The organism is Planktosalinus lacus (genome assembly GCF_014640155.1).
Lineage (GTDB): Bacteria > Bacteroidota > Bacteroidia > Flavobacteriales > Flavobacteriaceae > Planktosalinus > Planktosalinus lacus.
In genome coordinates, this window is the sequence record NZ_BMGK01000001.1 from 1 (window position 1) to 230,686 (window position 230,686).

A 230,686-nucleotide genomic window follows, 5' to 3' on the forward strand; every position below is an offset into this window, starting at 1 on the left:
TAAATCTACACTGGTCTGTGTGACATCAGATGCCGTTAGGTTTGTGGGCGCTGTGGGTGCCTCTGTATCTGAAGAACTAAGTCCGGTCACAATTAAGGTATAGTCTTGACTACCCCCTGAAAGGGATCCTTTGTGTGAAACAGTTATGGTATAAGTTCCTGATGCATTTGCAACATCAACTCTCTCAAAAGGGTCTTTTGTATTATCTCCTTTACCGTTTGCATTCACAGCAGTAAGTCTCCAAGGTAAGTTTGTTGTCCCACCTTGAGATACTCTTATATCTAAATCATTTACCAATCGCGCTATAGTAGAGTTTGTTGAAGAAGTTGATGTTCCAGCAGGGTCTGTCCAGGAAATAGAAGCCAATAAATCATTAATTCCGTCACTATTCACCTGAACGGTGTATGACTGACCCGGCATTAACGTTAATTCACTAATAAGTGATTCTTCCCCATCAAGTGTTATGGCTTCAGCAGCTCTCTTAGTATTTAACAAACCCCAACCAAAGATAGCATCGGGTCCTGTTGCACCCGCATCATCCGCAGTGTGTAAAGCAAGTCCTTTTAAGGTTGCAGAACGCATGAAATTACCGCTCAGATTGTTGACATGTTCTTGTAAAAGCAATAAAGAGCCCGTGACATTTGGCGAAGCCATAGATGTTCCTGAGATAGAACTGTATGCAGAGTTGCTATTTTCAAAGGTTGAGTAAACACCATGGCCGTTTCCGGTGATATCGGGTTTGATACGCAAATCGTCTGTCGGTCCCTGGCTACTGAACGAGCTTATACTAACTGAAATTAAATTTCCGTTGCTGTCTATATTTGCATCCTGTGCACTGGCTACAACCAAGTTGTTTTTTGAGGTAGCATGCCCGGTAAGTTTATCATATTGTGGATTTGAAGGGCTCAATGGTGATCCGTTGTAGTTAGTATACCCATCATTACCTGCTGCCACGACCATCAAATAGTAAGGGGCATTGTAATGAAGTGCATCCCAATTTCTGGAGTTTGTAATGTAAGCTCCAAAGTAATAATGAGGAACTAAATCTGAACGATAACCATAGGAATGGTTTGATATAAGCATACCGTTCCCAGCAGCAGCAGTAGCTTCAGATAAGTCATTGTTCCAATCGTAACCGGAAACTAGTGAATGAGGGGCCATACCTTTCGCATTAGACACCACACCTGAAGCCATAATGGTTCCAGCTACGTGGGCAGCATGATAATGCAAGGCGCTACTACCATCAGCCACAGAAAACCTGTTTGAACCTCCAGCTCCATCATATTCCTGATGTGAAGCTCTTGCAAGTCCTCCATCCCATACGTGGGCCCTCATATTTTGACCCATTAAGTTTAAGCCAAGAGAACCGCCGGCATTTAAATGGTTTACTCTGGTTGAACGTGCTGCAGAAACATTCAAGGTTCTATAGTAAATTAGGCTTCCATCGGGTTCTATTCTTTGCAACTCAGCTAAGCCACCGTCATCTAGGGTAATTTTTGTTTGAATTCCCCTTTGTTGAGCATATTGAATGGCGGCTTGTCTTTCCTGAGATACTTTGCTGGAAAATTGCCTTTCAAGTTGATTTAATTTTTGAAAGTCATATCTGGAAGTGATTAAATCTCGTTGTTCATCGGTTTGAGAAAAAACAAATGAATTACTAAGGAGCAAAACTGTTAACACAATTTTACTCAGGGATACAAAATATTTCATAAATTTCGTGTAGATTAATTATACAATTATGGGTTTGGGGATTATTTTAGAAGAGGATTTTCCTAGAAAAAACAATCAGGCAAATTAACTCGTAATATTGACCAAATGCAAATATATTCGATGTAATGCACATATTAACAATATTTTAAAGTCATTTTCAATTTTTAAACGAATTTTATTTATGAGGTAAACTTCACAAGAAACCATTTATTTGAGTATATTTGAATGGTCAAGTCATGCTAAAAGTCACAAACCTCTCATTATCTTTTTTTTCGAAAAAAAAAGAAACCAAAGTTTTAAATTCGGTTTCATTCTATCTGGGTAAAAATGAAATCTTGGGAATCGTGGGTGAATCAGGTTCCGGGAAATCTGTTACAACTTTGGCAATTATGGGTCTACTCCCAAAAAAGATTTCCAAAATTACTTCTGGAGAAATTCTATTTGAAAATAAGCCCCTCCAAAACTTATCAGAAAAAGAATTTCAAAATATTCGCGGTAACAACATTTCGATGATTTTCCAGGAACCTATGAGTGCTTTAAATCCTTCTATGTGTTGTGGTAAACAGGTTTCTGAAATTTTATTGCACCATAAAAAAATGTCAAAAAAATCAGCCAAAAGTGAAACCCTTCTACTCTTTGAAAAAGTTAAGTTGCCAAATCCCGAAGAGCTTTACAACAAATACCCCCATCAAATCAGCGGCGGGCAAATGCAACGGGTAATGATAGCTATGGCTATTGCCTGTAAACCAAAAATATTGATTGCAGATGAGCCCACAACTGCTCTTGATGTTACGGTTCAAAAAGAAATTATTCAGCTACTTAAAGACTTGCAAAAAGAGACCCAAATGAGTATTATTTTTATCTCTCATGACTTGGCTCTGGTATCTGAAATAGCAGATCGGGTTGTAGTAATGTATCAAGGAAAAGTGGTAGAGCAGGATGCTATTGAACAGATATTTCATTCCCCAAATGAATCTTACACTAAAGCCTTATTAAATGCCAGACCATCACTGAGCGAACGGACAGAAAAACTGGCTACCATCAAGGATTTTTTAGACAGTAATTTTAAAAAATATATCATTTCTAAAGAGCAAAGAACTCAAAAACACAAAAGCATTTACAATCAAAAACCGCTTCTAGAAGTTTTAAATCTTGAAAAAGAATACTTTTCAAATGCCGGAATTTTTAGGGCAAAAAAAATTACAAAGGCTGTTAATGATGTAAGCTTTCAACTATATGAAGGCGAAACCCTAGGGCTAGTTGGTGAATCGGGTTGTGGAAAATCTACTTTAGGTAAAGCCATTCTTCAACTTGACAAAGCCACAAAAGGTAAGATATACTACAGGGGCAAGGAAATTTCGGCTTTAAGTGAAAATGAATTCAGAAAATACAGAAAGGAAATTCAGATAATTTTTCAAGACCCCTATTCTTCCTTAAATCCAAGATTGCTTATAGGTGAAGCTATTTTAGAACCGATGAAAGTGCATAATCTCTATTGGAGCAAAAAGAAAAGAAAGGAACGTGTTCTGACTCTTTTAGATCAGGTGGGGCTGGATGCTAGTTTTTATTATCGATACCCTCACCAATTATCAGGCGGTCAAAGACAACGCGTAGGTATTGCCCGCACAATCGCAATGGAACCCAAACTTATCATTTGTGATGAATCGGTTTCTGCGCTGGATATTTCTGTTCAGGCACAGGTCTTGAATTTGCTGAATGATTTGAAGAAAACCTATCAATTCAGTTATTTGTTTATTTCTCATGATCTTGCCGTTGTAAAATATATGGCTGATCAATTGATGGTAATGAATGCCGGAAAAATTGAAGAAATGGGTGAAGCTGATGAAATTTATGCCAATCCATTGAAAAGCTACACCAAAAAGTTAATAGAAGCAATTCCTAAGGGAAAATAGGAATTAAAGAAAGTTTACGATTCCTGTCTATACGAGAATTTTGGACATAAAAAAATCCCGCTCTAACCTCACAAAGAGCGGGATTGACCTTTAAATCTGAAAATGTCAAACAGATTCGGGGTTTATTTTTAGTTACATCAGAAAAAAAACTTTTTTTGTGATATACAGCACACTACTTATTAAGATAAAAGTAGGTTTTACTTTTTGGCGCCATACTTGAAACTGTTTTTTGACTTTAGCCATAATTTCAATTTCTATTTGTCTTTTTACTACTTGTAACTTACATAGCTTAGGTTAAGTAAGCCGGTTAAATTTGGGACTGCTAATATGCAAACAAAATTCTGTTTTTAACGATAAAAAACATATTAATTCGTTGAAATGCACTTAATTTTAACATTTATGTGCTATTTATCCTCAATTGAGTATAAAAAAAGCTCCTTTTAGAGGAGCTTTTGTTTTAAGGATTATATAATTTTACAAGTTCATATCAGGAATATTTCCTTCAATAATTAAAGTTCCTTCTGTAGCATTTTTGATTTGTTCTACACTTACTCCCGGAGCTTTTTCCAGTAACTTAAAACCTTTTGGTGTTATTTCTAATACAGCAAGGTCTGTTACAACTTTTTTTACACAATGCACACCTGTGAGTGGAAGTGAGCATTGTTTTAGTAATTTTGATTCACCTGCTCTATTTGTATGCATCATAGCAACAATTATATTTTCTGCTGAAGCAACAAGATCCATAGCGCCACCCATCCCTTTAACCATTTTTCCCGGAATTTTCCAATTTGCTATATCTCCATTTTCTGCAACTTCCATTGCACCCAGGATAGTTAAATCGACGTGTTGACCTCGAATCATAGAAAAACTCATCGCCGAATCAAAAAAAGATGCACCGGGCAATGTTGTAATGGTTTGTTTACCGGCATTGATTAAGTCTGGATCTTCTTCCCCTTCAAATGGAAAAGGGCCCATTCCCAGCACTCCGTTTTCACTTTGAAATTCAACATCGATATCGTCACGCACAAAGTTGGCCACTAAAGTGGGTATCCCTATTCCCAGATTTACATAGTAGCCGTCCTTAACTTCTTTTGCTATGCGTTGTGCTATTTGTTCTTTTGTTAGTCCCATAGTTAATTTCGTTTTCTTACTGTGAGTTGCTCAATTCTCTTTTCATAATTTTCACCTTGAAATATACGTTGAACAAAAATGCCCGGAATATGAATTTGATTTGGATCAAGTTCGCCTGCTGGGACAAGTTCCTCAACTTCGGCGACAGTTATTTTTGCTGCACCACACATATTTGGGTTAAAATTTCTGGCAGTGCCTTTAAAAATTAAGTTCCCAGCAGTATCACCCTTCCACGCTTTCACGAAAGCAAAATCAGCATCAAACGCTTTTTCGAGCACATACCATTTCCCATTGAATTCTCTTGTTTCTTTCCCTTCAGCCACTTCAGTTCCATATCCAGCCGGTGTAAAAAAGGCCGGAAAACCAGCTTGAGCAGCCTGGCATCTTTGCGCGAGTGTTCCTTGAGGAATTAATTCAACATCCAGTTCGCCACTCAGCATTTGTCTTTCAAACTCAGCATTTTCACCTACATATGAAGAAATCATTTTTTTAATTTGCTTTTTGTGAAGCAACAAGCCCAAGCCAAAATCATCTACCCCCGCATTGTTTGAAATACAGGTCAAATCACGAATTTCTCTTTTCACAAGTTCAGCAATTGCCTTTTCAGGAATTCCGCTTAAGCCAAACCCTCCTAACATTAGTGTCATTCCATTTTGAACTCCTTCACAAGCAGTATGTACGTCAGAAACTACTTTATTTATCATATTTCTAATTTTAAAAACTAAATTCGTCTAAAATGTTATCTTCTTCATTTGCTTCTTTCCATTTACTGCAATCTGTTTCAATAGAGAGGTTTTCAGGTCTTTTAAAGTCTTCTTTTGAGACCCCTAAATCTTCATTTTCATAGCATTTTTTCATGTAGAGCCCCCAAATCGGCAAGGCCATGGTTGCTCCCTGACCGTAGGTGATGGTTGGGAATCTGGCAGATCTGTCTTCAGCTCCCACCCAAACGCCGGTAACTAAATTGGGAACCATTCCCATAAACCATCCGTCACTTTGGTTTTGAGTAGTTCCTGTTTTTCCTGCAATAGGGTTTGTAAAACCATAGGGATAACCGGTAATTAAGTTTTCATAAAAGTCATTGGGCCAGGTCCTTCTCAATCTACCTCCTGAGCCACCTTGAGTTACTCCTTCCAATAGCTTTGTGGTAACATAAGCACTTTCTGCACTTATCACATCACGGGTATTAGGAACGTGTTGAAACAACACTGTGCCGTTTTTGTCTTCTATTCTAAAAATCATTACGGGTTCCACATAAATCCCTTCATTGGCAAAAACAGCATAAGCTGCTACCATTTCAAATAGGCTTATATCGGTAGTTCCCAAGGCAATTGCCGGAACCGGCGACATTTCAGATGTATTTATCCCAAGTTTACTTACCAAATCAATAACGGGTTGTGGTCCTGTTTTATCTATCAAGTTTGCAGAGATTACGTTATGAGATTCTGCAAGCGCCTGAATTAAATTTACCATACCACCATATTTATCTCCAGCGTTTTTTGGTGTCCAGGGTTTTAGAAGTCCGTATTTTCCTTCTTCAATTGTATAGGGTGTATTTGGAAGTGTGTCACAAGGTGACATATGTAGCTGGTCTATGGCAGTTGCATAAACGAAAGGCTTGAAGGTAGAACCCACCTGACGTTTACCTTGCTTTACCATGTCATATTTAAAATGTTTGTAATTGACCCCTCCAACCCAGGCTTTTACTTCTCCTGTTTGTGGATTCATAGACATTAAAGACGATTGAAGATATGACTTATAATATTTAATGGAATCTATGGGTTTCATTATCGTGTCAATATCTCCTTTCCAGGAAAATACTTTCATTTCTCTTTCTACATTAAACGAAGCTATAATTTCTTCTTCAGTTTTGCCTAATGCTGTTAAATTGCGCCATCTGTCACTTCTTCGCATTGCATTTTTGATAATGCCTTCAGTTTCTTCTATGGTTATTCCTCTAAATGGAGCAGTATTATTATTTTTATTTTGTCTGTCAAATTCCTTTTGGAGATTTGTAAGATGTGCATGAACAGATTCTTCTGCATACTGCTGCATTTTTGAATCTATAGTAGTAAAGATTTTGAGACCGTCTCTGTAAATATTGTATTTGCTACCATCAGGTCTTGGATTATCATTAATCCAATTTTGTATTTCTGCTCTAGCGAATTCTCTAAAATAAGTTGCTAAGCCTTCGTCATGGCCTTCAGGAGAATAATTTAATCCTAACGGGAGTTGTTGTAGAGAGTCTTTTACTTCAGCAGATAGAAAGTTATTTTTTTCCATTTGTTTTAAAACAACATTTCTTCGGTTTAAGACCATTTCTTCTCTTCTTAAAGGGTTAAAAAGAGAGGAGTTTTTTAACATTCCTACCAACATAGCACTTTCAGCCGTAGTTAATTCTTTTGGTTCTTTGCCAAAATATATTCGCGAAGCAGACCTGATTCCAACTGCTTGATTTAAAAAATCATATTTGTTGAGGTACATCGTGAGGATTTCATCTTTAGTATATTGACGTTCCAATCGGGTTGCTATCACCCATTCTTTAATTTTTTGGATTACCCTTGATATTGTATTTCTGGAGCGCACACCTGTAAACAATTGTGTGGCCAATTGTTGTGTAATGGTACTTGCACCTCCTTTTTGGCCTAAAAAGGCTAGGGCTCTTAAAGTCCCTCTGGCGTCTATGCCGGCGTGATTGTAGAAACGTTCGTCTTCAGTAGCAATTAATGCCTGAACCAGATGTTCCGGCAGGTCTTCATAATTAACGGGAGTTCTGTTTTCTCGGTAAAACTTACCAAGAGTTTCCCCATCTGAAGATAGAATTTCGGTGGCAAGGTTGGTTTCAGGGTTTTCCAGTTCTTCAAAAGTGGGCAAAGTTCCAAAAGCACCCCAGGATGCTAATAAAAACAAAAGGACTATAACTAAAAGTCCTATTCCAATGAGCGACCAGAACCATTTAATGTATTTCCAGTTTCCGCCAGTATTGTTTTTTTCTGCTTTTTTTGTCATTTGTACTACTCTCTTTCTTCCTGAGTTTCTTCAATTATAACTCCAACATCTGTGATGCCTTCAAGATTTTTAACGCCCTCGACTGATGCATTATTGCGCATTGCCTGCCGTATTTTAATGCTATATAAACCTTCTTCAAAAAAATGTACGTTTTCTTTGTACCAAAGTTTGTTTTCCTTTATCCTGTTTCCGGAACCCAACCAAGTCCCGTCAGGGAGTGCCATTTGATATTCAAGTGTGTCAATCACCACCTTTCCATTTGGAAAGTTCATAGAGGTAATTAAAAACAGGTTATTAAAGTTATAATCATTGGTGTTTCTTATGTTAAAAAACAAGTTAAAAGATTTTAACGAATCCAGTTCAGGTAATTGAAACTCCAGTGTTTGATCTATCGGCCAATGATTTGGAAGAGACTTGTATTCACTGTGAATTTGATTAGAATCACATGAGCTCATCATCACTCCAAAAAATAATAAAACGAATATCTTTTTATCCATTTTTTTGAGAGTTTCTTTTTCTTCGCTTTTTATTTTTTGATCTTTTTTTAGAACTTTTTGGTTTGTCAAACCTTGTAAGACTGTCCTGGCCAACCACGTTGTTATAAACGGCTTCTCTTGAAACTGAAATTTCATTTACATAAATTTCAAGGCTTTGAGCCTTTTTATTTTGTTTGTTTAGTTCGATAATTTCATTTGCTTTTTCAGCTGTAATTTCAAACCAATTCATCCATTCACCCTCGTAAGCATACCACAAAACACCTTTAAAAATATCTAACTTTTGACAAACTGCCGTTCCTTTTTCGGTTTCAAGTTTGGTGTCAGCACTGGGAAAGTATTTTAACGCTTCCAAATAAGTGTCTAATTCATAATTGAGACAACATTTTAGCTTCCCACATTGTCCGGCTAATTTTTGAGGATTAAGAGAAAGTTGCTGGTATCTCGCGGCAGCTGTGTTTACTGACCTAAAATCTGTTAACCATGTGGAACAACACAATTCTCTTCCGCAGGAACCTATGCCACCCAATCTGGCAGCTTCCTGTCTGAAACCTACTTGTTTCATTTCAATGCGTGTACTAAACTCGTGTGCAAACTCTTTAATAAGCTCTCTAAAGTCTACACGTTCTTCTGCAGTGTAATAAAAGATTGCTTTCGAGGCATCACCCTGAAACTCAACATCAGAGATTTTCATTTTTAAATTGAGCCTGATTGCTATTTGACGCGCTCTAACTTTAACGCTCTCTTCACGATCTCGTGCTTTTTGCCAGATGTCAATGTCGCGTTGTGAAGCTTTTCTGTAAATTTTTGGACTTGTGTCTTCAATTTTTTGTTTTTTCTTTTTCATTTGGATACGCACCAACTCACCTGTTAAGGAAATGAGTCCAATATCGTGTCCTGAAGGGGCTTCGGTAGCAACCACATCACCTACTTGTAGAGAAAGTTTTTCAAAATTGTGAAAGAAGTCTTTCCTCCCGTTTTTGAAACGTACCTCAACAACATCAAACGCTTCTTGTTCTGCAGGCAATTTCATGTTTGCCAGCCAGTCAAAAACCGTGAGTTTATTGCAGCCATCGGTGCCGCAGGTACCGTTATTTTTACAGCCTTTGGGTTGACCGTCTTTTGAAGTTGAACAGCTTGTACAGCCCATAAAATATATATCTTGAAGTGACCTTAAGCCAGCTTTTTGTTAAAAGAATACTGAAGGGTAAAGATACTATTTTTTATTTCACTGAAAACTTCAATGAATAACTGATTGCTGTATATTACTGTTTAGTGGGTTTCATTTACAAAAATAAAATATATAAGACAGGTTTAATCTGCTTTAGTCTTTCGTTTTAAAGATTGTCAGATAAATAAATTCTAATTTGAATAATATATTTTTCTTGCATTTTTATTTGAAGCTCAATTACAAATATTTGTTATGTTGTTTCCAAAACTTTATAGATTTTATCTGAAAGTCTTAATTTAAAGGGAAGTTGAAGCGTTACTTTATCACCTTTTGAAGCTTTATCAGATACCGTTCCATTGACATAAAATGTGTCCAACTTGACTTTTTGTTTGCCTGTAGTTGGTCCATAAATCAATAAAGTGTCTCCGTTATGAATGCACCCGTTTTCCATAATAAATAAGCCCACTTTTGACTTTGAGTAGTAATGTTGTCCATTACCGACGATTTCTTTTTTTAAAGCGGTTTTTATAATGGTTTCTTTTTTCTTAGTCGCTTTTGCCAAAGAAGTATTGGTTAAGCTTCCGGAGGTTTTAAATTTTAACGCGGGTGATTTTCCTTTTCTAAATATTTTATTTCCCAGTTGTTTTCCTTTACGTAATTTAATTTGTTCAACCAAAGGAAGCTGAACAACATCTAAACAATCTGTAGAACAACAGTTTTGCATTTTATCTTTACAAGATTCACACTGAATAAACAATAAATGGCAGCCATCATTGGCACAATTGGTGTGATCGTCACATGGGGCTCCACATTGATGGCATCTTGAAATGATATCATCTGTGATGCGTTCACCTAAACGGTTGTCAAACACAAAGTTTTTTCCGATAAAATTATTAGTAAGTTCTTCATTCTTTATTTGACGAGCATATTCAATGATACCGCCTTCAAGCTGATACACATTTTTAAAACCTTTGTGTTTGAAAAATGCACTTGCTTTTTCACATCGAATTCCACCAGTACAATACATCAACAAGTTTTTATTTTCCTTGTGTTGGGCTAGTTGTTTCTCTATTATTGGAAGTGATTCTCTAAAAGTTTCAACATCGGGGGTAATGGCTCCTTTGAAGTGTCCGATTTCACTTTCGTAGTGATTTCTCATATCAACCACAATAGTGTTTGGATCCTCTAAAAGCTGATTAAATTCTTTCGCTTTTAAATGAACACCTTTATTAGTAACGTCAAAAGTTTCGTCGTTTAAACCGTCTGCAACAATTTTTTTTCTCACTTTAATTGTGAGTTTCAAGAAGGAGAAGTCATCTTGTTCTACTGCCACATTTAGTCGTATTCCCCTCATAAAAGAATATTCTTCAATTCGATTTTTAAACTCGTAGAAATTATCTGCAGGCAACGATAGTTGAGCATTGATTCCTTCCTGAGCAACATAAATTCTGCCGAGAACCTCCAGTGGATTCCAAGCCAGGAATAATGCGTCTCTAAAAGCTTTTGGGTTTTCAATTTTGGCATAGGCATAGAAAGACAACGTAAGGCGTTGTTTTCCGGCTTTATCGATAAGCTCGGCTCTTTCATTTGCGCTTAAAGTGTTGTACAGTTGCATGCTATAAACGTTTTAAGTGAGAAATAAAATTTGTTCTAAATGGAAGAACAGGCTGCAAAAATAATGGTTTTGCTGCTTTATTCAACAAAAAAAGCATCAAATATTCATTTGATGCTTTTTTTGAATGGCTAATTCGTTATTACTTGTTTTTTAATTAAATCGGTCAAAAAAAAGTAGTGCCGAGCTAGCCCCCATCAATTTTACTACCATTGCAAACTGCAATTGTAACAGTAAAGCCACTTGAATTAATCAGTATGTTTTTTCTTGAAGATTTCATTCAGATTTTAAATGTAGTCATTTAATTTCAAGATGAAAAATTATTGAAAAGGTTGCGCTCATCTATTGGTATGCACAAAAAGAAATAGTATTTTAGCAACAACTATTTTTTATTAAAATCTTAAAGATGAGCAAGGAAAAAGACGCAAAACTAAAGGCATTAAAACTTACTTTAGACAAATTAGATAAGACATATGGCAAGGGAGCTGTAATGAAACTTGGAGATCAAGCTGTACAGGAAGTAGATTCTATTTCAACCGGTTCACTTGGTTTAGATATTGCATTGGGAGTTGGAGGCTTACCCAAAGGTCGTGTAATTGAAATTTACGGACCTGAATCATCAGGTAAAACAACTTTAACATTACACGCGATTGCCGAAAGTCAAAAAGCTGGTGGTATAGCTGCATTTATTGATGCAGAGCACGCTTTTGACCGCGGCTATGCGAAAAAACTGGGTGTGGATATTGAAGAGTTAATAATCTCCCAGCCCGATAATGGTGAACAAGCACTTGAAATTGCTGATAATTTAATTAGAAGTGGTGCTATAGATATTGTGGTTATTGACTCTGTTGCTGCCTTGACACCCAAGAGCGAGATTGAAGGTGAAATGGGTGATTCAAAAATGGGATTGCATGCTCGATTGATGTCACAAGCCCTAAGAAAATTAACTGGGTCAATTAGTAAAACGCATTGCACTGTTATTTTTATAAACCAATTGAGAGAAAAAATTGGTGTTATGTTTGGAAACCCTGAAACCACTACCGGTGGAAATGCATTAAAATTTTATGCGTCGGTTAGATTAGATATTAGGCGCTCTACCCAAATTAAAGACAGCAATGGTGATGTCCAAGGCAATAGAACACGTGTAAAAGTCGTTAAGAATAAAGTAGCGCCTCCTTTTAAAACTGCCGAATTTGACATTATGTATGGCACCGGGATTTCAAAAGTGGGTGAAATTATTGACTTGGGTGTAGATTATGAAATCATCAAAAAAAGCGGCTCCTGGTTTAGTTATGGAGACACCAAATTGGGCCAAGGAAGAGATGCCGTAAAAGCTTTAATACTTGATAATCCTGAACTCTTGGAAGAACTTGAGATAAAAATTAAAGAAGCAATTGCATTGTTGAAAACAACTTAATGAATAATCAAACTTTTGATGAAATTTTAGAAAAACAAAACCATTTAAAACTTTAGATTAAAAGTTAAAAAAAACACAACAACGCAACCCAACATAATAATTTGCATCTACAAATAAAGACCCTTATTTATAAGTGAAATTTATGTAGATGCATTTTTTTTAAATTTCAACTATATTTTCACATTAAAAAGGGAATTATTGGCTTTAGAAGAGCTCATAGAAAAATGTAAAAACGAGGACAGAAAAGCACAAGGAGAGCTTTACACGTTGTTTTCGAACAAGTTGTATGCTGTTTGCTTAAAATATTCTCGCAATGCTGAAGAGGCTCAGGATAACCTCCAAGACGCTTTTTTAACTATTTTTAAAAGCATAGGCCAATTCAAGTTCAAAGGCTCTTTTGAAGGATGGATAAAACGCATTACTGTAAATACAGTCTTACAGAAATACCGCAAAGAGCGTTTTTTTGAAATAGTGAATGAAGAACTTCTTGAAGAACCCGAAGTTGAAATCGATGAGCAGAGCTTGTCGCTAGATTTTCTCCTAAGATTGATTCAGGAGTTGCCAGACAGATACCGGATGGTGTTTAACCTGTATGTTTTAGATGATTATTCACATCAGGAAGTGGCCGAAATGCTTGAAATTACTGTTGGCACATCAAAATCAAACCTTGCAAGGGCAAGAATGATTTTAAAAAATAAAATTGAAGAAAGTAAACCTGCTCAGGCAAAGAGCAATTAACTAATATGAAAACAAAAAAGCAAATAGACCGGCTTTTTAAAGAGCAATTCAAAAATCTGGAGACGGCTCCACCATCTTCTGTTTGGGAAAATATCGATGCTGCTCTTGAAAAAAGACAAAACAAAAAGCGTGTTGTGCCTTTATGGTACAAACTGGCCGGTGTTGCTGCATCTCTTTTTATTATATTGAGTGTAGGAAGTTTATTTTTTAACTCTTCTGAAGATTCTCAAATAACTTCTGAAGATAGTATTGAAAATGTTGAAAGTAAGTTTTCTGACCCAAATAGCAATTCATTAAAGCCGTCAGAAAAAAGCTCAGATGCTTTGGTTGAAAACAATCAAACAACTCAAAAGGATTCTAAATCAAATAATTTAAATACAGGTTCTGAATCTAACAAGTTAAATTCACAAATCTCAGAAACAACTAGTTCTCCTAAATCTGATTTGGTTAAAGACTCAAAAAACAATTTTGTTTCAAACAGTTCGAAATCTGATGAAAATGAAACTTTTACAGATATTGCTGAGGTTTCAAAGTCAAAAATTAAAGAAAAAGAAACTGACGAAAAAGAAACTGACAAAGATTACATTTCAAATACAACATTTGTTGAAACTACCATAGCCAATACAGATGTTACAGAGGAGGATACGTCGGAAGAAAATAAAAAATCACTCATTGAATATATTGCAGAAAAAAATGAGGAAGCTTTAATTGTTGAAAATTCTGAAAAGGAAAACAAATGGGAAGTTAGCCCAAACTTTGCTCCTGTATATTATAACACATTGGGTGACGGTTCATCAATAGACCCTCAGTTTTCAAACAATTCAAAATCGGGAGATATTAATTACAGCTATGGAGTGAAGGTGAGTTATGCCATTAATGATAAACTAAGTGTCAGAACAGGCTTCAACAAAGTTGACCTTAGCTACTCCACCAATAATATAGAATTTGCTGTAGCCAGCTCTTTTGAAGACGGGCTTCAAGCAGTTAATTATAAAAATAAAGATATTATAGTCGCAGTAGGACCCCGTGGCAGCCTAACACCTCCTCCTGCCGGAACTCCAACAATGACAGAAGATGGTATTCAAATAGTTCCTAGAAACGGGATTACTTCCGGTTCTATGAAGCAAGAGCTAGACTATTTTGAAATCCCCCTTGAATTAAAATACAATTTAACAAACAATCGATTAGGTGTTAATTTAATTGGTGGTTTGAGCACCCTTTTATTGAACAACAATCAGGTAAGTGTACTTTCAAATGGTTTTCAATCTGAAATTGGAAGTGCCAACAATTTGAATGATTTAAGTTTTAGCACCAATATTGGATTGGGTCTTGATTATAAGCTCAGCAATAGCTTTGTGTTTAACCTTGAGCCCATGTTTAAATACCAGCTCAACACTTATTCAGACAATGCCATTGACTTTAAACCTTATTACTTAGGGGTTTATAGTGGATTTAGTTATAAGTTTTAGTTAAGTTTAATTAGTTGAATGGTTTATTATTTAATTGTAATGTATGACAAATGATAAACTTATAAAAAGCCGCTCATTGTGCCAAAGAGCGGCTTTTTTGTTTTAAATTGATGGAGTCTGTAATTCGTTTAATATTGTATTTCTCACCACTTCTTTAATATTTTTTTTATCATCTTTGAGTTGGTTTATTGTATGTACAAAACGGTGACTTTTCACCCTCATTAAACCTGGACCACCACTTAAAAATGTATAGGGAAATCGTTTTTTATTGTCGTGAAATGTCATTGGCACTATGGGAATTTGATGATCAATAGCTAGTCTAAATGCTCCGTCCTTGAAGGTGTCAAGCAAAATGGTTTCGTCTTCGGGCACTCCTCCTTCTGGAAAAATACAAATACTCAAGCCAGAATGAATGCGTTGTTGGGCAGCATCAAAAACTTCTTTTCTGCTTTTGGCATTATTTCTGTCAACCAAAATACAGGTCCGTTTATAAAAAAAGCCAAACAAAGGTATTTTTGCCAACTCTTTTTTACCCACAAAAACAAACGGATTTTTCACTGCATAAAGCATCAACATAATGTCTGTCATAGAAGTGTGATTGGCAACAAACATGTAACTTTTTGAGGTGTCTGGCTCCTCTTCCTTTTTGATTTTTGGAAAAAACCCCATACCAAACAGTATCATAGTTGCCCAGACTCGTGCAACTACGAAAAATTGTGGATACCATTCCTTCTTAGAAATACTAACTAGCAGAAAAGGAAAAAGTATCACAATCGTGAGTGCAATTAATATATAAAACCACACCCGCCAAATTGGAATAAACACATAGGTTTTTAAAAACATAACATCAAAAGTACACAATTGTATTGAGCCATAAGAACAAAAAAAGTACCTTTGTGACCATATTTTTCAGACCTATAAGCTATGGCACGAATTTTAACAGGTATTCAAAGTACAGGAACCCCTCATTTGGGAAATTTGTTAGGAGCTATTATCCCCGCGATTGAAATGGCAAATCAACCAGAAAACAATAGTTTTCTTTTTATTGCAGACCTGCATTCACTCACCCAAATTAAGGATGCTGAAGAATTACGTGAAAACACATATCGTGTTGCAGCTACATGGTTGGCTTTTGGTTTAGACATCAATAAATCTGTTTTTTACAGGCAAAGTGATATCCCACAAGTAACTGAGCTTTCTTGGTATTTGAGCTGTTTGTTTCCTTATCAGCGATTAACACTTGCCCATTCCTTTAAAGATAAAGCTGACCGATTGGAAGATGTTAATGCGGGATTGTTTATATACCCCATGTTAATGGCTGCTGATATTTTATTGTATGATGCCGAATATGTGCCTGTAGGGAAAGACCAATTACAACACCTAGAAATGACTCGCGATGTAGCAATGCGCTTTCACGCAAAATATGGTGAAACATTTGTAATTCCAGAGTCTTCGGTTCAGGAAGAAAACATGTATATTCCGGGAACCGATGGTGCAAAAATGAGTAAATCAAAAGGGAATATCATCAATATATTTTTAGAAGACAAACCTTTAAAAAAACAAATACTGAGTATTGAAACAGACAGTACTCCTCTTGAAGAACCTAAAGATCCTGATAATTGCAATGTGTTTGCCCTCTTTAAACTCCTTGCATCGAAAGACGATATAAATCAAATGCGAAAAAACTACGAAGGTGGTAATTATGGTTATGGTCACGCCAAACAAGCTTTGTTTGAACTCATAAAAACCCGTTTTGATAAAGAACGAACAAAGTTTTGGTATTTGATGCAACACAAAGAGGAAATAGATGAATCCCTAAAGTTTGGCGCTGAAAAAGCAAGGATTACCGCTATGGAAGTCTTGAGTCGTGTAAGAGAAAAAGTGGGTTATCAATAAAAAAAGCCTCTTTCTCAAGAAGCTTTTTGTTAATTTAAATTCTATTGTTGTTATTTCTTTATAACATTAAAAGTTCCTACGGTTCCATTTACAGTTGCTTTCATAACATACATCCCTGTGCTTAAGTTTGAAATATTAATTTTCGCGCTTACACTGTCAGGTGAGGCAGTTAATAACTCTTGTCCAAGCATATTGTAAATAGTTAAATTCTCAATAGTGGATTTTGCAGAGATGTTTAATACCCCAGAAGTTGGGTTTGGATAAAAACTGAACCCTTCGATGGTATTATCTGCTAAACTTAAGACTGTCCCTGTAACGTCAAAAGGAAAGCCTAGCGGATTTCCTGAGCCACCATCAACAGCATCTTGCCAAACCCCTGCTAGAGATTGTTTTGCATTTCCAATTGGACCAGGCCCTAAAATTGAAATAGGAGGCGCCCATGGACCGGAACCTAGTGTTCCATCTGCATCCCAATCAATCCAATATGTTCCGGGAGTTAATGTTAAACCAGGGGTCTCAACTGTATTTCTCATAATTGGTCTTGTATCATCCTGAGGTGAAGTTTCAGATGCTCTGTACACACCACTCCACTCAGTATTTACCATTGCGCTTATCGCGTCATCACCAAAAATAATATTGCTAGCCGGGTCAGATGGGTCACCATCCCATACTAAAATTGTTACACCTGTCATTGTTGAAGTGGTAGTTGACCCTGTTTGATAAGCATAAAAGTCGATTGAAGTTACTTCCACGGTCTCTGTCACTTCCCAGTCATCTGCTATTCTGTTTGCACTGGCGGTTTGGTGACCTGCACCAAGGGTCGTATTCCCCACTGTATTGTTCTCTAGTAGACTTAAATCAGCACCACCAAATCCACCTCCTTCTACATTAAAAATAGGACCATTTGAGTAAATTACTCCACCCATTACTTGATAGTTTGTTCCGGTAAGTGGAGCTTCTTGGGCTGAAACTTCAACTGGGTTTTGGTTGTACTCAGTAACATTTTCTGCTTGCTGAGCCGTCATTTGACTTGTTGTTGCAAGTAATGCAACTGCAAATAATAAAAATGTAATTTTTTTCATAATGTTATATTGTTTAATTAATAAGAGTAAATGTAATAAATATTTTATATAATTCTTAATATTTTTAACATGATTCAAATATTTTGCCCGGTAATGGTCTTACGACTCCCTTCAGTTCAAGTTTTAAAAGCTCTGTAGTTATTTTAAAAATGGGCATATTGCAGTTAATCGCTATGTCATCAATATGAGCTTTATTCTGGGTTTTTAAATAATTATAAATTATTTGTTCGTCCTCTTCCAGTTCTATAAAAAGTTGTTTTTGAATGGTTTTTACCTTTTTATCATCTAGTTTCCAATTGAGTAAATAAACTAAATCTGCTGCAGATGTTAACAAGTTTGCTCGTTGTGTTTTTATCAGGTTGTTGCAGCCTTGGCTTTGGGAGTCTGTGACTCTCCCGGGTACAGCAAAGACATCTCTGTTGTATGAGTTTGCAAGTTCGGCTGTGACAAGGCTTCCTCCTTTTTCTGCTGATTCTATAACAATCGTTGCTTCCGAAATGCCTGCAATGATTCGGTTGCGTTTTAAAAAATTATTTCTGTCGAAAACATCACTGCTCCAAAATTCGGTTATAAAACCCCCATTGTATTCCACATCTTTAACATACTTTTGATGTATTTTAGGGTAAATTTGATTCAAACCGTGAGCCAGACAGCCTATTGTTTGTAAATTGTTTTTCAATGCCGCTTTATGGGCCGCTATATCGACTCCATATGCAAATCCTGATACAATTAAAGGGTTTAAAGGGCTCAGCTCTTCAATTAATTGCTCACAGAATTTGGCGCCATAAGTGGTTACTTTTCGGGTTCCAACGATGCTAATGATTCGCTTTTTATTGAGATTTATAGCCCCCTTTTGGAAAAATAAAATGGGGCCATCCAAACAATGTTTTAGCTTTTCTGGATATTTATCATCTTTAAAATAGGTGGTTGAAATATCGTTGGACTCAATAAATTTTATTTCATCTTCTGCCAGTGTGTAGAAATCTTTTGAATAAAGATCTTTTAACTTAAAAGAACCAATACCATCTATTTTCATAAGTGTGGATTTCTTTTCAGTGAAAACTGCTTTGGGACTCCCTGTTTTTTGAATTAGTTTTTTTGCAGAAGCATCCCCAAGTTTAGGGACTTTTTGTAAAATTAAGGTATAAAATAACTCTTCTTTGGTCACTGTATTTGAATTATAATTAATTGCATTACAAGATAATAAAGAATTGTTAAAAACTTATGGGTTCCTATAATTTGAAACAGAAAAAAAATAGTAAATTTGTTATTAATGGATATTTCACGTTACATAGGCGATTTACTTTACAGGTATGAATGTGTCATTCTTCCCGGTTTAGGTGCTTTTTTGACCCAAAACAATTCTGCAAAGATTGATTTTGAGAAACATACTTTTTATCCACCCGGCAAAAGCATCTCTTTCAACAGTCATTTACAAACCAATGATGGTCTGCTTGCAAACCATATTGCCAGTGTTGAAAACATTGCCTATGAAGAAGCCCTTTCAAAAGTTAGAGCTGAAATTAAACTATTGAAAAAAAGCCTGGAAACAGGCAATACTATATCCCTGAAAAATATTGGTGATTTGAAAACCGATAAAAATCACTATGTGGTATTTCTTCCAGATGTTAATTCCAATTTTCTTATTGACTCTTTTGGACTTTCATCTTTTACATCTTCTAATGTTGTTAGGGAAAATTTAGGGTCAAACACAGAAAAAGTAGCGCCATTACTCACTCCGAAAAAGAAAACCACTCCAATATTTAGATATGCTGCCATTGGGTTGCTGGCTATTGGACTTTCAAGTCTTGGCGGACTTTATATTTATAACAGTGGTGTGCAGGAACACAATTTGGTTGAAAAGCAAAAAGCCAACTCCATGGTTGAAAATCAAATTCAACAGGCCACTTTTATTGTTAATCCACCCTTACCTTCCTTAAATGTAACTGTTAAAAAGCCTCTTGGAAAGTATCATATTGTAGCAGGTGCTTTCAGGGTTGAGGAAAACGCACATTCAAAAGTTGAAGAGCTCAGGGAAAAAGGATATCCTTCTAGATTTATTGGTGTTAATAAATATGGTCTTCATCAGGTTGTTTACAACAGTTTTACCACAAAAAATGAGGCGCTTTCGACGCTAAGGTCTGTAAAACAAACCGAAAACCAGGACGCCTGGTTACTTGTTCAGGAGTTGGAATAACACACTTCACCTCATAAATTATAGTTGTTTTTAGAAACCCATATCTCAAAAGGGTTACCTTTGCAAAAAAAGTTTATGTCATCAAATACTGCCAAAGAAACCCTTACCATATTAACTGATATTGTTTTGCCAAGTGAAACCAACCCTATTGGAAATATGTTTGGTGGCGAATTACTTGCACGTATGGATCGTGCAGCCAGTATCACTGCTAGAAGGCATTCAAGAAGAATTGTGGTTACGGCTTCTGTAAACCACGTTGCTTTTAATAAAATGATTCCTGTAGGGAGTGTGGTAACTATTGAAGCCAAAGTTTCAAGAGCATTTAAAACTTCAATGGAGGTCTATATGGATGTATGGATTGAAGATCGTGAAAGCGGCATCAAATCTAAAGCCAATGAAGCCATTTACACTTTTGTTGCTGTAGACGAAATGGGAACACCCGTTCAAGTACCCGATTTGATTCCTGAGAGTGATTTAGAAAAACAGCGGTTTGCAGCAGCTTTGCGCCGAAAGCAACTCAGCTTGGTTCTTGCCGGAAAAATGAAACCCAAAGATGCTACGGAGTTAAAAGCACTGTTTGAATAATTACATTTGATATACCCAATCTGCCGGGTTGAGTTTATTTGTATTTTTAAATATTAAGAATTTAAGAATAGTTTTTCCTGTACTGGGGTTGGTATGGATTTTTCCTATTGGTTGTTTAGTCGCTAGTTTATCTCCTTTTTTTACATAAAGATCAGTTATATTTTGGTAGACCGTAATGTAGTCTCCGTGTCTAACGTGGACCGCTTTTACGGTTCCTCTAATAACGCTCACTGCCAGAACTTCACCTTCAAAAGCTGAGCGGGCTGTAGCGCCTTCTTCTGTGGCAATTTCAACGCCACTACTGGTAGTTTTTACATTTGGGAGTGTTGGGTGCTGTGTGGTGCCAAAACGAGTCACCACAATGCCCCGTTCCACCGGCCAGGGCAGTTGTCCTTTGTTGCTGGTAAAATTTGCTGCAAGTGCTTTGGCTTCAGCAGTCATAGCAAACGTAGAGGTTGTTCTTTCTCTTCTTTCACCTCCAGCTGCTTCGTTTGATTCTGCAATGGCGGCACGAATCAAGTCTTCAATTTGTTTGTCAATTACAGCGGCCTCCCTTTGTCGTTCTTTAATTTGTTTGGTGTATTTACTTTCATCTTGCTTAAGCGTTGCCATTAATTGTTCCTGCTGTTTGCGCTCTTCCTGCAATTCATTTCTCGCAATTCTGTTTTCTTCAATGAGTGCTTGTTTTTCTTTTTGCTGTACCAAAAGATTTTTGTTTAGTTCTTGTATTTCAGCAGTTTTTAACTGAATTTCCTCTCCCTGTTTTTTTCTGTGGTTTGCATATTGTTGCATATACTGAACTCGTTTATACGCTTGCAAAAAGCTTTCTGAGGAAAGCAGGAACATCACCCGGCTTTTATCTGATTTACTTTTATATGTTCGGTTAATTAGGTTTGCATATTCTTTCTTAATCACCTGAAGCTCTTTTCGTAACTGATCAATTTTCGCCATGTTGGAATTGATTTCGCGTGTTATCAGGTTGGCTTGTTGGTTGGTGACTTTTATAAGGTTTTCCCTTGCTTGAATTCTACTGGCAATATTTTCAACTTTGGTTAATACTGTTTGTTCTTTTTTTATAGTTGAAAAAAGAAGGTTGTTTATTTGCCTGATCTCCTCTTGCAGTTGTTGTCGTTTCTTCTCGAGTTCTGCTTGTTTATCTACCTGCGCAAAAGATGTATGACAAGTGAAGGTCAAAAGTAAAACAAAAAATATATTTAGGGAGCTATTTCTCATTAATCAACAGTTATTTCATCATATCCGTTAGGAATTTTAAACGGAAAACTTATACGTGCATTGAGGTCTATTTGTCTAAAATCTAAAGCAATTTTTGTTTGGTTGTTTATTTCTAATGCATCTATTCTTATTTCTTTTGGAAAAACATAATTTCCCGCTGGTTGATAGGAAAGATAATCAACCTTCAAGATACGTTGTTCCTTCGGCTGCATAATTTGTTGTGAAGCCATTTTAAAATTATCAGGGTTTATTAAAAACAAATGTTGCAGCAACCCATTATTGTTTTTTGGTGTTAGAATGTAATTCGATTCAGAAAATGATGTTGTGTACTGATATTCATCGACATTAAAAACGCTGTTACCCAATAAGATATTTTGTACCATATTAAAATCTACATCCACGGCAAGCCAATCACTCAACAGGCTGAAATCTCCATCAAAGTAGGTCTTTCCAATTGTTTCATAATAACTGACGTGCTGGGGAGTAATGTACATTTTTGCCATTGTGATCCCTAGTATTGATGCGCTCACCCAAATAGCCTTGTCTTTTTCCATTCTTAGACTTATCGTCATGCTTTGTGAAGAGCTTCCATCGTCATAATTCACCTGAACCCGAGTTGCCAAAGTGGTGAAATTTGCTTCACTTTTTTTGTGTAAATCAATTAGCTTTTCGGTTTTGATTTTTGAGTTTAAATTTCCTGTGGTTTTTTTGGCTGCACTACAGGAAACCAAAATAATTCCTGCGATTGTTAAAACTAAAAACTTGAAATAGTTCATAAAGAAGTCTTACTCGTTTTGGGAAATTTTATTTGCTTTATTTTGAAATTCTTCAGCTTTTTGAGCATTGCCTTCTGAATCATAAACTTTAGAAAGTTGAAGGTAAAAATCACGCTCCATTTGTGTGTCATCAATAAGGTAATCAAGACCGGTTTCCAGCATTGTTTTGGCTTTTGACACATTTTCAAGATTCAAATTGGCGACACCATTCAACAGGTATAACAAAGATTGAGACGGAAATAAATCCAGGCTTTGGCTGCTGAGTGTTTCGGCTTCTTCAAATTTTTTAAAATCAATTTGAAGCAGTAAGGTATTTTTTATCAGATTGAAATTCCCCTGGTTAATTTCTACTCCCAGTTCAAAATATTGGAGCGCCTCTTCAGGCATTTCTTTCTTCAAATAATAGTCGGCTAACTTCTCGTAAACCTGATCGGTTTTTGATTCTGTTGAAAAAAGAGCGACCATTTCTTCAAGCTTTTCTTCATAACCGGGATTGTCATTCACAAAAAGGAGAAAGTCATTCAAAACTTTGAATTTATTTTCTGCATCAATCTTATCTGACCTGAAAACAACTTCCATAGATTTTACAGCTTCTTGAGGCTGGTCTGCATCGAGATAAAATTTATACAAAGCCAGATGCGCCACATCTGAATCCGGTTTGGCTTGTATGAGTTTTTTTGCTGTAGCGAAAGCGGCTTCCTTATTGTCAGCCTCACTATAAAGGAGAATGAGGTTTAGAAAATCTTGTTCGTTGGAAGGTGTACGTTTGATCCGTTCTTCCAAATCTGAAATCTGGGTACCTGAATCGTCGCTTTTAATATAAATTTGCTGACGCAACTGATTTCTATAATCGCTGTTTCCCAACTCCCTGTCCAGCTCATCCAAAATTTGCAATGCTTTGCCATATTGCTCCGTGCGTTCATAGAGGTTTGCAAGGTCTTCTTTATAGTCTTTATCAAAAGGAATTAATTTTTTTACAACTTCAATGGCTTTTGAGTAATCATTTGTATTGTAGTAGATATCATAGAGGCCTTCATACGCTTCGGGTTTTCCGGGTTCCATTTGAAGCACTTTGTTGTAATTTTCTTCGGCTTGCTGCCATTGTTTTAAATAAGCGTGGTTTTTTGCCATTTCAAAATAAACTGCAAGTTCATTTGGGGATTCCTTGGCTGCTTTTTCAAGAGACTCGAGTGCACGGTCATAGTTTTCAATGGCTTTTTGCTTAAGTGCTTCAAAAAAATGCTCCTGAAAAACATCGGTTACATTTCCTAAATCATCGAGTACCACTTCTTCATCTTTTTCCTGGGCAAACGAAATTGCCGGAATGAAGTTCATTCCAAAAAACAATAAAAGGATGTATGTAAGGTTTCTTTTCAATATCTTTTTAATAGTAATGTATCATTCCATCACAGAATAATCGCCCAAACTCACCGAAGTGAAGTTTCCATCAAAGATAACGTGATTTCCTATCATTGCATTGTCCAGATGTGCATTTTTAATGGTCGCGTTTGTTTGTATCAAACTGTTTTTGATGGTGCTGTTTTCAACCACACAACCATCGCCCAAAGAAACATTTGGGCCAATCGTAGTGTTTTTTAACGTTACATTTTCACCAATATAACACGGCTCAATAATGGTCGCGTTATCTTCTTTAATTTTACTCGAGATTAACGGCATTCCTTCTTTTGAAAGGTGATTGAGCATGCGGGTATTGGTTTCAACAGTGACATTTTTGTTGCCGCAATCCATCCATTCATCAATTTTTCCGGGAACGAAAACTTTTCCCTGCTCCATCATGGCTTTGATACCATCATTTATTTGATATTCACCACCGTGGGTTAAATTGGCATCCAGCACTTTTTGCAGCTCGTCTTTTAAAACCGAAGCTTCTTTGAAATAATAAATCCCAATTACAGCAAATTTGGAAACAAATTCTTTTGGTTTTTCAACCAAGCCGGTGATATGATTGTTTTCGTTTAAACTCACCACACCATACTGTGAAGGGTCTTGCACTTCCTTGACCCAAATGACGCTGTCAGCATTTTCATCTAACTGGAAATCTGCCCTAAAAAGCGTGTCAGCATAAGCAATTACACAGGGGCCGCTCAAGGAATTTTTTGCGCGCATAATTGCATGACCGGTGCCCAGGGGTTTGTCCTGATAATAAATAGTGCCTTTGGCGCCCATCGTTTTTGCAATATCCAATAGGTTTTCTTCCACTTCCTTTCCAAAATCTTCAGCAATGATAAAGGCAACTTCATCAATTTTTTGGTTCAGCACTTTGGCAATGTCTTTGACCAAACGATGTACAATGGGCTTTCCCGCTACCGGGATTAAAGGTTTTGGAACAGTGAGTGTATGAGGGCGCAAGCGGCTTCCACGGCCTGCCATGGGTACTATTATTTTCATATTTAATGCCCGCTTAGGCGGGTATCATTTTTATAGTTATACTTCAGTTTTTAATAAGTTTTACAATTTAAAAATTTAGTTTCTATATACTAAGATTTCCGCCTTCGCGGAAATTATTTTGTCCCGGTGCTTCCAAATCCGCCTTCGCCTCTTGATGTTTCAGATAGTGTTTCCACTTCAGTCCACTCGGCACGTTCATGGTTTGCAATGACGAGTTGGGCGATACGCTCGCCGTTTTCAATAGTGAATGCTTCGTTTGAAAGATTGACCAGTATCACTCCAATCTCGCCGCGATAATCTGCATCGATCGTTCCGGGAGCGTTTAGGACAGTTATTCCTTTTTTTGCTGCCAAGCCACTGCGCGGCCTTACTTGTGCCTCTGTGCCCAAGGGAAGCTCTATAAAGAGCCCTGTTTTTACTATGGCGCGTTCCAATGGTTGCAATGTGATGGCCTCTTCAATAAAAGCCCGCAAATCCATTCCCGCTGACGCGATGGTTTCATAATGTGGAAGGGGGTGATTTGATTTATTGATGATTTTTATGTTCATTTTATTCGTAATAAAAGTTTTACAGCTTGTTTTTCCTGAACGAGTACCAAAGTTAAAAAAGCAATCCATAACGGAATGGTGAACTCATAAGTATTTCTGAAAATATAGAAACAAATTCCTGATACAAGGATAGAACCGAAGAAATACAAACTTATTTTTTTAATCGCATAGGGAATGGGGAAATATTTTTGACCATAATAAAACGAAAGCAACATCATGGTTCCATAAGCCGCCACAGTCGCTATGGCCGAGCCCATAAAACTCATCGAGGGAATGAGGATAAAGTTTACCGCAAGTGTAATAATCGCGCCCACAATTGAAATATAAGCCCCAAATTTTGTGCGGTCTGTAACTTTATACCATACAGACAGGTTGTGATAAATTCCCAGACAAAAATTGGCCAGTAGAATCAGAGGTACAATTTGCATCGCCACCCAGTAATCGCTGTCGCGAATGAGGATGATTTTCAGTACATCTGCAAATACAACCACGGTAATCAAAATAACCGACCCAAAGGCTATAAAATAGCGGGTTATCAGCGCGTAGGTTTCAGGAGCGTTTTTTTCTTTTGCCTGGCTAAAGAAAAAGGGTTCGATTCCCAACCGGAACGCTGTCGCGAAAAGGGTCATAAAGATTGCAAGTTTGTAGCAAGCGGCATAAGCCCCTACAGCTTCATCGGCGATATCGGCGGGTAGTAACCATCCTAAAAGAATTCTGTCGAAAGCCTCATTTACGGCAAATGCAATCCCCGCAATTAAAACAGGAACTGCATACCGCATCATTTCCTTCCAAAGTGGTTTGCTGAATTTATAAATGGTCTTAAAGTAAAACGGAAGCAACAATAAAAAAGTGATTGCACTTGCCACCACCATGGAAAGAAAAATGTAGGAAATTTGATAGTCTTCTATATACAATTTTCCCCAAAAAGAGTCAGATGCCAAACGGGGTAGCGCGACGAGGAAAAACACATTTAAGCCAAGATTTACCGCAACATTAAAAATTTTAATAATCGCATAACGCACAGGTTGTTCATTGGCGCGCAACCACGCAAATGGAATAATCACGAGAGCATCGAGCGTGAGCACAAAAATCGTAAAGGTGATATACTCAACCGGAATGCCTGAAATAGTTGAAAGTCCATTTCTGAAAGTAAATGCCGCTAACAAAAACAGCAGCGAAGTAAAGATGAGTGAAATGGTTGCTGTTGAAACAACCGTTTTTTTATCGTCTTCTTTGGTAAAAAACCTAAAAAAAGCTGTTTCCATTCCATACGCCAGGATGACGTTAAAGAGGATGATCCACGAGAAAATAATGGAAATTTCACCATATTCACTTGTGGGAAGCACAGCCGTGTAAAGCGGTACCAGAAGAAAACTCAGCATTCTGGGCAATACCGTTGCCAGACCGTAAATAAAAGTGTGTTGAAAGAGTTTTTTTAAAGCCGTCAAAAGCAAGGGTTGTTAGAAACGATAAATGTATTTAAAACGACTTAGTTCCGCAAAATATTATGGATTAGTTATCATCGGGTTTTGAAGACGGATAGGCCACCTCATCCTTTTCGCTAATGTTCTCAATTTTGTGGTAAAAGGTTTTAGTGCCTTTTTGATATTGTATCACTGCTTCATTGGCTTTTAGCTCAAAAGGGATTTCCGAAACCAATGACGGTCTGGAGTTATCCATTTCCTTAACAGGATTGCTGTCTAAAACGACATCTTCTTTTGGCTTGTCAACAAAGGTCGCCCGGTATTCATTGGGGTTTTGCGGGTTTTGCTTCAGAATTTCTTCTTTTCCGCGGAAGTATATTTTTTTAATAAGAACTTCTTCTGAAATTTCAGAGAATATGAGCGTAAAATGAATTCCTTTACCGGCTTCGGACGTGCCCCCAAACCATTTCTGAAAGCTTGCCGCTTCAATTTCAAAGGGAGGGTTTTCCTGAAGTACTACTTTATTACTGTTGCATGAAAAAATAAAAACTGAGATGATGATGATTGTGAATGGGCGCATAGGTTTCTTTTTAAGTCAGCATAACTCAAATGATATGCCATAAAGGTATTGAAAAATCACCATTAGTTCTTGGAAATAAGAAACCCTCTCAGGGTTTAAAAACCTGAGAGGGTTGAATATGCTTTTAAATTTGGCTCCACCTAATTGTTCAGCGCTTCGCCGTTGTGAAAATTTAGCTTCGCCTAATTGTTCAGCGCTTCCGCTCCACCAACAATTTCAAGAATTTCATTGGTAATTGCAGCTTGTCGCGCTTTGTTGTAGGACAATTTAAGTGCGTCCCTAAGCTCGGTTGCGTTGTCTGTTGCTTTATGCATCGCGGTCATACGTGCACCGTGCTCGCTGGCTACAGAATCCCTGATGCCGGTAAACAATTGTGTTTTTAAGCTTTTTGGGATCAATTGTTCAACAATTTCTTCTTTTGATGGCTCAAAAATATAATCCTGATTTTTCATTGAAGGCACTTCTTCTGTCGATTCCATAGGAACAATAGGAAGGAATTGCTCTTTGGCAACAATTTGTGTCGCTGCGTTTTTAAACTGGTTGTACACCAAAATAATTTTGTCATACTTTCCAGTAGTGAACAGCTCCATTAGTTTTTCTGCAATCGTAGAAACGTTTTCAAAGTTCAGGTCATCAAAAATATCGTTGTTATTTTCAGCGATGGTATGGGTTTTCTTTAAAATGTCATTCCCTTTTTTACCCAAGGTGAAAAAATCTACTTTTTTACCTTGAAAACCGGCAGCAATTGTTTTTGCTTCCTTAACAATATTTGAGTTAAACGCACCGGCAAGTCCTCTGTTTGAAGTAATGGCAACGACCAAAACACTTTTTACTTCGCGTTGATCTGCATATTTACTTGCGCTGTCACCTTCCATTGTGGCACTAAGGCTTTGTAATAATTGCGTTAGTTTATCAGCATAAGGACGCATGGCGGTAATGGCGTCTTGCGCTTTCTTCAGTTTTGCAGCAGATACCATTTTCATGGCACTGGTAATCTGCATCGTTGAAGATACTGATGTAATCCTGTTGCGTATTTCTTTTAAGTTTGCCATTTTAATAGAGTATCAAGTATTGAGGAGTGAGTATTGAGAAACAGCATTTCTCAATACTCATGTCTCAAATCTAATTGTATTTCGCTGAAAGCTCTTTTGCAACATTTGCAAGTGTATCCATCACCTCATCGGTTAATTTACCTGCTTTGATATCATCAAGTATGTTTCTGTGTTTTGAGTTCAGGAATTCAAGGTATTGGATTTCAAATTCTTTTACTTTATCAACCGGCACATTTCTCAGAAGGTTTTTAGAACCTGCATAAATGATAGCTACCTGATCTTCTACTGTAAAAGGACTTCCCTCTGCTTGCTTTAAGATCTCAACGTTGCGCTTTCCTTTTTCGATAACGTTCATCGTCGCAGCATCCAGGTCAGAACCAAACTTTGCAAAAGCTTCCAATTCACGATATTGTGCCTGGTCAAGTTTTAATGTTCCTGCTACTTTCTTCATCGATTTAATCTGAGCGTTACCACCCACACGCGATACTGAAATACCCACGTTAATAGCCGGACGAACACCCGCGTTAAATAAATCTGATTCCAGGAAGATCTGACCATCTGTAATCGAAATTACGTTGGTAGGGATATATGCAGAAACGTCACCTGCTTGTGTTTCAATAATAGGCAATGCCGTTAAAGAACCACCACCTTTTACTTTGTCTTTTAAAACTTCCGGAAGGTCGTTCATGTTTGCAGCAATACTATCATCATTGATGATTTTAGCCGAACGCTCTAACAATCTTGAGTGTAAGTAGAAAACGTCACCGGGATATGCTTCACGTCCCGGAGGTCTTCTTAAAAGAAGGGATACCTCACGGTATGCAACTGCTTGTTTTGATAAATCATCATAGATGATCAATGCGGGACGACCTGTATCTCTGAAATATTCACCAATTGCAGCACCGGCAAAAGGAGCATACACCTGCATCGGGGCAGGGTCACTCGCATTTGCAGCAACAATAGTGGTGTATGCCATAGCGCCTTTGTCTTCAAGAACTTTGGCGATGTTAGCAACGGTTGATGCTTTTTGACCAATGGCTACATAGATACAATAAACCGGTTCGCCGGCATCATAAAATTCTTTCTGGTTGATAATGGTATCGATACAAACGGTTGTTTTACCGGTTTGACGGTCACCAATTACCAATTCACGCTGTCCTCTTCCCACAGGAATCATCGCGTCAATCGCTTTGATACCGGTTTGAAGCGGCTCTGTTACAGGCTCTCTGTAAATTACACCGGGAGCTTTGCGCTCAAGAGGCAATTCATATGTTTCACCAACAATAGGACCTTTTCCGTCAATTGGAATACCAAGTGTATCCACAACACGTCCAGTGATTCCTTCTCCCACCTTGATAGAAGCGATGCGTTGTGTACGTTTTACGATAGAACCTTCTTTAATTTGTTTTGAAGGTCCTAAAAGTACCACCCCAACGTTGTCTTCCTCAAGGTTAAGTACAATTCCTTCCAAACCGCCACCAAACTCTACAAGTTCGCCGTATTGTACATTTGAAAGTCCATACACGCGGGCAATACCATCACCCACGGTTAAAACAGTTCCTACTTCATCAAGGGAAGCTGATGCTTCAAATCCTGAAAGTTGTTTCTTTAAAATTGCTGATACTTCAGCCGGTTTTACTTCTGCCATTGTATTAAAATATAAAGTTAAAGTCGTCTAAGACGGCTTTTTATAATTATATGCTTGATTTAAATTCTTTTCTTAATTCTTCAAAATTGTTTGCAATACTCGCATCATATTGTGTGTCGCCTACACGCAAAACAAATCCTCCAATAATTGCCGGGTCTACTTTATTGATTAAAGTAACTTCAGTTGCCCCGGTAAGCTCCTTTACTTTGTTTAAAACTTTTTGCTCTAAAGCATCATCAAGGTCAATTGCAGTGGTCACTATAGCTTCAACCGCATTGATACTTGTGTTGTAAAGGGAAATATAATTTTCGGCAACCTTTTCCAAAATACCTCCGCGCTTGTTGTCAATCAATATATCCATCAAACTCAAAACGGTTTCAGAATAATTGCTGAACACTTCTTTTAAAACAGCACGTTTGTCTTCTTGTTTTATTAAAGGGCTTTTCAACATCAATTCCAATTCTTTGCTGCCTTGAAGGGTGTTTAAAACGTCTTTCATTTCAGTAAAGGTCTCTTTAGAGGTTCCGTTCTGTGATGAAAGGTCTAAAACTGCTTTTGCATATCTTATGGCTGCTCTGCTCATGAATTGCTTAGTTTAAGGTTGCTTTTCCTAACATATCCTCAACAAGTTTTTCTTGCTGGCCCTTGTTAGACAATTCTTGTTTTACAACTTTTTCTGCGATTTCCAGAGAAAGTGATGCTACCTGACCTTTCAGTTCGGCGATTGCAGCTTTTTTCTCACTCTGGATTGCTTCCTGAGCCTGTGCAATCATTTTGTCTGCAGTAAGTTTAGCATCCTCTTTTGCGTCTGCGATCATTTTATTTTTCATGTCGCGCGCTTCTTTCAACATAGCTTCACGTTCAGCACGGGCTTCTTGTAGAATTCTTTCATTGTCTGCCTGAAGGTTTTCCATTTCGCGACGGGCAGCTTCTGCAGCAGCAAGAGCGTCTTTAATAGATTCTTCACGAGAGCTAACAGCACCTAGAATAGGTTTCCAGGCAAATTTCTTTAAAATAAAAAGGAGTATAAGGAAAGTGATTGCCGTCCAAAATACAAGTCCAAATCCGGGAGTTACTAAATCCATTTCTAATTTTTTTTAATCATTTAAATTTTTTAAAAACACAGAAGCAACCAACCGTTACTTCTGTGCTTTTTGATTTTTAACCTTGTAACAAGGCAACAACAACACCAAATAATGCAACCGCCTCAACGAAAGCTGCAAGAATAAGTGCAGATGTTTGAATCTTACCTTGGATTTCAGGTTGACGAGCCATAGCTTCCATAGCCGACCCACCAATACGTCCGATACCCATTCCAGCTCCAATAGCTGCTAAACCAGCTCCAATAGCTGCGATTCCTGTAATAGTCATAGTATAAAATTTAAATTAATTAATGATGTTCATGTTCTTCTGTTGCCATTCCAAAATAAAGGGCTGACAAGATGGTAAATATATAAGCCTGAATTGCGGTTACCACAATTTCAATTAATATTATAAAGAGTGAAAATGCCACTGAAACAGGAGCAATTGCTACTGTCTGGAAAATAAAAACAAGTGACATCAATGCCAATATTATAATGTGTCCTGCCGTAATGTTTGCAAAAAGACGTATCATAAGCGAGATAGGTTTGGTAAACATCCCTACTATCTCAATGGGCATTAAGAAAATTTTCATTGGTACCGGAACACCAGGCATCCAGAAAATGTGTTTCCAGTAGCTTTTGTTTCCGCTAAATGTTGTGATGATAAAAGTGAATACTGCCAGAGTCATTGTAAAAGCAATGTTTCCGGAAAGGTTTGCACCGTTAACGATGGGAATCAATCCAAAAATATTATTTAACCATATGAAAAAGAAAATAGTCAACAAGTAAGGCATAAACCTTTTGTATTTCTTTTCCCCAATCATAGGAATGGCAATGTCATCTCTTATAAACAACACCAAAGGCTCTACAAAACTGGCGATACCTTTTGGTATGAAATTTTCAGATTTTTTGTATTTTCTGGCGGCTCCTATAAAGATGAGAAACAATACCAAAACTGAAACCCACATCATAAAGACGTTTTTGGTAACAGAAATATCGAGGGGTTTTGCCGCGTTTACAGGATAGCCGTCTTCTCCTAACTGAAGTGTTTCAGCGCCTGCATCCAGTTGATATACTTTTTCGTGGTAGTTGACAAATTTGCCACCGTTTTTTTCAACGACAACCTTTCCGTCGTAATCGTGGTGAAATTCTGAGGACAAAAACGTTGTCAAACCATTGTCTGTCCAAAGGATTACAGGTAGCGGGATAGAGTATTTATTTTCTCCAATATCAATGATGTGAAAGCCATAAGCATCCTTGACGTGATGCATGATCATTTCTTTGGGGTCAAACTTTTTATCTTCAGTCTTTTCCTCTAGGAGAGTTTCCTCTATCATAGAATCTTCATCTTGTGCGACGGAAGCAAAAGACATAACTAAAAAAATACCTAAAAACAGAGTTCTAACTGCGCTTAATTTCATTGCTTTCAATAAGATAATAATGCGTTCCTTAAAATCGGTGCAAATGTAGTAATACTAAATGAATTGTCAAACATTAAAATTAAGGTTTATTCTTCTTTTAGTAAAAGGGTGATATTGACGATTTCAAAAGCCAAATAAAGAAAATAAGGAATGAAAAAATTAAACACTTCCAAGGTTGCATTTTCATTAGGATTTAAAAGTACTGGAAGCAAAAAAACTATGCAAAGAATCATTTTAAAAAGGGTAGCCCCCATAAACAATGGAAAAATTTCTTTTTTGCCTGACGAAAACTTAAAGTTCACAATAGAGTATACGATTAATACTGTAATAAAATGAAACCCATAAATGGTATATAAGGGTAGTATGAGGTCTACTCCTGAAAAAAAATGAAATAAAATATACCAATGAACAGCAAATACTAATAAGGTAAAAGTTAACAATAATAAGAGAAAATTGGTTTCTCTTTTTATAAACCTGGCATTCATTATTCGTCTTTTTTGGAGTTGGAAAGAAATTGTCTTATGGCGACAAAAATAGCAATTAAAACAGAAAATAGAGAAATTCCTGCTGTTAGAATAGGTTTACTTGTATTGAAATAATCGTCTAAAAGTGTTCCAAGATAGGTGCCTCCGGCAATGATTGCAATCATTTGAAATGCAATAGCTGAATAAACCGCATAACTACTATACGCTTTGCTCTGTTTTTGGTTTTGAGTTTCTTTCTTGTTTTTCAAAAAGGTGATTTTGCGATTTTAAATCTTCTTCGGTTTTTGTTTCTTTCTCAACCATTTGTTTTACTGAACCCTTCATAACACATGTTGCGTTAAATGCTGCTCCCGGTTCTATAGCCAGTTTTCCTGCAACAACATCTCCGTCAACACGGGCTGTAGCTCTTAAAGTGAGTGTTCCTGAGATGGTCATATTTCCAGAAAAGCTTCCTTCTAAATCAGCATTTTCACATTCCAATGTTCCTTTTATGACACCTTTTTCACCCAACACAACTTTTGAGGGTGTTTTGACATTGCCCTTTACATTGCCATCAATTCGCATTCCAGACTTTGAGATTAAGTCTCCGGTAATGGTAGTGCCTTCTGTTATTCTATTTTGTTGATTACCTACAATGGCTGGAGCCTTGGGTTTTTTGTCAGTAAACATATCAATTGATTTTATCGTTATACAAATCTAAGTTTTTATGCACTTGAACAACCGCATAATTGGGTGATGAAATTTCAATGTATGGATTGGAAATTTTAAATTTCTTATTCTCTTTTAACGTTTCGGCAAAACCTTTTGCTCCCTCCTGACTATATAGCCCATGGACCACTACAAATTTTTTGGAAGTGTTGTAATAATCTATTGATGTGTCAAGATAATCAAAATTAAGTTCTTTAATTGCCTCATCAAGTTTTTCACGGAAAGCTATTGCGTCTTCTGAGGTATTTGAGTTAAATTCATAAATTAATTTCCACCTGTCGGTATCATTATTGGCTTTAAAGTCAAAGTTTTCGAGTTTAGGAATTTGAGCGTTATAAATGTTATTTGCTTTTTTACCTTCTTCTGTGTTTGGATAATTGAGAGAAATAAAATTAATAGCCTTTTTATATGCTTCAAGTCCGTCTTGTTTTCCTATAGCTGTGGCTTTCAACATTTCGAATTTTGGAACAATTGCATCACCAATATATTGCGTGATATATTTATCAGACTGTTCAATAACCTCGGTATACTGTTGCTCTTCAAAAAGACGGTAAAGTTGATTGTATTTAAACTCAGGGCTAGACTCGTCTTCAGCTAGAACTGCTTCGGGGTTGCTGATAATTTCGGCATACCTTGAATCAGGATGGTTTGTTACGATATCGTTTTTGTACTGTTGCACTTTTGAAGAATTACCGAGTAATTCATAGGCTTTATAAAGATGATATTTTGAAGGCACAACCAATCTTTCTTCCAGCTGAAATGTCAGCAGGGTTTCTAAACGGTCTATGGCCAGATTATACTCCTTAAATTTTTCTTTATAGATTAACCCTAATTGATAATATGCCATGTTTCTCTCACCTACTATACTGTCAATAACCTTTTGATCTGAAGGAATTTCTGCCAAGTAACTCTCTGCGTTGAATGCCTCATTTTCTGAGATTGGTTTGCCCTTAGCAATCAAAGCATCAGACTGGATATCACTTTGTGATGTCCTTTTATTTGATCTTCTCCAATCGTCTTCCAGCTCTCTATCTCCCCATTGGCGTCTAAATTGTAATTTTCCTGACGCAACGGCAGTTGAATTGTAAAAGTAGAAGTTTCCAGAAGATTTTTCACCATCTTCGCCTCGTTGGTTACCTTTAAAAAATTCGTTGCTTCTAAACGTTTCTTTCTCTTTCACCATTGCAATAGAGTCTGAAATGGCTTTGTTTTTAAGGTTGTTTGTATATTCGGTAAAATATGCCAATCGCTCAGATTCATCCATCTTTATTATTGAAATAATACTATCATTTCTCGTGACAATATCTTCATATCTGATAACATCTTCCAGGTTATCTCTTTTCTTCTTGATTAAACGATGTTCTCTTGTGTTTTCAACCAATCTTTGAAGGGTACTATCATAATAGCTACCGGCAGTTTTATATTCAGAATTGTCAAAATAGATATCACCCAAAGAAGAATAGTTAAGAGCTTGCAGTTTTTGATTTTGCCTAAATTCCTTAATCGATTTGTTGTAGGCTGTGATTGCTTCATCAGTTTCGCCAATATTTAAATAAAACTCACCTTTTTGGTGGTGAATAACATCAAGGTATGGACGGTTTTCTCGATCCTCTATTAAATCTTCAAATTGTTCTTTTTGTGCTAATTTATCACCCTTTTCGTAATCAAAATTTTTGATTTTTTGAATTTTAGAATGAATAAAGTAGATTCTGGGTGATTTTCTGTTTAATTCAATTACTTCATTAAAAGCAATGTTTGCGCTGTCTTTTTGGTTTAAAATATTGTAAAGCTGACCTTTAATAAAAAGTAGCCTCCCTTTAGTTTCGTTATCTTTTGTGGACTTTGCAGCATTTTTTATATGCACCAGTGCGCTGTCAGGGTGTTCCATATTAATATATGCCTGACCAATCATTGCAGAGGCATCTGCAAAATCTTCATCCTCTAGTTCTGCATTTTCAAAAAGCTCTTTAAGGTTTTTTAGCGCAACATCTTCATTCTTGAGTCGGATATTGGTTTTTTCTCTCCAAATTTTTGCCTTGTTTACGCTGTTACTGGTTGGGTATCTGTGAAGAACAAAATTGAAAGCTTCAATTGCGGGGATAAATCTGGATTCATAATATCGGGCTTTTCCTAAAAGCATATAGGCTTCATCAATTTGAGGATTGTGTTCTTTCCCATTAAAATAAATCGAATGCTTTTGAATGGCGATTACAGCTTTTTCTTCGGCGCGCTCAAAGTCTGTATTTCTGTTTTCTCCAGGTAATTGAATTTCTTCAGAAAGTTGAATGCGTTCTACCGGTAAGACTTCAAAATAGTCATCTTTAACATTTTGAACCAAGGCTTGTTTACCTTGCTCAAGCGCAAGATTACCATTGTAAATTGCATTAAACTCTGCATTAACGGCTCTGAAGTTTCTGGTCATAAATGTGCTTTTTTTACGGGAGCAAGAAGAAGCCACCAAAAAAAACACTAAAAGTATTGCTGAAAATTTATATATGCCTCTCAAATTAAATCGAATTTATTTATGATAACTAACTAAAAATCTAAGATTTTAGTATATGAAATGTTTGCAAGTTGTAAAAATACGTTTCTTTTTGAAAAAATCAGAAAACTAGGCTTAAATTTTGACTTTTGTACTATTCTTAGCCTTTTCATATGCAATCAAATTCAGGTAATTACAATTGACTGATTTTGTAAAGTATATGCATTTGAGAATTTACATTTAGTTTTTAATTCAATTTAAAGGTTTTCATTTTCAAACAAGATTGTATTTTTGTAAAAAAAAAGAATGTCAAAACTTCATCCACTTAAAGTACATAAAATAATCAGGGAAACCAAGGATGCCGTTTCATTGCACTTTTTAGTACCTGAAAACTTACAGTCAGAGTTTAAATACAATGCCGGTCAATATTTAACTTTAGAAACCGAAATTCAAGGAGCAAAAATAAGGAGAGCATATTCTCTTTGTTCAGCACCTTTTGAAGAAACACTTTCGGTAGTGGTAAAAGAAGTGAAAAACGGCCGCTTTTCAAAATTTGCAAATCGTGAATTGCGTGAGGGTGACATGCTTTCTGTCCTTCCGCCGGAAGGCAAATTTATTTTAGAGCCCAACAAAAACTCACAAAATACCTATGCTGCATTTGCGGCGGGTAGTGGAATTACTCCCGTTATCTCCATTATCAAGACCGTTATGGAAGAAGAACCCGAAAGTAAATTTCTTTTGGTTTACGGAAACAAATCGCCCGAAGACACCATTTTTATGAAGTCGTTGATGGATTTACAACAAAAATTTTCTCAGCGATTCATGCTTGAGTTTGTTTTTAGCCGAAAAGAGCTTGAGGGGTATCAATTTGGAAGGATTAGCCGATCGATTGCCAATTATTTTCTAAAAAATAAATACAAAGCACACACGTTCAACAGTTATTTTCTTTGTGGTCCCGAGCCTATGATTGAAGAACTTAGGGAAACACTTTCTTCAAACGGTATTTCGAAAGAAAAAATACAATTTGAATTGTTTTCGAGCTCATCAGTACCTGAACAAACATTAGAAGTATCTGAAGGAAACACTGCTTTATCAGTCATGCTTGATGATGAAGAAACTGAATTTATAATGCCTCAAAACAAAACTGTTTTAGAGGTGGTGCTGGAGCAAAACCTAGACGCCCCCTATTCCTGTCAGGGAGGGATTTGCAGTACCTGCATCGCCCGAATCACTGAAGGTGCCGCGACAATGCGCAAAAACCAAATTCTCACAGACGATGAAATTGCAGAAGGTTTGGTCTTGACGTGCCAGGCACAACCCACTACTTCGGTATTGAAGGTGGATTATGATGATGTGTAATCTAAGCATTAAGTTAATTTATACTTCCAAAATTTCTTTAAGTTTTATAATAACCTGGTCCGGCGTAATACTTTTTAACGCATTTTCATATCCTTTAGGCAATTTATTCCCATAAACAGAAGTTGGAATCAACGGAAACGCTTCTCTATTTGCCAACAATGCGTTTTCTGCAGGTTGATTGAAGGGGTAAAACCCTGCATAAGGATGTGTCATTCCCCAAATTGTGATGGTAGGCACGTCATAAATCGCAGCCAAATGTGCATTACCACTATCCATTGCCAGCATGGCATCCAGATTTGAAATCATCGCCAATTCCTGGTCAAAGGACAGCTCGCCTGCTAAATTTGTAACTGAAGAATGTTTTTGTCCTATCGATTTTAGCAATTCTACTTCTTTTTTCCCGCCACCAAAAAGAAAAATTTGGATGTTTTTTTCACTATCGAGCTGCGCTATAACTTCTTTCATTAAATCCAACGGATACATTTTCCCTTGATGTGCTGCAAAAGGGGCGATGCCAATGTGTTTTTTATATGTTTTGTCAAAAAGTGGAATCATTATGGGCGGAATTTCCTTTCGAACAGGAAAGGTATGCTGATCCATATCTATTGGGAAGCCCAATTTTTCAAACACTTCGGCATAACGCTCAACAGTTGTCTTTAAAGGTTGAAAGATTTTATTTCTAGCCCTTGTCAACGCTTTTTTTTCCGCTCTGCCTTTGTTAATTCTTGCTACCTGAATTCCATTGAGTTTAAAAAATGCGTTCATCACATTGGACCGCAATACATCATGAATGTCAGCTACAGCATCAACCTTATTTTTTTTTAGCTGTCGAGCAAGTTTTAAAAGTCCCTTGATGCCTTTATGCTTTCCACTAACATCAGCAGGAAAAAAATGAACATTGGGCAGTTCTTCAAATAATGGTTTGTGAAAAGGTTTTGAAAGCATTGTTATTTGTAAGCCGGGGTAAGTTGTACAAAGTACTCTTAATACCGGAATGCTCATGGCCACATCTCCTAAAGCAGACAGTCTAACAACAAGAATATGTGTTGGTTTTGGGTTCAAACCCTAAGTTTTTGATTTTTTTCTCTAAGCCTTTTAACCTAGTTAATCTGCTATTTTTTCCTTAACACAGGGTTCATCTCCTCGTCATTATACATCTTCATTTGCTTGTAAACTTTCATATACTTATCTCCATTGGCAATGTCTTCCAATAATTGATCGATGGCTTTAGATAAATCGATGCGTTGTTCGAGTAAAGTATCTAATTTCTCTTTGCATTTCAGTCTATATTCAGGGCTGGCATCTGCTCTGTTGGCTTCTTCGTCCATATGATAGATTTTTAATGCTAGAATTGATAGCCTGTCAATTCCCCAAGCCGGGCTTTCGGTATTGATTTTTGCATTTTTCTTTACCTCTACATCTTTGAATTTTTCCAGAAAATAGCTGTCAATATACTCAACGGTATCAGTGCGGTCTTGATTGGATGCATCAATTTGACGCTTTAGCTTTAAGGCTGCCACAGGATCAATTTGAAGATCACGAATAATATCTTCATAGTGCCATTGCACAGTGTCTATCCAACATTTTCTGTATAGTAAATGTTCAATAAGTTGCGCGTTTCTGTCAAATGGATTTTCAAAAGGCTGGTCAACGGTGTTAACAATGTGGTACTTTTTGATTACGTCTTGAAATATCTTGTTTGCTTTTTGTGTAAACATAGTTTATTGTTTTTCTAAAATATGCAAATACTCAACGGTGGCATCTGCTTTATGGTTTCTGTTTTCAGTTTTATCTGCTTTAAAACGCTGGTATTTTGTTGTTTCCAAACCATACCTTCCATAGCGTTCCATAATTGACTGCACTTCATTTTTTGTCATCAGCCCTTCATTATTGTAACTTAAAAACACATATTGAAATTCTGCGTTTTTTATTAGTTCTTCAAAAGATTTTGAAACTTCACGTTTTTTACAATAAGTGCTCTTTTCATAGTTACGCAAACCGGTTTTTCCTTGTGGTACAAAGGTATCATATTTTGCGATGGTATTCAACAGGTGATAATTAGCACCATATTGACGGGCGTTATAGGGGGGGTCAAGGTATAAAATATCTCCGCTGATTTTTTTTATTAGCAAATTGGCTTCCTCCTGAAATACCCGATGTGTTGTGTTAGTGGTTTCAAAATGAGCAGGCTCCAGTATCAATGGCTTTGCGGCTGATTTTTTTATTTTTTTTAAAAAAGCACCATAAACCGAAGCTGTGTTAGCTACTTTATCTGCACTTTCAATGAGTGATGCTAAAAGAAAAAAATAGAGTTCCTGGTTTATTTCTTTGTTTTTTTTCCAATTTTCTATTTGTTGCCGGATGGCGTCAATTTTTTGACCATTTTCTTTTGAAAAATAAAGCCTTCCTTCACTTCCGCCTTCTGAGTAATTTTCAAAAATAAAGCCTTTGTTGCCTGATAGCGCATTTAACTCTTTGACGGGCTTTTCAAAATCTAAAGGGTTGTGGTTTCCAATGTAGTTTTGGAGCAAAATATAGCTGTAGAATTCGATATCATTTGCGATCACATTTTTAACCAGTGGTTTAAACTTTCTGCCAACGGCACCCGTTCCGGCAAAAAGGTCGCAAAAGATAGATTCTTTAAGTGGGCTTCTAATTATTTTGGATATAGTTTCTAAAATCCAGGGATTGAGTTTGTGTTTGGAGCCTATATAATTCATCGTGTTACCCAGATTATATCTGATAGTGTTGTCTTGTTGTCTGAAAATTTCAGTGATGTGAGTTGACCGGATTCAAAAGTAGTAACATAATTGGAAATCACCTGATGTAAAAACGAGATTTCTGCCTTTAGTTTCCAATGAGCTCCATTTTCTGAATATACAATTATAAACAATCGATTGGCAAAATGATGCCTTTGTTGAGAACTTTGATTGTTGTATAGCCAGGTTAATAATTGTTTTTGATTTGCTTTCGCGAAAGCTAAACTTTCTCCAAAACCTTTAGGAAAAACGGACGTTTTAAGATCAAAGGCAACGTTTTTGATTGAAAAATCAACCAGCCTGTCCTTGTTATTTTTTGCAGGAATCACATTGGGAAGCGAACAAAATATTTCTTCAACTGCCATTGCACTCCAGAAATTATACCAACGATTAACTGCGTAATAGAAGGCCTCCTTTTTGTCGAGATTTTGGTTTTTAACCAACGCGGCTATGGCTTGTATTAATTCTTTCCAATTTAAAATTTCATAGATAAACTTAGTGTGGTTGTCCCATATATCATTCTGTTTTCTAAACCATTTATAGGGGTAATCCCATCGGTTTTTTAATTCTTTTTCAATATTTTTAAGCCGCTCATTCATTGAATAAATAAAATCAGAAAAGGCAACAGCACCAACAACCATAACAGAAGCTCCTTAAATCCTTTTTCTTCTTTCGTTTCCAGATAATTGGTTGTCAATACGGCAAATGGCATTGCTGAAAACGCCAGTTCAGAGCCGTTTTTATGTGGAGTAAAAATTACAATTGCCAGAGCAATTAAAGTCAAACTATATAATTGAAAATTTTTGGTTTTTTGTTTTTTGTTTTTAACTTTTCGTTTAAAGAGAAAATGCCCTGACAACCAAAGCATCACTGTAAAAAATACAGATGCCGGAAGCAATAAGGAAAACTGATTGTAACTGGTAAAGTCAAATCCGGGAATCTCAATCCAGTCTAATGGTGAGTAAAATGTGTTTTGAACCAAAAGTGTATAGACATTACTTAAAATAATCACAGTGGCCATTCCCACAAAAGGAATGACATAATTTTTAAAATTTCTTCCAACAAGAGCCACAATGGAACCAAACAAGAAAATCACAAAAAGAAAGGACCAAAAGTAAAAACAGGAAGCCAATGAAATCCACAAAGCAGCATCAAAGAGTTTCTTTTGAACGTCTTTTTGCGATCTCAAGCTAATCATACGTCTTAATGCCAGCAATATGAAAAAGTGTGCCACAAGCACTTTGGCATTTAAAAATGAAGCAGGTATTGTGGTAATAAAAATTCCAAAAACAACAATTAAATATGTGTTGTTATATGTTAATTTATTTTTCCTGGAAATAAAATCAACCAGTAGCATTGTCAACAAAAAAATCAAAAGCATACCTACTTGAAAGGCAATTTCAGAGAAGCTTTCAATTGTTTCAGTGCTTTTAAAATAGTGCCCCAGAAAAAAAAGGGCCATAAAAGCAGCAACTAATACATAATTTACCGGCTTTGATTTTCCAAAAAAGCTTGTTAGCATTACTTTATTTTATACTTTTGTACTGTAAATATAAGAACTTATGAGTTGGAAAGGTTTTTTTGAAGGCATCGAATCTGTAACAGAAACAATTTTGTTGCAACCCTTAGATGGAATTCGCGAAATGGAATTAAGTAATTGGTTTTTATCCAATGGTTTAAACTGGTTGTTTATGTTGATTGGTTTTGTGGCCTTAATCTATTGGTTAATACAGCTTAAGAAATATAATGACGAAGATACAGAAGATAAAACATCTACTTCGCATTCCTACTTAGGATAGGTCAAAGCCAATATCTCTTCTAAAATATTTCCTGTCAAAGTTGATTAACTCAGCGTTTTGATAGGATTTTTTTAGTGCCTTTTGCCAGGTAGTGTCCAGCGAGGTTATTGCAAGGACACGCCCTCCGTTTGTAACAACTTTTCCATTCTTTTCTGTTGTCCCGGCGTGAAAAATAATTGCGTTTTCAACCTCTTCAATCCCGGTAATTTCTTTCCCTTTTTCATATGCTTCAGGATACCCGCCCGAAACGAGCATGACTGTTGTAGTAGCTCTTGAGTCAATGTCGATGGTGTGTTTGTTAAGGCTCTGTTTAAAGGTTGACTCCAGCAGCGAAACTAAATCAGTTTTTATGCGAGGTAGGACTACTTCCGTTTCGGGGTCACCCATGCGCACGTTGTATTCTATTACATAAGGCTCGTCACCCACTTTAATCAAACCGATAAAAACAAAACCTTTGTAGTTCATGTTTCTCTTTTGGATACCTGCGATGGTGGGTTTTACGATTCTTTCCTCAATTTTTTCCATCAATACTTCATCAGCAAATGGAACCGGTGAAATGGCTCCCATCCCGCCAGTGTTAAGACCGGTGTCACCTTCACCGATGCGCTTGTAATCTTTGGCTGTAGGTAATATCTTGTAGTTTTTCCCATCAGTCAATACAAAAACAGAAAGCTCAATTCCTTTTAAAAACTGTTCAATCACGACTGTTTTACTTGCTGCACCAAATTTCTCATCAACCAACATGCGCTGTAATTCGGCTTTGGCCTCATCGGCAGTTTCAAGGATGACCACACCTTTCCCTGCAGCGAGACCGTCGGCCTTTAAAACATAGGGGGCAACATTGTTTTCAATATATTGAAGCCCTTTGATCAGGGTTTCTTTCGTAAAACTTTTATAAGAAGCAGTAGGGATTTTAAATTCTTCCATAAACTCCTTGGCAAACTCTTTACTGCCTTCCAGCTTTGCTCCTTTCTCTGAAGGGCCTATAATCATAACATCTTTTAAGTCAGTGTCTGAAGCAAAAAAATCAACAATACCATTAACAAGCGGATCTTCCGGTCCAACGATGACCATTCCCACTTTATTTTTTAGAACAAAGGTTTTAATGACTTCAAAATCATTTACATCCATATTTACATTCTCGGCAATCTGAGAGGTGCCGGCATTTCCCGGTGCTACATATAGTTTACTGCATTGCGAGCTTTTAGCGGCTTGATGCGCAAAAGCGTGTTCTCTTCCTCCGGAACCTAAAATCAGGATGTTCATGGTAGTATTTTTTAAAGTGTGAATTGTGACTTCAAAAATAATTGTTTGTAACTTGTCCTACTAATTTTTTAGTGTTGAATTTATTTGATTTTACATTGCGTTTCAAAGGTTTTCCCATTGAGGAAGCAACGCGTCATTTAAATGAAATTCAATCCCTTTCTGATGATGCATTTGCCAATAGTTTAGAAAAAAGAAAACAAGACATTGTCCATTTTCACCTCAACAACAATGCCTTTTATACCGATTTGGTCCGAGGAATTAACCCCAAAGATTGGAACTCAATTCCTGTATTGACAAAGTCCGACCTGCAACAACCCCTGGAAAAGCGACTTTCAAATGGGGTTTCAAAAAAGAAAGTATATATTAATAAAACATCAGGATCTGGAGGACATCCTTTTACTTTTGCTAAAGACAAGTTTACACATGCACTTACCTGGGCAATGATTCAAAATCGGTTTTCGTGGCATGGTATTAATTTAAAAAAATCATTTCAGGCACGATTTTATGGCATCCCTTTGGATTTTGTGGGGTATCAAAAAGAACGTTTGAAAGATTCTTTAAGCAACAGATACCGGTTTCCCATTTTTGACCTTTCTGAAGAAAAGTTGGAACAGTTTTTTCAAAAGTTTATCAAAATGCCTTTTGATTATATCAACGGATATACCAGTTCAATTGTACTTTTTGCAAAATTCCTTCAGCATAAAAATGTGATTCTTAAAGACGTCTGCCCAACATTGAAAGTATGTATGGTCACTTCTGAGATGCTGTTTGAAAGTGATAAAAAACTGCTCGAAGCCTGGCTGGGAGTCCCAATCGTCAACGAATATGGGGCTTCAGAGCTTGATTTGATTGCTTATACTGATACGAATGATGATTTTATCGTTAATTCCGAAACCTTGTTTGTTGAAATTCTGGATGAAAACAACCGGCCGGTTCCTAAAGGTAAAGTAGGCAGGATTGTCATTACATCGCTATACAACAAGGCTCATCCATTTATCAGATATGATATCGGTGATTGGGGAAGTTTTAATCCCAATGGAACACTTAAAAAACCCATTCTAAAATCACTCACCGGCAGAACCAATGATGTAGCGCTACTTCCCAACGGAAAAAAAGTGCCTGGACTTACATTTTATTACGTTACTAAAAGCATTATTGAAGACAACAGCAATGTAACTGAATTTGTTGTAGTACAAACCAAAACTGATGCTTTTGAAATTACATACACTTCCAGAATTCCATTAAGAAAAAAAGAAAAAGAAGACATTAAAAACGCTCTTGAAAAATATCTTGGAACAGGCTTAAATCTTACACTTAATCGGGTGGAAACACTTGACAGGAGCCGCAGGGGCAAGTTAAAGCAATTTACAACTTTGGTCAATGAGTAAGCAAATAACCATCATCACCAATTATTTCCCGCCGGAGAGCGGTGCGGCCTCAAACCGTATTTCTGCAATGGTTGATGCGTTTCTTGACAACGGTTATGTTGTGACCGTCATTTGCCCTTTACCCAGTTATCCGCTTGGAAAAGTTTTTATAAGCTATCGAGGTAAGTTGTTTGACAAGGAAAGGAAAGAGTCTTTAACAATTTATCGTTTGTGGCATATGCCCAGCAACTCCTCTTCAAAGTTTATACGGCTTTTCTCTATGCTGAGTTTCTGCTTCAGCTTGTTTTGGTTTGTGTTGTTTAAAAAACTTTCCCCTGTGGTTTTTGTTCAAATGTCTCCACTTTTTATAGGTTTTACCGGTGTTTTTATTTCGCGCTTAAAGCGAAAAAAAATAGTGCTTAATGTTTCAGACTTATGGCCCCTGGCAGGACTTGAAATGGGTGTATTAAAAAGGGGGTTTTATTACAACATATTGGAAAGCATAGAAAAATACTGCTACAAAAAAACCGATTTAATATTGGGACAATCTGAAGAAATTTTAACTCATATTGAAAAAGACTTTTCGCCTAAAGATTTCTTTCTGTATCGAAATTTTCCACAAGACAAATCAAACTATACATCAAACACCAAACCGCCCTCAAATGAACTAAAAATAGTCTATGCCGGCTTGCTGGGAGTGGCACAAGGAATTTCAAATTTAATTAAAGGTTTAAACATTCCTGATGGCGTTTCAATCTCCATTTACGGTGATGGCCCTGAAGCTAAAAATGTGGCTCAAATAGCACTTTCAAACCCAAAAATCAATTATTACGGCGTTTTGGAAAAAGGTGAACTTGACAAAAAGTTATTGAGCTATGATCTGGCGTTGATTCCTCTTGTTAACAGGATTTACGGCTCTGTACCTTCAAAAATATTTGAATTGAGTCGTTTGGGTATTCCTATAGTATATTTTTCAGAGGGTGAAGGGGCATTATTGGTCGAACAACTTGAACTTGGCTTTGTTATTAAAAACAATTTTAAAACTGAGTTAGAGCAATTAATTCAGGATATAAAGCACGGAAATAAAAAGTTACCGATGTCAAATCAGATAAAAGAAACTGCAAAAAATCACTTTGATTTTAACACACAGTTTGAACAGCTTTTAAAGCAAATTCAAGCTGTTTAATATGCTTTTTCTTCCCCTTTCAGGGCATTATAGATTGTTTGAAAGACTATTTTAAGGTCGAGGAGTAATGACCAGTTTTCGAGATAGAATATATCGAGACGCACGCGGTTGATAATATCATCGTCTGTCTCCACTTCGCCGCGATAGCCACTCACCTGAGCCAGCCCTGTGATACCCGGTTTAATAAAGTGCCGTACCATAAATTTGTCGATGCGTTCTGCATACATGTGGGTGTGACTTACCATATGCGGTCTGGGACCCACTACTGACATATCGCCTTTTAATACGTTGATGAATTGAGGCAATTCATCAATACTGGTTTTTCTTAAAAATCTGCCCATACGGGTAATTCTTTGATCACCCTTTGTTACCTGATATAAATCAGCTACCGGGTTGGGTTTCATAGAGCGGAATTTGAAACAGAAAAACTCTTCATAGTCGAGACCGTTTCGCTTTTGTTTAAAGAAAACGGGGCCTTTAGAGTCAAGTTTAATTAAAATTGCCAAAATGGGTGTTAACCAGGATAAAAGACCCACTATTACCAGCACAGAAATGATAATATCAAAAACGCGCTTGATAAAAAGATTAAAAGGTTCCTGAATAGGTATTTTTCTTAAAGAGAGTATCGGCAAATAACCATAATAATCAAACTCCAGCTTTTTGGTATAAATTTCTTTATTATCAGGTAGAAATTTTAGGATTTTAAGATTGTTATCTGCAAAATCAATTAGCATTAAAATTTCTTTGTTGGTAAGTTCTGCTACTGAAGAATAAATTTCATCTACCTGATTTTTTTGGATATACTCAAAACAATCTTCAATTTCAACTTTATTATCACCTCTAAGGTCAAAAGTTATTTGATGTTGGTAGCCATATTCCGGATTATCTTTAAAAAACTTTTCTAACTGTTCGGTTTTTTTGTTTTTTCCGATAATTATGGTGTTTCTATAGTTTCCTCCTAATAAGGTTCTGTATTTTTTGAGAAGGTAATAGATGGTAAGCTTAAAAAGTGTTATGAACAGAAAAGAATAGACTATGTATTTAATCACAGTATTGGGGTGAATGCTCATTTCATTGTAAAACCCAAAAAAGGCAAATACTACCAAAATAAACAACACCATTTGTTTTCCAATAAGAGAAAGGATTTTCACCAACTGTGTATAACGGTATATTTCATAAAAATTAGATTTTAGTGACATAAAAACCCAAACCGCTGATATAAATACTATATAGTTGAGATTAATTTCTTTATTAAAAAAAAGAAGGTAAGCCATCACCTGAATCACAACAAGGTCAATGGTATATGAAATGGGTCTTAAAAGCCCTGAATATCTTCCTCTTTTAAATAGCATTTATTTTCTGATGTGTTTTGAAAAATCTTTGTGTTCGCTTTTTTCAAGCTCTTCTTTTGTGAGTCCTTTAAAATAATTGTAGGTTATTTTCATTCCCTCTTTTCTATAAACTTTGGGTTCCCAGCCTAAAATTTCTCTTGCCCTGCTAATATCGGGCTGTCTTTGAAGTGGGTCGTCTTGTGGAAGGGGTTTAAAAATAATTTTTTTATTGATTCCTGTGAGGTTGATGATTTCTTCAGCAAAATCAAGAATGGTGATTTCATCAGGGTTTCCAATGTTTACAGGATCTGAATAATCACTCATCAAAAGCCTGAATAATCCTTCTACTTGATCGTCTACAAAGCAAAAAGAACGCGTTTGTTTACCGTCACCAAAAACAGTTAAATCCTCTCCCCGCAAAGCTTGCCCAATAAATGCCGGAATCACTCTTCCGTCATTCAATCGCATTCGGGGACCATAGGTATTAAATATCCGGGCTATTCTGGTTTCAAGACCATGAAAACGATGGTATGCCATTGTAATAGATTCCTGAAATCGTTTTGCTTCGTCATATACACCTCTTGGTCCAATGGTGTTTACATTGCCATAATAATCTTCAGATTGTGGATGCACTTCAGGGTCTCCATAGACTTCTGAGGTAGATGCTATGAGTATTCTTGCATTTTTCTCCTTTGCCAGACCCAATAAATTGTGCGTGCCTAAAGAACCTACTTTAAGTGTTTGAATTGGAATTTTTAAATAATCAATGGGACTCGCAGGTGAAGCAAAATGGAGAATATAGTCTAAGCTTCCCGGGACATAAACAAAAGTAGTGACATCATGGTGATGAAATTCGAAATTTGGATGTTTGAAAAGGTGTTCAATGTTTTTTAAGTCTCCGGTAATTAGGTTATCCATACCAATAACAAAAAAACCTTCTTTTATAAATCTATCGCATAAATGAGACCCTAAAAATCCTGCGGCACCAGTAATTAAAATCCGTTTTTTCATTATCGACCGATTGAAAAATAATTAAACCCCATTTCTTTCATTTCATTTACTTCATATAAATTCCTACCATCAAAAATCACCTTATTTGTAAGGTGCTCTTTAATCTTTTCAAAATCGGGGGTTCTAAAAATGCTCCATTCTGTACAAATTACAAGAGCATCAGCATTTTCGACAGCTTTATACATAGATGCAGCATATTCAATTTGGTTGCCTAGTTTTCTCTCTACATTTGTCATTGCTTCGGGGTCAAAAGCTATAACAGAGGCGCCTTTTTTAAGAAGAGCATCTATAATATCGAGAGCCGGTGCTTCTCTAATATCGTCTGTTTCAGGCTTGAATGACAAGCCCCAAAGGGCTATTTTTTTTCCTGTGAGTTGGTTATTAAAATAACTTTCAATTTTTGGAATTAGTACAGTTTTTTGATTTTTATTGATATCAATTACTGCGCTTAAAATTTTAAACTCGTGGTTTTCGTCTTTTCCGGACTTATGGAGGGCTTTTACATCTTTAGGAAAGCAAGAGCCTCCATATCCAATTCCCGGAAAAAGAAAACGCTTTCCTATTCTGGAGTCTGTACCCATCCCAATGCGCACTTTGTCCACATCAGCACCAACGAGTTCGCAATAATTTGCGATTTCGTTCATAAAGGTAATTTTTGTTGCTAGAAATGAGTTAGCAGCATATTTTGTAAGCTCTGCAGAGCGTTCATCCATGATAATAATGGGGTTTCCTGAACGCACAAAAGGGCCATAAAGTCTCTTCATCAATGCGGTGGCTCGATCACTGCTTGATCCAACAACAATGCGCTCGGGCTTCATAAAATCATCAACAGCAAAACCTTCTCTTAAAAACTCCGGGTTGGAGACCACGTCAAATTCACTTTTTGCGTGTTTAGCAATCGTTGCCTTTACCTTGTCTGAAGTTCCTACAGGAACAGTGCTTTTGTCTACTATCACTTTATAAGAAGTGATTTTTTTTCCGATTTCATCAGCAACACCCAGCACATATTGTAAATCTGCTGATCCATCTTCGTCTTCAGGAGTGGGGAGTGCCAAAAAAATGATTTCGCCATGTGCTAAGCCTTCATCAAGTGAAGTGGTAAAGCTCAATCTTCCGGCTTTGATATTCCGGTCAAAAAGCACATCAAGGTGGGGTTCATAAATGGGAACCTCGCCGTTTTTCATACGTTCAATTTTACTTGCATCTATGTCAACACACACAACTTCATTTCCTGTTTCTGCCAAGCAGGTGCCTGTTACAAGGCCCACGTATCCTGTTCCTATTACTGCTATTTTCATATTCATATACCCACGCAGGCGGGTATCTCGTTATTTAAAATTCCCGATTTTCTTTTAAAGTTTACAAAACAAGCCGTTAGCGCTATAAACCACATTGGGCAAGGTGAAATTTTTAAATAAAAGCCGGAACAATCAGTTTTTATTTTTTGAATTTTTCTTTCAGCACCAAAAATAAGAATTTTGTATTGCCTACGAGGTATCTTTTCCACATTCTTTTAGGCTCTTGCAGAAAGCGATAGAACCATTCCAGACCCATTTTTTGCATCCAAAGGGGTGCGCGTTTGGTTTTTCCGGCAAAGACGTCAAAGCTGCCGCCCACGCCCATAATAAAATTCACTTTAGAAAGTGATGTTTTGTGTTTGTGAAGAAAGTTTTCTTTTTTAGGGGAAGTCATAGCCACAAAAAGCATTTGAGCACCTGAGTTTACAATGTCATTCACAATATCACATTCTTCCTCTTCAGAAAAATAGCCGTTTCTGTAACCTGCAATTATGGAGGGATTGTATTTTTCTTTGTAAATATTGACCAATTTGGAAACAATCTCTTCTTTTGCACCAAGTAGGTAAATTTTATAGTTTTTCTTGTTTGCCAGTTCCACCAGGCTTGCCATTAAGTCAATCCCCGCTACACGTTCTTTAAGCGGTACCCCCAGAAACTTTGATGCCCAGACAACAGCCTGCCCGTCTGCGTTGATAATATCGGCGCTATTGACGCTTTCGCGGAGTTTACCGTCCTTTTGAAGTGTCACCAGTTTCCCGGCATTTACTACCATATGATGTAGTTGTTTGTTTTCAGCAATGGCTTGCTCAACCAATGCCAGCGTATCCTGCAAAGAGAGGTTGTGAATATTGGTTTTTAACAAACTGATTTTAGGGGTCATACTGCTATAAAGGATGGATGCAAAAGTAAGTGTATTTAAGGAGATAAAAAACAACTTTAAAATTATTGTTTTAAAGGTGTGCGCATACTTTCTTCAAGTTTTAATTTCAAAGTTACCATAAACAAGGCAACAAATGAATACACAAAAAAGTTGCCCGCCAAAAGCACTATGAAAGCTAAAAAGGATATAAACAGCCAACCGGTCGTATTCATTTTGAAGGGTAAAAAAAGCTTTAAAAAAATAAATAAATAAAAAGCTCCACCCAAAATCCCCCAAAAGAAAAACACATCAATAATATCCATTTGTGAGCGTAAGTCAAAATCAGAAACGCCACCAAATAAGTAATTAACCCATCCCCAGCTTTCTTGAATAAAAGGCAAGGTTTTTTCCAGAAGCAACTGGTCTCTGAATGACAATAAAGCGGAAAGTAAACCATCACTTTGTCTTATGGAATTAAAAATTCCATATTGGAAAAAGAAATAATAGGCCAGTAGCAACCCTATTAGGATTGCTACGACAAGTAAAGTTCTTTTAAATGGAATCTTTGAAACATAAGCAAGATAGCCAAGAGTAAATAACATTGAAAGATAAACAGCTTTTGTTCCAATAAAAATACAGGAAATAAAAATGAAAATAAATTTCCAATTTTTAATTACTCTTTCCTTATATCTTAGAAGAAAATAGAACAAGGTGATAATATACCCATAACTTCCGTTGGAAACGGCAGCAAACATTCCATTATATCCAAATCTATTTCCTTGGTAGGTGTTAAAAAGTTTTATCGATAAGAGAGCACCTATGAAAATCAAAATTGAATTAACCACCATTACCCACTCAAAGGTTTTATAAAACTCTGGAGAAAGTTTGTTAATTTTAATCCTTTTGTTAACAAAAGAAAAGAGTAAAATTGGAAATAAAAATTTAAAAAAAGTCAACAGGGAATTCCTTGTAAAAGAAGTCTCTAAAAATAGCTGCCCAATTGAAAAAAAGATAAACGTAACTAATGCAATCAGAATGAACTTATAGTCCTTAATTGCAATTTGAAAGATCAAAAACCCTATCAAAACTACTGCTTTTATGAATTGTGAAAAAGAAAATTCTGGGAAAAAATAATACGTTAATTTATCTGAAATTTCTAACCCCCAAAAGAGCAAAAACAGTATAATTAAACTGATCGTTAAATGATTTTTTTTGATATGTGAATCATTAGAAGTCAATACAGGTGTTTTTCTATTATTTTGCTTGCAGTTTCAAAATTAAAATCTTTTATCTGCTCTGATGCTTCCATCATTTTCTTGACCTTGTCAGGATTTTGCGCCAATATTTTTATTTTTTCAGCTAATTCATTTTCGTTTTGGGTTTCAAAATACAATTTGTTTTCAAATGGATCGAGTATGTTTTTGTTTTCCTTTATGTCACTTGAAATGATAGCCATTTTTGCAGCAATGGCCTCTTTCAGAACAATCGGTGAGTTTTCAAAATAAGAAGGGAATATAAAAACAGCACATTTTTTAAACAACTCATTCTTTTCATGCCCCGTTTTTGAACCATAAAAAATAAAGTTTTCAATTTTGTGGTTTTCTATTAAGGATATTACTTTTTGCTCAAATATTTCATTTTCAAACTCACCCAAGACATGGACTTTCAAACCTTTAAAAGCATTTTTGTGAAGTGTTAGTGCTTTAACTAAAGTAAAGAACCCCTTTTTTTCAGACAAACGGCCCACATAAAGAAAATCATTTGTTTTTTGCTCAATATCATTTTCAAATTCTTTATAGTCAATAAAATTTTCAAGAACAACTAGCTTTTTAGGTTTTATATACTGTACATAAAACTTTTTGTGAAAGTTTTCTGAGAGTACGAAAATCACATCACCAAGTGAAAGTATCTTTGTGAAAAGCTTTAACTTCATTCCACTCAAAAAAAAGTCATCTTCAGTTTTTGCATGTAAATGGATTACTAGTTTTTTAGAGGTTAATTTTAAAATAAAAATAAAAAGGGCTTCGCGAATAAATGAAATATTTGGAACAACAAATACATTACTTACGTGTATTTTATGTTTAAATACAAACCCAATAATTCCGAAGATGTTTTTAATAAAATGTAATAGTTCATAAAACCCCTTCTTCTTATACAAATCAGCTCTTTCACCCCCCTTTGAAGTGTTATAATTTAAAATGGTATGGTTTTGGGAGTTTAGTCCAACAATTTGTTGCACCCTTAGATTTGCTAGTGCAACACCACCAACTGGAGGGGGTAGGGGGCCAATAAAAGCAATTGTTTTACTCATTTTTAGTGATATAGCTTTTATTGTTGGAATAAATATAGGCAAAAACCATAAAAAACATATAGGCAGCTTGTGGTCTAACAGCAAAACCATTACTAAGCAGTGATGTTAATAAGTAACCTATTATTAAGGTGGCGAGTATCATTGAAACTCTTTTTGAAAGAAAAAGAAGGGAAAGTAAAAGAAGGGTAAACACAATCATAAAAGGGATTCCATTTTCAACCACATAGGTTAAAAAGTCATTATGTGAGCCCTTTTTTTCCCACCACCACTCTTTGGTTTTTATCAAATCTGACCCCCACCCTCTTCCTAAAAGATAATCTTTAAAACCATAGTCTTCTAAAATATCCAGCTTTTCCTCATACATTGTTAATCTTCCTGAGGAAAAGCGGTTCCAATCAAAATCTCTTAAGTAAATAAGTGCCAAGCCTAAGACAAATGGAATAAATAATAGTGCTTTGGCATATAAATATCTAAAAAACCCGGAAGTGAGATAAAGCATAACCACTATAAACAAGAAATAGAATACAATTACTGTTCTCACATTGTATCCTATAATTAAAAAAAGAAAAGAGGCCAGCATAAAAGAATACATGTACCATTTTTTGTTTTTCAACATATAAGAAACTCCAACAAAAAGTGCCGCCAAAACATAGTTGTGAGTATGTAAACCACTAAAAAAAACAGGCCACCTAAATGACCCCCTATTGAATGTTGGGTTAAATAAAAGTAGTGCAATGACAGATAAAAATGCACAAATTGCAACAAATATCACCAGTTCATTTTTGATGCTTTTACCGGTTAACTTTGTATGAACCACTAACACACAGAAAAAATAAATGGGAGTACTTATCTTAAGTGCATATTTTAAAGAATCTAAGAGTTCGCTTGAAGTATAAAACGCCGTAAATAAATTCAGTATATATAAAATAAATGTTATGAAAATAGGAATCAACAGAATCCCTACTTTTCTAAAATATACCGTCAAGTAAATAAACATTAAAGGGATTAAAAGATACTCTACATACTCTGTAGTGTTAACGGGCATTCCTAACGGATTGTATTTTATATAGTTGGGTGTAAAGTGTCTGGTCCACCACGCTAACTCTTCGTTCAAATAAGAAAACAACAGTTTGATTACAAGCAAGCTGAGAATGCCGTAAAACATTAAGGACTCAAATGTTATTTTTTTATTTAAATTCACTATTAATTAAAATTAAACTTCTTTAGCTCAAAAGCCTTGTTAAACTCAGAGATGTCTTCATAGCTTTCCACGCTTAAGGAGTATATTTCATTTTCATTCAGCGTTCTATTAAAGAGGGTTAAGTTTCTAATATTCCCAATTAAAGGGTTTCTGAATTCATTCTCATAACGCTCTGTCCCAAGATAAATTTGGTGAAAATTGATCTTTCCGTCATTAATATTCTCAAATTGCTGATACAATTCTGCATTAATATATATTTGAACTTTTTGTGGTGTGTAATTTACTGAAAGAAAATAAAATTTACCCGGCTCAAGTATATATGAATCGTAATAAGTTTTACTTCTGCCCTTTGAGTAATCATATTCATTTGCCCATAAAGGATTGCCGTTTAAAACAGCTGTTACTCTTCTTCCGGCTATCCACATGTTGAAGCGTTTTCTGATGTCTGTAGTGTCTTTTATAGAAAATATCATTTGAGGAATTCTGGCATCTTCACCCTCAAATTTCAACCACATACTAATGTTTTTTGGTGTTGACTCCTCAAGGCTCAATGAGTCCAAAAAAATATATGCTGGAACATCATTGCCAATAAATTCCGCCCCTTTTTCAGAAAACTGGACATCGCCCACAACATTTCCTAATGGTTTTATCAACTCATATTCTTGCGCCCTATTTGAAACATCAACAACCTTTCTCATTTTTTTCTCTCCACAAGAATAAAAAGCAAGAATTATCAGAAAAAAAATTAAAACATTTCTCATTCTAAATTTTGAAATTTAATGTTCCACGAAAGTATGCATACTATAAGAAATCCATAATACATAACTCCCCAAGATCTCACCAAAATTGATTCTGTGATCATTGCAATCAGAAAACAACCACATAAGTACATTAGTAAAACCGAATGTTGTCGAAAGGTGCTTTTAATTAAGTAAAACACCATCAAAATAAATAAGATTGCGCCCACAAAACCATAGGTGCTTAAATATTCCACAAATTGGTTGTGTGCGTTGTAGCCTTCATTATAAGCTTCGCTGTCCAGGTTAATTAAATATTGTTCTTTTCTAAATTCTTCAGCTCCCGCAGTGCCCGGACCCAATATTGGAAATTGCTTAAAAACTTCAACTGAAGCTTGCCAGCGAGAAAAACGATTGTCTTTTTTACTAAATATGGTTTCTTCTTCAAATATATTTATTCCATAAATAAAGCGGTCTCTTAAAAAGTTTTTTTCAGTGTTGTAAATATAGATTGTAAGCGCGCTAATTACTACAAAAAAACTAAGCAAAAGTAGATAGTTTTTGCTTTTTACTAAAAAGATAAATCCAAAAAATAAATAACAAAATATGGCGTTCCTTGCCATTAGATTAAATAAAAAAATGGTCAAAACAATAAAAATAAACCATAGAAATGGTTTAGATATTTTACTTTGTTTATCGTAAAAACTATAAACAATAAACCCTAAAGCAGCATTTATGAACAGCGCTAAGTATGGAGTATGAACACCCAGTTTTTCTGCCAAATTGTGATAGGCAAATTCTTGTGTAAATAATACAGATATGGGCAGTTTAAGTTTAAATATTTCTACCAAGGAAAGTCCCCAACTCAATCCGGCAGACAATAAACACCCAAAAACCAGAAACCAAAATGCAGGTTTTATCTTATCTGAAAACCAAGTATTATGATATACAGCATAGTAAACAAAAAAAAGTAAAGGCGCTATTTTTCCTATCATTTTTAAAGCCCCTGATGGATTTGAAGAATAAATGCTCCCCAATAAAGTGAGTAAAAAAGGAACACTTAATATTAAAAATAAATGAAGTTTCTTTTTAAAGGTTTTTGTGAGTATCAATTTTTGATTTAGCAATAAATAAAAGCCAAAGGCAATCAAAAAAACCGTGGCAAAGAGGTTATTCAAAAACAAACTCAGCGGGAAGGTTGCTAACATAAAATAAAAACTCCACTTTGAAATTTGTTGAAGTGGACTACTCATTTTTATTTGAAGCGTTGTTTCTGTCATAATTTTTTAATTGCCAAGGTAGGGCTCGCGATATTTTTAATTCTGCAAATATAACCTCGAGTTACAATTTTTTGTTAGCGTATATTATACTGTAATAAGTTCTATATAAAACGAATTGTCTGAATGTAAGCACTATTAAACTTGCAATTGCAACACCATAAACCCCCAGTAAATAGAAAAGAGGTATGCTTACAGCAATATTGAGTGTTAAGGAAATTAAGTTAATCCATAAGTTTTTGGCAAACCTCTTTTCGACAACAATCAAAGTTCCAAATAAAGGAGAAAATGCCTGTGCGACTTTAGCTAGCAAGACAATAACATACAACAAAAAAGTTTCTTGATAATCAACAAACAAAAATTGTGTTAAAATGACAAAAAATATGAGTAAAGCAATTGTCAATACTGCTGTTAATTTAAAAATCTTTTTATTTAAAACAGACACATATGCCTTGTTTGTTTTTAATTTTTCAATGTCAACCTGAACCAATGTCATTGGTACCAACAACAACAAGGCAGCTATATTTAGTACAAAACTATAATTTGCAATATCCACATTGGCATTTTTTGATAAGAGTTTTATGATAAAAATATCAGTATATAGAAACATCAAGTTAGCAAAGTTGCTCACTACCAATGTAAAGGAGCTTAAAATAAGTTTTTTAAATAAGCGCCAATATTTCTTTAACTGATAAATAACCAGTTTTTCTCTTTTTAATTCAATCCCAATAAAAACAACCAGGGGTAATATGAGCACATAATTAACATATACAAACGCTTTGCCTTTAACATCAAAAAAATAGATTGAGCTAAAAACAACTAAATAAAATAAAAGTGAGACAATAATTTTAAAATATGATGCAAAACCACTCCCTTTTTTTACTAAAAAATAGGAATGTGCAATACCTCCGGTAAAAAACAACGCATAAAAAACAAATGGGATTACAAAAATTATCCAGGGTGTAAAGGCAAAGATTACAGCACTTACTATTGATAATGCTAAAACAAAAATCAATGAAAGTGTGAAAAAGTGTGTTTTGCTATTTTGGCTTTTGGTGTAGCTTAAAATAAGAGCAGGAAACCCAAACGCGAAAAAAGAAGAACCCACCTCTATTACTTTTTTATAAAATTCAAGTTCGCCATAATCACTTTTTGTAAGGTAATAAGCAGCGAAAAACAAAACCAAGTATTCTAACCCTCTGCTAAAAACAATGGAGCTTCCATAAATAAGATAGTTTTTATTTATTAATGTTTTTAGCCTGTTCATTTGTGCTATTTTATTCCTTTAAAACTCCACAAAAATCTAAAGTAGGCTTATCTGTTTTAATGTTTTGAAACTCCTTATGAGCCACCAGAAAAACTATAATATCAGATTTTTTAACGGCCTCTTTTTGATCCGTTAGACTTTCTGCACGTCCATTTTGCAAGTTGGGTTCTACTTTTAACAGCTCTAGGCCTTCCATTTTAAGTGCCTCAACCACTGTAACTGCAGGCGATTCACGTAAATCATCAATATTGGGTTTAAAGGCGAGTCCCATACACGCAATGAGGGGTTTGTGTTTGTTTTCAATTTCAAAAGCCAGGGCTTTATTTTTAATTTTTTCAATCACCCATTGGGTTTTGTAATTGTTTATTTCGCGAGCTGATCGCATTAATTTACTCTCCTCGGGAAACTCAGAAACTATAAACCAAGGGTCTACGGCGATGCAGTGACCTCCCACTCCGGTTCCGGGCTGTAAAATGTTTACACGAGGGTGTTTGTTGGCTAGATTAATCAATTTCCAAACATTGATGCCTGCTTTATCACAAATCATCGAGAGCTCATTGGCAAACGCAATCTGTCCATCTCTGGAAGCATTTTCAACCAGCTTACACATTTCCGCAGTGCGGGCATTAGTAGCATGGAGCTCTCCCTTCACAAAATGTTTGTAAAACGCCATGGCCTTTTGTGTTGATGATTCATTGATTCCGCCAATAGCTCTATCATTATGCTCTAGTTCATAAATGATATTACCCGGTAGAACACGCTCGGGACAATAGGCCATAAAGATATTTCCTTTAAGCTCTGGGCGATGGCTAAGTATGATATCCTGCATCTTTTCCGTTGTTCCCACCGGGCTTGTGGATTCAATGATAATAAGTGCAGCAGGTTTTAAATAGGGGATGATTGAATTAATTGCACTCTCAACAAACCTCAAATCAGGTTTGTGGTGTTCTTTAAAAGGCGTGGGGACGGCTATCAAATACACATCAGCTTCAACAGGTTTTGTGGATGCTTTAAGGCGTCCTTTTTTTACTACGTGATGTACCAGGCCGTCTAAGTCGGGTTCGACGATATGTATTTCACCTTTGTTGATGGTGTTTACTACATCTTGACTGACATCAACTCCGGTCACCTGAAGTCCTTTTCCGGCAATTAAAGCGGCTGTGGGCAGGCCTATGTAGCCTAAACCAATCATCACAACTGTTGGCTTATTGTTAGTCATATTTTTCTTTTATATATTCAATTATTCGCTCACAGGCCTTGCCGTCACCATAAGGATTATGAGTCTTAGACATTGTTTGGTAATGATTTTTATTTTCTAATAATTTTTTGGTTTCTGAAACAATGTTTTGGGTATTTGTTCCAACTAAAATTACAGTTCCTGCTTCTACGGCTTCGGGGCGTTCAGTGGTGTTGCGCATCACAAGTACTGGTTTTCCCAGGCTAGGGGCTTCTTCCTGCACACCACCACTGTCTGTAATGATAATGTGTGATTTTTCCATTAACCAGACAAAAGCCGGATAACTTAACGGGTCAATTAATTTTATGTTGGTAATATTCCCGAGTAGTTCATAGACCGGTTTTTGCACATTGGGGTTTAAATGCACGGGATACACAAGCTGTGTTTCTGGGTTGTTTTTGGCGATTGTTTTGAGTGCTTTACAAATATTTGCAAATCCTTCACCATGATTTTCACGACGATGACCGGTAATTAAAATGAGTTTTTTTGAAAAATCAATAGATTCCTTTAATTGTTCAATCTCTGAATCAGTATAATGATGATTATTTAATTTATTTACACTAAATAGCAGCGCGTCAATCACTGTATTTCCGGTAACTGTAATGTCACTCGCAGGAATATTTTCCTTTAACAAGTTTTCTTTTGAAGTCTTTGTGGGAGCAAAGTGATAGTCAGTAAGTCTGCCGGCAATGCTCCTGTTCATTTCTTCAGGAAATGGGTTTCTTTTATTGAATGTTCGCAACCCGGCTTCCACATGACAAACTTTAGCCCCGCTGTAAAATGAAGCCAAAGCGGCTGCCATTGTGGTGGTAGTGTCGCCATGAACATATACAAAATCGGGTTTAAACTCTTCCAGTACCGTCTTCATACTTTCAATGATCATCGCCGTAAGTGTGTATAAGTTTTGATTTGGCCGCATTAAATCTAAATCATAATGTGGCGTGATTTCAAAGAACTGCAAAACTTGATCTAGCATTTCACGATGTTGTGCGGTGATACACACTCTGGTTTCAAATTCGTGTTTTTGTTCAAATGCCTTTACCAAAGGTGCCATTTTAATGGCTTCTGGCCTCGTTCCAAAAACAATGAGATTTTTCTTTTTCATTAATTAATTTTCTGTGTTCTAATTGCTATTGGCAATTTTCTTAAGTTTGGAGTAACCATACCTTAAAAAGAAAAATAAAGAATATAAAAAGACTAACAAAAGAGGATATTTTATTTTACTTGGAACACGAAATTTGCTGTTATCAATCAAGTTGTAATCAATCTTCACGATTTTAATTGCACTTTCAAAATCAATTTTCTGAATTTGATGTTGAAGTAAATCATCCAAAACCATTCCTTTTCTTTCTATTAAAAAGTGAGTGTATGGATTTTCACTTATCTGAACACCTTGATTGGATGACAGGTTTTTACTTGTATATATTGAATATAAAACTGAATCTATTTGAGCCAACATCTTTTTGTGTTCTTTAATTTGTAGCTCATTATTTTCCTTATAAATGTTAGAGTATTTTTTTAGATGTTCATTGTTGTTCAAATAATCAAGAACTTTTGAAACAACACCTTCGGTATTGTTCTCTCCAAAGATTTTTAAATTTAGTTTGTGGTATTTATAGTATTTATTATTTGAAAGTTCTTCTTTATAGTCAGTAATATCCTGATTTTGTGTGATAATTCTAAAAATATCTATGTTTTCTCTCGATTTCGAAAGAAATTGATACATATCAATTATTGGCTCAATTTCTACTTTTTTGAGTCTTTTGTAGTCCTCTCCTAAAAAGCTTTTAAGATATAGGCTGTCTTTTTCGCCTATTTTAAAATTAATTGCATCAATTTTATCATATAAATAGTGTACACTTTCAAAATTTGGAACTACAATTGCTTGATTATCATAAAGAGTTGCTGCATTTTTTTCTTTAAAGTAACTATAGGCAATGCCAATAACTATTAGCAAAAGAATTATGTATTTATGTTTTAAGAAAAATGAGATTATAGCATAAAGAAGTTTTAAGCATTTTATAAATAATTCGTTAATTTTATTTATCAAATACCCCAGGTCAATTTCTTCTTGATGGCTATTGGTTGTTGGTGTGTTGCTCATGGTTTAAAAAATTAGCTTAAAATTTGTTCAAGAATTTTTTCAGTAATTAAGTAAGTGGGTTTTACCCCGGTCATTCCCAGGCCGCCGGAGGCCAGTGTACTTCCGGTTTCCAAAGGATTGTCTGAAGCGTAATAAGCATAACGAACTTTCACACTATTACTTATACTCCCTCTGATTTTTGATGCTGCTTGAATAGCTTTTTGATAATGGGCCCCTTCCATTTCTAGACCAATCACATTCCAGGTGGAGTCATGAAAAAACTTCAAAATGTCTTTGTTTTGGAGTGATGTTCCTAAAACAGAAATCATACTTCCTTCATAAACCTTGAGGTTTTCTCCTTCAAAATTGGACATTTTTAGTTGGTTGTTGAATGGGTAATTATCTGCTGTGCCTTCAAATAAATGGGCATTTGGAATCATGATATCTCCTTTCCCTCCTTCAAGTATTCCGGCTTTTCCCATTATTGAAATTGATTTTACATTCAGCAAGTGAGTGTTCTGTTTTTCGCATTTATAGGGCTTTAACAATTCATCCATTGTCTCATAAGCTTGTTCACCAAAAGCATAATCCATAACCAATATAACCGGTTTTTCTTCTTTTGAGTTTTCTTTTACCCTATTGGTGATAAGATGCGAACAATCTATTTGGGTTGCGTCAAAAATCTGTACATCTATATTTGTACCACTGCTGTCTTCAATGAAAATCATTCCACAGTTTTTGGCTGCTTTTTCTACTTTATTTCTGAGCTGAACATTCTGACTATTGCTGAGTTGTTCAAATATCTGAAGTGTTGTTGCCTTTTTTAGTTCATTTTTTAGTACCAGAGGAGCAAAAAGGGTGTTCATCACACTGTGCATATTGGCACTGATAATGTGAATGGGGCGCTCTAGTAAGTTTTTAGAATGGAGTGTTTTTTTTATTGTGTTTGCCCAAATCTCACCGTGAATATGATGTCCCAAACGTTCTCTCAATACCGGACTGAATGTAATAACCCGCTTGTTGTCTTCAACAACTTCTTGCATGGCAATTTTACCTAAGTAGTAAATAATATTTAAAAAACGATTGGGGTTTTCTTTGGTTGCAAATTGTGGGTAAATTGCACTTACTTCTGAAAACGTTCTGCCTAAAATATTTGCAGTGTGAGTTAAGGCAATCTCTCTATCCTTTTCAGAAAGATCACTGTTTTTTTGAACTGCTTCTTCAAGCTTTCTCCAGTCTCGGGTTACGGCTCCGTTATCATCAATCACAACACGTTTTATAATTTTATGTGATTCAACATAAAGAAATGTAAGATGTGTGAGGATGTCATAAATTTCTGATCGGCCGCGCGTGATTTCTATATTCATTTGTTCATCGTCGATGCGGTAACAGTTTCTTCTTCGCTTTGGTGGAATGATTACTTTAAAATGAGATTTTGAATATCCTTCATCGCTGGTTAAATTGATATAGCGACATTCTTCAATGCCGTTTGGAAGACGTTCTATCACATACAACAAACCTTGCAGCTCCAATTTATCTTCAGCAATTGAGCCGTATATTTCAGGCCTTAATGTGAGTAAAGCTTCTCTTAGGGTTTCGCCCGAAACACCCATAGGTTTGTAAAATCCTCTATTAAAAAGGTGACGCATGGTGATGTACATTCGCTCTATAGCGTTTGAGCTTTCTTGAGCACGCGTTCTGTTATGTGTAGTAATTTTTGTCATAATTTTGAGCAAATATAGGTTTTATTGGGCATTTAGCTTTAATAGGGTCTCTGCAATTTTTCTGTCATTTGAAAGTCGGGGCAACTTATTTTGACCACCTAATTTTCCCTGAGTTTTCATATAATCATTAAAGCAATTTTTTCTTAAGGATACTATCTGAAGTCTTTTTAGAATTTTACCTTTGATCAGGTCTTTGTAGTAACTGTTTTGTCTTTGTAAAGCTTCATCAATTTTTTTCGCGAAAGCACCTATATCTTGAGGGGCATTTTCAAACTCAATAAACCATTCGTGATAAGGCAAATTATCTTCAGGAGGCGTAACTTGTGGTGCTACTGTAAATTCATTGATACGCACTTCTTGGAAATATTCAACAGCCTCTTTAAGGGCTGATTCAACTTCATTGGCAATGACGTGTTCGCCAAATGCTGAAATAAAATGCTTAATCCTTCCTGAAACAATCACTCTGTAGGGTTTTACAGAGGTAAACTGAACGGTATCACCAACGTTGTAACCCCATAATCCGGCGTTTGAGGAAATAATCAGCACATAATTCACTCCAATTTCTACCTCTCCAATGGTGAGGCGTGGTGGGTTTTCAGAATAAAACTCTGTTACAGGTATAAACTCGTAAAAAATTCCTGCATTTAGCAATAATAACATCCCCTTCTCATTTTGTTTGTCCTGATAAGCAAAGAAGCCTTCTGATGCAGGAAACAACTCGATGCTGTCTACTTTTCTCCCTATCAGGTTTTCAAATTTTGCACGGTAAGGTTCGTAGTTGACCCCACCGTAAATAAATAAGTCAAATCCAGGAAAAAGATCGCCAATTTTCTTGCCTGTTTTTTTCTGCAAACGTTCAAAATACATTTGTACCCAAGATGGAATACCACTGATAACAGTCATGTTTTTTTGGTAAGTTTCTTCTACAATAGCGTCAACTTTCGTTTCCCAATCGTCAATGCAATTTGTTTCCAAGCTTGGAAGGCGGTTAGTTTGTAAGTAACCGGGTACATAATGTGCTGCGATTCCTGAGAGCCGGCCTACCTTTATTCCGTTTTGTTCAGTCATTTCTGGACTACCTTGAAGAAAAATCATTTTTCCATCAACAAAACCAGCTTTACCGGTTTCTGCAATATACATTAAGATGGCGTTTCGTGCTGCCTCAATATGGTTGGGCATTGAGTCTTTAGTAATTGGTATATATTTAGCTCCTGAAGTTGTGCCAGAGGTTTTTGCAAAGTACAATGGTTTTCCGGGCCAGAGTACATTTTTTTCACCACCAACCACTCTGTCAACATAGTTCTTAAGCCCTTCATAATCTCTTATGGGGAGGTGTTTTATAAAATCTGAATGAGATTTTATTCTTTCAAATTTGTGGTCTTTGCCAAATACCGTGTCTTTAGCTTTTGAAATCAGTTCTTCAAAAACCTTTTGCTGAGTTTCAATTGGTTTTGACGCCCACCGATAGGTTTTTCGTTTGATATATCCTGCAAAAAGCCCTGCAGCAAAAGATTTTATTGACATTATTAGTTGGTTTTGGTGCTTAAATTTAGACCGTTTAAGGTTTTTTAATTATTCAAAATCTATAAAGTTTGTTGGGTTGATGGGGTATCCATTACTCCAAAGTTCAAAGTGCAAATGTGGTCCGGTTGATAATTCACCGGTTGAGCCGGCTGTGCCAATCACTTCTCCCGCTTTAACCAAATCGCCTTGTTCTTTTATAATTTTTGAATTGTGTTTGTAGACTGAAATCAAGTTGTTTTGATGTTCTATGATGATTACATAACCGGTTTGTGTGGTCCACTCTGCGAAGATTACTGTTCCATCAGTCGTTGCCTTAACAGGCGTATTTTCATCTACCAGTACATCTACCGCATAATGTTTGGATTTTAAATTATACTCTTCTGTAATTGTACCATTTACAGGTGGGAATAATATGCTGGTTATCATATTTGATGAGGGTTCAAATATGGTGTATTTTTCTTCTCTGGCTACCTGATCACGTAACAAAGAATCTTTTTGAGAGGGGGCAAGGTCCACAGTTTCCATATCTGCTTTAACAACACTCAAAATTGAATCGCGATTGACCTCTTCAATTTCAATGTCTCCTGTAAGTACCTGCTTTATTGATGCCAGATATTGCTCGTTCATATACAAGACCTTTTGAATAGAATCGGTTTTATAAGCCAACTCAGCCGCTTGCTGTTTTAGTTGTGTTGATGAATATCCGGGAATGTATTCTCTTAATGGGGTAAATGCAATAATCACGGTTGTAATACCAATCAAGAAAAGTGCAAACAGGGTAGAGAACACAAAAACGTTTAGCCTGTTGAGCTTAAAGGATACTTTTTCCTCAAAAGTATCTTCGTTTAAAACAACCAGACGGTACTTGTGAAGGAGTTTCTTTACGATTTTCTTTCTCTTTTTCTCTTCAGTCATTTTCCGTTTTCTTATTAAGCAAATATAAAACAAAATCTAAGGGGAATTCGTATACCTGAATGGAAGAAATTATCTTAAAATGTATGGTATTGAATTTTTCTTGTTAACTTTGCAGTCTAAATTTGAGACATATGAATGCTTTATTTATTCCTTTAGCGATTGGTCCCTGGCAGATTGCTTTAATTGTTGTCATTGTTCTTTTGTTGTTTGGAGGAAAGAAAATTCCTGAGTTAATGCGCGGATTGGGTAGTGGAATTAAAGAATTTAAGGATGCTTCCAAAGAAGAAGAAAAAGATGAAAGTGAAAAAATAGATAAAAAATAAACTTCCCATTATACTTACATAAAAAAATCCGCCAAAAGCGGATTTTTTTTATTTAAACTTGATAGAGTGGATGATAGATTCCAACTCAAACTGATAATCTCTTTTGTTAATTGATGGTGCAAATGTAAAGCCTTCAATAACTAAATATCTGTTGTTGGGTTTGTCTTCAATAATATAATTTACAAATGGCCCGGCCATAAAGAAATTGTAAAGTTCCCAGGTGCCTTTTGCTTGATATGCAAACCTGTCATTCACTTTGGTTTCAAATAAATAGGGTGCAAATGCTTTTTCAGTTATCATATAACTTCCTTCAACGGTTCCATGTATGTGTTTTTTCCCAATAGAATCTCTCATAGAAATTATTTCCTGCATGCGTGTTTCCTCATTTTGGAATGCGTCTAATGGCATTTCATAAATCAATATATTTAAATCGCCTGTGCGAATGTCTTTTCGGAGCCAGGCAAAGTCACTTGATAATTTTGCTATACGATAAACAGAGGGCATGGTAAGCGAAACTTTCAGGCTGTCTTTAAGTGGCTTTACTTCGAGAAGTGCTAACGACATTCTTCTTTGCTTTTCTTTTATTTCAGTTTCTCGAAAACTTGAAATCATTTCTGAAGCTTTATCGTTGATTAATCCAATGAGCTCTTCGTTTGAGTTGCCACTAATAAAAATACCGGTTTGGGGTTTTGCATAATGATCTGTAGTGGGTTTATATTGCATTTGTTCCCCTTTTTTTACATACAAAAAGTTACGGTGTTTTTGTGTGAACCCTTCAAAGGAATTGAGTGGTAGTTGGTTGATTGTAAACAATGGCTCTTCTTGTGGAAGTCCTTCAACAGTGGCGGCAAAGTGGCTTCTAATGGTTTCTCCAACTTCACCGGACCAAAGATCATCATCTATAACCACCTGAAGGTTGTTAATGTTTCCCGATGATGTGGGTAACATTGCTTGTCTGTCGCTTTTACTGTCTTCACAAGAAATAAAAAAGGAGGTGAAGGCCAATACAAAAAAGAGTTTTTTCATTACAAACGGTTTCATTTGTCATTGTATAAAGTACAATCAAGCGCTTTCTAAATGACGGTTAGTGTTTAATTAGATTTTTATAAGTTTAAGTCTATCAAAAACCTTACCCATTTGAAAGTTTCAGTTTCATTCCGGGTTTCAAACTTGTACCGCTAATACCATTCCACTTCTTAATATTATCAATCGAAACACCTGGAAATTTTCTTGAGATACTCCACAAACTATCTCCCTTCTGCACCACATATTCAGATGACTGATTTGATTTGGTAGTTGTATGTACTGTGGAACTAGTTGTTTTTTTACCCTTTGGATAAATTATCAAGCGTTGGCCAATTCTTAGATTATTATTTCTCATTCCGTTCCATGACTTAATATTTCCGACAGATACTCCATAATTAGAGGCAATTTTTCCGAGGTAGTCACCACTTTTTACGCGATAGGTGATTTGTTCATCTTGTTTGAAAAATTCAGGTAATGGGTTTTTGTTTTTTTCTGATTCAGCTTTTGCGTAAGCATAAACCAGATCTTCATTGCTTACAAAAGTCCCTAAAATATCAATTGGAAGTCTTAATGTATATTGTTTTCCTTCAATAAATGGGATAATATCGAGTTTATAAGATGGATTTAAAAACTGAAGTTCTTCCATCGGTACTTCCAGAAGTTCAGAAAGGTGTTGAAAGGAAATGGATTGTTTTATATGAACGGTATCGGTTTCATAATAGGGCAATCCTGATTTTGGAACTGAAAACCCATGTTCTTCAGCAAATTCAAAGATATACATGGTCGCCAAAAATGCAGGAACATAACCGGCTGTTTCACGAGGAAGGTAGGGACGTAAGTTCCAGTAATTTTTATTTCCCCCTGAGCGTCTTATGGCTCTTGAAACATTTCCGGGGCCGGCATTGTAGGCTGCCAATGCCAAATCCCAATCATTGAAAACAGAATGAAGCGAAGAAAGGTATTTTGCGGCAGACTCTGTGGCCCTTAATGGATCTGAGCGTTCATCAACATAAGAGCTTACTTCCATTCCAAACATTTTACCGGTGGGATACATAAATTGCCATAGACCTGTGGCGCCCACTCTCGATTTTGCGCGTGGGTTTAAAGCAGATTCCACAATGGCTAAGTACTTTAACTCTAATGGAAGATTGTGCCTGTCAAGTTCTTCTTCAAACATTGGAAAATAGTAGTTGCTTAAATTCATAAGTCTTTGCATTGACTTTTTTCTTGTTTTTAGATAGCGCTTGATGGTGTTTTCAAGTGGGACGGTGTAACTTATATCAAAAGGTGTTTTGGCATTTAAAATTTCAAGATGCTTAATGAGTGTTTCTGTGGAAAGCTCTTCATACACTATAGTATCTTTAGATTCAGATTCAAAGTTTTTTACTGAGGCTTGCATTTCTTCATACAATTCAGAGTTAAACAACTCTTTTTTCCAAAGGCTGTCAATTTCACTCACCTGGTGGTGCTGTTTAAAGATGAAAAGTATGCTGTCTTTAATGCTTTCGAAAACAGGCAGTTCTGTCAATTCTTGTACAACAACTGAATTTGAATCAACTTCGGAAACACTTAGTTCCATCTCTAATTGTGGAATTTCTTCAAGTGTGGTTTCCTGTGCTTGAATAAAGGAAAAACAAAGGATACAAATAAGGGGATAAATTATTCTTTGCATTGTTTTTTGTTAAGTTAACTGCAAAATAGCAAAAAAATTATAATCAACGAATCTTCTGTCGAATCAATGCGGTTTAATTTTCAATTGCGGCAATACCCGGCAGTGTTTTTCCTTCCAGCATTTCCAACATCGCACCACCGCCGGTTGATACATAACTCACTTTATTTTCAAGTCCAAATTGTTTAACCGCTGCCACTGAATCTCCTCCGCCAACTAATGAAAAACATCCATGTTTTGTTGCCTCAGCAATTGCAATTCCCATCGAAATAGTACCGTGTGAAAAGGGTTTCATTTCAAAAACACCCACAGGTCCGTTCCAAAGTATCGTTTTAGATTCTCTAATCACACCGGCAAAAAGGGTATTGGTTTCTTTTCCGGTATCCAAGCCCATCCAACCATCAGGTATAGCATCTATAGCGGCTTGATCGGTATTTGCATTTTCTGAAAAGCTATCAGCAATTACAGCATCAACAGGTAAGTGTACTTGAACATTTTTTTGTTTTGCTTGTTTAAGTATGTGTAAAGCAAGCTCTAATTTATCGTCTTCAACCAACGAGCTTCCAACTTTACCACCCAGTGCTTTAATAAAGGTGAACGCCATTGCGCCACCAATAATCAAATGGTCAATGGGATCTAAAATGTTTTCAATAATTGTAATTTTTGAAGACACTTTAGCTCCACCAATGATAGCGGTAACCGGTTTGTTGTTTTCTTTCAGCACCTTATTTATACTGTATATTTCTTTTTCTAAAAGTTTGCCGAAGCATTTTTTTTCATCAAAAAACTCTGCAATAACAGCCGTTGAGGCATGAGCTCTATGTGCTGTGCCAAAAGCATCGTTTACATAAAAATCGCCTAAAACTGAAAGCTTTTGCGCAAAATCTTTATCACCTTGGGTTTCTTCTTTATAATATCGCAAGTTTTCTAAAAGTAGAATTTGTCCTGATTTAAGGGTTTTTGAGGCATTCTCAGCTTTTTCGTTAATACAATCTTCAACAAATTGAACCTGAACTCCTATAATTTCAGAGACCTTATTTGCGATATGCTTCAATGAAAATTCTGATTCCTTTTCTTTGGGTCTGCCCAGATGAGACATTAAAATACAGCTTCCACCATCCTCCAGTATTTTAATTATTGTGGGTTTTGCAGCTTTTATGCGTGTAGTATCTGTTACCTGAAAGTCTTCATTAAGTGGAACATTAAAGTCTACTCTTATGAGCACTTTTTTTTTATTAAAATTAAAGTCGTTAAGGGTTTTCATTTTCTGAAGGTTTTGAAGTGTTAAACAGATACTCTTGCAATGCTAATTGAATAACAAAAAGATCTTTTACTATATTTCTTTCTGTTGGGCAACAAAGATACTTTTTTCTAAGATTTGTAACCTTACCATTGCACCGATTTATTATATCTTTGCGTATGCTGTTTTCAGAAGTATTAGGTTTAGATCATCTTAAGAACCATTTAATTACCGGTGTACAAAACAACCGTATTCCACATGCACAATTATTTGTGGGTCAGGGTGTTTTGCCTCTGGCAATCGCCTATGCTCAATACCTTTTATGTGGTAATTCCGGAATGGAAAACAACAGCGAAAACTCTTCCTGTAACTTGAAAGTCAATAAGTTATCTCACCCTGATTTGCATTTTGTTTATCCCGTTGCAACGAATGACAAAATAAAAAAGCACCCGGTTTCTTCTCATTTTTCTGAGGAATGGAGATTATTTGTAAGTGAAAATCCTTATTCAAATTTATACGATTGGTACAATTATATAGGTGTGGAAAAAAAGCAAGGGCAGATAAGTGTAGATGAGGCTCAGGATATGGTCAAGAGCTTATCGCTAAAAGCCTATGAAGGGGGTTATAAAGTTATGCTTATCTGGATGGCAGAAAAAATGAATGTTTCTTGTGCCAACAAAATTTTAAAACTTTTGGAAGAGCCCCCTGCAAAAACTGTGTTTATTCTCATTGCTGAAGACGAGGAACAGCTTCTAACAACTATAAAATCGCGTTGTCAGGTTTTAAAGTTTCCTTTGTTGGCTGAAGAAGTTATTGCACAAGGTTTGGTGAAAAGTGAGGGCGCCTCTTATGAGGTTGCAAAAGATTTTGCCAGACAGGCTTCGGGGGTATACAATAAAGCTTTACACTTACTTAAAGACAACAGTGAAGACAATCAGTTTGAGAATTGGGTGATTTTTTGGGTGCGTACTGCTTTTAGGGCAAAAGGAAATAAATCAGTTGTTAACGATTTACTACACTGGAGTGAAACCATAGCCGGAACGGGACGCGAAGTCCAAAAAAAGTTCCTTGATTATTGCGTTTCTTTTTTCAGGCAAGCATTACTGATCAATTATAATACAGCATCACTTGTCTATTTAAAAATAAAAGCTTCAGATTTTGCCTTAGAAAAATTTGCGCCCTTCATACATGGTCAAAATATTATAGAAATAATCGAAGCGCTTGAAACAGCGAATTACCATGTTGAAAGAAATGGAAATGCAAAAATCATTTTTACTGACCTTTCCATTCAACTCACTCGTTTGTTACACAAACCAGCTAAAAATTAGTTTATAAGTATTTCTTATAAATAAAGCGCCCTTTAATTACATTTCATTATAAAATATAGGCTCATTAGAGCGGCTTTAAGCGAGTTTTATTTTTGCCAGAGGCAAATGCTTTCCGGCTATTGTCTTAAATTCCTAGAGGCTCTAAAAAGACGGTTTTACTGCTTTTTAAAGATGTAAATGTGTGAAGAGTATTCTTTTGACCGCAATCCAGCGAGATTAGAGTATAATCCAATAAAACCGGCTTTGATCCAATTCAATTTTCCGGTCTTATATTTTTCAGAAAGCAAGCTTACATAAAAACTATCAAACCACATTGGTTTAGTTTTCAAAAGTTTTAAGTTATGTTTTTCTAAAACCCTCTTTATACCGGATTTTGAAAAATGCCATATATGTCTGGGGACATCATAAGCGGCCCAAAATTTTTTGTAATGTTGAGCATCTTTTGATTTATAATTGGGAACAGCAATGATTAATATTCCATCTGGTTTTAGTTTCCTTGAAATTATAGAGACATAGGAATCTATATCCAGTACATGTTCAAGGACATGCCAAAGAGTAATCACATCAAAATTAAATTCTTGAATATCGGTGAGGTTTTCACAAACTGAAACGCCTTTTTTTTCAGAAAGCGTTCTTGCTTCTTTATTGGGCTCTACTCCAAAAACCTTCCAATTAAATTTTTTAGCGACCGCTAAAAAATCACCTGTTCCTGATCCCACATCTAAAAGTTTACCGGATCCATTATTCAGTTTTTTAATGAGTTTAATTTTGTTGTTGAGAGCAATTTTTTTGACAAGTTGATACGCTTTTTCAAAAATTGATTCTTTTGAGTCGGTATGAGAAATATACTCTTCGCTTTGATAGTACTTTTCAAGATTTTCTGGAATGGGTGTAGTTTTTAATACGCCTTGTGCTTCCGAACAGATCAATGAAAACTCCTCTGCAGAAACAAGAAAATCTTTTGTTTTAATGAATGTATTGTGTTTAGCCTTCAATTGAAATAGAATCTATGTTTCACGTGGAACATTACCTTCCCATGTATACCAACATTACAGAAATATCATTTGGAGACACACCACTGATGCGAGATGCTTGTGAAATTGTGGTGGGCCTTATTTTGGTCAACTTTTCTTTTGCTTCAAATGAAAGAGACTTCAGCTTTGAATAATCAAAATCATTAGGAATTTTAATTCCTTCAAGTCTGTTTAACTTGTCAGCATTGTTTTTTTCTTTATCAATATATCCTGAATATTTCACTTGTATTTCAACTTGTTCTAAAATCTCATTGTCAAAATTATTTTCATTTATAAATGCTTCTACTGTTGGAATTTTACGCATATCATTTAGAGTGATATTAGGGCGTGAAAATACTTTAAACATTTTATCACTCTGCTTAATTAATGCAGAATTTTTTTCTTTAAGTATGGGATTCATCTCCTCTACTGAAAAACTGGTTTTTTTAAAAAAGTTTACAAAGGCAGAAGATTTTTCTTGCTTTTCTACCATTCGTTGCATTCTCGACTCTTTAGCTAAACCAATTGCAAATGACTTTGGTGTTAGTCTAAAATCAGCATTATCTTGTCTTAGTAGTGTTCTGTATTCTGCTCTTGAAGTGAACATTCTGTAGGGTTCTTCAGTTCCCTTTGTAATCAAATCGTCAATTAAAACACCTATATAAGCCTCATTTCTTTTTAGAATGAAGGGTTCTTTTCTGTGTGCTTTTAAATGTGCATTGATACCCGCCATTAAACCTTGAGAGGCCGCTTCTTCATAACCTGTAGTACCATTAATTTGGCCTGCAAAAAACAGTCCATCTACAAGTTTGGTTTCCAAAGTATGTTTTAATTGTGTGGGAGGGAAATAATCATATTCAATAGCATACCCAGGTCTGAAAAATTTCACGTTTTCAAATCCTGCAACAGAACGCAAAGCCTTAAACTGAACATCCTCTGGCAAGGAAGTAGAAAATCCATTTACATAAAACTCTACTGTATTCCAGCCTTCAGGTTCAACAAAAAGTTGGTGTCTGTCTTTATCTGCAAAGCGATTGATCTTATCCTCAATGGATGGGCAGTATCTTGGCCCGATACTTTTAATACGGCCATTAAACATCGGCGATCTATCAAAACCATCTTTTAGCAACTCATGAACCGTTGGACTGGTATATGTCATATAACAAGAACGCTGACTTGACAAAGGGTTTGTTTGGTCTGAAAAGGAAAATTTTTCTGGAATGGGATCTCCTGATTGTTCTTCCATTTTGGAGAAATCAAGTGAACGACCATCTACACGTGGAGGTGTTCCGGTCTTCATTCTGCCTGATTCAAACCCTAAATTAATAAGGTCTTCAGTAATTCCCGTTGATGCTTTTTCCCCTGCACGACCACCACCAAATTGTTTGTCACCTATATGGATGAGGCCATTTAAAAAAGTTCCATTCGTTAGAATAACGGTTTTTGCCTTTATCTCAATACCAAGACCCGTTTTAACACCTACTATTTTATTGTTCTTTACAATTAGTCCGGACACCATATCTTGGTAAAAATCAAGATTAGGGGTTTGTTCAAGCATTAGCCTCCAAGTTTCTGCAAATTTCATGCGATCACTTTGCACACGTGGACTCCACATGGCTGGACCCTTTGATTTATTAAGCATTTTAAATTGAATTGCTGTTTTATCTGATACAATTCCACTGTAACCACCCATGGCATCAATTTCACGCACAATTTGCCCTTTGGCAATTCCACCCATGGCTGGATTGCAGGACATTTGTGCAATATTTTGCAAGTTCATTGTTATAAGCAGGGTTTTCGAGCCCATATTAGCTGCAGCTGCAGCTGCTTCTGAACCTGCGTGCCCACCTCCAACTATAATAACTTCATACTCATTTTCAAACATAAATTATACTCTAAATTTTTAATGTGTTCCACGTGGAACAAGGTCAAGGTTAAAAGGATGCAAAGATAGGTAAAGTATTGACAAACAGACAAATAATATTATTAACTGATTTACAGTTACTTATGGTGTAGACGATTAAAGTATTCTAAAGCGGCATCTTCTTTTTTTCTCATTTCTCGTTTTTCATCTTCAGTTTTATCACCAAATCCTAAAAAGTGTAAAACACCGTGTATCATCACACGCGATAATTCATCATCAAAAGATGTATTAAACTCTTGCGCATTTTCCTTAACTCGTTCAATAGAAATATAAATGTCCCCGCTTATTATGGAATCGACAGTATTGTCAAAACTAATAATATCTGTGAGTGTGTCGTGATTTAAATATTGAAGGTTTAAGTTTTGGAGGTAATCGTCATCACAAAATATATAGTTGATTTCTCCTAATTTGAATCCTTCTTTTTCAATACTGTTTTGAATCCAGCATTTAAACTTTTCAGTGTTTTTAAGGGAAAAGTCTGTTTCGCTAAAAAAATTAATCATTATCTGTTTTAAAATAATCTTGAACCTTTTGTTGATAAATTTGACGCAAAGGTAGTTGTTGGCGATTTAATATTTCTACATTGTTGAAGTACTTCCTGGCGTTCTCAAGTTGTTTGTTTACTGTGCTTTCATATTCGAACTCATTTGTGCGACCCTGTCTTTTTTCATCTTCACCTTGTTGAAACGCAGCTTTTTCCAATTTAAGTAATTGGTGTTTAATGTTGTTCATTTTGCGAAGTGTTTCATTATTAAATCCTCTTTCAAGCAAATCTTGTTCAACTTGTTCCATTTGCTTGATTAATTGACTTGCATCAGTAGGCAAACCTTCTTCACGAAGCTTGTTTTCAAGTTGATTCCGAAGCATTTGTTGTTGTTTATAAATTTCAAAAAGCTGACCACTTAATTCTTCAGACTGTAAATCTCCTTCACCTGACTCTTTTCCTTCATTTCCTTCCTTTTTATTAGATCCCTCTCCGTTTTTACCTTCTCCATCTGAGCCACTACTTCCTTCACCCTGGCCTTTTCCTTCCCCCTCACCTTCTTGGGCGCCTTGCTCACCTTTTCCGGGGTTGGCTCCTTGTTCCATTTGTTCATTTAGACTTTCCTGCATTTTTATAATATCTGGCAGTTGAAATCCTTGCCCTTGTTCACCCTCTCCTTGACCAGGTGCCCCCATCTGCATCTGCATTTGCATTTGCATAGTATTTAATGCGTCTCCCAATAAAACAGCCAGATCGTTTGCTCCAGTAATTGAATATTGTTGGGAAGCTATTCCATTTCTAATTTTGTTGTCTGCAAGTTCTTCAATTGATTTGTTAATGTTGTAATGAACATCTTCAATTAAATCATTAATGGTCGTTCCAACCATGGGATTTCTAAGTGCTAATGAAAAAAGGCTGTCGTCGACGTGTTGAAAGTTTTGTTTCAATTCATTTTGTCTAACTAATTTTTTACCAAATAAAGGATTGCCATAACCCGTGTTTTTAAAATCTTCCATCAGGTCTTCCTGAGAGAGTGAATAAATCACCAAATTGTCAAGAATTTGACGAAGCATTTCAATATCCTCCTGTTGACTTTCACTACTGCCCGAAGCCATTTGCATTTGCATCTGCTCGCTCATTTCACGCATTTTTTGAGCTGCATTTTTTTGATTTTGCTTTGCTCCTTCCTGTTGGTCCTGTTCCAGTTTTTCAGTAGCTTGTTTTTGTTCTTCCTGTACTTCTTGTTCCTTGGTTTCATTATCAGGAAGTTCCATAGGTGACTTTAAGTCTTCATTTTCTTCTTTGAGTTCCTTCATTTCCTTCTTAAACTCATCAAATTTTTTATTGATTTCTTCTTGGTTTTCTTTTGTGTTGTTTTCAATGTCTTCATCTGAAAGAGTTTCTTGCTCTTTGGCAAGTTTTTCAAGTTCTTCGGCAAGTTTTTGTGCCTTTTTCTCAACATAATAGCGCTTTGTTAGCTCTAAAAGTTGTTCAAGGTTTCTTTGTTGCTTTTTATTTTGCTTGCTGAGTTCTTCCATTTTTTCAAATAGTTCTTCATCTGCAATCTTTTCTTTTAATTTTTCAAGCTCTTCAAGTAGCTTTTCGTTTTCTTCAAGCCTTTCTTCATTTTCTTCAAAGCGTTCTTGAAGCTCCTCCTTTTTGGGGTCGTTTTCTTTGTTTTCCTTTTGAAAGTCTTCAAGGTTTTCTTTAGTTTTTTCTGAAAACTTTTTCATCATTTCTTCCTGCAGCTTCTGTCGCTTTAAAAACTCTTCGAACTTTTGTTTATCATTCCAGTTAAGTTCCTTTTTTTGCTTTTGAAGTTTTGATAGTTCTTCTAAATCTTTATTTTGCTTATCTAAATTCTGAAGTGTCTTGTCTAATCCTTGAATGGTTTCTTTTTGCTCTTTTAGTTGATGGTTTTCCAGCTCATCTTTAGTGAGTTTTCTAAACGAAAAAGGGGTTGATTTTGAGCTCTTAGGAGAATTAATTGCATCGTTGTCAAAAACCTCAAAATAATAGCTGTAAACCCTACCTTCTTCCAGAGGTAATTCACCTGGAAAAACATATAAAAACTGATCAAATGTACCTTTGTTTAGGGTAATTGATTTTTGATGTTTTTCTTCAGGTTTGTCATCCTGATAATAAACGATTTGTAATTTCGAAAGGCCATAATCATCCGAAACTCTCCCCATGAAATATGTAACTCTGCTATCTAGGCTATCTTGTTTGGCTTCTAGATTAATTTCAGGATACTGATCCTTAATTACCCGAAGAGAAAAACCTAAGTTTTCAAAATCTTTTAGTTTTTCATTGGATGTCGAAATGGTATACTTGACAGGAGAATAAATATTCTTGGAAATATGAAAATCAGGCAAATTCTTTTCAAATAAATAAGCTGTATCTGAAGTCTTTAAACGCACTTTATCGGTTTGTTTTGTCTTTAAGTTCCAGGTAACCCTAGTGCCTTCAGGAATGGTTGCGTTTCCAGTACTTTTAAGTGTTTCATCAGACTTTCCGGTGTAATTTGGATATTCTAAGCTCATTTCAAATGAAAGTAACGACGGCACCTTTATCACGTCCAAAATATAAGGTTTTGAGGTTACCTCGTTGGCACGAAGTCGAAAAGAGATGTTTTCAATGGGTTGAGAAAAGGTATATTTAAATTCCCCGGGGGCTGTTTTTTGAAGAAAATATTCTTCATCGTTGAAAGAAATGGAAGCTGTTTCTGGAGTCACCTCTCCAGTTGTTCTTACGTGAAGTTCAAACGGTTTATTTTCAAGCGCTTCCAAATTATCATTGATAACAAAAAATGAAAATGGAGCCGGAGGTTCATAAGCCGTTTTATAATTCACAACGCGCTCATAGCTTCCGGAAAAAATACCCGAGTTGCCAGTGATTACAAAAAGCAAATACACGACAACCGGTATAGCAATGTATTTTACATACTTTATGTTTTGTTTAAAATTAATTGCTTTGGCAAAAGGAATGGGATGTAACTCAACGGATTTCTGTTCAATACTCGCCAATAATAATTCAGACTGTTTTGCATTCTTCTTCAACTGAAGTACATTGAGCAATTTGTCATTCACTTCAGGAAAATGAGCGCCTATAATTTTTGATGCCTGAGATAATTCAAGCCCGTCCTGGATTTTTAAAAGTTTGGAAAGCGGAAATGCTATAAACCTTAAAAACAAGGCCAATTCAACGGCTATAAACGTCCAAAACAAAATAGTTCTTCCTGTTTGGCTCAGCCATAAAAAATGTTCAATTAAAAGTGTAAAAAGGAAATATAGCAAGCCAATAGCAACAAAGAGAATACAGCCTTTTATCAATTCATTTGTATAATATTTTTTAATGAATTGTTCAAGTTTTTGAATTATGTGATCAAAGTTACTCATTGATTGTTTTCTTAACCGCTAAAAATAAGAATTTTAATGTTTAAAGCTTAATAATCATCGGTTCCTTAGTCAAACTTTAACATGAAGTAAATTTTACAGCACTTAAAGGACCAATATAGTCAGCAACATACTTAATAAATACGGCTTAAATTGTATCTTTGCCCCTTATTAATTTGACATTTATTTTTTATCTATTTAAAAATAGAACAACGATTCTTAAAATTTATTTTATGAAACACCAAAGCCCTGACAACCCCTCAAATTCTCAAAATTCTGAACTAAACAAAAATGTAAGGGTTCGTTTTGCTCCCAGTCCTACTGGTCCTCTCCATATTGGTGGTGTTCGAACGGCTTTATATAACTATTTATTTGCTAAAAAACACAACGGCTCTTTTATTCTCAGAATCGAAGATACTGATCAAAAGCGCTATGTGAAGGGAGCTGAAGAATATATCGTTGAAACTTTAAACTGGTGTGGAATTCCATTTGATGAAGGCATTGGAAAGGACAAGGGATTTGGACCCTATCGACAAAGCGAACGGAAACATTTGTATAAAGAATATGCTGATTTATTAATCAATACTAACAAAGCATATTATGCTTTTGATACCAACCAAAGTTTAGAGCAATACAGAAAAGATCATGAAGAAAAAGGGAAAACATTTATATATAATCACCATAACAGGGAAAAGCTTGATAACTCATTAACCCTCTCTAAAGTAGAATTAGAAAAACGCCTAAACAATGGGGAACCCTATGTAATAAGGTTTAAAACACCGGTTGGTTCCACCATTGTTTTAAATGATATGATTCGAGGTAAAATGGAAGTTGATTCTAATTTACTTGATGATAAAGTGCTTTTTAAAAGCGATGGCATGCCCACTTACCATCTCGCCAACATTGTAGACGATTATTTGATGGAAATTTCGCATGTTATTCGAGGCGAAGAATGGTTGCCTTCTTTAGCTTTACACCAATTGTTGTATGATGCTTTCAAATGGGAAGCTCCAAAGTTTGCTCACTTGCCGCTTATAATGAAGCCTATTGGTAAAGGAAAATTAAGTAAGCGAGATGGAGATAAAATGGGTTTTCCGGTGTTTCCGCTAGAGTGGATTAATTCTGAAGGAGAAAAATATTCAGGCTATAGAGAAGATGGTTATTTGCCCGAAGCTGTGGTAAATATGTTGGCGCTTTTAGGTTGGAACCCGGGAACAGAAAAAGAAATTTTTAGCCTTGCTGAGCTTATTCAGGAGTTCGAATTGGAAAGAGTGCATAAAGCCGGCGCTAAATTTGATCCGGAAAAAACCAACTGGTTTCAACACCACTATCTACAACAACTTGAGGATGATAAACTGGTACTTGCCTATAAAAAATTATTGGACCAGCATCAAATTATAACTTCTTTAAATTTAGAAGCCATTTTAAAGCTAGTCAAGGAGCGCATCACATTTGTTTCAGACCTTTGGGATGAGACTCAATTCTTCTTTAAGGCACCCAAAGCTTATGATGAAGCTGCTGCAAACAAATGTTGGAAAGAAGAAACTGATAAAGTAATGCAAGCAGTACTAATCATTCTTAAAAAAGAAGCCTCTTTTACTCAGGAAATTCTGTCAAAAGAAGTGAAGAACTGGATTACCAATGCCGGTATTGGTTTTGGTAGAGTTATGCAGCCCCTTAGGCTATCTCTTGTGGGAGAAATGAAAGGACCGGATGTATTTGCTATAATGGAAATATTGGGTAAAGATGAAGTGATTCAACGTCTTGAAAATGCCATAAAAAGGCTATCTTAAAAGTATGCTGTCACTCCTACAGTAATTAGATTTGCATTCCCCTTAAAATCTTTATATTCAAGATTAGAGCTATTCAGTTTACTTAACATATTGGTAACTCCATACTGGTATTGTCCAAATACTCTGAAGTTTCGGAAACCGGCTGTCACACCTGCAGCAAGATGAAAATTAACTTTAGAAATGTCTTCCAGCTCAATTGCTCGCAATGTGTCATACCCATCTATTATGTAGTTTTCATATTGGGTATCTTTCAATGTAAGCCTGCCGTTGATATTTAAAACAGGCCCTGCTTCAATACTTAAATGCTCTCTGATTATTTTATACCCCCATAAAACTGAAATTTGTGCAGACTGAATGTTATAATTCAACTCTCTTTGAGTACCTCCTTCCGGAACGCTGTTTGCTAATACTGAAATATTGGTGTCGTAAAACGCCACACCATACATCATGTCAAAATTGTTATACACGTTACCGCGTATTTGAAGACCAAACATAAAGCTCTCTTTGCTTTGTGTGCTTAAATCATCCGTTTTGATATCATAGAGCGTTAAGCCAGCTGAAACGCCAATTACATTGAACTCATTGTAGTTTCTTTGAGAATAGGCCTGAAAGGAAAGAATAAAGGTAAAAAGGATTAAAAAGAAATAATTAATTTTCAAGATTAAGGTTTTTAAAAACAAGCAAATGTAACCTTAATTTTTGTAAATTGACATTTCAAAAAATTTAAACTATGGGAAATGTAATTTTAATTATTGGTATTGTTGTTTTTATCCTTTTATTGTTTGGAACCTTCTTTATGGTTCGTCAGCAAACTTCAGCAATCGTAGAGCGTTTTGGACGTTTTGTAAGTGTTAGAAATTCGGGTTTGCAATTAAAAATCCCACTCATTGATCGTGTTGCGGGACGGATCAATTTAAGGGTTCAACAGTTGGATGTTATCGTTGAAACAAAAACAAAAGATGATGTTTTTGTAAAGCTTAAAGTTTCCGTTCAATTTAAAGTGATAGCAGAAAATGTTTATAATGCTTTTTATAAGTTGGAGTATCCTCATGATCAAATTACCTCTTATATTTTTGATGTCGTAAGAGCTGAAGTACCAAAATTAAGGCTCGATTATGTTTTTGAACGAAAAGACGATATTGCCAATGCCGTTAAAAAGGAATTGAATGAGGCTATGACACGCTATGGATATGATATTATCAACACACTGATAACCGATATTGATCCTGATCAACAAGTGAAAAATGCAATGAATCGTATCAACGCTTCAGAGCGTGAAAAAACTGCTGCTGAGTTTGAAGCTGAAGCACAACGTATTAAAATTGTCGCAAAAGCTCGCGCAGAAGCCGAAAGCAAAAGGCTTCAAGGTCAAGGTATTGCAGATCAACGGCGTGAAATTGCTCGAGGATTGGAAGAGAGTGTCAATGTATTGAACAATGTGGGTATCAATTCACAAGAAGCTTCTGCTTTGATAGTTGTCACCCAGCATTATGACACACTTCAATCACTTGGTGAAGAAACCAATTCAAACTTGATTTTATTGCCAAATTCACCACAAGCCGGAAGCGATATGCTGAACAATATGGTAGCTTCATTTACTGCCTCAAATATGATTGGCGAACAAATGAAAAAAGATAAAACAGATACAAAAAAGAATGATAAAAACTAATACCAAACGTTTTATAAAACAAAAAAGCCCGAAAATTTCGGGCTTTTTTTTATTTTCTAAATGGTAATAGTTTCTGAAAAAGTCTTCCGTAAAGTAACTTCCTAACTATGGATAAACTCACGTCAAGGGCTATATTAGTAGGTGAAACTGAATCTTTAATCTCATAATAATTTTGTTTCATCTTTTCCTTATCAATTTGAGCCTGAAGCTTATAAATTTCAAGTTCTTGATTAATTTCTTCGAGTGATTTATATGTTTTCATATTAGTCATTAGTCATTAAAAAAAATGTTTGAGGTATTTTTTAATACTGCCCTTTCGAGTCGTTTTCTACTAAAAATCCAGGCTAAAATAAAAACCAGCACATAAAAACCAGCTACATATAAAAACCCGTAACTAATATTCCCATAAGCTTCTCCTATCAGATAAGCCGCGGCCAATGATAGAAAAAACAAAAGTAAGAGAGCAATAGCGCCCAGTAATAGAACTCTTAGAATGGATATAAACGTTTTCGTAGTTTTTTTATAAATGTCCAGTTTATAATATTCAGCTGAGTTTTTAATGTAGGACTCTAAATGATCCTGAATGCCTTCAACATTGTTGGTTATTTTTTCAAACACATTATTTTATTTAGATTAATTTTTACTTTTTTTGAAGTTTTGAATTTTGTTTTCTTAACTCCTCCAGTTTATCCTCTAAAGCTTTTAAGACATCATCAGCTTTATGGCTTGCTGAAGATATTGTGTCTTCAAGCTTATCTTCAAAGCTCAACCTGGCAGCACTAGCTTTACTGCTGAGTGAGTTTGTAGTTTCTTTCAATTGCTTTGTCAGCTCTTTTTGAGCTTTTTGTGCACTTTTACTAATGTTTTTTCGGGTTTTTGTGCCTTTTTCAGGCGCGTAGAGAATTCCTATCCCAGCTCCAATAGCAGCTCCGGTTAAAAGTGCTAATAAAGTTTGTCCAGTGTTATTTGCCATAATTGTATTGTTTAAATTGTTATTAAATTAATTATACTCTAATATACAATTTATAACCCAACACTATTGTTAATAACCGGTTAATAATTTACAGTCAATTCCTAAATTTTTTAACAAAAAAATTGAATTTAATTGTTTTTAGAACCCCAGGAGTCTCTCAAGCCAACAGTTTTATTAAATACAAGTTTTGATTCTGAAGATTCTTTGTCTACAGCAAAATAGCCTATTCGTTGAAACTGAAACACTTCTTCGGGTTTTACGTTTTTAAGGCTGGGCTCCAGGAAACCTTCTGTGATTTGAAGTGAATCTGGGTTTATGTGTTCCATAAAATCCTTCTCCTTATCAGTATCAGGTGATTCGGTGAGGAAAAGTCGGTCATATACCCTGATTTCGGCAGGAATGGCATGTTGAATTGAAACCCAGTGGAGTGTTCCTTTTACTTTGCGCTGTGAGGCTTCTGTCCCACTTCCGCTTCTACTGTCTGGGTCGTATGTGCAGTGAATTTCGGTTATATTTCCGGATTCATCTTTTACTACGCTTTGTCCTTCTATGATATAAGCATTTTTTAATCGTACTTCTTTTCCTAAAGTAAGTCTGAAAAATTTACGGTTAGCCTCTTCTTTAAAATCTTCTCTTTCGATAAAAAGTTCTTTAGAAAAAGGTATTTTTCGAGATCCTGCATGCTCGTCTTCTGGGTTATTTTCAGCGTCAAGCCACTCTTCTTTTCCTTCAGGATAGTTAGTTATAATAAGTTTAACGGGGTCAAGAACGGCCATTACACGCGGGGCTATTTTATTTAAGTCTTCTCTAACACAAAATTCTAGATGCGAAACATCAACAATGTTATCACGTTTTGCAATCCCAATACTGTCAGCAAAATTTCTGATTGATGCCGGTGTATATCCTCTTCTTTTCATACCAGAAATTGTGGGCATCCTCGGATCATCCCAGCCGTTAACAACCCCTTCCTGAACTAGTTTTAATAATTTTCGTTTACTCACAACTGTGTGGCTTAAATTTCTACGTGCAAACTCCCGTTGTTTAGGCCTTACCTTGGAAGTATCATATATCTGCTCTAAAAACCAATCGTATAGCTCTCTGTGAGGTAAAAATTCTAGTGTACAAAGTGAATGTGAAACTTGTTCAACATAGTCACTCTCGCCGTGTGCCCAGTCATACATTGGATATATTTTCCAATTATCGCCTGTTCTATGGTGATTTTTATGTAAAACACGGTACATAACAGGGTCACGCATCAGCATATTTGTAGATGCCATATTGATTTTTGCTCTCAAAACGTGTTCACCTTCCTGAACGTCTCCATTTTTCATCTTCTCAAATAACTCAAGACTTTCATCCACGCTTCTGTTTCTATACGGACTTTCTTTACCAGATTCAGTAGGCGTTCCTTTTTGATCTGCAATTTCCTGAGATGATTGTGAGTCTACATATGCTTTGCCGTCTTTTATCAATTGCACTGCCCAATCATACAGCTCTTGAAAATAATCTGAAGCATAACACTCTTTAGCCCAATTAAAGCCTAACCATTCTACATCCCGTTTAATGGCATCTACATATTCCTGCTCTTCTTTGGCTGGATTTGTATCATCAAAACGAAGGTTAACCGGTGCATTGTATTTTAAACCCAATCCAAAATTGAGGCATATTGAAGTGGCATGGCCTATGTGTAAATAGCCATTGGGTTCAGGAGGGAATCTAAATCGTAACTTTTCTTTTTCAAATCCTGATTTTAAATCGTTTTCTATTATGTGCTCAATAAAATTGAGTGATTTTTCTTCTGTTGACATTGTCCATATTTGAAATGCAAAGGTATTAAAATTATGGTTTTAAGTAACAGAAATCATAGAGAGGCTTTTTATAAATTTATTGTTGATTTCAATGATGTATCTTTGTGAAATAATATATGTTATTATTTTCTTTTAAAAATCTAAACTTATTAAAGAATGGGTGTTATAAGGTTGAAAAAAATAAAAGTTTATGCATATCATGGTTGCTTGATTGAAGAAGGTAAAATTGGTTCTGATTATATGGTAGATTTAAAAGTTAAGGCCAGCCTGGCAGAGGCATCAAAAACTGACGAATTAAAAGATACCGTTGATTATGTTCATTTAAACAGAATTGTAAAGGAAGAAATGGCAATTCGTTCAAAATTGTTAGAACATGTTGGAAAGCGTATAATTAACAGAATTTTTAATGAGCTTTTACTTGTCAATGAGGTTCGAGTGGAGGTTTCAAAAGTAAACCCCCCTATAGGTGGTGATGTTGCCGAAGTTATCATTGCAATGAAAGCGAAAAGGTAATTTTTGAAATTAGATAGTATTTGAAAGCAAATTTTTTTTACATTTGCTGACCCGTTAATAGGGTATCCATCTGTGTAGAAAAATAGGGCATCGTGGCCGAGGGGCTAGGCACCGGTCTGCAAAACCGTCTACTCCGGTTCGAATCCGGACGATGCCTCAAAGTAAAAAACTCCTTCATTTAAATAATGAAGGAGTTTTTTTGTTTTAATTTATCAGATGTTAAAATGCTATATTGTTGGTATTCTTCTTTCTATTTGATCTTCAAAAGTTTCATTTATTTGTTTTGGGAAAATTCCGTTGAACAACAATACAACCCCTGAAATAATTATGATAATACTTATCAACCTTTTAATTTTATAAATTCTGTAAGGGGTTAGTTTTTTATTGAGTTTTTTTGCAGCAAACATTTTAAAAATATCAATAACCAAATAGGTCCCTAAAATGGCTCCAAAAAAGAAAATCATCCTGTTCGGATCCATCTCAAGTTGAGGTCCAAATACTATTATTAAACCTAACCAAAAACCCAATACTCCGATATTTATAAAATTTAATAAAAAACCCTTTATAAAAAGTTCAACGTAATTATTTTTCTTGATTGTAATAATGGATTCATTTTCTTCGTGACGTTTGTAGTTTTTTTTATTTTTTATGAGAGAAATAATCCCATATGTCACAAATAAAACCCCTCCAAAAATATAGAGTGCTGGGTCGTCTTTAATCTTTTCAAGAAGTTTATTGGTACTAAAATAAGCAATAAGAATAAAAACTACATCAGCTACAATTACACCTAAATCTAAAGAAAAAGCAGCTCTAACGCCTTTCACAGCACTGGTTTCAAGAAGAACAAAAAAAACCGGTCCAATTAAAAAAGCCAAGAAAAAACCTAATGGAATAGCAGCAAGTAAATCTTCAATCATGCAATTGATTTCTGTATTACAAAATTAGGAATTTATCAACTAAAACTTCAAGATCTACTTATTTTTCGACCTCTTCTCTACTTCCAATTAAAGTAAAATCCAGCTGTTTTTTGACTAAATCTGCTTGTTTTACTTTTACAAAAACCTCATCTCCAAGTTGATATACTTTTTTAGTTTTACTACCCACAACAGCATATTGGTCTCTGTCAAAAGTGTAGTGATCATCTCTTAACTCACGTAAACTAACCATTCCTTCACATTTGTTTTCTATAATTTCTACATAAATTCCCCATTCTGTAACTCCTGAAATTACACCTAAAAACTGTTCATCCTTATGGTCAACCATATATTTTACCTGCATATATTTTATGCTATCGCGTTCTGCACTGGTAGCAAGGCCTTCCATATCACTTGAATGGCGGCATTTTTCTTCATAAACTTCTTCTTTTTGAGTAGGTTTTCCATCCAGATAGATTTGCAATAATCGATGCACCATTACATCAGGATAACGTCTAATTGGTGAAGTGAAATGTGAATAATAATCAAACGCCAGACCGTAATGTCCAATGTTTTGAGTTGAATATTCTGCTTTACTCATTGTGCGAATAGCGAGCGTATCAATGAGATTTTGTTCTTTTTTTCCTTTTACATCTACAAGTAGCTTATTGAGAGAGGCATTTGTGGTTTTACGGTCACGTGTGTTAATTTTATATCCAAAGCGTTTAATAATTCCTTCCAAAGCTGATAACTTTTCATCATTTGGCTCATCATGAACTCTGTAAACAAATGTTTTCTTTGGTGTTTGTTTTCCTATAAATTCAGCTACTTTTTTGTTTGCTAAAAGCATAAACTCTTCAATAAGATGATTTGCTTCTTTACTTTCCTTGAAATAAACACCGGTTGGGTTGTTTTCCTCATCAAGTTTGAATTTTACTTCAACTTTATCAAATGAAATTGCTCCATTCTGCATGCGTTTTCTTCGCATGGTTTTTGCTAATTTATTGAGTGTTTTAACAGCGTCAACAATCGTTTCTTTAGCGTGGTAAGTTTTTCCTGTTAAAGAAAACTCTGCCGAAATTTCTCCTTTTCCAGTTTCAATAATCTGTTGAGCCTCTTCATAAGCAAAACGGGCATCACTTAAAGTTACTGTTCTTCCAAACCATTCATTTTTAATTTGAGCTTTTTCGTTAATTTCAAAAACAGCTGAAAAAGTAAATTTTTCTTCATTTGGTCTTAGGGAACATGCAAAATTTGATAGTACTTCAGGAAGCATAGGTACAACTCGGTCAACTAAATAAACTGATGTTGCTCTTTCATAAGCTTCATCATCTAATATGGTATTGGGTTGTAAATAATGAGAAACATCTGCGATGTGAATTCCTACTTCATAGTTTCCATTTTCTAATACTTGAAAACTCAATGCATCATCAAAATCTTTTGCATCTGCAGGATCAATTGTGAAGGTTAAAACCTTTCGCATATCTCTGCGTTTTTTAACTTCTTCAGGATGTATTTTTGTATCTATATTTTCTGCAAATTTTTCAATTTCTGGTGCAAAATCGTGTGGCAATCCATATTGTGCAAGAATTGAATGTATTTCAGTATTGTGTTCACCCGGTTTACCCAGTACTTTAATAACTGTTCCAAAAGGAGAATCTGCTTTTTCTGGCCATTCATCCATTCTTACCAATACTTTATCTCCTTGTTGTGCATTACCTATTTTGTCTTTCGAAACAAAAATATCGGTATACATTTTACCATCAGCAGTTGAAACAAATGCAAATTTTTGCTGAATATCAATAACCCCAACAAATTCAGTTTTGTTGCGTTTTAAAATGTTAGTGATTTCACCTTCAAGTTTTGAATTTTTTCTTCTTTTATAAATATAAACTTCTACTTCATCGCCATTGAATGCTTTATTGATGTTTTTATTAGATACAAAAACATCATCTTCAAGCCCTTCAACAACTACATATCCCTGGCCTCTAGTAGTCATATCCAGTTTTCCAGTATGGTATTGATTTCCTTTTTTAATCCGGTATTTACCTTTATCAATTTCTTCTATTTGTTGTTTTCCTAGAAGTTCTTTCAATTTTTTAATTATTTGATTTCTACTACTTGGATCATCTAAACCCATTTTAGCACCAATTTGTTTATAATTGAACGAATTTGATGGATTTAATAATAAAATTTTTAAGATACTTTCGGAGAGATTTGGAATCTTATTGGTTGATTTTTTTCTTTTTTTCTTTGCAGACATGCAATGTTATTTTTATGGATGTTAAAATTACGTCATTATTGTGAAAGTATATCGTTTTCACTCTAAAGTTTTGTTAACTTAGTGAAGTTGATATTTTAAAATTCAATGATTTATGATTAATTATGTTGTTGCAGCTGTTTTTACTTATGCTCATGAATTTGCGGTTTTGCGACTTATTTTAGAGCAACGTCACATTGCTCACTTTTTTCAAAACGAAACGATGCTAAGTGTAATTCCATTTCATTCTTACGCTTTAGGGGGTATTCGTTTAATGGTTCATCCTGATGATCTTGAGCAAGTAAAAGAAATCATTAATGATTTAAAACATAATAAAGACCTTCACATAGTTTAGTTTTATTAACAACTATAATATATACATTTATTTTTATTTTAAATTTAAAAACAAAATGATGCTTATTATAGTATGTTAATATGTAGTATAACTTTTTTTATTTTTGTTTTGATTTTTACTTATAATCATTTTCAAACCGGTTATCAACAGTTTTTACAATACTAAAATTTTAAGAATCAATATAGATAGTAATTTAAATTAACAGTTGTCAATAACTAAAACTAACTTTACTTTTTGATAATTAATTTTAATAATTATGGTTAAGATCACTTAAATTTTGGATGAAAACTTCGCTATAAAAAGTTAAAAACAAATTAGGTTTCTCCGTTAAAATTTACATATGAAATTTTATATTGAGGAAAGCAAGCTTACTTTTTGAATTTGAACCACTATTTGTAAACAATTTTAACAAAATTTTAATTATCTAAATATTAAGCTATTGTAAAGATAAATTAACAATGTAAAATTTAGTTGTTAATAACCGATGTTTTGTACTTTTGTTAACCAATCTAATCTAAAATAATCCTTATGAAACTTGCTATTGGAAATGATCATGCAGGCACAGAATACAAATTTTCAGTTCTTGAATTATTAAAAGAGCGTGGATTCGAAGTTATCAACCATGGCACAGATTCAGAAGAAAGCGTTGATTATCCCGATTTTATTCATCCTGTTGCCGAGGATGTTGAAAAGGGTAAGGTTGATTTTGGAATTATTATTTGTGGAAGTGGAAACGGTGCTTCAATGACTGCAAATAAACATAAAAATGTGCGTTCTGCACTCTGCTGGACCAAAGAAATCACTGCTCTGGCTCGTCAACATAACAATGCAAATATTTTAAGTCTTCCGGCACGGTTTATTTCAAAACCACAAGCAATCGAAATGGTAAAAACTTTCTTAGACACCCCTTTTGAAGGAGGCAGACATCAAAATCGTGTCAATAAAATTGCGTGTAACTAATTCGTTAATTACAGATAATGGAACACGGCCATCACCATCCAAAATCTTCCCAGGTTAAAGGAAATAAGGTTTTATTTTCAATAATATTAAATTTAATTCTTACAGTTGCTCAGCTTATTGGGGGGATTGTTTCAGGAAGTCTTGCACTTATTTCAGATACACTTCACAACTTTAGCGATGTGGTGTCGCTTTCTATAAGTTATATCGCTAATAAATTGATAAGAAAAGAAGCTTCCTACAAGCGTACTTTTGGCTACAAGCGCGCTGAAATTATGGCGGCTTTCATAAACTCTGCCACCATTGTTATTGTAGCAATTTATTTGATATATGAGGCTATTCACCGTTTTATCGAACCTCAGGAAATAGGCAGTGATATTGTAATTTGGATGGCACTACTCGGTATTTTTGTCGACGGCTTTAGTATGTTATTACTAAAAAAAGATTCAGACAAGAACATGAATATGAAATCTGCCTATTTGCATATGCTATCTGATTTAGCTTCCTCTGTTGCAGTCTTAATTGGAGGACTTTTAATGAAGTTTTATGAAATTTGGTGGATAGATGGTGTATTAACACTTATAATAGCTTTTTATCTAATTAGAGTGGGCTATTTATTATTAAAAAAATCGTTTAATGTATTGATGCTATTTACTCCTGATGAAGTGAGGGTGGAAGAAATAACTAAAAAAGTAAATGCGCTTCCCGGTATTAAAAGCATTCATCATATTCATATTTGGCAACTCAATGAAGATGAAGTACATCTGGAGGCTCATTTGGAGTTTAATAAAAACGTTAAAATTTCAGAATTTGACAGATTGCTTTTGGATCTGGAAGAGCTTTTGTTATACGATTTTGGAATCAACCACATAACAATTCAGCCTGAATTTCAAAGAGAGGAAAGTAGTAAAGATATTATTGTACAGGATTAGTTTCTTCACTAGTTTCAGGCACTTTATTGTCTACCCAAATTGATTCCATGACAAAAGGAGCAGTGTCCCAGTACATATGTTCCTGAACAATTTTACCGTTTTCAAACTTTGAAGTGATGTGAACTATGATTTGGGATGTATTTCTACTTTCAGCGAAAGTTCCTGTCCAAACACCCCAAAAACTTACCCAAATAGTTCCTTTACTATCAATTATCATTTCAAATGTTTGATTTTCTGTAGTTGAATATTCATAAGAAATCATTTGATTTATTTTATTTTTATGATCTTCAATGGCTTCATCAATAAATCTTGGGTCACTGTTTACACGGTTATGATATATTTTTGCATTTTCAAGATAGTGTGATTTGTAGGACACCCAATTACCGTTTTCATAGTCTTTAATCATTTGACGCATTACGTCAATTTCAGGTGATTCTTCGGTGAAATAATTTTTTGAATTGTCATTGCAGGAAGTAAAAGCGAATAAGATCAAAAACAAAAATGGAATATAATTTTTCATAATAGTAAATTTTTACACTCTTATAAAGATAGATGTTTTTGTTTTCAAAAAAACTTATTTTAGCAAATAACAATTACAATCAATGAAACTAAATTTCATCCTAAAAAAATATTCAGAACTTACTACAAGAGAATTGTATGATATTCTTCAATTGCGCAGCGAAGTGTTTGTAGTTGAGCAAGATTGTGTTTATCAGGATATTGATGGAAAGGATTCGATGGCACTTCACCTTTTTGCATATAAAAAAGAAGTATTGGTTGCTTATGCTCGTCTTTTTAAGCCTGGTGATTATTTTAAAGATGCAAGTATTGGCCGGGTGGTGGTCAAACAAACCGAACGCAAGCACGGTTATGGTCACCAATTGATGGAGACCGCAAATGGAGCTATAGATTCCTTGTATAAAGTTTCAAAAATTCACCTTTCAGCACAAGAATACCTTGAAAAATTCTACAATACGCACGGATATCAACGCGTGGGTGAAGGCTATCTTGAAGATGGGATTCCCCATATTGGAATGGAAAAAGAATAATATTTACCCCTTTGTTTGAATTCTTTTATTAAAGGGAATTTTCAATTGATATAATATATCTTCATCTGTGCTATCATCTACCAAGTCGAGTCCATAGCGCACCTTTTTAGGATCACCATAAACAAAAGTGCCAAATATTCTATCCCAAAAGGAGAACATATTTCCAAAATTGGTATCAGTCCAAGGCAATTCCCAGTGGTGATGAAACTTGTGCATATTAGGTGTTACAAAAACATAGCTTATGTATTTGTCAATTTTACCCAGATTAATGTTAGCGTGTGTGAAATAAGTAAAAAACACACTTAAAATGCGGTAAATTAGATAAAATGCAATCGGCATACCCATCAGTAATACAGCAAAAAGCGCAAAAGTCTCCCTGATGACAAAATCAAGTGGGTGATGACGGGTGCCCGTGGTTACATCTACTTTGGTGTCGCTGTGGTGGATGATGTGCAAACGCCACATCCATTTTACTTTGTGAAGTAAATAATGCACGCCATATTGGGCGATAAAATCTAGTGCTAAAAGTGCTAAAATCAATTCTGCCCAGACAGGCCAATCCACGAGGTACAGCAAACCAAATTGTGCAGTTTCTATCCAATAAAAAACTCCCAAAGTAAGGACTCCAAAACCAACATTGATCAACATCGTAAAAAAAAGAAAAGCAAAATTTACTCCTGCGTGTTTCCACTTTTTATAGTTGATTTTGACAAGGGCATAGTAACCTTCCAAAATCCAGAAAACACCAAGAACACCCACTACCCATAGCAAGCGCATCCAAAGTGGCATTTGTTCAAAAAAATGCAACAGGGAGTCCATAATTATTTCAATATGCTTTGATACCTTTTGTTGTCATTGAGAATAGAGACTGCTTCTTTAATTTCAGGATTATTCATCACATGATACTCATACAAGCCTTCCTTATAGAAATAACGCTTTAAAATCTCATCGGTTATTAATGATTTGATTTCAGCTTTTTTATCCAGAAGTTCTCGGTCTTTGGCTTTATTGAGGTCTTGCAAAAGAGCCGAATAACTTTTCTCAATGTCTCCTTTGATTTCTTCTTCTTCAGCTTTGATCATGGCTTCTTTCAAAGCTGTTTCTGTTTGGGTTTCAAAACTAAAGTTACTGCGCTTTAAAAAGGCTAAAAAGTTATTATAATCACTTTCGCTAAAGTGAAATTCACGCCAGTCACTAAGTTGGTTGTTGTAGTAATATTCAGTAGCATAATCAAAAATACTATTGGCTTTTAGTAATGCCGTAGTAATAGGACTGAAAACGGCAGTTTCAAGTTCTACATCTGGTTGAATACCCCCCCCGTCATATACGGTTCGTCCCCCTTTGGTTTTAAAAGCATTGTAATTATCTGCCGTTGCGCGAATGGGATCACCATTTTCATCGCGGTTAAAGTAATCTTCTGCTTGAATACACCGGCCACTTGGGGTATAATATTTTGAAATGGTAACTTTCAATTGAGTTCCATAGGTGAGTGCTTTGGGACGTTGCACGAGACCTTTTCCAAAACTGCGCGCGCCTACAACGACTCCCCTGTCAAGATCCTGAATGGCTCCTGAAACGATTTCACTTGCCGACGCACTTCGCCCATTGATTAAAACGGCCAATGGAATTTCAGTGTCCAAAGGTTCAAATGAAGTGCGGTAAGTTTGATTGAATTTTTCAATGGCTGATTGTGTGGTGGTAATAATTTCGCCTTTAGGCACAAAAAGATTCACAATATTAATAGATTCTCGCATCAGGCCACCCGGATTTCCCCTCAAGTCTAAAATAATGCTTTCTGCACCTTGTTTTTTTAAATCAACCAAAGCAGCTTTCGTTTGAGAAGTAGTTTTTTGATTAAATGTACTTAAAACAATATACCCTATGTTTCCTTCCATAAGTGTATAAAAAGGTACTGCATTGAGCTCAACAGCTTCACGAGTTATAGTAGCCTTTTTGGTTTTCCCTTGGCGTTTAAAACTCACAGCCAAGGTTGAACCCGGAGCTCCTTTTAGCAATTCACCGGCATCGTCATTAAAATTAGCCACTTCAACATCCCCAATTTTAATGATTTCATCTCCGGCTTTGAGCCCTGCCTTATCTGCAGGACCATCCTTCCAGGGTTCAATGATAATTAGTTTGTCTTTCTGTGTTTTTACAGCTGCTCCAATTCCGGTATAGGCACCCGTTTGATTGATGCGTGCTTGCTCCACATCTTGTTCATTGTAGTAAACAGTATATGGATCAAGTTCTTGCAACATACCTTTAATGGCTTTGTCCATCAACTCAGCCGGAACGGTTTCATCAACATAGTTCATATTGAGCTCCTTAAACAAAGTTGTAAAGATTTCAATTTGCTTGGCAATTTCAAAAAAATCGCTTTTAAAACTCCAGGTTCCTATCGCAATTAAAAATGCTAATGCCGGGATTATTATTCTCTTTTTCATTTGACTGTGTTTGCTTACGCGAAATAAACTTTTCGCTTAATTCTATATTCTCTTTTTCTTTTCAAATATTTTCTAATTTCAAAAACAGGGAGCAACAAGTTAATAAAAAACAACCATTTGTTGAAAAAGCTCAGATAAAAATGAAAGAGTTTTCAAGCCAGATGGAATTATAATTATATCAAGCCAGAAATAATTAACGCGCCAACCTAACTTTTAGTTTGTTGAATCAATTTATCTATTAAAACATTCATTGTCTTATTAAGCTCCTTAAAGTTGGGCTTTTCTTTTCCTACATATAAAAAAAGCAATGCGTATTTCTGATCATCTAAGGCGTTTAAAATTTGGTGTTTATTTAACCGATAACTTTCTCTTAGCAATCGTTTAATATAATTGCGATCAACAGCATTTTTAAAATTTCGTTTTGAAACCGAAACAGCTGTTTTTAAAGGAACAGATTGAGGTTCTTCACCCTCAATATAAAAAACCCTTAATGGAAAAACCCCTACAGACTTCCCATCTGTGAAAAGTGTTTCAATGGTTTTTCTGCTTTTGAGTTTTTCTTCTTTGGAATAACTGAATTTCATCACTGTAAAGGTAATGAAAATGCGTTCTTATAATTCCTCTGAAGTGAAATCATGTTAAGAGAACTGTTTTATTCGTCTCCCTCTGATGGAGTTTCTGCAATTTCAGCCTCATAAACATTGTTTTCCACATTAACGTCTGCCAATAGTCTAGAGGCGTCAATCATCAAAGCAGAAATAGTTGACAGTGGCGCATCAATTTCAAATGTATAAGACGGGATAGCCCAGGCCCAATCATTCAAAACAGTTCGTTTCAATGCAGGATAAGGGTTTTCTTTGACGCCGCGCATCATTCGCAGTGGGATGTGAAAAGACTCATTTGTATTGTCTTTATAAACCACATAAAAATCGATTGGCATAGGCATCAGTCCTTTTCGCTCCAGCGTAACCATAGTTTTACCGTCTTTTTCTACTACATTTTCAATTGCATAATCGATGGTGTTAGTAGTTTTGGTCCAGTCAAGTAAATACCAACCTAGTTGAAATCCGGAAACTTTTTCAGCAGTGCGGATAAAATCGTTTGGAGTGGGATGGGTAAATTTGAATTCGTCATAAAAACGTTTGAGGGTTTTGGCAACGTTTTCTTTTCCTATTAAATATTCTAGCTGAGCTAAAAATACAGCTCCTTTAGAATATGAAGCGGCATTATACACCCAGTTTTCCTCATAACGGTCTGCATGGGTCGATTGAGGTTGTTCTTTGCCACTTGTAGCCATTCTTAGATAGCTTCGGTAGGAGCCTTCATAAGGAAATTGCTTGTTTTGATTCATCACTTCGTTCATCGCCAGTGCGCTTATGTAGGATGTAAAGCCTTCATCCATCCATTCATGTTTTGATTCATTAAAGGCCAGTACAAATTGAAACCAGCTATGGGCAACTTCGTGAGCAGTTACGCCCACTAGGCTATTGAAATTTCGTTCACCAGTAATTAGCGTAGACATGCCATATTCCATACCACCATCGCCACCTTGAATAATAGAATATTGTTTATATGGATAATCCCCCAGGTGTTTGTTGAAATATTCAAATAACGCGATTGTTTTGGGTTGTAATTTTTTCCAGTTTTCGAAAATTTCAGGATTGTTTTTATATAAAAAGTGAAGCGTCATCCCGTTGGGACCCTCTATGCGATCATGTAGATATTCATTGTCTGCTGCCCAAGTAAAATCATGGACATCGGGAGCGATGAAATGCCAGGTAAGTTTCTTTCCATTTTTGTGTTTTACATTCTTTTCAAGATTGTCCTGGTAGCCATGACCAATTTCGTTAGGATTTTGTAGATAACCTGTTCCACCAAGTGTATAGGTATTATCAATGGTGATTTTTACATCAAAATTGCCCCACACACCTTGAAATTCTCTTCCAATATATGGATCTGCATGCCATCCCTCAAAATCATATTCGGCGAGTTTAGGATACCATTGTGACATAGATAAAGCCACTCCTTCTTCATTATTTCTCCCGCTGCGACGGATTTGCAACGGTACCTGAGCATCAAAATCCATGGTAAAAGTAGCTTTCTCTCCCGGAAGGATAGGCGTGCTTAAATCAACTTCCAAGATAGTTCCCACAGTATTGTTTTGAACGGGGGTCCCGTTTTGAAGCAAGCTATTGATTTTGATATAGCCAATTTCATCCGGGCTTAATTTTGAGATGCGATCACCCACACGTCTGTCAGGGTCTGAAATGGTGCGGGAACGCACGTCCATTTCGCTGCCGGGTTGAAAGGCATTGAAATGAAGGTGGTAAAAAACTCTTTTTAATGTGTCGGGGGAGTTGTTGGTATAGACAATTTCTTGTTTGCCCTTGTATTGATATTTGTCAACATCCACATCAATTTCCATTTTGTAATCGACATGTTGTTGCCAATAATGGGGTCTGTCAAATTGATCGAGGTAGTTATGGTAGTTTTGAGCACTACTATTGAAAATAATTAATAGGGTTAAAAGAGAAAAATATTTGAAATTCATTTATGATATTTTAAAGTTGTTGTGAAATTTTTTCCGCCATTATAAACGCGTTGTACATATTCACCATTTTTCCTGATTTTGAAATTTCTGAAAAAGGTTTTTTATTGTTTTCTTCACCACCAAGAATAACAGTTTGATTGGAAGTAAGGCCACTGTCCATTATGATTTGTTTCACTTGTCTGGCTGATAATTCTGGATAGAAAGACCGTAACATTGCTGCAACACCTGCAACCGCGGGAGAGGCCATAGAAGTACCCATTTGGTATTCATACTCATTGTTTGGGGTGGTTGACCAGATTTGCACTCCGGGTGCAAACACATCCACTTGATTTTTACCAAAATTTGAAAAGGAAGCAATCATATCAGAGCCATAAGAGGTGTTTAAAGCTCCAACGCTTAAAAATGTATCAGAAAACTCATCGAAGTTGGTGGTTTGATCGTTAGGATATACCTGAATCTCATCATCGTCCAAATCGAAACCGTCATTTCCGGAAGCATTGACAATTAGCACATCGTTCTCGGCGGCATATTTTATGGCATCATAGACCCACTCCGGGTTTGGGGAATAAAATTTACCAAAACTTGTATTGATTACTTTAGCTCCATTATCTACAGCATAACGTATTGCCAGGGCAATATCCTTATCATATTCATCGCCGTCTGGTACAGCTCTTAATACCATAATTTCAACGTTTTGGGCCACACCATTCATTCCAATTCCATTGTTTCTTTGGGCCGCAATAATACCCGCAACATGCGTGCCGTGTTCAGCATCTTCTTTTTTTGGATCCGGACCACTTATCTGATTATTCCCATGTGGCACATCTGAAATATCATAAGGGTTATCTCCTAAGGTTTCTCTGAAGTTTTTATTTATGTTGAAGTGGCTATCTAAACGGTTGCCATAGTACTTAATACCACTTTCCAGTTCGTCAATAATTTTGGGGATATTATCTTCAAATTGAAACATTTGTTCCAAAACATAAACTTCGCGTTGAAAGGAGCTGTCGTTGTTTAAACTTCTCAGTTCTTCTGCCGTATAATTTTCTTTTTGAAGTTTTTGAGCCACTTTTTCATGGGCTGGCTTAATTACTTCAATCATTGATTCATATTGCAGCTTAATATTAAGGGCTTCTTGTTTTTCTTTTAGATATTCAGCTTTTGCTTTTTTATAAAGCGAATATTCCAATCTGTCTGCAGTACTAATCGCGCTTTCGGGTTTTTCTTCATATTTTGGCGCAAGCCGAAGCATAATTCTCACATATTCCATTTGCTCACCTACAATATCTCCTAAAAAATTCCATCCGTTTATATCATCGATATAACCATTGCCGTCATCATCAATACCATTGTTTGGAATTTCATCCCGGTTTACCCAAATTACATTTTTTAGGTCTTCATGTTCAATGTCAACCCCACTGTCAATGACGCCAACAATTACTGTTTGCCCCTTTCTTTTCTTAATGATTTCATTGTATGTGCGTTCAATACTCATTCCAGGCACAGTATCACGGGTTAAATCTTTGTGCCACCACGATTTTAACTCATTTTCAGAAAGATCCTGAACTTTTAGTGGTAAAGTATCAATGTTTTCAATGGGTGTTGAAACAATGGCTGAAGTGCTGCCACAAGCAACAAGAGATAGTGCCAATATTGAAAAGGCAATGAATTTAATAATTTGCATAATTAAGAGTTAAAAAGTTCATTAAAAGTAAAACGCTCTTTGAGTCGCACTCCTTTTTCGGTGTGTTGCACAGTAATGATTTCCTGATGGGCATCATGTTCAAGGAACAGGTAAAAGTTTTCATCGGCAGCGCGATTTAAAAACTGTGCTTTTTCATCGAGTGTTAAAAGGGGGCGGGTATCATAACCCATCACAAAAGGCAGAGGAATATGACCGGCAGTAGGCAAGAGGTCTGCCATAAAGCAGAGGGTTTTATCTTTGTATTTTAGCATGGGAATCATCTGTTTTTCAGTATGCCCATCTGCAAAAAACACGCCAAAATCGAGTTCGCTATTCTCCTGAAAGATATTTCCGTTTTGATGAATAAAGTTTAGCTGTCCACTTTCTTGTATGGGAATGATATTTTCTTTTAAAAAGGACGCCTTTTCACGGGCATTGGGATTTGTTGCCCAGTTCCAGTGATTTTCATTGCTCCAGAATTTTGCATTCTTAAATGCAGGTTCATAAGCTGTGCGATTTTTATTCCATTGAATACTGCCACCACAGTGGTCAAAGTGCAAATGGGTTAAAAACACATCTGTAATATCATTACGATGAAAACCGATGTTTTTAAGGGAGTCGTCAAGATTGTGTTCTCCCCAACGATAGTAGTAACCAAAAAACTTTTCACTTTGCTTATCACCCATGCCGTTGTCTATGAGAATAAGTCGATTACCCTCTTCAATCAATAAACAACGCGCTGCAATGTCAATCATATTATTGGCATCTGCGGGATTGGTTTTATTCCAAAGTGTTTTGGGAACTACACCAAACATGGCTCCTCCATCGAGTTTAAAATTTCCTGCTTCTATAGGATATAAAGTCATATCAATTTTTTAAAAGGTTGCAAATTAAGAAATGCCTTTCATTTTTGTAAATCTAAGCTCTTGATTTGGGGGATTTTTAACAAATAATATGGTACACGAAAACTGCTTTGGAATACGTTATATATATTTGATGCTGAAAACTCACTTTTATGAAACAATTTTTTTCACTCGCCGGAATCTCATTTCTTTTTTTCATTTCGTGTAAAAGCGATGACACACCTGAGTGTAGAAGTTGTAGTTCAGAGCTTACTTCGACGTTCAACCTTTGCAAAGAAAGTAATGGAAATGCATCAGTTAATGGAGAAGACACTGGCGTGAGTTATGCCATATATCTTGATGGTTTGGTTGCTGAAGGAGTTTCTTGTAATTGAGAATGATTCTAAAAGAGGGATTTGTATTTAATTTTCTAAAAATTAGTTTCATATTGCCATAAACTAAATAACAAAAACAATTATGAAACAACTAATTTTATCTATCGCAGCTGTTGCTGTATTTTCATTTACATCCTGTTCAAGTGATGATGACGGTGGCACAAGCTGTGAGCAATTGCTAATTAACCTTAACGCTGCTGCTGAAGCTTGGATTCAAAACCCTGAATCGCAGTCACATTGTAACGATTACAGAGCGTCCATAGAGGCCTTTATGGGTAGAGAATGTACTGGAAGCGATGCGTATGCATCACTTTTAGCTGAATTGAGTTGTTCTGATTTGTAATTTCAATTAAAAATAAGAACTTAATATTAACCCTAAACTTATATTAAAAATATAAAGTTTGGGGTTGTTTTTTTAATCATTCAGCTTCAGTACAGCCATAAATGCTTGTTGCGGTATTTCCACATTCCCCACCTGGCGCATGCGTTTTTTACCCTTTTTCTGTTTTTCAAGCAGTTTTCGCTTACGCGAAATATCCCCTCCATAACATTTTGCAGTTACGTCTTTTCGCAATGCTTTGATTGTTTCTCTAGCAATAATTTTTGACCCAATAGCCGCCTGAATGGGAATATCAAACTGTTGTCTAGGGATGAGTTCTTTCAGTTTTTCACACATTTTTTTTCCGATATTATGTGCATTATCAACGTGAATTAAGGAAGACAGGGCATCCACAGTTTGAGCATTTAAAAGTATGTCAACCCGCACCAGTTTTGATGCCCGCAAACCAATGGGTGAATAATCAAAAGAGGCATATCCTTTTGATACTGTTTTTAATCGATCATAAAAATCAAATACAATTTCAGCCAAAGGCATATCAAAAGTTAATTCAACTCGCTCAGGTGTTAAATAAGTTTGATTGGTAATCATTCCTCTTTTTTCGATACACAATGACATCACGTTGCCTACAAAGTCTGATTTTGTAATGATTGTTGCTTTGATATAAGGTTCCTCAACACGATCAAGGCTAGAAGGGTCTGGAAGATCTGAGGGATTGTTAACAATAATAATGTCATTGGGATTTTTTGTTGAAAAAGCATGGTAAGACACGTTGGGAACAGTAGTAATTACGGTCATGTCAAACTCACGTTCCAATCTTTCCTGAATGATTTCAAGATGCAGCATTCCGAGAAAACCACATCTGAATCCGAAGCCAAGTGCGGCAGAGCTTTCGGGAATAAACACTAAAGAGGCATCGTTGAGTTGTAGTTTTTCCATCGAAGACCTGAGTTCTTCATAATCTTCTGTGTCAACAGGATATATACCGGCAAAAACCATTGGTTTTACATCTTCAAAACCTGAAATAGGGTTTTTAGTTGGGTTTGCAGCATCTGTTATGGTATCACCCACTTTTACTTCACGTGCGTCTTTGATACCGGTGATAAGGTAGCCCACATCGCCGGCTTTAATTTCACTTTTTGGCGCTTGTTTTAGTTTTAATGTGCCCACTTCATCTGCATTGTAAGTATTTCCGGTGGCAACAAATTTAATTTTTTGACCCTTTTTAATACTGCCATTAATCACCCTAAAAATGGTTTCCACTCCTCGAAATGGATTGTAAACAGAGTCAAAAATCAAAGCTTGAAGGGGTTCATCTGGGTTACCTTTTGGAGCAGGGACGCGTTCAATAATCGCAGCAAGTATTTCATCAATTCCCAGGCCTGTTTTTGCGCTTGCAGGGATAACGTCTTCAGTTGCACAACCCAAGAGTTCCACAATATCTTCAGTAACCTCCTCAGGGTTTGCACTAGGTAAATCAACCTTGTTTAAAACAGGAATGATTTCAAGGTCATTTTCTAAAGCCAGATATAAATTTGATATGGTCTGTGCCTGTATACTTTGTGCAGCGTCCACTATGAGTAATGCCCCTTCACAAGCAGCAATCGATCTTGAAACCTCATAGGAAAAGTCCACGTGTCCTGGAGTATCAATTAAATTTAAAATGTAATTTTCTCCTTTGTATGTATACTCCATTTGAATGGCGTGACTTTTTATGGTGATTCCACGTTCACGTTCCAAATCCATACTGTCAAGTAATTGCTCCTGTTTTTCACGAGAGGTAACAGAACCTGTGGCGTCCAAAAGCCTGTCTGCTAAAGTGCTTTTACCGTGATCAATATGTGCAATGATGCAAAAGTTTCTAATATTTTTCATACAAAATGTAACTGCCGTCTTTATGAATCTGCAAATATAATTGATTTACCCTTCATCTATATCATAAATCAATTTTAAACCCCGTGTTTGTCATTTAACAAAAAAAAACGTCATTTGTCGTTGTTTATTGGGATATTTTTAACAAATTTGTAGGGTATTTAAATATCGCTTTTTAGTTTTCCCCAAACATATTTTAATTTTATAGGTTTCCTCAAAAGTTTGGAAAGTATAATGACTAAAACACTTATTTTTTTTCTTTTTTCGGTGTGTACTTTATGTTCTCAAGAGTACACTTTAAACGGTAAGGTTTTAAATCACGAAAATGAACCTATCTCATTTGTGAGTATTTTATTACTTAAAAAAGCAGATTCAACTTTTTTTTCAGGCACAGCTACAGAAGAAAATGGAAACTTTTCTATCCAAAACATACCTAAAGGAGTTTACACTTTAAAAGCCAGCTTTATTGGGTTTAAAGAGTTTTATTTTGATGTTGATATAGACTCTAACCTTGATTTGGGAACACTTATCTTAAAAGAAGGTTCTGAAAATCTTGATGAAGTCACATTGAATGTGCACAAGCCCATCATCCAAAGAGATCCTGATAAATTAATTTTTAATGTTGAAAACAGTTCAGTTTCTTCTGGAAGCACTTGGGAGATTTTAGGCAAAACACCCGGGGTAATTATTCAGCAAAATAGTATAACAATAAAAAATCAACCGGCAACGGTGTATATTAATGACCGAAAAGTAAATTTAAATTCAGAAGAATTGAAAAGCTTATTACAAAGTTTTTCTGGAAGCAATGTGAGCAGTGTTGAAGTAATTACAAATCCTTCAGCCAGGTATGATGCAGATAGTGGTATGGTTTTAAATATCGTCACCAGTAAAAGTATTATGCCCGGCTATAAGGGTGATATTTCTACAAATTACACACAAGCAATTTTTCCAAAATACAAATTTGGAAGCAGTCACTTTTTTAAAAACGAGCATGTTAATCTGTTTGTAGATTATAGTTATAGTAAAAGGAAGGAACATAAAAACGACCTGGGGGAAATCTCTTTCTTTGAACCCGATATGTCAGTAAATTCATTTTGGGAAACAGATTTTCAAAGAATCACACATAAAGACATTCACAATATAAATGCTTCCTTAGATTATTATTTGAGTCCAAAAACAACTTTAAACTTTACCAGCTTTGCTTCTTATGAGCCTAAGATAGAGTTTAATAACACCGAAACAGCAATAATATTTAGCCCTGAAAAAACAGTTGATTCCTTGTTTGTGACTTCTAGTAATTTAGAGGCAGATAAGATGAACCTTGCATTTGATTTGTCGATAAATCACAACTTTAATGATAAAGGCACCAAACTATCAACAAATGCTCATTATACAAACTTTGACTATAGTAACTTACAAAACTTAAATACAAACTATTTTTTGCCAAATGGAAACTTTTTAAATCAAAACAGCTTTTCAACAGATTCAGAGCAAAAGATAGATATTTTGGTTGGGCAGATTGATTTTGAAACAAAATTATTAGGAATCGCTCTAGAAACAGGATTAAAAGCCTCTTTTATAAATTCAAAAAGTGGCATAGACTTTTTTGATGTTCAGAACAATTCAAATCAAAACATTAGTTTTTTATCAGATAATTTTAAATATGAAGAAAAGGTGTATGCCGGTTATATTGGTTTGGCAAAAAACTGGGATAAATGGAGCGCTTTATTTAGCATTAGGGGAGAGCAAACCGAAACCAAAGGAAATTCCATTGCTTTAGATCAGATAAGCATAAAAGATTATTTTGACTTTTTCCCAAATGTATCTTTAAACTATTCGCCCAACGGGAATCACTCAGTTACACTGGCCTATAAAAAGAGCATCACAAGGCCCAATTATGACCTTTTAAATCCATTTAGATATTATATAAACGAAAATAATTTCACCTCTGGAAACCCCCATTTAAAACCATCCTTAACTGACAGATTCAGTATTTCATACCTTGTTGAAGGCGCCTTTGAGTTTGAATTTTACTACAGAACCACTGTAGACGATATTGAAGTGTTGGCTTTTCAAGATAATGCCAATAGGTTCTTAAACTCTGTTTCAGCAAACATGGAAGGGCGCAAAGGTTATGGACTAAACTTTAGTTACGCGACTTCAATAAGACCATGGTGGTTTTATAGCAATTATTTTGCTTTATTTCACGAAGAAAATTCTTTTCTAGCCATAGAAAGCAACAACCAAAAAGTAACTCTCAATTCCGATGGTTTTTTTATCCAGCTTTACAATGGATTTACACTCTCCAAAGACAGGACGTTTACAGGTAATTTAACCTTTATACACCTTACAGGCATCGTTGCCGGCACATATAAAATGAACTCTTTTTCTACCTTATCTTTAGGCTTAAGAAAAAGTTTATGGAATAACAGAGCCTCAATATCCATTTCTGCAAATGACCTATTTGATACCACAAACAGAAAATTACAAACAGACTATTTAAACCAAAAAAACAGCTACTTTGCTAAGCTTGAAACACAATATGTTCAACTTGGTTTTATTTATAATTTTGGAAACTTTAACCTCAATGAATCTTCAAGAGAAATTAGCAATGATGAGCGCAATCGCATTGACTAACTTAACTTCAGCTATTTAAAATTCACTCAAAACATTTACCTTTACGGCCAAATTTGAACCATGGCAAAGATTGGAAATATAGATGTTGGTGAATTCCCTTTACTACTTGCACCGATGGAGGATGTGAGCGATCCGCCATTCAGGGCGCTTTGCAAAGAACAGGGTGCAGATATCGTTTTCACTGAATTTATTTCCAGTGAAGGGCTCATTCGTGATGCCGCTAAAAGTGTTATGAAGTTGGATATTTATGAAAAAGAACGCCCGGTGGGTATTCAAATTTTTGGTGCAAACCTGGAATCTATGATACAATCTGTTGAGATTGTTGAAGCCTCAGGGCCAGATATAATTGACATCAACTTTGGATGTCCTGTTAAAAAAGTGGTTTCAAAAGGAGCCGGTGCAGGAATTTTAAAAGATATCGACTTGATGGTTTCACTTACAGAAGCGATGGTAAAACATACTAAACTTCCAATTACTGTCAAAACAAGACTTGGTTGGGACGAAAATTCAATCAAAATAGTTGAAGTAGCTGAAAGATTACAGGATGTGGGGTGTCAGGCAATTTCAATTCATGGAAGAACGCGGGCACAAATGTATAAGGGTGAGGCCAATTGGGAGCCCATTGCAAAAGTAAAAAACAACCCCAGAATGCACATTCCTGTATTTGGAAATGGCGATGTTGACACACCCGAACGCGCCATGGAAATGCGTGATAAATATGGTTTAGATGGCGCTATGATTGGAAGAGCAAGCATTGGCTATCCATGGTTTTTCAGAGAAGTAAAACATTTCTTTAATACGGGAAGCCATCTGGCACCCCCCACAATGGAAGAACGTGTTTATGCTGCTAAAAGACATTTACAAATGGCGATTGACTGGAAAGGAGAAAAATTGGGGGTTTTCGAAACCAGAAGACACTATACTAATTACTTTAAAGGAATCCCAAACTTTAAAGAATACCGAATGCAGATGGTAACCAGTGACGATGCTGCTTCAGTTTTTGAAGTATTTGAAGAAGCACTTGAAAAATTTTACGACTATGAATTTTCTTAAGAGATCAAACTGTTTTTGACCCGACTTGCCGCTATTTTGGAAGCTATAACACCCAAAACAATAATCGTAATTAAAACAACCAAGACGTTTATTAGTTTAAGTTTTACAGGATAGGGAAGTGTTGATGTAATCATCACAAGGTCAAACTGAAGTTGTAAAAAGACAACTATGATTCCTAAAACAATCCCCAAAACCCCTCCCAAAACAGTCATAAAAACTCCTTGTAAATAAAATATTCTACGGATATCCCTTAAAGTGCTACCTAAATATTTCAGGGTTTTGATGTTGTGTTTCTTGTCAAGGATTATCATAATTATACTTGCTATGATATTAAAAATAGCAATGATAAGTACCAAAGTGAATATCAAATAAACAGCAAGGTTTTCTGTATTGAGCATTTTATACAGTGCATCGTTTTGTTGTATTCTGTTTTTAAACGTAAGGGGTTGGTCAAAAATGCTTTCCAATTGAGATATTACCTCCTGCTCGGTAGTTTCGGACATTAGTTTGATTTCAATGGAGCTGAATTCCTCGTCAGAATAAGCAAGTAAGCCTTTAGCCAAATCAATATTTGAAAACACAAATTTTGAATTGAGTTCTTCATTGACGTGATAAATTCCTGAGACAACAACCTTGGTTTTATTAAACGCCTGATTGGGATCTGTGATTTGACCAGTTCCGGGTTTGGGAACATAAATTTCCAGCAAGTCTGAATAATCATAAATACCCAGGCTTAATATTCTTGAGATTTCATTTCCAACAACCACTTCATTTGGGTTTTGAATCCAACCGCCAACAATCAGCGTGCTATCAATTGAATTAACTTTTTGAAAATTTTCATCAACACCTTTTATGTAAGAGATGTAGTTTTTTCCTTTGAAGGTTAAAAAAATGCGCTCTTCAATTACTTTTGAATAGGAATCCACACCGGTGATTTGAGTAAGTCTTTCATCTTGTTGTGGCGAAATACGAATGATTTTTCCGGTTTCAGGAAGCACTTTTAAGTCTGAATCATAAACAGAGCTAAACTGAAGGCTAAAATCTTTTAAGCCTGAAAAACCTGAGAGCACTATGAAGAGTGACATAGCACCAACAACAACACCAGTTGCCGCAATAATTGTTATAATATTGATGGCATTGTTACTGCTTTGTGAAAATAAATACCGCTTAGCGATGTAAAAGGAAAACCTCAACGGTTATGATTTTTTTCTTTTATCTAACAAGTCTGGATTGTCGATTGGGTTTTCTTCACCTTTAACAGCTTTGTCAATTTTATCAATATAGTCCAGGGAGTCATCGTTGTAAAATATAAGTTCAGGCATGCGTCTTAATTGGTTTTTTGTAAGCTGAGCGGTCTGATGTTTTATTTTGTGTTTTACCTCATTAATTTCGTTTACAACTGAAACCGCATGTGCTGAAGGAAACACACTCACATATACTTTTGCAATTGATAGATCTACGGTTACCTGAACTTTTGAAACTGAAATCAAAATTCCTGTTTGCCCAGAATCTATCAAGGCTTTTTGAAGAATTGAAGCTAAATCGTTTTGTAAAACCCCCGCAATCTTTTTTTGTCTGTTACTTTCCATTTTACAAAAGTACTATATTTAAAGATTATCTTACTTTTACAGAGTGAAAATTACTTAATTATGAATAAAATAGAACATATTGGGATTGCTGTAAAAAACCTTGAAGAATCTAACAAAACTTATGCAGCATTATTGGGAACTACACATTATAAAATTGAAGAAGTAGCAAGCGAGCACGTAAAAACGTCGTTTTTTAAAGTTGGCGAAAGTAAAATTGAATTACTGGAGGCATTAAACCCCGAAAGCCCGATTGCAAAATTTATTGAAAAACGAGGAGAAGGAATCCATCACATTGCATTTTACGTAGATGATATAAATAAAGAGTTAAAACGCTTAAAGGAGGAAGGTTTTGTAGCTTTAAACGAGATTCCAAAAAAAGGAGCTGATAATAAGTTGGTTGCCTTTTTACACCCAAAATCAGTAAACGGAGTTTTGGTTGAGCTTTGCCAAGAAGACACAAATGTTTAAAAAAGTTTGCTACATAAGCAAACTAGTTTTAAATTTGCCGTCACATTAAAGAAACCTTATTTTTAAATCCCTTGTTTTACTAAATAAAACACAAGCCTAACAAGAGTGTTATAAAATAAAAGTTCTCAAAAAAACAATCAAAAAGGTCCCATAGCTCAGCTGGTTAGAGCACCTGACTCATAATCAGGGGGTCCATGGTTCGAGCCCATGTGGGACCACTTTTTTTATTTCAAAATCTTATTTCTTATTTGAGATATATAAATTTTCTGCAATTTTATTTTTTTGGCTTAATTTATTTATATTTGACTCTCCTCACACATTTACAAGCTAAGCCTAAGTAATAATTTGATTTTGGGCGTTTTTACCGTAGCTTAACACGACATAAACAATTTTAGTTTAGATTTGCCGTTTTGCTAGTTGTTTGATAAAATAGTAATTTAGTTGAACCCTATACAATTATGCGACCCCAAATCGTGAAAAACATATTAGCCTTGTTTTTATTTCACTTAATTGTGTGTGTCTCTGCTATTGCTCAACAAAAATCACCCCCGCCCCCTCAGCCCGAAAGCACTCCTCCACCAGTTGGACTACCAATAGATGGCAATTTATGGGTTTTAATAATAGTTGGTTTAATTATTGGCATCTACATTTTGGTAATTAAAACGAATTTAAAATCCAGATAGTTTTTTTAAGTATTTTCCCACAATATCAAATTCAAGATTTACTTTTGAATTTACTTTTAATGTGTTAAAATTTGTGTGCTCATACGTATAGGGAATAATTGCCACGCTAAAATTGTTTTCAGAAGAGTTTACAACCGTTAAACTTACTCCATTTACTGTTATAGAACCCTTTTCTATTGTTATGTTTCCGGATTCGGAATTATATTCAAAAGTAAAATACCAACTTCCATTAGTCTCTTTAATGTCTGTGCAAATACCCGTTTGGTCAACATGACCCTGCACAAGATGCCCATCTAGCCTGTCACCCAATTTCATGGCTCTTTCTAAATTTATCAAATCACCAACCTTAAGTTGGCTTAAGGCTGACTTTTCTAATGTCTCTTTAATAGCGACGACCTTATAAATATCTTTATTTATTTCAACAACCGTTAAACACACCCCATTATGAGAAACACTTTGGTCAATTTTCAATTCTTTTGTAATACTGCTTTTAACTTCAATTTCAACATTGTCTCCTTTCTTTGTTAAGGAGACCACTTTGCCCATATCTTCAACAATTCCTGTAAACATATTCGGTTTATTTGGTTAAATTTGTACTTCAAAAGTAGTTTGTAAATTTACTGCAAAAGCAAAAGCTTACCTAAAATATTTATTCCAAAATAAAAATGAGCAAACAAGACAGCATTATAGTTGGTATTTCAATTGGAGATTTAAACGGGATTGGACCTGAAATTGTTTTAAAAACTTTTGAAGACCCAAGAATGTTAGAGTTTTGTACCCCTGTAATTTTTGCTTCTGTAAAAACCATGTCACTTATTAAAAAAGCCCTTGAAATCAATGTAAATTTTCAAGGAATAGATCATTTAAACAAACTGGTCCACGGTAAAGTTAATATCCTCAATGTTTGGAGGGAATCGGCTGACATTTCATTTGGAACAGAAACTCCCATGATGGGTGAATACGCCATCAAGTCTTTACAAGCTGCAGTAAAAGCATTAAAAACAGATGAGGTGGATGTTTTGGTGACAGCTCCTGTAAACAAACACAATATTCAGTCAGAAAAATTTAAATTTCCAGGGCACACAGATTATCTTGCACAAGAGTTAGGGGGAGAAAGCCTAATGTTTATGGTTTCAGACACCCTTAGAGTGGGCTTGTTAACCGATCATATTCCTGTGAATGAGATTTCAAAACACATTACAAAATCACTGATTGAGAAAAAAATTAATTTAATTCACGCGGCTTTAAAACAAGACTTTAGAGTAACAGTTCCTAAAATTGCTGTTTTGGGTATCAATCCACATACAGGGGACAATGGAGTTATTGGTAAAGAAGACGATGAGGTTTTAAGGCCAACCCTCCAAAAAATCAATCACTCTGGAAAGATTGTATATGGACCTTATGCTGCCGATAGTTTTTTTGGTTCTGGGAATTACAAAAATTTTGATGCTATTGTGGCGGCTTATCATGACCAGGGTTTAATCCCTTTTAAAACAATTTCTTTTGGGAGTGGAGTCAATTTCACAGCTGGCTTAAGTAAAGTAAGGACGTCACCAGATCACGGTACCGCTTATGACATAGCCGGAAAAAATGAAGCAGATTTCACTTCATTTAGAGAGGCCGTATTTAAAGCGATTCAGATATACAATAACCGGAAAGAATATCTTGAAATCTCAAAAAACCCACTAAAACCTTCCGGCAAAAAGTTATCCACAAAAAAGGGTTGATAAAACATTATTGCTTTAAAATATTTTTTTATCTTTGCACCCGCCTTAACCGGAAGGAACAAGGTGAAAAAAGTTGAAATAATGAAGCAAATGAAAGAGTTTACAATTCCTTTTGTGGGATTGAAGCAGGGTGAGCATCATTTTGATTACAAAATTGATAATACGTTCTTTGAACATTTTGAGTATGATGAATTTAATAATGTAACCATTTCAGCGGAAGCGATTCTCGTTAAAAAGTCAAATGCGCTGGAATTTCACTTCACAATAAAAGGTTTTGTAAATGTTTATTGTGATTTAACCAACGAGCCTTACGATCAAAAAGTTGAAGGAGAACACCATTTGGTAGTGAATTTTGGAGATGAATTTAATGATGAGGACGATGCATTGTTAATTCTACCTCACGGAAGCTATGAAGTAACTATTCAGCAATATATTTATGAATTAATTATATTGTCACTTCCGGCAAAGAGGGTACATCCTGGTGTAGAGGATGGCACTTTAAATTCAGAAATACTTGAAAAACTAAAAGAATTAACCCCAAAAGTTTCTGAAGAAGATTCTTCAGAAAAATCAGATAAAGAAATAGACCCCAGATGGGATCAATTAAAAAAACTATTAACGGATAAATAAATTTTGCGATGGCACATCCTAAGAGAAAGATTTCAAAAACCAGAAGAGACAAAAGAAGAACACACTATAAAGCAACTGCTCCACAAATTGCTACAGATCCAACAACTGGAGAAGCTCATTTATACCATAGAGCACACTGGCATGAAGGGAAGCTTTACTACAGAGGTCAGGTAGTTATTGATGCTGTTGAAGAAGTAGAAGCATAACAAGTTTTTTTCAAAAATTGACAAACTCTCACAATTCGTGAGAGTTTTTTTGTTTTTAACTTTTCTATATCTCAAAAACAACCTATTTTGCACCTGTTTTAGACTAAAAATTTGTATTTTCATCTTATTATACGCTTTTTAGAGAAAAATTCAGTGAATTTTAAAAAAGTAATATGAGCAAAATCACAGCAGCAATCACCGCTGTAGGAGCCTATGTTCCAGATTTTGTATTGACCAATAAAATGCTTGAAAGTATGGTCGATACCAATGACGAATGGATAACTACCAGAACCGGAATCAAAGAGCGAAGAATTTTAAAAGATAAAGATAAGGGTACTTCCTATCTTGCTATTCAAGCCGCCAAAGACTTACTTCAAAAACGCAATCTTGATCCCAAAGAAATTGACATGGTTATTATGGCAACCGCAACACCCGATATGCCAGTTGCTATCACATCTGCCTATGTCGCTACGGAAATTGGTGCTATTAACGCTTTTTCTTATGATTTAGTAGCTGCCTGCTCCAGCTTTCTTTTTGGAATGTCAACGGCAGCTCGTTATATTGAATCAGGAAAATACAAAAAAGTACTCCTCATAGGCGCAGATAAAATGTCTTCAATCATAGATTATGAAGATAGAACGACATGTATTATATTTGGAGATGGAGGTGGTGCTGTATTGTTTGAACCTAATCAGGAGGGTTTGGGGCTTCAAGATGAAATTCTAAGAACCGATGGAATAGGAAGGCAATCACTAAATATTGAAGCCGGAGGCTCCTTGCTTCCTGCGTCTGCAGAAACAGTTGCCAACAAGAAACACTATGTGTTTCAGGACGGACAAACTGTTTTTAAATTTGCAGTTTCAAACATGGCCGATGTAAGTGAAAAAATAATGCATAGGAACGGGCTGTCAAACGATTCTGTTCAATGGCTTGTTCCACATCAAGCAAATAAGAGAATCATTGATGCCACAGCAAGAAGAATGCAACTCAATGAGCAAAAAGTGATGATGAATATTGACCGTTATGGCAATACAACATCTGCCACATTACCTTTGCTTTTAAACGATTACGAAAAACAACTTAAAAAGGGAGACAATCTGGTTTTTGCTTCTTTTGGCGGTGGATTTACCTGGGGGTCAATCTACCTTACATGGGCATATAACAGTTAAAAACCAAAACTAAAATCAAAACTATGGATATCAAAGAAATTCAAAACCTTATTAAATTCGTAGCAAAGTCAGGTGCTAGTGAAGTTAAACTAGAAATGGGTGATATTAAGATCACAATAAAAACCGGTGGTGACGACTCTAAAGGAGAGACCACTTATATTCAACAAGTGCCTGTACAACCTCAGGCTCAACCACAACAATCTGCTCCACAGCCTGTTGTTGAGTCTGCAACCGCCACAAAAGAAGCTGTGACAACTGAAGAAGATAAATATGTAACTATAAAGTCACCTATTATTGGAACATTTTATAGAAAACCTTCTCCAGACAAACCTGCATTTGTAGAAGTTGGAAGTACTATTAAAGAGGGCGACCCACTTTGTGTAATTGAAGCGATGAAACTTTTCAATGAAATCGAAAGCGAAGTTTCGGGAAAAATAGTTAAAGTTTTGGTGGATGATTCTTCTCCGGTTGAATTTGACCAACCTTTGTTCTTAATCGATCCATCATAACAAATTAATCTTTAATATTCAGATTGTTTTATTTATAAAGCAATCGGTTTTAAAAGGAGAAAACCTTTAATAATCTTAACTATGTTTAAAAAGATTCTTATTGCAAACAGGGGTGAAATTGCTTTACGTATTATCAGAACCTGTAAAGAAATGGGCATAAAAACAGTTGCTGTATATTCAACAGCAGATGCAGAAAGCTTGCACGTAAGGTTTGCTGATGAAGCCGTTTGTATAGGCCCTCCTGCAAGTAATTTATCCTATCTCAAAATATCAAATATAATAGCCGCAGCAGAAATCACTAATGCTGATGCCATTCACCCTGGTTATGGTTTTTTAGCTGAAAACGCTAAATTTTCTGCAATTTGTGCAGACCATAAAATTAAGTTTATTGGAGCCTCTCCTGAAATGATTGACAAAATGGGAGACAAAGCTTCTGCAAGAGCCACGATGCTGGCAGCTGGAGTACCGTGTATTCCAGGATCTGACGGTTTGTTGGAAGACTATGAAGAAGCTGAAAAAGTTGCTCAAAAAATGGGTTATCCCGTGATGCTTAAGGCAACAGCCGGTGGCGGAGGTAAAGGTATGAGAGCCGTGTTGAAAAAAGAAAACTTAAAGGCGGCCTGGGATTCAGCAAGACAAGAAGCTGGAGCAGCTTTTGGAAATGACGGTATGTATATGGAAAAGCTCATTGAAGAACCACGACACATTGAAATTCAAGTTGTTGGAGATTCCACCGGAAAAGCCTGTCACCTTTCAGAAAGAGATTGCTCGATTCAGAGAAGACACCAAAAGCTTACCGAAGAAACTCCTTCGCCGTTTATGACAACCAAGCTTAGAAAAGCAATGGGTGACGCAGCTGTTAAAGCCGCAGAATCAATAAAATATGAAGGTGCCGGAACCATCGAATTTTTGGTAGATAAGCACAGAAACTTTTATTTTATGGAGATGAATACCCGTATACAGGTTGAACATCCCATTACCGAACAAGTTATAGATTTTGACTTGATTAGAGAGCAAATCTTAGTTGCTGCAGGTGTGCCAATTTCAGGTAAAAACTATACTCCAAACCTTCATTCAATTGAATGCAGAATTAATGCAGAAGACCCATATAATGACTTTAGACCATCGCCAGGAAAAATTACTGTTTTACATGCTCCCGGAGGTCATGGCGTGCGACTTGACACCCACGTTTATGCGGGTTACAGTATTCCGCCAAACTACGATTCGATGATTGCTAAATTAATAACAACTGCTCAAACCCGGGAAGAAGCCATAAACAAAATGAAAAGAGCCCTGGATGAATTTGTGATTGAAGGTGTGAAAACCACAATCCCATTTCACAGGCAATTGATGGATCACCCTGATTACATATCAGGTAATTACACCACAAAATTTATGGAGTCATTCACAATGAATGAACCCGAAGATGAATAACTATTAAGCTCCATTTTGGAGCTTTTTTTATGCTTATGCATTTAAGTTACTGGGAAATAAGTGCTTGGTTTGAATCGGTTGATTTTACAATCGTGGGCAGTGGCATCGTGGGTTTGAATTGTGCCTTAGCTTTACGTGAAAAATTTCCCGAAAGTAAAATACTCGTTTTAGAGAGAGGTATACTTCCCAGTGGAGCGAGTACTAAAAACGCTGGTTTTGCCTGTTTTGGAAGCATTTCTGAAATAGTAGAAGATTTGAAAAACCACAGTGAGGAAGAAGTGTTTCAACTTGTTAAAAAAAGAATAAATGGCTTAAACTTACTAAGAAAAACCTTGGGAGATCAATCTATAGGATTCAAACAGTGGGGAGGTCACGAATTATTTCTTTCTAAAGAATCAAAATTATTTGAAGAGTGTTTGGAGGCAGTACCCCGTATTAATACACTTCTAAAACCCCTTTTTAAAGAGTCAGTTTACTATAAAAATCACAATTCTTTTAACTTTCAAAACATCATAAAAAACTATGTAAGCACTTTTTTTGAAGGGCAAATAGATACCGGCAAAATGATGCAAGCTTTGGTTAAAAAAGCTATTAAAAAGGACATTTTAATTGTTAATAGTGCATCTGTAACTTCCTTTTCAGAATTAAAAAATGGTGTTGCTCTTGAAATAAATAACAATTTTGAGTTTCAAACACATAAACTGCTTTTTGCCACAAATGGTTTTGCAAATCAATTATTAAATGAAGACATCAAACCGGCAAGGGCGCAAGTGCTAATTACCAAACCTATCAATGGGTTACAAATTAAGGGCACATTTCACCTTGACAAAGGTTTTTATTATTTCCGAAATATCAACAATAGAATTTTATTGGGAGGGGGAAGAAATTTGGATTTCCAAAAAGAAGAAACCACCAATTTTGGACTTACAGATATAATCCAGAATCAATTAGAAACCTTTTTAAAAGAGGTGATTCTTCCCAATCAAAAATTTGAAATTGAGCATCGATGGAGTGGAATAATGGGTGTGGGAAATAAAAAGAAGCCCGTTGTAAAACAAATTTCTGAGTCTGTTTTTTGTGGAATAAGATTAGGTGGAATGGGAGTTGCAATTGGTTCAGAAATTGGTAAAGATTTGGCAGAACTAATTTAAAAACAACGACTTTCTAAATTTTTAATACAAGATTTCACAAAAATCAATTATCTTGTACCCTTCTATTACAATAGATTAATATTTTTTTATTATGATTAAGCTTAAATTCCCCACAATCTTACTCATGGCGGTACTTTTATTTTCCTGTTCTTCAGACTCAGAAGAATACGACCCGATCATTGAAGAACCTTTGCCTGAATCTCCCGTTAATTTTGACCCTGAAAGCATTCCTTATCCAACACTTTCAGAATACAATTTTTTTGAGGGGGATATGGCAAATTTAAACCCTGTTTATGGGGTATTGCCCTATGAACTCATCACTCCGCTTTTTACTGATTATGCTCATAAAAAAAGATTTGTTTGGATGCCATCTGAGCAAAAAGCGAGCTTTATTGGTGATGATAAACTATTTAATTTTCCGGAAGGAACCATCATCATTAAAAACTTCTATTATGACAATGTTCTACCGGAAAATGTGACAAAAATACTTGAAACAAGATTGCTCATAAAAAAAGATAACCAATGGGTTTTTGCTGAATATATCTGGAATGAAGATCAAACGGAAGCAATTCTTGATATGAATGGCAGAAACGTCCCAATTGAATGGCTTCACAACGGACAGGCAAAAAGCGTCAATTACAGAATCCCTTCAGAATCAGAATGTTTAATGTGTCATAAAACTTTTGGTGACGCAGTCCCAATCGGGCCAAAACCCCAAAACATCAATTCCATTTTTAATTATTCAGACGGTAGCGAAAATCAAATGGTAAAATGGGAGGAAATGGGCTATTTAGACAGTAACTACCCTGCTTCAATATCTACGACTGTAGATTGGGAAGACAGTTCAGAATCGCTGGATTTAAGAATGCGTTCATATTTTGACTCAAATTGTGCACATTGCCACTCAGAAGGAGGTCATTGCGATTACAGACCCATAAGACTCTCTTTTAGTGAAACTATCGCTGAAGAAAATTTAGGAATCTGTGTAGAACCCGATGAGGATATAAGCTTCTGGATTACTGACGCAGACCCAACACATATTGTTTATCCCGGTGATGCCGATAAATCTGTACTTTTTCACAGGATGAACACTACAGAAGACGCTATAAAAATGCCTCTTGTGGGCAGAAAGTTAATCCACGATGAAGCTGTTCTTTTGGTTGAAGAATGGATTAACTCATTAGATACTAACTGTAATTAAACATTTAAAAACAATTCTTTTACTTATGAAATCAAAAATTACACTATTGATAATTGCTTTTCTATCAATAAACACAGTTTTTTCTCAAATCAGTTTTACAACAGAAAACATTGATGTTACAGGACAATATAAAATTTGTGCAGTAGACATGAATGGTGACTATCTGGATGATATTGTTTCAGTGAGTGGCACCAATATTAACATCCACTTTCAAAATGAAAATGGAACTTTCACCCCACAAGATTTTAATACAACTCCTGCTGACAACCTTCCATCATGGAGTTTATCTGCCGGTGACTATACCGGAAACGGTTATAACGATTTAATCTATGGCAGTAGTAGTGGCGTAACCTTTATGAGAGCAAACAACAACGGAACCGCATATACTGAAGTTTCTTTTCCTGAGTTTGTTTTTGTACAACGCACAAATTTTGTTGATATCAACAATGATGGAAACCTTGATGCTTTTGCTTGTCATGATATTGCTCCTAATGTATATTTTATTAATGACGGTAATGGGAATTTAGAATTTAATCAAGGCGGTCTTGGTGATGTGCCTGTTGGAGGCCATTATGGCTCTCTTTGGGTAGATTATAATAATGATGGAAACTTAGACCTTTTCATTGCAAAATGCAGTGGAGGAGGTCAAGGTGCAACTGCAAAATTTAATGAACTACACAGAAACAATGGAGACGGCACTTTCACTGATGTAAGTGTTGAATCTGGTTTAAGAGACGCTGTTCAAACATGGTCATCAGCTTGGGGAGATTTTGATAATGATGGATTTATGGATGTTCTAGTAGGAGCCAGTTCTTTTTCTGATGGCGGTCATAAATTAATGAGAAATAATGGTGACGGAACTTTCACAGATATCACTGCAGGTTCCGGGTTTGATACCTTTGGCGGAACCAGTATAGAACACGCAACTTATGACTTCAACAATGACGGTTATCTTGATATTTTTGGAAATTCAAACACGTTGTTTATAAATAACGGGGACTTCACATTTACAACCACAACAATTCCCTTTTCAGGAGCTGCAATAGCAGACCTCAACAATGATGGTTTTTTAGATGCTTTTCAGGGAAATGAGATACATTATAATAGTGGAAATAACAACAACTGGATTGTAATAAACACCCAAGGTGTTGAAAGCAACAGAAACGGAATTGGTGCCAGAATTGAGATTGTAAGTGCTCTTGGCACACAAATTAGAGATGTTAGAAGTGGAGAAGGATTTCGATTTATGAGTACCCTTAACACTCATTTTGGAATCGGTCAAGACACCGAAATTGAGCAATTAATTGTAAGATGGCCTTCTGGAACTATCGATGTGATTGAAAACCCAGAGATTAATACCACTCACCTCATAGTTGAAGGACAAACACTTAGTGTAGAAGAAAACCGTTTGTTTGATTTAACACTTTCACCAAATCCCGTGAAGGATATTTTAGCGCTTTCTACTAGAGAAAATTTAATTGGAGCGCAGGCTCAAATTTATGACATGTCTGGAAGGTTGGTCTTTTCTGAAACATTAAATAGCAGCACAATTGATGTCTCTAAAGTTTCATCTGGAGTTTATGTGTTGAATTTAGATGTTAATGACCAAAAAGCAGCCATAAGATTTGTAAAGTATTAAACCTAAAATGAATTGCAATTATGAAACAAACTATCTGTTTACTAACCACTTTATTTATTTTTTGTATAGGAATTTCTCAGGTTAGTTTCCAATCAACAGGCATAAACACAACAGGACAATATAGCATTTGTGCAGTCGACATGAACGGTGATTTTCTAGATGATATTGTCTCAGTAAACACCACAAATATTCAAATCCATTTTCAAAATAACGATGGTTCTTTCACTGAGCAGAACTTTCCGGTAGCAGATGTTGAAAATGCGCCATCATGGAGTCTAGCAGCCGGAGATTTAACCGGCAATGGTTATAATGACTTGCTCTACGGAGGTGGTTCCGGAGTAACTTTTATGATTGCAAACAACGACGGAACAGCCTATACTCAAACATCATTTCCCGAGTTTATATTTTCTCAGCGCTCCAATTTTGTGGATATAAACAATGACGGAAATCTGGATGCCTTTGTTTGTCATGATGTCGCTCCAAATGTTTATTTCATTAATGATGGCGATGGAAATCTTTCTTTCAATCAAGGTGGGATCGGTGATTTTCCAACGGGAGGTCATTATGGCTCGTTGTGGTTTGATTATAACAATGATGGCCTGCAGGATATGTTTATGGCAAAATGTGGCGGTAGCGTTGAACGACGAACCAACCAACTTTTAAAAAATAATGGTGACGGAACTTTTACAGACGTTGCAATTGAAGCAGGATTGAACGACCCCATTCAAACTTGGTCTGCAGCTGTTGGAGATTATGACAATGACGGCTATATGGATTTACTGGTAGGAGCAAGTTCCTTCACAGATGGTGGCCATAAACTTATGCGAAATAATGGTGATGGTACTTTTTCTAATATAACTGAGGGATCTGGATTTGAAACATTTGAAGGCACTAGTGTTGAGCATGCAACTTATGATTTTAATAACGATGGATTTCTTGATATTTTCGGAAATTCTAATAAATTGTTCATTAACAACGGTGATTTAACTTTTACACAAATTTCCATCCCATTTTCCGGAGCTTCAATAGCAGATTTGAATAACGACGGGTTTCTAGATGCTTTTAGAGCAACCACTATATATTATAATGAAGGAAACGACAATAACTGGATAGTTATTAATACAGAAGGAGTAGAAAGCAATATAAACGGAATAGGCGCCAGGGTAGAAATCACGAGTGCTTTGGGCACTCAAATAAGGGATGTTAGAAGTGGTGAAGGGTTTCGGTATATGAGCACATTAAATACTCATTTTGGCATAGGAACAGACACAGAGATTGAGGAACTGGTAATAAAATGGCCCTCTGGAGTTGTAGATGTTATTCAAAACCCTGAAATAAATACAGTACATCATATTGTTGAAGGACAACACCTTGCTGTAACTGAATCCAATTTATATAGCTTTACCATTTCACCGGTCCCTGCAAATGAATCGTTAAACATTCATTTAAAAAATACATTTGATGAGGTTGATTACTCAATTTATGATATCTCAGGAAGAGTTATAAGTACAGGAAAACTTGAATCAACCATTCTTTCGGTCGAACATTTATCCTCAGGTACTTACTTTTTGGAGGTTCAAATTGAGGGAGCAACTGCCACAAAGAGATTTGTAAAACAATAATTTTTTTAAATTTACACTCAATAAAAAAAGCCCTCAAATGAGGGCTTTTATGTTTTAGGCGGTAAAAGGTTATTCGGGAAGTTTATCATAACCCATATTGTATAAAATGAATCCAAAAATATCAGTGTGCAAATCTACTATTTTTGAAACGGGCATCCCAGCTCCGTGACCTGCACCCACATCAATTCTAATTAATTTGGGAGCTTCTCCGGTTTCCTTAGACTGTAGTTCTGCAGCATATTTAAATGAATGAGCAGGGACCACTCTGTCATCGTGATCTGCAGTTGTAACCATTATAGCAGGATAATTTTGACCTTCTTGAATGTTATGCAAAGGAGAATAGCTTTTCAAATACTGAAACATTTCTTCGTTGTCATTGGCTGTACCATAGTCATAAGCCCAGCCTGCACCTGCTGTAAAAGTGTGATATCTCAGCATGTCCATTACACCCACTTGAGGTATTCCAACTTTAAAAAGTTCGGGGCGTTGGTTTACAACAGCTCCTACTAAAAGGCCTCCATTTGAGGCACCTCTAATAGCAAGATAATCACTTGAAGTAAATCTTTTATCAATTAGATATTCTGCAGCAGCTATAAAGTCATCAAATACATTTTGTTTCTTTAGTTTTATTCCGGCGTCGTGCCACGCTCTCCCATATTCTCCACCTCCACGAATGTTTGGAACAGCATATACTCCACCCATTTCCAACCAAACAGCAGAAATAGTTGAAAAACCGGGAGGCAAGCTTACGTTAAAACCGCCATATCCATATAAAATGGTTGGGTTTTTTCCGTTGAGGTCCAGACCTTTTTTGTGGGTGATAATCATGGGCACTTTTGTGCCGTCTTTAGAGGCATAGAAAACTTGATTGGACTCATATTCATCTGGATCAAAATCCATTTCAGGTTGCCAGTAAATCTCTGAAGTTCCTGTTTCTACATCATAACTATAAATACTTGAAGGGGTTTTATAATTTGAGAAAGAATAATACATGTTTTCTGCTTCACTTTTTCCACCAAAACCACCTGCAGTACCAATTCCGGGAAGCTCAATTTCTCTTATTAAATTTCCGTCAAAGTCAAATTGTTTTACTTTAGAAACAGCATCAACCATATAACGCGCAAAAATATATCCACTACCGGTTGATGGACTTAGCACATGTTCAGTTTCAGGAATTAAATCTTCCCAGTTTTCAGAAAGTGGATTTGATGCATCAACAGTAACTATTTTTTGATTAGCCGCATCCAAATTAGTTTGAATATACAATTTGCTTCCTTTATTGTCTAGTACCGAGGTTGTATTTTCAAACCCTATTATTATGGGAAGAATTTTAGTGTCACCTTTTTCTAAATCCATCAAATAAAGTTCGTTTCCACTTGTAGAGACAGATCTTGAAATGTAAAGAAATCGGCCGTCTTCAGAAATAGTCCCTCCAATATATCTTCCTTTTTGGTTTTCTGTTCCACCAAAAATCACTTCATCTTCCTTTTGATTTGTGTTAAGCTTGTGGAAATAGAGCTTGTGTTCATTAGTCATTGCTGAAAGCTGACTCCCTTCAGGCTTCTCGTAGGTAGAATAGTAAAAACCTTCATCGCCCTTCCAGGCAATTCCCGTGAACTTAAGATCAACAAGGGTGTCGCCTACTTGTTCTTTGGTTTCTGTATCAATCACAATCACTTTTCTCCAGTCGCTTCCTCCTTCAGAAATGCTATAAGCAGCCAGCTTTCCACTTTTTGAAAAGCTCAAATCATCTAATGAAGTTGTTCCATCTTCTGAGAAGGTATTGGGGTCTAAAAAAACTTCTTCTACCTCGTCCATCATTCTGTAAACGACATAATGGTCTTGCAGGCCATCATTTTTATAAAAATAAGTAATTCCTCCTTCAATAAAGGGAGCACTTATTTTTTCATAGTTCCAAAACTCTGTGAGTCTGTTGTTTATTTCGTTTCTAAAAGGAATTTGATTTAAAAAATCAAAAGTCACTTGGTTTTGTTCTTCAACCCATTTTGCGGTTTCATCAGACATATCGTCTTCAAGCCAACGGTAAGGATCTTGTATTTCTGTGCCAAAATAAGTGTCAATAGTGTCAACTTTTTTGGTTTCCGGATAATTTAACTGCATAGATTTTTCTGTGCTTTCTTCTTTACAGCCCAAAATGAGTGAAAGAGAAAAAACTACAATTAGTGATTTTTTCATAAGGGAATTTTTTAATAAGCACAAACTTACTAAAAAAGATGTGTTAATATTAGTTAAAAAGCGGCTTATATTTAGGCCATAGTTTGTAAAGGAGGATAAAATTTATAACGGCCACCAAAGCAGCAATCCCAATGTGTGGAATATCTAAAAACAAGTGATAAAGAAGGACGTTTAACGAAATAGGAACCAACGCAATTACCGCAAAAGCCACCCACTTATTGAACAACAATAATAGACCAATAAAAATTTCTACCACCCCTAAAACAGGAAGCACATAGCCTGTTGCTTTTAATGAACCCATAAATTCTGAAGCATCCTCTGGGATTTCAGGAGCAGGAATGAACTGAAAGAACTTATTGAGCCCAATTAGTATTAAAATAATAGCTAGTAGAAAACGAATGATTTTAGTGAAGGTTGAATTCATAATAGGTTGGTTTTAAGGTCTCTTTAGAATAGGAATATCTAAAGATATAAAAACCACCGAAAAAATCAAATTTGCACTACTTTTTTAAAGCAATTGTTTTTCAACCAGATACTCAGCAATTTGAACAGTATTAGTTGCGGCTCCTTTTCTCAAGTTATCGCTAACAATCCACATATTTAATGTGCGAGGCTGTGATGCATCTCTACGAATGCGACCCACAAATACATCATCCTTTCCTTTAGCATAAACAGGCATTGGGTAGGTATTTGTGTCTGGGTTGTCCTGAAGTGTAATTCCGGGTGTATTGTGCAGGAGAGTCCTTATTTCACTAAGTTCAAAATCATGTTCAAATTCAATATTTACAGATTCGCTATGGCCGCCCACTACAGGAATTCTAATTGCGGTAGCGGTCACTGCAATACTTCGGTCATCAAGTATTTTTTGTGTTTCCCTTACTAGTTTCATTTCTTCTTTGGTGTATCCGTTTTCCTCAAAGACATCACATTGTGGAATAGCGTTTTGATGAATTGGATAGGGGTAGGCCATTTCGCCTTTTTCACCCTTCATTTCGTTTTCAAGTTGCCGTACAGCTTTCACGCCTGTTCCTGTGATAGATTGATATGTAGAAACTACCACACGTTTAATACTATATTTTTTATGTAACGGATGGAGCGCAAGTACCATTTGAATGGTTGAGCAATTTGGATTTGCGATGATCTTATCATTCTTTGTGAGTAGGGTGGCATTTATTTCGGGAACAATCAGTTTTTTTGAAGGATCCATGCGCCAGGCAGAAGAATTGTCAACAACTGTAGTGCCGACTGCTGCAAATTTCGGAGCCCATTCCAGCGAGGTAGTTCCTCCGGCGGAAAATAAAGCTATTTCGGGCTTTGCCTTTACAGCATCTTGTAGACTAATAACCGTGTGCTCTTTTCCTTTAAATGAAATTTTTTTCCCAACCGAACGTTCGGAAGCGACTAACATCAATTCTGAAATTGAAAAATTTCTTTCTTCCAACACCTGAAGCATTACTTCTCCAACCATTCCGGTGGCACCTACAACTGCTATCCTCATAAGTCAACTAAGCTCTTTAAATTAAAATTGAATAAAGGAACAAAGTTAAAAAGAAGACCATTTAAAACGGTTAAAATTTAAATAAAAAACCATCCGCTTTTGACGAATGGCTTAAAGTTAGAATATATAGTGAGCGGTATTATTTCTTTAATAAATCCCTGATTTCTGCTAAAAGTTCTTCTTGAGTAGGTCCTTTGGGAGCAGCGGGTTCTTCTTTTTTCTTTTTCTTGGTTTTGTTGTAAGCTTTGACAATGATAAACAAAACAAAACCAACAATTACTAAATTGATAATCGAGTTAATCCAAGCACCATACCTAATGGCGTTTTCAGGGGTTGTAACAGTTCCATCTGCAGCAATTACTGCTTCAGAGAGGATGATTCTTAAATCTTCAAAGGCCATACCACCTGCAAAATGACCCACTATGGGCATCATAATGTTTATTACAAATCCATTGACAACGAGCCCAACGGCTCCGGCCAAAATAACCGCAACGGCCAGATCAATAACGTTGCCGGTCATGATAAAACTTCTAAATTCTTTTAGCATTTTTTTTGGTTTAATAGTTAGTGAAATAAAAATACTAAAATTTATCTTCTATAACAATTCTTTTTACCCTTTGAGAGATAGCGGTAATAATTTCATAGGATATAGAATTTATAGTTTCAGCAAATTCATCAGCAGTATTTTTTTGACCAAAAACAACCACTTCATCTCCTTCTTCACAATCAATACCTGAAATATCCACCATCAGCATATCCATACAGATGTTTCCAATCATTGGGGCACGTTTTCCATGGATGGTCACAAAACCCTTTCCCTTTCCATAACTTCGGTTGATTCCATCTGCGTGACCCAATGGTAAAGTTGCTGTTTTAGTATCATTAGTGGCAACAAAGCCAAAATTATAACCCACACTTTCACCCTTTTTTATGTGATGAATTTGTGACACGATGCTTTTTAATGTCGCCACCGGCTTAAGGTGTTGGTTTTCTATGGCATCGTTTCCAAAACCATACAAACCAATACCACTACGCACCATGTCAAACTGAGCGTTTGGGTAATTTAAAATACCCGAGGTGTTTAAAGAGTGCCTTAAAGGCTGATAACACAAAAGTTTGATTAGTCGCTCTGAGCTTTCCTGAAAAAGAGCAAGTTGTTTTTCTGTAAACGCTTTATTGCCCATATCTTCACTGGCCGCCAAATGTGAAAAAATGGACTTTACTTTTACCGCAGTTGTACTGCCCATCAAGTCTGCAATGGCCTGAACTTCGTTTGGAGCAAAACCAATTCTGTTCATACCGGTATTGATTTTAATGTGAATGGGGTAGTCTTTTAATTGATTTGCTTCCGCGAAAGCGATAAAACGCTGTAACATCAATGGAGAATAAATACTGGGTTCCAAACAACGGGCAACAATTTTATCAAAATTGACAGTTTGAGGGTGCAATACCAGTATGGGTGCTTGAATACCTTCATCTCTCAGCAAGATCCCTTCAGAAGCGTAGGCAACCGCAAGATAGTCTGCACTTAGTTGCTCCAGTTTTTTAGCAATCACACGACTGTCACTTCCATATGCAAATGCTTTTACCACTCCCATAAACTTCACCCCGGGCTTTAATTTTGATTTTAAGTATTTAAAATTTTGAGTCAGGGCATTCAAGTCTATCTCAAGAGTGGTTTCAGTGGCTTTGGGCATTATGAAGACTTTTTTGAAGGAATGATTTCCGGGTCGTTTACTTTAAGCTTTTTCACTTTTTCATTTAGCATGGCTTTGTAATAAGCGGCTCTGCTGAGGGGCTCATATTCTTCTGTTTCACCCAGCATGACCAGGTTGTCGTTGCTGGATTTTCTAAAACTGTATTGTGCCAGATTTCCGGTGCGGGTGCATACGGCGTGTACTTTTGTAACATATTCGGCAGTGGCCATGAGTGCAGGCATCGGGCCAAAAGGATTTCCTTTAAAATCCATATCAAGACCTGCAACAATCACCCGAATTCCGCTATTTGCGAGGTCGTTGCATACTTTTATGATTTCATCATCAAAAAACTGTGCTTCATCAATCCCAACCACATCACAATTGTCTGCAAGAATCGGAATATTGGCAGCTGCAGGAACGGGGGTTGATCTAATTTCATTACTGTCGTGAGAAACCACCATATCTTCATCATAGCGGGTGTCTAGGGCAGGTTTAAAAATCTCCACACGTTGTTTTGCAAACTGCGCGCGTTTTAGCCGGCGAATAAGTTCTTCGGTCTTGCCCGAAAACATCGAACCGCAGATGACTTCTATCCAACCAAATTGCTCTTTATGATTTACTGTATTTTCGAGAAACATTTTGTATTTTTCAATGCGAAAACTAATGCAATTTTCGTTATACTTCTATATCGGTAAATTTATAAAAACAAAAGTCGTTACCGAAATAAAAAGAAAAGATATAATCGGCTTTTTGTATTTTTTAATTTAAATGGTATTTTTTAAATATCGTCAGAACCAACGTAAATAAAATCCAATGGAAAAAAAGCTTCATGAGCAATTAAAAGATTTGGCCAATGAAATTTTAGCGATGAATGAAACTTCTCTTGTTGATTTGCATCAGAAAACCCGTGCGCTTTATGAATTGCTCACCATACAATTACATTTAGAAAAGAACCCACCTAAGAATAAAGAGGAAGAAACTATTGAAGCAACCGATTCAAAAACTTATGATAAATTCATAGAAGACCAGGACCCACAACCGGTAGAACAATCAACCTATGAAGAGAACCTTGCTGAGCCTCTTATTGAAAAAATTAAGGACATTGTTGCTCAAATGCCTTCAGAAACACAAAAAATTGATGAGCTATTGGAGGAACTCTTACCCTCAAAATCAAAACCCTTGAGTGAGCTTGAAGATTTTGCTTCAAATTATCAACAAACCCCTGTTTTTGAACGAAAAGATTCTCAAAAAACACCACCAAAACCGGTGGAACCCACAGCTCCGGAACCCAAAGAAACCCCAGAACAGAACAAACCCAAGTCACTCAATGACAAACTCAACAAGAACATTCAAATTGGTCTAAACGATCGCCTTGCTTTTACAAAACATTTGTTTGAAGGCAACAGTGATGAGTATCACAGAGTCATTTCACAGATCACTACAATGAATAACTATCAAGAAGCTACACGCTTTATCGATACAATGGTTAAGCCCGATTATAACTGGGAAGGAAAAGAACAACACCTGGACCGGTTTTTATTATTGATTGAGAAAAAATTTAATTAACAAATGTCAAAATTATACCTGGTGCCCACACCCATCGGAAACCTTGAGGATATGACCTTTAGGGCCATTAGAGTTCTCAAAGAAGTTGACCTTATTTTAGCCGAAGACACTCGCACCAGCGGAAAACTCCTGAAGCATTTTGAAATCAGCACACAAATGCATTCGCACCATATGCACAACGAACATAAAACTGTTGACAACATCGTGAGCCAGATCAAAGCCGGTAAAACGATTGCTTTGATCAGCGACGCCGGCACTCCGGCCATCAGCGACCCGGGGTTTTTGCTCACCCGTGCCTGTATAGTAGCAGGTATAGAGGTAGACTGTCTTCCCGGCGCCACAGCTTTTGTTCCTGCATTGGTCAACAGTGGCCTGCCCAATGACAAGTTTGTTTTTGAAGGTTTTCTGCCAGTTAAAAAAGGACGACAAACCCGTTTGCTGGCACTGGCCGAAGAAACCCGCACCATGGTTTTCTATGAATCGCCTCATAAGCTCCTGAAAACCCTTGCACATTTTGCAGAATACTTTGGAGAAGACCGAAGAGTATCAGTGTCCCGTGAAATTTCAAAGTTACACGAAGAGACCGTTCGCGGAAGCATCAAAGAAGTCCTGGAGCATTATACCGCGAAACCCCCAAAAGGCGAGATTGTAGTCATCCTTGCCGGAAAGGACACTTAACAATGAAAAAATTACTTCACGAAATAAGAAACTGTACCCTTTGTGCTGAACATTTGCCGTTGGGTCCACATCCCGTGTTGACTGCCCATCCCGATGCTAAAATCCTTGTGGTGGGACAGGCACCCGGCACAAAAGTGCACAATACAGGCATCCCGTGGAACGACCAAAGCGGTGACAGGCTTCGGCACTGGCTGCAAGTGAGCCGTGACACGTTCTATGACCCCACAAAATTTGCCATCGTACCGATGGGTTTTTGCTATCCCGGAAAAGGAAAGTCCGGTGATCTGCCTCCAAGACCCGAATGCGCGCCCACTTGGCACCAAAAAGTACTGAGCGAATTGCCGAATATTGAATTGACTTTGCTTATTGGCCAGTATGCGCAGCGGTATTACCTAAAAGAAAAACGGTATAAAACCCTCGCCAAAACCGTTAAAAATTATCAAGACTTCCTGCCGGAATACATCCCCACACCACACCCTTCACCTAGAAACACCCTTTGGTTGCGGAAGAACCCATGGTTTGAACTTGAAGTGGTTCCGCTGTTAAGCGAAAGGGTTCAATGCTTGATTTAAGCGTGCTTTCCGGTTTCCCAACCGTGTTTGCCCAAATACTTTTCGCCACTTTCAACAGCGCCTTCCTCGATACTCGTACCCATTGAATCATTCCAGCGGTTGAGGTAGCCAAAAAGTGAGATGACACCCAGCATCTCCACAATTTCGCCCTCGTTCCAATGCTTATACAGTCGTTGTTTGATTCCTTCATCAACCCCATTGGGCACTTGTGATGCCGCCAGCGAGAAGTCCAGTGCTGCTCGTTCTGCCTCTGAAAAAGTAGGGTGGGTGCGATACTCCCAGATATTGTCAAGCTGCTCCTGTTCGGCTCCATAGCGCTCTGCAGCCCTGATGGCGTGTGCCTGGCAATACCGGCACCCTGTCGCATTGCTGCTTACCCAGGCAATCATACGTTTTAATGCTGAGGTTACCCTACCTTCATTGGCCATCACGGCTTTATTAAGGTTGATAAACGCTTTGGAAATTGCCGGACGGTGTTGCATCGTTAATACCGAATTAGGACAAAAGCCCAAGGTCTCATTAAAAAAAGCGGCAAGCTCTTGCGTTTCTTTGTCGTGGTTTGGCGAAAGTGGTGAGACTAATGGCATAATTGAAAAGTTAAATTTGTATTTTTGGAATATACAAGAAACAAAATTTTTGAACATGAACCACACTGTCACCACAACTTGGAAACAAAACCTACAATTTGAATCAGACAATCCCTCAGGGCACAAAGTATTGATAGACACATCTGTTGAAAACGGCGGACAAAACAGTGGTCTATCGCCAAAAGCCATGATGCTTTCCTCACTAGCGGGATGCTCAGGCTTGGATGTAATTTCTGTTTTAAACAAGATGAAAGTACAAGTCGACGATTTTAAAATCATCACCACTGGCGAACTCACTGAAGAACATCCCAAACACTACCACAGCGTTCATGTAGTGTATCAGTTTTTTGGAAAAGAGTTACCCCAGGATAAATTAAAAAAAGCTGTAGATTTATCTGTAGAAAAATACTGTGGTGTGATGGAAATGTTCAGGAAATTTGCTGAAGTAACCATTGAAATAGAGTATATAGAATCGTAATATTATCCAGATTCCTTTTGGAATTTAGAATTTTTATAATTGGAATTTGCACATGCATTGGACTCTCAAACCCAAACCCGAACCACAAAAAATAACTGCACTGGCAAAAGATTTGCAGGTCGATGAAATCCTTGCAACGCTTTTATTGCAACGCGGGGTGGAAAGTTTTGAGGACGCCAAGAAGTTTTTCCGCCCGTCGTTAAAAGACCTGCACGACCCTTTTTTAATGAAGGATATGGACAAAGCGGTGGTACGCATTGAGCAGGCAATTGCTAACGAGGAGAACATCCTGGTGTTTGGTGATTATGATGTTGACGGGACCTCTTCGGTTGCTTTGATGTCTTCTTATTTGCTTTCCTATTATGCCAATGTGGCGACTTACATCCCTGACCGCTATGAGGAGGGCTATGGCGTGTCTTATAAAGGCATCGATTATGCCGCAGACAACAATTTTAGCTTGATTATTGCTTTGGATTGCGGCATCAAAGCGGTTGACAAAGTTGCTTACGCGAAAGAAAAAAACATTGATTTTATCATCTGTGACCACCACCGCCCGGGAGAAACGATACCCGATGCCGTGGCAGTTCTAGACCCCAAAAGGGAAGACTGCTCTTATCCTTATGACGAACTGTGTGCTTGTGGTGTGGGTTTTAAACTCGTGCAAGCCCTTGCCGGAAGGCATGGGCAAACCATTGACGACTTGCTTTTATACCTCGATCTGGTCGCCACCGCCATAGGTGCAGACATCGTCCCAATGACCGGGGAGAACAGGGTACTGACCTATTTTGGATTGAAAGTCATCAACAGCAATCCACGGCCGGGCTTTCAGGCGATAATTGAGCAACTCAAAAAAGACAAATTGGAAGTGAGTGATGTGGTCTTTATCATAGCCCCGCGCATCAACGCCGCCGGAAGGATGAAACACGGCCAACATGCAGTCAACCTGATGACAGAAACCGACCCGGAGCAAGCCAAAAAATATGCAGAGGAAATAGAAACTTACAATTTGGACCGTCGTGATACCGACAAACAAATTACTGAAGAAGCCCTGGAACTCATCAAAACTAATGGTGAGGAAGAACGCTTTACCACCGTGGTCTATCAGGAGAGCTGGCACAAAGGCGTGATAGGCATCGTCGCCTCCCGTCTAACTGAAACCTATTACCGTCCCACACTGGTCTTTACCAAGAGTGGCGACAAGCTCGCCGCCAGTGCCCGCTCGGTTAAGCACTTTGATGTGTATAACGCCATTGAGGCCTGTGAAGATTGCATTGAACAGTTTGGCGGGCACAAATACGCCGCCGGCCTCACCTTATTGCCAGAGCAGTTTGAAGCCTTTAAAACCAAATTTGAAGAAGTGGTCAAAGCAACCATCGATAAAAAACTACTCACCCCCGAAATTGCCGTTGACCTTGAAATCAACCTGAACGATATCACCCCCAAGTTTTTCAGGGTGTTAAAGCAATTTGCCCCCTTTGGCCCCGGCAACATGACCCCGGTATTTATGACCCAAAACCTTCAGGACACCGGCTGGAGCAAACAGGTGGGGGAAGACAAAAGCCATCTCAGGATGGTAGTCAAGCAAGGCAACTCGGCTTCTTTTACCGGCATAGGTTTTGGAATGGGCGAACAGTATGAATTGATTAAAGACAAAAAACCCTTTAAAGCCGTCTATTCGCTGGATGAGAATACTTGGAATGGGAATACGAGTATTCAGTTGAGGTTAAGGGATTTGAAGGGGTGATTTTGTTTTATATTATTTTCCTTAACTTTATTATCTCTGCATTATATCACTTATGAAAACAATTTACAACGTCTTAATAACCATTGCATTTTTTGTAATTAACCCTTTAGTGAACGCACAAAACTTTTACTTAGCCCCCAACGGCGTGACCTGTATGTGTCCCGATGCAGCCATTGGTGAAATCGGCGTGGTAAATGGTGTTACCTACACTAAAAGAACTAGAGAACAAATTACACCTCAAAATGCCGTAACCACCTGTACCAGTGGGATTACAGACATGAGTGGGTTGTTTTCCGGTGCAAGTTCATTTAATGGCGATATTAGCAGTTGGGATACAAGTAGTGTTACAGACATGAGCTCTATGTTATACGGTGCAAGTTCATTTAATCAACCTTTAAATAACTGGGATGTCTCTAATGTGACAGATCTGAGAGCTATGTTTAGAAATGCAGACTCATTTAACCAACCTTTAAACGACTGGGATGTTTCCAATGTGACTGATATGAAAGCTATGTTTAGGAATGTACCCTCATTTAATCAACCTCTAAATGATTGGGATGTTTCTAATGTTACAAATATGGCTTGGATGTTTATAAGTGCACTTTCCTTTAACCAGCCTTTAAATAATTGGAACGTTTCTAATGTTACAAATATGGCTTCTATGTTTTCTGGGGCTAATTCTTTTAATCAACCTCTTAATAGCTGGGATGTCTCTAATGTGACATATCTAGGAGCTATGTTTTGGGAAGCAACCTCTTTTAATCAACCTCTTAATAGCTGGGATGTCTCTAATGTGACAAATATGCAAGCTATGTTTTGGGAAGCAACTTCATTTAACCAACTTTTAAATAGCTGGAACGTTTCTAATGTTACATATATGGATTATATGTTTTTTCGTGCTAATTCTTTTAATCAACCTCTTGATAACTGGGATGTTTCCAATGTGACTGATATGGAATCTATGTTTAGGGATGCACAATCATTTAATCAACCTTTAAATAACTGGGATGTTTCTAATGTAAATGATATGTCATCGATGTTTAGAGGTGCGTCCACTTTTAATCAGCCACTTAGCAGTTGGGATGTCTCTAATGTTACAAATATGGCTTCTATGTTTTTTGAAACAACTTCTTTTAATCAATCTATAAATGATTGGGACGTCTCAAATGTTTTGTATATGCAAGAAATGTTTGCCGGCGCAACAATATTTAATCAACCTCTTGATAACTGGGATGTCTCTAATTTGATTGACGTGAATGGGTATGAGTCATATGGGATAAGAAGAATGTTTCGAAATGCAACTTCATTTAATCAACCCTTAAACAATTGGGATGTCTCTAATGTGACAACTATGTCTGGTGTTTTTGATGGTGCCACATCTTTTAACCAGCCTCTTAATAATTGGGATGTTTCAAATGTTACATATATGGGTTTGATGTTTAAAGATGCAGTCTCATTTAACGAGTCTCTTGATAACTGGAATGTCTCTAATGTAGGTGTTATGATTGAGATGTTTAGTGGTGCCACCTCATTTAATCAACCGTTAAATAATTGGGATGTTTCTAATGTGCTAGACATGAGTTCAATGTTTAGTCAAGCAACTTCATTTAACCATGACATCTCCAGCTGGTGTGTGGTGCAAATACCTGAAGAGCCATCTGGTTTTGCCGAGAATTGTCCCTTAGAAGAATCGTTTAAACCCCAATGGGGTGTGTCGACAGATGATTGTTTTTTATCTACAGCAACGATAAACAACCCCCAAATCGATATTAAACTCTATCCAAACCCAACCTATGAGGAGTTTACATTAAACAACCAAAGCGAGCAAATTATAGAGACAATAACCATTTTAAACATGCAAGGTCAGGTAGTAAAGCAGGTTGATGGTAATCAAATGAATACACAACAGGTGAATATACAAGATTTAGCCTCGGGGAACTACTTTGTCCAAATAAATACCAACAAGACCCGTCTGTTGAAACGCATTATTAAAAATTAGTTTTTGTACACCCTGTTATTGCACGAATATTTTCGGAGGATAAGAACGAAGTGTTTTCCCGCAGATTCCGCAGATTTTCGCAGAAAACTTATTTCTTTTTGGAGACAGATTGATTAAACTCCTTTAACTCAAACCGCTCCCCATCAAACACCCCATAGGTAAAATGGGTAATCCAGTCGCCTAAGTTAAAATAGGTACTGTTTGTGCCAACTTTGATTTCCATGGGGAAGTGTCGGTGCCCAAAAATAAAGTAGTCATAGTGTTTTGTTTCCAGTTTGCGCTTGGCATAATGTGCCAGCCATTCGTTTTCTTCGCCTAAAAAGTTGACATCCTCATCACCTGAAATCAGTTTGTTTTTTACCGAAAGGTGTTTGGCTAAACGCACTCCCAGGTCCGGGTGCAGCCATCTGAACAGCCATTTGCAAAAGGGGTTGGTAAACACTTTTTTCATACGTTTGTACCCTTTATCACCGGGCCCCAGGCCGTCACCGTGGCCAATTAAAAACAGCTTGTTTCCAAGGGTAAATTCCTGTGGTTTGTGAAATACCGGTATGTTGAGTTCTTTTTTAAAATAATCATCCATCCACAAATCGTGATTGCCAACAAAATAATAAATGGGAATGCCTGCGTCACTGAGTTCGGCCAATTTACCTAACACCCTTACAAAGCCTTTGGGTACCACTTGTTTGTATTCAAACCAAAAATCAAACAAATCACCCAACAAAAAAATAGCTGCGGCATCATCTTTTACAGTATCCAGCCATTTTACAAACACTTTTTCACGCGGAAGACTTTCATCGGCAGTGGGAGCGCCCAGATGATTGTCGCTGGAGAAATAGATTTTTTTGCCTTGAGGAATGTTCATTCAGTTGTTTTGATAGTGTAAATATAAGTAAATGAATGAAGTTTATTCATTGTCTGAAGCATACCATTCTGCAAAACTGCTTTCGGTTTCCTGGAGTTTCAAGGAGTGGAGTTGGATGTTTTTTGGAAGGCGGGCCTTTATTTTTTTTGAAAAGTCGATGACCATATTCTCGCTGGTGGGTTGATAATCCACTAAAATCACGTGGTGGTCCCTTTCAGAAAGTTCTTTGGCGAGCTCCACGTGTGGGGTGTTTTTATTAAAAACCGTAGCGTGATCAAACACATCAACGATTTCCTCTTTTACTATTTTTTTCAAATCACTGAAGTCAATCACCATTCCATATTTCACATGGTTTGAATCGGTGATGGGGCTGCCAATAACCGTTACCGAAAGTTTATAACTATGTCCATGCACGTTGCGGCATTTGCCATCATAGCCATACAGCGCATGACCGGTTTCAAAATTAAATTGTTTGGTGATTCTTATCGTACTCATACTTCAAGTTTCTGTTGCAAAGATAAGGTAAAATGATTCTTTTTAAGAAGTTGTCAAACCATTGATTTTCTGAACTATATTTGCAGGCTTTTTTTTAATACCTTATTGTCACTATGCAGGAAATATTTGAACAACTTGAGTTTGTTGAAAACCCGATGTATGAGGCTGTCATTACAGACCTGATGGAACAGCAATACAGCATCGTTGAAGGCTTTTTTAAGGCTGAAGAAGTCTCTGCATTGCGCAATTCGCTGCTTGAAAAATATGAAGAAGAAACCTTTAAAAAGGCAGCTATTGGAAGTAAGGTCAATGAAATCATAGAAAAGTCTGTACGCGGTGATTTTATTCTCTGGTTGAATGAAAGTGAGGCTAATTTTGCCGAAAAGGCTTTTTTCAACAGGATCAACGATATGGTTTCCTATCTGAACAAAACCTGTTTTATGGGCATCCTGTTTAAGGAATTCCATTATGCGCTTTATCCCAAGGGTGCTTTTTACAAGCGGCATCTCGACACCTTTCAGAATGACGATCGCAGGAAGTTATCGATGGTATGTTACCTCAACGAGGAAGACTGGCAACCGGAATATGGCGGCGAACTCGTTTTATACCTGAATGAAAACGGAAAGGAAGTGGAGAAAATCATTTATCCCTTTCCCGGCAGGATGGTCATCTTTGAAAGTCAGATCCTGGAACACGAGGTTAAACCCGTTGAGCAAAAAAGGATGAGCATCACCGGATGGCTGAAAACGCGTTAAGTTGTAGCGAGTTTTGGAAGTATCATTTTCCGGAACTGATATACCAGCGTCCCACCCCTGATGATTGCCCAAACTGAAAAAGCTATCCACACACCATACAACTGAAGCCCAAAATAATCAGTTATAAAGATTACCGGGATAAAGCCGAGAAAGGTGGCGGCAAGGAGGACATTGCGCAGGTATTTCATTTCGCCCATACCTTTAAAAATACCATCAAAGATAAAGGCTATTGCATTGAGGGGTTGCAATAGTATCACAATAAAGAAGATTTCTTTAAAACGCAAGAGCACGGCCTCATCTTTGGTAAAGATGGCTCCCAGCGGTTCATATAGCAGCCAGCCCGTAAGCATTAAAAGCACAGCGACCATAAGCCCGTATGCCAGTACTTTTTTGGAAAGTTCCCATAACTGTTTGTAATCACGTGCCCCCAGCAGTTTGCCCGCAAGGATATTTCCGGAAGAGGCATAGCCGTCGATAAAGAAGGCAGAAAAGAGCCAGAGGTTTAAAGCAATGGTTTGTGCTGCGATAAAGGCAGTTCCGTAATCTGTAGCAAAAGCATTGGCGAAATAGATAGCGGTATTCAGCGCTATGGAACGTAAAAACAAATTCAGGGCCATTCCTGCAAGCCGGTATAGCTCAGGGTGCAACGGAAACTTCAACTTCAGGCTGATATCAGTTTTCCACAACAATAGCAAAAACGAAAGCAAGGCCATCAAACCCTGTGCAATCAAACTGGCCCAGGCAGCACCTTTTAAATGCATGGGTTCAATCCAGCCTTCTATTCCATATACGAGCGCAAAGTCAAGACCTATGTTTACTGCTGCACCAATCAGGGCCACAGTCATCGGCCAAAAAGTATTTTGCAGGCCTCTGAATACTCCAAAAATAGCAAAAGTAAAGAGTGTTAAAGGAAATCCCCATACCCTGATGTTATAATAATCGACGCTGTATTCCAAGATCAAGCCTGAGGCATTGTAGAGTTTAAAGATGCCCTCTACAAAAAAAATGGTGCTTAGCAGGATAAAAATGCTCAACAACACATTGAGATAAATGGCTTGCGCTGGAAGGTTTTGTACCTCATCTAGTTTGCCTGCTCCCAAGTATTGTGAAATAATGGCCGAAATGGCACTGCGGGTTTGCCCGAGAATCCAGATTAAAGCCGAAAGAAAAGAACCTACAATACCTACTGCAGCGAGTGCCTCAGTACCGGTACCCGCAATATTCCCCACCACGGCGGCATCTGTCGCAGAAAGTACAGGCTCTGCAATACCCGCTATTAATGCCGGAACGGCAAGACGGTGAATATTTTTGAAAGAAAGGCTTTTATCCAAGACAATTATGGGATGAAAATGAAAAAAGCAAAATTAATTTTAATTCGTGTAAATAGAAATAAAGAAATCACTATTTTTACACCCTCAAAAAAATGGGGCATTAGCTCAGCTGGCTAGAGCGTTTGGCTGGCAGCCAAAAGGTCATCGGTTCGACTCCGATATGCTCCACAAAAAAACCTCCTGAAATTTTAGGAGGTTTTTTATTTATTGAATACTTTTTTCTTTTTCCTGTTTTTCCATATCAATCAGATAGGCCATGTTTTTTACAATATTTTCGTGCTTTGTGACGAACGGATTTTTATTGTCCCAGACATAGCCTGCCAGTACTGAGCAGATTTTACGTTTTACTTCAGGGTTTTCCGGTTGATGGAAAAATAAGGTTTGAAGATTACCGGTGTACCATTCCTTCACATAGGTTTTAAATACCTCTACTCCTTTTTTCATATAACCTTCATAAGAGGTTTCCCAATCTATTTGTTCACCTTCCAATTGTTTTTTGATCAACTTTGCGGCCAGCATTCCAGATTCGGCGGCAAAAGCAACACCTGATGAAAATACCGGATCTAAAAACTCTGAACTATTTCCCGTAAGGGCAAAACCCTCGCCATACATTTTTTTAACAGCACGGGAATAATTCACCAGTTTTATGGGGTTGAAAAGAAAAGGCAGATCACCAAATCTCTTTTTATAATAGTCAGATTTTAAAATGGCAGCGGTTAAAGCTTCAGAAGTATCATCGTTATCAGACAGCTTATTGATGTATTCAGTTGGCGCTACAACCCCTACGCTCGTCTTTCCATTTGAAAACGGAATTACCCAAAGCCAAACTTCAGTTTCCAGTATATCAAATGAAATCAAAGTACCTTCTTCACCTTCCGGACGGTTTATATCTTCAACATGTGCAAAAATAGATGAGTGTGGATCAAGCCCTGATGGTGTGTCTAAATCAAGTAAACGGGGTAGCACCCTTCCAAATCCGCTGGAGTCAATGATGAATTTAGCCTGAATGGTTTTGAAGTTTCCTTCCGGGTCTTTAACAGTAGTTGTTGAATTTGATCCTTGAAAATCAACAGCAGTTACTTCGCTGTTAAACTCTAAATCAACCCCTTTTTTAATGATTTCCTGTGCCATCACATAATCGAAATCAGCTCGTGGTACCTGCCAGGTCCAGTTCCAGCCATCTGTAAATTTTTTGCTGAAATCAAAATGACACACCTCATCACCTCTTATAAAGCGGGCACCAAATTTTTTTTCAAAATTCATTGCATTGAGTGCCGGCAGCAAACCCGCTTCTTCAAAATGGTCCATGACCCTGGGAATTAAACTTTCTCCTACAACTAGCCTTGGGAAGGTTGTTTTTTCAACTACTTTAACTTTTATTCCCTGTTGGTGAAGATAAGAAGCAGAAACACAGCCTGAAGGGCCCGCTCCAATAATGAGGACATCTACAGATTCGTTTAACATATCTTTATAATTTGTTCTTAAAAATCTTACATTTGCAATGTAAAATTATAAATATTAATTTGATATACACTTCAAATTAGTACATTATATAAATTGATAATTATTCAATGACCAAAATATACAAAGAATTAGACTTACAAGCCTTTAAAGACATTGTCTTTCACAATCAAAAACTTGAATTGAGTGAAGAGATCATTTCAGGGGTGGAAGAGAGTTTTCAGTTTTTAAAAGATTTTTCAAAAAACAAAGTTATTTATGGTGTCAATACAGGCTTTGGACCTATGGCACAATACCGAATAAAAGATGAAGATACCATACAGCTTCAATACAATCTTATAAGAAGTCATTCTTCCGGAATAGGTAAGCCACTTGCGCCTGTGTATGTGAAATCGTCTATTTTGGCAAGATTACACACCTTGTCTTTGGGATGTTCAGGTGTTCATCCATCAGTCATCAACTTAATGAAGGAATTGGTTAACAGGGATATCACTCCCTTAATTTTTGAACATGGTGGGGTGGGTGCCAGTGGTGATTTGGTGCAATTGGCTCATTTGGCTCTGGTTTTAATTGGTGAAGGAGAAGTTTTTTACAAAGGCACTCGAATGGATACCCCAAAAGTTTTTGAGATAGAAAAATTGAATCCCATTCAGGTTGAAATTCGTGAAGGGCTAGCTTTGATGAATGGCACTTCAGTAATGACCGGCATCGGAATAGTGAATGTACACCGCTCAAGGTTGTTGCTTGACTGGATGTTAAAAGCATCATGTGCCATTAACGAACTAGTTGAAGCATATGATGACCATCTATCGGAAGGACTCAATGGTGTGAAAAAGCACTATGGGCAACAAGAAGTGGCTTCCATCATGAGAGATTATTTATCGGATAGCCAACTAATCAGAAAACGAGAAGACCACCTGTATAGCGGAAGAAACAATGAAGAGGTTTTCAAAGAAAAAGTACAGGAATATTATTCACTGAGATGTGTGCCTCAGATATTGGGACCTGTTTTGGACACGATCATCAATACAGAAACTGTTTTGGAAAATGAAATCAACTCAGCCAATGACAATCCTATTGTAGATGTTCAAAGTAAACAGGTATACCATGGCGGGAATTTTCATGGTGATTATATAGCCCTGGAAATGGATAAATTGAAATTGGTCATTACAAAATTAACGATGCTTTCAGAAAGGCAGTTGAATTATTTGATGAACAATAAACTCAACGAAATTTTACCTCCCTTTGTAAATTTAGGAACACTTGGGTTCAACTTTGGCATGCAGGGTGTTCAGTTTACTGCTACCTCAACTACGGCAGAAAACCAAACTTTGTCAAACCCTATGTACATTCACAGCATTCCAAATAACAATGATAATCAGGACATTGTGAGTATGGGAACCAATGCGGCTGTGATGACCTCAAAAGTTATTGAAAACGCCTTTGAAGTGTTGAGCATAGAGTTAATTACCATCGTTCAGGCGATTGACGCTTTAAACTTTAAGGACAAAGTTTCAACAGTAACAAAAAAAATGTATGAAGATATCAGAGCTATTATCCCCGTTTTTGAAAAGGATGAAGCACTTTATCCCTTTATGCAGAAAGTAAAAGAACATCTTATGAAAGATTCATAAACTATAAAAACTAAACAATTATGAAAAAAGCACTCTTGTTATTCGTTTTATGTTTTCAGTTCCTTTCAGCCCAGGAGTTGGCTTTAATTATGGAAAAGAAAAACGTTGGTTACATAAATAAATCAGGTGAAGTTGTTATTGAGCCTCAGTTCAGAAAAGCAGACTCTTTTAGTGAAGGCCTGGCAGCTGTTGAAAAAGACAAACAGTGGGGTTTTATTAATACCCGTGGTGAATGGGCGATTGAACCTCAGTTTGACAGAGCTAAAGAATTTAATAATGGAATTAGTGTAGTTGAAAAAGACAAAGAATGGTTTTACATTAATACAAAAGGAGAACGTCTTTTCACTCCTGATACTGATAAGATTTATGATTTTAACAATGGCGTGGCTTTTGTGAGAAACGACAAGAAAATTGGTTTAATCAATACCAAAGGTGAAGTGATACTTCCCCCAACGTATGATGTTATCAGAGATTTTGATGGTAACCATGCACGGGTGAGGAATGATGGACTATGGGGAATGATTGATAAAACGGGAAAACTTGTAATTCCTGTGGAATATGATGACCTGGGTGAAATGCATAAGAATGTAACGTTTGCAAAAAAAGGGGAAACCTACGGATTGATTTCAAATAACACGTTTAAAGCTGTTGAAGGTGCAGATCGCATTTGGGATTTTCACAACACAGATTTAACCTATGCTGAAAAAGAAGGTAAAATAGGTTTTATTGATACCAATGGAAAATGGGTTATCGAGGCTAAGTTTGACAAAGCCAAAGCTTTTGAAAGTGGTTTAGCTCCTGTATATACTGACGGGGCCTGGGGCTTTATCAACACCTCAGGAGACATTGTTGTACAACCCATTTACAACGATGCAGAAGTTTTTAGCAAAAGTGGTTTAGCACCGGTGAAAGATGGCAAAGAATGGGGTTTTATCAACACCAAAGGTGAATTGATTATTCCAGCTGAATATCAAATTACAGCCGGTTCATTTGGAGGCCTTTTTGGCGGGGAGGACAAAGGATTTATTGACGGAGTTGCCCGGGTTAGACATAAAAAATCTTGGGGATTTCTAAAAACCGACGGTTCAGTACTTGGGGGAAAAATGTATGATAGAGCTGAGTTGTTTCAAAAATAATTAAGAATGAGTAAAATAAAATGTGCAATTGTCACCGGAGGTTCCAGAGGAATTGGAAGCGCCATTTGTCAAACACTTGCCATGGAGTCTGAATATCATTTATTAATTAATTATACCGCAAACAAAGCTGCAGCTGAAGCTACTTTACAAAAAGTAGAAGAAAGCGGCGGAAGCGGAGAAATTATAAAATTTGATGTTAGTAATTCTGAGGAAGCTAAGGCAGTCCTTACTACTTGGCAAGAAGCCAACCCCGATGCTGTTGTTGAGGTTGTTGTCAATAATGCAGGTATTACAAAAGACGGGCTTTTTATGTGGATGACTTACCAAGATTGGGACAGTGTCATCCAAACAAGCTTAAACGGCTTTTTTAACGTGACGAACTTCTTCATTCAAAAAATGTTGCGCAATAAGTATGGTCGAATTGTGAATATGGTTTCTGTATCAGGAGTAAAAGGAACTCCAGGCCAAACAAACTATTCTGCTGCAAAGGGAGCATTGGTGGCAGCAACAAAAGCATTAGCACAAGAAGTGGCTAAAAGAAATATTACAGTAAACGCCGTAGCTCCAGGGTTTATAAAAACAGACATGACAGAGGCTATGGACGAAAGTGAATTAAAAAAACTAATACCCTTAAACCGGTTTGGTGAAGCCCAGGAAGTAGCAGATCTGGTTGCATTTTTGGTTTCCAAAAAATCTGGTTATATTACAGGTGAAGTCATTAATATCAACGGAGGAATTTATTCCTAAAAAACAACAAATAGTTGTCAAGAATGGAACAACGAAGAGTCGTCATCACCGGAATGGGTATTTATTCCTGCATTGGAACTTCCTTAACTGAAGTGAAAGATTCACTTTATAAAGGAACATCAGGAATACAATTTGACCCTGAACGAAAAGCAGCAGGTTTTCGTTCAGCATTGACCGGCATGGTGCCCACTCCCGATTTAAAACCATTCCTCAATCGCAGACAACGTATAAGCATTGGAGAGGAAACAGAATATGCCTATATGGCCACCCGTGAAGCTCTTGAAAACGCACAAATTGAGGAGGGCTTTTTTGACGAACATGAAGTAGGAATTCTCTATGGAAACGACAGTGTTTCCAAAGCAATTATAGAGGCCACTGATTTGTTACGAGAGAAAAAAGATACGGCGCTTATTGGTTCCGGTGCAATCTTTAAATCGATGAATTCCACCGTGACGATGAATCTTTCAACAATTTATAGGTTGCGCGGAGTAAATATGACTATCAGTGCAGCTTGTGCCAGTGGGTCACACTCCATTGGGATGGGATACTTGTTAATTAAAAGCGGTTTGCAAGATCGCATTATTTGTGGTGGTGCACAGGAAATAAATATGTATGCCATGGCTAGTTTTGATGGTTTAGGTGTTTTTGCTTCACGCGAAAGTGAACCTGAAAAAGCTTCACGGCCTTTTGATGCCGGCCGGGATGGACTTGTTCCCAGTGGTGGTGGTGCCACATTAATACTTGAAAGCTATGAATCTGCCGTGAAGAGAGGGGCACCCATTATTGCCGAAGTTATGGGTTATGGTTTTTCATCAAACGGGGGTCATATTTCCACACCCAATAAAGAAGGCCCAGCCACTGCTATGCAACGCGCCTTGAGCGATGCAAATGTCGAAGCCTCGGCAATTGAATATATAAACGCTCACGCTACATCAACGCCGGTAGGAGACGCTAATGAAGCTAAAGCAATTCATGAAATATTTGGAGGAAAGCCTCCTGTAAGTTCTACAAAATCCATGACAGGACACGAATGTTGGATGGCGGGAGCAAGCGAAGTTATTTATTCAATTTTGATGATGCAAAACGACTTTATAGCACCCAATATAAACTTTGAAAATCCAGATGAAGACTCAAAAAAATTAAATATTGTATCATCTACACTAAATAAAAAATTTGAATTATTTTTGTCGAATTCTTTTGGATTTGGCGGAACAAATTCCGCATTAATATTAAAAAAATTTAATAACTGATAATAATGAATAAGGAAGAAGTCATTGAAATTGTAAATAATTTTCTGGTAGAGGAATTTGAAGTGGAGCAAGAAGTGATTTCACCTAAAGCCCCCATGAAAGATACTCTGGGACTTGATAGTTTAGATTATGTTGATTTGGTAGTAATTATTGAATCCAACTTTGGAGTAAAACTTGGAGAAGCAGACTTTGTAAACGTTGAAAGTTTTCAGGACTTTTACGATATGATAGAAAACAAAATTAAAGCTAAGGCTTAACACTATGAGCCAATGGGACGGTAAGTCCAGAGGAACCCTCCTTGGATATAAAATATTTGTTTATTGCATTAAAAATTTTGGTGTAAAGCCGGCCTATTTTGTACTTTACTTTGTGGCTACTTACTATTTTTTATTCCTTCCAAAAAGTAACAGGAATGTTTTTTATTATTTTAGGGAACGCCTCAATTTCTCTTATCTTAAAGCAAAAAAAATGGTGTTCAAAAACTATTTTGTTTTTGGACAAACTATTATAGATAAAGTGGCAATTGGTGTCGGACTACGACACAAATTTACCTATGAGTTTGACGGAATAGATATCTTAAAACGATTACTCGCCGAAAAGAAAGGAGGTGTATTGATCAGTGCCCATATAGGAAACTTTGAAATTGCAGAGCACTTTTTCGCAGACATAGACCTTGATTTTCAAATCAATCTGGTAACCACAGATAGAGAACATACCATTATCAAAGAATACTTGGAAAGTGTCACTTCAAAATCTTCAATTAAATTTATTATTGTAAAAGATGATCTTTCCCATATTTACGATATAAATAATGCGTTGGCAAACAATGAGCTGATATGTTTTACAGGTGATCGCTATATGGAAGGCACCAAGTTTTTTGAAAGTGAGTTTTTAGGTAAACCTGCAAAATTTCCCGCAGGTCCATTTATGATAGCCTCCAGGTTAAAAGTGCCGGTAGCCTATGTATATGTAATGAAAGAGCCAAATCTGCACTATCACTTGTATACTAGAGAAGCTGAGGTCAATCATCGCGACGCTCAAGGACTACTTAAAAGTTATACAGCAAGTGTCGAGTCAATGCTAAAAAAATATCCACTTCAGTGGTTTAACTATTTTGATTTTTGGGATGATATAGAAAAAAAACGGTAAAGACGCTTAGGTCAATATCAATTACTCTAAGTATAGGAGTGCAAATGAAAAAATATGGAAGAGTATGACTCGATTGTTATTGGATCAGGAGCAGGAGGTCTTGCAACAGCCCTTTGTTTGGCTCGTGAAGGTCAAAGAGTCTTGGTTTTAGAACAGCATGATGTTCCCGGTGGCTGGTGTCATAGCTTCATGTTAAACGGGCAGCGATTTAGCCCAGGGGTGCACTATATTGGACTACTTGATGAAGGTCAATCGACAAATATTTTATACAGAGGTCTTGGCATTTCAGATGATCTTATTTTTTTTAGGATGAATAAAACAGGTTATGATCATTGTTTAATCGGTGACCATTCGTTTGATTACCCCGCCGGGGCTGATAACCTGAAAGCCAGTCTTATCAAGGCCTTTCCCAAAGAAGAAAAAAATATTAAAAAATACCTTCACTTAATTGAAAAAGTGAATTTTGAACTTCAATTAATCCCTAAGTTAAAGGGGACCTGGCAAAAATTAACGGTTCCATTCAGAACGAAACATTTTGGGAAGTATGCACTTTTTAGTCTAAAAAGGGTTATTAATTGGCACATAAAAGATTCAAAATTAAAAGCTATTCTAAATGCACAATGTGGTGATCACGGTTTGCCGCCAGAAAAGGCAAGTTTTCCAGTTCATTGTTCTGTGATGCATCATTATTTTGATGGGGGCTTTTATCCGCTTGGTGGTGGTGGCGGTATAGTGAAAGCAATGACCAATAAAATAAAAAGTTATGATGGGGTCATTAAAACACAACAACGAGTTAAGCGCATTTTAGTTGAAAACAATAAAGCTTATGGTGTTCAATTGCAAAACAATCAAAAAATAATTGCAAAAAACATCATTTCAAACGCAGATCCCTCAACGACCTATTTAGAATTAATAGGCAAACAAAACTGTAGTAAAAAGCTTTTGAAAAAAGTTGACAAGACCGTTTATTCTGTCACTTCCCTGATTTTATTTTTAACCCTGGATATTGATGTGACCCAATATGGTATTGACTCCGGGAATATTTGGAAGTATAAAGATGATAATATAGACTTCCATTTTGAGACCCTTACCAGAGGTGATATTTTAAAAGGAGATGAGTTTCCGGCACTTTTTATGAGTTGTACCACCTTGAAAGACCCGGCAAGTTTCAATGGAAGATATCATAATTTTGAAATAGTGACCTATGTTGATTATGATAGTTTTAAAGAATTTAAGGGCAGCAATGACTACCAATCACCCAAATATGAATCTTTTAAAAAGAAAATCATTGAGAAGTTTTTAAATTCTGTCGAAAAAATAATACCAACAGCAAAACAGCACATTGTTCAGGTGGAGCTGGGCACGCCTAAAACAAATCAATATTACATCAACAGCACCAGGGGAAATGTGTATGGAACTGAAAAGTCTTTATGGCAATTGGGGCCCTTTATTTATAAAAATAAAACCGAGATTGAGAATTTGTTTCTTTGTGGTGCAAGCACGTTATCACATGGAGTGACAGGTGCTACATATTCAGGGGTTGAAGCTGCTGCAGCTGTCTTAAACTGCGATTCTGATTCACTTCTTACAGACAAGGGCAGTAAAAAAATAAATATATTTGACGCTGAAGACCCTTCAACATGGAGTGACTTTATTCACAAAAAGCGGGAAGATAAAATTAGAACATTCAAAGAAATTAAAATCACATAAAAAACCACAAAAGGGGAATGAATTAAATACCCTTAAACGATTGATTATGAAAAACGTCCTAGTTCTATATTACACACAATCTGGTCAACTAGAGGATATAGCAAAAAACATAACGCATCCTTTAGCAGAAAACAAAGATATAACCTTGACTTTTTGTGAAATAAAAATGAAGAAGGCATTTCCATTTCCTTGGGACAAAGAGTCTTTTTTTGATGCATTTCCAGAATCATTTCTTGAAATACCTACAGAAGTGATTTCTATTGATACAGCCATTACTGAAAAAAAGTATGATTTGATTATCTTGGCTTACCAGGTGTGGTTTTTGTCAATTTCCATACCAGTCAATTCATTTTTAAAGAGCTATCAAGCTAAAAGTTTATTTAAAGATACGCCTGTTATAACAGTTATAGGTTGTCGAAATATGTGGATTGGTGCACAGGAAAAGATGAAAAAACATCTTCTTAACCTCAAGGCAAACTTGGTTGGCAATATTGTGTTGTTTGATAGATCACCTAATTTAATAAGTGTCATTACAATTGTTAAGTGGATGTTTAGTGGGGAAAAGAAAAAGTATTTAGGAATATTCCCAAAACCTGGAGTTTCCCAAAAGGATATAATACATGCCCAAATATTTGGATTTTATATTGAACAAGCCTTGTTACAAGAAAGCTTTGAAACACTTCAGGATCATTTTATCAAAGAAAAGGCTGTTGAAGTAGATGATTATTTATTGAAAGCGGAAACAAAAGGGGCACGTATTTTTAACAAATGGGCTCGCCTGATTATTACAAAAAAACGCTCCAGAAAATTGTGGCTTAAAGCTTTTAATGTATATTTATTCCTTGCGATTTGGATTATATCACCAATTGTATATATTTTGCACCTACTTACATTTTTGTTTACCAAAAATGCCCGAAATAAAAGAAAAAAATATTATCAAAGTGTTTAGAACTGATTAGAATAGATTTATGAATGACGTTTATATAACAAAAGCAGGAAAGTGTTTGCCCAATGAGCCCATTTCAAATGATGAAATGGAAAGTTATCTGGGTCTCATCAATGAAAAAGCTTCAAAAGCAAGAAGGATTGTATTGCGCAATAACGGAATTAAAACCCGCTACTATGCACTTGATAAAAACGGAAACCCAACCCATACAAATGCAGATCTTACCAATACAGCAATAGAGCAACTTTATGATGACTCATTTTCAAAATATGATGTAGAAATGCTGTCTTGTGGAACCTCCACGCCCGATAATTTGTTACCATCTCATGCGGCCATGGTTCACGGGTTGATGAAAAATAAATCAGTAGAATTAAATTCCTCATCAGGTGTATGTTGTGCAGGAATGAACGCCTTAAAAGTAGGCTATCTTTCAGTGAAATCTGGAAACACCCAAAATGCAGTTTGTACCGGATCAGAAAGAGTTTCAAACTGGATGCTTGCAAATAAATTTAATAACGAGGTCATCAATCTAGAAAAACTTGAAGAACAACCCATAGTAGCTTTCAAAAAAGACTTTTTAAGATGGATGCTTTCTGATGGCGCAGGAGCATTTCTTCTGGAAAATAAACCAAAAGGAGAACTTTCTCTTAAAATAGAATGGATGGAGGCTTACTCCTTTGCACATGAGTTGGAAGCGTGCATGTATGCCGGAGGTGATAAGCTGGAAGACGGCACAATTAAGCCCTGGGCAGACTATGATCCCAGTCAATGGCTTTCAGAGTCAATTTTTGCAATCAAACAGGATGTAAAACTACTGGACGCTCATGTATTGAAAATTGGATCAGACTGCATCAAAACATCCCTTGAGAAACATGTTGTTGATGCATCTGAAATCGATTACTTTTTGCCTCATGTTTCATCCCATTATTTTGTTGACAAACTTCAAAAAGAGTTACAAGAACGAAACCTTCACATTCCTGATGAAAAATGGTTTTTGAATTTAAGCAGAATAGGAAATGTGGGTTCTGCTTCTATTTATATTGTGGTAGAGGAGCTAATGAATTCCGGTAAGCTTAAAAAAGGAGATAAAATTATGCTTATAGTTCCGGAGAGTGGAAGATTTTCTTATGCACATGCCTTTTTAACCGTTTGTTAAATGAACAAAGCTTCCTTGCCCATAACCAATCAAAAAGTGGTTGAAACCCTCATTCCACAAAAACACCCATTTGTAATGGTTGATGCCTTGTTTGAGTTTTCTGAAAATAATCTCCAATCGGGTTTACTTGTTACAGATGAAAACATTTTTGTAAAGAATCACCTTTTTCAAGAGTCTGGAATTATTGAACATATGGCACAATCTGTAGCATTATATACCGGCTATCAATACTATTTAAAAAAGAAAAAAGCACCCACAGGTTATATAGGCTCTATCAAACAGGCTGAGATAGTTCAATTGCCTAAAACAGGTCAACACATAACATCAAAGGTGCAGGTTTTACAAGAGTTTGGCGGAGTTACACTTGTTGAAATTTCCACTAGTTCAAACGGTAAAGCCATTGCCAACGCTCAAATGAAAACTGTAATCGCTCAGTAAATATGCAAACACAAACCATTGATATTAAAAAGTATTTGCCTCATCGCGCGCCAATGTTAATGGTTGACGATATATTATCCATCAACGATCATGAAGTTGTCACCTCTTTTAAAATCACAAAAGGCAACCTTTTTTTAAAAAGCAATATTTTTGTTGAGTCTGGTTTGATTGAAAACGCCGCTCAAACCTGTTCGGCTATAGTTGCTCAACCCTTGTTTACAAGCACAAAGAGGTTTTTAAAAAAAGATTTAAAAGTTCTTGGTTTCATAAGTGCCATTAAAAACCTTAAAGTACATCAATTACCAAAAACGGGTGGTTTACTTCATACAAAAGCGGTTTTAGGCTCACGTTATGACACAGACGACTATGCACTTTGCACGATGTTTTGCACAACTTTTCAAAAGAAAAATTTACTTTTTGAAGCTGAAATTAATTTATTTATTCAAGAGGAAAAATTATGAAAAAAGAAGAAGTGCCTCAGGATAAAAGCAGTCTTTCTAAAAATAAAATAACAGAGGTCTGTTATGCTGTTGATGAAAATGGAAACTACACTCAGGTTGCAAGTAAAGGGTGGGAGCCCAAAACGATAGTTCAGAATGAAACCCTACACGTAATCGAAGAGCGGATTGCAGAAGCCAACGAAAATGTGAAGAATGGTATCGCCAGTCCCATCCCTTATTTTATGGAGCTTCATAAAATGGACCTCACTATTCTTTCAGATTATACCGGATATTGGAAGTGGCGCATAAAAAGGCACTTTAAGCCCAAGGTATTTAACAAGTTATCTCAAAAAGCATTGAAAAAATATGCCAACGCTTTTGATATAAGTGTTGATGAATTAAAAAATTTTAGCGGCTCATAAATGAAAACAGATTTTACTCATCACCAATCGGCACATTGCGAAAACGGTGTCGCTTCAAACCTATTAAAGCATCAAGGGGTGTCTATTAGTGAACCTATGATTTTTGGTATTGGCTCAGGAATATTTTTTGTTTACCTGCCATTTTTAAAAGTAAATCATGCTCCCGTAGTAAGTTTTAGGCCAATGCCTGGTCTCATTTTTAAACGCGTGGTAAAAAAGTTGGGCATTTCGCTTAAGCGAAAAAAATTTCGTTCTGAAACAAAGGCAGCTCAGGCATTGGATGAAAATTTGAAAAACAATATTCCTACAGGGCTTCAAGTGGGAGTTTATCATTTATCATACTTTCCAGACGAATATAGGTTTCACTTTAATGCTCATAACATCGTAGTTTATGGTAAAACAGATGAAGGATATCTTGTGAGTGACCCTGTCATGCCTGAGCCGACAATGCTCACCGAAAAAGAATTAAATAAAGTGCGTTTTGCAAAAGGCGCACTAGCACCAAGGGGGCAAATGTATTTCCCCACAAAAATACCCAAGGAATTAAAACTTGAAAAAGCGATTGTAGACGGAATTAAAAAAACTTGTAACCACATGCTTGTTCCGGCACCATTGATTGGCGTAAGCGGGATAAAATATGTGTCTAAACAAATCAGGAAATGGCCCAAAAAACACGGGATTAAAAAAACCAATCACTATTTGGGGCAGATTGTGAGAATGCAGGAAGAAATAGGTACTGGTGGTGGCGGATTTCGTTTCATTTATGCTGCATTTCTTCAGGAAGCGTCTGAGATTTTGAAAAATAAACAACTCAAAGAACTTTCCGGGGAAATGACAACCATTGGTGATAAATGGCGTGATTTTGCAGTCAATGCAGCCCGTGTTTATAAAAACCGAAGCAATCAGGATGATGTATATAACAGTCTTGCTGATGAACTACTCAATTTGGCTAATCTTGAAAAGCAATTTTTTAAGAAGCTCAAAAAAGCAATTTAATTTTCATGGCAACCAAAGCTATTGAGATAGAAGGTTTATTTAAAAAATACAAAGATGCGGAAGCATTTTCGGTAAATGATCTCTCCATTGCTATTGACAAAGGGGAAATATTTGGGCTACTCGGCCCAAACGGGGCCGGAAAAACCACACTCATATCCATGTTATGCGGCTTGTTAAAACCCACTTCAGGAAGCTTTACAATTTTTGGCTTGTCCTATAAAGATCAAAGTAGTGAAATCAAAAAGATTATTGGCATCGTTCCTCAAGACATTGCCTTGTATCCCACACTCACCGCCTATGAAAACCTGATGTACTTTGGAAGTATGAATGGGTTAAAAGCTTCGCAACTCAGGGTAAAAGTAAAAGAATCACTGGAAAAACTTGGGCTTGAAAAATTTGCCAACAAACGATTGGATACATTTTCAGGAGGTATGAAAAGGCGCATCAACTTAATTGCCGGAATCCTTCACAAACCCGAAATTCTTTTTCTTGATGAACCCACTGTGGGTGTAGATGTGCAATCAAAAAATGTGATTATTGCCTATTTAAAAGAACTCAATTCCAATGGAATGACAATTATTTACACTTCACATCATTTAATTGAAGCACAAGACTTGTGTACAAAAATTGCGATTATTGATCAGGGTAAAATTTATGCTCACGCAAGCCCCGGTAAATTGATTGAACAGACACCCAATGCCAAAAACCTTGAAGATGTTTTCATTGCTATAACCGGAAAAGAATTACGCGATGTTTCATAAGCTCAAAAGGTCGGTTATCAAAGAAATTCTTTTGCAAATGAGAGATCCCGGCGGACTCATCATTTTGTTTGTGATGCCTTTGGTGTTGATTATAACGATTACGCTTATCCAGGATAGTACCTTTCGTTCTGTTTCAGACACCTCCATTCCAATTCTTCTTGTGGACAATGATCACGGAACAATTTCACAAACAGTTAAGGAGCAACTGGAGAAAAATGGCGCTTTTGAAATGCTGTCTGAAATTGACGGAAAACCCATCAGTGAAGCTTTTGCCAGTGAAGCGGTATTTAAAGGAAAATACCAGTTGGCCATTGTAATTCCGAAACATTTAAGCAGGGATTTACAACAAAAAGTAAATCAGAATGTACAAGCTATTTTAAGTGACCTGGGCTTTGAAGAATCAGAGACTGTTATTGAAGAAATTAGCCCAAAAGAAATCAAATTGTACTTTGACCCTGCCACACAAATGGCGTTTAAAAACAGCGTTAAAAACGGCATTGACAAAATGATTGCGCAAATTGAAAATCAATCAATTTATGCTGCTTTCCAAGAACAGATAGGAGAGGATGTAGGTGCTTTGTTTGAAGAAGAAAGCTTTATCACATTCAGCGAAATGAAGCCATCAGGTGAAGACGAAGAAGTATTACCAAATTCTGTTCAACACAATGTGCCTGCCTGGACACTTTTTGCTATTTTCTTTATAATGGTGCCACTTTCCATAAACATTGTAAAAGAAAAACAACAAGGCACGCTGGTCAGACTTATTTCAAACCCGGTTTCTTATGCCATCGTTCTTGCAGGAAAAACAATTACATATCTCTTAATTTGTCTTATTCAGTTTTATTTGATGGTAGGTGTTGGAGTCTATCTGTTTCCATATTTTGAGCTTCCGGCTTTAGATGTGAGCGGTCATTTGTTTTTGATGACTATTGTGGCGCTCTTTTCAGGATTGGCAGCTATTGGTTTTGGTGTTTTGCTGGGAACCATAGCCAAAACACCTGAGCAATCAGCCCCCTTTGGGGCTACTTTTGTAGTCATCCTGGCAGCTGTGGGTGGTGTCTGGATTCCGGTTTTTGCGATGCCTAAAATTATGCAAATGATAGCTGTAGCCTCTCCAATGAATTGGGGACTTGAAGCCTTTTATGATGTTTTATTACGCAAGGGTACAATTGCAGCCATACTTCCCGAAATTATTTTCCTACTTTTGTTCTTTATAATCACTGTTTTATTTGCTATTGGATATGACAAGAAAGAAAGAGCAGTTTAGCCCTTCAAAAACACTGACAGTTTCAAAAGAAATTAGAGTTCGTTTTAATGAAACAGACCCATTGGGTATTGTTTGGCATGGAAACTACATCACTTATTTTGAAGACGGTCGTGAAGCTTTTGGAAGACAACACGGAATCTCCTATTTGAATGTAAAAGAAAACGGATATACCACACCCATTGTAAAATCTGTTTGTGAACATAAATTGCCGTTGCGTTATGGTGAGGTGGCCACAATTGAAACCAGCTTTGTCAATACTCCTGCCGCAAAAATGATCTTTCATTATACTATTCTGAATGCTGAAAAAAAAGTGGTTTGCACCGGTGAAACCATTCAGGTTTTTTTAGACAGCAACGATAGTTTGGTCTTGAACAACCCTCCCTTTTTTCAAGCCTGGAAAGATAAAAATGGACTGGAATAATGGCAATGAGAGAGGTCTATATTAATGACTCTAACTGTATCACTCCACTGGGGTTTGATGTACAAGCTAATTTCGATGCATTACTCGAAGGCAAGTCGGGAATTGTAAAATCAACCGATTTTCATAAAGCTGTTTATGTTTCTAAAATTGATGAACAACTTCTTAACAAGAGCTTTGCAGAAATTGGTGACCCATCAGCATACACCAAGCTGGAAAAAATGCTCATACTGACATTGAAACCGCTGGTTTCTGAATATTCCATCTCTAAAGATACCCCACTTATAGTTTCAACGACCAAGGGCAATATTGATGAATTACATCATACAAACCCCAGAAGGATTCTATTACATGAAGTAGCTCAGGCAGTAACTGATTTTTTTGGTTTAACACAACAAGCGATTGTAATTTCCAACGCTTGTGTCTCCGGGTTGTTGTCAGTAGCAGTTGCAAAAAGAATGATACAAGCCGGAGTTTATGAGGGTGCTTTGGTCGTTGCCGGTGATATAATTTCAGAGTTTGTTTTGTCAGGTTTTCATTCCTTTCAGGCAATAAGTGATACGCCTTGCAGGCCATATGATGAAAGTCGGAAGGGAATTACACTTGGTGAAGCTGCCGCAGCAGTCTATATTTCAACCGTGAAAAGTAAAAATCCCACTCAGGCAGTTAAAATTTCAGGGGATGGAGCCATTAATGATGCCAATCACATTTCGGGTCCCTCGCGCACAGGTGAAGGACTTTATAAGAGCATTCTGGCTGCTCTTGAAGAAGCAGCAGTTGATGTTACTGCTGTAGATTTTATTTCAGCCCATGGCACGGCAACCCATTATAATGATGAGATGGAGGCAATTGCATTCAACCGTGCTTCACTGGAACACGTGCCACTCAATAGTTTAAAAGGGTATTATGGACATACGTTGGGAGCATCGGGTTTGTTGGAAACCATTATTTCCATAGAAAGTGCTTTCAGAAATGTGTTAATACCTTCCGTGGGTTATGAAACATCGGGAATTTCCCAACCTTTAAACATTATAAAAAACAATCAACAAAAAGATATCAAGTACTTTTTAAAAACGGCTTCCGGTTTTGGAGGATGCAATACAGCAGTTTTGTTTGAAAAAATAGCGTAGTCAATTGAAGAAACCATATTTTATATCAGATTATGTTTCGATATGGAAAAACACCCTTTCCCTTAACGGAGAAACCCTTTTTAATTGTTCTCAGGAAACATCTTTTAAAGATTTCAGCAAAAGTTTGTACAAACACATTGATATGAACTATCCAAAGTTTTATAAAATGGATAACTTGAGCAAACTGGCACTTTTGGCAACCGAAGCACTTTTTAAAAATAAAAATTTCAACCCTGAAGAAGAAAACATTGCTTTAACATTATCAAATAAGAGCGGAAGCCTTGATACAGACTTAAAGCATCAAGATTCTATTGCAGATGAAACTAATTTTTTCCCGAGCCCGGCGGTATTTGTATATACTTTGGCCAATATTTGTTTGGGAGAAATCAGCATAAAGTATAAATTACAAACAGAAAATGCTTTCTTTGTATCCGAAAGCTTTCAGCCTGATTTTATTACTGTTTATGCAGAACAGCTATTGCAAACAGGAAAAGCCAAAAAAGTGCTTTGTGGTTGGGTTGAATATACCGATGATAATTATGAAGCCTTTATATATCTGGTAGATGAAGAAGGGACACTTGAACACCGTTCAGAGACATTAAAAAAATTATATTTAGAATAACTATGGAAAATTTAAAGCACGAACTCAAAACAAAAATTATTGAAGCATTAAACCTGGAGGATATTGCGATTGAAGATATCAGCGATGACGACCCGCTTTTTGGTGACGGCCTTGGTTTGGATTCAATTGACGCGCTGGAATTGATTGTTTTAATGGACAAGGATTATGGAATTAAATTAACAGACCCTAAAGAGGGCAAAACCATTTTTCAGTCAATCAATACAATGGCAGCTTACATTACTGAACACAGAAGCAAATAATTTATGCCAAACAAGGTGGCCATAACGGGGATGGGAATTATTTCTTCCATTGGAAACAATGTAGAAGAAAACTTTCATGCGTTAATTAAAGGTGCTACCGGAATTACCAAAACCGATTACCTGAATACCATTCATAAAGACACCCTGAAGTTTGGAGAAATCAAGCTCAGTAATCAACAGTTGGACAGAAAGCTTGGATTGCAAGCAGATCACCGTTTTCCAAGAACATCACTTTTGGGAGCTTATGCTGCAGCCCAGGCCGTTGAGAGAGCGGGCATAAAAAATATTAATGAAGTGCCCACAGGATTAATTTCCTCAACCAGTGTGGGCGGTATGGACAAAACAGAAGAATACTTTTATGAGTATTTTGAGAATGAAGCTATAAGAAGATTTATTCTGAGCCATGACGCCGGAGAAACTTCACATCAAATTGCAGATTATCTGGGTATCAAAGGGTTTGTAACAACCATTAGTACAGCGTGTTCTTCGGCAGCAAATGCCATTATGATGGGCGCCAGGCTCATTAAAGCAGGTAAGCTGGAGCGTGTAATCGTTGGTGGCGCAGACGCCCTGTCTATTTTTACCGTTAATGGATTTAATTCATTAATGATTCTCACAGATGACTTGAACACTCCGTTTGATGACCACCGAAAAGGCTTAAATTTGGGTGAAGCAGCCGCATATATCGTATTGGAATCTGAAAATCAAGTTCAAAAAAATAATAAAAAAGTGTTGGCATACCTTTCCGGGTATGGAAATGCAAACGACGCTTTTCATCAAACAGCTTCGTCTGAAAATGGAGAAGGCGCTACCCTGGCAATGAAAAAAGCTTTTGAAATTTCAGGATTGGAATTAACTGATATTGATTATATCAATGCACACGGAACCGCCACTCCCAACAACGATTTATCTGAAGGACGCGCTATACAAAATGTATTTGGTAAAAAAGTGCCTGTTTTTAGTTCCACCAAGCCTTTTACGGGTCACACTTTGGCAGCCGCTGCATCTGTGGAGGCAGTTTATAGCATTCTGGCTATTCAAAACAATGTGGTATTTCCAAATAAAAACTTCAAAACCCCAATGAAGGAGTTTGATTTAATCCCTCAAACAAGTTTATTGGAAAAGCCGATTCATCATGTACTTTCCAATTCATTCGGTTTTGGAGGTAATTGTTCAACCTTGATATTTTCTAAAAGCTAATGAAAAAGTGTTATATCAATGGTATTGGATGCATATCTGCTCAAAAGACCTTTGAAGGAGGTTTTTTGGATGAGGTTGAAGTCAACACTACAGATGTTATATTCTCTGCAAAAAACCCTGATTACAAAGCATTTATTTCACCCGGGGCAATCAGGAGAATGGCAAAAGGGGTAAAAATGGGTATTGCAGCTTCACAATATGCTTTGAAAGAAGCCAACGTTGAAATTCCCGATGCAATTATTACCGGAACAGGGATGGGGTGTCTGCAAGATTCAGAAAAGTTTTTGAAAGCTATTATTGACAACAAAGAGCAATTTCTCACCCCTACTTCTTTTATTCAATCTACTCACAATACCGTGGGAGCACAAATAGCACTTAATTTGCAATGCAAAGGCTATAATTTTACTTACGTAAACGGTGCAATTTCACTAGAGTCGGCATTAGTTGATGCATTGCTTCAAATTGAAACCCGTGAGGCCGGAACCATTCTTGCCGGTGGTGTAGATGAAACATCGGGACACACCTTGTCCCTTTATGAACTGATAGGTTTGATTAAAAAGAAAGATCAAGGTCCCATAGATGTTTTAAACCCAAAAACACCCGGCGCAGTTTTTAGTGAAGGAGCAGGCTTTTTTGTTATTGAAAATCAGAAAAAATCAACAACTTATGCTACTCTTGAAGCTGTTGGAACTCAAAATACACTTCAGGAAAGTGAAGTTATTTCATTTATTGAAAACTTCTTAAATACTAACAACCTAAAACCTCAGGATATTGATGCGGTTGTGTTGGGCAACAATGGGGATGTAGCTTTTGACGGCTATTATAACGAGGCTGAAACCCTTTTTTCAAACACACCACAAGTTTATTACAAGCATTTATGTGGTGAATACAATACAGCAACTTCATTTGGATTGTGGACAGCGCTGCATATTCTCAAAAAGCAAGAAATCCCACAAATACTTCAAAAAAACCAAGTTACGAAACACCCTATAAACAGGGTTTTATTGTATAATCATTACCGCGGAAAAGACCATAGTTTAACTTTATTAAACCATGCTGACCTTTAAAAACATATCTATTGCAAGTGGAATCGCTTTACTAAGTGTTCTGGCTGCTATATTTTTATATGGTATAAGTTACATCTGGGTTGTTTTAATCATTTTTTTCTGGATTGGTTTCTTGATTTGGGGTTCTTCAACAATAGAATCCGGATATTTTGTTAAGTCCTTTAATAAAGGGTCTCAAAACTCAAATAAAATAGCGCTTACGTTTGACGATGGTCCACATCCCATGACCTTGCCCGTTCTTGAGTTACTCGAGAAACACGATGTCAAAGCCACTTTTTTTTGTATCGGAAGGCAGATAGAAAAACATCCGCATATTTTTCATAAAATCGTTGAAAAAGGGCATACTGTTGGGAATCATAGTTATTCGCATTCCAATAACTTCGGTTTTTTTTCTTCAAGGAGGGTTAAAAATGAACTCGATACAACCGATTCGCTGATTAAAAAATATACAGATAAAAATGCGGTTTTTTTCAGGCCTCCATTTGGGGTGACAAATCTCCACATCAAAAAAGCACTTAATAAGACCAAGCACCACACTATTGGATGGAATATAAGGTCCCTGGATACTGCTATTGAATTTGAAGAAGCAATTTTAAAAAGAATCAAAACGCGTTTAAAACCGGGTAGTATTATCCTATTGCACGACACTTCCCAAAAAACGGTTAATGTATTGGAACAGTTATTGATTTACATTAAAAAAGAAAATTTTGAAGCTGTAACTGTTAACCAACTTATAAATATAGAACCTTATGAAGATTAATATCTTTTTGATTCTTTTTTTATCACTGAATGTTTTCGCTCAAGGCGAAAAGATGAGCAATACTGAAGCACAGGCGTTCAGGTCGGAAGCTGAAAATACTGCCAAATCAATCCAGAACCTTACAACCAATTTTACCCAATACAAGCATATGACCTTTCTTTCAGAACCCATTGAAACCTCAGGACAAATGGTTTTTGAAACACCCGACAAATTGCTTTGGAAATACACAAAACCCTATTCACACAGCATCATTTTTAAGGATCACAAAGTGTTTATAAACAATGAAGGAAACAAAAGCAGTATTGATGTGGGGAACAATAAAACGTTTGAACAAATCAATCAATTGATTGTGGGAAGTGTGAGCGGAAATTTATTCAATGACGAATCATTTTCAATTTCTTATTTGAAGAATTCAGACTATAATATTGCTGTTTTAAATCCAAAATCAAATGACATCATAAAATATATTTCACGACTGGAACTATACTTTGATAAAATAACTGCTGCGATTGTTGAGGTTAAACTCTATGAGCCTTCAGAAGACTTTACACACATCGTTTTTAAAAATAAAGAAACAAACGTCCGTCTTGATCAAAACACTTTTACAAATAAGTAGTCTGGTTTTTTTATTGGTTTCCTGCAAATCATTTGTTCCCCACAATGCTGAATTGATGGAAAATGAACTTACAGTGGTAGAAAACAACTATTTTTCAGACCCGGTAAAGGATTATGTTTACAGAGCAAAAATTGAAGCCTATGGCAACGAGTTTGGGGGAATATTCATCCTCAAAAAAATTGAAGATGATTTGCACAGAATTGTACTAACTACCGATTTTGGTTTTAAGATGCTTGATGTAGAACTATCACAAGCAAACTTTAAAATTCACTTTATAGCAGAGCAGCTGGATAAAGCACTCATTAGAAAAACATTAGAAAAAGACTTTAAACTATTGTTAAAACGAAGTTTTAGAGTGTACGAAACATATGCCAGTGAACGTTTTGATATTTATAAAAGTAAACACAACAACCGGTTTCATTATGCAATGTTAAACAATAAGTCAGAGATATTAGAAAAAGTTATGGAAGCTACTAAAAGTAAAGAAAAAGTAAGCATCCGTTTTATTTCAAAAAAGAATACTTTTGCCGACTCGATTATTGTTGAACATCATGATTTAGATATAAAAATAAACCTCAAACAAATACAGAATTAAAAATGAAAACTACCTTTTTTGCTGCTATTGTTTTTTTTAGTGTACAAATTTTACAAGCCCAAGTTTCGTTCAAACCAGGATTAAGAGGAGGGTTGAATATCTCAAAACTCACCCAAGCAGAATCGTCCTTTAAAGCCGATTTTTATATTGGCGGATATGGAGCATTAAAGTTAGGGAAACTTTATACACTTCAACCGGAAATCACTTATACAAACCAAGGCGGAAAAGATATAGAAATACAAAATTACAATTACGAAAACAATCAGGCTACAGTACAAAATGAATCTATTTCAATTTCTTATGTGTCAGTTGGGATTATTAATAAATTCAATTTTAATGATCAGGTAAATTTTCATCTTGGGCCTTTGTTTGATATCCAAACAGGCAGAAATATTTATTCAAACTCTGAGGTAGATATTGCTTTTACAGCCGGATTGGGTTATAATGTTACTAACAATCTTGCTGTCGAAGGAAGGATAAAAAAGGGGCTCGTAGATGTTTTAGATTCCTATTATACTAGTTCAAACTCCCCATTTATGGGAAGTTATAATACTAATTTTCTTTTTCAATTGGGGCTTTCTTATACCTTTGATATAAAGAACTAAATATGATTAAGATGCTATTAAAAGATTTTTACAAAATTGAAAGCTCAAACCAAATCGATGATAAAAACTATACGATTGTTGTTGATTTGAACAAGAATCACGAGGTTTTCAAAGGTCATTTTCCAAACAACCCGGTAACACCTGGAGTTTGTATGATGCAGATAATCAAAGAGCTGTGCGAATATTTTCTCAATTGTGATTTACAGCTTAAAACCGCTTCAAATGTAAAATTTATGGCGCTTATAAATCCCGAAATCAATTCCCGACTTCGTCTTGAATTGGCTTTAGCTCAAGGTGAAAATGAAGAAATTAAAGTTAAAAACACAACCTTTATGGGTGAAACAGTTGCTTTAAAGCTTTCAAACACTTATATTAAGGTTTAATATGAAAACACTTCTGAGTTTTTTAACATTTGTTTTTGTTGTCCTGATCACAACCGATTTGGAGACCATTCGTACAAGCTATTTTTCAGGGCCAAAGACCGAAGAGTCTGCAATAGCCTTTGCAGATATAATGGAAAACATTGATTCAAGTTCAGCAATTTTAAAAGCATATCAAGGAGCATCTTTTGCACTACAAGCTAAATATGGCAAAGGCATCAAGGAGAAAAAAGAATTTTTTGGACAAGCTGTTTCCAATTTAGAAGCTGCTGTCAAAGAAGAATCTGAAAACGCTGAGATTAGATTGATTCGTTTGAGTGTTCAAGAAAACAGCCCGGGTATTGTTAAATACAAAACCAACATGGAAGAAGACAAAGCGCTTGTTCTTGAATATTTTGCCGATCAACCTGAAGCAATTAAACGGTGCATTCGTGATTATGCTACCCATTCTGATTTTTTTAGTGAAGCGGAAAAAGCACAGGTTTTAAACTGATAATTCAGTAAATTTACCCTCCATTTTTCCGATTAATTATGCCAACAAACACAAACCCTTCAGAAAGCCCTGTTTTATATCAGGTTTGTGCGCTTATCCCAACTTATAACAACCAAAAAACCCTTGCCAAAGTACTGAATGAAGTCTTGATGGAAACTTCAAATGTGATTGTGGTAAACGACGGTTCTACAGATGCCACAGCTTCAATTCTGAAAAGCTACCCACAAATTGTATTGGTTGATTATAAAAAAAACCGAGGGAAAGGATATGCCCTTCGCAAAGGACTTCAGGTGGCACGAGAAATGGGTTTTGACTATGCAATCACCATTGACTCTGACGGGCAGCATTATGCTGATGACATCCCTGTTTTTTTGGAAGCAATTCAAGAACAACCCTATCCGGTATTGCTTATAGGAAACAGAAATATGAAGCAGGAGGGAGTGCCTAAAAAAAGTAGTTTTGGCAATCGTTTTTCCAATTTTTGGTTTTGGTTTGAAACCGGAATAAAACTTAAAGACACGCAATCAGGTTACAGGGTGTATCCCATAAAAGCCATTCCGAAAAAATATTTCACGACCAAGTTTGAATTTGAAATTGAAGTTATTGTGCGTTCAGCCTGGAAAGGAATTCCTGTAAAAAATATACCCATCAAAGTGCATTATGATCAACAGGATCGCGTAAGTCATTTCAGGCCTTACAAAGATTTTTTTCGCATTAGCGTGCTCAATACTGTTCTGGTACTTGTGATGTTATTGTATATCAAACCCCGTGATTTTTTCAGAAATTTTCAGCGTAAGAGCATCCGTAAGTTTATTAAAGAAGATATTCTGGAGAGTTCAGACTCCAAGAGCATAAAATCTTTATCAATAGCCCTTGGAGTTTTTATAGGAATTAGCCCTATCTGGGGTTTCCAAACAGTGTCTGTGTTGTTTTTGGCAGTGGTTCTAAAGCTGAATAAAGCGTTGGCCTTTGCAGCATCAAACATCAGCATACCACCCATGATTCCTTTAATATTATTCTTATCACTTAAAATAGGGGTTCTTTTCATTCCCGGAACAGTGACACTTTCAGCCCTAAAAGAAGCCCCTTTTGACACTATTGAAGCAAGCCTGGCACAATATATTTTAGGCAGTGTTATACTGGCAACCCTAATGGCAATTCTTTTTGGAGTTGGAAGTTATTTAGTACTTTCGCTTTCAGCAAAGAAAGATAAATAAGCAACTCATAATGCATCGGTTTTTTTTCGGAATTTACAAACGCATTACACACCAAAGGAGGCTCTCACTTTTGGTGTCAGTTTTATTGTTTGTCGGCTTTCTGTTTTTTGCTTTTCAGATAGAATTTGAAGAGGATATATCAAGAGTACTTCCTAAGAATGATCAAACTGATGTCACTTCAAAAGTGCTGCAACAGATGGATTTTTCAGATAAAATTGCAGTTATCATCCAGAAGGAAAAAAATGGAACTTTTGATGACCTTACACAGACAGCGAATCGCTTTTTAGATAGTATTGGTTCCTTAAACAAGTATATTGAAAAAGTTCAGGGCAGGTTTCAAACTGAAGATTTCAATCAAACATTGGATTTTTTCTATGATAATATCCCTCTTTTTTTATCAGAAAGCGATTATGAAACAATCGAAGCTCGGTTGCAAAAAGACAGCATCAACAAACTAGCTGAAAACAACTATAAAACCCTCATTTCACCAACGGGAATTATTTCAAGAAACCAGGTTTTAAAAGACCCGTTTGGGCTCACTTTTTTGGGTCTTGAAAAACTGCAAAGCCTCCAGGCAGATGATGATTTAAGTTTTGAAAACGGATTCTTAACAACCCCTAATCGTTCTAAAATTTTGTTGTTTATCAAGCCAACTCTTTCAGGAAGTGAAACAAAACAAAACACCGATTTTGTCAATGAACTGAATGAAATTAAAAAGCATTTAAATGCTGATTTTAAGGACCAGGTTTCTGTTGATTATTTTGGAGCCAATTTTATTGCAGTTGCAAATGCTGCCCAGATAAAGCAAGATATACTTACTACCATTGCGTTGTCAATCACTTTATTGATGGTGGTGTTGATTTTTTATTACCGCAACATTTTTATTCCGTTTATTGTTTTTGTTCCCACGGTTTTTGGAGCGGTAACTGCATTGGCTTTTGTATATTTTTTTCTGGGAAAAGTTTCTGCAATCTCAATAAGTATTGGTGCCATTCTACTGGGTGTTACGATTGATTATTCACTGCATATACTCACTCATTTTAAACATCATTTAGATGTTAAATCGTTGTATGAACAGATAACCAAGCCGGTAATTATAAGTAGTGCCACAACAGCGGCCGCTTTTTTATGCCTGATTTTTGTTGAATCTGATGTGTTGAAGGATCTGGGCGTTTTTGCTGCGGTAAGTGTTCTTGCTTCTGCTTTTTTTGCATTGATTTTTATTCCACATTTATATCGTCCTTCTGCTAAAATTAAAACACGAAAGCCCCATATATTTGATAGATTGGCGGCCGTTGATTATCATCGAAATAAGGTGCTGGTGTTTTTAACTTTAGCTGTGGTAATCGTCAGTTTATTTGTTTTTGGAAAGCTTCAATTTAACAACAACATTTCAGATTTAAACTTTGTTTCAGAAGAACTCAGAGATGCTAAAGCCAAATTAGAAGAAAGCACAAACCTTACATCTAAATCAATTTATTTAACGGTATATGGAGCTTCAGAAGAGGAGGTTTTACTTAAAAACGATGCTGTATTTTCAGTTTTGCAGCAAACAAAAAATGAAAACGGGATTGTTAAAATGAGCTCGATTGGCTCTGTGCTGTTTTCAGAAGAAAAACAACAAGAGCGCATCAACAGGTGGCGTGAATTCTGGAATCCGGAAAGAGTGGATTTAGTAAAACAAGCATTGATTGAAAGCAGTAATGATTTTAGCTTTAAGCCGGAAGCTTACAGCAGCTTTTACACACATTTAGAAAATAATTTTAGTCCGAAAAATGTCAATGATTTTGAAGTAATCAACACCATTCCCGTATTTGAATTTGTTTCCGAAAGTAATGGTTTTTACACCGTGAGCACTCTGGTGAAAGTTGATGAAGGACAAAGGGAGCAACTGGTTTCAAAGTTTCAATATTTTGAGGACGTATTGCTCATAGACAGGCAAGAAATAAATGAAACATTTTTGGGACAGTTAAAAAATGATTTTGGAAGTCTGATCAATTATTCCTTGCTGGTCATTTTTCTTATTTTATGGTTATTTTTCAAACGAGTTGAGCTTGTGCTTGTGGCAATTATTCCAATTGTTATAACCGCAATTGTTACTGTTGGAGTCCTTGTTTTATTGCAGATTGAATTGAATATTTTCAGTTTGATAGTTTGCACACTTATTTTTGGAATTGGAGTTGATTTCAGCATTTTTATGACTAGTGCTTTACAGAAAAAATATACCGGTTTCAAAATTGATTTACGCACATATAAAGCATCAATTTTGCTTGCTGTTCTTACAACGTCACTAGCTATTGGAGTCTTAGTCTTTGCCAAACATCCGGCTTTAAAATCAATTTCTGTAGCCTCCATTGTAGGAGTATTTTCAGCACTTATAGTAACCTTTGTTTTTTACCCACTTTTGTTTAAATACTTCTTTGAAAATCGTGTAAAAAAAGGAAATTCACCAATTACCTTGCGACTTATGCTGCACTCTTTTTTCTCGTTTTCTTATTATGGACTTGGAGGATTAATTATTGCGGTTTTAGGACCAATCTTTCTGTTTTTGGTTCCTGTAAAGAAAGAAAGAAAAATGATGTGGTTCAGAAAAGTAATTTCGTTCTATTTAAAATCGGTTTTATACACCAATCCGTTTGTTATCAAGAGGGTACTTAACCCCCATAAAGAAACTTTTGAAAAACCTTCTGTTATTATTTCAAATCATACATCCTTTCTGGACTCAATAGCGATAGGAATGTTAAGTCCAAAAATTATATTTTTAGTGAATGATTGGGTCTACAACTCTGTCATCATTGGAGGGGCTGCTCGTCTAGCCGGATTTTATCCGGTTTCTAAAGGGCTAGATAGTGGCATTAATCACTTACGACAAAAGGTGGAAGAAGGCTATTCATTGATGGTTTTTCCAGAAGCAACTCGGTCAAAAGACAATGCTTTAAAACGGTTTCACAAAGGAGCATTTTACTTGGCAAATGAGTTTCAACTAGATATCCTGCCAATTTATATTCACGGAAATGCAGATGTATGTCCCAAAGGTGATCACATTATTTATGACGGTAAGATTACTATTGTAGTGGATCAACGCATACCGAATTCTCAAAACCAATATGACTCAAATTTCTCGAAACGCACGAAAACGATTAGCGCTAATTTCAAGGAAACCTTCTCAAAAATTAGATTTGAGCAAGAAGATGAAAATTACTACCGGAAAACCATCTTATTGAGCTTTTTGTACAAAGAACCCTCTGTTAGCAAAGCTGTTAAAGTTAATTTTGACTCTTATAAACATATCTATTATTTGTTGTGGAAAGAACTGGGTGATAAAGAAACTATCTTTCACCTAACCAATGATTATGGGCAATGGGATGCTTTGCTAGCCATGCAACAACCGAATAGAAAAATTATTTCTTACATTGAGGATCCTAAAAAACGAAATGTAGCTTCAGCAAATTACATAGTTCAAAAAAGAGCCATCAACTATATTGATACCCCACTACAGGTTGATTTAAGCTGGGACACTCTTTTAATCTCAGAATTAACTATTGAAATACAAGTTCTAAATAAGCTGTTGGCAAAGACAAAAAGTGTTATATTATTACATAACTTTACCCTTAAAAACCATTTGGAATCATTATCATTTCAACAGGTGTTTGAAGGAAAATATTTAGTTTTTAAGAAAATTGAACGTGAGTATAAAATATGATGTTGTTGTTATTGGTAGTGGGCTCGGGGGTCTTGTTTCTGCAATAATCCTTGCTAAAGAGGGGAAAAGTGTTTGCGTGCTGGAAAAAAACAGGCAATATGGCGGAAACCTGCAAACATTTGTAAGAGACAAGACCATATTTGATACCGGGGTGCATTACATAGGCGGACTGGAGGAGGGTCAAAATTTGTACAAATACTTTTCTTACATAGGTATTATGGATAAATTGAGAATTAAAAAACTCAACCAAAATGCTTTTGATCAAATAAGCTTTGATGATGACCCTAAAACTTACCCTCACGCACAAGGGTATGAAAATTTTGTTGAGCAACTTGGTAAACACTTCCCTGAAGAGAAAGAAAATATTCGGGAGTATTGTAGAAAACTGCAATATACCTGTGATTCATTTCCCTTTTATAATTTAAGGAGTGGTAATGGCTATCAAAATGAAATTTTATCTATCAATGCCAAAGAATTTATTGATAGTTCTACACAAAACGAAAAACTAAAAGCTGTTTTGGCAGGCTCCAATTTTTTGTATGCCGGTATTCCTGATAAAACCCCTTTTTATGTACATGCGCTCTCTGTGAATTCCTATATTCAAAGTGCGTGGCGGTGTATTAATGGGGGAAGTCAGATTACTAAGCACCTCATACGTCAATTAAAAAGTTATAGTGGTGAAGTTTTTAATTATTCTGAGGTTGTTAAGTTTAAAACTGTAGAGAACTCAGTCATTGCTGTAGAAACTAAAAAGGGGAATAATATCCAAGGAGATCTTTTTATTTCAAACATAGAACCTAAAACGACGCTTAAAATGATTGGAAGTGACTTATTTAGAAAGTCATATTACAACCGAATTCAAAGTATGGAAGTATTGCCCTCTGCGTTTAGTTTATACATTGTATTTAAACCCAACTGTTTTCCATACAAGAACCACAATTATTACCATTTTAAGGATAGCACAAATGTTTGGAGCGCATATGATTACTCTAAGGATAGCTGGCCGGAAGGCTACATGCTTTCAATGAATATTTCCAATGAAGACCAGCAGTGGGCAGATAGTTTAACTGCAATTACTTATATGAACTATGACGAGGTGAAACAATGGGAGGAAACTCACAATACCGTTTCTGAAGCAGAAGAAAGGGGAGATACATATGAAAAATTTAAAAAAGAAAAAATAGAGGTTTTTATTAAAGAGGTAGAGAAAAAATTCCCTGATATCAGAAAGTGTATTCAATCTGTTTACGCTTCAACCCCTCTTTCTTACAGGGATTATATAGGTGGTCACAGGGGTAATTTATATGGATACGTAAAAGACTCCAACAATCCTATGAAGACTTTTATTTCACCCAAAACTAAACTCAAAAATCTTTTTTTAACAGGACAAAGCATCAATATGCACGGAATTTTAGGAGTCACTATTGGTGCGGTAGTTACTTGTTCTGAAATACTTGGGAAAGAGTATTTAATGCAAAAAATAAATTCAGAACTTAAAGAGCATTCATGAAGTTTATTTTTAAAATAGGGTTTTTATTTCTACTCCTCATTGTACTGAATTCATGTGGTGTATCAAAATCAATCAATCATCAACCGATTGTTGAAAAGTATAATCAAACCACTCCTGAAATTAATCGTAATTCCGATACTTTTTTTACCAATAATTCCAACTTTTTAGTTCAAAATGATTTTGATTTGTGGGAATTAAAAGTATCGGGAGATCCATTGCAAATAGGGCTGATTACAGGTGCCCTCACCCAACCCTTGCTTCATTACCAGGAGGAAGTTTTTTTTGAAAAAGTTCAAGAACTGGTTCCTTCAAAATTCAAGCAAAATCTATTGAGGTCATTTTTAAAATGGTACAATCGGAAGTTGTATCTCCACGTTCCCGAAGAATACAAAACTGAAATATACGGTCTTTCGCGCTACGCCGGCGATACATACAATTTTATAGCTCCTCCTTACCTTAGAATGCTATATCTGCACGCAGCCCACGACATTGGTCACGCTATGCAGGAATTAGCATTGGTGGGGTGCACGTCAGTTGCTGTGTGGGGAGAAAACTCTGAAGACGGCAAACTTTTAATTGGAAGAAACTTTGATTTTTATGCAGGAGATGATTTTGCAAAGAATAAGATCATTGCATTTGTGGAGCCCGAAAGTGGCTATCCATTTATGTCTGTTACCTGGGCGGGAATGATTGGTGTTGTTTCAGGAATGAACAATCAAGGGTTAACAGTGACCATGAATGCCGGTAAATCTGAAACCCCACTGGTTGCTAAGACACCGGTTTCTATTCTTGCCAGGGAAATCCTTCAGTATGCAAAAAACATTGAAGAAGCTATTTCGATCGCAAAAAAGAGAGAGGTTTTTGTGTCTGAATCGATTATGATAGGCAGTTCCGAAGACCAAAAAGCAATGCTCATTGAAGTATCCCCGGATAATTTTGGGGTTTATGAAGTCAGTAACCAGACGCATTTAATATGTTCCAATCACTTTCAAAGTGATGCTTACAAAGATGATGAGCGAAATAGTCAACACATTGAAGAGAGCCATTCTCAGTATCGTTTTGACCGTGTAGAAGAATTGCTAGAGGAGCAACAACAACTCAACCCAACCAAAATAGCAGCATTGCTTAGAAACAGGGAAGGGCTCAATAACCGTAAAATTGGCTACGGAAATGAAAAGGCTTTAAATCAGTTACTGGCACATCACGCAGTAATTTTTAAACCGGAGGAGAAAATGGTTTGGGTTTCTTCAAATCCCTATCAATTGGGAGCTTTCGTGGCCTATGATTTGGATGAAGTATTTGGTGAAACTAAATTTGCAGACACTACTTTAGCTATTAAAAGCAAAACAATTCCGAAAGACTCTTTTCTAAACACTATTGAATATCAAAACTATGAGGAATTCAGGGTTTATGACAGAAAAATTGATAAAGCTTTAAGTGAAAAAGACACTTTATCAGTTAATTTTATAGTGAATTATCAGGCTTCAAACCCTGAAAACTGGGTAGTTTATTATAAAGTAGGCAAGTATTATCAACAAAACAAATGGTATCAAGCAGCGGCTCAGCAATATGAAAAAGCGCTAAGTAAAGAAGTAACTACGCTTATAGACACCAACGAAATTGAGAAACAACTCTTAAAAGTTAAAAGAAAAATCAAAAAGTAGTGATTCCAAAAATTGAAATAGCAACCCCTGAAGGAATTCAGGCTTTTCAAATGCAAAAGCTAAAAAAACAGCTTGTGTATTTAAAGCAACATTCGCCTTATTACCGTGATCTTTTTAAACGCTGTAACATTGACATCCAAAAAATACAAACGTTAAACGACCTAGCTACAATTCCTGTCACTACAAAAACAGATTTACAAGAAAACAACGACGCTTTTTTTTGTGTTCCTAAAACAAAAATTATTGATTATGTAACCACTTCGGGAACTCTGGGGAAGCCGGTGACATTCGGTTTAACAGAAAAAGACATGCAGCGACTTACTTACAATGAAGCCATTTCGCTTTCCTGCGCAGGAATTGAAAAGGGAGATGTGGTTCAATTAATGACCACCATAGACAGAAGATTTATGGCAGGGTTGGCCTACTTTATGGGACTTCGAAAAATTGGAGCTGCAACAGTGAGAGTGGGTGCTGGAATTCCTGAATTACAATGGGATTCAATTTTATCCTATACCCCCAAGTACTTAATTGCCGTTCCCTCATTTTTGTTAAAAATGATAGAGTATGCAGAAAATAACAATATTGATTACAATGCATCTAGTGTAAAGGGGGTAGTGTGTATTGGTGAAACATTGCGGGATCAGGATTTTAAACCCAATCAGCTCTCCCAAAAAATTACTTCAAAGTGGGATATTCAACTTTATTCGACTTATGCTTCTACAGAGATGTGTACAGCATTTACCGAATGTGAAGCAATGCAAGGTGGCCACCACCATCCTGAATTGATTATTACAGAAGTACTTGATGATGACAACAAACCCGTTCAACCGGGAGAGACGGGTGAGCTCACTATCACAACCCTGGGCGTGGAAGCTATGCCACTCCTTCGTTTTAAAACAGGAGATATCGTTAAAGTTCACAGCCAACCGTGTTCTTGTGGAAGAAACACACACCGTTTGGGACCAGTTTTAGGGAGAAAACAACAAATGATTAAATATAAGGGGACCACACTTTATCCACCTTCCATGCACGATCTGATGTCCTATTTTGAAAATATTGACCTTCATCAAATTGTAATCACAACCAATAACATTGGGACAGATGAAATTGTGATTAAAATTGCAACGTTAGATACCTCAGATGAATTTATGGATACCATTAAAGATCATTTTAGAGCAAAGCTTAGAGTGACACCCAAAATTGAAATTCTTCCTCAAGAAGAGCTTGAAAAAACAGTTTTTCCTCCAATGAGCAGAAAGCCTGTTACTTTTATTGATAAACGAAAATAAACATCTTAACCCCCAATGAACAAATTTTTATTACTAACAGCTATTTTACTTTGTTTCAATCTTTATAGTCAACAAATTAAAATTTTGAATGGAGATTTTGATTTTATTACAGAAAGAGATACTATCAATTTGATTTTTGAGTATGAGAGTTTAAAGCTGCTAGCAGACTCAATTCCTGAACAGCAATTTATTGAAAACAGAATAAAATCTTTACAAAAGCGAAATCACGAAGATGCCCATACTTGGGAAGGTGAATGGCAAGTTGCAAAACAACGATTATGGCCGGAAAATTTCATAAGAAATCTAAACAGAGTAGTTTCCAAAAAAAATCGACTCCATTTTGAACAAGGCTTGACTTCAGCTAACTATACTCTTTTAGTCAAAACAAACTGGATTTACACCGGATGGCATGGTGGATTTATGAACCAAAACGCAAAAGTGAAAGCCACCCTTCAATTTGTTGAAACTTCAAAACCTGAAATTGTGTTGCTAGAACTTGAATCATTTGTTCACTGGGGTGTTCATTCAAACTTAGAAAAACGCCTTGGAGAAAATTATGCAAAAATAGGCACATTGTTAGGGCGCGTAATTCTCAAAAACAGATTTTAGATTAATAAAACTCTATTTGGTTTCAGTTAGAAAATTAAAACACGATTCGAGCATCTCAGTGTAATCTGCCGGCAGTTTTGGCTCTTCCCAGGGATGTTTCACATTAAACACATGATCAGCTCTTTCAATGAGCTTTAATGTGCTTTTTTTACTCCAATTGTGCACTGATACAGCTTCTTCAACCGGAACAGTTGGGTCTTCAGTACCATGGACAATTAAATGAGGTTTATTGAGCTCTCTAGATGCTTTTTCTAAATTGAGTCGATCTGCGTTTCCGTAAATGTCTTCAGCAATTTGATAATACAAAGGGAGTTTTTGTTTTGTTCTGCTGTTTTCAACATAAATTACTCCATTTTCTTTCCAATATTGAAGTGTTTCTTCATCAATAAATCGGGCTTGAAATCCTGCCACTCCTGCAAGAGAAATAACTTTGTCAACCCTGGAGTCTTCTTTAGCTTTGATTATTGCTGTTCCGCTTCCACGGCTATGCCCCATTAATGTTAAAGTATTTTCCACTGAAAGTGACTCAAACGTGGTTTGTGTTTCAATCCAGTTTAGAACACTGTCAATATCATCCAGTTCTTTTGTGATATTGTTGTTTCCAAAAGCTTCCGGATCCGGGAAATCTATTGGCTGATCAGGTGTGCCGCCGTTGTGAGAAAAATTAAACTTGATGAATGCAAAATTTCTTTCTGCAAAATAGTTTGCCATCTGTTCATTAGCTCCCCAGTCTTTGAAACCTTTAAAGCCATGACAGTAAATAATGGTTTGTTTTGGTTTAGAATTAGTTGGAAGAAACGTATCCAGAATAATTGGTTTGTTGTGTTTTCCTTTAAGTAGAATATTTTTTTGAACTTTAAAAGTCATTTTTTGAAATTTCTTTTTCTGTGAATGGTATTTCAGGGGTGCAAATTTCGAGAATTAAAGTGTTTAGTTGCTCCTTAAAAAACGTTAAAGTTTCCTCACTGATAAAATCATTGCCCTGAGCTCTTGGAGTTTCTTTTTTAGTAAAAGGCATAAAGCCGGATGTGAGGTTTTTAAAAGAAATAATTCCGGCTTTAGTGCTAATGGGCCCAACACTTTCCTTTGCCATGAATGCATACATTAGCACTTGAATTTTTTTGCTGTGTTTATAATCGGTCATTAGTTCGTCCCAGTCTACCAGGTTGAGGTCTGTTTGCTCCACCTTACCTGTTTTATAGTCAATAATTCGAGTGATTTGATTGATTTGGTCAATTCGGTCTACTTTTCCTCTTATTTTAACAGGAAAATCCAATTCTGGCACTTGTATGTTTGCTTCCAGTTGGTTTTCAATTTGAGAAATCACAATTTCATTTCCGGCATTGATTTGTTTCAGCTCCTGAAGCAAAAAATTATGCACATAACGCTTTGAAATTTCAAAGATAATATGATTTTTCCCTGAAGAAATCAGACCCTCCTTATAAGTATTTATAAATTCAAGTTTAACTTGCTGTTCAACTTTTTGTTGCACTTCAGCAATGCAATTCTTTGTAAGCACTTTATTTATGTAGCGCTCAAAAAGGTGTTGTAAGGTGTCATGCACGATGGTTCCCAGGGTGTTTGCCGCAATTGTTTCTTCAACCTCTTCCCGGTCTTTAATATCGAGAATATAGCGGTCATAAAAATCTATGGGGTTTCTAATGTAAGTTGTCAAAGCAGAAGGAGAGAATCCTGATGCTGCCTGAGCTTTAATTTTATCTAAAACCTGTTCAGTTTTTTTAATTTGTTTGAGCTCCTTTGTCGGAATTATCACTTGGGGTGAATAAACTGTTTCTTGAATTTTATGTGTATCAGGACTTTCATAACCAATTTGAAGTAAAAACCTGCTTTTTTCACCCGCATTAAGTCCTCCAGCTTGATTGTTATATAACAAGTGAATCAATTTAGCCCTGTGGAGTAAACTATAGAAGTGATAAGTATAAACGGCATCTTTTTCTCTATGAGTAGGTAATTTATATTCTTTTTTTAAGTCATAAGTAATGAATGATTTATTGCTTTTACCTGCCGGAAGAATTCCTTCATTTAATGATATGAGAATAATGTTTTCAAAGTCGAGTGAGCGTGTTTCCAAAAGTCCCATAATTTGTAAACCTTGATAGGGCTCACCTTTAAAATCAATTGAAGAGACAGCAACAATCTCTTTAAATAAATTGTAAAGTGTTTTTGATGTTGTTATGTGTTTATATATATTATTCAGTGATTGGAGTTTATTCCAAACTGAATTGAGTTTATAAAGCGTTTCAAGCAATATAAGATCGCTCTTGACCATTATTTCTTTTATTTGAAGCACAATTGCTTTTGCACTTAATATTAAATCTGAAACAGCATTGAATTTTGGAGCAAAAAGTTTTTCAATGGAGATTAGTTCATTTGGATGAGACGCCAATCTAATATCTTCGAAAGTTACTTGTGTCAGGTTTCGAGATTGCACCATTGTTTTTATGGTCTCTGAACTTTCCGGAAGCATTATTTTACCTAAAGGATGATTGATCAGTTGAAGAACATCTTTGTAATAAAATGCTTTTAGTTCATATTGATGAATTTTTAAATAGTTTTCAAAAAAAGAGGTAGCCGGAAGGGATTTCAAAGGCATTCCCATAGTGACATTCACTGTTTTAATGTTATTTGGCAACGAATTTAAAACGGGGAGCAAAAGGTTTTCATCAGCCAGAACCAAGGCGGTGTTTTGTAATTTTTGTTCAGAAAAAGAGCTTAAAATTTCCGAAGCACATTTTACTTGACCAATATTTTTTGAACAGGCTGTAATCTTGATGTTTTTAGATTTTGAGTAGTTGTCATAAATAGTCTTAAAGGGTTTTGTTTTATAATATTTCCATGAGTTTTTGATTTCTCTGAGAAAAAGGGAAGCACTGTGATGGGGATAATCCATAAAATATTTTTCAGCATTCCAGTAGACTTCGCCATTTCCAGCTTCTAATATTTCTTTAATAATCAGCTCTTCAGATTTGTTTAACGCATTGAAACCAATAAACACGTGATTAAACCGCTGTTTTGCATTTGTATAGTGTTCTATATTATTTGCTGCTTCCCGATAGACTAAGCCTTGATGAGCGTGACCAATTTCTAGGGCTTTTGAAGTAAAGCTCTCATAGAGGGTTTCCAAAGAATTCCAAAAGGTCAAGTAGTTTTGAATTAGAGGTGTCTTTTCTTGATTTAAATACCAATGATCAATTTCTTTTATGGAATTTAAATAATTAAAAAATTGTTTTTGATCTATCAGGTTTCTATCAATTTCATTAAAATCACCAATCAAAACAGTAGCCCAACTTGAAAAGTTCTCAAATGGTTCCTTTTCTTTGATTTTCTCATTCTTAAGGTATACCTCATAAAACTCAAAGAGGAGCTCAATTGGTTCAGCAATTTTTAAATCTGCGATTGTTTCAACAAATTCTTCAATACTTAGAATTTCAGGAGAAAATTGGGTTGCTTGATTTTGCTTAAGCAGTTCTGTTTTGAGAAAGTTTCCAGCTCTTTTACTGGGCAAAATAAAGATTGTTGAAGAGAGGTCTTTGTCAGACTTCAGGACTTCAGAAACAATTTCTTGTAAGTAAGTAATCATTTTATAAAAATAAGAAACGCCTCTGAATAATCAGAGGCGTTCTATATTTATTTAAGATGTGTTTTCTCTTTATTTCTGAAGAGAAATTTCAACACGTCTGTTTTGTTGTCTACCTGCTGCAGTTGTGTTAGGAGCAATTGGTCTGTCAAAGGCATAGCCATCAGAAGATAATCTACTTCTATCCATTCCTATAGAGGTTAAATATTCCATTACAGAAGCTGCTCTTTCCTTAGAAAGTCTTTCGTTCAGAGCTCTGCTACCGGTATTGTCAGTATGTCCTTCAATATGGAACTTAGCACTTGGATATTCTTTCATAATATCTACAATATTTTGTAGTGCAGCATATGATTCCTGACGAATAGTTGATTTTCCTAAGTCAAACAAAATTGTTCTAGAAAACTCATTTAGTTGATTGATAACTTCAACAGTTACTTCAGGACAACCTCTGTTTGCTACAGTACCAGGAACCTCTGGACAATCATCTAAGTGATCTGGAACACCATCACCATCACCATCAGGCCAAGGGCATCCATTATTTTCTTTTGGTCCAGCAATTTCAGGACATTCGTCTTGAGGATCAGCAATTCCATCACCGTCAGTGTCAGGACATCCATTGAATTCAGCTAAACCAGGTGTTGTTGGACATTCGTCTTGAGGATCAGGGATTCCATCACCATCAGTATCAGGACATCCGTTGAATTCAGCCAAACCAGCTTCAAAAGGACATTCGTCTTGAGGATCAGGGATTCCGTCACCATCAGTGTCAGGACATCCGTTGAACTCAGGAAGACCAGGAGTATCAGGACAATCATCCTTATCATCTGGAATACCGTCTTCATCACGATCTTTCATTCCAAACTGGAAAATTACACCAGCTGAATGCTGAAAGTGTTTTACGCCATAATCTTCTTCAAATGCGTGCTTGTAGGTGCTTTGAAAATTTACACCAAGATTGTCAGTAAACCAAATTTTAAGGCCTACCATAGCATTTGCAGTACCAAAGCCTATGTCATCAACCCAAGTGTAACCACCACCAATACCAATTTGTGGATCCAACCAAGAACTGTTTAAGGCATTTTTTAAACTGTATTTAATTTCCCCATCAGCACCGTAATAAGACATATCCTTTTCAGTACCAAAACCTATGTCGCTTACACTTAGATCACCAAGTTTTTTGATTCTATTTACAGAACCAGCTGCTGTAAAGACAAAACCACTTCCCATATATCTGGAAATTGTTAGTCTAGAAACAGAAGGTAAAATATTCCAGTGATCATCAGCATTGAAGAATTCATCAAAAATTTCTCCTCTTAAGGTTGCTGGAACTCTATCGTCAACTTCACCTACTGGAAAAACATCAACCGCATTCATGCCAACTTCAAAGGCCCAGGGGTTGTTTTCGTCTTGTGCAACGGCATTACTCAGTCCGAAGACAAGTAATGATGCAACTAAAAATCTGCTAAGATGTTTCATATTCAATAATTTAAATTTTAAGTGTTAATTGAAGCAAAAGTAAGTTGTTAAAATTTATTAACAAAACCAAATCTACTAAATTTTTTAAAAAAAATCCTAATATTTCTTTAAATAGTGCAGTTTATTTAATAATTTCCAATTCTTTACCAATCTTTGTGAATGCACTTAAAGCTTTGTCTAGATGTTCTTTAGTGTGAGCAGCAGATAGTTGAACTCTTATGCGAGCTTTATTCTTAGGAACAACAGGATAAAAGAACCCAATTACATAGATCCCCTCTTCCAAGAGCCTGTCTGCCATTGTTTGAGATAATTGAGCATCATACAGCATTACAGGAACAATTGCAGAGTCTCCATCAATGATATCAAAACCAGCTTTTTTCATTCCATTTTTAAAATATAGTGTGTTTTCTGCAAGCTGATCTCTCAATGAGGTATCGTTTTCTAAAAGTTCAAAAACTTTAATTGAGGCACCTACAATTGCAGGAGCCAGTGAATTTGAAAATAGATATGGCCTAGAGCGTTGACGCAACATTTCTATAATTTCTTTTTTTCCAGTTGTATAGCCACCCATTGCCCCTCCAAGTGCTTTTCCGAGAGTTCCGGTAATGATATCAATGCGGCCCATAACTCCTTTTTCTTCCAAGGTCCCTCTACCAGTATCACCAATAAAACCAGTTGCGTGACACTCATCTATCATAACAAGAGCATCATACTTGTCTGCTAAATCACAAATTTTGTCTAATGGTGCTACCAACCCATCCATTGAAAACACACCATCAGTAACAATAATTTTAAAACGAGCGCCCTTTTTGTTTGCTTCTATTAATTGATTTTTCAAATCTTCCATATTGCTGTTCTCATAACGATATCTGGCAGCTTTACAAAGCCTTACTCCATCAATTATAGAGGCATGGTTAAGTGAATCTGAAATGATTGCATCTTCGGGTCCTAAAAGCGGTTCAAAAACACCTCCGTTTGCATCAAAAGCTGCCGCATATAAAATGGTGTCTTCTGTTTGATAAAATGAAGCTATTTTAGCCTCCAATTCTTTGTGTATATCCTGAGTTCCGCAAATAAACCTTACAGATGACATACCAAAACCATGGGTGTCCATAGTATCTTTTGCAGCTTGAATGACTTCTTTGTTTGACGAGAGCCCCAAATAATTATTTGCACAAAAATTGATGACTTCTTCACCTGTAGATATTTTTATGACAGCATCTTGTGGTGATGTTATAATACGTTCTTTTTTGAAGAGTCCGTTGTCTTTTATTTCCTGAAGTTCTTTTTCTAAATGTTGTTTTATTTTTCCGTACATATTTTGGTTTTTTACAAAGGTATTTAAATTATTAAGCAGATTTTACTTGAATTGTGTCAATTTTATCATTTATATATACCAGTAAAAGTTCCTCTATTTCAAATCCCATTTTTGACATAGTCGCCCCATACCTTTTGATTTGATTCTTATGTGATATTTTTTCCATTCCTGTTTTATAGTCAATGATTGTTACTCTGTTCAATGGAAGAAAGTTAATTCTGTCGGGCCTGAGACTTTCTCCCTCTTTTGTGTAAATTTCCTTTTCATTGAATGCATGTGCCTCATTATCATAATAAGCTTTTAAAGCTGTGTGTGTAGTAATTTTTAATAATAAATCAGCAATTATCGAGCTTTGCGTTTCAGAAATTACCCCATCATTTTTAAATTGTCGCAAGCTACCTACAATATCATTATGAGTTGTTATTTTAGCAAGGATGTCGTGTATTAAATCACCCTTTTCAATGGCTTTTTCTTTTTCTGTATTCCAAAGCAAGGCGTTACGTGTTGAAATCTTTAAAACTTCTGAATAAGGAATTGTAGCAGGAAACTCTATAGCAACCTCTGTAGTTATGGTTTTATAATCATCCCGGGTCTTTGACTGTTTTGTTGGGGAGCCAAACTCATAGACAAACTGGTCTTCTTTCCACAGACCTTTTGATTGTAAATACTTGTGAAAAAAAGAGGATGTGAAATTTTCTTTTTCCATCGTATTTTTGTTTGAAAGGATATAGAGTTGCTCCACAGCACGTGTCATTGCGACATAAACAATGTTGATTTTATCAAGTTCTGCTTTTATTTTGTGATCATCAAAGACCATTTTGCCTACAGGCCCATAGTTTTCCATATCGTTTTTAACCGGTAGCAACATTTCGGTAAACCCAGAAAAACGATCACTTTCTAAAGGATACCACACTGTGTCATTTTTAAAAGAATATAAATCATCGTCTGCAAATGGATAAATAACAACCGGGAACTCTAGGCCTTTGGATTTGTGAACTGTCATAATTGAAACAGCATCTAATTGCTCTGAAATTTCCACGCTGATTTTACCTTCTTTGGTCTCCCAAAATTCCAAAAACTCTTCGATGGTTGTGCTTTCATTTCCTGAAAACTCAAAGACAAGCTCTAAAAACGACTGAATATAAGCAATGCCTGTTTTTGAAAGCGAAAACCGATTGCAAATAGATTCACATAAATCATACAACGGTGTTGTTGTGGGGAAGTTGAAATCAAAATCGATACCCAGGAATGCCAAGGCTTTTTTTAATTCGTCTTTTTGAAGTGACAATAAGTTTTCTATAAAGTTATGTTTCTCGTTTGTTTCCTCTGTGTGTGAATGTAAAAAGTAAAATGCATCTGCTTTCGCTTTTTTATCCTTAAAATCATTAATGGTTTTTAATATGTTCAAAATAAATGTTACTTCAGGAGAGTTTCTCAAAAGTAAAGCTTCAGAAGAAATAACGTCAATGTTGTTTTTGGATAAATATTCAGCAATGGCAACACCCTGAGCGTTTTTTCGCACTAAAATGCAAATGTCACTTTTATTGTAATTCCCAATGAGCAGCTTTGTTACGATTTCCAAAACTTCTTGAGGATACACTTCAAAACTCTTTTCTTTGTTTGTCGCTTCCAGAAACGAAATTGAAACAAAACCACCTTTTTTTGAGTTTGATTTTTGAGTGTTCCCTTGAATGTATAAATCACTATGACTCTTTGCCTGAAAAAACCCTGAAACAAACGAAAAAAAATCGTTGTTAAAGTTTATTATTTGGTCATAACTTCGAAAATTTCTTTCCAAAGTTTCAACATTTTTGTTTGTTGACGGAAAAGGATTTGTGCTTTTGTTGAGTCCGATAAATTGTTCGGGATCACCACCCCGCCATCTGTAAATGGACTGTTTGGCGTCACCAACCAGCAATAAACTTCCGGAACCCTCGTCTTCATTTTGATGTGAAAGTGCATTTTCAACTAATGGGATAAGATTGTTCCATTGTAAAAGAGAAGTGTCTTGAAATTCGTCAATAAAATAGTGTTTATATTTTTCTCCCAGACGCTCATAAATAAATGGGGCAGGCTGGTCTTTAATTTCGTTGTAAACGCGTTTGTTGAATTCTGAGATGGGGAGTACATTTTTTTCTTCTTGCAACGCTAGAAATTCTTTGTAAATGGAATTAATAAGCGAAAGAGAGTTTACGCTTTTCAACAATGCATTTAGAAAGCCCAGTTCTAAAATCAGGTTTTTGGAAGTGTTGAAGAGCAATACAAATTCAGGAACTAAGCTATCTATGGCTGAAGCTGTTTCTGACGAAACCCGTTTAGGGTACAGCGGTTTAGTTTCTAAATTATTTTGCCAAGCCAACTCAAATTTAATGGAGTTATATGAACCATTTTTTATTTTGTCGAAATATTTTGGAAAATATCCTCCGGAAAAGTCACTGTTTTCAAGTTGGTTTTCATCTAGAAGAGTAAAAAATTGCTCAGCTATTGAATTGAGGTTGCCTTGAACAGATTTAATTTGACTAAATAAATTTGATTTCAGGCTCTGAAAATCCTCTAAATTTTTGCTTTTGAGCTTTTCCACATGAACCAAATCATTTTCTTTATAAAGAATGTTGCTAACTTTTTTTAGGTCAGCTGTAATATCCCAGCTTTTATCATCTTCAACTTTTTCAAAACTAAACTCCAGTATAGTTTTAGTAAGCAACGGGTCAATTCCCACTTTAGAAATAACAAGATCAATAGCTTCACTTATTAATAAATCGACATCCAGATCGACTTCAAAGTTTGATGTGAGTTTTAAATCTTTAGCAAATGTGCGAATAAGTCTGTGATTGAATCTATCAATAGTTTCAACATCAAATAGACTAAAGTTATGCAGTATAAAGGTTACTGCTTTTTTAGCTCTGCTATGAACTTCAGTTTTAGAAAGGCCGGTTTCAAGACAAATAGACTCTAACAACTGAATATGACTTTCGGGAACAGGAATTTTTGTGAAAGCAAACAGCGTGTCCATAATTCTCTCTTTCATTTCTCCCACAGCCTTATTAGTAAATGTGATGGCCAATATGTGTTTAAAATTGTCAGGCTTGTCTGACTCAATAATTTTTGTGAGGTATAACTTTACCAAAGTATATGTCTTTCCAGAACCAGCAGAGGCGTTGTAAATAGAAAAAGTAGCCGGGTTTTGCATCGCGAAATTTTTACTAAGATAAGAACATATGGCCAGAAACGCTATTTGGTTTAAAAAGAATAATCAAAGCTTATAATGCAATTTGTTCTTTATGGAATCTATAACACAATCTTAGCGTTAAAATTTGTAAATTTGAGTTTTAGTATTAACCACAAAAAACAACAATTATGTCATTTGAATTACCAAAACTAAAATATGCGCACGATGCGCTTGAACCACATATTGATGCAAAAACAATGGAGATCCATCACGGTAAACACCATGCGGGATATACTTCAAAATTAAACGACGCTATCAAAGGGACTGACATGGAAGGTAAAACCATTGAAAATATATTAATCAACCTGGATATGAAAAAAACCGCAATTAGAAACAATGGCGGAGGTTTTTATAACCATCGTTTATTTTGGGAAGTAATGTCACCAAATGGAGGTGGAAATCCAACCGGAGAACTTGCCACTGCTATCGATAAACAATTTGGAAGTTTTGAGGCATTCAAAGATGCTTTTTCAAGTGCAGCCGCAACACAATTTGGTTCTGGTTGGGCTTGGCTTTGTGTTCATGAAGGGGGTAAAGTAGAAGTTTGCTCAACACCCAATCAAGACAATCCCATAATGCCTGGGGTAGGTTGTGGAGGAACTCCCATTTTAGGAATTGATGTTTGGGAACACGCTTATTACCTGAATTATCAAAACAGAAGACCAGATTATATTAATTCATTTTTCAATGTAATTGACTGGGAAGAAGTAGGATCAAAATATGCCAAAAACAAATAACATTTGTAACATAGAAAATAAAAAAAGGGAAACGAAAGTTTCCCTTTTTTTGCCCCAAATTTACCATAAACTTAACCTACTTATGCTATGGTGATACCAAAAGTATATCAAATTATGTAGAATTATTAAAGTTTTAGATAAAATGCCTTTTAAGACGATGAAAGTATAAAACTTTGAAGATTTTGTAAGTTTTTTAGTTTCAATGGAAAACATTTTAACTGAATACAAATAAAAAAAGGTAAACGAGAGTTTACCTTTTTTTGCCCCAAATCTACCATGAACTTAACCTACTTATGCTATGGTATATTCAAATATATTTCAAATAATTAAATTATAATCTCACTAAATCAAGTTTTAGATTAAAATCTAAAAACATCGATAAAAGGTAATATTTTATAGGAATTAAGTAAGAAAAAATAAAACTAATTTTTAATACGCTCTTTCTTTATTTCCTTCAAAAAAGTTTATGAAAGCTTTATTTACAACTCTGTTTCCTCCAGGTGTTGGGTAATCTCCTGTAAAATACCAATCACCTAAATTATTTGGACAGGCTTTGTGGAGGTTGTCTACGGTTTGAAATATTAATTTAACTTCAGCTTTAATTGATTCGTTGCCAATTAGCTGTGCAATTTTATCAGAAATTTCCTGATCAGCGAATGGACTATAAATTTCTTTTACAAAATTTACCACTTCATCATCATTTAATTTTTCCTGAAGCTTGCATTTTTCATATACATCTTGAATCGTTTTTTCATTTCCAGCTTCTTTTAAAAGTTCAAGGGCAGCTTCAAAAGCAATTAGGTTTTCAAGCCGTGCCATATCAATGCCGTAACAATCAGGATATCTTATCTGAGGGGCACTGGAGACAACCACAATTTGTTTGGGATTTAATCGGTCAAGTATTTTCAAAATACTTTTTTTCAAAGTGGTTCCTCTTACGATACTGTCATCAATGATAACTAAATTGTCTTCAGGCTTGATGACCCCATAGGTCACGTCATAAACGTGTGCAACCAAATCATCTCTGCTACTGTCTTCAGTGATAAAGGTCCTTAGTTTGACATCTTTAACAGCAATTTTTTCAGTTCGTAATTTATAGGATTGAATTTGTTGAAGCTTTTTCTCAGTTAAATTTCCTTGTTCTTTAAGAATGGCTTCATTTTTTTGTTTGTTCAATTCATCTTGAGCAGCTTCAACCAATCCATAGAAGGAGGTTTCAGCAGTATTGGGAATATATGAAAACACTGTTTTCTGAGTATCATATTTAATTGCTTCCAAAACTTTTGGCATTAACAGCCGCCCCAACTCTTTTCGCTCCTGATAAATTTCTGCGTCACTTCCTCGTGAAAAATAAATGCGCTCAAACGAACATGATTTTTTTTGTAATGGCTCCAGTACTTTTTCAATTGAAAAATCACCAGACTTTTTTACTATTAATGCACAGCCCGGGTCCAGCTCATGTACGTCTTCAAAAGGAACATTAAATACCGTTTGAATTACAGGGCGTTCTGAAGCTACGACCACTACTTCATCATCTTTGTAGTAATAGGTGGGTCTGATACCAGCAGGGTCTCTTAATACAAACGAGTCTCCGTGTCCAATTAGTCCGGCCATAGCATAACCTCCATCCCAATCTTTGGAAGATTTTTTTAAAATCTTAGCGATATTGAGTTTTTTTGCAATATAGGGTGAAGCTTCAACTTTTGAAAAGCCTTTAGACTTTGCTTTTTTGTATAATTTAGCAACGGCATCATCCAAAAAGTGACCTATCTTTTCCATAACAGTAATGGTGTCTGCTTTTTCTTTTGGATGCATTCCCAGGTTAATCAAATTGTTGAAAAGCTGGGTGGTATTGGTCATATTAAAGTTTCCGGCAATAATTAAGTTGCGATGCATCCAGTTATTTTGACGCATAAAAGGGTGTACGTTTTCAACACTATTTTTTCCAAAAGTGCCATACCTTACGTGCCCCAATAAAAGCTCTCCAATAAAGGGTAGATTTCTTTTCTGAGCAGCCACATCGTTTATATATTCAGGATGCTCAGTAAATGCAGTATTTATTTCGTTGTTTATATGTGTAAAGATGTCCTGAATGGGCTGTGCAGCATTTGACCTTTTACGGCTTATGTACCTGTTTCCTGGTTCTGCATCCAGTTTGATACTTGCAATTCCGGCACCATCCTGCCCCCGATTGTGCTGTTTTTCCATCATTAAGTACATTTTATTGACACCATAAAATGCAGTACCATATTTTTCATGATAATATTCAAGGGGTTTAAGGAGTCTGATGAGTGCAATACCGCACTCGTGTTTTAACACATCACTCATAGAAGTACTTATTGGGATTTATAGAATTAAAAACGCTCCAAAATTTGGAGCGTATGTTTATGATAATTTTATTTCAAATTGAGTTAAACTTTTAAATTGCTTAAGGCGTTTTTGAAGTTCTGCTTTCGTCAGGCTTTGCATTCGTTCTGTGCCAAATTTTTCGACACAAAATGAAGCCAGTGTTGAGCCATAAATGACGGCATTTTTCATATTATCAAAACTCAAATCATTTGTTTTGGACAAATAGCCTGCAAAACCACCTGCAAAAGTGTCGCCGGCACCTGTTGGATCAAACACTTCTTCAAGCGGAAGTGCCGGAGCAAAGAAGATTTCTTCTTCGTGAAAAAGCAATGCACCGTGCTCTCCTTTTTTGATGACAACATATTTTGGACCCATTTGCTGAATTTTTCTTGCTGCAACAACTAGTGAGTATTCTCCGGTCAATTGTCGTGCCTCTTCATCATTAATAGTAATTACGTCAACCTTTGAGATAACTTCTTTAAGTAAATCCATTGTGTTGTCCATCCAAAAATTCATGGTATCGAGGATGATCAATTTTGGCATTTCAGCCATTTGCTCAATAACACTCAACTGAACCGCCGGATGTAAATTACCAAGCATTACGATTTCGGCATCTTTGTATTGAGCGGGCACTTTTGGGTTAAAATCTGCCAACACATTGAGTTGTGTGTCCAGCGTGTCTCTTGAATTAAGATCATTTTTATACTTTCCGCTCCAAAAAAATGTTTTTCCATCTTTAACAATTTCCAGCGCTGTAAGGTCGATATTTTTATCTTTTAGTAATGTGAGGTATTCTTGAGGAAAATCACCCCCAACTACCGATACAATTGCAGCATCTATATTAAATTGTGATGCAGCAAGACCAATGTATGTGGCGGCACCACCCAGTATTTTATCGGTTTTGCCGAAAGGAGTTTCAATGGCATCAAAAGCGACCGTCCCGACAATTACTAATTTTTGCATTATTGGTAGTTTAAATTAAGGTGCAAATATACGGCATTGATAGTTCTCTCTAAAATGCTTTAAGAATAAATAAACAGAGTTGTTTTTTGACTTTAACTTAAATCTCACTCTATTTATTAAGCTTATTTCCGCCCAAAATCAGCTGGGATTTCTCCCCAGGCTTTGGTTTCCCATTTTACAATTTTTGTTGCGTAAGTGTTTAGTTTTAACCAATCTTCTGCTCTTAGGATCAACTCAAAAAGTGTTTTATTTTTTGAGTTTTGCTTTAGCTTGGTGCGGCACTGTTTTGCTTTTACCCAACCCATCGCAATTTTGGAATCTGTATAAATTATGCGGTCGCTGTTGTTTTTTTTCAAATAGGCTAAACCGTGTACTAAAGCTAAAAACTCTCCAACATTATTTGTGCCTTGTTGAAAGGGTCCTTGATGAAAAAGTTGTCTATGTGTCTGTGTATCCACACCACGATATTCCATTTTTCCGGGGTTTCCACTGGAAGCTGCGTCAACAGCAATCGAGTAGAGGTTGGGTTTCCCATATTTCTCTTTTTCGGCATTTGTAAGACTGTTTTTTTTACCTCCTTTATTGATGTAGTCATTGTATTCGCCTTCAAAGGCTTTTTTTGCTTCGGCTAAAGTTGAAAACGATTTGTATTGTGCACCTGTAATTCCTGCAATGGCTTTTTTACAAGTTTCCCAAGAACTATAAATACCTGCGGGATTGCCAAACCAAACTACATAGTGTTTTTGTTTTGTTGCCATAATATTTTCGCACAAGCGAATATTATTTATTGAAACCCCTCTATTTTAATTTGTTCTTCAATCACTTTTGGAAACCATTTGTATTCCAGTTGGTGAATTTTTGCTGCAATGTCTTCAGGGGTGTCGTTTCTTTTAACATCAGTTTTTGATTGAAAAATGATTTTTCCTTCGTCGTAATTTTCATTTACAAAATGTATTGTGATTCCGGTTTCGGTTTCTTTATTTTCAGCAACAGTCTTGTGCACGCGCATGCCATACATTCCTTTTCCACCATATTTAGGTAAAAGCGCCGGATGGATGTTGATTATTTTGTTTGGAAAACTTTGTATTATTTTTTGGGGAAACAACAAAAGAAAACCGGCCAGCACAATCCAGTCTATTTGGTGACTTTTCAATGCTTCTTCCACTTTTGTTGAGTTTTGAAGTTCTTTTTTGGAAAACACACAAACAGGCACATTCAGGCGTTTTGCGCGCTGTATAACCCCCGCGTCTGGGTTGTTTGTTAGCACAAGACCTACTTGAGCAATTTTACTATTGTTAAAATAAGTAATTAGGTTTTCGGCATTGCTGCCATTTCCTGATGCAAAAACTGCAATTTGCTTCTTCATTGTTAAACAATTGATATACGGCTGTTAATGCCTTTCTATGTGACAAAAGTAAAAGAAATAAGGTTGAGTTATCCTAAAAATTATTAAATTAGAGCCACATTTTGCAACTATCGTGTTGTTTTAAATTAAAATATTTTATTTTTGCGACTTATTAAAAATTAAAAAAACAAAAATTATGTCAGACATTGCATCAAGAGTAAAAGCGATTATCGTAGACAAATTAGGTGTAGACGAAAACGAAGTTGTAACTGAAGCTAGCTTCACTAACGATTTAGGGGCAGACTCATTAGACACTGTTGAGTTAATCATGGAATTTGAAAAAGAATTTGATATTCAAATACCAGACGATCAAGCTGAAAACATTTCAACTGTAGGTCAAGCAATTTCCTATATAGAAAACGCAAAATAAGAGATTCTCCATAATGAAATTAAAGCGAGTTGTTGTTACCGGATTAGGTGCTCTTACTCCAATTGGGAACAATATTTCTGAATATTGGGACGGATTGAAGAATGGGAGGAGTGGCTCAGCGCCCATCACCTATTTTGATGCTGAAAAGTTCAAAACAAAATTCGCTTGCGAACTTAAAAATTTTGTGGCTACTGATTATTTTGATAGAAAGGAAGCCAGAAAACTGGATCGATTTGCTCAATATGCATTAGTCGCTTCTGATGAAGCGATTAAAGATGCAAATTTGAATTTAGATCAAGTTGATAAATTTCGCGTAGGAGTAATTTGGGGAGCAGGAATAGGAGGGCTTGAAACCTTCCAAGATGAAGTGTTAAACTTTGCTGCCGGTGACGGCACGCCAAGGTTTAACCCTTTTTTCATACCAAAGATGATTGCTGATATTGCACCCGGACATATCTCCATAAAACATGGATTTATGGGGCCAAACTACACAACTGTTTCTGCCTGTGCCTCTTCTGCCAATGCCATGATTGATGCACTAAACTACATTCGTTTAGGGCATTGTGATGTTATAGTAACTGGCGGTTCTGAAGCTGCAGTCACGATGGCCGGAATGGGTGGCTTTAATGCGATGCATGCACTTTCAACCCTAAATGAGACCCCCGAGACAGCTTCAAGACCCTTTGATGCTACTCGTGATGGATTTGTTTTAGGGGAAGGGTCAGGGGCGCTTATCCTTGAGGAATATGAACATGCTAAAGCCCGAGGCGCAAAAATTTATGCAGAAGTACTGGGAGGAGGAATGTCAAGCGATGCTTACCATGTTACTGCACCACACCCTGACGGAATAGGAGTTGAACGGGTCATGCTCAATTGCTTAAACGATGCAGGTATCTCTGCAGACGAAGTAGATGCCATCAATACTCATGGAACTTCAACACCCCTGGGAGACGTAGCTGAATTAAAAGCAATTTCTAAAATATTTGGTGCACATGCCAACAAGATTAATATCAATTCAACAAAATCTATGACAGGACATTTGTTGGGAGCAGCCGGTGCTATTGAAGCAATAGCATCAATCCTTGCAATGGAACACAGTTTGGTACCTCCAACAATAAACCACACGACTGTTGATGAAAACATTGATCCATCACTTAACCTTACTTTAAACAAGGCACAAGAAAGAGAGGTTAATGTAGCGATGAGTAATACATTTGGCTTTGGAGGTCACAATGCCTGTATTCTCTTTAGAAAGATTGAACAGTAAGCTGATTAATGAGTTCAATTCGAAACATATTTAATTCCCGTTCCGATAAGGACGGGAATTTTTTTCGTGAAATAAAGAATATCATTGGGTTCAAACCGGGAACTATTTCAATTTATGAAATGGCGTTTACCCATCGTTCCACAAATATTAAAGACAGTAAAGGCGACATATTAAACTATGAACGTCTTGAGTTTTTAGGCGATGCTATACTGGGAGCTGTGATTGCAGCTCATCTTTTCAAAAAAGTGCCTTCAGGTAATGAAGGCTATCTTACTAAGATGAGGTCTAAAGTCGTGAGTCGTGAGCATCTCAACGAGCTGGGAAGAGACCTTGATCTGATTAGGTTTATAAGATCATCAATTCCTATTGAAAGTTTTGGTCAAAACATTCATGGTAATATATTTGAGGCACTTGTTGGAGCTATTTATTTGGATAAAGGTTTTAAATCCTGTGAAAAATTTATTCAAAAGAGAGTGATAAAACCTTATGTAGATATAGAAAAGCTGGAGGGTAAAATAATCAGCTATAAGAGTAATTTGATTGAATGGTGTCAAAAAAACAAAAAGAAATTTGATTATTTGGTTTATGATGACACCGGTAACGATACCGTAAAGCATTTTGCCGTAAAATTGAAAATTGAAGACAAAGTAGTTGCCAAGGCCAGGGCAACTTCAAAGAAAAAAGCAGAAGAGCGCGCCTCAAAAAGAGCTTATTACAAGCTTCAAAGAAAAATTGAAAAGGAAGACTCTGCTTCCAATTAATGTAAATTTAATTTAAATATCATATCATAAAATTTTGAACGTGTATCTTTACATTCTTCAAATGTCAAGAATATGCAGCGCCACAATCTCAATTTTACCTTGGAAGAAGAGTTTTTGCTCATTGCAATTCACAGCAACATTGAAGCACACACTTTGGCTTTTTTAATCAATAAATTTTTAAATATTAGTTTAAAAAGAAAAAGACACGATCTTGATTTTATTAAGCGTGATACACACATCACATATCCTATTTTTGAATATATTGACACAAATAGTGAAACTATTTATTACCTTATAGCAAATAAGTGTAAAACTCAAACCGAAAAAGTAACCAGTGCAGGAAGTTTATTTGCTTCAGAAACTGAAGAAAAAACACATTATTTAGTACCTGAATACAAGCAAACGGATTTCCTTTTAAAAGTAGTTTTTGACGATTGTGTAATTAGTGATCAAAAAGCACTAGCCGAACTTTCCAGAATCCCCAAAATATCTACTTATTATGAAATCGACCAAAATAAATTAAAGTCTAAACAAAATTTAAATTTTGACTAAATGCCGAATAGAAAAAAAACAAAAATAGTAGCTACACTGGGTCCTGCAACACAAAGCAAAGAAACCATCAGAGAAATGATTCTTGCAGGTGTTGATGTCTTCAGAATTAATTTTTCACATGCTAATTACACCAATGTATTAGAACGAATTCAAACCATCAGAGAAATTGGCAAGACACTCAATTTTACACCAGCAATTTTGGCTGATTTGCAAGGGCCTAAGCTAAGAGTCGGTATGATGAAAGAAGAGGTGATTGTGAAACCGGGAGATGAAATTCTTTTTTGCACAGGAGAGGAGTTTGAAGGAAATGCCAAACGAGTCTATATGAACTATGACACTTTCCCTAAAGATGTAAATGTTGGGGAGATGATACTTTTAGATGATGGTAAGTTGCATTTTCAGGTAATTTCAACCAATAAAAAAGATGAAGTAAAAGCAAAAGTTCTTCAAGGAGGCCCCTTACGATCTAAGAAAGGAGTGAATCTTCCAAATACAAAAATTTCACTTCCGGCAATGACCGAAAAAGATATTGAAGATGCGAAATTTGCTATCAAACAAGAAGTTGATTGGATTGCATTGTCTTTTGTTAGAGATGCAGAAGACCTTCAAATACTCAATAATTTAATTAAAGAGCATGCTGCTTTTAAAATTCCGGTTATTGCTAAAATTGAAAAGCCGGAAGCAGTTAAAAACATCAAAAGAATCATCGCCTATTGTGATGGATTGATGGTTGCAAGAGGTGATTTGGGTGTAGAAATTCCAGCGAATGAAGTGCCTCTCATTCAAAAAGAACTGGTGCTGGTAGCAAAACAAGCCAGAATTCCTGTCATTATTGCCACCCAAATGATGGAAACAATGATTACCTCACTCACCCCAACCAGAGCTGAAGTAAATGACGTTGCCAACTCTGTGATGGATGGAGCCGATGCGGTTATGCTTTCTGGAGAGACATCAATTGGAAATTACCCAGTGCAAGTTATTGAGACAATGGCGAAAATTTTGAAAAGTGTTGAAAATTCAAAACTTATAAGAGTCCCTCAAGAACCACCACAAATAAAAACTATAAGATACATAACCAAATCGGTATGTTATCACGCCGCATTGATGGCCAATGAAATTGAAGCAAAAGCCATATGTACACTCACAAATAGTGGTTATACCGCCTTTCAAATTTCTGCGTGGAGACCCAATGCTCATATTTTGGTGTTTAGCTCAAATAAGAATATCATCACGCGAATGAATCTATTGTGGGGAGTTAGAGCTTTTCATTATGATAAATTTGTAAGCACAGATGAAACCATAGAGGATATAAACAACATTGCCTGTGAAATGGAATTTGTTGAAAAAGGCGATTATTTAATTAACCTTGCCTCAATGCCTATTCAAGATAAAGGAATGGTAAACACATTGCGAGTTTCACTTGTCTAGTATGGTTAAAAGTCAAAACTTAGTTGTACAGAAACCGTTTCTTTTTTGGAAGCGGTTTTTTTCTTTTCCGTGTTTAGATTTGAAAGGGAAATACCCAACAATCTTACAGAATTTGATACTTTTTCCTGAAACAGCAACTCTTTGACAATTTCCAAAATCAAGGCTTTATCTGAAATAAAATAAGGCAGGGTTTTGCTGCGGGTTTGCAAAGTGAAATCGCTATATTTAATTTTCAGTGTGATGGTTTTCCCTGCGACTTTTGATTTTTTAAGCCTGCGTTCAATTTCATCGGCGATGTTTTGTAAGCGTTCCAGCATAAATATTTCTGAAGAGATGTTTTCAAAAAAAGTGCGTTCAGCACCCAGTGATTTTCTGATGCGGTTTGGCTTTACCTCACTTTTGTGAATGCCGCGCACTACATAATAGTAGTAAGCACCGCTTTTTCCAAAGGTTTCCGTGAGGTATTCAAGCGACTTGTTTTTTAAATCTTTACCTGTAAAAATGCCCAAATTGTACATTTTCTCCTGAGTGACTTTCCCCACACCATAAAATTTCCTGATATCCAGATTTTCTAGAAAGTCTAACACTTCTTCTGGGCCAATTGTTTTTTGTCCGTTGGGCTTGTTGATGTCACTGGCCACTTTGGCGATAAACTTATTGATGGAAATTCCTGCTGAAGCTGTTAACCCGGTTTGCTCAAAAATCTTTTGCCTAATTTCTTTTGCTATAAGCGAAGCACTGGGGTACCCTTTTTTATTTTCGGTCACATCGAGATAGGCTTCATCGAGTGAAAGCGGCTCAACCTTGTCTGTATATTCCAGGAAAATTTTCCTGATTTTTTGAGAAACTTCTTTATAACGCTCAAAGTTGGACTTTACAAAAATCAAATCAGGACACAATTTTCTGGCGACCACACTCGACATCGCACTGCGCACACCAAATTTTCGTGCTTCATAACTCGCTGCAGAAACCACTCCACGATCTGAACTTCCTCCCACAGCAACAGGTTTCCCATGCAAATCCGGGTTGTCCAGTTGTTCTACGGAAGCAAAAAAGGCATCCATATCAACGTGAATAATTTTTCTGATGGGAATTTCGTCGTGCATACCACAAAAATACTGTAATTTTATGTCGATGAATGCCCATAATGGGCCATTAAGAATTAAAAGTTAATATCAAACAGCACTCACATAACTAAAACAATGGTTAAGAAATTTTTATAGAGATGAAAAAAACGGCAATCATTTTAGGCGCTACAGGTCTGACCGGAGGATTCCTGCTCAAGCTTTTGTTGAAAGATGACCGTTATAAAAAAATAAAATTGTTTTCGCGAAGCAGTGTAGGTTTTACGCATCTCAAACAAGAAGAGCATCTCATCGATTTGTTTGAGCTTGAAAAACACAGAGAGTACTTTCAGGCAGATGAAGTATTTTGCTGTATTGGTACCACCAAGTCAAAAACCCCAGGCAACGAGACTTATAAAAAGATAGATTACGGCATTCCTTTCGCTGCAGCAAAAATTTGTTCGGAAAATAAAATAGACACTTTCATCGTCATTTCGGCAATGGGAGCAAATCCTGACAGCAAGGTTTTTTCTAACAAAACCAAAGGTGAAATGGAACGCGATGTCCTGAAACAAGAAATTTCAAATACATACATTTTACAACCCGGCTTGATTAGCGGTGACAGGGATGAAAAACGCTTGGGCGAATCGATAGCTAAATTCTTCTTCAAAATATTAAACCCCATAATCCCCAAAAAGTACCGCTCCATTTCTCCAAAAACGATTGCAAAAGCGATGATCGTTCTAGCCAATCAAGGTCATTCAAAAACACGTGTTGAAAATCAAACCCTCAAAGAGATTGCAAAAGATGCTTGAAATTGAACGTAAATTTTTAGTCACTACAGATGCTTTTAAACAAGCTGCTTTTAAACAAACCCGCATTGTACAAGGGTTTCTCAACACCCACCCCGAACGAACTGTGCGCGTGCGCATCAAAGGAGATTTGGGTTTTTTAACTGTGAAAGGAATTTCCAACAAAGCAGGAACCATCAGATCAGAGTGGGAAACAGAAATTTCAGCAGAAGATGCTGAACAATTATTAAATCTATGCGAACCCGGAATCATTGACAAAACCCGATATGAAATAAAGGTGGGCAATCATATTTTTGAAGTCGATGAGTTTTTAGGCGAAAATGAAGGGCTGATTGTCGCAGAAGTAGAATTAAAATCGGAAGATGAGGCATTTGAAAAACCCTCCTGGCTGGGAAAGGAAGTCACCGGCGAGTTGAAGTATTACAATTCGCAATTGAGTTTAAACCCATTTAAAAACTGGAAATAATCATTAACCCTCGAAGGTTTTAAACCCTTCGAGGGTTGATCAAATATTCCGGTAAAAATCCTTTTTAAAACGTCTTCTTAGTTTTTATAAATACCAATTGTCATTTCTCCTTGAGCGTTCATAGAGGCACGATACATCCCTGCCGTGTTGAATTCAGCGACCATATTACCGTCTTTATCAATTGCAATAATACCACCATCACCTCCCAAGGCGGGCACTTTTTTCTGGATGACTTCTTCAGCAGCTTCTTTCAGGCTTAGACCTTTGTATTCCATCAACGCTGAAATATCGTGAGCGACCACGGCCCTGATAAAAAACTCTCCCCAACCTGTTGAAGATACTGCACATGTAGCATTATTTGCATATGTTCCGGCACCAATTATTGGCGCGTCGCCTATGCGGTTCCATTTTTTATTGGTCATCCCACCTGTTGAGGTTCCCGTGTTTGTCAAGCGCAGCAGCCCCAACGGTGCCAAATTTTGAATCTTTAATGAAGGGATCGATGGAAGCAGTTTTACCATCGTGGTCAAGTTGGGTTTTTTCAGAATTTTTGATGCGCTTTAAAGATTGAAAACGGTTTTCAGTGTAGAAATAGGAAGGGTCAACCAATTGGATTCCCTGTTCAGAGGCAAATTGTTCAGCACCTTCACCACTGAGCATCACGTGGGGAGAATGGGTCATCACTTTTATGGCAAGGTCAATGGGGTTTTTAACACGTGTAACACCGCTGATGGCACCGGCATCCTGAGTGTTACCCACCATTACTGAAGCGTCGAGTTCGTTGGTTTCGTGATGTGTAAAGACAGCTCCCTTCCCGGCATTGAATAACGGCGAATCTTCCATTATTTTAATAGTTGCTGCAATGGCTTCTAAGCTTGTGCCATCGTTTACTAATATACCGTGTCCTGTTTGAATGGCTCGTTCCAAAACTTCTTGATATGCTGCTTCTAAGGAATCGCTCATATTTTTTTTTAGAATGGTTCCGGCACCTCCATGAAGAATGATTCCGAAATTATTTTTTGAACTTTTCTCTTCTATATCAGATGTTATTTTATCGTTTTGAGGCTCATTTTTGTCGGAGCAAGCACTAAAAAAGAACATTAATAATAAAAATACTACAAAATTTTTCATAATTTTTTTCAATTAGTTTTAAAGATTAGAAAATACGCATAAATACTGTTATTACGAAATGTTTTTGTCGTTAGAAATGTAAGAAAAAAGTAGTTGTAAAAACTACAAAATCCGATGAAATGCAAAAAAAATAGGATAAAATGTAAATTGTAATAAAAAAATACTTACATTTGGATTGTATTAATTCCCAAAGTTAATACAAAAATTAAGTTCCCAAACTTAACCTACTTACTATGAAAACAAAATTACACGGACTTTTAGTCTTAGCCATGCTTGTCGTTTTTACATCTTGCTCCAAAGATGAAATTGACCAAGCAGATGATTTAAATTATGAAGTTGATTTAAACATCGTTCAGAAAAATGATCTTGAAATGTCAAAAGACATTTTAGATCTTGTTAATGACCACAGAAATTCTATTGGTCTTACACCCCTAACTATGGATCAACAATATGCTTCGGCTTATGCGGTTGACCATACAGATTACATGATTGCATTGAGTCAAATTAATCATGACAATTTTCATTTACGTTCCAAAGCTTTAAAAGATAAAGGAGCTATGCGGGTAGGCGAAAATGTTGCTTATGGTTATGATGATGCCGCATCTGTTGTGAGTAGCTGGTTAAACAGCCCTTCTCACAGAGAAATCATTGAGGGTAATTATACACACAGCGGTTTTGGAGTTTTTAAAGACCATAAAGGACGTTACTTCTTTACGCAGTTATTTTATTTGAAATAGATTCCTATGTCAAATTTTCCTATTTTTTATTTTTAGGATAGAAGCATTTCCTGTATTTTTATGAAAAACTAAAACTACAGGAAATGGCTATTCAAAAACCTTTTAACCTTAACAAGTGGGTTGAAGAAAACAGAGACCTTTTAAAACCGCCTGTTGGAAATAAAAATCTCTACAAAGAAGCTGGCGACTATATTGTTATGATTGTTGCCGGTCCTAATGCACGCAAGGATTATCACTACAATGAAACCGAAGAGCTGTTCTATCAACTTGAAGGTTCAATAAATGTAATAATTCAGGAAAATGGTCAGCGTAAAGAGATGAAACTCAATGCCGGAGATATGTATTTACATCCGGCCAAAGTGCCCCACTCACCTTCAAGAAGTGCCGGTTCCATTGGATTGGTCATTGAGCGCAAACGCGCGGGAAAAGGTTTTACAGACGGACTCCTTTGGTTTTGTGATAATTGCAATCACAAAATTCACGAAACTTATTTTGAACTCCACGACATTGAAAAAGATTTCTTACCCCACTTCAAGAAATTTTATAACTCTGAAGCACTGCGCACCTGCTCAAATTGTGGCACTGTAATGGAAACTGACCCGAGGTTTACAGATAGTGGCAGCTAGTTTAAAACAACTAACTTTTCTTTTCTTTGGGGGTTGAAATTCATACCTTCGCAAAAACATTTTTTAATTTTTCAGAAACTATAATTATGGCAACAACAGCGACTGCATTTGACATTCAGGATGCGTTAGATCAATTAGGTATAAAACAAACTAATTTAGGAACGTCAACAGGTTCCAACTGGTTTTCTTCGGGTGAGGAAATTGCTTCCCATTCACCTGCAGATGGTGAACTTATCGGAAAAGTAAAGACCACTACAAAAGAAGACTATGAAAAGGTGATGACTTCTGCAACTGAAGCCTTTAAAACCTGGCGTGTGATGCCGGCTCCTCAACGCGGAGAAGTGGTACGTCAATTTGGTGACGAATTGCGTCGTTTGAAAGAACCGCTAGGGAAACTGGTCTCATATGAAATGGGAAAATCCTATCAGGAAGGTCTGGGCGAAGTTCAGGAAATGATCGATATCTGTGATTTTGCTGTGGGCCTTTCGCGACAGCTTCACGGATTGACCATGCACAGTGAGCGCCCCGGGCACAGAATGTATGAGCAATACCACCCGCTTGGTGTGGTTGGGATTATCTCAGCTTTTAACTTTCCGGTAGCGGTTTGGGCCTGGAACACGGCTTTAGCCTGGATTTGTGGCGATGTGTGTGTTTGGAAACCCAGTGAAAAAACGCCGCTTTGTGGGGTAGCTTGCCAGCATATTGCGGCAAGGGTATTTAAAAATAACGGTTTGCCCGAAGGCATTTCCTGTTTAATCAACGGCGATTACCGCGTGGGTGAAATGATGACCAAAGACAGACGCGTGCCCTTGGTTTCAGCCACAGGTTCAACCCGAATGGGAAAAATTGTTGGCAAAACTGTAGCCGAACGCCTTGGAAAAACCTTACTGGAACTTGGCGGAAACAATGCCATTATCGTAACTCCCGATGCTGACATTAAGATGACCGTTATCGGTGCTGTATTTGGTGCCGTGGGGACTGCAGGACAACGATGTACTTCAACAAGAAGATTGATAATCCACGAGTCTGTGTATGATAAAGTAAAAGATGCCGTGGTTGCTGCTTATAAGCAACTGCGCATTGGAAATCCATTGGATCAAAACAACCACGTGGGGCCGCTTATTGATACAGATGCGGTGAAAATGTATCAGGAAGCTTTGGACCGTGTGGTGCAAGAAGGCGGAAAAGTGATTGTTGAAGGCGGCGTTTTAAGCGGTGAAGGTTTTGAAAGCGGCTGCTATGTTAAACCGGCTATCGCTGAAGCAGAAAATCATTTTGAAATCGTGCAGCACGAAACATTTGCACCGGTGCTATATTTAATGAAGTACAGCGGCGACGTGCACAATGCACTTGAACTTCAAAACGGTGTCAACCAGGGATTGTCTTCAGCGATAATGACCAACAACCTGCGTGAAGCAGAAGCCTTCCTCTCCCATGCCGGGAGTGACTGTGGTATTGCCAATGTCAACATTGGTACCTCAGGAGCTGAAATTGGCGGTGCCTTTGGAGGTGAAAAAGATACCGGTGGCGGACGTGAAAGCGGTAGTGATGCCTGGAAAATCTATATGAGAAGACAGACCAATACTATTAATTATACGACTGAGTTGCCTTTGGCACAGGGTATCAAGTTTGACCTGTAATATTTATATTAGGAATTAGAATTAATAAAACCTTCTCATTTTGAGGAGGTTTTATTATATTTGGTAAAACCCTTTTGATGAAAAAGTTAATTCTCATAGTCGCATTTTTTGTTTCTCAAGCCACTATTGGGCAATATTACACGTTTCAGGTTTTTACCAATTATGAAGAAATTTTTCAAAATAATGGTGACGAGTGGCAATTAGTGGAACCTTTTTACAGCTTTTTAAGTGAGCATGGGGATTATGATATTTATATAGCAATGAATGAAGAAGACTATTTTGATGATGACCCCGGTAATTATATATTTCCAATGTTTGTAGTTCCTGAGCAGGCTAATGCGTTTGAAGATTTATTGATAAACAGCGATATAATATACAAATACATAAGATACAATGATGAAGCTTCCTATTTTTTAGATAGGTTGCACTTAGAGTATCATACAGGAATGGTCCTGGAGTTTTTGGGCATTCAAGATGGTATTGTACAAACGGATCATGAGCCATTGAATATTCTATTTGAAGCTTTTCAGGTAGATAACTATTCCCAACTTTCACCTAGCATCCCAAATTTTTACCTTTTAAGATGTAATGGATGCGACATCTCTCAACTAGCTCAAGAAATTATTGATATTGAAATAGTTGAAAATGCAGGATTACTGGAGTATTCTTATATACTTAGCTTAAATGAAATTGAAAAAACAAATGGGTTTATATTATCGCCCAACCCAAACAACGGGAACTTTGAAATCTTATTAAATAGTAATGAATTGATTGGCACATCACTTGTTATTTTTGATGCACTTGGAAGAATAGTTTATGAGGAAAAACTTTTACAGTTTAAAAGCACTATTCGCCTGAATGGAATCGGTCCCGGCCTGTACTTTGCGCAACTTAGCTACAATGAAAGAACTAGCGTAAAAAAAGTCGTTGTTAAATAATCATTTTTATTTTTTACACTTCACAATCTAAGCTCAAATTGTATACATTTGAAGTAAAATTCACTCAATTGAAAAATATTTTTTTAATCCTATCAGCATTAGTTGTTTTAGGTTGTAATCAAAATGATGATGTTGCCTGCACTCAGGAAGCCAGAGCAGGATTAAATGTCACGGTTAAAAATGCTATAACAAACAATTATTTGGGTTTAGGAACCACAGTTCTAGCAACTGATGGCAATTATTCTGAAACCCAAGAATATATGGAGGGTATTGTACCCTCTTTTGTGGGAGCCTGGGAGCGGGAAGGAAATTATATCCTCAGAGTTTCGGCTGAGGGGTATGCTACTTATATTTCGGAGACCATCACGGTGAATTCAGATGAATGTCATGTGATTCCTCAACAGGTAGAAGTATTGCTGCAGCCTGAATAAATATTAGAATCGATATCCAATTCCCAGTCCGCCGTGAAATTCGATTGCCGAGAAGCGCTCTTTTACTTCATCGCTAAAGTTTCGTCCAACGCTTCCATAAATAGCAATGATGAATGAATTGCTGAAATTCCATTTGTAACCGGAGCCCAAACCAACGATGAACGTATTCATATCAGTTGTTATCTCTCCAAAATTGGTTTCTTCTTCAAAATCACCAAAACGGTACTTCACAAAAGGATTAAAAAACAAACCCGAACCGGGGTTTTCAGTTCCGAAATAGAAATTATAACCCAATTTGAAACTGTTTGTATTGAACTTTTTTGAATTGGTTTCATCATAAAAATTAATACGATCATTGATTAAAATCTCGGCATCTATCGACTGGTTGTAATCAAACAGGTATTCATAACCCACTTCAACCGAGGCAATAGCAATCACATTGGCAATATTGAGTTTGATTTCATTGTTTGGGAACTCTTGTGCAGTGAGTTTTAGCGAAAGAATCAATGCAAAAATTAGTATGAGCGTTTTTTTCATTTTTGAACAGATTGATTGTCGTTTACTAAGTTAGTTAAATTTAGAAATATCAAGGTTGATTTCTTCCTTTTTCAGAGGGGTATAAAGTCCAAACGGGATCACTTTGCCAATAATCTTGTGTATTAATATCCATAATTGTCACCGGGCCTTTAAACGCAGCTCCTGTATCTATATTCCAGACATTTGCTGCTTGATATGGGGTTGTTTTTCCAATTCGGGTTACTGGGGTGTGACCAATATAAATTTGTTCAAACAATTTCAATCTAGTCGGATAAAAAGGATGGTCCGGTTTTAATTTTTTGTCTAAAGCCAGGGCAAGTTCCCAAAGGGTTCTATCCCAATATGCAGCGGTTGCATAATGTTCAAAAGTTGGGCCACGCAGGTTTTGGAAACCGGCATGAATGAACAAGTTATTTTTTGAATCAATATAAAAATCCTGAAGGTTTTCAAAAAAGGAAATATGACTTTCAATTTCGTTTTTATCAACATTGCTATAGCTGTCAATACTTGATTGACCACCTTGTTGGACCCAAAGGGAAGATTTTTCGTTGTTTGCCAGATATTGGTGACATAAGGCGTCATGATTTCCTCTTATAAATATACATTCGTTGTTACTAGAAAGATTGTTCAAATATGAAATCGTTTCTGCACTTTCGCTCCAGCCATCAACATAATCACCCAAAAAGATGAGGGTGTCCTTATTTTGAACGGAAGCCCGGTCAAGAGCTTGTTTTAAACCTTTCAATCCTCCGTGAACATCTCCAATTACTAAAGTTCTCATTTTAATTTAATTGTAATTTACTTTTCTTAAAATACGCATTGCATCTTTATATGATGAATAGATTTTATCATCATATGATTTAATATAGGGCTTTGCTTCTTCTAGTTTTGTTTTTGCATCCTCAAAATTATTTAAATAGCAAAGTAAATAGGTTGCCGGAAGGTTTATGATGTCTTTTTCTTCAGCTTTATTTAATGATATATTTTTTTTGAGTTTGTCGATAAGCGCATTGTTACTGTTGTAAATATGATACAATGTTTTTTTATTAAACTGAGGCGGGTTAAACACAAGATTGCTGTTAATTTTATAGGAACCATTTTCGTTAAAAACGATTAAAAGCTCTTCCAGCGGAAAATATTTAACGTTGTTGTGTAGCCCCAGTTTGACAAATTCAACAATTTTGAAATAATCTTCAGAAAATTCAATGGTTATTTTGTCTAAAGCTGAATAAAACAAACGCACCTGCTCGTTAATCAACTCAATATCTACGCGCGAGTAAAACACCGTGTCATGCACTCTTTTAGGAATTCCTGCCCAGCAAACAACAAAAATTTCTTTAAACACCTTGTAGTGGGTTTCAAGGTCGTTGTGACGATTCACTACAAAATCCATCACACCATCCAGCGTAAGTTTTATGTTGTTTTTGGCGTGGTTTTCAATTTCGGAAACAATGGCTGAATTGACATCTTTAATTTCAATATCAAACACTTTAGGCATTGAGATACTGCCATCTCTAAAAAATACACTCCCGCCCCAATATTTCCAAATGTTTTTTTTGAGTGAAGTGATTTGATCAATGGGCCTAATACTTACCAGACCAACGACTAATCCCTCTTTTAAATGAGGAAAGGGGATGTTTTCATAAGTGACTAAAGGGGCATTATCAAGATAGGCATTTACAAGATTTTGTATTTTACTGTCATCAAAAAAATCAACCCCCACAATTATGTTGCTGGTGTCATCAACACCCACAATGATATAGGAATTGTTTTTGGGGTTGGAATTACTTAACGCGCAAATATGTTTTAAAAACTTTGCTTTTCCTTCTTTGTTACTAAAATCAAACTTTAATTTTTTATCATAAAAACTACACTCATCATTGTGAGCCAAAAGGTTTTTGATAAGCAAGCGTTTATTAATCATAATTATGTTTCCGCCCCCAAATTTATTTGAGGAGGAATCTTAATTTTTAAACTTTCTGTTTTTTATTTACAATGGTGCTACTGGCTTGGTCAATACTCATCACAACCAAATCTGCTATATTAACGTGTTTTGGACGCGTTATGGCAAAGTAAATGATCTCTGCTATGTCTTGTGGCAAAAGTGGTTGATAGCCGTCGTAGACTTTGTCTGCGCGATCTTTATTGCCTTTAAACCGCACTTCACTGAATTCGGTTTTTACCAGTCCCGGGTGAATGGCGCCAACTTTTATGCCTGTTCCGTTTAAATCAATGCGAAGACCTTGGTTAATAGAGTCAACTGCTGCTTTACTGGCACAATAAACGCTTCCTTTTGGATAGACTTCTTTGGCTGCAGTAGAACCTATATTGATTATATGGCCTGAGTTTTTTTCAAGCATACCCGGCAACACTGCTTTAGTTACATAAAGCAAGCCTTTTACATTGATGTCTATCATAGCATCCCAGTCATCAATACTCCCTTCTTGGAAGTTATCAAGTCCGTGTGCATTACCTGCATTGTTAACGAGGATGTCAATTTTAGAAAATGATTTTGGAAGACTTTTGACGTTTTTTATAACTTCATTTTTATTGCGAACATCAAAAGTAAGAGTGTGAACTTCAGTGAATTTTGAGAGTTCTTTTTGAATGGCATCCAGACGGTCTTTTCTTCTTCCACATAGAATTAGCCGGATATTGTTTTTTGAAAAAAGTTGAGCAGTTGCTAGACCTATCCCCGAAGTAGCTCCTGTTATTAATGCTGTTTTAACTGTCATATAAGATGAATGATTAGAACATAAATGTAGCATTTTTATCTTTCTTATTGAAGTTAATTTTAGTTAATGAGTGCGTTAACGACTGTTAAAAAAATACTTTATCCTTTGTTATGGGGTTAACTTGATTAATAAACCTAAATCTAAAAATCATGAAATGTATTTTAAAAATTAGTTTTTTAAGTATTCTCTTATTCTCTTTTGTGGCATGTAGTGATGATGACGACTCTAATGCTGATCAAGCTTCACGTATAATGGTGAATTTGACTGATGCTCCAGGCGATTATGAACACGTTTATGTTGATGTACAAGATGTAAGAATAATTTATGGAGAAAATGGAGAAGAAGTAACAATCGGCAATATCAATGCCGGAGTATATGATTTACTTGAGCTTACAGGAGGAGTAAGTGTTTTACTGGTAGATGAGGAAATCCCCTCAGGTGCGATTACTCAAATGAGACTTGTTTTGGGAGAAGAAAACTCCGTTGTAATTGATGGGGAAACCTTTCCTTTGCAGACGCCCAGTGCGCAACAATCGGGTTTAAAGGTACAGGTTAATCAAACCTTGGAACCGGGAATTCTTTATGAATTTACACTCGATTTTAATGTAGAAGAGTCTATTGTTGAACAAGGAAACGGAGGGTATTTATTAAAACCTGTTATTAGAGCAAGTACTGCTGCTGAGTCTGGTTCAATTTCCGGTCTGGTATTACCTTTGGGAGTTCAATCTCTTGTTACAGCCTCAAATAATGAAGGCACAGTTTCTGCATATACCAATGCAGAAGGTAATTTTGTGCTTCACGGAGTTTCAGAAGGAATTTATACTGTAACAATTGAACCTGAATTTACTTCAGAATTTGAGATAATTGTCATTGAAAATGTTGAAGTTGTAAACGGAAATGTAACCTCAATGGGCACTATCGAGCTTTTGTAACCCTGCTTATTAAATAATAAATTTATTCAGGCGGTGCTAATTAGCACTGCCTGATATTTTTAACCAATTGTTAACAACAAAACTGATGATATTTTTTCAATTTGCATCCTAATTAAAACATCCCTAAAACCCAATAAAAATGGAAGATCCAAACGCAACAATTGACATTGGAGCATTAAACGAAAAAATTGAAAAAGAAAGTGCTTTTGTTGATATCCTTTCTTTAGAAATGAATAAAGTAATCGTTGGCCAAAAGCATATGGTTGAACGCTTATTGATCGGTTTACTGGGACAAGGACACATCCTTTTAGAAGGGGTGCCCGGTTTAGCAAAAACTTTGGCAATTAATACCTTGTCGCAAGCAGTTCAGGGAAGCTTTAGCAGAATTCAGTTTACTCCAGATTTACTTCCGGCCGACGTTATTGGAACCCTGATTTATAATATGAAACTCAATGATTTCAGTATAAAAAAAGGACCCATTTTTGCAAACTTTGTACTAGCAGATGAGATTAACCGTGCCCCTGCAAAAGTGCAGTCTGCACTTCTTGAAGCAATGCAAGAAAAACAAGTAACCATAGGAGAAGAAACATATAAACTTGACAAACCATTTCTGGTAATGGCTACTATGAACCCGATTGAACAAGAAGGAACCTATCCTTTGCCCGAAGCTCAGGTAGATCGATTTATGCTAAAAACGGTTATTAAATATCCGCTTTTAAATGAAGAACAGCTTATCATTAGACAAAACCTGAAAGAAAGTTTTAATAAAGTAAACCCTGTGATTTCCTTAGAGCAGATAAAAAGAGCACAAGATGCCGCCAGAGAGGTTTATATGGATGAGAAAATCGAAAAATATATCCTCGACATTATTTTTGCAACCAGAACGCCAGAAAAATTTAATCTGTCAGAATTAAAACCACTTATTCAGTATGGAGCGTCTCCACGAGGGAGCATCAACCTGGCAATAGCATCAAAATGCTATGCTTTTATAAAAAGAAGGGGATATGTAATCCCTGAAGATGTTAGAGCCGTAGTTCACGATGTGCTTCGTCACAGAATTGGAGTGACTTATGAAGCTGAAGCTGAAAACATCACTTCTGAAGATCTTATCAATAAAATTGTGAACCAAATCGAAGTGCCATAATCAGTTAATAGTCATTTGCGGTGAGATTGTTTGAAAAAACCAACTCCAATAGTTAATAGCTAGCACTTAACAACCCATTATGGATACTAAAGAACTTCTAAAAAAAGTACGGAAAATTGAAATTAAAACCAGAAGGTTGAGCGATCATCTTTTTGGAGGAGAATATCATAGTGCTTTTAAAGGAAGAGGGATGACCTTTAGCGAAGTGCGTCAGTATCAATTTGGCGATGATGTCAGAAACATTGACTGGAACGTGACTGCACGCTACAACGAGCCTTTTGTTAAAGTTTTTGAAGAAGAACGCGAACTAACTTTAATGCTATTGGTTGACATCAGCGGTTCTGAGTTTTTTGGATCGACAGTACAATTTAAAAATGAAATCATCACAGAGATTGCTGCAACATTGGCTTTTTCTGCTTTACAGAACAATGATAAAATTGGACTTGTTCTATTTACTGATCAAATAGAGTTTTACATTCCACCTAAAAAAGGAAAGTCTCATGTACTGAGAATAATAAGAGAGTTGATTGAATTTGAACCAAAAAGTAAAAAAACCAACATTTCTAATGCACTGGAGTTTCTATCAAATGTGATGAAAAAGAAAGCCATCTCTTTTGTGATTTCCGATTTTATTACAGAAGAAAATTATGAAAATGCCCTAAAGATCGCAGCCAAAAAACACGACTTGACCGGAATTCGCATTTATGACCAAAGAGAAGAACACATTCCAAACCTGGGAGTTGTTATGGCAGAAGATGAAGAAACAGGAGAATCAGTTTTAGTTGATACAACCTCTAAAAAAGTGAGAAACAGCTATGCCAAATACTACCTTGAAAAAGTTAACTTTTATCAGCAAACTTTTAAAAAGAGTGGTGCTGGAACTATGAATTGTAGAGTTGATGAAAGCTATGTAAAAAAGCTGTTGGGTTATTTTAAAAATCGAACATAAACAAAAAGTAGTTTGCAGAAGAAACACAAATGAATCAAAAATTTAATACAAATCAATTTAAGATTAATCTCCCTGGAAACTCAAGGTTGATTTTATTATTGTTTATCACCATAGGCTTTTCATATACATCTTTAGCACAAGTACAAGCAACTTTAGACACAACAGCATTAAAAATCGGGGAAGAGTTTCAATATACAATTGAAGTCGTATCTGATTCAACTGATACTGTTCAGTTTCCCGAAGGACAACGATTTTTACCCTTAGAAGTTATTGAATATTATCCTACTGATTCGGTTTTTGAGAACCAAAAAACACGTTTAATTAAAAAATATGGACTTACACAATTCGACTCCGGCAGGTATGTAATACCATCTCAAATGGTAAGTATCAACAATCAAAATTTTTATACAGACTCATTGTTGGTAGAAGTATTTGATGTGGAAGTGGACACTCTCAAGCAAAAAATGTTTGATATCAAACCAGCCATAGAGGTTCTGCCGGTAAAATCCAACTGGTTAAACTACTTATTCTGGACATTACTCATTGTATTAGCACTGATACTATTGGGTTATTTAATTTTCAAGCAAAAGAAAAAAATTGAGCTGGCAAAACAACAACTTCCACCATTTGAAGAAGCACTTGTAGCCTTGCAAACGCTTGACACTTCAGCATTTTTGAGAGAAAACAAAATCAAGGAATACTATTCCGGTTTAACCGAAATTGTTAAACGCTATTTAGACAGGGAAGTAGATGAAGCGGCACTTGAAAGCACAACTGACGAGCTAATCAGTAAATTGCAACTCCATAAAGACGCCGGCCATCTTGATTTTGACAAAGCAACCATCAATAAGTTGCGAGAGATTTTAATGAGAGCAGATTTAATCAAATTTGCCAAAATGCAAATGGAGTCAGGCCAAGCGCAACTTGACCGAGCTGAGATTGAAGAAATCATCAAAGAAACTCATGAATCAATTCCTGAGCCAACCGAAGAAGAAAAGTTACAAGACGAACGCTTTAAAGAAGAACTTGCTAAGAAAAAAAGAAGGAAAAAACGTCTTTTGATTGTTACAGGGGTAGCTGCCTTTTTGATGATTGCGCTTGCTGTAGCGACACTTCTCTTTGGAATCAATCAAATAAAAGACACCCTTTTAGGGAATTATACCCGGTCACTTGTTGAAAAAACTTGGGTAAAAAGTGAGTATGGTTATCCGGCAGTAATTTTAGAATCGCCTGATGTACTTGTGCGAAAAACTTCAGATGAAGAATTTGTAATTTCTAAAAACCTGGAAGATATTTTCACTTTTGGAGATATCCGAGAAAAAATATATGTCTACATCGGAAGTTCCAAAACCCAGGATACAACCCCGGAAGCTTTAGAAAATATAATGGAAGAAAAGCTATTGTTGCTCGAAGAGGCTGGGGCCACCAATCTAATCGTGATGGATGAACCGTTTACCACTGAAAACGGAATTAACGGTATAAAAGCCTCAGGCGAATTCAACATTAGTTTGGGAGAAAATAAATACAAAAAAGAAAAAAGTGAATATGAATTACTCATTTTTTCTCAAGGAGGCATAATCCAAGAAATTTTAATTGTCATCGAAAAAGGAGATGTATATGCACAACAAATTAAAGATAGAATATTAAACTCTGTTGAAATAGAAGTACAAAAATGATGATACCATTACAGTTTGAATTTGTAAACCCTGAGTTTTTCTGGTTGTTTTTACTACTTCCGGTTGCTGTAGCATGGTTTTTTTGGAAATACAAAAAGAGTACAGCTTCAGTAAAACTTTCGTCATTAAAGGGTTTTAAGACCAGCTCCAATTGGTTGCCAAAGTTTAAGCCTGTATTAATTATTTTTAGGCTCATTGCCTTGTCTCTACTCATCATAGCGATGGCACGACCACGTTATGTTGACAACACTTCAAAAATCAAAAAAACTGAAGGTATTGACATTGTTATGGCCGTTGATGTTTCAGGAAGCATGCTTGCCAGGGATTTGAAACCCAACCGACTTGAAGCGCTTAAAAGTGTAGCAACAGATTTTGTAATGGAAAGGCCAAATGATCGTATAGGCATTGTTATTTATGCCGGTGAAAGCTACACACAAGTACCTTTAACCACTGATAAAAATGTAATTGTAAATGCCATTGAAAACATTTCTTATGGTGGTGCCATTGAGGACGGAACAGCAATCGGAATGGGACTTGCAACAGCTGTAAACCGTTTAAAAGACAGTCCCACCGAAAGTAAAGTGGTCATTTTATTAACAGACGGTGTAAATAACAGTGGTGTGATTGACCCAAAAATCGCCACCGAACTTGCGCTTGAATTTGGGATCAAAGTATACAGTATTGGTCTGGGAACAACCGGGATGGCACTTTCGCCTGTGGCGATCAATCCAAACGGGTCTTTCAGGTATGCAAATGTGCCTGTTGAAATTGATGAAGAGCTTTTAAAGGAAATTTCACAGCTCACGGGGGGCATTTATTTTAGAGCAGCAAGCACAAGTAAATTAGAAGAAATTTATGACGAAATCAACAAGTTGGAAACCACTGAAATAGAAGAGTTTCAGTTTACGAGTTATGAAGAAAAATTCCGACCCTTTTTATTGGTAGCCGGAGGTTTGTTATTGTTTGAGTTTTTATTGAGAATCACACTTTTTAGAAGTTTTATATAAATGTATCAACTGGAAGCATCATATTATTTGTATTTGTTAGGCATCATTCCTCTGGTGTTACTGGCATTTTTAATGCTTTACTTTTGGAAACGAAAAGCCCAAAAACAATTTGCAGAACAAGAGGCGCTCCTAAAATTAAGCCCCGCTTATTCAAGATTTAAGTCGGTTTTAAAGCTCGTGGTTTTTTCATTTGCGTTTATTTTACTAATTATTGCAATTGTAAACCCCCGGGTAGGGACTCAAATGGAGGAAATAAAACGCGAAGGTGTTGATGTAGTTTTTGCAATGGATGTATCAAAAAGCATGCTTTCAGAAGATATAGCACCAAACCGGCTTGAAAAATCCAAACAGCTCGTTTCTCAGCTTTTAAATGCGCTGGGAGGTGATCGTGTAGGAATTATTGGTTATGCCGGCGCCGCATTTCCTCAACTACCCATCACAACAGATTATAATGCAGCGCGAATGTTCCTCAACTCAATGAATACAGATATGGTTTCCTCACAAGGAACAGCCATAGGTGAAGCCATCGAGTTGTCAAAAACCTATTATGACAATGAAAACCAAACCAGCAGGGTTCTGATTATCATATCAGATGGAGAGGATCACCAGGGAAATATCGAAAATGCCATCAACGAAGCGTCAGAACTTGGAATAAAAGTGATTACAATTGGTGTTGGAACACCTGCAGGCGGTCCTATTCCCATTAAAAGAAACGGAGTTCTTCAGGAATACTACAGAGACAAAAACGGGGATCGTGTAATCACCAAAATGGATGATGTGGTTTTAAAACAAATTGCTCAAACTACTGACGGACTCTTTCTTTATGGAGATTCCACAACTGAGGTTGTTGATGGAGTTAAAGATTATCTTAACAAGCTTGACAAAGAAGAGTTTGAAACTATGCAGTTTTCGGCATTTAAAAGTCAATACCAATGGTTTTTAGCCGGCGCTTTATTATTATTCTTTCTTGATATCTTCTTGCTGGAAAGAAAAACTTTTTGGTTAGAAAAGTTGAACCTTTTTAATGAAAAAACCAAATGAGAAATACGCTGATTTTCATACTGCTGTTGAGTTTTTCTTTTCTTTTTTCACAAACTAAAGAGGAGCTGGCACGTCAAAAAGAGATAAAAGAATTACTTTCCAAAGCTCAAGATGCTATGGAAGAAGATGATTTTGCTTCCGCGGAAGCGGCATACAGAACCGTTATTGCCACCGACCCCCAAAATGCTACTGCAAAATTCAATTTAGGAAATGCCTATTATAAAAGAGACAAAAACTCGGAAGCTTCAAAACGATTTATACAAGCTGCCGAAGTTGCAGAAACAAAAGCAGAAAAACACAAAATATTTCATAATTTAGGGAATGCCTTTATGAACAAAAAACAATATAAACCGGCAGTGGAAGCATATAAAAATGCATTACGATACAACCCAAAAGACGACGAAACAAGATATAATTTAGCATTAGCAAAAAAAATGCTTGAAGAACACGGTGACAGTGGTGGTGGCGGAGATGATGAACAAGAGCAAGAAAATCAAAACGAAGAGCAAGAAGGCGAAAATCAGGAAGAACAAAACCAAGGGAACGAAGGACAAGACAATAAGGATAAGAGTGGTGAAGGAGAAGAAGAAAAACAAAACCCTGAACAAAGTGACCAAGGAGATCCAAAAGAAGAAAAAGAAGGTCAAGATCAGGGACAACCAAAACCTGTAGAAGGAAAATTGTCTCCCCAACAAATCAAAAACCTGCTTGAAGCCATGAATAACGAAGAAAAGAAAGTTCAGGATAAAATAAATGCCGAAAAACAAAAAGGAGTCAAAGTAAAGACTGATAAAGACTGGTAATTAACTTTTTATGAATATTTTTAAATTTTTTAAGTAAAGATTAATACTAACCAAGCAAAAGGAATTTTAAATTCGCACGTGAATCAATAATTATGAAAACCCAACATATATTTGTTGCTCTCTTTTTTTTACTCGCAGGCCCACTGTTTGCTCAAGTAAAATTTGAAGCGAAGGTGAGCAAGGAAAAACTTGGTGTAAATGAGCGTCTCCGTGTTGATTTTGAGATGAATCAGGATGGAGATAATTTTCAACCTCCAAGTTTCAATGGCTTTAGAGTTGTTGCAGGTCCCAATCAATCGGTTAGTAATATGTGGATTAACGGGAAACGCACGTATTCAAAAACTTACAGCTACTTCTTATCACCCACAGCAAAAGGAACGTTTACAATTGGTCAGGCCAGCATTGAAATTGATGATGAAATTTATAAAACTATACCAATTGATGTAGAAGTGGTTACGGCAGTTGACACGCCAAAGGATGGTGACAACAAAGACATAGCATCACAGGGAGACATACATCTGGTAGCTGAAATTTCAAAAACCAATCCTTATTTGAATGAAGGGATCACAGTAGTTTATAAGCTTTATGTTTCCCCTGAAACTTCAGTTAGTGGCTGGCGCGAAATTGACCGTCCAAAATATGCTGATTTTTGGAGTCAAAATATTGACAATGACCAATTGCAGGTGCACGAAGGCACTTATCAAGGTAAGCCTTATCGATATGCAATTTTGAGAAGCACCGTGCTATATCCTCAAAAATCTGGTAAGCTTGAAATTGAACCCCTGGCATTAGATGTTCAGGTGGAGGTGAGAACAAACAGACGAGATATTTTTGGCCGCCCTTTTATGACCCGCGTCAACAGAACACTTACTTCTTCAACCCGAACGATTGATGTAAAACCACTTCCGCTTGAGGGACAACCTGCAAATTTTTCAGGGGCGGTGGGTAAATTTGATTTGGATATAAAAACAAACAAGACAAAACTTGATGCGAGTGAATCTTTAGAACTCGTGGTTCAAGTAAAGGGGAATGGAAATTTAAAACTGTTTAATCCTCCTAAAATAACACTTCCAAACACGTTTGAAGTTTATGAACCGGAATATAAAGAAAATGTAAACACCACACTTTCGGGAATGAGAGGCAGTATAAGTGAAAGTTATACTGTTATTCCACAATTTCAGGGAAATTACTCTATCGACCCGTTTTCTTTCAGCTATTTTGATCTGGAAACAAATTCCTATAAAACTTTAACTACAGAAGGCTTTGAAATAGAAGTAGAAGGCGGTTCTGTAGCCGGCACTCCTTCAAATAGCTCATCGTCACCTAAAAGGCAACCTGTTGTTTTAAATAGTGAGCAGTTCAAGTATATTAAGCTTAAGCCAAACTTGGTGGAAGAGAAACAGCCTCACTTTTTTAAATCACCACTTTTTTGGTCACTAATAACAGGGCCTATGTTAATGATACCAATTTTTATTTTTGTAGGGTTAAAACGCAAGGAAATTGAAAATGATGTAGCAGGTCAACGATTAAGAAAAGCAAACAGACTAGCAAAAAAATATCTTTCAGAAGCTAAGAAAAACAGAGGAGACCAAAAGTTATTTTATGAGTCCTTAGAACGTGCATTGCACAACTATTTGAAAGCAAAACTTACAATTGAAACTTCAGACTTTTCTAAAGAGCGCATAGAAGGAATTTTACTTGATAAAGGAGTCAAACAAGATTCAGCAAGCGAATTTATTGACATTTTAAAAAGTTGTGAATATGCCCGCTATACACCCACAACCGAAGGAGCAATTCAAATGGATTATGAAAAATCTGTGGATGTTATTTCAAGTATTGACAAGCAAATTTAAAGACCTTTCCAGCCGGAAATTATACTATTTAACCTGTAGATTGTAAATTTTATCTAGATGAAAACGTTGATTTATATAGTGGTATTTACTCTTAGCTTTGTTGCTTTTCCACAAAACGAAAATGCTTTTGAAGAGGGTAAATCACACTATAAAGAAGCCAATTATGAAGCAGCTATTAATACTTGGGAGTCAATTTTGGAGTCCGGTAAACATTCTGCTGCGTTGTATTACAACTTAGGAAATGCCTATTTTAAGTCAAATGAAATTGCACCCAGTATTTATTATTATGAAAAAGCTTTAAATCTTGCACCGGGTGATTCAGACATTGAAAATAACCTAGCCATAGCACAAAGCCAAACAGTAGATATTATTGAACCACTCCCTAAAAATCTAATCTCTACTTGGGTTGAAAATGCAATTTCAGCTTTTTCATTTGACACTTGGGCATGGATGAGCGTTTTTTTAGTTTTTGTGTTTGCAATACTATTTTTAATCTACTTCTTTTCAAGAAGATCCTCAATTAAAAGAATCTATTTTTCAGGAGCTTTTATTGTTTTGTTTTTTGCAATTGTTAGCCTTTACATCGCATTTATGAGTTATAATAGCTTTACAAATGATCGTTCAGGAATTATTTTTGCCACCAGTACCCAGGTGAGGAGTGAACCCTTAAACCGAAGCGAAACTTCCTTTGTATTGCATGAAGGAACTAAAGTTGAAATAATTGATGAAGATGATGACTGGTTTCGTGTGCAGCTTGCAGATGGCAAAGACGGTTGGGTGCAAAAAGGGGATTTAAAGGAGTTATAGCACGTCTGAGATTTAATATTGTATTAACAATAATATTTTATTCTTTGTTTATTTTTGCCTTCAAATAATTCAAAAATATGCGTCAATTCGTAAGCTTATTTTTTATTTTACTTTTTTGGGCTTTTTTGGCAACACCTACTTTTGTTGCTTTATTTGATAATTCTCCAGATATTTCTTATATTCATTCGACTACCGAAGAAGAAAAAACTCATTCTGAACGGTCAATAGATGAAAGTGAAAATAAACAGATCCATAAAATATATTCTTATGATTCTGATTTGAATGGATTAAACATTAAAAATTCTTTAAAATCTTCAGAACCCATTTGGAGTACAGTTTATTTTGAAATAAATTCTCCACCACCCGAGATTGTATAACTTCTTTTGGTATTAAGTATTTCCTGTGCATTCATTTTTCATAATGAGATGCAGTAATTGAGTGGTCGCTCATTTTTAATAAACAATTTAAAGGAAACTCAGTTAATTTTCTCAGGAAATTCTATCTATTATTCTCATCAAGAGACTGTAATTAGGCAAGGACTTGTTAAAAGTATGTTCTATAAATTTAATTTGAAGATTAATGAAAAACATTGTATACTTTATTTTATTAATAATGATTTCGATTCCGGCACAATCTCAAAATAGTGATATTGGCAATTGGTGGATTTATTTTGGGAACAAGCAAATTAATGAAAAGTGGAATCTGCATCACGAAGTTCAATACCGTAACTTCAATTTTATTGGTGATACAGAACAATTGTTGTTAAGGGCAGGCCTTGGTTACAATTTAAGTGAAAAGAACAACAACTTATTGTTGGGTTATGGTTTCATATACAGTGAGCCCTACATTGGAAATTCAGACGATAAAACAAACTTTAATGAGCACAGGATTTATCAACAGTTTATTACACGTCAAAATTTCAATAAACTGTCACTGCAGCATCGGTATCGTTTTGAACAGCGTTTTATTGAAGAAGACTTCAAACTCAGGCTGAGGTATTTCTTAGGACTAAACTATTCCTTGTCTCAAAAAGAAACCATGGACAATACTTTTTATTTGTCAATGTATAATGAAGTTTTCCTAAATACCGAAGGAAACTATTTTGACCGAAACCGATTGTATGGTAGCCTGGGTTACAGATTTTCAAAGAGCATAAAATCTGAAATCGGTTTTATGAACCAAACATTACAAAACAGTTCACGAAACCAACTCAACATTATAACATTTATAAACTTTTAAATTACATACGGACATGCTGAACACCGTTTAAAAAAGTAAGCAATAATCTTAAAAACTTAAACAATGAAAAAGTTAATTATTTTTGGTGTATCATTAATGCTGATATCACTGGTATCATGTAATGATAAAACCACAAACCAAAATCAAAATATTACGCAAGAAGATAAAGATACTCTAGAAATAAATCAAGAACCCCTGGTAAATAAAGTTTTATCAAAAGAAGAACGCGATGCTATGACCCCTGATGAAGTTTTACAAATTTTTAAAGATGGAAACATGCGGTTTATGAATAATGATTTAACCGTTAGGGACCATTCTAAAGATGTGAGAGAGACAGCTTCAGGTCAGTATCCCAAAGCAGTTGTATTATCTTGTATTGACAGCCGTGTTCCTGTAGAAGATGTTTTTGACAGGGGTATTGGCGATATATTTGTAGGTCGTGTTGCCGGAAACTTTGCCAATGAAGACCAATTAGGCGGTATGGAATTTGCCACTAAAGTATCGGGTTCAAAACTCGTTTTAGTAATGGGGCACGAGCACTGTGGTGCTGTCAAGGCTGCAGTAGACGATGTTAAACTTGGTAATATTAGCGGTTTGTTGTCAAATATTAGACCTGTTGTTGAACAAACTGAATATGAAGGCGACAGAACCTCATCAAACCAAGAGTTTGTTGACCTGGTTTGTGAAAATAACGTAAGACACACCATTGAGAAAATAAGAGCAAACAGTTCCATTCTCAAAGAAATGGAAGAAAAAGGTGAAATAAAAATTGTTGGAGGCGTTTATGATTTGGACACAGGTGAAGTTATATTTTTAGAATAATGCCCTATTGTTTGATATTTGTTAAACAATGATTTCTTAAAAGATGTTGACAGGTTTGCCTGTCAACATTTTTTATTTAATTTAACACTAAAAGAGTTATTTTAAAACTTCATATTTGGTAGTATTGAAAATGAAAAAAGGAATTTTTTGTTGAAAAAAGAGGCTTCAATAGATTTTAACGATTAAAAAAACTAATTTTAAATAATTAAATAATTAAATACTATGGATGCATTTTATAAATCGCTTTTAGACAATAATAAAAAATGGGTGGAGAGCAAACTTTCAGAAGACGCAGAGTATTTTGAAAAATTAGCTAAAGGGCAGCAGCCACCATTACTATGGATTGGTTGTGCAGACAGCCGCGTACCTGCAAACCAAATCATCGGCGCAAAACCAGGAGAGGTTTTTGTTCACAGAAACATAGCAAATATGGTAGTGCATTCAGATATGAATATGTTAAGTGTTGTAGATTATGCCGTGAGTGTACTTAAAGTAAAACACGTTATTGTTTGTGGCCATTATGGTTGTGGAGGAGTGAAAGCTGCTATGAGCAATCAATCCTATGGGGTTATTGACAACTGGATAAGACACATTAAAGATGTTTATAGACTTCATAAAAAAGAACTGGACGCAATTGAAGATGAAGATAAACGCTTTGATACTTTTGTGGAACTCAATGTAAAAGAACAGGTGTTTGACTTGGCAAAAACATCCATAGTTCAAACTGCTTGGAAACATAATCAGGAGTTAACCCTTCACGGTTGGGCTTACGGGGTTGGATCAGGTATTGTGAATGATTTAAATGTAAATATCAGTAATGACAAACAACTGGAAGAGGTCTATCAGCTTAATTTTTAAGTTTCAAACTCCTCTTTATCATTAACATACCCTTCAATACTTTTAATCAATTTAGGAAGTACCAAGGGCGCAAGCTTTGAAACAGGCTTATATAAAATGGATGCTTCCTTTTTTTCTTCATTTAAAAATAAAACTTCGGTTTCAAAAGAATTCAAAAAAAGAAGAATTACACTGGCGATAAACCCCATTTTTAAAACACCAAACAAACTTCCCATCAATTTATTTACAAGTCCCAGAGCAGCAAAATCTGCAGCTTTTGTAATAATTCTTGCAATCACTGAAACCAAAAAAACAATGCCAATAAAGGTGATGGCAAAGGCTGCAAGATTTAGGGTGTGTTCGCTCCAGTTTGTTTGCGAAACCAAGAATGACGCTACATAATGTGAAAAATAGATAGCACCTATCACGCCTAAAAAAAGACCCGCCAAAGAAGCCAATTGCACAAAAAGCCCTTTTCTAAATCCTTGAACCAGTCCGATCAATAAAAAGATTCCTAAAACAATATCAATACTATTCATAAAAAGGGTTTAAGCTGTGTAAATATAGTAAAACTTGAAAAGGGGTTTGTATCTTTGCACAGATAATAGTAATAAACAATTAATTATCTTAAAAGCACATGGTAAGAGACATACAATTAAAAGAACGCTGGGAAAGGGTAGTGCACTTATTAAGTCAAAAATTTGCCGATGGTGAAACGCTCGATATAGATGCCGTCATTTATTTGGTGGGTGTTCAGGAGTTTGGTCATTTTGACCGAAAATTTAAGAAAGATGAAAAATTAAACTTAATGCACATTGCTGTTTGCCGTTTGTTAGAGCCATTTGGGTTTTATGAATTTGACTATCAGGATGAAGACGGCTGGCCTCATTATAAAATTAAAGAGCATTTGCCGCCTTTAAAAGCCGGTGAACAAAGCATTTTAATGAAAGAAGCCATTGTTGAATATTTTTTAGAGAAAAAGATTATATCTTAAATTTATTTTAAAAAGTTCAGATTGTGTGGATTAAACTTCTTCTATTAAACCTCGCACTTCTGAATATATATTTTTAAATTTACCCACTTTAAATCGCATAAAGATGTTGGAAAAAATAAGAGAGGCCATTTCCGAGGCAGAAAAATTTACAGCAACTACTCTGCAAGAGGTAGAGGATTTTCGTATTAAATACCTTGGTAAAAAAGGAATTCTAAATGATTTTTTTGCAGTATTTAAAGAAGTGCCCAACGAACAAAAAAAAGAGTTTGGCCAAGCTGTCAATCAACTAAAACAAGTTGCACAGGAAAGGGTTGATATGTTCAAATCTCAACTTGAAAGCAAGCTTGAGGATAAAGGGGTTTATGGTGATTTAAGCAGGCCGGGCGATCCCATTTCTATAGGTGGAAGACATCCGATTTCCATTGTAAAAAATCAAATTATTGAAGTGTTTTCGCGCATTGGCTTTAATGTCTCAGAAGGCCCAGAAATTGAAGACGACTGGCACAACTTTTCAGCATTGAATTTACCGGAATATCATCCCGCGCGTGATATGCAAGACACTTTTTTTATTCAAACCAACCCTGATGTACTTTTGAGAACTCACACTTCATCAGTACAAGTGCGGTATATGGAAGAAAACAAACCACCCATCCGGACTATTTCACCGGGAAGGGTATTTAGAAATGAAGCCGTTTCGGCACGTTCACACTGTATTTTCCACCAGGTAGAAGGTCTTTATATTGATAAAGACGTTTCCTTTGCCGATTTAAAGCAAACCTTAATTTATTTCTGTACTGAAATGTTTGGTAAGTCTAAAATCAGGCTGCGACCTTCATACTTCCCTTTTACAGAACCCAGTGCCGAAGTTGATATTTACTGGGGTCTTGAAACTGAAACAGACCACCGAATTACAAAAGGCACTGGCTGGCTAGAAATTATGGGTTGTGGGATGGTAGACCCAAATGTGCTTAAAAATTGCAGCATTGACACCGATGTTTATACTGGTTTTGCTTTTGGAATGGGTATTGAAAGAATTGCTATGTTGCTTTATCAAATAGGTGACATCAGAATGTTTTATGAAAACGATATACGGTTTTTAGAACAGTTTAAAAGTGCGTTGTAAAAAATGCAAAAAGACATTGAATTTCCAGAAGTAAAAGACATTCACATTGCAGCAGTAAAAGAGTGGGACGAAGCCTTTTTAAACCAAAGCTGGAACATTCACCTGATTAACAACAGTAACCTAACGATGGAAGTTACTATTATAGTTTCCAGAGGTTTTTCAAATGAACAAAAAACAGCTACTCTGCGTCATGGCTTGGGTATCCTAGAGCCAAAATCCCACCGAAAAGTTGAATTTATCACCGAGGAAGTTTTACCTTTTAAAAATGAATTCTTACTTAGTTTTTTTGCAAATGGTAAACTCTATGACCGCACTTTTGTGTTTGAAGCTTATACCATCAAAGATGAAAATTTAAATGCAATCCCTTTGCTCGTGAGTGAAGGTATACTTGCGAAATAGACTATATTTCATACTCAAACTCAATAAGTTCCTCACTTTCAGAGTTTAATAAAACATATTTGGGCTGGAAATTTTTGGGTCCCGCGAATATAAGTTTTCTTCCCCTTTTTTTATTGGGTTTAAGAGTGATAATTCTTTTTGATGGTAAATCTATAATGGACTTTAATTCTATTCTTGTTGGGGTGAAACAATTTTTTTTGACATCACATAAACAAACTTTAGTTAGGTCAAACTTTTTTTCATCTTTTGAAAGGTTTTTCATTGTCAGTTCAATCAAATAAAACTTACCATTTTTTCCTGTTTCTTTATCTTTTACAACAGCATATCCCGGTCCATGATTTATCCTTCCATTTTGGGCAACTTTAGTTAAAGTATAATTTATATTATTTATTGAGATCCCCGGTTTTTTTGTTACCATTTTATTTGTAAAACATGAACTAAAAATGCCGGCACAAATAATGAGTAGTAAAAAGCGATTGGTGTAATTCATATTTTTTATAAAAATAGATATTTAATCCAACTTCTCTGTCAACTTTTTAAACACTTTTTTAGGGTTTTTGTTTTCGTAAAGAATGTCATAAACCGCATTGATAATAGGGGTTTTAGCCTTATTTTTTTGATTGATTAACCAAGCGCTTTTTGTTGCATAATAACCCTCAGCTACCATGCTCATTTCCATTTGGGCACTTTTAACGGTATAGCCTTTACCAATCATATTGCCAAACATGCGGTTACGGCTAAAGGTGGAGTAACCCGTCACCAATAAATCCCCCAAATAGGCCGAGTCGTTGATATTGCGTTTCATTTTATAAACCTTTCTAATGAATTTTTTCATTTCCCTGATGGCGTTGCTCATCAAAACACTCTGAAAATTATCTCCATAGCCCAAACCGTGAGCAATCCCTGCGGCAATGGCATAAATGTTTTTTAGCATTGCGGCATATTCGGCGCCTATCACGTCATCGCTAGTCGTAGTTTTTATATAATCGCTGCTCAAGTACTTGGCAACCATTTTGGATTTTTCTTCGTCTGCACAGGCAACAGTGATGTATGAAAGTCGTTCCAATGCGACTTCTTCAGCGTGACAAGGGCCGGTAATAACACCAATATTTTCAAAAGGGATATTGTATTTTTGGTTAAAATGTTCGCCGACAATTAAACCGGTTTCTGGTACAATTCCTTTGATGGCGGAAAATATAATCTTTTGCTCTAGTGATACACTTAACTTTTCCAATTCATTACTTAAAAAAGCAGAAGGAACAGCAAAAATAACCACATCTGCATTTTTAATTACCTTGTTGATATCATTGCTTAAAGAGAGTTGTTTGGTGTCAAATTCAACTGAACTTAGGTAATTTGGGTTGTGGTCTTCTTTTTTGATGTGTTCAATGGCGTAAATGCTTCTCATATACCAATTCACCTTTGGAAGATTTTCACATAGCATTTTTACAATAGCAGTAGCCCAGCTTCCTCCGCCAATAACTGCAAAACTTGGATGCTCTTTCATTTTACTGAATTTTAAAGGAACCTCAAAAATACATATTTTATATTTCTAAAAGCGTTCAGGTTTTCTTTTCTTAAAAAGAGAGAAAGTTTTGATGACTAAAATTTAACAACAGATTAGGATTTCACATACAATTTAAAAAGCAATATGGGCGTTTTTCTAAATAAGAAACCCAAGTGAAACTTCTGTTTATACAGAAAAGTAGTGAAGGTTTTTTGGTTGGTTATTTAGTTTGAAAGCCGCTCTTGTTTCTCAACAAGGGCGGTTTTTTATTTCCTGTAAAAATTCATTTCATCAATGTAATTCCAAACCTCGGCTGGCAGCAAGGGCCTTATATTTTTTCCGGTTTTGATTGCTTTTCTAATGTGAGTGGAAGAAATTTCCATGATGGGTGCTTCGATATGTACAATATCTGGATGATTGGAGAATTGATTTTCGTGGCCATTATCAGTTTTTCTTGGATACACATAAATAGGGTGATGTTTTAAAATCACATCAAAGTTTTTCCATTTATGAAAGGTGTTGAGGTTGTCTTCACCCATTAAAAGACAAAACTGATTTTCTGGAAATTTTTCAGAAAGATGAATGAGTGTGTTTATTGTGTAGTTGGGTTGTGGTAATTTAAATTCAATATCACTGGATTTAAGTTTTTTATAGTGCTCACAGGCTTTATTAACCAATTCAAGACGGTGATGGTCTTCCAGCAAAGTTTTTTTCTTTTTAAATGGGTTATGTGGAGTTACCACAAGCCATATTTCATCAAGGTTACTATATTCAACCAGATGGTTTGCAATAATCAAATGCCCAATATGAATGGGGTTAAAGGACCCAAAATACAAGCCTATTTTTTTTGGTTTTAACACAAATCAACTGTTTGAATTAATAAAATTTGCCACCAAGTCATGTGCTTCCTGTAGTGCAATTTCCAGATTGTTATTTTCAATAACATAGTCAAACTGCGGTGCTGTTGCAAGTTCTATTGATGCTTTTGCGATGCGCATGTTTATTTTGTCCTCACTCTCGGTTTTTCGTTTTTTAAGTCGTCGCTTTAGTTCGTCAACGCTGGGAGGTTTTACAAATACGGCGAGGGTTTCTTTTGGAAATTTCTTTTTTATACGTAAACCGCCCACTACATCTATGTCAAAAATAACATGTTTACCTTCACCCCAAATACGTTCAATTTCAGATTTCAATGTGCCATAAAAATTATCGCGATATACTTCTTCCCATTCAAGAAAGTTATCATCTTTTATGTGTTGTTTAAATTCTTTAAAACTCATAAAATAATAGTGCTGCCCGTCTTTTTCTTCTCCGCGGGGTTCTCGTGAAGTAGCAGAAATTGAAAATGCCAAGTTTAAATCCTTTTGAGCCAAGAGGTGCTGAACAATGGTAGTTTTTCCTGAACCCGAAGGAGCTGAAAAAACAATGAGCTTCCCTTTTCCTTCCATTATAGCACGTTTAATAATTGTTCTTTTATTTTTTCAAGCTCGTCTTTCATTTGTACTACCAATTGTTGCATTGCGGCATGGTTAGATTTTGAGCCAATCGTATTAATTTCACGGCCAATTTCCTGAGAAATGAACCCCAGTTTTTTACCGTTTGAATCTGGTGAGTGGAGTGCATCTGAAAAATAATTTAGATGGTTTTCCAGCCGCACCTTTTCTTCAGTGATATCATATTTTTCAAGATAGTAAATGAGCTCCTGCTCAAATCGGTTTTCATCTACTTGATCTTTCAGGTCGTTTATAGCTTTTCGTAGTCGCTCTTTTACCCCTTGAATGCGTTCGGGATCCATTGCAATTACTTTTTGCAATAGTTCAGATATATTTTTGATTCTTAGAATAAAATCTTTTTTCAGAATTTCACCTTCATCGCTCCTGTAGGTTGAAATTTCATTGAGAGCTTCTTCAACTGTTTCAGTAATTTGCTTGAATTCTTCCTCATCAATTTCTTCACGTTCAGTTTTTAAAGCGTCTGGCATTCGCATCGCAATTTTTAGTAATTCGGTGCGATCACCATTTACTACCATGCTGAGTTGTTTTATGTATTCTTCCACCACAGGAATGTTTACCTGAGAAGAGGTTTCTTCCCCCGAGAGCTCGATATATAGGTTAAAATCGACTTTTCCACGCTCTAACTTGTTAGCGATTATTGTGCGCATTTGAAGTTCTTTTTCCCGGTAAGCTGAAGGAATACGAGCGTTTAAATCGAGATTTTTACTGTTGAGGGATTTTATTTCAACGGTTATTTTTTTTGCGGGAAGTTGTTTGATAGCTTTCCCAAAACCTGTCATGGATTGTATCATTGCTAAAATTTATGGTTTTGCAAAGGTAATTAAATTGACTTAAAGCGATTTGATAAAGTCGAGGGTTCGTTTTTCATTGTAATAGACGTTGTTTTTGTCAAAAAAACCAACGTGCCCGCCATACTTTGGTGTTTCCAGATGGATGTATTCATTGTGTTCAGCAAGGTCGTATGGTAAACAAGCGGGTGAAAGAAAGCTATCATTTTGCGCATTAATTATCAACACAGGAATTTTTATTTCAGGTAAAAACTGCAAACTACTATTTTTATGATAATATTCATATGCATCTTTAAATCCGTGTGCTTTTGAGGTGTAAACCATGTCAAAATCGAGTAAAGTTTTAATTTTTTTCTGCTCATTTTCAGAAATTTCATTCGGGAACATTTCCGTTTTTTCTTTAATTTTTTTGCGTAAGCTTTTCAAAAAAAACCGGGCATAAATACTATTTGAAAACTTATTTAATTCTTCCAACGATTTATCGAGCATTAACGGTGTTGAAATAACAACCGCTTTTTTGATTTCGACTGGAAGGGTTTTTCTTTCCCCTAAATACTTAAGGATTAAATTACCGCCCAAACTAAACCCATTTAAAACAATACTGCTATAGTGGTAGTTTTTAAAAATATGCTGAAGCACAGCCTCCAAATCTTCAGTTGAACCGGCATTGTAGGATCTAAAAAGTTTGTTAGGTTCGCCGCTACAACCTCTCAGGTTGACAGCTACTGTGTCCCAATCGTTTTTGTTTAGATAACTTGCCACACCTTTCATATAAGGGCGTTGTGCATTTCCTTCCAGTCCGTGAATAAGAATTGCCAGTTGATGGCTTTTGTTTTGTGAATAACTCCAATCGATGTCTAAAAAATCGCCATCTTTAAGATGAATACGTTCTCGCGTTTGATAAAGTGGAGGAGGTACTCGCAGTTTTGATGAATAAATAGTTGAAAGATGACCACTCCTAAAAAGAATGGGTGGTTTGTAAGTTGATTTTACTAATGGCATTGAGTTTAATTTATTCACAATTGCTATGCACGCACAGCAAATTTAATTAAGTTTGTAAAAATTTTATGCAATGTACACTAAAGAATTTGAAATAAGATGGAGTGATATTGATGCCAACCGGCACTTAGCCAATAGCGCCTATATCAATTTTATGAGCCACACCAGAATGGGGTTTTTGATGGATCATGGATTGGGACAGCGAGAGATGCTTCACTATAACATAGGACCGGTTGTTTTTTATGAACATATCTATTATTTCAAAGAAGTTTTTGTTGGAAAACCCATCACAGTCTCATTACAACTTAAAGGCTTGTCTGAGGATGGCATGTATTTTGAGTTTTTACATAATTTTTATGATTCACACGGGAAAAATTTTGCCAGCTGTGAAATCATGGGTGGATGGATAGATATGAAAGAACGTAAACTAACCGCTTTGCCTAAGGAGTTACTTGAACGATGGGGTTCACTTGAAAAAACCAGCGACTTCAAAGTGCTTACTAAAAATGATACCCGAAAGCATGGAAAGTCACCTCAACATTTAAGCTAAGTTTTTTGGTTTGCGGGAACTCATATATACCCCTGCAAATATTAAGATGGCCGCAACAACCCGTATGGGTGTTAGATAATCTGCACCAATCACAACAGCATAAATAACAGCTATAACAGGTTGCAGATAGATAAAGGCACCAATTGTGGAGGCTTTTAACTGTCGTAAAGCATAGATATTAAACAAGTAAGTTAAAACAGTAGTGCCTACAACTACAAATCCCATTTTAATAATAACATCAAAGGGAAGGGTTGTCCATTCCACTTTTGTAAATTCATTGAAACCTATGGGAAGATTTATAATTACAGCAAACAAAAACAACCATTTCATTAAAGTGATTGAACTGTATTTTGCAGTGAGGGGTTTCACTAAAATTAAATAAATTGAATAAGCTGTTGCATTAATAATAAAGAGCAGGTTTCCCAAGGGGATGTTGGGAGCATTGAATTGCTCTTTTTCGCCAAATAATATTAATATAAGACCACCGGCAAGACCAATTACAATTCCCGATGTTTTAAGCAAAGTGATTTTCTCTTTAATTAGAATGGCAGACAGCACCAGCAATAATACAGGTGAGAGGGTTATAATAACCGAGCTGTTGATGGGTGTTGAAAGACTGAGTCCTTTAAAAAACATCAACATATTGATGGCCATTCCAAAGAGGGCACAAATTAAAAGCCGTTTCCAGTCTTTGGGATCAATTTTTTCATTGGGATATGCCAGGGAGATTATCCAAAATAAAATCGCAGCACCACCCACTCTAAGAACAATAAAGCCATAAGGTTCAATGTATTGTGGCATCAACCCCTTGGCAATACTGTGATTCATGCCATATATTGTGCCGGCTGCGGTTGCAGCCAAAAGAGCCAGGCTACGGCTGTTCATTAAGTGCTTTTTTGGCTGCCTCAACAGTTTTTGATGCGTTTCCTATAAATAGTTGATTTTCTAACACAAGTGCCGGTCGTTTTAAAAACGTATAGTGCTCCAGAAGCAAGTCTTTATAATCGTCCTCTGAGAGTTGTTTGTTTTTTAAATCTCGTTGTTTGTAAAGCTGGGCTCTTTTATTAAACAACGACTCATAGCTTCCAGAAAGGGCTTTCAATGTTTCCAGCTCATTTTCGGAAATTGGGTTTTGCTTCATATCACGCAGGCTCACTCTGGAATCCAGAGGTAGCGTTTCCATTATTCGTTTACAAGTAGAACAGGTAGATAAATAAAAAAAGATTTTCAAAATAACGGTTTTAGAAAGTCACAAAGTTAGCGATACTTTATAAACTGCTCAATTTCAATCAACGGAATATTTAAAATTATTGGGCCTTCTGCATAGCTGGCTATTTCATATTGGTTGTAATGTATAATCATTTCTGAATCTGTAAATCCAATTGTTTCGGGCAGATGAAATGCATTGTTTTCAAACCAAAATCCAGTGGTATTAATTGTTCTACCGTGTGCAATACCATACAACTCTCTGAATTTTAATTCACAATAATCCAACAACGATTTTTCATTTAAAAATAGTTGTGATTTGTCAAGATATTCTCCTGTTTGTGCGTCAAAGTTCAAAAAAGTATTTCCACTGTAACCATGTGCACCTCCGGTAAACAAGTAGTAATTAACTTCAATAGACACAAAAGTTTCTGATTGGTACAGAACCCTCATAAATATATCTACATCATAGGAAATAAATGAGTTTCCAAAATCTGATTCGTATTGTTTAAAGTCTTCAATAAAATAAACTAAAGCCTCATGGATATTTTGAAATTCAGAAGTTTGGTCTTCAGCAGCTGTTATTTTAGAGATGATAATGTCTTCAATTTTTGAATTTACAGCAGTTGATTTTGCATCGTTTTCCTTTGCTTCAAGATATTCTATATTGATTGTTGGACATCTTGAGGAGGCACATATTTCAAAATCATCTTGAGTGAGTGTTTTAGTTTCAAATTGTAAAGGTTTTTCAAAAGAACAACTGCTTGCTAAAACCACAGCAAGCAGCAGGGGGATAATTCGGTTCATAAAAGCAACTTGTTAAACAATGGCTAAAGATACATTTTGATTTAAAATTGACCATATTATCCCTTACATTTATGTGGTTTTAAATAGTTAAAATAACTTATATGAAGTTCAACACTAAAACAGTTCATGGTGGCCAACACAATGTTGACCCTGCTTATGGCTCTGTGATGCCGCCAATTTATCAAACGAGTACTTATTCTCAAACCACCCCTGGGAAGCACAATGGGTTTGCCTATTCCAGAACCGCAAACCCTACCCGAACGGCACTGGAAAATGCATTGGCAAGTATTGAAAACGGAAATTATGGTTTGGCATTTGGCTCAGGTCTGGCAGCTATTGATGCCGTTATAAAGCTTTTAAAGACGGGTGATGAAGTGGTTTCCACAAACGATTTGTATGGTGGGAGCTATCGCCTCTTTAAAAAAGTGTTTGAGAAATTTGGCATTAAATTCCATTTCGTTGGAATGCAGGATGCTTCTCAAATTGAAAATTATATCAATGAAAACACCCGCTTGCTTTGGGTAGAAACACCCACCAACCCTATGATGAAAATCATCGATATAAAAGCCTGTTCAGAAATTGCAAAAAAGCACAATATTCTTTTAGCAGTTGATAATACTTTTGCTACGGCCTATTTACAGTTGCCACTTGAACTGGGTGCTGATATAGTGATGCATTCAGCAACTAAATACTTAGGAGGGCACAGCGATGTTGTGATGGGTTCACTGGTAGTGAAAGATAAACAACTTGCCGAGCAGTTGTATTTTATTCAGAATGCCAGTGGGGGCATTTGTGGTCCTCAAGACTGCTTTTTGGTTTTAAGAGGAATCAAAACACTTCATTTAAGAATGCAACGGCACTGTGAAAATGGTAATGCAGTTGCAGAATTCTTAGCGTCTCACCCAAAAGTAGAAAAAGTATATTGGCCGGGATTGCCTTCTCATCCAAATCATGAAATAGCCAAAGCTCAAATGAAAGATTTTGGAGGGATGATTTCTTTTACCACAAAAGGAAATGTGATGGCAGATGCCATTAAAGTTGTGGAAAATCTCAAAATTTTTACATTGGCTGAATCTTTGGGAGGTGTTGAATCTTTAGCGGGACACCCTGCAAGCATGACGCATGCTTCAATTCCTAAAGAAGAACGTGAAAAAACCGGAGTGGTAGATTCCTTAATAAGATTGAGTGTTGGTATAGAAGACCAAGACGATTTAATTGCAGATTTAAAACAAGCTTTGGGTTAGTCTAAATACAATACATAACCGATATTTAGCCAGTAAATCCAGTCATTTGCTTTGTTTTCGGGTACGTCTGGATTTAATCCATCCACCCAGTTTGAAAAGTAATATTGCCAGCGACCATCAAGCATTAAGTCACTCATTCTGGTAAGTTTATATCTGAAACCAAAACTCCACACTACAGACCAGGTTGTTCCCGGTTTGGTGGTTCTTGCGTCTTCACCATATTTATCGGGATAAAGTGGTTGCCCAATTTCAGTGGGTACAAATTCTGTATAATTATCAGGGCTATAATTTACCCAATGAGCACCTAGGCTCACAAAAGGAGCAATTTTATAACTCCCTGCAACAAAATCTCTGATACTAAGTGGGAAATACTCCAATTGAGACCCAATGTCAAAAACTGAAGTGGACCCTCTCATACCTCTTAGTTGATCAGCAGTAAGAGATGTTTTGGAAGGATCAACCCATCTTCCAAAGTGTTCAAGTTTGGAAGTGTGATATGATATTTCTGTTCTTACTTTAAAATGGTCGTTAAAGTAGGTGTCACGAGTATAGCAATTACAATCGGCACGGTAAGCAAAATTCATATAGTGAATTAACCCCACTCCATAACCCACATTTTTCATATTGGTTTCAATGTTGTTTCTTTGCCCATAATCTGAATAGAAAATCACGGGACCTGTAATTACACCTACTTCATGAGAAAAACCAAACTGCGAGAAGGTCTCCTGCTGGAAGAAGATTGAAAGAAAAATCACCAAAACAAAATAGTTGGTTTTCATGATGGAATAGAGTTACTTGAGACTTAGCAAATATATAAAAACAAATATAAGTAAGATGTTAATTAAAAAACTGTAATATATGATTATTATCAAAAACTAATTACTTCATTTCCTTTATATTTGCATTCAAATTAACGAAATCGTTTACGCAAAATTATATAAGATGACAGAAAGTATTAAAAACTTCGTTGCTTCAGTTGAAAAATCAAACCCTAATGAACCCGAATTTCTTCAGGCAGTTAGAGAAGTAGCAGAAACAGTAATTCCATTTATAGAAGAAAATAAAAAATACCAGGGCAAAAAACTACTTGAACGTATGGTTGAGCCCGAACGTGTTATTATTTTTAGAGTTCCTTGGACTGCAGACAATGGAGAAATAATGATTAATAAAGCATACAGAGTGCAGTTTAATTCTGCTATTGGACCCTATAAGGGTGGTATGCGTTTTCACCCATCAGTAAACCTTAGTGTTTTAAAGTTTTTGGGCTTTGAGCAAACTTTTAAAAATGCTTTAACAACCCTTCCAATGGGTGGAGGTAAAGGAGGATCAGACTTTGATCCTAAAGGAAAATCAGATGCTGAAGTGATGCGTTTTTGTCAAAGTTTAATGACAGAATTAAGTAAATTCATAGGTCCAAATACAGATGTGCCCGCCGGTGACATTGGTGTTGGAGCACGTGAAATTGGCTTTATGTTTGGACAATACAAACGGTTAAGAGATGAGTTTACCGGGGTTTTGACAGGAAAAGGATTTTCTTATGGGGGCTCTCTTATGCGACCTGAAGCAACCGGTTATGGAAATGTTTATTTTACACAAAGTATGTTGCAATTAAGAGGCGAAAGTTTGAAAGGAAAAACAATTGTAATCTCCGGTTCAGGAAACGTGGCTCAATTTGCAGCTGAAAAAGCAACCCAGTTAGGAGGAAAAGTGATTACCCTTTCAGATTCGGGTGGATATATTTTAGACAATGATGGTATAGACAGTGAAAAGCTTGCTTTTGTAATGGAGTTGAAAAACGAAAAAAGAGGAAGAATCAGTGAGTATGTAGATCAATACCCTAATGCAAAGTATTTTGACGGGAAGAGACCTTGGGGTGAAAAATGTGATATTGCATTGCCTTGTGCCACTCAAAACGAACTGAACGAAGAGGAGGCAAAAACTTTGGTCGAAAATGGTTGTATATGTGTGGGTGAAGGAGCAAATATGCCTACTACCCCTGAAGCTGTTGAGGTTTTCCAAAAAGCAAAAATTCTTTTCTCTCCCGGAAAAGCTTCCAATGCCGGAGGTGTCTCTACCTCTGGACTTGAAATGTCTCAAAACTCTTTGCGTTTAAATTGGACTGCAGAAGAAGTGGATCAAAAACTCTATAGAATTATGGGAGATATTCACGATGCCTGTGTAAAATATGGCACTCGTGAAGACGGATATATTGATTATGTAAAAGGAGCAAACATCGCCGGGTTTGTAAAAGTAGCAGACGCTATGTTGGCACAAGGTGTTGTTTAACTTTTTTCTTAAGAATGAAAAAACCACCCTTAAAAACGGGTGGTTTTTTGTTTTTACTCATTGCAATATTTTCTATTTTAGTCTGTTAATTGTTAAAGTCGTTTTTATTTCTTTATGAAGAAAATATTACAATTACTATTCATAATTTGCGCCATTGGCATGAATGCTCAAACATTTGAAAACCAATGGGCCGCATTATTTTCGTTTTCAAATGTGGTCGATTTAGCCGAAGGCAATGATAAATTATATGCAGCTTCAGAAAATGCTGTTTTTACTTATGATTTAATTACTTCTGAAATAAACACCATTACTACCATTCAAGGACTTTCAGGAGAGCTAATTTCTTCAATCTATTACAGTGAAGGGTTTAATATTACAGCCATTGGCTACCAAAATGGCTTAATTGAGCTTGTCTTGGATGATGGCACAGTGTTGAAGGTAATTGACATTTTAGACAAGCCAACCATTCCTCCTAATAGAAAACGCATCAATCATTTCAATGAATTTAATGGTAATTTATACATTTCAACTGATTTTGGTATTTCTGTATATGACCTTACGTCTCTTGAATTTGGAGACTCTTATTTTATAGGTGATTTAGGAACTCAAACCCGCATCAACCAAACAGCTGTTTTGGATGGTTATATTTTTGCGGCAATGGGTAATAAAATTAAAAGAGCAGATGTTAATAACCCCAATCTCATAAACTTTGAAGAGTGGTTTGATTATTATCCTTCAGGAATGATTGGAATACAGAGTTTTGGAGATTTTTTATACGGAATTGATTTTAATTCACGCCTGCTTCAGTTTGAAGACGGCAATGCAACAATTATTGCAAACTTCAGTGAACCCAATAAGAACATTTATACTTCAGAGAATTATTTAACAGTCACTTCCGAAACAAGTTCAACAGTATTTGATTTGAGTTTAGACCAGGTAGCTTCTGTTAACTCTGTAATGGATTATGAAGAATATGGTTTGTCAAATTCTTTGGCTTATAATAATAATATTTATCTTGCTACTGATCAATATGGAGTACTTGAGGTTCCTTTTGGAAATAACCAAGCAGAGCAAATCCTACCCGATGGTCCCATACTCAATAAGCCTTTTGCAATTGATGCAACACCCGGGCAGCTATGGGTTGTATTTGGAGAAGTAACACTCACTTTTAATCCATTTCCGTTAAACGAAAGAGGGATGAGTCAATTCATCAACAACAAATGGGTTAACGTTCCTTATGAAGAGCTTTTTGGAGCCAAATCGATTTCTTATGTAAAAATTGATCCCAATAATCCTTCTGAAGTGTATGCCGGATCTATGAATGATGGATTATTAAAGCTGGTTGATTCCATACCAACCATTTTGTTTGATGAAACAAATAGTGCATTGGAACCCGGTTTTGTAACATCCAATAACCCGGGAGGAAGTATTAGAATATTTGGCTCTGAATTTGACAATTCCGGTAATTTATGGTTTGTGCAATCAGGAGTTGAAAATGGTTTGAATAAGCTTTCAGCAAGTGGTCAGATTCAAGGGTATGACTTAACAAGTGTTATTCCTGATCCCCCTTCTGAAGTGGGATTAAATAAGTTGGATATTACCAGAGAAGGATTTGTCTTTTTTGCCAGTTTAAATAACGGACTTATTGGATACAACCCAACTACAGGAGCGTTTAAAAAAATAATGGAAGATTTTGGCAATGGAAACCTCCCTGATAAAAATGTAAGAGCCGTAACAATTGACAATAGAAATCAAGCTTGGATAGGTACACTAAGAGGTTTGAGAGTGTTGTTTAATGTGGGCGGTTTCTTTCAGGAAAATGCCAATGTTGACGCACAGCCCATCATAATTCTCGATGATGATGGAGTCCCACAGGAGTTATTGTTTGAACAGTCCATTACCGATATTGAAGTGGATGGAGCCAATAATAAATGGATTGCCACTGCTACATCAGGTGTTTTTTATGTGTCCTCAAATGGTCAGGAAACGTTGTTGCGTTTTAACAAAGACAACTCACCATTGCCCTCAAATAATGTCCAAGATATTGCAATCGATCCTCAAAGTGGAGTGGTGTATTTTGCAACGGCCAACGGCTTAATGGCTTTTAATGGAACCACTACTGCTCCCAATGAATCACTGGAAGCACTAAGGGCTTTCCCAAACCCAGTGAGGCCAAATTTCAACGGGAGTGTTACTATAGACGGGCTTACCGCGCGCGCTAATGTAAAAATAACCGACGTAAACGGAAATCTTGTATATGAACAAGTCTCTGAAGGGGGAAGTTTACAATGGGACACAACAGCTTTTGGCAGATATAAAGTTTCATCCGGGGTTTATTTTATATTGGCTACTACAGATGATGCAATGGAAACCAAAGTTGCCAAAGTAATGATTGTAAGATAATGCTTGTCAACACCAAAGCACTTGTAATCTCAACTGTAAAATATGCAGAGGCAGATTTGATCGTAAAGTGTTTTACAAAGAGTTTCGGAATTAAAAGTTACTTGTTAAAAGGAGTGCTTAAATCAAAAAAAGGAAAAATCAGAGCATCCTATTTTCAACCTTTAACACTTTTGGAAATAACAGCACTTCACAAAGACAAAGGAACATTAGAATATTTACGGGAAGTCAAAGTTGATTATCCCTATCAGACACTTCACTCCAATGTTGCAAAATCAGCGTTGGTTTTGTTTCTGTCAGAAGTTTTGAAGCAAAGTATAATTGAAGAAGAACCCAATGATTCTCTCTATTTATTTTTAAAAGAATCCCTTATATGGCTTGATGAAAATGAAAGTTATGCCAGTTTTCACATATTATTTCTTTTAAAACTAACTGAATATTTAGGATTTTCACCAGATACCTCAACTATCAAACAACCAATATTTAACCCCGTAGAAGGAATTTTTCAACAAGACATTTCTAATATATATTGTGTGGAATTAACTCCCGAAAACCAAGGGTTAAAACAACTTTTCGGCATAAAATTTGATGACATAACAGCTTTAAAACTAACCAAGAAACAACGTCAAAATACGCTTGATTTATTATTGCTTTATTTTCAATTGCATATTCAAGGGTTTAAAAAGCCAAAATCACTCGCTGTTTTGCATCAAATATTTAACTGATAATGAGACTGTCATTAGTTTTTCTAATATTTTCTGTATCGTTTGTATATTCTCAGCAAATAAGATTAATTGACAGTGAAACCCTGGAGCCAATTCCCAGTGTTTTAATATACAATGCAAACAAGTCAAAAAGCAGCATTTCAGATTTAGACGGATATTGTTCAATTACTCCCTTTGATTCTAAAGAAGAAATTTATTTCCAGCACACAAGCTATAAAAATGTCGTTTTAACGAAAGAAGAAATTCAAAAAAATGGAGCGCCAATTTTATTGATTCCTGAAACAGGTCAACTGGATGAAATCATACTATCTGTTTCAAAATTTAAACAAAAGCGAAACGAAATTTCACAATCCATAGTTGCCATTACTGCTAAAGAAGCTCTTTTTTCTCAACCACAAACCGCTGCAGATTTACTAAGTAACAGCGGGCGAGTGTTTGTGCAAAAAAGCCAACTGGGAGGCGGAAGCCCTATGATAAGAGGCTTTTCAACAAATCGACTCTTGATGACCGTAGACGGTGTGCGTATGAATACCGCTATTTTCAGAGGGGGAAACATACAAAACATCCTGTCAATTGATCCGTTTGTAGTAGACAATACTGAAGTCATTTTAGGTCCCGGGTCCGTGGTTTATGGAAGTGATGCCGTGGGTGGAGTGATGAATTTTTACACCCTGAAACCCAAATTTTCTTTTGAAGAGGGAATGGCTTTTTCAGGAAATGCTGTTGCCCGTTTTTCTACTGCCAATGAAGAGAAATCCGGACACTTAGATTTGAATTTCGGATTCAAGGAATGGGCTTTTTTGAGCAGTATTTCTTATAGTGATTTTGGCGATTTAAGAATGGGAAAACATGGGCCCGACGATTACCTTCGCAATTTTTACATTGAAACAATTGAAGGTGAAGATCTTCAAACCGAAAACACAAATCCACTGATTCAAAAACCCACCGGTTATGACCAACTCAGTTTAGCTCAAAAAGTGAGATTTATGCCCAATGAAGTTTGGGATTTTACTTTAAACTTGTTGTATTCAGAAACATCAGACTATTCACGCTATGATCGTCTCACTCGTGAAAGAAATGGCAACCTGCGAGATGCTGAGTGGTATTATGGCCCCCAAGGGTGGTTTTCAAGCAACCTACAATTGGAGCGAAAAAGCCGAAGCATTTTGTATGATGATTCCAAACTAATTGTAGCCTATCAACGCTTTGAAGAAAGCAGAAACAATAGAGGTGTGGATTCGAATGAGTTGTATAAAACCAATGATAATGTAGATGCTATTTCTACCAATCTTGATTTTACCAAAAAGATTAATGAAGTCAATGTCTTTTATGGTTTTGAGTATGTTCATAACAAAGTAACTTCTTCAGGAAACCTTACAAATATTGACACAAATGAGACGACTGAAACTGCTTCACGCTATCCCGATGGTTCCACTTGGCAATCCATAGCAGCACATTCCAGTCTAAATTGGAAGTTACTCCCTAAATTGAACCTTCAAGCCGGATTACGCTACAGTCATTTTATAATAGACGCTACTTTTGAGAACCGTTTTTATGATTTTCCCTTTAAAGATATTGAAATCAATACCGGAAACCTTACGGGAAGTATTGGTTTTGCTTTTCAAGCCAGTAAGTTGTTGGGATTGCGCACTAACTTTTCAACAGCTTTCAGAGCACCAAACATTGATGATGTCGGAAAAACATTTGATTCAGAACCCGGAAATGTGGTTGTGCCCAATCCCAATTTAAAAGCGGAATATTCCTATAACGGTGAATTGGGTGCTATACTCAATTTTGAAAATCTCCTAAAAGTAGAAATGGCCACTTTTTATACCAAACTCGACAACGCACTAGTGCGTCGTGATTTTAGCCTTAACGGCGAAACTGAAATCATCTATCAGGGTGAATTAAGCAATGTCCAAGCCATTCAAAACGCCGCCGATGCTCGTGTATATGGTTTTGAAGCTTCTTTGAAAATCAATTTTGGTGAAAATTTAAGTCTCAGTTCAAATTACACCATCGCCAGGGGTTATGAAGAACTGGACAATGGTGACAAAGCCCCTTTGCGCCACGCACCTCCACAATTTGGAAATACTCATCTGAT

General features: G+C 36.2%; 221 protein-coding genes, 3 tRNA genes and 1 pseudogene (1 of these 225 cut by a window edge). 115 read left to right on the forward strand and 110 right to left on the reverse strand.

Going from position 1 to position 230,686, the window contains the following annotated elements; genetic code table 11:
* A partial coding sequence (locus IEV69_RS00005) for a S8 family serine peptidase (protein ID WP_188438260.1) occupies window positions 1–1,710 on the reverse strand: 1,710 nt, incomplete at its 3' end.
* Between the two features lie 236 nt (window positions 1,711–1,946).
* Between IEV69_RS00005 and IEV69_RS00010 the strand changes: the two genes are divergently transcribed.
* Entirely contained in the window at window positions 1,947–3,623 is a 1,677-nt protein-coding gene (locus IEV69_RS00010) for an ABC transporter ATP-binding protein (RefSeq protein WP_188438261.1), read from the forward strand.
* A 474-nt stretch (window positions 3,624–4,097) separates the two neighbouring features.
* Here the strand turns inward: IEV69_RS00010 and IEV69_RS00015 are convergent, their stop codons facing one another.
* From IEV69_RS00015 to trhO, 6 genes are all read right to left on the reverse strand, one after another.
* The gene (locus IEV69_RS00015; protein WP_188438262.1) at window positions 4,098–4,754 is read right to left on the reverse strand and encodes a CoA transferase subunit B; all 657 of its coding nucleotides are present in this window, start codon (window positions 4,752–4,754) and stop codon (window positions 4,098–4,100) included.
* A 2-nt stretch (window positions 4,755–4,756) separates the two neighbouring features.
* Window positions 4,757–5,458: a CoA transferase subunit A gene (locus IEV69_RS00020; RefSeq protein ID WP_188438263.1), complete on the reverse strand. Its 702-nt coding sequence runs from the start codon at window positions 5,456–5,458 to the stop codon at window positions 4,757–4,759.
* A 10-nt stretch (window positions 5,459–5,468) separates the two neighbouring features.
* Window positions 5,469–7,763 (reverse strand): penicillin-binding protein 1A, encoded by a 2,295-nt coding sequence (locus tag IEV69_RS00025; RefSeq protein ID WP_188438264.1) that lies wholly within the window; start codon window positions 7,761–7,763, stop codon window positions 5,469–5,471.
* 5 nt (window positions 7,764–7,768) lie between these two features.
* Window positions 7,769–8,260: a gliding motility lipoprotein GldH gene (locus IEV69_RS00030; RefSeq protein WP_188438265.1), complete on the reverse strand. Its 492-nt coding sequence runs from the start codon at window positions 8,258–8,260 to the stop codon at window positions 7,769–7,771.
* Window positions 8,253–9,407, reverse strand: coding sequence for a PSP1 domain-containing protein (locus IEV69_RS00035; protein WP_188438266.1), 1,155 nt, complete (start codon window positions 9,405–9,407; stop codon window positions 8,253–8,255). Before IEV69_RS00035 ends, IEV69_RS00030 begins: the two co-directional genes overlap by 8 nt.
* Window positions 9,408–9,678: 271 nt before the next feature.
* A complete protein-coding gene (gene trhO, locus IEV69_RS00040; RefSeq protein WP_188438267.1) occupies window positions 9,679–11,043 on the reverse strand; it encodes an oxygen-dependent tRNA uridine(34) hydroxylase TrhO in 1,365 nt (454 codons plus the stop codon).
* 403 nt (window positions 11,044–11,446) lie between these two features.
* Here trhO and recA point away from each other — a divergent pair, with 403 nt between their 5' ends.
* The 3 genes from recA to IEV69_RS00055 all read left to right on the forward strand — a co-directional run bounded on the left by recA (window position 11,447) and on the right by IEV69_RS00055 (window position 14,664).
* Window positions 11,447–12,457, forward strand: a complete 1,011-nt coding sequence (gene recA, locus IEV69_RS00045) for a recombinase RecA (RefSeq protein ID WP_188438268.1) — start codon at window positions 11,447–11,449, stop codon at window positions 12,455–12,457.
* Window positions 12,458–12,655: 198 nt separating this feature from the next.
* Entirely contained in the window at window positions 12,656–13,195 is a 540-nt protein-coding gene (locus tag IEV69_RS00050; protein ID WP_188438269.1) for an RNA polymerase sigma factor, read from the forward strand.
* A gap of 5 nt (window positions 13,196–13,200) precedes the next feature.
* On the forward strand, window positions 13,201–14,664 hold the full coding sequence (locus IEV69_RS00055; RefSeq protein ID WP_188438270.1) for an outer membrane beta-barrel protein: 1,464 nt from the start codon (window positions 13,201–13,203) through the stop codon (window positions 14,662–14,664).
* Window positions 14,665–14,766: 102 nt separating this feature from the next.
* Here the strand turns inward: IEV69_RS00055 and IEV69_RS00060 are convergent, their stop codons facing one another.
* Window positions 14,767–15,507 (reverse strand): lysophospholipid acyltransferase family protein, encoded by a 741-nt coding sequence (locus IEV69_RS00060; protein ID WP_188438271.1) that lies wholly within the window; start codon window positions 15,505–15,507, stop codon window positions 14,767–14,769.
* Window positions 15,508–15,588: 81 nt separating this feature from the next.
* Here IEV69_RS00060 and trpS point away from each other — a divergent pair, with 81 nt between their 5' ends.
* Entirely contained in the window at window positions 15,589–16,560 is a 972-nt protein-coding gene (trpS, locus tag IEV69_RS00065) for a tryptophan--tRNA ligase (protein WP_188438272.1), read from the forward strand.
* 50 nt (window positions 16,561–16,610) lie between these two features.
* Here trpS and IEV69_RS00070 read toward each other — a convergent pair whose 3' ends face one another.
* Window positions 16,611–17,642, reverse strand: a complete 1,032-nt coding sequence (locus IEV69_RS00070) for a T9SS type A sorting domain-containing protein (protein ID WP_188438273.1) — start codon at window positions 17,640–17,642, stop codon at window positions 16,611–16,613.
* A gap of 64 nt (window positions 17,643–17,706) precedes the next feature.
* Complete coding sequence (gene dprA, locus IEV69_RS00075) at window positions 17,707–18,810, reverse strand: DNA-processing protein DprA (protein WP_188438274.1); 1,104 nt, start codon at window positions 18,808–18,810, stop codon at window positions 17,707–17,709.
* A 105-nt stretch (window positions 18,811–18,915) separates the two neighbouring features.
* Here dprA and IEV69_RS00080 point away from each other — a divergent pair, with 105 nt between their 5' ends.
* Together IEV69_RS00080 and IEV69_RS00085 are read left to right on the forward strand one after the other, a co-directional pair.
* Window positions 18,916–19,839, forward strand: coding sequence for an HU domain-containing protein (locus tag IEV69_RS00080; protein ID WP_188438275.1), 924 nt, complete (start codon window positions 18,916–18,918; stop codon window positions 19,837–19,839).
* A gap of 75 nt (window positions 19,840–19,914) precedes the next feature.
* Window positions 19,915–20,424, forward strand: coding sequence for an acyl-CoA thioesterase (locus IEV69_RS00085; RefSeq protein ID WP_188438276.1), 510 nt, complete (start codon window positions 19,915–19,917; stop codon window positions 20,422–20,424).
* Here IEV69_RS00085 and IEV69_RS00090 read toward each other — a convergent pair whose 3' ends face one another.
* From IEV69_RS00090 to atpB, 13 genes are all read right to left on the reverse strand, one after another.
* Entirely contained in the window at window positions 20,425–21,657 is a 1,233-nt protein-coding gene (locus tag IEV69_RS00090; protein WP_188438277.1) for a murein hydrolase activator EnvC family protein, read from the reverse strand. It abuts the gene before it with no gap.
* A complete protein-coding gene (gene lolB1 / locus IEV69_RS00095; protein ID WP_188438278.1) occupies window positions 21,657–22,433 on the reverse strand; it encodes a lipoprotein insertase outer membrane protein LolB1 in 777 nt (258 codons plus the stop codon). The genes IEV69_RS00090 and lolB1 overlap by 1 nt, the downstream gene beginning before the upstream one ends.
* A 9-nt stretch (window positions 22,434–22,442) precedes the next feature.
* The gene (locus IEV69_RS00100; protein ID WP_188438279.1) at window positions 22,443–23,810 is read right to left on the reverse strand and encodes a tetratricopeptide repeat protein; all 1,368 of its coding nucleotides are present in this window, start codon (window positions 23,808–23,810) and stop codon (window positions 22,443–22,445) included.
* A gap of 21 nt (window positions 23,811–23,831) precedes the next feature.
* Window positions 23,832–24,842 carry a sugar nucleotidyltransferase gene (locus IEV69_RS00105; protein ID WP_188438280.1) on the reverse strand — a complete coding sequence of 337 codons (1,011 nt, stop codon included), beginning with the start codon at window positions 24,840–24,842 and terminating at the stop codon, window positions 23,832–23,834.
* Window positions 24,843–24,955: 113 nt separating this feature from the next.
* Complete coding sequence (gene dut / locus IEV69_RS00110; protein WP_188438281.1) at window positions 24,956–25,390, reverse strand: dUTP diphosphatase; 435 nt, start codon at window positions 25,388–25,390, stop codon at window positions 24,956–24,958.
* On the reverse strand, window positions 25,387–26,838 hold the full coding sequence (locus IEV69_RS00115; RefSeq protein ID WP_188438282.1) for an oligosaccharide flippase family protein: 1,452 nt from the start codon (window positions 26,836–26,838) through the stop codon (window positions 25,387–25,389). The genes dut and IEV69_RS00115 overlap by 4 nt, the downstream gene beginning before the upstream one ends.
* A gap of 64 nt (window positions 26,839–26,902) precedes the next feature.
* Window positions 26,903–27,394: a hypothetical protein gene (locus IEV69_RS00120; RefSeq protein ID WP_188438283.1), complete on the reverse strand. Its 492-nt coding sequence runs from the start codon at window positions 27,392–27,394 to the stop codon at window positions 26,903–26,905.
* A 182-nt stretch (window positions 27,395–27,576) separates the two neighbouring features.
* A complete protein-coding gene (gene atpG, locus IEV69_RS00125; protein ID WP_188438284.1) occupies window positions 27,577–28,446 on the reverse strand; it encodes an ATP synthase F1 subunit gamma in 870 nt (289 codons plus the stop codon).
* 70 nt (window positions 28,447–28,516) lie between these two features.
* The gene (gene atpA / locus IEV69_RS00130) at window positions 28,517–30,094 is read right to left on the reverse strand and encodes a F0F1 ATP synthase subunit alpha (protein WP_188438285.1); all 1,578 of its coding nucleotides are present in this window, start codon (window positions 30,092–30,094) and stop codon (window positions 28,517–28,519) included.
* Between the two features lie 46 nt (window positions 30,095–30,140).
* Window positions 30,141–30,677: an ATP synthase F1 subunit delta gene (gene atpH / locus IEV69_RS00135; protein WP_188438286.1), complete on the reverse strand. Its 537-nt coding sequence runs from the start codon at window positions 30,675–30,677 to the stop codon at window positions 30,141–30,143.
* 7 nt (window positions 30,678–30,684) lie between these two features.
* Window positions 30,685–31,179, reverse strand: a complete 495-nt coding sequence (locus IEV69_RS00140) for a F0F1 ATP synthase subunit B (RefSeq protein ID WP_188438287.1) — start codon at window positions 31,177–31,179, stop codon at window positions 30,685–30,687.
* 76 nt (window positions 31,180–31,255) lie between these two features.
* Window positions 31,256–31,465 (reverse strand): ATP synthase F0 subunit C, encoded by a 210-nt coding sequence (atpE, locus tag IEV69_RS00145; RefSeq protein ID WP_125086948.1) that lies wholly within the window; start codon window positions 31,463–31,465, stop codon window positions 31,256–31,258.
* A 19-nt stretch (window positions 31,466–31,484) separates the two neighbouring features.
* Complete coding sequence (atpB, locus tag IEV69_RS00150; RefSeq protein ID WP_188438288.1) at window positions 31,485–32,597, reverse strand: F0F1 ATP synthase subunit A; 1,113 nt, start codon at window positions 32,595–32,597, stop codon at window positions 31,485–31,487.
* A gap of 150 nt (window positions 32,598–32,747) precedes the next feature.
* Between atpB and IEV69_RS00155 the strand changes: the two genes are divergently transcribed.
* On the forward strand, window positions 32,748–32,933 hold the full coding sequence (locus tag IEV69_RS00155; protein WP_188438289.1) for a hypothetical protein: 186 nt from the start codon (window positions 32,748–32,750) through the stop codon (window positions 32,931–32,933).
* Window positions 32,934–33,081: 148 nt separating this feature from the next.
* Here the strand turns inward: IEV69_RS00155 and IEV69_RS00160 are convergent, their stop codons facing one another.
* The 3 genes from IEV69_RS00160 to porW are packed head-to-tail and all read right to left on the reverse strand — an operon-like array spanning window position 33,082 to window position 36,260.
* A complete protein-coding gene (locus tag IEV69_RS00160) occupies window positions 33,082–33,330 on the reverse strand; it encodes an AtpZ/AtpI family protein (RefSeq protein ID WP_188438290.1) in 249 nt (82 codons plus the stop codon).
* On the reverse strand, window positions 33,281–33,751 hold the full coding sequence (locus IEV69_RS00165; RefSeq protein WP_188438291.1) for a bactofilin family protein: 471 nt from the start codon (window positions 33,749–33,751) through the stop codon (window positions 33,281–33,283). Before IEV69_RS00165 ends, IEV69_RS00160 begins: the two co-directional genes overlap by 50 nt.
* Window position 33,752: 1 nt before the next feature.
* Window positions 33,753–36,260 carry a type IX secretion system periplasmic lipoprotein PorW/SprE gene (gene porW, locus IEV69_RS00170; protein ID WP_444543914.1) on the reverse strand — a complete coding sequence of 836 codons (2,508 nt, stop codon included), beginning with the start codon at window positions 36,258–36,260 and terminating at the stop codon, window positions 33,753–33,755.
* Window positions 36,261–36,578: 318 nt separating this feature from the next.
* Here porW and IEV69_RS00175 point away from each other — a divergent pair, with 318 nt between their 5' ends.
* Window positions 36,579–37,631 (forward strand): ferredoxin--NADP reductase, encoded by a 1,053-nt coding sequence (locus IEV69_RS00175; RefSeq protein WP_188438293.1) that lies wholly within the window; start codon window positions 36,579–36,581, stop codon window positions 37,629–37,631.
* A gap of 18 nt (window positions 37,632–37,649) precedes the next feature.
* Here the strand turns inward: IEV69_RS00175 and IEV69_RS00180 are convergent, their stop codons facing one another.
* Genes IEV69_RS00180 through IEV69_RS00200 form a run of 5 tightly spaced genes read right to left on the reverse strand, consistent with a single transcriptional unit; the run spans window position 37,650 to window position 41,912 of the window.
* Window positions 37,650–38,693, reverse strand: coding sequence for a glycosyltransferase family 9 protein (locus tag IEV69_RS00180; protein WP_229741238.1), 1,044 nt, complete (start codon window positions 38,691–38,693; stop codon window positions 37,650–37,652).
* Window positions 38,694–38,743: 50 nt separating this feature from the next.
* Entirely contained in the window at window positions 38,744–39,349 is a 606-nt protein-coding gene (locus IEV69_RS00185) for a DUF4254 domain-containing protein (protein WP_188438294.1), read from the reverse strand.
* A 3-nt stretch (window positions 39,350–39,352) separates the two neighbouring features.
* A complete protein-coding gene (locus IEV69_RS00190) occupies window positions 39,353–40,351 on the reverse strand; it encodes a DNA adenine methylase (protein WP_188438295.1) in 999 nt (332 codons plus the stop codon).
* Window positions 40,348–40,989: a hypothetical protein gene (locus IEV69_RS00195; RefSeq protein ID WP_188438296.1), complete on the reverse strand. Its 642-nt coding sequence runs from the start codon at window positions 40,987–40,989 to the stop codon at window positions 40,348–40,350. Before IEV69_RS00195 ends, IEV69_RS00190 begins: the two co-directional genes overlap by 4 nt.
* Window positions 40,986–41,912, reverse strand: a complete 927-nt coding sequence (locus tag IEV69_RS00200) for a DUF6427 family protein (RefSeq protein WP_188438297.1) — start codon at window positions 41,910–41,912, stop codon at window positions 40,986–40,988. Before IEV69_RS00200 ends, IEV69_RS00195 begins: the two co-directional genes overlap by 4 nt.
* A 40-nt stretch (window positions 41,913–41,952) precedes the next feature.
* Between IEV69_RS00200 and IEV69_RS00205 the strand changes: the two genes are divergently transcribed.
* Window positions 41,953–42,189 (forward strand): DUF6341 family protein, encoded by a 237-nt coding sequence (locus tag IEV69_RS00205; protein ID WP_188438298.1) that lies wholly within the window; start codon window positions 41,953–41,955, stop codon window positions 42,187–42,189.
* Here IEV69_RS00205 and purD read toward each other — a convergent pair.
* Window positions 42,181–43,455 (reverse strand): phosphoribosylamine--glycine ligase, encoded by a 1,275-nt coding sequence (gene purD, locus IEV69_RS00210; protein WP_188438299.1) that lies wholly within the window; start codon window positions 43,453–43,455, stop codon window positions 42,181–42,183. The two genes, IEV69_RS00205 and purD, sit on opposite strands and share 9 nt — an antisense overlap.
* A 71-nt stretch (window positions 43,456–43,526) precedes the next feature.
* On the opposite strand from purD, the gene IEV69_RS00215 reads away from it, so the two are divergent.
* Window positions 43,527–44,843 (forward strand): phenylacetate--CoA ligase family protein, encoded by a 1,317-nt coding sequence (locus IEV69_RS00215; RefSeq protein WP_188438300.1) that lies wholly within the window; start codon window positions 43,527–43,529, stop codon window positions 44,841–44,843.
* Complete coding sequence (locus IEV69_RS00220) at window positions 44,836–46,008, forward strand: glycosyltransferase family 4 protein (RefSeq protein ID WP_188438301.1); 1,173 nt, start codon at window positions 44,836–44,838, stop codon at window positions 46,006–46,008. The genes IEV69_RS00215 and IEV69_RS00220 overlap by 8 nt, the downstream gene beginning before the upstream one ends.
* On the opposite strand, the gene IEV69_RS00225 is transcribed toward IEV69_RS00220, so the two are convergent.
* The 16 genes from IEV69_RS00225 to IEV69_RS00300 form a co-directional block, all read right to left on the reverse strand.
* Window positions 46,005–47,360, reverse strand: a complete 1,356-nt coding sequence (locus tag IEV69_RS00225) for an undecaprenyl-phosphate glucose phosphotransferase (protein ID WP_188438302.1) — start codon at window positions 47,358–47,360, stop codon at window positions 46,005–46,007. The two genes, IEV69_RS00220 and IEV69_RS00225, sit on opposite strands and share 4 nt — an antisense overlap.
* Window positions 47,361–48,350 (reverse strand): UDP-glucuronic acid decarboxylase family protein, encoded by a 990-nt coding sequence (locus tag IEV69_RS00230; protein ID WP_188438303.1) that lies wholly within the window; start codon window positions 48,348–48,350, stop codon window positions 47,361–47,363.
* Window positions 48,350–49,648, reverse strand: coding sequence for a UDP-glucose dehydrogenase family protein (locus tag IEV69_RS00235; protein WP_188438304.1), 1,299 nt, complete (start codon window positions 49,646–49,648; stop codon window positions 48,350–48,352). Before IEV69_RS00235 ends, IEV69_RS00230 begins: the two co-directional genes overlap by 1 nt.
* A gap of 139 nt (window positions 49,649–49,787) precedes the next feature.
* Entirely contained in the window at window positions 49,788–50,528 is a 741-nt protein-coding gene (locus tag IEV69_RS00240) for a WecB/TagA/CpsF family glycosyltransferase (RefSeq protein ID WP_188438305.1), read from the reverse strand.
* A 62-nt stretch (window positions 50,529–50,590) separates the two neighbouring features.
* Entirely contained in the window at window positions 50,591–51,355 is a 765-nt protein-coding gene (locus IEV69_RS00245) for a hypothetical protein (RefSeq protein ID WP_188438306.1), read from the reverse strand.
* 386 nt (window positions 51,356–51,741) lie between these two features.
* Entirely contained in the window at window positions 51,742–52,818 is a 1,077-nt protein-coding gene (locus IEV69_RS00250; protein ID WP_188438307.1) for a glycosyltransferase family 4 protein, read from the reverse strand.
* Complete coding sequence (locus tag IEV69_RS00255; protein WP_188438308.1) at window positions 52,811–53,983, reverse strand: O-antigen ligase family protein; 1,173 nt, start codon at window positions 53,981–53,983, stop codon at window positions 52,811–52,813. Before IEV69_RS00255 ends, IEV69_RS00250 begins: the two co-directional genes overlap by 8 nt.
* A gap of 38 nt (window positions 53,984–54,021) precedes the next feature.
* Window positions 54,022–54,717 (reverse strand): LamG-like jellyroll fold domain-containing protein, encoded by a 696-nt coding sequence (locus tag IEV69_RS00260; protein ID WP_188438309.1) that lies wholly within the window; start codon window positions 54,715–54,717, stop codon window positions 54,022–54,024.
* Window positions 54,718–54,776: 59 nt separating this feature from the next.
* Entirely contained in the window at window positions 54,777–56,036 is a 1,260-nt protein-coding gene (locus IEV69_RS00265) for an O-antigen ligase family protein (protein ID WP_188438310.1), read from the reverse strand.
* A 61-nt stretch (window positions 56,037–56,097) separates the two neighbouring features.
* Entirely contained in the window at window positions 56,098–57,300 is a 1,203-nt protein-coding gene (locus IEV69_RS00270; protein WP_188438311.1) for an oligosaccharide flippase family protein, read from the reverse strand.
* Window positions 57,301–57,310: 10 nt separating this feature from the next.
* Window positions 57,311–58,519 carry a UDP-N-acetyl-D-mannosamine dehydrogenase gene (gene wecC / locus IEV69_RS00275; RefSeq protein WP_229741240.1) on the reverse strand — a complete coding sequence of 403 codons (1,209 nt, stop codon included), beginning with the start codon at window positions 58,517–58,519 and terminating at the stop codon, window positions 57,311–57,313.
* On the reverse strand, window positions 58,512–59,642 hold the full coding sequence (wecB, locus tag IEV69_RS00280; protein ID WP_188438312.1) for a non-hydrolyzing UDP-N-acetylglucosamine 2-epimerase: 1,131 nt from the start codon (window positions 59,640–59,642) through the stop codon (window positions 58,512–58,514). The genes wecC and wecB overlap by 8 nt, the downstream gene beginning before the upstream one ends.
* 18 nt (window positions 59,643–59,660) lie before the next feature.
* Window positions 59,661–60,641, reverse strand: a complete 981-nt coding sequence (locus IEV69_RS00285) for a hypothetical protein (protein ID WP_188438314.1) — start codon at window positions 60,639–60,641, stop codon at window positions 59,661–59,663.
* Between the two features lie 11 nt (window positions 60,642–60,652).
* Complete coding sequence (locus IEV69_RS00290; RefSeq protein ID WP_188438316.1) at window positions 60,653–62,344, reverse strand: DUF6909 family protein; 1,692 nt, start codon at window positions 62,342–62,344, stop codon at window positions 60,653–60,655.
* A 21-nt stretch (window positions 62,345–62,365) separates the two neighbouring features.
* Window positions 62,366–63,868: a GH3 auxin-responsive promoter family protein gene (locus tag IEV69_RS00295; protein ID WP_188438317.1), complete on the reverse strand. Its 1,503-nt coding sequence runs from the start codon at window positions 63,866–63,868 to the stop codon at window positions 62,366–62,368.
* 48 nt (window positions 63,869–63,916) lie between these two features.
* On the reverse strand, window positions 63,917–64,783 hold the full coding sequence (locus IEV69_RS00300) for a M23 family metallopeptidase (protein ID WP_188438319.1): 867 nt from the start codon (window positions 64,781–64,783) through the stop codon (window positions 63,917–63,919).
* Between the two features lie 131 nt (window positions 64,784–64,914).
* Here IEV69_RS00300 and IEV69_RS00305 point away from each other — a divergent pair, with 131 nt between their 5' ends.
* Window positions 64,915–65,106: a Sec-independent protein translocase subunit TatA/TatB gene (locus IEV69_RS00305; RefSeq protein ID WP_188438321.1), complete on the forward strand. Its 192-nt coding sequence runs from the start codon at window positions 64,915–64,917 to the stop codon at window positions 65,104–65,106.
* 48 nt (window positions 65,107–65,154) lie between these two features.
* On the opposite strand, the gene IEV69_RS00310 is transcribed toward IEV69_RS00305, so the two are convergent.
* The 3 genes from IEV69_RS00310 to IEV69_RS00320 all read right to left on the reverse strand — a co-directional run bounded on the left by IEV69_RS00310 (window position 65,155) and on the right by IEV69_RS00320 (window position 69,065).
* Window positions 65,155–66,132 carry a DUF4837 family protein gene (locus tag IEV69_RS00310; protein ID WP_229741242.1) on the reverse strand — a complete coding sequence of 326 codons (978 nt, stop codon included), beginning with the start codon at window positions 66,130–66,132 and terminating at the stop codon, window positions 65,155–65,157.
* Window positions 66,133–66,235: 103 nt separating this feature from the next.
* Window positions 66,236–67,804 carry a lytic transglycosylase domain-containing protein gene (locus tag IEV69_RS00315; protein WP_188438325.1) on the reverse strand — a complete coding sequence of 523 codons (1,569 nt, stop codon included), beginning with the start codon at window positions 67,802–67,804 and terminating at the stop codon, window positions 66,236–66,238.
* 73 nt (window positions 67,805–67,877) lie between these two features.
* Window positions 67,878–69,065, reverse strand: a complete 1,188-nt coding sequence (locus IEV69_RS00320; RefSeq protein ID WP_188438327.1) for a phosphoglycerate kinase — start codon at window positions 69,063–69,065, stop codon at window positions 67,878–67,880.
* A gap of 155 nt (window positions 69,066–69,220) precedes the next feature.
* On the opposite strand from IEV69_RS00320, the gene IEV69_RS00325 reads away from it, so the two are divergent.
* Window positions 69,221–70,369, forward strand: a complete 1,149-nt coding sequence (locus IEV69_RS00325; protein ID WP_188438329.1) for a DNA polymerase III subunit — start codon at window positions 69,221–69,223, stop codon at window positions 70,367–70,369.
* Between the two features lie 155 nt (window positions 70,370–70,524).
* On the opposite strand, the gene IEV69_RS00330 is transcribed toward IEV69_RS00325, so the two are convergent.
* The 4 genes from IEV69_RS00330 to IEV69_RS00345 form a co-directional block, all read right to left on the reverse strand.
* Window positions 70,525–71,364 (reverse strand): class I SAM-dependent methyltransferase, encoded by an 840-nt coding sequence (locus IEV69_RS00330; protein ID WP_229741244.1) that lies wholly within the window; start codon window positions 71,362–71,364, stop codon window positions 70,525–70,527.
* Between the two features lie 31 nt (window positions 71,365–71,395).
* A complete protein-coding gene (gene mnmG / locus IEV69_RS00335; RefSeq protein WP_188438331.1) occupies window positions 71,396–73,267 on the reverse strand; it encodes a tRNA uridine-5-carboxymethylaminomethyl(34) synthesis enzyme MnmG in 1,872 nt (623 codons plus the stop codon).
* Between the two features lie 116 nt (window positions 73,268–73,383).
* Window positions 73,384–73,809, reverse strand: a complete 426-nt coding sequence (gene ybeY, locus IEV69_RS00340; protein WP_188438333.1) for an rRNA maturation RNase YbeY — start codon at window positions 73,807–73,809, stop codon at window positions 73,384–73,386.
* Window positions 73,802–77,188, reverse strand: a complete 3,387-nt coding sequence (locus tag IEV69_RS00345) for a DUF4175 family protein (protein ID WP_188438335.1) — start codon at window positions 77,186–77,188, stop codon at window positions 73,802–73,804. Before IEV69_RS00345 ends, ybeY begins: the two co-directional genes overlap by 8 nt.
* 230 nt (window positions 77,189–77,418) lie before the next feature.
* Here IEV69_RS00345 and gltX point away from each other — a divergent pair, with 230 nt between their 5' ends.
* Window positions 77,419–78,978, forward strand: a complete 1,560-nt coding sequence (gene gltX, locus IEV69_RS00350; RefSeq protein WP_188438337.1) for a glutamate--tRNA ligase — start codon at window positions 77,419–77,421, stop codon at window positions 78,976–78,978.
* On the opposite strand, the gene IEV69_RS00355 is transcribed toward gltX, so the two are convergent.
* On the reverse strand, window positions 78,975–79,637 hold the full coding sequence (locus tag IEV69_RS00355) for a porin family protein (protein WP_188438339.1): 663 nt from the start codon (window positions 79,635–79,637) through the stop codon (window positions 78,975–78,977). The genes gltX and IEV69_RS00355 overlap by 4 nt on opposite strands.
* Before the next feature lie 71 nt (window positions 79,638–79,708).
* On the opposite strand from IEV69_RS00355, the gene IEV69_RS00360 reads away from it, so the two are divergent.
* Window positions 79,709–80,647: an SPFH domain-containing protein gene (locus tag IEV69_RS00360; protein ID WP_188438341.1), complete on the forward strand. Its 939-nt coding sequence runs from the start codon at window positions 79,709–79,711 to the stop codon at window positions 80,645–80,647.
* Between the two features lie 49 nt (window positions 80,648–80,696).
* Here the strand turns inward: IEV69_RS00360 and IEV69_RS00365 are convergent, their stop codons facing one another.
* The 4 genes from IEV69_RS00365 to IEV69_RS00380 form a co-directional block, all read right to left on the reverse strand.
* Window positions 80,697–80,909, reverse strand: coding sequence for a DUF6327 family protein (locus tag IEV69_RS00365; RefSeq protein WP_188438343.1), 213 nt, complete (start codon window positions 80,907–80,909; stop codon window positions 80,697–80,699).
* An 8-nt stretch (window positions 80,910–80,917) separates the two neighbouring features.
* The gene (locus IEV69_RS00370) at window positions 80,918–81,265 is read right to left on the reverse strand and encodes a phage holin family protein (RefSeq protein ID WP_188438345.1); all 348 of its coding nucleotides are present in this window, start codon (window positions 81,263–81,265) and stop codon (window positions 80,918–80,920) included.
* A gap of 22 nt (window positions 81,266–81,287) precedes the next feature.
* The gene (locus tag IEV69_RS00375; protein ID WP_188438347.1) at window positions 81,288–81,620 is read right to left on the reverse strand and encodes a YtxH domain-containing protein; all 333 of its coding nucleotides are present in this window, start codon (window positions 81,618–81,620) and stop codon (window positions 81,288–81,290) included.
* Between the two features lie 128 nt (window positions 81,621–81,748).
* The gene (locus IEV69_RS00380; protein WP_188438348.1) at window positions 81,749–83,428 is read right to left on the reverse strand and encodes a glutamine--tRNA ligase/YqeY domain fusion protein; all 1,680 of its coding nucleotides are present in this window, start codon (window positions 83,426–83,428) and stop codon (window positions 81,749–81,751) included.
* A 156-nt stretch (window positions 83,429–83,584) separates the two neighbouring features.
* Here IEV69_RS00380 and folB point away from each other — a divergent pair, with 156 nt between their 5' ends.
* Complete coding sequence (gene folB, locus IEV69_RS00385; protein ID WP_188438349.1) at window positions 83,585–83,941, forward strand: dihydroneopterin aldolase; 357 nt, start codon at window positions 83,585–83,587, stop codon at window positions 83,939–83,941.
* Window positions 83,942–84,027: 86 nt separating this feature from the next.
* Window positions 84,028–84,098, forward strand: a tRNA-Cys gene (locus tag IEV69_RS00390).
* Between the two features lie 70 nt (window positions 84,099–84,168).
* Here the strand turns inward: IEV69_RS00390 and IEV69_RS00395 are convergent.
* Together IEV69_RS00395 and rnr are read right to left on the reverse strand one after the other, a co-directional pair.
* Complete coding sequence (locus IEV69_RS00395; RefSeq protein WP_188438350.1) at window positions 84,169–84,858, reverse strand: LysE family translocator; 690 nt, start codon at window positions 84,856–84,858, stop codon at window positions 84,169–84,171.
* Between the two features lie 58 nt (window positions 84,859–84,916).
* Window positions 84,917–87,118 (reverse strand): ribonuclease R, encoded by a 2,202-nt coding sequence (gene rnr, locus IEV69_RS00400; protein ID WP_188438351.1) that lies wholly within the window; start codon window positions 87,116–87,118, stop codon window positions 84,917–84,919.
* A 112-nt stretch (window positions 87,119–87,230) separates the two neighbouring features.
* Here rnr and IEV69_RS00405 point away from each other — a divergent pair, with 112 nt between their 5' ends.
* From IEV69_RS00405 to IEV69_RS00415, 3 genes are all read left to right on the forward strand, one after another.
* Window positions 87,231–87,470 carry a DUF2007 domain-containing protein gene (locus IEV69_RS00405; RefSeq protein WP_188438352.1) on the forward strand — a complete coding sequence of 80 codons (240 nt, stop codon included), beginning with the start codon at window positions 87,231–87,233 and terminating at the stop codon, window positions 87,468–87,470.
* Between the two features lie 528 nt (window positions 87,471–87,998).
* Complete coding sequence (gene rpiB, locus IEV69_RS00410; RefSeq protein WP_188438353.1) at window positions 87,999–88,430, forward strand: ribose 5-phosphate isomerase B; 432 nt, start codon at window positions 87,999–88,001, stop codon at window positions 88,428–88,430.
* Between the two features lie 17 nt (window positions 88,431–88,447).
* A complete protein-coding gene (locus IEV69_RS00415; protein ID WP_188438355.1) occupies window positions 88,448–89,359 on the forward strand; it encodes a cation diffusion facilitator family transporter in 912 nt (303 codons plus the stop codon).
* On the opposite strand, the gene IEV69_RS00420 is transcribed toward IEV69_RS00415, so the two are convergent.
* A complete protein-coding gene (locus IEV69_RS00420) occupies window positions 89,343–89,879 on the reverse strand; it encodes a nuclear transport factor 2-like protein (RefSeq protein ID WP_188438357.1) in 537 nt (178 codons plus the stop codon). The two genes, IEV69_RS00415 and IEV69_RS00420, sit on opposite strands and share 17 nt — an antisense overlap.
* 82 nt (window positions 89,880–89,961) lie before the next feature.
* On the opposite strand from IEV69_RS00420, the gene IEV69_RS00425 reads away from it, so the two are divergent.
* Window positions 89,962–90,408, forward strand: a complete 447-nt coding sequence (locus IEV69_RS00425; protein ID WP_188438359.1) for a GNAT family N-acetyltransferase — start codon at window positions 89,962–89,964, stop codon at window positions 90,406–90,408.
* A 3-nt stretch (window positions 90,409–90,411) separates the two neighbouring features.
* Here the strand turns inward: IEV69_RS00425 and IEV69_RS00430 are convergent, their stop codons facing one another.
* The 6 genes from IEV69_RS00430 to IEV69_RS00455 all read right to left on the reverse strand — a co-directional run bounded on the left by IEV69_RS00430 (window position 90,412) and on the right by IEV69_RS00455 (window position 97,953).
* The gene (locus IEV69_RS00430; protein ID WP_188438360.1) at window positions 90,412–91,227 is read right to left on the reverse strand and encodes a sterol desaturase family protein; all 816 of its coding nucleotides are present in this window, start codon (window positions 91,225–91,227) and stop codon (window positions 90,412–90,414) included.
* Between the two features lie 2 nt (window positions 91,228–91,229).
* Entirely contained in the window at window positions 91,230–92,852 is a 1,623-nt protein-coding gene (locus IEV69_RS00435) for a S41 family peptidase (protein WP_188438362.1), read from the reverse strand.
* A gap of 206 nt (window positions 92,853–93,058) precedes the next feature.
* On the reverse strand, window positions 93,059–93,436 hold the full coding sequence (gene rnpA / locus IEV69_RS00440; RefSeq protein WP_188438364.1) for a ribonuclease P protein component: 378 nt from the start codon (window positions 93,434–93,436) through the stop codon (window positions 93,059–93,061).
* 68 nt (window positions 93,437–93,504) lie between these two features.
* Window positions 93,505–95,403 carry a M1 family metallopeptidase gene (locus tag IEV69_RS00445; RefSeq protein ID WP_188438366.1) on the reverse strand — a complete coding sequence of 633 codons (1,899 nt, stop codon included), beginning with the start codon at window positions 95,401–95,403 and terminating at the stop codon, window positions 93,505–93,507.
* A 10-nt stretch (window positions 95,404–95,413) separates the two neighbouring features.
* Window positions 95,414–97,087, reverse strand: coding sequence for a S8 family serine peptidase (locus IEV69_RS00450; RefSeq protein WP_188438368.1), 1,674 nt, complete (start codon window positions 97,085–97,087; stop codon window positions 95,414–95,416).
* 2 nt (window positions 97,088–97,089) lie between these two features.
* Window positions 97,090–97,953 carry an MBL fold metallo-hydrolase gene (locus IEV69_RS00455; protein WP_188438370.1) on the reverse strand — a complete coding sequence of 288 codons (864 nt, stop codon included), beginning with the start codon at window positions 97,951–97,953 and terminating at the stop codon, window positions 97,090–97,092.
* Between the two features lie 149 nt (window positions 97,954–98,102).
* Between IEV69_RS00455 and IEV69_RS00460 the strand changes: the two genes are divergently transcribed.
* A complete protein-coding gene (locus tag IEV69_RS00460; protein WP_188438372.1) occupies window positions 98,103–98,324 on the forward strand; it encodes a hypothetical protein in 222 nt (73 codons plus the stop codon).
* 82 nt (window positions 98,325–98,406) lie between these two features.
* The gene (locus IEV69_RS00465) at window positions 98,407–98,667 is read left to right on the forward strand and encodes a hypothetical protein (RefSeq protein ID WP_188438374.1); all 261 of its coding nucleotides are present in this window, start codon (window positions 98,407–98,409) and stop codon (window positions 98,665–98,667) included.
* A gap of 72 nt (window positions 98,668–98,739) precedes the next feature.
* Here IEV69_RS00465 and lepA read toward each other — a convergent pair whose 3' ends face one another.
* Window positions 98,740–100,536, reverse strand: coding sequence for a translation elongation factor 4 (gene lepA / locus IEV69_RS00470; protein ID WP_188438376.1), 1,797 nt, complete (start codon window positions 100,534–100,536; stop codon window positions 98,740–98,742).
* 231 nt (window positions 100,537–100,767) lie between these two features.
* Here lepA and IEV69_RS00475 point away from each other — a divergent pair, with 231 nt between their 5' ends.
* Entirely contained in the window at window positions 100,768–103,170 is a 2,403-nt protein-coding gene (locus IEV69_RS00475; RefSeq protein ID WP_188438377.1) for an outer membrane beta-barrel protein, read from the forward strand.
* 60 nt (window positions 103,171–103,230) lie between these two features.
* Entirely contained in the window at window positions 103,231–104,223 is a 993-nt protein-coding gene (gene dusB, locus IEV69_RS00480; RefSeq protein ID WP_188438379.1) for a tRNA dihydrouridine synthase DusB, read from the forward strand.
* On the opposite strand, the gene IEV69_RS00485 is transcribed toward dusB, so the two are convergent.
* Together IEV69_RS00485 and rbfA are read right to left on the reverse strand one after the other, a co-directional pair.
* The gene (locus tag IEV69_RS00485; RefSeq protein ID WP_188438381.1) at window positions 104,220–105,416 is read right to left on the reverse strand and encodes an ABC transporter permease; all 1,197 of its coding nucleotides are present in this window, start codon (window positions 105,414–105,416) and stop codon (window positions 104,220–104,222) included. The genes dusB and IEV69_RS00485 overlap by 4 nt on opposite strands.
* A 3-nt stretch (window positions 105,417–105,419) precedes the next feature.
* Window positions 105,420–105,812 carry a 30S ribosome-binding factor RbfA gene (gene rbfA, locus IEV69_RS00490; protein WP_188438383.1) on the reverse strand — a complete coding sequence of 131 codons (393 nt, stop codon included), beginning with the start codon at window positions 105,810–105,812 and terminating at the stop codon, window positions 105,420–105,422.
* Window positions 105,813–105,872: 60 nt separating this feature from the next.
* On the opposite strand from rbfA, the gene mce reads away from it, so the two are divergent.
* The 3 genes from mce (at window position 105,873) to IEV69_RS14055 (ending at window position 106,963) form a co-directional block, all read left to right on the forward strand.
* The gene (gene mce, locus IEV69_RS00495) at window positions 105,873–106,280 is read left to right on the forward strand and encodes a methylmalonyl-CoA epimerase (protein WP_188438385.1); all 408 of its coding nucleotides are present in this window, start codon (window positions 105,873–105,875) and stop codon (window positions 106,278–106,280) included.
* A 144-nt stretch (window positions 106,281–106,424) separates the two neighbouring features.
* Window positions 106,425–106,498, forward strand: a tRNA-Ile gene (locus tag IEV69_RS00500).
* A 240-nt stretch (window positions 106,499–106,738) separates the two neighbouring features.
* On the forward strand, window positions 106,739–106,963 hold the full coding sequence (locus tag IEV69_RS14055) for an Fjoh_0651 family PID-CTERM protein (protein ID WP_505800953.1): 225 nt from the start codon (window positions 106,739–106,741) through the stop codon (window positions 106,961–106,963).
* On the opposite strand, the gene IEV69_RS00505 is transcribed toward IEV69_RS14055, so the two are convergent.
* On the reverse strand, window positions 106,949–107,533 hold the full coding sequence (locus IEV69_RS00505) for a riboflavin synthase (protein ID WP_188438387.1): 585 nt from the start codon (window positions 107,531–107,533) through the stop codon (window positions 106,949–106,951). The genes IEV69_RS14055 and IEV69_RS00505 overlap by 15 nt on opposite strands.
* A gap of 95 nt (window positions 107,534–107,628) precedes the next feature.
* Between IEV69_RS00505 and pdxA the strand changes: the two genes are divergently transcribed.
* The 10 genes from pdxA (at window position 107,629) to IEV69_RS00555 (ending at window position 118,251) form a co-directional block, all read left to right on the forward strand.
* Window positions 107,629–108,690, forward strand: coding sequence for a 4-hydroxythreonine-4-phosphate dehydrogenase PdxA (gene pdxA / locus IEV69_RS00510; RefSeq protein ID WP_188438389.1), 1,062 nt, complete (start codon window positions 107,629–107,631; stop codon window positions 108,688–108,690).
* 81 nt (window positions 108,691–108,771) lie between these two features.
* On the forward strand, window positions 108,772–109,320 hold the full coding sequence (locus IEV69_RS00515) for a YceD family protein (RefSeq protein ID WP_188438391.1): 549 nt from the start codon (window positions 108,772–108,774) through the stop codon (window positions 109,318–109,320).
* A gap of 8 nt (window positions 109,321–109,328) precedes the next feature.
* Entirely contained in the window at window positions 109,329–109,526 is a 198-nt protein-coding gene (gene rpmF, locus IEV69_RS00520; RefSeq protein WP_188438393.1) for a 50S ribosomal protein L32, read from the forward strand.
* Between the two features lie 173 nt (window positions 109,527–109,699).
* Window positions 109,700–110,695 carry a beta-ketoacyl-ACP synthase III gene (locus tag IEV69_RS00525; RefSeq protein ID WP_188438395.1) on the forward strand — a complete coding sequence of 332 codons (996 nt, stop codon included), beginning with the start codon at window positions 109,700–109,702 and terminating at the stop codon, window positions 110,693–110,695.
* 23 nt (window positions 110,696–110,718) lie between these two features.
* Entirely contained in the window at window positions 110,719–111,204 is a 486-nt protein-coding gene (accB, locus tag IEV69_RS00530) for an acetyl-CoA carboxylase biotin carboxyl carrier protein (protein ID WP_188438397.1), read from the forward strand.
* An 81-nt stretch (window positions 111,205–111,285) separates the two neighbouring features.
* Window positions 111,286–112,638, forward strand: a complete 1,353-nt coding sequence (gene accC, locus IEV69_RS00535; protein ID WP_188438403.1) for an acetyl-CoA carboxylase biotin carboxylase subunit — start codon at window positions 111,286–111,288, stop codon at window positions 112,636–112,638.
* Window positions 112,639–112,673: 35 nt separating this feature from the next.
* Window positions 112,674–113,789 (forward strand): NAD(P)/FAD-dependent oxidoreductase, encoded by a 1,116-nt coding sequence (locus IEV69_RS00540; RefSeq protein ID WP_188438405.1) that lies wholly within the window; start codon window positions 112,674–112,676, stop codon window positions 113,787–113,789.
* 91 nt (window positions 113,790–113,880) lie between these two features.
* Window positions 113,881–114,990: a hypothetical protein gene (locus IEV69_RS00545; protein WP_188438407.1), complete on the forward strand. Its 1,110-nt coding sequence runs from the start codon at window positions 113,881–113,883 to the stop codon at window positions 114,988–114,990.
* Window positions 114,991–115,015: 25 nt separating this feature from the next.
* Window positions 115,016–116,629: an FG-GAP-like repeat-containing protein gene (locus IEV69_RS00550; protein WP_188438409.1), complete on the forward strand. Its 1,614-nt coding sequence runs from the start codon at window positions 115,016–115,018 to the stop codon at window positions 116,627–116,629.
* A 20-nt stretch (window positions 116,630–116,649) separates the two neighbouring features.
* Complete coding sequence (locus tag IEV69_RS00555; RefSeq protein ID WP_188438411.1) at window positions 116,650–118,251, forward strand: FG-GAP-like repeat-containing protein; 1,602 nt, start codon at window positions 116,650–116,652, stop codon at window positions 118,249–118,251.
* A gap of 69 nt (window positions 118,252–118,320) precedes the next feature.
* On the opposite strand, the gene IEV69_RS00560 is transcribed toward IEV69_RS00555, so the two are convergent.
* The 6 genes from IEV69_RS00560 to IEV69_RS00585 all read right to left on the reverse strand — a co-directional run bounded on the left by IEV69_RS00560 (window position 118,321) and on the right by IEV69_RS00585 (window position 124,280).
* On the reverse strand, window positions 118,321–120,447 hold the full coding sequence (locus IEV69_RS00560; protein ID WP_188438413.1) for a prolyl oligopeptidase family serine peptidase: 2,127 nt from the start codon (window positions 120,445–120,447) through the stop codon (window positions 118,321–118,323).
* A gap of 49 nt (window positions 120,448–120,496) precedes the next feature.
* The gene (locus IEV69_RS00565) at window positions 120,497–120,871 is read right to left on the reverse strand and encodes a DoxX family membrane protein (RefSeq protein ID WP_188438415.1); all 375 of its coding nucleotides are present in this window, start codon (window positions 120,869–120,871) and stop codon (window positions 120,497–120,499) included.
* An 84-nt stretch (window positions 120,872–120,955) separates the two neighbouring features.
* Window positions 120,956–121,945 (reverse strand): aspartate-semialdehyde dehydrogenase, encoded by a 990-nt coding sequence (locus IEV69_RS00570; protein WP_188438421.1) that lies wholly within the window; start codon window positions 121,943–121,945, stop codon window positions 120,956–120,958.
* A 139-nt stretch (window positions 121,946–122,084) separates the two neighbouring features.
* On the reverse strand, window positions 122,085–122,492 hold the full coding sequence (mscL, locus tag IEV69_RS00575; RefSeq protein WP_188438423.1) for a large conductance mechanosensitive channel protein MscL: 408 nt from the start codon (window positions 122,490–122,492) through the stop codon (window positions 122,085–122,087).
* Between the two features lie 34 nt (window positions 122,493–122,526).
* Window positions 122,527–123,642, reverse strand: coding sequence for an alanine racemase (alr, locus tag IEV69_RS00580; RefSeq protein ID WP_188438424.1), 1,116 nt, complete (start codon window positions 123,640–123,642; stop codon window positions 122,527–122,529).
* Window positions 123,642–124,280: a thymidine kinase gene (locus IEV69_RS00585; protein ID WP_188438425.1), complete on the reverse strand. Its 639-nt coding sequence runs from the start codon at window positions 124,278–124,280 to the stop codon at window positions 123,642–123,644. Before IEV69_RS00585 ends, alr begins: the two co-directional genes overlap by 1 nt.
* 175 nt (window positions 124,281–124,455) lie before the next feature.
* Between IEV69_RS00585 and IEV69_RS00590 the strand changes: the two genes are divergently transcribed.
* The 3 genes from IEV69_RS00590 to IEV69_RS00600 are packed head-to-tail and all read left to right on the forward strand — an operon-like array spanning window position 124,456 to window position 126,458.
* Window positions 124,456–125,208, forward strand: a complete 753-nt coding sequence (locus tag IEV69_RS00590; RefSeq protein WP_188438426.1) for a DUF8457 domain-containing protein — start codon at window positions 124,456–124,458, stop codon at window positions 125,206–125,208.
* Window positions 125,209–125,211: 3 nt separating this feature from the next.
* The gene (gene rsmI / locus IEV69_RS00595; RefSeq protein ID WP_188438427.1) at window positions 125,212–125,886 is read left to right on the forward strand and encodes a 16S rRNA (cytidine(1402)-2'-O)-methyltransferase; all 675 of its coding nucleotides are present in this window, start codon (window positions 125,212–125,214) and stop codon (window positions 125,884–125,886) included.
* Between the two features lie 2 nt (window positions 125,887–125,888).
* Window positions 125,889–126,458 (forward strand): uracil-DNA glycosylase family protein, encoded by a 570-nt coding sequence (locus IEV69_RS00600; protein ID WP_188438428.1) that lies wholly within the window; start codon window positions 125,889–125,891, stop codon window positions 126,456–126,458.
* Here the strand turns inward: IEV69_RS00600 and IEV69_RS00605 are convergent.
* Window positions 126,455–127,045 (reverse strand): carboxymuconolactone decarboxylase family protein, encoded by a 591-nt coding sequence (locus IEV69_RS00605; RefSeq protein WP_188438429.1) that lies wholly within the window; start codon window positions 127,043–127,045, stop codon window positions 126,455–126,457. The genes IEV69_RS00600 and IEV69_RS00605 overlap by 4 nt on opposite strands.
* Before the next feature lie 55 nt (window positions 127,046–127,100).
* On the opposite strand from IEV69_RS00605, the gene IEV69_RS00610 reads away from it, so the two are divergent.
* From IEV69_RS00610 to IEV69_RS00620, 3 genes are read left to right on the forward strand one after another with little or no spacing between them, the layout of a single operon-like run.
* Window positions 127,101–127,523, forward strand: coding sequence for an OsmC family protein (locus IEV69_RS00610; protein WP_188438431.1), 423 nt, complete (start codon window positions 127,101–127,103; stop codon window positions 127,521–127,523).
* 52 nt (window positions 127,524–127,575) lie between these two features.
* Window positions 127,576–129,267, forward strand: a complete 1,692-nt coding sequence (gene recJ, locus IEV69_RS00615; protein WP_188438433.1) for a single-stranded-DNA-specific exonuclease RecJ — start codon at window positions 127,576–127,578, stop codon at window positions 129,265–129,267.
* A gap of 52 nt (window positions 129,268–129,319) precedes the next feature.
* Window positions 129,320–131,266 carry a BspA family leucine-rich repeat surface protein gene (locus IEV69_RS00620; RefSeq protein ID WP_188438435.1) on the forward strand — a complete coding sequence of 649 codons (1,947 nt, stop codon included), beginning with the start codon at window positions 129,320–129,322 and terminating at the stop codon, window positions 131,264–131,266.
* Window positions 131,267–131,354: 88 nt separating this feature from the next.
* Here the strand turns inward: IEV69_RS00620 and IEV69_RS00625 are convergent, their stop codons facing one another.
* Together IEV69_RS00625 and IEV69_RS00630 are read right to left on the reverse strand one after the other, a co-directional pair.
* Window positions 131,355–132,131 (reverse strand): UDP-2,3-diacylglucosamine diphosphatase, encoded by a 777-nt coding sequence (locus IEV69_RS00625; RefSeq protein WP_188438437.1) that lies wholly within the window; start codon window positions 132,129–132,131, stop codon window positions 131,355–131,357.
* Between the two features lie 42 nt (window positions 132,132–132,173).
* Complete coding sequence (locus tag IEV69_RS00630) at window positions 132,174–132,626, reverse strand: 6-pyruvoyl trahydropterin synthase family protein (RefSeq protein ID WP_188438439.1); 453 nt, start codon at window positions 132,624–132,626, stop codon at window positions 132,174–132,176.
* A 113-nt stretch (window positions 132,627–132,739) separates the two neighbouring features.
* Here IEV69_RS00630 and IEV69_RS00635 point away from each other — a divergent pair, with 113 nt between their 5' ends.
* Complete coding sequence (locus tag IEV69_RS00635) at window positions 132,740–133,381, forward strand: 2OG-Fe(II) oxygenase (RefSeq protein ID WP_188438441.1); 642 nt, start codon at window positions 132,740–132,742, stop codon at window positions 133,379–133,381.
* On the opposite strand, the gene IEV69_RS00640 is transcribed toward IEV69_RS00635, so the two are convergent.
* The gene (locus IEV69_RS00640; RefSeq protein ID WP_188438443.1) at window positions 133,378–134,712 is read right to left on the reverse strand and encodes an MATE family efflux transporter; all 1,335 of its coding nucleotides are present in this window, start codon (window positions 134,710–134,712) and stop codon (window positions 133,378–133,380) included. The genes IEV69_RS00635 and IEV69_RS00640 overlap by 4 nt on opposite strands.
* A 94-nt stretch (window positions 134,713–134,806) precedes the next feature.
* Between IEV69_RS00640 and IEV69_RS00645 the strand changes: the two genes are divergently transcribed.
* Window positions 134,807–134,880, forward strand: a tRNA-Ala gene (locus tag IEV69_RS00645).
* A 36-nt stretch (window positions 134,881–134,916) separates the two neighbouring features.
* Here IEV69_RS00645 and IEV69_RS00650 read toward each other — a convergent pair.
* Window positions 134,917–136,176, reverse strand: a complete 1,260-nt coding sequence (locus IEV69_RS00650; protein ID WP_188438445.1) for an NAD(P)/FAD-dependent oxidoreductase — start codon at window positions 136,174–136,176, stop codon at window positions 134,917–134,919.
* Window positions 136,177–136,283: 107 nt separating this feature from the next.
* Here IEV69_RS00650 and flxA point away from each other — a divergent pair, with 107 nt between their 5' ends.
* Genes flxA through IEV69_RS00815 form a run of 33 tightly spaced genes read left to right on the forward strand, consistent with a single transcriptional unit; the run spans window position 136,284 to window position 168,363 of the window.
* A complete protein-coding gene (gene flxA, locus IEV69_RS00655; protein WP_188438447.1) occupies window positions 136,284–137,807 on the forward strand; it encodes a flexirubin biosynthesis tyrosine ammonia-lyase FlxA in 1,524 nt (507 codons plus the stop codon).
* 20 nt (window positions 137,808–137,827) lie between these two features.
* Window positions 137,828–138,943: a WG repeat-containing protein gene (locus tag IEV69_RS00660; RefSeq protein ID WP_188438449.1), complete on the forward strand. Its 1,116-nt coding sequence runs from the start codon at window positions 137,828–137,830 to the stop codon at window positions 138,941–138,943.
* A gap of 15 nt (window positions 138,944–138,958) precedes the next feature.
* Window positions 138,959–139,690, forward strand: a complete 732-nt coding sequence (gene flxB, locus IEV69_RS00665; protein WP_188438997.1) for a flexirubin biosynthesis SDR family reductase FlxB — start codon at window positions 138,959–138,961, stop codon at window positions 139,688–139,690.
* 23 nt (window positions 139,691–139,713) lie between these two features.
* Window positions 139,714–140,940, forward strand: a complete 1,227-nt coding sequence (locus tag IEV69_RS00670) for a beta-ketoacyl-[acyl-carrier-protein] synthase family protein (protein ID WP_188438451.1) — start codon at window positions 139,714–139,716, stop codon at window positions 140,938–140,940.
* Window positions 140,941–140,945: 5 nt separating this feature from the next.
* Window positions 140,946–141,197 carry an acyl carrier protein gene (locus IEV69_RS00675; protein WP_188438453.1) on the forward strand — a complete coding sequence of 84 codons (252 nt, stop codon included), beginning with the start codon at window positions 140,946–140,948 and terminating at the stop codon, window positions 141,195–141,197.
* A 4-nt stretch (window positions 141,198–141,201) separates the two neighbouring features.
* Window positions 141,202–142,089, forward strand: a complete 888-nt coding sequence (locus IEV69_RS00680) for a lysophospholipid acyltransferase family protein (protein ID WP_188438455.1) — start codon at window positions 141,202–141,204, stop codon at window positions 142,087–142,089.
* 54 nt (window positions 142,090–142,143) lie between these two features.
* On the forward strand, window positions 142,144–143,799 hold the full coding sequence (locus tag IEV69_RS00685; protein WP_188438457.1) for a phytoene desaturase family protein: 1,656 nt from the start codon (window positions 142,144–142,146) through the stop codon (window positions 143,797–143,799).
* Window positions 143,800–143,845: 46 nt separating this feature from the next.
* Entirely contained in the window at window positions 143,846–144,748 is a 903-nt protein-coding gene (locus IEV69_RS00690) for a dialkylrecorsinol condensing enzyme DarA (protein WP_188438459.1), read from the forward strand.
* Between the two features lie 19 nt (window positions 144,749–144,767).
* On the forward strand, window positions 144,768–145,901 hold the full coding sequence (darB, locus tag IEV69_RS00695) for a dialkylresorcinol biosynthesis protein DarB (RefSeq protein ID WP_188438461.1): 1,134 nt from the start codon (window positions 144,768–144,770) through the stop codon (window positions 145,899–145,901).
* Window positions 145,902–146,339: a hotdog family protein gene (locus IEV69_RS00700; protein WP_188438463.1), complete on the forward strand. Its 438-nt coding sequence runs from the start codon at window positions 145,902–145,904 to the stop codon at window positions 146,337–146,339.
* 2 nt (window positions 146,340–146,341) lie between these two features.
* Complete coding sequence (locus tag IEV69_RS00705; protein ID WP_188438465.1) at window positions 146,342–146,800, forward strand: hotdog family protein; 459 nt, start codon at window positions 146,342–146,344, stop codon at window positions 146,798–146,800.
* Window positions 146,797–147,201, forward strand: a complete 405-nt coding sequence (gene DarG / locus IEV69_RS00710; protein ID WP_188438467.1) for a flexirubin biosynthesis protein DarG — start codon at window positions 146,797–146,799, stop codon at window positions 147,199–147,201. The genes IEV69_RS00705 and DarG overlap by 4 nt, the downstream gene beginning before the upstream one ends.
* Window positions 147,202–148,197: a BtrH-related acyltransferase DarH gene (darH, locus tag IEV69_RS00715; RefSeq protein WP_188438469.1), complete on the forward strand. Its 996-nt coding sequence runs from the start codon at window positions 147,202–147,204 to the stop codon at window positions 148,195–148,197.
* 5 nt (window positions 148,198–148,202) lie between these two features.
* Window positions 148,203–148,958, forward strand: coding sequence for an ABC transporter ATP-binding protein (locus tag IEV69_RS00720; RefSeq protein WP_188438471.1), 756 nt, complete (start codon window positions 148,203–148,205; stop codon window positions 148,956–148,958).
* On the forward strand, window positions 148,948–150,225 hold the full coding sequence (locus IEV69_RS00725; RefSeq protein ID WP_188438473.1) for an ABC transporter permease: 1,278 nt from the start codon (window positions 148,948–148,950) through the stop codon (window positions 150,223–150,225). Before IEV69_RS00720 ends, IEV69_RS00725 begins: the two co-directional genes overlap by 11 nt.
* On the forward strand, window positions 150,200–150,646 hold the full coding sequence (locus IEV69_RS00730) for an acyl-CoA thioesterase (protein ID WP_188438475.1): 447 nt from the start codon (window positions 150,200–150,202) through the stop codon (window positions 150,644–150,646). The genes IEV69_RS00725 and IEV69_RS00730 overlap by 26 nt, the downstream gene beginning before the upstream one ends.
* The gene (locus IEV69_RS00735) at window positions 150,646–151,773 is read left to right on the forward strand and encodes a beta-ketoacyl synthase N-terminal-like domain-containing protein (RefSeq protein ID WP_308420121.1); all 1,128 of its coding nucleotides are present in this window, start codon (window positions 150,646–150,648) and stop codon (window positions 151,771–151,773) included. The genes IEV69_RS00730 and IEV69_RS00735 overlap by 1 nt, the downstream gene beginning before the upstream one ends.
* A 4-nt stretch (window positions 151,774–151,777) precedes the next feature.
* Entirely contained in the window at window positions 151,778–152,395 is a 618-nt protein-coding gene (locus IEV69_RS00740) for a beta-ketoacyl-[acyl-carrier-protein] synthase family protein (RefSeq protein ID WP_188438477.1), read from the forward strand.
* A 2-nt stretch (window positions 152,396–152,397) separates the two neighbouring features.
* Window positions 152,398–152,655 (forward strand): phosphopantetheine-binding protein, encoded by a 258-nt coding sequence (locus IEV69_RS00745; RefSeq protein ID WP_188438479.1) that lies wholly within the window; start codon window positions 152,398–152,400, stop codon window positions 152,653–152,655.
* A 3-nt stretch (window positions 152,656–152,658) separates the two neighbouring features.
* A complete protein-coding gene (locus IEV69_RS00750) occupies window positions 152,659–153,855 on the forward strand; it encodes a beta-ketoacyl-[acyl-carrier-protein] synthase family protein (RefSeq protein ID WP_188438481.1) in 1,197 nt (398 codons plus the stop codon).
* Window positions 153,855–154,922, forward strand: coding sequence for a beta-ketoacyl synthase N-terminal-like domain-containing protein (locus IEV69_RS00755; protein ID WP_188438483.1), 1,068 nt, complete (start codon window positions 153,855–153,857; stop codon window positions 154,920–154,922). The genes IEV69_RS00750 and IEV69_RS00755 overlap by 1 nt, the downstream gene beginning before the upstream one ends.
* The gene (locus tag IEV69_RS00760; protein ID WP_188438485.1) at window positions 154,909–155,682 is read left to right on the forward strand and encodes a polysaccharide deacetylase family protein; all 774 of its coding nucleotides are present in this window, start codon (window positions 154,909–154,911) and stop codon (window positions 155,680–155,682) included. Before IEV69_RS00755 ends, IEV69_RS00760 begins: the two co-directional genes overlap by 14 nt.
* A complete protein-coding gene (gene lolA2, locus IEV69_RS00765) occupies window positions 155,672–156,298 on the forward strand; it encodes a flexirubin biosynthesis/transport protein LolA2 (protein WP_188438487.1) in 627 nt (208 codons plus the stop codon). The genes IEV69_RS00760 and lolA2 overlap by 11 nt, the downstream gene beginning before the upstream one ends.
* Window positions 156,210–156,893: a flexirubin biosynthesis protein LolB2 gene (gene lolB2, locus IEV69_RS00770; protein WP_505800956.1), complete on the forward strand. Its 684-nt coding sequence runs from the start codon at window positions 156,210–156,212 to the stop codon at window positions 156,891–156,893. The genes lolA2 and lolB2 overlap by 89 nt, the downstream gene beginning before the upstream one ends.
* A gap of 2 nt (window positions 156,894–156,895) precedes the next feature.
* On the forward strand, window positions 156,896–157,498 hold the full coding sequence (locus IEV69_RS00775) for an outer membrane beta-barrel protein (protein ID WP_188438491.1): 603 nt from the start codon (window positions 156,896–156,898) through the stop codon (window positions 157,496–157,498).
* Window positions 157,499–157,500: 2 nt separating this feature from the next.
* The gene (locus IEV69_RS00780; protein ID WP_308420122.1) at window positions 157,501–157,881 is read left to right on the forward strand and encodes an ApeI family dehydratase; all 381 of its coding nucleotides are present in this window, start codon (window positions 157,501–157,503) and stop codon (window positions 157,879–157,881) included.
* Window position 157,882: 1 nt separating this feature from the next.
* The gene (locus IEV69_RS00785; protein ID WP_188438493.1) at window positions 157,883–158,371 is read left to right on the forward strand and encodes a hypothetical protein; all 489 of its coding nucleotides are present in this window, start codon (window positions 157,883–157,885) and stop codon (window positions 158,369–158,371) included.
* Window positions 158,372–158,409: 38 nt separating this feature from the next.
* Window positions 158,410–159,588, forward strand: coding sequence for a DUF2062 domain-containing protein (locus IEV69_RS00790; RefSeq protein ID WP_188438495.1), 1,179 nt, complete (start codon window positions 158,410–158,412; stop codon window positions 159,586–159,588).
* A gap of 10 nt (window positions 159,589–159,598) precedes the next feature.
* Window positions 159,599–163,291: an MMPL family transporter gene (locus tag IEV69_RS00795; RefSeq protein ID WP_188438497.1), complete on the forward strand. Its 3,693-nt coding sequence runs from the start codon at window positions 159,599–159,601 to the stop codon at window positions 163,289–163,291.
* Window positions 163,275–164,801 carry a phytoene desaturase family protein gene (locus IEV69_RS00800; protein ID WP_188438499.1) on the forward strand — a complete coding sequence of 509 codons (1,527 nt, stop codon included), beginning with the start codon at window positions 163,275–163,277 and terminating at the stop codon, window positions 164,799–164,801. The genes IEV69_RS00795 and IEV69_RS00800 overlap by 17 nt, the downstream gene beginning before the upstream one ends.
* Window positions 164,798–166,465 carry a C45 family autoproteolytic acyltransferase/hydrolase gene (locus IEV69_RS00805; protein ID WP_188438501.1) on the forward strand — a complete coding sequence of 556 codons (1,668 nt, stop codon included), beginning with the start codon at window positions 164,798–164,800 and terminating at the stop codon, window positions 166,463–166,465. Before IEV69_RS00800 ends, IEV69_RS00805 begins: the two co-directional genes overlap by 4 nt.
* Window positions 166,465–167,754 (forward strand): flexirubin biosynthesis putative acyl-CoA ligase FlxY, encoded by a 1,290-nt coding sequence (gene flxY / locus IEV69_RS00810; RefSeq protein WP_188438503.1) that lies wholly within the window; start codon window positions 166,465–166,467, stop codon window positions 167,752–167,754. The genes IEV69_RS00805 and flxY overlap by 1 nt, the downstream gene beginning before the upstream one ends.
* A 15-nt stretch (window positions 167,755–167,769) precedes the next feature.
* Window positions 167,770–168,363, forward strand: a complete 594-nt coding sequence (locus tag IEV69_RS00815; protein ID WP_229741249.1) for a hypothetical protein — start codon at window positions 167,770–167,772, stop codon at window positions 168,361–168,363.
* Window positions 168,364–168,375: 12 nt separating this feature from the next.
* On the opposite strand, the gene IEV69_RS00820 is transcribed toward IEV69_RS00815, so the two are convergent.
* The 5 genes from IEV69_RS00820 to IEV69_RS00840 all read right to left on the reverse strand — a co-directional run bounded on the left by IEV69_RS00820 (window position 168,376) and on the right by IEV69_RS00840 (window position 177,945).
* The gene (locus IEV69_RS00820; RefSeq protein ID WP_188438507.1) at window positions 168,376–169,230 is read right to left on the reverse strand and encodes an alpha/beta hydrolase; all 855 of its coding nucleotides are present in this window, start codon (window positions 169,228–169,230) and stop codon (window positions 168,376–168,378) included.
* Window positions 169,220–171,964, reverse strand: coding sequence for a PD-(D/E)XK nuclease family protein (locus tag IEV69_RS00825; protein WP_188438509.1), 2,745 nt, complete (start codon window positions 171,962–171,964; stop codon window positions 169,220–169,222). Before IEV69_RS00825 ends, IEV69_RS00820 begins: the two co-directional genes overlap by 11 nt.
* Window positions 171,965–172,033: 69 nt before the next feature.
* Window positions 172,034–173,437 carry an OmpA family protein gene (locus IEV69_RS00830; protein ID WP_188438511.1) on the reverse strand — a complete coding sequence of 468 codons (1,404 nt, stop codon included), beginning with the start codon at window positions 173,435–173,437 and terminating at the stop codon, window positions 172,034–172,036.
* A gap of 121 nt (window positions 173,438–173,558) precedes the next feature.
* Complete coding sequence (gene kbl, locus IEV69_RS00835) at window positions 173,559–174,755, reverse strand: glycine C-acetyltransferase (protein ID WP_188438513.1); 1,197 nt, start codon at window positions 174,753–174,755, stop codon at window positions 173,559–173,561.
* 31 nt (window positions 174,756–174,786) lie between these two features.
* Window positions 174,787–177,945 (reverse strand): UvrD-helicase domain-containing protein, encoded by a 3,159-nt coding sequence (locus IEV69_RS00840; RefSeq protein ID WP_188438514.1) that lies wholly within the window; start codon window positions 177,943–177,945, stop codon window positions 174,787–174,789.
* Window positions 177,946–178,112: 167 nt separating this feature from the next.
* Between IEV69_RS00840 and IEV69_RS00845 the strand changes: the two genes are divergently transcribed.
* On the forward strand, window positions 178,113–178,721 hold the full coding sequence (locus IEV69_RS00845; RefSeq protein ID WP_188438516.1) for a superoxide dismutase: 609 nt from the start codon (window positions 178,113–178,115) through the stop codon (window positions 178,719–178,721).
* A 429-nt stretch (window positions 178,722–179,150) separates the two neighbouring features.
* Here IEV69_RS00845 and IEV69_RS00850 read toward each other — a convergent pair whose 3' ends face one another.
* The 4 genes from IEV69_RS00850 to purN all read right to left on the reverse strand — a co-directional run bounded on the left by IEV69_RS00850 (window position 179,151) and on the right by purN (window position 183,399).
* On the reverse strand, window positions 179,151–181,049 hold the full coding sequence (locus IEV69_RS00850) for an amidophosphoribosyltransferase (RefSeq protein WP_188438519.1): 1,899 nt from the start codon (window positions 181,047–181,049) through the stop codon (window positions 179,151–179,153).
* A 57-nt stretch (window positions 181,050–181,106) separates the two neighbouring features.
* On the reverse strand, window positions 181,107–182,033 hold the full coding sequence (locus tag IEV69_RS00855; RefSeq protein WP_188438521.1) for a PfkB family carbohydrate kinase: 927 nt from the start codon (window positions 182,031–182,033) through the stop codon (window positions 181,107–181,109).
* A gap of 122 nt (window positions 182,034–182,155) precedes the next feature.
* Window positions 182,156–182,791, reverse strand: coding sequence for a ribonuclease H1 domain-containing protein (locus IEV69_RS00860; RefSeq protein ID WP_188438523.1), 636 nt, complete (start codon window positions 182,789–182,791; stop codon window positions 182,156–182,158).
* 26 nt (window positions 182,792–182,817) lie between these two features.
* On the reverse strand, window positions 182,818–183,399 hold the full coding sequence (purN, locus tag IEV69_RS00865) for a phosphoribosylglycinamide formyltransferase (RefSeq protein ID WP_188438525.1): 582 nt from the start codon (window positions 183,397–183,399) through the stop codon (window positions 182,818–182,820).
* Window positions 183,400–183,574: 175 nt separating this feature from the next.
* Here purN and IEV69_RS00870 point away from each other — a divergent pair, with 175 nt between their 5' ends.
* From IEV69_RS00870 to pyk, 5 genes are all read left to right on the forward strand, one after another.
* A complete protein-coding gene (locus tag IEV69_RS00870) occupies window positions 183,575–183,808 on the forward strand; it encodes an acyl carrier protein (RefSeq protein WP_188438527.1) in 234 nt (77 codons plus the stop codon).
* Window positions 183,809–183,821: 13 nt separating this feature from the next.
* Window positions 183,822–185,075: a beta-ketoacyl-ACP synthase II gene (fabF, locus tag IEV69_RS00875; RefSeq protein ID WP_188438529.1), complete on the forward strand. Its 1,254-nt coding sequence runs from the start codon at window positions 183,822–183,824 to the stop codon at window positions 185,073–185,075.
* 8 nt (window positions 185,076–185,083) lie between these two features.
* Window positions 185,084–185,836, forward strand: a complete 753-nt coding sequence (rnc, locus tag IEV69_RS00880) for a ribonuclease III (protein ID WP_188438531.1) — start codon at window positions 185,084–185,086, stop codon at window positions 185,834–185,836.
* Window positions 185,837–185,908: 72 nt separating this feature from the next.
* Complete coding sequence (locus tag IEV69_RS00885; protein ID WP_188438532.1) at window positions 185,909–186,388, forward strand: IPExxxVDY family protein; 480 nt, start codon at window positions 185,909–185,911, stop codon at window positions 186,386–186,388.
* Entirely contained in the window at window positions 186,389–187,816 is a 1,428-nt protein-coding gene (pyk, locus tag IEV69_RS00890) for a pyruvate kinase (protein WP_188438533.1), read from the forward strand.
* A 5-nt stretch (window positions 187,817–187,821) separates the two neighbouring features.
* Here the strand turns inward: pyk and dinB are convergent, their stop codons facing one another.
* Window positions 187,822–188,922, reverse strand: a complete 1,101-nt coding sequence (dinB, locus tag IEV69_RS00895) for a DNA polymerase IV (protein ID WP_188438534.1) — start codon at window positions 188,920–188,922, stop codon at window positions 187,822–187,824.
* A gap of 119 nt (window positions 188,923–189,041) precedes the next feature.
* Here dinB and IEV69_RS00900 point away from each other — a divergent pair, with 119 nt between their 5' ends.
* Window positions 189,042–189,695, forward strand: coding sequence for a Rossmann-fold NAD(P)-binding domain-containing protein (locus IEV69_RS00900; protein WP_188438535.1), 654 nt, complete (start codon window positions 189,042–189,044; stop codon window positions 189,693–189,695).
* The gene (locus IEV69_RS00905; protein ID WP_188439002.1) at window positions 189,688–190,158 is read left to right on the forward strand and encodes a CYTH domain-containing protein; all 471 of its coding nucleotides are present in this window, start codon (window positions 189,688–189,690) and stop codon (window positions 190,156–190,158) included. The genes IEV69_RS00900 and IEV69_RS00905 overlap by 8 nt, the downstream gene beginning before the upstream one ends.
* A 77-nt stretch (window positions 190,159–190,235) precedes the next feature.
* Here the strand turns inward: IEV69_RS00905 and IEV69_RS00910 are convergent.
* Window positions 190,236–191,289, reverse strand: a pseudogene (locus IEV69_RS00910) (isoaspartyl peptidase/L-asparaginase family protein).
* Window positions 191,290–191,522: 233 nt separating this feature from the next.
* Here IEV69_RS00910 and IEV69_RS00915 point away from each other — a divergent pair.
* From IEV69_RS00915 to IEV69_RS00935, 5 genes are all read left to right on the forward strand, one after another.
* The gene (locus tag IEV69_RS00915; protein WP_188438536.1) at window positions 191,523–192,026 is read left to right on the forward strand and encodes a CAP domain-containing protein; all 504 of its coding nucleotides are present in this window, start codon (window positions 191,523–191,525) and stop codon (window positions 192,024–192,026) included.
* Between the two features lie 83 nt (window positions 192,027–192,109).
* The gene (locus IEV69_RS00920; protein ID WP_188438537.1) at window positions 192,110–192,652 is read left to right on the forward strand and encodes a 3-hydroxyanthranilate 3,4-dioxygenase; all 543 of its coding nucleotides are present in this window, start codon (window positions 192,110–192,112) and stop codon (window positions 192,650–192,652) included.
* Between the two features lie 86 nt (window positions 192,653–192,738).
* Window positions 192,739–194,292, forward strand: a complete 1,554-nt coding sequence (gene amaB, locus IEV69_RS00925) for an L-piperidine-6-carboxylate dehydrogenase (RefSeq protein WP_188438539.1) — start codon at window positions 192,739–192,741, stop codon at window positions 194,290–194,292.
* A gap of 77 nt (window positions 194,293–194,369) precedes the next feature.
* Window positions 194,370–195,230, forward strand: coding sequence for a T9SS type A sorting domain-containing protein (locus IEV69_RS00930; protein WP_188438541.1), 861 nt, complete (start codon window positions 194,370–194,372; stop codon window positions 195,228–195,230).
* A gap of 68 nt (window positions 195,231–195,298) precedes the next feature.
* Complete coding sequence (locus tag IEV69_RS00935) at window positions 195,299–195,661, forward strand: peptidase associated/transthyretin-like domain-containing protein (RefSeq protein WP_188438543.1); 363 nt, start codon at window positions 195,299–195,301, stop codon at window positions 195,659–195,661.
* Between the two features lie 3 nt (window positions 195,662–195,664).
* On the opposite strand, the gene IEV69_RS00940 is transcribed toward IEV69_RS00935, so the two are convergent.
* From IEV69_RS00940 to IEV69_RS00955, 4 genes are read right to left on the reverse strand one after another with little or no spacing between them, the layout of a single operon-like run.
* Window positions 195,665–196,198, reverse strand: coding sequence for a DUF3575 domain-containing protein (locus IEV69_RS00940; protein WP_188438545.1), 534 nt, complete (start codon window positions 196,196–196,198; stop codon window positions 195,665–195,667).
* Window positions 196,199–196,247: 49 nt separating this feature from the next.
* A complete protein-coding gene (locus IEV69_RS00945) occupies window positions 196,248–196,979 on the reverse strand; it encodes a metallophosphoesterase (protein WP_188438546.1) in 732 nt (243 codons plus the stop codon).
* 6 nt (window positions 196,980–196,985) lie between these two features.
* Window positions 196,986–198,122, reverse strand: coding sequence for an ATP-binding protein (locus tag IEV69_RS00950; RefSeq protein ID WP_188438548.1), 1,137 nt, complete (start codon window positions 198,120–198,122; stop codon window positions 196,986–196,988).
* 46 nt (window positions 198,123–198,168) lie between these two features.
* Window positions 198,169–198,933: an SDR family NAD(P)-dependent oxidoreductase gene (locus IEV69_RS00955; protein WP_188438550.1), complete on the reverse strand. Its 765-nt coding sequence runs from the start codon at window positions 198,931–198,933 to the stop codon at window positions 198,169–198,171.
* 149 nt (window positions 198,934–199,082) lie between these two features.
* Here IEV69_RS00955 and IEV69_RS00960 point away from each other — a divergent pair, with 149 nt between their 5' ends.
* From IEV69_RS00960 to can, 13 genes are all read left to right on the forward strand, one after another.
* Window positions 199,083–199,865 carry a DUF4382 domain-containing protein gene (locus tag IEV69_RS00960; protein WP_188438552.1) on the forward strand — a complete coding sequence of 261 codons (783 nt, stop codon included), beginning with the start codon at window positions 199,083–199,085 and terminating at the stop codon, window positions 199,863–199,865.
* A 139-nt stretch (window positions 199,866–200,004) separates the two neighbouring features.
* On the forward strand, window positions 200,005–201,009 hold the full coding sequence (locus IEV69_RS00965; RefSeq protein ID WP_188438554.1) for an AAA family ATPase: 1,005 nt from the start codon (window positions 200,005–200,007) through the stop codon (window positions 201,007–201,009).
* Window positions 201,010–201,088: 79 nt separating this feature from the next.
* Entirely contained in the window at window positions 201,089–201,958 is an 870-nt protein-coding gene (locus IEV69_RS00970) for a DUF58 domain-containing protein (protein ID WP_188438556.1), read from the forward strand.
* A gap of 29 nt (window positions 201,959–201,987) precedes the next feature.
* Window positions 201,988–203,634: a DUF4381 domain-containing protein gene (locus IEV69_RS00975; protein WP_188438558.1), complete on the forward strand. Its 1,647-nt coding sequence runs from the start codon at window positions 201,988–201,990 to the stop codon at window positions 203,632–203,634.
* Window positions 203,631–204,641 carry a vWA domain-containing protein gene (locus IEV69_RS00980; protein ID WP_229741251.1) on the forward strand — a complete coding sequence of 337 codons (1,011 nt, stop codon included), beginning with the start codon at window positions 203,631–203,633 and terminating at the stop codon, window positions 204,639–204,641. Before IEV69_RS00975 ends, IEV69_RS00980 begins: the two co-directional genes overlap by 4 nt.
* Window positions 204,642–205,682: a vWA domain-containing protein gene (locus IEV69_RS00985; RefSeq protein ID WP_188438560.1), complete on the forward strand. Its 1,041-nt coding sequence runs from the start codon at window positions 204,642–204,644 to the stop codon at window positions 205,680–205,682.
* Window positions 205,679–206,485 (forward strand): tetratricopeptide repeat protein, encoded by an 807-nt coding sequence (locus tag IEV69_RS00990; protein WP_188438562.1) that lies wholly within the window; start codon window positions 205,679–205,681, stop codon window positions 206,483–206,485. Before IEV69_RS00985 ends, IEV69_RS00990 begins: the two co-directional genes overlap by 4 nt.
* Before the next feature lie 92 nt (window positions 206,486–206,577).
* Window positions 206,578–208,338 carry a BatD family protein gene (locus IEV69_RS00995; protein ID WP_188438563.1) on the forward strand — a complete coding sequence of 587 codons (1,761 nt, stop codon included), beginning with the start codon at window positions 206,578–206,580 and terminating at the stop codon, window positions 208,336–208,338.
* Window positions 208,339–208,395: 57 nt separating this feature from the next.
* Window positions 208,396–209,145: an SH3 domain-containing protein gene (locus IEV69_RS01000; RefSeq protein WP_188438565.1), complete on the forward strand. Its 750-nt coding sequence runs from the start codon at window positions 208,396–208,398 to the stop codon at window positions 209,143–209,145.
* Between the two features lie 77 nt (window positions 209,146–209,222).
* A complete protein-coding gene (locus IEV69_RS01005) occupies window positions 209,223–209,522 on the forward strand; it encodes a hypothetical protein (RefSeq protein WP_188438567.1) in 300 nt (99 codons plus the stop codon).
* A gap of 202 nt (window positions 209,523–209,724) precedes the next feature.
* Window positions 209,725–210,384 (forward strand): DUF2490 domain-containing protein, encoded by a 660-nt coding sequence (locus tag IEV69_RS01010; protein WP_188438569.1) that lies wholly within the window; start codon window positions 209,725–209,727, stop codon window positions 210,382–210,384.
* 63 nt (window positions 210,385–210,447) lie between these two features.
* The gene (locus tag IEV69_RS01015) at window positions 210,448–211,206 is read left to right on the forward strand and encodes a carbonic anhydrase family protein (protein WP_188438570.1); all 759 of its coding nucleotides are present in this window, start codon (window positions 210,448–210,450) and stop codon (window positions 211,204–211,206) included.
* Between the two features lie 222 nt (window positions 211,207–211,428).
* Entirely contained in the window at window positions 211,429–212,064 is a 636-nt protein-coding gene (can, locus tag IEV69_RS01020; RefSeq protein ID WP_188438573.1) for a carbonate dehydratase, read from the forward strand.
* Here the strand turns inward: can and IEV69_RS01025 are convergent.
* Window positions 212,061–212,582, reverse strand: coding sequence for a CvpA family protein (locus tag IEV69_RS01025; protein ID WP_188438575.1), 522 nt, complete (start codon window positions 212,580–212,582; stop codon window positions 212,061–212,063). The two genes, can and IEV69_RS01025, sit on opposite strands and share 4 nt — an antisense overlap.
* A gap of 98 nt (window positions 212,583–212,680) precedes the next feature.
* Here IEV69_RS01025 and IEV69_RS01030 point away from each other — a divergent pair, with 98 nt between their 5' ends.
* The 3 genes from IEV69_RS01030 to IEV69_RS01040 all read left to right on the forward strand — a co-directional run bounded on the left by IEV69_RS01030 (window position 212,681) and on the right by IEV69_RS01040 (window position 214,559).
* Window positions 212,681–213,037, forward strand: a complete 357-nt coding sequence (locus tag IEV69_RS01030; RefSeq protein WP_188438577.1) for a hypothetical protein — start codon at window positions 212,681–212,683, stop codon at window positions 213,035–213,037.
* A 103-nt stretch (window positions 213,038–213,140) separates the two neighbouring features.
* Entirely contained in the window at window positions 213,141–214,160 is a 1,020-nt protein-coding gene (gene pheS / locus IEV69_RS01035) for a phenylalanine--tRNA ligase subunit alpha (RefSeq protein ID WP_188438578.1), read from the forward strand.
* 3 nt (window positions 214,161–214,163) lie between these two features.
* The gene (locus tag IEV69_RS01040) at window positions 214,164–214,559 is read left to right on the forward strand and encodes a hypothetical protein (RefSeq protein WP_188438580.1); all 396 of its coding nucleotides are present in this window, start codon (window positions 214,164–214,166) and stop codon (window positions 214,557–214,559) included.
* 1 nt (window position 214,560) lies between these two features.
* Here IEV69_RS01040 and IEV69_RS01045 read toward each other — a convergent pair whose 3' ends face one another.
* The 6 genes from IEV69_RS01045 to IEV69_RS01070 all read right to left on the reverse strand — a co-directional run bounded on the left by IEV69_RS01045 (window position 214,561) and on the right by IEV69_RS01070 (window position 219,367).
* Complete coding sequence (locus IEV69_RS01045; protein ID WP_188438582.1) at window positions 214,561–215,049, reverse strand: hypothetical protein; 489 nt, start codon at window positions 215,047–215,049, stop codon at window positions 214,561–214,563.
* Between the two features lie 21 nt (window positions 215,050–215,070).
* Entirely contained in the window at window positions 215,071–216,066 is a 996-nt protein-coding gene (locus tag IEV69_RS01050; RefSeq protein WP_188438584.1) for an NAD(P)H-dependent glycerol-3-phosphate dehydrogenase, read from the reverse strand.
* Window positions 216,067–216,332: 266 nt separating this feature from the next.
* On the reverse strand, window positions 216,333–216,926 hold the full coding sequence (nadD, locus tag IEV69_RS01055) for a nicotinate (nicotinamide) nucleotide adenylyltransferase (protein ID WP_188438585.1): 594 nt from the start codon (window positions 216,924–216,926) through the stop codon (window positions 216,333–216,335).
* A gap of 3 nt (window positions 216,927–216,929) precedes the next feature.
* Window positions 216,930–217,511 carry a guanylate kinase gene (gene gmk / locus IEV69_RS01060; RefSeq protein ID WP_188438587.1) on the reverse strand — a complete coding sequence of 194 codons (582 nt, stop codon included), beginning with the start codon at window positions 217,509–217,511 and terminating at the stop codon, window positions 216,930–216,932.
* Window positions 217,511–218,368, reverse strand: a complete 858-nt coding sequence (locus tag IEV69_RS01065; protein WP_188438589.1) for a YicC/YloC family endoribonuclease — start codon at window positions 218,366–218,368, stop codon at window positions 217,511–217,513. Before IEV69_RS01065 ends, gmk begins: the two co-directional genes overlap by 1 nt.
* Before the next feature lie 39 nt (window positions 218,369–218,407).
* Window positions 218,408–219,367, reverse strand: a complete 960-nt coding sequence (locus tag IEV69_RS01070) for a YheT family hydrolase (RefSeq protein ID WP_188438591.1) — start codon at window positions 219,365–219,367, stop codon at window positions 218,408–218,410.
* Window positions 219,368–219,437: 70 nt separating this feature from the next.
* Between IEV69_RS01070 and IEV69_RS01075 the strand changes: the two genes are divergently transcribed.
* Window positions 219,438–219,914 (forward strand): acyl-CoA thioesterase, encoded by a 477-nt coding sequence (locus tag IEV69_RS01075; RefSeq protein WP_188438593.1) that lies wholly within the window; start codon window positions 219,438–219,440, stop codon window positions 219,912–219,914.
* Here the strand turns inward: IEV69_RS01075 and IEV69_RS01080 are convergent.
* The 3 genes from IEV69_RS01080 to IEV69_RS01090 are packed head-to-tail and all read right to left on the reverse strand — an operon-like array spanning window position 219,906 to window position 221,927.
* Entirely contained in the window at window positions 219,906–220,799 is an 894-nt protein-coding gene (locus IEV69_RS01080) for a DMT family transporter (RefSeq protein WP_188438595.1), read from the reverse strand. The genes IEV69_RS01075 and IEV69_RS01080 overlap by 9 nt on opposite strands.
* Window positions 220,786–221,145 (reverse strand): arsenate reductase family protein, encoded by a 360-nt coding sequence (locus tag IEV69_RS01085; RefSeq protein WP_188438597.1) that lies wholly within the window; start codon window positions 221,143–221,145, stop codon window positions 220,786–220,788. The genes IEV69_RS01080 and IEV69_RS01085 overlap by 14 nt, the downstream gene beginning before the upstream one ends.
* Before the next feature lie 26 nt (window positions 221,146–221,171).
* Window positions 221,172–221,927, reverse strand: coding sequence for a DUF3298 and DUF4163 domain-containing protein (locus tag IEV69_RS01090; protein ID WP_188438599.1), 756 nt, complete (start codon window positions 221,925–221,927; stop codon window positions 221,172–221,174).
* Window positions 221,928–222,028: 101 nt separating this feature from the next.
* Between IEV69_RS01090 and IEV69_RS01095 the strand changes: the two genes are divergently transcribed.
* Window positions 222,029–223,171, forward strand: a complete 1,143-nt coding sequence (locus tag IEV69_RS01095) for a cystathionine gamma-synthase (RefSeq protein ID WP_188438601.1) — start codon at window positions 222,029–222,031, stop codon at window positions 223,169–223,171.
* Here the strand turns inward: IEV69_RS01095 and IEV69_RS01100 are convergent.
* Window positions 223,168–223,950, reverse strand: a complete 783-nt coding sequence (locus tag IEV69_RS01100; protein WP_188438602.1) for a THC0290_0291 family protein — start codon at window positions 223,948–223,950, stop codon at window positions 223,168–223,170. The genes IEV69_RS01095 and IEV69_RS01100 overlap by 4 nt on opposite strands.
* Before the next feature lie 163 nt (window positions 223,951–224,113).
* On the opposite strand from IEV69_RS01100, the gene gdhA reads away from it, so the two are divergent.
* The 4 genes from gdhA to IEV69_RS01120 form a co-directional block, all read left to right on the forward strand.
* Window positions 224,114–225,457, forward strand: a complete 1,344-nt coding sequence (gdhA, locus tag IEV69_RS01105) for an NADP-specific glutamate dehydrogenase (RefSeq protein ID WP_188438604.1) — start codon at window positions 224,114–224,116, stop codon at window positions 225,455–225,457.
* 114 nt (window positions 225,458–225,571) lie between these two features.
* Window positions 225,572–227,860 carry a type IX secretion system anionic LPS delivery protein PorZ gene (gene porZ, locus IEV69_RS01110; protein ID WP_188438606.1) on the forward strand — a complete coding sequence of 763 codons (2,289 nt, stop codon included), beginning with the start codon at window positions 225,572–225,574 and terminating at the stop codon, window positions 227,858–227,860.
* On the forward strand, window positions 227,860–228,582 hold the full coding sequence (gene recO / locus IEV69_RS01115; RefSeq protein ID WP_188438608.1) for a DNA repair protein RecO: 723 nt from the start codon (window positions 227,860–227,862) through the stop codon (window positions 228,580–228,582). Before porZ ends, recO begins: the two co-directional genes overlap by 1 nt.
* A gap of 2 nt (window positions 228,583–228,584) precedes the next feature.
* Window positions 228,585–230,686, forward strand: partial view of a TonB-dependent receptor gene (locus tag IEV69_RS01120; RefSeq protein WP_188438610.1) — the 5' portion only. The gene runs 298 nt beyond the window's last position; the window shows 2,102 of its 2,400 coding nt (coding positions 1–2,102); its start codon is at window positions 228,585–228,587; its stop codon lies off the right edge, out of view.

What these genes read in the sequence shown, in the direction of transcription:
- IEV69_RS00010 (WP_188438261.1), top strand. Translation starts at nt 1,947, where the DNA reads ATGCTAAAAGTCACAAACCTCTCATTATCTTTTTTTTCGAAAAAAAAA.
- IEV69_RS00015 (WP_188438262.1), bottom strand. Translation starts at nt 4,754, where the DNA reads ATGGGACTAACAAAAGAACAAATAGCACAACGCATAGCAAAAGAAGTT.
- IEV69_RS00020 (WP_188438263.1), bottom strand. Translation starts at nt 5,458, where the DNA reads ATGATAAATAAAGTAGTTTCTGACGTACATACTGCTTGTGAAGGAGTT.
- IEV69_RS00025 (WP_188438264.1), bottom strand. Translation starts at nt 7,763, where the DNA reads ATGACAAAAAAAGCAGAAAAAAACAATACTGGCGGAAACTGGAAATAC.
- IEV69_RS00030 (WP_188438265.1), bottom strand. Translation starts at nt 8,260, where the DNA reads ATGGATAAAAAGATATTCGTTTTATTATTTTTTGGAGTGATGATGAGC.
- IEV69_RS00035 (WP_188438266.1), bottom strand. Translation starts at nt 9,407, where the DNA reads ATGGGCTGTACAAGCTGTTCAACTTCAAAAGACGGTCAACCCAAAGGC.
- trhO (WP_188438267.1), bottom strand. Translation starts at nt 11,043, where the DNA reads ATGCAACTGTACAACACTTTAAGCGCAAATGAAAGAGCCGAGCTTATC.
- recA (WP_188438268.1), top strand. Translation starts at nt 11,447, where the DNA reads ATGAGCAAGGAAAAAGACGCAAAACTAAAGGCATTAAAACTTACTTTA.
- IEV69_RS00055 (WP_188438270.1), top strand. Translation starts at nt 13,201, where the DNA reads ATGAAAACAAAAAAGCAAATAGACCGGCTTTTTAAAGAGCAATTCAAA.
- IEV69_RS00060 (WP_188438271.1), bottom strand. Translation starts at nt 15,507, where the DNA reads ATGTTTTTAAAAACCTATGTGTTTATTCCAATTTGGCGGGTGTGGTTT.
- trpS (WP_188438272.1), top strand. Translation starts at nt 15,589, where the DNA reads ATGGCACGAATTTTAACAGGTATTCAAAGTACAGGAACCCCTCATTTG.
- IEV69_RS00070 (WP_188438273.1), bottom strand. Translation starts at nt 17,642, where the DNA reads ATGAAAAAAATTACATTTTTATTATTTGCAGTTGCATTACTTGCAACA.
- IEV69_RS00080 (WP_188438275.1), top strand. Translation starts at nt 18,916, where the DNA reads ATGGATATTTCACGTTACATAGGCGATTTACTTTACAGGTATGAATGT.
- IEV69_RS00085 (WP_188438276.1), top strand. Translation starts at nt 19,915, where the DNA reads ATGTCATCAAATACTGCCAAAGAAACCCTTACCATATTAACTGATATT.
- IEV69_RS00090 (WP_188438277.1), bottom strand. Translation starts at nt 21,657, where the DNA reads ATGAGAAATAGCTCCCTAAATATATTTTTTGTTTTACTTTTGACCTTC.
- lolB1 (WP_188438278.1), bottom strand. Translation starts at nt 22,433, where the DNA reads ATGAACTATTTCAAGTTTTTAGTTTTAACAATCGCAGGAATTATTTTG.
- IEV69_RS00105 (WP_188438280.1), bottom strand. Translation starts at nt 24,842, where the DNA reads ATGAAAATAATAGTACCCATGGCAGGCCGTGGAAGCCGCTTGCGCCCT.
- dut (WP_188438281.1), bottom strand. Translation starts at nt 25,390, where the DNA reads ATGAACATAAAAATCATCAATAAATCAAATCACCCCCTTCCACATTAT.
- IEV69_RS00120 (WP_188438283.1), bottom strand. Translation starts at nt 27,394, where the DNA reads ATGCGCCCATTCACAATCATCATCATCTCAGTTTTTATTTTTTCATGC.
- atpG (WP_188438284.1), bottom strand. Translation starts at nt 28,446, where the DNA reads ATGGCAAACTTAAAAGAAATACGCAACAGGATTACATCAGTATCTTCA.
- atpA (WP_188438285.1), bottom strand. Translation starts at nt 30,094, where the DNA reads ATGGCAGAAGTAAAACCGGCTGAAGTATCAGCAATTTTAAAGAAACAA.
- atpH (WP_188438286.1), bottom strand. Translation starts at nt 30,677, where the DNA reads ATGAGCAGAGCAGCCATAAGATATGCAAAAGCAGTTTTAGACCTTTCA.
- IEV69_RS00140 (WP_188438287.1), bottom strand. Translation starts at nt 31,179, where the DNA reads ATGGATTTAGTAACTCCCGGATTTGGACTTGTATTTTGGACGGCAATC.
- atpE (WP_125086948.1), bottom strand. Translation starts at nt 31,465, where the DNA reads ATGACTATTACAGGAATCGCAGCTATTGGAGCTGGTTTAGCAGCTATT.
- atpB (WP_188438288.1), bottom strand. Translation starts at nt 32,597, where the DNA reads ATGAAATTAAGCGCAGTTAGAACTCTGTTTTTAGGTATTTTTTTAGTT.
- IEV69_RS00155 (WP_188438289.1), top strand. Translation starts at nt 32,748, where the DNA reads ATGAAAAAATTAAACACTTCCAAGGTTGCATTTTCATTAGGATTTAAA.
- IEV69_RS00165 (WP_188438291.1), bottom strand. Translation starts at nt 33,751, where the DNA reads ATGTTTACTGACAAAAAACCCAAGGCTCCAGCCATTGTAGGTAATCAA.
- IEV69_RS00175 (WP_188438293.1), top strand. Translation starts at nt 36,579, where the DNA reads ATGTCAAAACTTCATCCACTTAAAGTACATAAAATAATCAGGGAAACC.
- IEV69_RS00185 (WP_188438294.1), bottom strand. Translation starts at nt 39,349, where the DNA reads ATGTTTACACAAAAAGCAAACAAGATATTTCAAGACGTAATCAAAAAG.
- IEV69_RS00190 (WP_188438295.1), bottom strand. Translation starts at nt 40,351, where the DNA reads ATGAATTATATAGGCTCCAAACACAAACTCAATCCCTGGATTTTAGAA.
- IEV69_RS00195 (WP_188438296.1), bottom strand. Translation starts at nt 40,989, where the DNA reads ATGAATGAGCGGCTTAAAAATATTGAAAAAGAATTAAAAAACCGATGG.
- IEV69_RS00200 (WP_188438297.1), bottom strand. Translation starts at nt 41,912, where the DNA reads ATGCTAACAAGCTTTTTTGGAAAATCAAAGCCGGTAAATTATGTATTA.
- IEV69_RS00205 (WP_188438298.1), top strand. Translation starts at nt 41,953, where the DNA reads ATGAGTTGGAAAGGTTTTTTTGAAGGCATCGAATCTGTAACAGAAACA.
- purD (WP_188438299.1), bottom strand. Translation starts at nt 43,455, where the DNA reads ATGAACATCCTGATTTTAGGTTCCGGAGGAAGAGAACACGCTTTTGCG.
- IEV69_RS00220 (WP_188438301.1), top strand. Translation starts at nt 44,836, where the DNA reads ATGAGTAAGCAAATAACCATCATCACCAATTATTTCCCGCCGGAGAGC.
- IEV69_RS00225 (WP_188438302.1), bottom strand. Translation starts at nt 47,360, where the DNA reads ATGCTATTTAAAAGAGGAAGATATTCAGGGCTTTTAAGACCCATTTCA.
- IEV69_RS00230 (WP_188438303.1), bottom strand. Translation starts at nt 48,350, where the DNA reads ATGAAAAAACGGATTTTAATTACTGGTGCCGCAGGATTTTTAGGGTCT.
- IEV69_RS00235 (WP_188438304.1), bottom strand. Translation starts at nt 49,648, where the DNA reads ATGAAAATAGCAGTAATAGGAACAGGATACGTGGGCCTTGTAACAGGC.
- IEV69_RS00240 (WP_188438305.1), bottom strand. Translation starts at nt 50,528, where the DNA reads ATGACCCCTAAAATCAGTTTGTTAAAAACCAATATTCACAACCTCTCT.
- IEV69_RS00245 (WP_188438306.1), bottom strand. Translation starts at nt 51,355, where the DNA reads ATGGTGGTTAATTCAATTTTGATTTTCATAGGTGCTCTCTTATCGATA.
- IEV69_RS00250 (WP_188438307.1), bottom strand. Translation starts at nt 52,818, where the DNA reads ATGAGTAAAACAATTGCTTTTATTGGCCCCCTACCCCCTCCAGTTGGT.
- IEV69_RS00255 (WP_188438308.1), bottom strand. Translation starts at nt 53,983, where the DNA reads ATGTTTTACGGCATTCTCAGCTTGCTTGTAATCAAACTGTTGTTTTCT.
- IEV69_RS00260 (WP_188438309.1), bottom strand. Translation starts at nt 54,717, where the DNA reads ATGAGAAAGGTTGTTGATGTTTCAAATAGGGCGCAAGAATATGAGTTG.
- IEV69_RS00265 (WP_188438310.1), bottom strand. Translation starts at nt 56,036, where the DNA reads ATGACAGAAACAACGCTTCAAATAAAAATGAGTAGTCCACTTCAACAA.
- IEV69_RS00270 (WP_188438311.1), bottom strand. Translation starts at nt 57,300, where the DNA reads ATGAACAGGCTAAAAACATTAATAAATAAAAACTATCTTATTTATGGA.
- wecC (WP_229741240.1), bottom strand. Translation starts at nt 58,519, where the DNA reads ATGACTAACAATAAGCCAACAGTTGTGATGATTGGTTTAGGCTACATA.
- wecB (WP_188438312.1), bottom strand. Translation starts at nt 59,642, where the DNA reads ATGAAAAAGAAAAATCTCATTGTTTTTGGAACGAGGCCAGAAGCCATT.
- IEV69_RS00285 (WP_188438314.1), bottom strand. Translation starts at nt 60,641, where the DNA reads ATGAGCAACACACCAACAACCAATAGCCATCAAGAAGAAATTGACCTG.
- IEV69_RS00290 (WP_188438316.1), bottom strand. Translation starts at nt 62,344, where the DNA reads ATGACAAAAATTACTACACATAACAGAACGCGTGCTCAAGAAAGCTCA.
- IEV69_RS00295 (WP_188438317.1), bottom strand. Translation starts at nt 63,868, where the DNA reads ATGTCAATAAAATCTTTTGCTGCAGGGCTTTTTGCAGGATATATCAAA.
- IEV69_RS00300 (WP_188438319.1), bottom strand. Translation starts at nt 64,783, where the DNA reads ATGACTGAAGAGAAAAAGAGAAAGAAAATCGTAAAGAAACTCCTTCAC.
- IEV69_RS00305 (WP_188438321.1), top strand. Translation starts at nt 64,915, where the DNA reads ATGAATGCTTTATTTATTCCTTTAGCGATTGGTCCCTGGCAGATTGCT.
- IEV69_RS00310 (WP_229741242.1), bottom strand. Translation starts at nt 66,132, where the DNA reads ATGAAAAAACTCTTTTTTGTATTGGCCTTCACCTCCTTTTTTATTTCT.
- IEV69_RS00315 (WP_188438325.1), bottom strand. Translation starts at nt 67,804, where the DNA reads ATGCAAAGAATAATTTATCCCCTTATTTGTATCCTTTGTTTTTCCTTT.
- IEV69_RS00320 (WP_188438327.1), bottom strand. Translation starts at nt 69,065, where the DNA reads ATGAAAACCCTTAACGACTTTAATTTTAATAAAAAAAAAGTGCTCATA.
- IEV69_RS00325 (WP_188438329.1), top strand. Translation starts at nt 69,221, where the DNA reads ATGCTGTTTTCAGAAGTATTAGGTTTAGATCATCTTAAGAACCATTTA.
- mnmG (WP_188438331.1), bottom strand. Translation starts at nt 73,267, where the DNA reads ATGTTTGAAAATGAGTATGAAGTTATTATAGTTGGAGGTGGGCACGCA.
- ybeY (WP_188438333.1), bottom strand. Translation starts at nt 73,809, where the DNA reads ATGATTAATTTTTTTAGCGAAACAGACTTTTCCCTTAAAAACACTGAA.
- IEV69_RS00345 (WP_188438335.1), bottom strand. Translation starts at nt 77,188, where the DNA reads ATGAGTAACTTTGATCACATAATTCAAAAACTTGAACAATTCATTAAA.
- gltX (WP_188438337.1), top strand. Translation starts at nt 77,419, where the DNA reads ATGAAACACCAAAGCCCTGACAACCCCTCAAATTCTCAAAATTCTGAA.
- IEV69_RS00360 (WP_188438341.1), top strand. Translation starts at nt 79,709, where the DNA reads ATGGGAAATGTAATTTTAATTATTGGTATTGTTGTTTTTATCCTTTTA.
- IEV69_RS00365 (WP_188438343.1), bottom strand. Translation starts at nt 80,909, where the DNA reads ATGAAAACATATAAATCACTCGAAGAAATTAATCAAGAACTTGAAATT.
- IEV69_RS00375 (WP_188438347.1), bottom strand. Translation starts at nt 81,620, where the DNA reads ATGGCAAATAACACTGGACAAACTTTATTAGCACTTTTAACCGGAGCT.
- IEV69_RS00380 (WP_188438348.1), bottom strand. Translation starts at nt 83,428, where the DNA reads ATGTCAACAGAAGAAAAATCACTCAATTTTATTGAGCACATAATAGAA.
- folB (WP_188438349.1), top strand. Translation starts at nt 83,585, where the DNA reads ATGGGTGTTATAAGGTTGAAAAAAATAAAAGTTTATGCATATCATGGT.
- IEV69_RS00395 (WP_188438350.1), bottom strand. Translation starts at nt 84,858, where the DNA reads ATGATTGAAGATTTACTTGCTGCTATTCCATTAGGTTTTTTCTTGGCT.
- rnr (WP_188438351.1), bottom strand. Translation starts at nt 87,118, where the DNA reads ATGTCTGCAAAGAAAAAAAGAAAAAAATCAACCAATAAGATTCCAAAT.
- IEV69_RS00405 (WP_188438352.1), top strand. Translation starts at nt 87,231, where the DNA reads ATGATTAATTATGTTGTTGCAGCTGTTTTTACTTATGCTCATGAATTT.
- rpiB (WP_188438353.1), top strand. Translation starts at nt 87,999, where the DNA reads ATGAAACTTGCTATTGGAAATGATCATGCAGGCACAGAATACAAATTT.
- IEV69_RS00415 (WP_188438355.1), top strand. Translation starts at nt 88,448, where the DNA reads ATGGAACACGGCCATCACCATCCAAAATCTTCCCAGGTTAAAGGAAAT.
- IEV69_RS00420 (WP_188438357.1), bottom strand. Translation starts at nt 89,879, where the DNA reads ATGAAAAATTATATTCCATTTTTGTTTTTGATCTTATTCGCTTTTACT.
- IEV69_RS00425 (WP_188438359.1), top strand. Translation starts at nt 89,962, where the DNA reads ATGAAACTAAATTTCATCCTAAAAAAATATTCAGAACTTACTACAAGA.
- IEV69_RS00430 (WP_188438360.1), bottom strand. Translation starts at nt 91,227, where the DNA reads ATGGACTCCCTGTTGCATTTTTTTGAACAAATGCCACTTTGGATGCGC.
- IEV69_RS00435 (WP_188438362.1), bottom strand. Translation starts at nt 92,852, where the DNA reads ATGAAAAAGAGAATAATAATCCCGGCATTAGCATTTTTAATTGCGATA.
- rnpA (WP_188438364.1), bottom strand. Translation starts at nt 93,436, where the DNA reads ATGAAATTCAGTTATTCCAAAGAAGAAAAACTCAAAAGCAGAAAAACC.
- IEV69_RS00445 (WP_188438366.1), bottom strand. Translation starts at nt 95,403, where the DNA reads ATGAATTTCAAATATTTTTCTCTTTTAACCCTATTAATTATTTTCAAT.
- IEV69_RS00450 (WP_188438368.1), bottom strand. Translation starts at nt 97,087, where the DNA reads ATGCAAATTATTAAATTCATTGCCTTTTCAATATTGGCACTATCTCTT.
- IEV69_RS00455 (WP_188438370.1), bottom strand. Translation starts at nt 97,953, where the DNA reads ATGACTTTATATCCTATAGAAGCAGGAAATTTTAAACTCGATGGAGGA.
- IEV69_RS00460 (WP_188438372.1), top strand. Translation starts at nt 98,103, where the DNA reads ATGAAACAATTTTTTTCACTCGCCGGAATCTCATTTCTTTTTTTCATT.
- IEV69_RS00465 (WP_188438374.1), top strand. Translation starts at nt 98,407, where the DNA reads ATGAAACAACTAATTTTATCTATCGCAGCTGTTGCTGTATTTTCATTT.
- lepA (WP_188438376.1), bottom strand. Translation starts at nt 100,536, where the DNA reads ATGAAAAATATTAGAAACTTTTGCATCATTGCACATATTGATCACGGT.
- IEV69_RS00475 (WP_188438377.1), top strand. Translation starts at nt 100,768, where the DNA reads ATGACTAAAACACTTATTTTTTTTCTTTTTTCGGTGTGTACTTTATGT.
- dusB (WP_188438379.1), top strand. Translation starts at nt 103,231, where the DNA reads ATGGCAAAGATTGGAAATATAGATGTTGGTGAATTCCCTTTACTACTT.
- rbfA (WP_188438383.1), bottom strand. Translation starts at nt 105,812, where the DNA reads ATGGAAAGTAACAGACAAAAAAAGATTGCGGGGGTTTTACAAAACGAT.
- mce (WP_188438385.1), top strand. Translation starts at nt 105,873, where the DNA reads ATGAATAAAATAGAACATATTGGGATTGCTGTAAAAAACCTTGAAGAA.
- IEV69_RS14055 (WP_505800953.1), top strand. Translation starts at nt 106,739, where the DNA reads ATGCGACCCCAAATCGTGAAAAACATATTAGCCTTGTTTTTATTTCAC.
- IEV69_RS00505 (WP_188438387.1), bottom strand. Translation starts at nt 107,533, where the DNA reads ATGTTTACAGGAATTGTTGAAGATATGGGCAAAGTGGTCTCCTTAACA.
- pdxA (WP_188438389.1), top strand. Translation starts at nt 107,629, where the DNA reads ATGAGCAAACAAGACAGCATTATAGTTGGTATTTCAATTGGAGATTTA.
- IEV69_RS00515 (WP_188438391.1), top strand. Translation starts at nt 108,772, where the DNA reads ATGAAGCAAATGAAAGAGTTTACAATTCCTTTTGTGGGATTGAAGCAG.
- rpmF (WP_188438393.1), top strand. Translation starts at nt 109,329, where the DNA reads ATGGCACATCCTAAGAGAAAGATTTCAAAAACCAGAAGAGACAAAAGA.
- IEV69_RS00525 (WP_188438395.1), top strand. Translation starts at nt 109,700, where the DNA reads ATGAGCAAAATCACAGCAGCAATCACCGCTGTAGGAGCCTATGTTCCA.
- accB (WP_188438397.1), top strand. Translation starts at nt 110,719, where the DNA reads ATGGATATCAAAGAAATTCAAAACCTTATTAAATTCGTAGCAAAGTCA.
- accC (WP_188438403.1), top strand. Translation starts at nt 111,286, where the DNA reads ATGTTTAAAAAGATTCTTATTGCAAACAGGGGTGAAATTGCTTTACGT.
- IEV69_RS00540 (WP_188438405.1), top strand. Translation starts at nt 112,674, where the DNA reads ATGCATTTAAGTTACTGGGAAATAAGTGCTTGGTTTGAATCGGTTGAT.
- IEV69_RS00545 (WP_188438407.1), top strand. Translation starts at nt 113,881, where the DNA reads ATGATTAAGCTTAAATTCCCCACAATCTTACTCATGGCGGTACTTTTA.
- IEV69_RS00550 (WP_188438409.1), top strand. Translation starts at nt 115,016, where the DNA reads ATGAAATCAAAAATTACACTATTGATAATTGCTTTTCTATCAATAAAC.
- IEV69_RS00555 (WP_188438411.1), top strand. Translation starts at nt 116,650, where the DNA reads ATGAAACAAACTATCTGTTTACTAACCACTTTATTTATTTTTTGTATA.
- IEV69_RS00560 (WP_188438413.1), bottom strand. Translation starts at nt 120,447, where the DNA reads ATGAAAAAATCACTAATTGTAGTTTTTTCTCTTTCACTCATTTTGGGC.
- IEV69_RS00565 (WP_188438415.1), bottom strand. Translation starts at nt 120,871, where the DNA reads ATGAATTCAACCTTCACTAAAATCATTCGTTTTCTACTAGCTATTATT.
- IEV69_RS00570 (WP_188438421.1), bottom strand. Translation starts at nt 121,945, where the DNA reads ATGAGGATAGCAGTTGTAGGTGCCACCGGAATGGTTGGAGAAGTAATG.
- mscL (WP_188438423.1), bottom strand. Translation starts at nt 122,492, where the DNA reads ATGCTAAAAGAATTTAGAAGTTTTATCATGACCGGCAACGTTATTGAT.
- alr (WP_188438424.1), bottom strand. Translation starts at nt 123,642, where the DNA reads ATGCCCAAAGCCACTGAAACCACTCTTGAGATAGACTTGAATGCCCTG.
- IEV69_RS00585 (WP_188438425.1), bottom strand. Translation starts at nt 124,280, where the DNA reads ATGTTTCTCGAAAATACAGTAAATCATAAAGAGCAATTTGGTTGGATA.
- IEV69_RS00590 (WP_188438426.1), top strand. Translation starts at nt 124,456, where the DNA reads ATGGAAAAAAAGCTTCATGAGCAATTAAAAGATTTGGCCAATGAAATT.
- rsmI (WP_188438427.1), top strand. Translation starts at nt 125,212, where the DNA reads ATGTCAAAATTATACCTGGTGCCCACACCCATCGGAAACCTTGAGGAT.
- IEV69_RS00600 (WP_188438428.1), top strand. Translation starts at nt 125,889, where the DNA reads ATGAAAAAATTACTTCACGAAATAAGAAACTGTACCCTTTGTGCTGAA.
- IEV69_RS00605 (WP_188438429.1), bottom strand. Translation starts at nt 127,045, where the DNA reads ATGCCATTAGTCTCACCACTTTCGCCAAACCACGACAAAGAAACGCAA.
- IEV69_RS00610 (WP_188438431.1), top strand. Translation starts at nt 127,101, where the DNA reads ATGAACCACACTGTCACCACAACTTGGAAACAAAACCTACAATTTGAA.
- recJ (WP_188438433.1), top strand. Translation starts at nt 127,576, where the DNA reads ATGCATTGGACTCTCAAACCCAAACCCGAACCACAAAAAATAACTGCA.
- IEV69_RS00620 (WP_188438435.1), top strand. Translation starts at nt 129,320, where the DNA reads ATGAAAACAATTTACAACGTCTTAATAACCATTGCATTTTTTGTAATT.
- IEV69_RS00625 (WP_188438437.1), bottom strand. Translation starts at nt 132,131, where the DNA reads ATGAACATTCCTCAAGGCAAAAAAATCTATTTCTCCAGCGACAATCAT.
- IEV69_RS00630 (WP_188438439.1), bottom strand. Translation starts at nt 132,626, where the DNA reads ATGAGTACGATAAGAATCACCAAACAATTTAATTTTGAAACCGGTCAT.
- IEV69_RS00635 (WP_188438441.1), top strand. Translation starts at nt 132,740, where the DNA reads ATGCAGGAAATATTTGAACAACTTGAGTTTGTTGAAAACCCGATGTAT.
- IEV69_RS00650 (WP_188438445.1), bottom strand. Translation starts at nt 136,176, where the DNA reads ATGTTAAACGAATCTGTAGATGTCCTCATTATTGGAGCGGGCCCTTCA.
- flxA (WP_188438447.1), top strand. Translation starts at nt 136,284, where the DNA reads ATGACCAAAATATACAAAGAATTAGACTTACAAGCCTTTAAAGACATT.
- IEV69_RS00660 (WP_188438449.1), top strand. Translation starts at nt 137,828, where the DNA reads ATGAAAAAAGCACTCTTGTTATTCGTTTTATGTTTTCAGTTCCTTTCA.
- IEV69_RS00670 (WP_188438451.1), top strand. Translation starts at nt 139,714, where the DNA reads ATGGAACAACGAAGAGTCGTCATCACCGGAATGGGTATTTATTCCTGC.
- IEV69_RS00675 (WP_188438453.1), top strand. Translation starts at nt 140,946, where the DNA reads ATGAATAAGGAAGAAGTCATTGAAATTGTAAATAATTTTCTGGTAGAG.
- IEV69_RS00680 (WP_188438455.1), top strand. Translation starts at nt 141,202, where the DNA reads ATGAGCCAATGGGACGGTAAGTCCAGAGGAACCCTCCTTGGATATAAA.
- IEV69_RS00685 (WP_188438457.1), top strand. Translation starts at nt 142,144, where the DNA reads ATGGAAGAGTATGACTCGATTGTTATTGGATCAGGAGCAGGAGGTCTT.
- IEV69_RS00690 (WP_188438459.1), top strand. Translation starts at nt 143,846, where the DNA reads ATGAAAAACGTCCTAGTTCTATATTACACACAATCTGGTCAACTAGAG.
- darB (WP_188438461.1), top strand. Translation starts at nt 144,768, where the DNA reads ATGAATGACGTTTATATAACAAAAGCAGGAAAGTGTTTGCCCAATGAG.
- IEV69_RS00700 (WP_188438463.1), top strand. Translation starts at nt 145,902, where the DNA reads ATGAACAAAGCTTCCTTGCCCATAACCAATCAAAAAGTGGTTGAAACC.
- IEV69_RS00705 (WP_188438465.1), top strand. Translation starts at nt 146,342, where the DNA reads ATGCAAACACAAACCATTGATATTAAAAAGTATTTGCCTCATCGCGCG.
- DarG (WP_188438467.1), top strand. Translation starts at nt 146,797, where the DNA reads ATGAAAAAAGAAGAAGTGCCTCAGGATAAAAGCAGTCTTTCTAAAAAT.
- darH (WP_188438469.1), top strand. Translation starts at nt 147,202, where the DNA reads ATGAAAACAGATTTTACTCATCACCAATCGGCACATTGCGAAAACGGT.
- IEV69_RS00720 (WP_188438471.1), top strand. Translation starts at nt 148,203, where the DNA reads ATGGCAACCAAAGCTATTGAGATAGAAGGTTTATTTAAAAAATACAAA.
- IEV69_RS00725 (WP_188438473.1), top strand. Translation starts at nt 148,948, where the DNA reads ATGTTTCATAAGCTCAAAAGGTCGGTTATCAAAGAAATTCTTTTGCAA.
- IEV69_RS00730 (WP_188438475.1), top strand. Translation starts at nt 150,200, where the DNA reads ATGACAAGAAAGAAAGAGCAGTTTAGCCCTTCAAAAACACTGACAGTT.
- IEV69_RS00735 (WP_308420121.1), top strand. Translation starts at nt 150,646, where the DNA reads ATGGCAATGAGAGAGGTCTATATTAATGACTCTAACTGTATCACTCCA.
- IEV69_RS00745 (WP_188438479.1), top strand. Translation starts at nt 152,398, where the DNA reads ATGGAAAATTTAAAGCACGAACTCAAAACAAAAATTATTGAAGCATTA.
- IEV69_RS00750 (WP_188438481.1), top strand. Translation starts at nt 152,659, where the DNA reads ATGCCAAACAAGGTGGCCATAACGGGGATGGGAATTATTTCTTCCATT.
- IEV69_RS00755 (WP_188438483.1), top strand. Translation starts at nt 153,855, where the DNA reads ATGAAAAAGTGTTATATCAATGGTATTGGATGCATATCTGCTCAAAAG.
- IEV69_RS00760 (WP_188438485.1), top strand. Translation starts at nt 154,909, where the DNA reads ATGCTGACCTTTAAAAACATATCTATTGCAAGTGGAATCGCTTTACTA.
- lolA2 (WP_188438487.1), top strand. Translation starts at nt 155,672, where the DNA reads ATGAAGATTAATATCTTTTTGATTCTTTTTTTATCACTGAATGTTTTC.
- lolB2 (WP_505800956.1), top strand. Translation starts at nt 156,210, where the DNA reads ATGAGCCTTCAGAAGACTTTACACACATCGTTTTTAAAAATAAAGAAA.
- IEV69_RS00775 (WP_188438491.1), top strand. Translation starts at nt 156,896, where the DNA reads ATGAAAACTACCTTTTTTGCTGCTATTGTTTTTTTTAGTGTACAAATT.
- IEV69_RS00780 (WP_308420122.1), top strand. Translation starts at nt 157,501, where the DNA reads ATGATTAAGATGCTATTAAAAGATTTTTACAAAATTGAAAGCTCAAAC.
- IEV69_RS00785 (WP_188438493.1), top strand. Translation starts at nt 157,883, where the DNA reads ATGAAAACACTTCTGAGTTTTTTAACATTTGTTTTTGTTGTCCTGATC.
- IEV69_RS00790 (WP_188438495.1), top strand. Translation starts at nt 158,410, where the DNA reads ATGCCAACAAACACAAACCCTTCAGAAAGCCCTGTTTTATATCAGGTT.
- IEV69_RS00795 (WP_188438497.1), top strand. Translation starts at nt 159,599, where the DNA reads ATGCATCGGTTTTTTTTCGGAATTTACAAACGCATTACACACCAAAGG.
- IEV69_RS00805 (WP_188438501.1), top strand. Translation starts at nt 164,798, where the DNA reads ATGAAGTTTATTTTTAAAATAGGGTTTTTATTTCTACTCCTCATTGTA.
- IEV69_RS00815 (WP_229741249.1), top strand. Translation starts at nt 167,770, where the DNA reads ATGAACAAATTTTTATTACTAACAGCTATTTTACTTTGTTTCAATCTT.
- IEV69_RS00820 (WP_188438507.1), bottom strand. Translation starts at nt 169,230, where the DNA reads ATGACTTTTAAAGTTCAAAAAAATATTCTACTTAAAGGAAAACACAAC.
- IEV69_RS00825 (WP_188438509.1), bottom strand. Translation starts at nt 171,964, where the DNA reads ATGATTACTTACTTACAAGAAATTGTTTCTGAAGTCCTGAAGTCTGAC.
- IEV69_RS00830 (WP_188438511.1), bottom strand. Translation starts at nt 173,437, where the DNA reads ATGAAACATCTTAGCAGATTTTTAGTTGCATCATTACTTGTCTTCGGA.
- kbl (WP_188438513.1), bottom strand. Translation starts at nt 174,755, where the DNA reads ATGTACGGAAAAATAAAACAACATTTAGAAAAAGAACTTCAGGAAATA.
- IEV69_RS00840 (WP_188438514.1), bottom strand. Translation starts at nt 177,945, where the DNA reads ATGCAAAACCCGGCTACTTTTTCTATTTACAACGCCTCTGCTGGTTCT.
- IEV69_RS00845 (WP_188438516.1), top strand. Translation starts at nt 178,113, where the DNA reads ATGTCATTTGAATTACCAAAACTAAAATATGCGCACGATGCGCTTGAA.
- IEV69_RS00850 (WP_188438519.1), bottom strand. Translation starts at nt 181,049, where the DNA reads ATGAGTGATGTGTTAAAACACGAGTGCGGTATTGCACTCATCAGACTC.
- IEV69_RS00855 (WP_188438521.1), bottom strand. Translation starts at nt 182,033, where the DNA reads ATGCAAAAATTAGTAATTGTCGGGACGGTCGCTTTTGATGCCATTGAA.
- IEV69_RS00860 (WP_188438523.1), bottom strand. Translation starts at nt 182,791, where the DNA reads ATGGCAACAAAACAAAAACACTATGTAGTTTGGTTTGGCAATCCCGCA.
- purN (WP_188438525.1), bottom strand. Translation starts at nt 183,399, where the DNA reads ATGAAGAAGCAAATTGCAGTTTTTGCATCAGGAAATGGCAGCAATGCC.
- IEV69_RS00870 (WP_188438527.1), top strand. Translation starts at nt 183,575, where the DNA reads ATGTCAGACATTGCATCAAGAGTAAAAGCGATTATCGTAGACAAATTA.
- fabF (WP_188438529.1), top strand. Translation starts at nt 183,822, where the DNA reads ATGAAATTAAAGCGAGTTGTTGTTACCGGATTAGGTGCTCTTACTCCA.
- rnc (WP_188438531.1), top strand. Translation starts at nt 185,084, where the DNA reads ATGAGTTCAATTCGAAACATATTTAATTCCCGTTCCGATAAGGACGGG.
- IEV69_RS00885 (WP_188438532.1), top strand. Translation starts at nt 185,909, where the DNA reads ATGCAGCGCCACAATCTCAATTTTACCTTGGAAGAAGAGTTTTTGCTC.
- pyk (WP_188438533.1), top strand. Translation starts at nt 186,389, where the DNA reads ATGCCGAATAGAAAAAAAACAAAAATAGTAGCTACACTGGGTCCTGCA.
- dinB (WP_188438534.1), bottom strand. Translation starts at nt 188,922, where the DNA reads ATGCACGACGAAATTCCCATCAGAAAAATTATTCACGTTGATATGGAT.
- IEV69_RS00900 (WP_188438535.1), top strand. Translation starts at nt 189,042, where the DNA reads ATGAAAAAAACGGCAATCATTTTAGGCGCTACAGGTCTGACCGGAGGA.
- IEV69_RS00905 (WP_188439002.1), top strand. Translation starts at nt 189,688, where the DNA reads ATGCTTGAAATTGAACGTAAATTTTTAGTCACTACAGATGCTTTTAAA.
- IEV69_RS00915 (WP_188438536.1), top strand. Translation starts at nt 191,523, where the DNA reads ATGAAAACAAAATTACACGGACTTTTAGTCTTAGCCATGCTTGTCGTT.
- IEV69_RS00920 (WP_188438537.1), top strand. Translation starts at nt 192,110, where the DNA reads ATGGCTATTCAAAAACCTTTTAACCTTAACAAGTGGGTTGAAGAAAAC.
- amaB (WP_188438539.1), top strand. Translation starts at nt 192,739, where the DNA reads ATGGCAACAACAGCGACTGCATTTGACATTCAGGATGCGTTAGATCAA.
- IEV69_RS00930 (WP_188438541.1), top strand. Translation starts at nt 194,370, where the DNA reads ATGAAAAAGTTAATTCTCATAGTCGCATTTTTTGTTTCTCAAGCCACT.
- IEV69_RS00940 (WP_188438545.1), bottom strand. Translation starts at nt 196,198, where the DNA reads ATGAAAAAAACGCTCATACTAATTTTTGCATTGATTCTTTCGCTAAAA.
- IEV69_RS00945 (WP_188438546.1), bottom strand. Translation starts at nt 196,979, where the DNA reads ATGAGAACTTTAGTAATTGGAGATGTTCACGGAGGATTGAAAGGTTTA.
- IEV69_RS00950 (WP_188438548.1), bottom strand. Translation starts at nt 198,122, where the DNA reads ATGATTAATAAACGCTTGCTTATCAAAAACCTTTTGGCTCACAATGAT.
- IEV69_RS00955 (WP_188438550.1), bottom strand. Translation starts at nt 198,933, where the DNA reads ATGACAGTTAAAACAGCATTAATAACAGGAGCTACTTCGGGGATAGGT.
- IEV69_RS00960 (WP_188438552.1), top strand. Translation starts at nt 199,083, where the DNA reads ATGAAATGTATTTTAAAAATTAGTTTTTTAAGTATTCTCTTATTCTCT.
- IEV69_RS00965 (WP_188438554.1), top strand. Translation starts at nt 200,005, where the DNA reads ATGGAAGATCCAAACGCAACAATTGACATTGGAGCATTAAACGAAAAA.
- IEV69_RS00970 (WP_188438556.1), top strand. Translation starts at nt 201,089, where the DNA reads ATGGATACTAAAGAACTTCTAAAAAAAGTACGGAAAATTGAAATTAAA.
- IEV69_RS00975 (WP_188438558.1), top strand. Translation starts at nt 201,988, where the DNA reads ATGAATCAAAAATTTAATACAAATCAATTTAAGATTAATCTCCCTGGA.
- IEV69_RS00980 (WP_229741251.1), top strand. Translation starts at nt 203,631, where the DNA reads ATGATGATACCATTACAGTTTGAATTTGTAAACCCTGAGTTTTTCTGG.
- IEV69_RS00985 (WP_188438560.1), top strand. Translation starts at nt 204,642, where the DNA reads ATGTATCAACTGGAAGCATCATATTATTTGTATTTGTTAGGCATCATT.
- IEV69_RS00990 (WP_188438562.1), top strand. Translation starts at nt 205,679, where the DNA reads ATGAGAAATACGCTGATTTTCATACTGCTGTTGAGTTTTTCTTTTCTT.
- IEV69_RS00995 (WP_188438563.1), top strand. Translation starts at nt 206,578, where the DNA reads ATGAAAACCCAACATATATTTGTTGCTCTCTTTTTTTTACTCGCAGGC.
- IEV69_RS01000 (WP_188438565.1), top strand. Translation starts at nt 208,396, where the DNA reads ATGAAAACGTTGATTTATATAGTGGTATTTACTCTTAGCTTTGTTGCT.
- IEV69_RS01005 (WP_188438567.1), top strand. Translation starts at nt 209,223, where the DNA reads ATGCGTCAATTCGTAAGCTTATTTTTTATTTTACTTTTTTGGGCTTTT.
- IEV69_RS01010 (WP_188438569.1), top strand. Translation starts at nt 209,725, where the DNA reads ATGAAAAACATTGTATACTTTATTTTATTAATAATGATTTCGATTCCG.
- IEV69_RS01015 (WP_188438570.1), top strand. Translation starts at nt 210,448, where the DNA reads ATGAAAAAGTTAATTATTTTTGGTGTATCATTAATGCTGATATCACTG.
- can (WP_188438573.1), top strand. Translation starts at nt 211,429, where the DNA reads ATGGATGCATTTTATAAATCGCTTTTAGACAATAATAAAAAATGGGTG.
- IEV69_RS01025 (WP_188438575.1), bottom strand. Translation starts at nt 212,582, where the DNA reads ATGAATAGTATTGATATTGTTTTAGGAATCTTTTTATTGATCGGACTG.
- IEV69_RS01030 (WP_188438577.1), top strand. Translation starts at nt 212,681, where the DNA reads ATGGTAAGAGACATACAATTAAAAGAACGCTGGGAAAGGGTAGTGCAC.
- pheS (WP_188438578.1), top strand. Translation starts at nt 213,141, where the DNA reads ATGTTGGAAAAAATAAGAGAGGCCATTTCCGAGGCAGAAAAATTTACA.
- IEV69_RS01040 (WP_188438580.1), top strand. Translation starts at nt 214,164, where the DNA reads ATGCAAAAAGACATTGAATTTCCAGAAGTAAAAGACATTCACATTGCA.
- IEV69_RS01045 (WP_188438582.1), bottom strand. Translation starts at nt 215,049, where the DNA reads ATGAATTACACCAATCGCTTTTTACTACTCATTATTTGTGCCGGCATT.
- IEV69_RS01050 (WP_188438584.1), bottom strand. Translation starts at nt 216,066, where the DNA reads ATGAAAGAGCATCCAAGTTTTGCAGTTATTGGCGGAGGAAGCTGGGCT.
- gmk (WP_188438587.1), bottom strand. Translation starts at nt 217,511, where the DNA reads ATGGAAGGAAAAGGGAAGCTCATTGTTTTTTCAGCTCCTTCGGGTTCA.
- IEV69_RS01065 (WP_188438589.1), bottom strand. Translation starts at nt 218,368, where the DNA reads ATGATACAATCCATGACAGGTTTTGGGAAAGCTATCAAACAACTTCCC.
- IEV69_RS01070 (WP_188438591.1), bottom strand. Translation starts at nt 219,367, where the DNA reads ATGCCATTAGTAAAATCAACTTACAAACCACCCATTCTTTTTAGGAGT.
- IEV69_RS01075 (WP_188438593.1), top strand. Translation starts at nt 219,438, where the DNA reads ATGTACACTAAAGAATTTGAAATAAGATGGAGTGATATTGATGCCAAC.
- IEV69_RS01080 (WP_188438595.1), bottom strand. Translation starts at nt 220,799, where the DNA reads ATGAACAGCCGTAGCCTGGCTCTTTTGGCTGCAACCGCAGCCGGCACA.
- IEV69_RS01090 (WP_188438599.1), bottom strand. Translation starts at nt 221,927, where the DNA reads ATGAACCGAATTATCCCCCTGCTGCTTGCTGTGGTTTTAGCAAGCAGT.
- IEV69_RS01095 (WP_188438601.1), top strand. Translation starts at nt 222,029, where the DNA reads ATGAAGTTCAACACTAAAACAGTTCATGGTGGCCAACACAATGTTGAC.
- IEV69_RS01100 (WP_188438602.1), bottom strand. Translation starts at nt 223,950, where the DNA reads ATGAAAACCAACTATTTTGTTTTGGTGATTTTTCTTTCAATCTTCTTC.
- gdhA (WP_188438604.1), top strand. Translation starts at nt 224,114, where the DNA reads ATGACAGAAAGTATTAAAAACTTCGTTGCTTCAGTTGAAAAATCAAAC.
- porZ (WP_188438606.1), top strand. Translation starts at nt 225,572, where the DNA reads ATGAAGAAAATATTACAATTACTATTCATAATTTGCGCCATTGGCATG.
- recO (WP_188438608.1), top strand. Translation starts at nt 227,860, where the DNA reads ATGCTTGTCAACACCAAAGCACTTGTAATCTCAACTGTAAAATATGCA.